Annotated in this window: 227 protein-coding genes and 4 pseudogenes (2 of these 231 only partly in view); 84 read left to right on the top strand and 147 right to left on the bottom strand. The window is 66.7% G+C overall.

Translation table 11 applies throughout. The features are described from left to right. Nucleotides 1-118: the 5' end (the start) of a FecR family protein gene (locus KAK88_RS05710; protein WP_242078243.1), read on the bottom strand. It extends 863 nt beyond the left edge of the window; 118 of the gene's 981 nt are visible here — the first part of the coding sequence; its start codon is at nt 116-118; its stop codon lies off the left edge, out of view. A gap of 85 nt (nt 119-203) precedes the next feature. Then, complete coding sequence (locus KAK88_RS05705) at nt 204-767, bottom strand: RNA polymerase sigma factor (protein ID WP_242078242.1); 564 nt, start codon at nt 765-767, stop codon at nt 204-206. A 121-nt stretch (nt 768-888) separates the two neighbouring features. Here KAK88_RS05705 and KAK88_RS05700 point away from each other — a divergent pair, with 121 nt between their 5' ends. Genes KAK88_RS05700 through KAK88_RS05675 form a run of 6 tightly spaced genes read left to right on the top strand, consistent with a single transcriptional unit; the run spans nt 889 to nt 5737 of the window. Beyond that, nucleotides 889-1569 carry a thermostable hemolysin gene (locus KAK88_RS05700; protein ID WP_242078241.1) on the top strand — a complete coding sequence of 227 codons (681 nt, stop codon included), beginning with the start codon at nt 889-891 and terminating at the stop codon, nt 1567-1569. Then, nucleotides 1569-2993: an AMP-binding protein gene (locus KAK88_RS05695; protein WP_242078240.1), complete on the top strand. Its 1425-nt coding sequence runs from the start codon at nt 1569-1571 to the stop codon at nt 2991-2993. Before KAK88_RS05700 ends, KAK88_RS05695 begins: the two co-directional genes overlap by 1 nt. Nucleotides 2994-3001: 8 nt before the next feature. Further along, on the top strand, nt 3002-3679 hold the full coding sequence (locus KAK88_RS05690) for a TenA family transcriptional regulator (protein ID WP_242078239.1): 678 nt from the start codon (nt 3002-3004) through the stop codon (nt 3677-3679). Next, entirely contained in the window at nt 3669-4421 is a 753-nt protein-coding gene (locus KAK88_RS05685; RefSeq protein ID WP_242078238.1) for an SDR family NAD(P)-dependent oxidoreductase, read from the top strand. Before KAK88_RS05690 ends, KAK88_RS05685 begins: the two co-directional genes overlap by 11 nt. A 27-nt stretch (nt 4422-4448) precedes the next feature. Further along, nucleotides 4449-5096, top strand: coding sequence for a tetratricopeptide repeat protein (locus tag KAK88_RS05680; RefSeq protein ID WP_153922598.1), 648 nt, complete (start codon nt 4449-4451; stop codon nt 5094-5096). A gap of 11 nt (nt 5097-5107) precedes the next feature. Next, nucleotides 5108-5737: a methyltransferase family protein gene (locus KAK88_RS05675; protein WP_242078237.1), complete on the top strand. Its 630-nt coding sequence runs from the start codon at nt 5108-5110 to the stop codon at nt 5735-5737. A 2-nt stretch (nt 5738-5739) separates the two neighbouring features. Here KAK88_RS05675 and KAK88_RS05670 read toward each other — a convergent pair whose 3' ends face one another. Continuing rightward, nucleotides 5740-6558 carry a hypothetical protein gene (locus KAK88_RS05670; RefSeq protein ID WP_242078236.1) on the bottom strand — a complete coding sequence of 273 codons (819 nt, stop codon included), beginning with the start codon at nt 6556-6558 and terminating at the stop codon, nt 5740-5742. A gap of 89 nt (nt 6559-6647) precedes the next feature. Here KAK88_RS05670 and KAK88_RS05665 point away from each other — a divergent pair, with 89 nt between their 5' ends. The 3 genes from KAK88_RS05665 (at nt 6648) to KAK88_RS05655 (ending at nt 11109) form a co-directional block, all read left to right on the top strand. After that, nucleotides 6648-8057 carry an SLC13 family permease gene (locus KAK88_RS05665; protein ID WP_091749145.1) on the top strand — a complete coding sequence of 470 codons (1410 nt, stop codon included), beginning with the start codon at nt 6648-6650 and terminating at the stop codon, nt 8055-8057. Between the two features lie 773 nt (nt 8058-8830). Continuing rightward, nucleotides 8831-9133: a MerR family DNA-binding protein gene (locus KAK88_RS05660; RefSeq protein ID WP_347265477.1), complete on the top strand. Its 303-nt coding sequence runs from the start codon at nt 8831-8833 to the stop codon at nt 9131-9133. 41 nt (nt 9134-9174) lie between these two features. Beyond that, on the top strand, nt 9175-11109 hold the full coding sequence (locus tag KAK88_RS05655; RefSeq protein ID WP_242078235.1) for an FTR1 family protein: 1935 nt from the start codon (nt 9175-9177) through the stop codon (nt 11107-11109). A 327-nt stretch (nt 11110-11436) separates the two neighbouring features. Here KAK88_RS05655 and KAK88_RS05650 read toward each other — a convergent pair whose 3' ends face one another. From KAK88_RS05650 to KAK88_RS05620, 7 genes are all read right to left on the bottom strand, one after another. Then, nucleotides 11437-11958, bottom strand: coding sequence for an arsenate reductase ArsC (locus KAK88_RS05650; protein ID WP_242078234.1), 522 nt, complete (start codon nt 11956-11958; stop codon nt 11437-11439). 18 nt (nt 11959-11976) lie between these two features. Next, on the bottom strand, nt 11977-12729 hold the full coding sequence (gene arsH, locus KAK88_RS05645) for an arsenical resistance protein ArsH (RefSeq protein ID WP_242078233.1): 753 nt from the start codon (nt 12727-12729) through the stop codon (nt 11977-11979). Next, the gene (locus tag KAK88_RS05640) at nt 12729-13145 is read right to left on the bottom strand and encodes a GNAT family N-acetyltransferase (protein ID WP_242078232.1); all 417 of its coding nucleotides are present in this window, start codon (nt 13143-13145) and stop codon (nt 12729-12731) included. The genes arsH and KAK88_RS05640 overlap by 1 nt, the downstream gene beginning before the upstream one ends. Next, nucleotides 13145-14224 (bottom strand): ACR3 family arsenite efflux transporter, encoded by a 1080-nt coding sequence (gene arsB, locus KAK88_RS05635; protein WP_242078231.1) that lies wholly within the window; start codon nt 14222-14224, stop codon nt 13145-13147. Before arsB ends, KAK88_RS05640 begins: the two co-directional genes overlap by 1 nt. Then, nucleotides 14221-14646 (bottom strand): arsenate reductase (glutaredoxin), encoded by a 426-nt coding sequence (arsC, locus tag KAK88_RS05630; protein WP_242078230.1) that lies wholly within the window; start codon nt 14644-14646, stop codon nt 14221-14223. Before arsC ends, arsB begins: the two co-directional genes overlap by 4 nt. 7 nt (nt 14647-14653) lie before the next feature. Further along, the gene (locus KAK88_RS05625) at nt 14654-14989 is read right to left on the bottom strand and encodes an ArsR/SmtB family transcription factor (protein ID WP_242078229.1); all 336 of its coding nucleotides are present in this window, start codon (nt 14987-14989) and stop codon (nt 14654-14656) included. Between the two features lie 150 nt (nt 14990-15139). After that, complete coding sequence (locus KAK88_RS05620; RefSeq protein ID WP_242078228.1) at nt 15140-15901, bottom strand: glutaredoxin family protein; 762 nt, start codon at nt 15899-15901, stop codon at nt 15140-15142. 69 nt (nt 15902-15970) lie between these two features. On the opposite strand from KAK88_RS05620, the gene KAK88_RS05615 reads away from it, so the two are divergent. After that, nucleotides 15971-16381 (top strand): MerR family transcriptional regulator, encoded by a 411-nt coding sequence (locus tag KAK88_RS05615; protein ID WP_242078227.1) that lies wholly within the window; start codon nt 15971-15973, stop codon nt 16379-16381. 55 nt (nt 16382-16436) lie between these two features. Here the strand turns inward: KAK88_RS05615 and KAK88_RS05610 are convergent, their stop codons facing one another. The 7 genes from KAK88_RS05610 to KAK88_RS05580 all read right to left on the bottom strand — a co-directional run bounded on the left by KAK88_RS05610 (nt 16437) and on the right by KAK88_RS05580 (nt 21575). Further along, nucleotides 16437-16655: an ammonium transporter family protein gene (locus KAK88_RS05610; protein WP_242078226.1), complete on the bottom strand. Its 219-nt coding sequence runs from the start codon at nt 16653-16655 to the stop codon at nt 16437-16439. A gap of 10 nt (nt 16656-16665) precedes the next feature. After that, nucleotides 16666-17049 (bottom strand): copper resistance CopC family protein, encoded by a 384-nt coding sequence (locus KAK88_RS05605; RefSeq protein WP_242078225.1) that lies wholly within the window; start codon nt 17047-17049, stop codon nt 16666-16668. Nucleotides 17050-17066: 17 nt separating this feature from the next. Next, nucleotides 17067-18356: a copper resistance protein B gene (locus KAK88_RS05600; protein WP_242078224.1), complete on the bottom strand. Its 1290-nt coding sequence runs from the start codon at nt 18354-18356 to the stop codon at nt 17067-17069. After that, nucleotides 18353-20164 (bottom strand): copper resistance system multicopper oxidase, encoded by a 1812-nt coding sequence (locus KAK88_RS05595; protein WP_242078223.1) that lies wholly within the window; start codon nt 20162-20164, stop codon nt 18353-18355. Before KAK88_RS05595 ends, KAK88_RS05600 begins: the two co-directional genes overlap by 4 nt. Nucleotides 20165-20301: 137 nt before the next feature. After that, on the bottom strand, nt 20302-20784 hold the full coding sequence (locus tag KAK88_RS05590) for a sigma-70 family RNA polymerase sigma factor (protein ID WP_185224714.1): 483 nt from the start codon (nt 20782-20784) through the stop codon (nt 20302-20304). Between the two features lie 75 nt (nt 20785-20859). Further along, nucleotides 20860-21300, bottom strand: a complete 441-nt coding sequence (locus KAK88_RS05585; protein WP_242078221.1) for a Spy/CpxP family protein refolding chaperone — start codon at nt 21298-21300, stop codon at nt 20860-20862. Then, the gene (locus tag KAK88_RS05580; RefSeq protein ID WP_242078220.1) at nt 21297-21575 is read right to left on the bottom strand and encodes a hypothetical protein; all 279 of its coding nucleotides are present in this window, start codon (nt 21573-21575) and stop codon (nt 21297-21299) included. The genes KAK88_RS05585 and KAK88_RS05580 overlap by 4 nt, the downstream gene beginning before the upstream one ends. Before the next feature lie 128 nt (nt 21576-21703). Between KAK88_RS05580 and KAK88_RS05575 the strand changes: the two genes are divergently transcribed. From KAK88_RS05575 to KAK88_RS05565, 3 genes are read left to right on the top strand one after another with little or no spacing between them, the layout of a single operon-like run. After that, nucleotides 21704-22858, top strand: coding sequence for an acyltransferase family protein (locus KAK88_RS05575; RefSeq protein ID WP_242078219.1), 1155 nt, complete (start codon nt 21704-21706; stop codon nt 22856-22858). Then, nucleotides 22855-23331, top strand: coding sequence for a DUF411 domain-containing protein (locus KAK88_RS05570; RefSeq protein ID WP_242078218.1), 477 nt, complete (start codon nt 22855-22857; stop codon nt 23329-23331). The genes KAK88_RS05575 and KAK88_RS05570 overlap by 4 nt, the downstream gene beginning before the upstream one ends. Nucleotides 23332-23377: 46 nt before the next feature. After that, nucleotides 23378-23869 carry a YybH family protein gene (locus KAK88_RS05565; RefSeq protein WP_242078217.1) on the top strand — a complete coding sequence of 164 codons (492 nt, stop codon included), beginning with the start codon at nt 23378-23380 and terminating at the stop codon, nt 23867-23869. A 13-nt stretch (nt 23870-23882) separates the two neighbouring features. Here the strand turns inward: KAK88_RS05565 and copD are convergent, their stop codons facing one another. From copD to KAK88_RS05500, 14 genes are all read right to left on the bottom strand, one after another. After that, on the bottom strand, nt 23883-24797 hold the full coding sequence (gene copD / locus KAK88_RS05560; protein ID WP_242078216.1) for a copper homeostasis membrane protein CopD: 915 nt from the start codon (nt 24795-24797) through the stop codon (nt 23883-23885). A 4-nt stretch (nt 24798-24801) separates the two neighbouring features. Then, the gene (gene copC / locus KAK88_RS05555) at nt 24802-25164 is read right to left on the bottom strand and encodes a copper homeostasis periplasmic binding protein CopC (protein ID WP_242078215.1); all 363 of its coding nucleotides are present in this window, start codon (nt 25162-25164) and stop codon (nt 24802-24804) included. Between the two features lie 311 nt (nt 25165-25475). Next, nucleotides 25476-26600: an acyltransferase family protein gene (locus tag KAK88_RS05550; protein ID WP_242078560.1), complete on the bottom strand. Its 1125-nt coding sequence runs from the start codon at nt 26598-26600 to the stop codon at nt 25476-25478. Beyond that, nucleotides 26600-26905, bottom strand: a complete 306-nt coding sequence (locus KAK88_RS05545; protein ID WP_242078214.1) for a hypothetical protein — start codon at nt 26903-26905, stop codon at nt 26600-26602. The genes KAK88_RS05550 and KAK88_RS05545 overlap by 1 nt, the downstream gene beginning before the upstream one ends. A 115-nt stretch (nt 26906-27020) precedes the next feature. Continuing rightward, nucleotides 27021-27458, bottom strand: coding sequence for a CopM family metallochaperone (gene copM, locus KAK88_RS05540; protein WP_242078213.1), 438 nt, complete (start codon nt 27456-27458; stop codon nt 27021-27023). 30 nt (nt 27459-27488) lie between these two features. After that, complete coding sequence (locus KAK88_RS05535) at nt 27489-30050, bottom strand: heavy metal translocating P-type ATPase (RefSeq protein ID WP_242078212.1); 2562 nt, start codon at nt 30048-30050, stop codon at nt 27489-27491. A gap of 11 nt (nt 30051-30061) precedes the next feature. Continuing rightward, nucleotides 30062-30193 carry a hypothetical protein gene (locus KAK88_RS16015; protein WP_255347087.1) on the bottom strand — a complete coding sequence of 44 codons (132 nt, stop codon included), beginning with the start codon at nt 30191-30193 and terminating at the stop codon, nt 30062-30064. Nucleotides 30194-30200: 7 nt separating this feature from the next. Further along, nucleotides 30201-30812: a methyltransferase family protein gene (locus tag KAK88_RS05530; RefSeq protein ID WP_242078211.1), complete on the bottom strand. Its 612-nt coding sequence runs from the start codon at nt 30810-30812 to the stop codon at nt 30201-30203. Further along, nucleotides 30809-31414: a cation transporter gene (locus KAK88_RS05525; protein ID WP_242078210.1), complete on the bottom strand. Its 606-nt coding sequence runs from the start codon at nt 31412-31414 to the stop codon at nt 30809-30811. The genes KAK88_RS05530 and KAK88_RS05525 overlap by 4 nt, the downstream gene beginning before the upstream one ends. After that, nucleotides 31411-34635 carry an efflux RND transporter permease subunit gene (locus KAK88_RS05520; protein ID WP_242078209.1) on the bottom strand — a complete coding sequence of 1075 codons (3225 nt, stop codon included), beginning with the start codon at nt 34633-34635 and terminating at the stop codon, nt 31411-31413. The genes KAK88_RS05525 and KAK88_RS05520 overlap by 4 nt, the downstream gene beginning before the upstream one ends. A gap of 8 nt (nt 34636-34643) precedes the next feature. Further along, nucleotides 34644-35846 carry an efflux RND transporter periplasmic adaptor subunit gene (locus tag KAK88_RS05515; RefSeq protein WP_242078208.1) on the bottom strand — a complete coding sequence of 401 codons (1203 nt, stop codon included), beginning with the start codon at nt 35844-35846 and terminating at the stop codon, nt 34644-34646. Beyond that, the gene (locus KAK88_RS05510; RefSeq protein ID WP_242078207.1) at nt 35846-37099 is read right to left on the bottom strand and encodes a TolC family protein; all 1254 of its coding nucleotides are present in this window, start codon (nt 37097-37099) and stop codon (nt 35846-35848) included. Before KAK88_RS05510 ends, KAK88_RS05515 begins: the two co-directional genes overlap by 1 nt. A 56-nt stretch (nt 37100-37155) precedes the next feature. Continuing rightward, nucleotides 37156-37512, bottom strand: a complete 357-nt coding sequence (locus KAK88_RS05505) for a hypothetical protein (RefSeq protein ID WP_242078206.1) — start codon at nt 37510-37512, stop codon at nt 37156-37158. A gap of 28 nt (nt 37513-37540) precedes the next feature. Further along, entirely contained in the window at nt 37541-38209 is a 669-nt protein-coding gene (locus KAK88_RS05500; RefSeq protein ID WP_242078205.1) for a cation transporter, read from the bottom strand. 116 nt (nt 38210-38325) lie between these two features. On the opposite strand from KAK88_RS05500, the gene KAK88_RS05495 reads away from it, so the two are divergent. Continuing rightward, nucleotides 38326-38709 (top strand): MerR family transcriptional regulator, encoded by a 384-nt coding sequence (locus KAK88_RS05495; protein WP_431307207.1) that lies wholly within the window; start codon nt 38326-38328, stop codon nt 38707-38709. Nucleotides 38710-38756: 47 nt separating this feature from the next. On the opposite strand, the gene KAK88_RS05490 is transcribed toward KAK88_RS05495, so the two are convergent. Next, nucleotides 38757-39722, bottom strand: coding sequence for a hypothetical protein (locus tag KAK88_RS05490; protein ID WP_242078203.1), 966 nt, complete (start codon nt 39720-39722; stop codon nt 38757-38759). Nucleotides 39723-40041: 319 nt separating this feature from the next. Here KAK88_RS05490 and KAK88_RS05485 point away from each other — a divergent pair, with 319 nt between their 5' ends. The 3 genes from KAK88_RS05485 to KAK88_RS05475 are packed head-to-tail and all read left to right on the top strand — an operon-like array spanning nt 40042 to nt 42345. Continuing rightward, nucleotides 40042-40827 (top strand): type IV secretory system conjugative DNA transfer family protein, encoded by a 786-nt coding sequence (locus KAK88_RS05485; RefSeq protein ID WP_242078202.1) that lies wholly within the window; start codon nt 40042-40044, stop codon nt 40825-40827. Further along, entirely contained in the window at nt 40824-41462 is a 639-nt protein-coding gene (locus KAK88_RS05480; protein WP_242078201.1) for an LPD7 domain-containing protein, read from the top strand. Before KAK88_RS05485 ends, KAK88_RS05480 begins: the two co-directional genes overlap by 4 nt. A 28-nt stretch (nt 41463-41490) precedes the next feature. Further along, nucleotides 41491-42345 carry a hypothetical protein gene (locus tag KAK88_RS05475; RefSeq protein ID WP_242078200.1) on the top strand — a complete coding sequence of 285 codons (855 nt, stop codon included), beginning with the start codon at nt 41491-41493 and terminating at the stop codon, nt 42343-42345. Here KAK88_RS05475 and KAK88_RS05470 read toward each other — a convergent pair. The 6 genes and pseudogenes from KAK88_RS05470 to KAK88_RS05445 form a co-directional block, all read right to left on the bottom strand. Next, nucleotides 42342-43346 (bottom strand): relaxase/mobilization nuclease domain-containing protein, encoded by a 1005-nt coding sequence (locus KAK88_RS05470; protein WP_242078199.1) that lies wholly within the window; start codon nt 43344-43346, stop codon nt 42342-42344. The two genes, KAK88_RS05475 and KAK88_RS05470, sit on opposite strands and share 4 nt — an antisense overlap. Next, the gene (locus KAK88_RS05465) at nt 43343-43675 is read right to left on the bottom strand and encodes a MobC family plasmid mobilization relaxosome protein (protein WP_242078198.1); all 333 of its coding nucleotides are present in this window, start codon (nt 43673-43675) and stop codon (nt 43343-43345) included. Before KAK88_RS05465 ends, KAK88_RS05470 begins: the two co-directional genes overlap by 4 nt. 262 nt (nt 43676-43937) lie before the next feature. Further along, nucleotides 43938-44651 (bottom strand): annotated as a pseudogene (locus KAK88_RS16130) (DUF4238 domain-containing protein); the annotation flags it as partial. A gap of 49 nt (nt 44652-44700) precedes the next feature. Then, nucleotides 44701-45588: an ArdC family protein gene (locus KAK88_RS05455; protein ID WP_242078196.1), complete on the bottom strand. Its 888-nt coding sequence runs from the start codon at nt 45586-45588 to the stop codon at nt 44701-44703. Between the two features lie 73 nt (nt 45589-45661). Beyond that, the gene (locus KAK88_RS05450; protein WP_242078195.1) at nt 45662-45955 is read right to left on the bottom strand and encodes a DUF736 domain-containing protein; all 294 of its coding nucleotides are present in this window, start codon (nt 45953-45955) and stop codon (nt 45662-45664) included. Between the two features lie 335 nt (nt 45956-46290). Then, complete coding sequence (locus KAK88_RS05445; protein ID WP_242078194.1) at nt 46291-46869, bottom strand: SOS response-associated peptidase; 579 nt, start codon at nt 46867-46869, stop codon at nt 46291-46293. Between the two features lie 151 nt (nt 46870-47020). Here KAK88_RS05445 and KAK88_RS05440 point away from each other — a divergent pair, with 151 nt between their 5' ends. The 4 genes from KAK88_RS05440 (at nt 47021) to KAK88_RS05425 (ending at nt 49800) form a co-directional block, all read left to right on the top strand. Beyond that, on the top strand, nt 47021-47779 hold the full coding sequence (locus KAK88_RS05440; protein ID WP_242078193.1) for an ImuA family protein: 759 nt from the start codon (nt 47021-47023) through the stop codon (nt 47777-47779). Next, the gene (locus KAK88_RS16085; RefSeq protein WP_242078192.1) at nt 47694-48551 is read left to right on the top strand and encodes a Y-family DNA polymerase; all 858 of its coding nucleotides are present in this window, start codon (nt 47694-47696) and stop codon (nt 48549-48551) included. The genes KAK88_RS05440 and KAK88_RS16085 overlap by 86 nt, the downstream gene beginning before the upstream one ends. 84 nt (nt 48552-48635) lie before the next feature. After that, the gene (locus tag KAK88_RS16080; RefSeq protein WP_242078191.1) at nt 48636-49214 is read left to right on the top strand and encodes a DUF6504 family protein; all 579 of its coding nucleotides are present in this window, start codon (nt 48636-48638) and stop codon (nt 49212-49214) included. Nucleotides 49215-49326: 112 nt separating this feature from the next. Continuing rightward, entirely contained in the window at nt 49327-49800 is a 474-nt protein-coding gene (locus KAK88_RS05425) for a hypothetical protein (protein ID WP_242078190.1), read from the top strand. A gap of 24 nt (nt 49801-49824) precedes the next feature. Here KAK88_RS05425 and KAK88_RS05420 read toward each other — a convergent pair whose 3' ends face one another. Beyond that, nucleotides 49825-50724 carry an endonuclease/exonuclease/phosphatase family protein gene (locus tag KAK88_RS05420; RefSeq protein WP_242078189.1) on the bottom strand — a complete coding sequence of 300 codons (900 nt, stop codon included), beginning with the start codon at nt 50722-50724 and terminating at the stop codon, nt 49825-49827. Nucleotides 50725-51045: 321 nt separating this feature from the next. Here KAK88_RS05420 and KAK88_RS05415 point away from each other — a divergent pair, with 321 nt between their 5' ends. Continuing rightward, nucleotides 51046-51330, top strand: coding sequence for a hypothetical protein (locus KAK88_RS05415; protein WP_242078188.1), 285 nt, complete (start codon nt 51046-51048; stop codon nt 51328-51330). Nucleotides 51331-51345: 15 nt separating this feature from the next. On the opposite strand, the gene KAK88_RS05410 is transcribed toward KAK88_RS05415, so the two are convergent. Next, complete coding sequence (locus KAK88_RS05410; protein WP_242078187.1) at nt 51346-51621, bottom strand: hypothetical protein; 276 nt, start codon at nt 51619-51621, stop codon at nt 51346-51348. A gap of 104 nt (nt 51622-51725) precedes the next feature. On the opposite strand from KAK88_RS05410, the gene KAK88_RS05405 reads away from it, so the two are divergent. From KAK88_RS05405 to KAK88_RS05395, 3 genes are all read left to right on the top strand, one after another. Next, the gene (locus KAK88_RS05405) at nt 51726-52508 is read left to right on the top strand and encodes a hypothetical protein (RefSeq protein ID WP_242078186.1); all 783 of its coding nucleotides are present in this window, start codon (nt 51726-51728) and stop codon (nt 52506-52508) included. 518 nt (nt 52509-53026) lie between these two features. Continuing rightward, complete coding sequence (locus KAK88_RS05400; protein ID WP_242078185.1) at nt 53027-53953, top strand: SMODS domain-containing nucleotidyltransferase; 927 nt, start codon at nt 53027-53029, stop codon at nt 53951-53953. Further along, a complete protein-coding gene (locus KAK88_RS05395; protein WP_242078184.1) occupies nt 53950-54486 on the top strand; it encodes an SLATT domain-containing protein in 537 nt (178 codons plus the stop codon). Before KAK88_RS05400 ends, KAK88_RS05395 begins: the two co-directional genes overlap by 4 nt. Here KAK88_RS05395 and KAK88_RS05390 read toward each other — a convergent pair. The 10 genes from KAK88_RS05390 to KAK88_RS05345 form a co-directional block, all read right to left on the bottom strand. Then, on the bottom strand, nt 54483-55340 hold the full coding sequence (locus tag KAK88_RS05390) for a nucleotidyl transferase AbiEii/AbiGii toxin family protein (RefSeq protein WP_242078183.1): 858 nt from the start codon (nt 55338-55340) through the stop codon (nt 54483-54485). The genes KAK88_RS05395 and KAK88_RS05390 overlap by 4 nt on opposite strands. Then, nucleotides 55334-56428: a type IV toxin-antitoxin system AbiEi family antitoxin gene (locus KAK88_RS05385; protein ID WP_242078182.1), complete on the bottom strand. Its 1095-nt coding sequence runs from the start codon at nt 56426-56428 to the stop codon at nt 55334-55336. Before KAK88_RS05385 ends, KAK88_RS05390 begins: the two co-directional genes overlap by 7 nt. 39 nt (nt 56429-56467) lie before the next feature. After that, on the bottom strand, nt 56468-57742 hold the full coding sequence (locus KAK88_RS05380; RefSeq protein ID WP_242078181.1) for a site-specific integrase: 1275 nt from the start codon (nt 57740-57742) through the stop codon (nt 56468-56470). A 215-nt stretch (nt 57743-57957) separates the two neighbouring features. Continuing rightward, nucleotides 57958-59403, bottom strand: a complete 1446-nt coding sequence (locus tag KAK88_RS05375; protein ID WP_242078180.1) for a M20/M25/M40 family metallo-hydrolase — start codon at nt 59401-59403, stop codon at nt 57958-57960. A gap of 43 nt (nt 59404-59446) precedes the next feature. Next, nucleotides 59447-59686 carry a DUF3297 family protein gene (locus KAK88_RS05370; protein WP_045810378.1) on the bottom strand — a complete coding sequence of 80 codons (240 nt, stop codon included), beginning with the start codon at nt 59684-59686 and terminating at the stop codon, nt 59447-59449. An 84-nt stretch (nt 59687-59770) separates the two neighbouring features. After that, the gene (locus KAK88_RS05365; RefSeq protein ID WP_155965911.1) at nt 59771-59911 is read right to left on the bottom strand and encodes a hypothetical protein; all 141 of its coding nucleotides are present in this window, start codon (nt 59909-59911) and stop codon (nt 59771-59773) included. An 86-nt stretch (nt 59912-59997) separates the two neighbouring features. Then, entirely contained in the window at nt 59998-60918 is a 921-nt protein-coding gene (locus KAK88_RS05360; RefSeq protein ID WP_242078179.1) for a MotE family protein, read from the bottom strand. A 17-nt stretch (nt 60919-60935) separates the two neighbouring features. After that, a complete protein-coding gene (locus tag KAK88_RS05355) occupies nt 60936-61517 on the bottom strand; it encodes a DUF6468 domain-containing protein (protein ID WP_242078178.1) in 582 nt (193 codons plus the stop codon). Further along, nucleotides 61517-62560: a flagellar motor switch protein FliM gene (gene fliM, locus KAK88_RS05350; RefSeq protein WP_017504455.1), complete on the bottom strand. Its 1044-nt coding sequence runs from the start codon at nt 62558-62560 to the stop codon at nt 61517-61519. The genes KAK88_RS05355 and fliM overlap by 1 nt, the downstream gene beginning before the upstream one ends. Before the next feature lie 2 nt (nt 62561-62562). Continuing rightward, complete coding sequence (locus KAK88_RS05345; RefSeq protein ID WP_242078177.1) at nt 62563-63231, bottom strand: flagellar basal body-associated FliL family protein; 669 nt, start codon at nt 63229-63231, stop codon at nt 62563-62565. Nucleotides 63232-63411: 180 nt separating this feature from the next. Here KAK88_RS05345 and flgF point away from each other — a divergent pair, with 180 nt between their 5' ends. From flgF to KAK88_RS05310, 7 genes are all read left to right on the top strand, one after another. Beyond that, complete coding sequence (gene flgF, locus KAK88_RS05340) at nt 63412-64152, top strand: flagellar basal-body rod protein FlgF (RefSeq protein ID WP_242078176.1); 741 nt, start codon at nt 63412-63414, stop codon at nt 64150-64152. A 14-nt stretch (nt 64153-64166) separates the two neighbouring features. Beyond that, on the top strand, nt 64167-64955 hold the full coding sequence (gene flgG, locus KAK88_RS05335) for a flagellar basal-body rod protein FlgG (RefSeq protein WP_174085936.1): 789 nt from the start codon (nt 64167-64169) through the stop codon (nt 64953-64955). A 4-nt stretch (nt 64956-64959) separates the two neighbouring features. Continuing rightward, nucleotides 64960-65574, top strand: coding sequence for a flagella basal body P-ring formation protein FlgA (locus tag KAK88_RS05330; RefSeq protein ID WP_242078175.1), 615 nt, complete (start codon nt 64960-64962; stop codon nt 65572-65574). Nucleotides 65575-65586: 12 nt separating this feature from the next. Continuing rightward, a complete protein-coding gene (flgH, locus tag KAK88_RS05325) occupies nt 65587-66309 on the top strand; it encodes a flagellar basal body L-ring protein FlgH (RefSeq protein WP_055803887.1) in 723 nt (240 codons plus the stop codon). Between the two features lie 142 nt (nt 66310-66451). Next, nucleotides 66452-66880: a hypothetical protein gene (locus KAK88_RS05320; RefSeq protein WP_242078174.1), complete on the top strand. Its 429-nt coding sequence runs from the start codon at nt 66452-66454 to the stop codon at nt 66878-66880. A gap of 11 nt (nt 66881-66891) precedes the next feature. Then, entirely contained in the window at nt 66892-67392 is a 501-nt protein-coding gene (locus KAK88_RS05315) for a hypothetical protein (RefSeq protein ID WP_242078173.1), read from the top strand. Between the two features lie 50 nt (nt 67393-67442). Further along, nucleotides 67443-69230 carry a DUF885 domain-containing protein gene (locus tag KAK88_RS05310; protein ID WP_242078172.1) on the top strand — a complete coding sequence of 596 codons (1788 nt, stop codon included), beginning with the start codon at nt 67443-67445 and terminating at the stop codon, nt 69228-69230. Between the two features lie 10 nt (nt 69231-69240). On the opposite strand, the gene KAK88_RS05305 is transcribed toward KAK88_RS05310, so the two are convergent. The 5 genes from KAK88_RS05305 to cysG are packed head-to-tail and all read right to left on the bottom strand — an operon-like array spanning nt 69241 to nt 74660. Continuing rightward, nucleotides 69241-70239: a cysteine synthase A gene (locus tag KAK88_RS05305; protein ID WP_242078171.1), complete on the bottom strand. Its 999-nt coding sequence runs from the start codon at nt 70237-70239 to the stop codon at nt 69241-69243. A gap of 36 nt (nt 70240-70275) precedes the next feature. After that, a complete protein-coding gene (locus tag KAK88_RS05300) occupies nt 70276-71352 on the bottom strand; it encodes a phosphoadenylyl-sulfate reductase (protein ID WP_242078170.1) in 1077 nt (358 codons plus the stop codon). Continuing rightward, nucleotides 71339-73006 carry a nitrite/sulfite reductase gene (locus KAK88_RS05295; RefSeq protein ID WP_242078169.1) on the bottom strand — a complete coding sequence of 556 codons (1668 nt, stop codon included), beginning with the start codon at nt 73004-73006 and terminating at the stop codon, nt 71339-71341. The genes KAK88_RS05300 and KAK88_RS05295 overlap by 14 nt, the downstream gene beginning before the upstream one ends. After that, the gene (locus tag KAK88_RS05290) at nt 73006-73281 is read right to left on the bottom strand and encodes a DUF2849 domain-containing protein (RefSeq protein WP_242078168.1); all 276 of its coding nucleotides are present in this window, start codon (nt 73279-73281) and stop codon (nt 73006-73008) included. Before KAK88_RS05290 ends, KAK88_RS05295 begins: the two co-directional genes overlap by 1 nt. Then, the gene (cysG, locus tag KAK88_RS05285) at nt 73278-74660 is read right to left on the bottom strand and encodes a siroheme synthase CysG (RefSeq protein ID WP_242078167.1); all 1383 of its coding nucleotides are present in this window, start codon (nt 74658-74660) and stop codon (nt 73278-73280) included. Before cysG ends, KAK88_RS05290 begins: the two co-directional genes overlap by 4 nt. Nucleotides 74661-74784: 124 nt before the next feature. On the opposite strand from cysG, the gene gcvA reads away from it, so the two are divergent. Further along, nucleotides 74785-75714, top strand: a complete 930-nt coding sequence (gene gcvA / locus KAK88_RS05280; RefSeq protein WP_242078166.1) for a transcriptional regulator GcvA — start codon at nt 74785-74787, stop codon at nt 75712-75714. A 9-nt stretch (nt 75715-75723) separates the two neighbouring features. On the opposite strand, the gene dxs is transcribed toward gcvA, so the two are convergent. The 5 genes from dxs to KAK88_RS05255 form a co-directional block, all read right to left on the bottom strand. Next, complete coding sequence (gene dxs, locus KAK88_RS05275; protein ID WP_242078559.1) at nt 75724-77637, bottom strand: 1-deoxy-D-xylulose-5-phosphate synthase; 1914 nt, start codon at nt 77635-77637, stop codon at nt 75724-75726. A 57-nt stretch (nt 77638-77694) separates the two neighbouring features. Then, the gene (locus KAK88_RS05270) at nt 77695-78570 is read right to left on the bottom strand and encodes a polyprenyl synthetase family protein (protein ID WP_242078558.1); all 876 of its coding nucleotides are present in this window, start codon (nt 78568-78570) and stop codon (nt 77695-77697) included. 79 nt (nt 78571-78649) lie between these two features. Continuing rightward, on the bottom strand, nt 78650-78901 hold the full coding sequence (locus KAK88_RS05265) for an exodeoxyribonuclease VII small subunit (protein ID WP_017504472.1): 252 nt from the start codon (nt 78899-78901) through the stop codon (nt 78650-78652). Between the two features lie 48 nt (nt 78902-78949). Continuing rightward, the gene (locus KAK88_RS05260) at nt 78950-79612 is read right to left on the bottom strand and encodes a histidine phosphatase family protein (protein WP_017504473.1); all 663 of its coding nucleotides are present in this window, start codon (nt 79610-79612) and stop codon (nt 78950-78952) included. 41 nt (nt 79613-79653) lie between these two features. Beyond that, complete coding sequence (locus tag KAK88_RS05255; protein ID WP_242078165.1) at nt 79654-80574, bottom strand: histone deacetylase family protein; 921 nt, start codon at nt 80572-80574, stop codon at nt 79654-79656. A gap of 73 nt (nt 80575-80647) precedes the next feature. Between KAK88_RS05255 and KAK88_RS05250 the strand changes: the two genes are divergently transcribed. Genes KAK88_RS05250 through KAK88_RS05240 form a run of 3 tightly spaced genes read left to right on the top strand, consistent with a single transcriptional unit; the run spans nt 80648 to nt 82917 of the window. Further along, nucleotides 80648-81175, top strand: coding sequence for a GNAT family N-acetyltransferase (locus KAK88_RS05250; protein WP_242078164.1), 528 nt, complete (start codon nt 80648-80650; stop codon nt 81173-81175). Nucleotides 81176-81195: 20 nt separating this feature from the next. After that, on the top strand, nt 81196-82374 hold the full coding sequence (locus tag KAK88_RS05245) for a vWA domain-containing protein (RefSeq protein ID WP_242078163.1): 1179 nt from the start codon (nt 81196-81198) through the stop codon (nt 82372-82374). A gap of 45 nt (nt 82375-82419) precedes the next feature. Further along, nucleotides 82420-82917 carry a hypothetical protein gene (locus tag KAK88_RS05240; RefSeq protein WP_242078162.1) on the top strand — a complete coding sequence of 166 codons (498 nt, stop codon included), beginning with the start codon at nt 82420-82422 and terminating at the stop codon, nt 82915-82917. Between the two features lie 66 nt (nt 82918-82983). On the opposite strand, the gene KAK88_RS05235 is transcribed toward KAK88_RS05240, so the two are convergent. The 15 genes from KAK88_RS05235 to KAK88_RS05165 form a co-directional block, all read right to left on the bottom strand. Then, entirely contained in the window at nt 82984-83163 is a 180-nt protein-coding gene (locus tag KAK88_RS05235) for a CsbD family protein (RefSeq protein WP_055803844.1), read from the bottom strand. Nucleotides 83164-83247: 84 nt separating this feature from the next. Beyond that, nucleotides 83248-83691: an NUDIX domain-containing protein gene (locus tag KAK88_RS05230; protein ID WP_242078161.1), complete on the bottom strand. Its 444-nt coding sequence runs from the start codon at nt 83689-83691 to the stop codon at nt 83248-83250. A gap of 14 nt (nt 83692-83705) precedes the next feature. Continuing rightward, nucleotides 83706-84668 (bottom strand): histidine kinase dimerization/phosphoacceptor domain -containing protein, encoded by a 963-nt coding sequence (locus KAK88_RS05225; protein ID WP_242078160.1) that lies wholly within the window; start codon nt 84666-84668, stop codon nt 83706-83708. A 77-nt stretch (nt 84669-84745) separates the two neighbouring features. Continuing rightward, nucleotides 84746-85168 carry a response regulator gene (locus tag KAK88_RS05220; protein ID WP_231576585.1) on the bottom strand — a complete coding sequence of 141 codons (423 nt, stop codon included), beginning with the start codon at nt 85166-85168 and terminating at the stop codon, nt 84746-84748. Next, nucleotides 85165-86691 (bottom strand): sensor histidine kinase, encoded by a 1527-nt coding sequence (locus KAK88_RS05215; RefSeq protein WP_242078159.1) that lies wholly within the window; start codon nt 86689-86691, stop codon nt 85165-85167. Before KAK88_RS05215 ends, KAK88_RS05220 begins: the two co-directional genes overlap by 4 nt. 62 nt (nt 86692-86753) lie before the next feature. Beyond that, entirely contained in the window at nt 86754-88850 is a 2097-nt protein-coding gene (gene flhA / locus KAK88_RS05210; protein ID WP_153922626.1) for a flagellar biosynthesis protein FlhA, read from the bottom strand. Nucleotides 88851-88863: 13 nt separating this feature from the next. After that, nucleotides 88864-89769 (bottom strand): class A beta-lactamase, encoded by a 906-nt coding sequence (gene bla / locus KAK88_RS05205; protein WP_242078158.1) that lies wholly within the window; start codon nt 89767-89769, stop codon nt 88864-88866. 4 nt (nt 89770-89773) lie between these two features. Beyond that, entirely contained in the window at nt 89774-91186 is a 1413-nt protein-coding gene (locus KAK88_RS05200) for a sigma-54-dependent transcriptional regulator FlbD (protein WP_242078157.1), read from the bottom strand. A 39-nt stretch (nt 91187-91225) separates the two neighbouring features. Then, nucleotides 91226-91558, bottom strand: a complete 333-nt coding sequence (gene fliN / locus KAK88_RS05195) for a flagellar motor switch protein FliN (RefSeq protein ID WP_039246916.1) — start codon at nt 91556-91558, stop codon at nt 91226-91228. Beyond that, nucleotides 91558-92220 carry a flagellar assembly protein FlbE gene (locus KAK88_RS05190; protein WP_242078156.1) on the bottom strand — a complete coding sequence of 221 codons (663 nt, stop codon included), beginning with the start codon at nt 92218-92220 and terminating at the stop codon, nt 91558-91560. Before KAK88_RS05190 ends, fliN begins: the two co-directional genes overlap by 1 nt. A 1-nt stretch (nt 92221) precedes the next feature. Beyond that, a complete protein-coding gene (fliG, locus tag KAK88_RS05185) occupies nt 92222-93256 on the bottom strand; it encodes a flagellar motor switch protein FliG (protein ID WP_039246914.1) in 1035 nt (344 codons plus the stop codon). Further along, the gene (fliF, locus tag KAK88_RS05180; protein ID WP_242078155.1) at nt 93256-94896 is read right to left on the bottom strand and encodes a flagellar basal-body MS-ring/collar protein FliF; all 1641 of its coding nucleotides are present in this window, start codon (nt 94894-94896) and stop codon (nt 93256-93258) included. Before fliF ends, fliG begins: the two co-directional genes overlap by 1 nt. An 88-nt stretch (nt 94897-94984) precedes the next feature. Next, nucleotides 94985-96010, bottom strand: coding sequence for an alpha/beta fold hydrolase (locus KAK88_RS05175; RefSeq protein ID WP_242078154.1), 1026 nt, complete (start codon nt 96008-96010; stop codon nt 94985-94987). Between the two features lie 16 nt (nt 96011-96026). After that, entirely contained in the window at nt 96027-96668 is a 642-nt protein-coding gene (locus KAK88_RS05170) for a uracil-DNA glycosylase family protein (RefSeq protein WP_242078153.1), read from the bottom strand. Continuing rightward, on the bottom strand, nt 96658-96960 hold the full coding sequence (locus tag KAK88_RS05165; protein WP_242078152.1) for a DUF3253 domain-containing protein: 303 nt from the start codon (nt 96958-96960) through the stop codon (nt 96658-96660). The genes KAK88_RS05170 and KAK88_RS05165 overlap by 11 nt, the downstream gene beginning before the upstream one ends. A 47-nt stretch (nt 96961-97007) precedes the next feature. Between KAK88_RS05165 and KAK88_RS05160 the strand changes: the two genes are divergently transcribed. Beyond that, nucleotides 97008-97439, top strand: coding sequence for a PaaI family thioesterase (locus KAK88_RS05160; RefSeq protein ID WP_039246907.1), 432 nt, complete (start codon nt 97008-97010; stop codon nt 97437-97439). Nucleotides 97440-97446: 7 nt separating this feature from the next. Here the strand turns inward: KAK88_RS05160 and KAK88_RS05155 are convergent, their stop codons facing one another. Together KAK88_RS05155 and KAK88_RS05150 are read right to left on the bottom strand one after the other, a co-directional pair. Further along, nucleotides 97447-98718: a NupC/NupG family nucleoside CNT transporter gene (locus KAK88_RS05155; protein ID WP_039247069.1), complete on the bottom strand. Its 1272-nt coding sequence runs from the start codon at nt 98716-98718 to the stop codon at nt 97447-97449. A gap of 134 nt (nt 98719-98852) precedes the next feature. After that, the gene (locus KAK88_RS05150) at nt 98853-99731 is read right to left on the bottom strand and encodes a branched-chain amino acid aminotransferase (RefSeq protein ID WP_045810405.1); all 879 of its coding nucleotides are present in this window, start codon (nt 99729-99731) and stop codon (nt 98853-98855) included. 88 nt (nt 99732-99819) lie between these two features. Here KAK88_RS05150 and KAK88_RS05145 point away from each other — a divergent pair, with 88 nt between their 5' ends. From KAK88_RS05145 to KAK88_RS05135, 3 genes are all read left to right on the top strand, one after another. Next, nucleotides 99820-100551, top strand: a complete 732-nt coding sequence (locus KAK88_RS05145) for a response regulator (RefSeq protein WP_369796268.1) — start codon at nt 99820-99822, stop codon at nt 100549-100551. 4 nt (nt 100552-100555) lie between these two features. Then, nucleotides 100556-101923 (top strand): ATP-binding protein, encoded by a 1368-nt coding sequence (locus KAK88_RS05140; protein WP_242078151.1) that lies wholly within the window; start codon nt 100556-100558, stop codon nt 101921-101923. 85 nt (nt 101924-102008) lie between these two features. Then, on the top strand, nt 102009-102485 hold the full coding sequence (locus KAK88_RS05135; RefSeq protein ID WP_242078150.1) for a hypothetical protein: 477 nt from the start codon (nt 102009-102011) through the stop codon (nt 102483-102485). Here KAK88_RS05135 and KAK88_RS05130 read toward each other — a convergent pair. From KAK88_RS05130 to KAK88_RS05120, 3 genes are all read right to left on the bottom strand, one after another. Next, nucleotides 102482-103270, bottom strand: a complete 789-nt coding sequence (locus KAK88_RS05130) for a pyrroline-5-carboxylate reductase family protein (RefSeq protein WP_242078149.1) — start codon at nt 103268-103270, stop codon at nt 102482-102484. The genes KAK88_RS05135 and KAK88_RS05130 overlap by 4 nt on opposite strands. A gap of 17 nt (nt 103271-103287) precedes the next feature. Continuing rightward, a complete protein-coding gene (locus KAK88_RS05125) occupies nt 103288-103791 on the bottom strand; it encodes a YbjN domain-containing protein (protein WP_017504503.1) in 504 nt (167 codons plus the stop codon). Nucleotides 103792-103864: 73 nt separating this feature from the next. Continuing rightward, nucleotides 103865-104164 carry an accessory factor UbiK family protein gene (locus KAK88_RS05120; protein ID WP_242078148.1) on the bottom strand — a complete coding sequence of 100 codons (300 nt, stop codon included), beginning with the start codon at nt 104162-104164 and terminating at the stop codon, nt 103865-103867. Nucleotides 104165-104337: 173 nt separating this feature from the next. On the opposite strand from KAK88_RS05120, the gene lgt reads away from it, so the two are divergent. From lgt to pgeF, 3 genes are read left to right on the top strand one after another with little or no spacing between them, the layout of a single operon-like run. Further along, a complete protein-coding gene (gene lgt, locus KAK88_RS05115; protein ID WP_242078147.1) occupies nt 104338-105213 on the top strand; it encodes a prolipoprotein diacylglyceryl transferase in 876 nt (291 codons plus the stop codon). After that, nucleotides 105210-106295 carry a class I SAM-dependent methyltransferase gene (locus KAK88_RS05110; RefSeq protein WP_242078146.1) on the top strand — a complete coding sequence of 362 codons (1086 nt, stop codon included), beginning with the start codon at nt 105210-105212 and terminating at the stop codon, nt 106293-106295. Before lgt ends, KAK88_RS05110 begins: the two co-directional genes overlap by 4 nt. A 13-nt stretch (nt 106296-106308) precedes the next feature. Then, nucleotides 106309-107079, top strand: coding sequence for a peptidoglycan editing factor PgeF (pgeF, locus tag KAK88_RS05105; protein WP_242078145.1), 771 nt, complete (start codon nt 106309-106311; stop codon nt 107077-107079). On the opposite strand, the gene KAK88_RS05100 is transcribed toward pgeF, so the two are convergent. From KAK88_RS05100 to murC, 9 genes are all read right to left on the bottom strand, one after another. Next, nucleotides 107076-107894 (bottom strand): nucleotidyltransferase domain-containing protein, encoded by an 819-nt coding sequence (locus tag KAK88_RS05100; RefSeq protein WP_242078144.1) that lies wholly within the window; start codon nt 107892-107894, stop codon nt 107076-107078. The genes pgeF and KAK88_RS05100 overlap by 4 nt on opposite strands. 42 nt (nt 107895-107936) lie before the next feature. Further along, nucleotides 107937-108836, bottom strand: a complete 900-nt coding sequence (gene lpxC, locus KAK88_RS05095) for a UDP-3-O-acyl-N-acetylglucosamine deacetylase (protein ID WP_242078143.1) — start codon at nt 108834-108836, stop codon at nt 107937-107939. A gap of 186 nt (nt 108837-109022) precedes the next feature. Continuing rightward, entirely contained in the window at nt 109023-110609 is a 1587-nt protein-coding gene (gene ftsZ / locus KAK88_RS05090) for a cell division protein FtsZ (RefSeq protein WP_242078142.1), read from the bottom strand. 237 nt (nt 110610-110846) lie between these two features. Further along, nucleotides 110847-114182, bottom strand: coding sequence for a TonB-dependent receptor domain-containing protein (locus KAK88_RS05085; RefSeq protein WP_242078141.1), 3336 nt, complete (start codon nt 114180-114182; stop codon nt 110847-110849). A gap of 241 nt (nt 114183-114423) precedes the next feature. Further along, on the bottom strand, nt 114424-115716 hold the full coding sequence (gene ftsA, locus KAK88_RS05080) for a cell division protein FtsA (protein WP_242078557.1): 1293 nt from the start codon (nt 115714-115716) through the stop codon (nt 114424-114426). Nucleotides 115717-115771: 55 nt separating this feature from the next. Continuing rightward, nucleotides 115772-116659 carry a cell division protein FtsQ/DivIB gene (locus KAK88_RS05075; RefSeq protein WP_431307206.1) on the bottom strand — a complete coding sequence of 296 codons (888 nt, stop codon included), beginning with the start codon at nt 116657-116659 and terminating at the stop codon, nt 115772-115774. After that, nucleotides 116647-117588 carry a D-alanine--D-alanine ligase gene (locus KAK88_RS05070; RefSeq protein WP_242078139.1) on the bottom strand — a complete coding sequence of 314 codons (942 nt, stop codon included), beginning with the start codon at nt 117586-117588 and terminating at the stop codon, nt 116647-116649. The genes KAK88_RS05075 and KAK88_RS05070 overlap by 13 nt, the downstream gene beginning before the upstream one ends. A gap of 77 nt (nt 117589-117665) precedes the next feature. Beyond that, the gene (gene murB / locus KAK88_RS05065) at nt 117666-118568 is read right to left on the bottom strand and encodes a UDP-N-acetylmuramate dehydrogenase (RefSeq protein WP_242078138.1); all 903 of its coding nucleotides are present in this window, start codon (nt 118566-118568) and stop codon (nt 117666-117668) included. After that, the gene (murC, locus tag KAK88_RS05060; RefSeq protein ID WP_242078137.1) at nt 118565-119977 is read right to left on the bottom strand and encodes a UDP-N-acetylmuramate--L-alanine ligase; all 1413 of its coding nucleotides are present in this window, start codon (nt 119975-119977) and stop codon (nt 118565-118567) included. The genes murB and murC overlap by 4 nt, the downstream gene beginning before the upstream one ends. 182 nt (nt 119978-120159) lie before the next feature. On the opposite strand from murC, the gene KAK88_RS05055 reads away from it, so the two are divergent. Then, nucleotides 120160-122247, top strand: a complete 2088-nt coding sequence (locus tag KAK88_RS05055) for a catalase (RefSeq protein ID WP_242078136.1) — start codon at nt 120160-120162, stop codon at nt 122245-122247. Between the two features lie 79 nt (nt 122248-122326). Here KAK88_RS05055 and KAK88_RS05050 read toward each other — a convergent pair whose 3' ends face one another. The 3 genes from KAK88_RS05050 to KAK88_RS05040 are packed head-to-tail and all read right to left on the bottom strand — an operon-like array spanning nt 122327 to nt 128145. After that, nucleotides 122327-123760: an efflux transporter outer membrane subunit gene (locus KAK88_RS05050; RefSeq protein WP_242078135.1), complete on the bottom strand. Its 1434-nt coding sequence runs from the start codon at nt 123758-123760 to the stop codon at nt 122327-122329. Beyond that, entirely contained in the window at nt 123760-127038 is a 3279-nt protein-coding gene (locus KAK88_RS05045; protein WP_242078134.1) for an efflux RND transporter permease subunit, read from the bottom strand. The genes KAK88_RS05050 and KAK88_RS05045 overlap by 1 nt, the downstream gene beginning before the upstream one ends. A gap of 3 nt (nt 127039-127041) precedes the next feature. Beyond that, entirely contained in the window at nt 127042-128145 is a 1104-nt protein-coding gene (locus KAK88_RS05040; RefSeq protein ID WP_242078133.1) for an efflux RND transporter periplasmic adaptor subunit, read from the bottom strand. Nucleotides 128146-128517: 372 nt separating this feature from the next. On the opposite strand from KAK88_RS05040, the gene KAK88_RS05035 reads away from it, so the two are divergent. After that, nucleotides 128518-128982, top strand: coding sequence for a TetR/AcrR family transcriptional regulator (locus KAK88_RS05035; protein ID WP_017505129.1), 465 nt, complete (start codon nt 128518-128520; stop codon nt 128980-128982). 69 nt (nt 128983-129051) lie between these two features. Here the strand turns inward: KAK88_RS05035 and KAK88_RS05030 are convergent, their stop codons facing one another. Both KAK88_RS05030 and KAK88_RS05025 read right to left on the bottom strand, forming a co-directional pair. Further along, nucleotides 129052-130326 carry a sugar MFS transporter gene (locus tag KAK88_RS05030; RefSeq protein ID WP_242078132.1) on the bottom strand — a complete coding sequence of 425 codons (1275 nt, stop codon included), beginning with the start codon at nt 130324-130326 and terminating at the stop codon, nt 129052-129054. A gap of 199 nt (nt 130327-130525) precedes the next feature. Further along, nucleotides 130526-133327, bottom strand: a complete 2802-nt coding sequence (locus KAK88_RS05025; RefSeq protein WP_242078131.1) for a TonB-dependent receptor — start codon at nt 133325-133327, stop codon at nt 130526-130528. 289 nt (nt 133328-133616) lie between these two features. On the opposite strand from KAK88_RS05025, the gene KAK88_RS05020 reads away from it, so the two are divergent. Next, nucleotides 133617-135434, top strand: coding sequence for an alpha-amylase family glycosyl hydrolase (locus KAK88_RS05020; protein WP_242078130.1), 1818 nt, complete (start codon nt 133617-133619; stop codon nt 135432-135434). Beyond that, on the top strand, nt 135431-137074 hold the full coding sequence (locus tag KAK88_RS05015) for an alpha-glucosidase (RefSeq protein ID WP_242078129.1): 1644 nt from the start codon (nt 135431-135433) through the stop codon (nt 137072-137074). The genes KAK88_RS05020 and KAK88_RS05015 overlap by 4 nt, the downstream gene beginning before the upstream one ends. Nucleotides 137075-137079: 5 nt before the next feature. On the opposite strand, the gene KAK88_RS05010 is transcribed toward KAK88_RS05015, so the two are convergent. Then, complete coding sequence (locus tag KAK88_RS05010; RefSeq protein ID WP_242078128.1) at nt 137080-138093, bottom strand: LacI family DNA-binding transcriptional regulator; 1014 nt, start codon at nt 138091-138093, stop codon at nt 137080-137082. A 106-nt stretch (nt 138094-138199) separates the two neighbouring features. Here KAK88_RS05010 and KAK88_RS05005 point away from each other — a divergent pair, with 106 nt between their 5' ends. Genes KAK88_RS05005 through KAK88_RS04990 form a run of 4 tightly spaced genes read left to right on the top strand, consistent with a single transcriptional unit; the run spans nt 138200 to nt 145090 of the window. Beyond that, nucleotides 138200-140263, top strand: coding sequence for a glycoside hydrolase family 97 protein (locus tag KAK88_RS05005; RefSeq protein WP_242078127.1), 2064 nt, complete (start codon nt 138200-138202; stop codon nt 140261-140263). Continuing rightward, complete coding sequence (locus tag KAK88_RS05000) at nt 140260-141771, top strand: MFS transporter (RefSeq protein WP_242078126.1); 1512 nt, start codon at nt 140260-140262, stop codon at nt 141769-141771. Before KAK88_RS05005 ends, KAK88_RS05000 begins: the two co-directional genes overlap by 4 nt. Beyond that, a complete protein-coding gene (locus KAK88_RS04995) occupies nt 141768-142709 on the top strand; it encodes an alpha/beta hydrolase (RefSeq protein ID WP_242078125.1) in 942 nt (313 codons plus the stop codon). The genes KAK88_RS05000 and KAK88_RS04995 overlap by 4 nt, the downstream gene beginning before the upstream one ends. A gap of 8 nt (nt 142710-142717) precedes the next feature. Beyond that, nucleotides 142718-145090, top strand: a complete 2373-nt coding sequence (locus tag KAK88_RS04990) for a glucan 1,4-alpha-glucosidase (RefSeq protein WP_242078124.1) — start codon at nt 142718-142720, stop codon at nt 145088-145090. 59 nt (nt 145091-145149) lie between these two features. On the opposite strand, the gene KAK88_RS04985 is transcribed toward KAK88_RS04990, so the two are convergent. The 11 genes from KAK88_RS04985 to KAK88_RS04935 all read right to left on the bottom strand — a co-directional run bounded on the left by KAK88_RS04985 (nt 145150) and on the right by KAK88_RS04935 (nt 156798). After that, nucleotides 145150-145845, bottom strand: coding sequence for a TorF family putative porin (locus KAK88_RS04985; RefSeq protein WP_242078123.1), 696 nt, complete (start codon nt 145843-145845; stop codon nt 145150-145152). Nucleotides 145846-145917: 72 nt separating this feature from the next. Continuing rightward, nucleotides 145918-147198, bottom strand: coding sequence for an ammonium transporter (locus tag KAK88_RS04980; protein WP_277928827.1), 1281 nt, complete (start codon nt 147196-147198; stop codon nt 145918-145920). 279 nt (nt 147199-147477) lie between these two features. Beyond that, nucleotides 147478-148584, bottom strand: a complete 1107-nt coding sequence (gene leuB, locus KAK88_RS04975) for a 3-isopropylmalate dehydrogenase (RefSeq protein WP_242078122.1) — start codon at nt 148582-148584, stop codon at nt 147478-147480. Next, nucleotides 148581-149168 carry a 3-isopropylmalate dehydratase small subunit gene (gene leuD / locus KAK88_RS04970; protein WP_242078121.1) on the bottom strand — a complete coding sequence of 196 codons (588 nt, stop codon included), beginning with the start codon at nt 149166-149168 and terminating at the stop codon, nt 148581-148583. The genes leuB and leuD overlap by 4 nt, the downstream gene beginning before the upstream one ends. Beyond that, entirely contained in the window at nt 149161-150573 is a 1413-nt protein-coding gene (gene leuC / locus KAK88_RS04965; protein WP_242078120.1) for a 3-isopropylmalate dehydratase large subunit, read from the bottom strand. Before leuC ends, leuD begins: the two co-directional genes overlap by 8 nt. After that, the gene (locus tag KAK88_RS04960) at nt 150566-151813 is read right to left on the bottom strand and encodes a 2-isopropylmalate synthase (RefSeq protein WP_242078119.1); all 1248 of its coding nucleotides are present in this window, start codon (nt 151811-151813) and stop codon (nt 150566-150568) included. Before KAK88_RS04960 ends, leuC begins: the two co-directional genes overlap by 8 nt. Continuing rightward, nucleotides 151813-152064, bottom strand: a complete 252-nt coding sequence (locus tag KAK88_RS04955) for an ACT domain-containing protein (protein ID WP_242078118.1) — start codon at nt 152062-152064, stop codon at nt 151813-151815. Before KAK88_RS04955 ends, KAK88_RS04960 begins: the two co-directional genes overlap by 1 nt. A gap of 1 nt (nt 152065) precedes the next feature. Further along, nucleotides 152066-153778 (bottom strand): acetolactate synthase 2 catalytic subunit, encoded by a 1713-nt coding sequence (ilvG, locus tag KAK88_RS04950; protein ID WP_242078117.1) that lies wholly within the window; start codon nt 153776-153778, stop codon nt 152066-152068. A gap of 19 nt (nt 153779-153797) precedes the next feature. Further along, on the bottom strand, nt 153798-154811 hold the full coding sequence (ilvC, locus tag KAK88_RS04945) for a ketol-acid reductoisomerase (RefSeq protein WP_045810438.1): 1014 nt from the start codon (nt 154809-154811) through the stop codon (nt 153798-153800). A gap of 3 nt (nt 154812-154814) precedes the next feature. Next, nucleotides 154815-156554 (bottom strand): dihydroxy-acid dehydratase, encoded by a 1740-nt coding sequence (locus tag KAK88_RS04940; RefSeq protein ID WP_242078116.1) that lies wholly within the window; start codon nt 156552-156554, stop codon nt 154815-154817. 91 nt (nt 156555-156645) lie between these two features. Then, entirely contained in the window at nt 156646-156798 is a 153-nt protein-coding gene (locus KAK88_RS04935) for a hypothetical protein (RefSeq protein WP_242078115.1), read from the bottom strand. Nucleotides 156799-157056: 258 nt separating this feature from the next. Here KAK88_RS04935 and gap point away from each other — a divergent pair, with 258 nt between their 5' ends. From gap to fba, 4 genes are all read left to right on the top strand, one after another. Next, the gene (gene gap, locus KAK88_RS04930; protein WP_045810439.1) at nt 157057-158064 is read left to right on the top strand and encodes a type I glyceraldehyde-3-phosphate dehydrogenase; all 1008 of its coding nucleotides are present in this window, start codon (nt 157057-157059) and stop codon (nt 158062-158064) included. A gap of 97 nt (nt 158065-158161) precedes the next feature. Next, a complete protein-coding gene (locus KAK88_RS04925; RefSeq protein ID WP_242078114.1) occupies nt 158162-158422 on the top strand; it encodes a hypothetical protein in 261 nt (86 codons plus the stop codon). A gap of 4 nt (nt 158423-158426) precedes the next feature. After that, nucleotides 158427-159623 (top strand): phosphoglycerate kinase, encoded by a 1197-nt coding sequence (locus KAK88_RS04920; RefSeq protein ID WP_242078113.1) that lies wholly within the window; start codon nt 158427-158429, stop codon nt 159621-159623. 145 nt (nt 159624-159768) lie between these two features. Beyond that, nucleotides 159769-160854, top strand: coding sequence for a class II fructose-bisphosphate aldolase (gene fba, locus KAK88_RS04915; protein ID WP_039244618.1), 1086 nt, complete (start codon nt 159769-159771; stop codon nt 160852-160854). Between the two features lie 9 nt (nt 160855-160863). Here the strand turns inward: fba and KAK88_RS04910 are convergent, their stop codons facing one another. Beyond that, nucleotides 160864-161499: a DUF2799 domain-containing protein gene (locus KAK88_RS04910; protein WP_242078112.1), complete on the bottom strand. Its 636-nt coding sequence runs from the start codon at nt 161497-161499 to the stop codon at nt 160864-160866. An 83-nt stretch (nt 161500-161582) separates the two neighbouring features. Between KAK88_RS04910 and KAK88_RS04905 the strand changes: the two genes are divergently transcribed. Together KAK88_RS04905 and rpoH are read left to right on the top strand one after the other, a co-directional pair. Next, nucleotides 161583-162602, top strand: coding sequence for an RluA family pseudouridine synthase (locus KAK88_RS04905; RefSeq protein WP_431307205.1), 1020 nt, complete (start codon nt 161583-161585; stop codon nt 162600-162602). Nucleotides 162603-162832: 230 nt separating this feature from the next. Beyond that, complete coding sequence (gene rpoH, locus KAK88_RS04900; protein ID WP_026108409.1) at nt 162833-163720, top strand: RNA polymerase sigma factor RpoH; 888 nt, start codon at nt 162833-162835, stop codon at nt 163718-163720. Nucleotides 163721-163767: 47 nt separating this feature from the next. Here the strand turns inward: rpoH and KAK88_RS04895 are convergent, their stop codons facing one another. The 6 genes and pseudogenes from KAK88_RS04895 to KAK88_RS04870 form a co-directional block, all read right to left on the bottom strand. Continuing rightward, nucleotides 163768-164547 carry a response regulator gene (locus KAK88_RS04895; protein ID WP_242078111.1) on the bottom strand — a complete coding sequence of 260 codons (780 nt, stop codon included), beginning with the start codon at nt 164545-164547 and terminating at the stop codon, nt 163768-163770. A 139-nt stretch (nt 164548-164686) separates the two neighbouring features. After that, complete coding sequence (locus KAK88_RS04890) at nt 164687-165982, bottom strand: adenylosuccinate synthase (RefSeq protein ID WP_091748434.1); 1296 nt, start codon at nt 165980-165982, stop codon at nt 164687-164689. A gap of 75 nt (nt 165983-166057) precedes the next feature. Beyond that, nucleotides 166058-167218, bottom strand: a complete 1161-nt coding sequence (locus KAK88_RS04885; protein ID WP_242078110.1) for a phosphoserine transaminase — start codon at nt 167216-167218, stop codon at nt 166058-166060. Between the two features lie 46 nt (nt 167219-167264). Next, nucleotides 167265-168191, bottom strand: coding sequence for a DnaJ C-terminal domain-containing protein (locus tag KAK88_RS04880; protein ID WP_242078109.1), 927 nt, complete (start codon nt 168189-168191; stop codon nt 167265-167267). Nucleotides 168192-168281: 90 nt separating this feature from the next. Then, nucleotides 168282-168623 carry a hypothetical protein gene (locus KAK88_RS04875; RefSeq protein WP_242078108.1) on the bottom strand — a complete coding sequence of 114 codons (342 nt, stop codon included), beginning with the start codon at nt 168621-168623 and terminating at the stop codon, nt 168282-168284. Between the two features lie 146 nt (nt 168624-168769). Next, a pseudogene (locus KAK88_RS04870) lies at nt 168770-168985 on the bottom strand (DUF2460 domain-containing protein); the annotation flags it as partial. An 84-nt stretch (nt 168986-169069) separates the two neighbouring features. Between KAK88_RS04870 and KAK88_RS04865 the strand changes: the two are divergent. Further along, nucleotides 169070-169717 (top strand): DUF805 domain-containing protein, encoded by a 648-nt coding sequence (locus KAK88_RS04865; protein WP_242078107.1) that lies wholly within the window; start codon nt 169070-169072, stop codon nt 169715-169717. A 78-nt stretch (nt 169718-169795) separates the two neighbouring features. Continuing rightward, nucleotides 169796-170497, top strand: a complete 702-nt coding sequence (locus KAK88_RS04860) for a DUF805 domain-containing protein (protein WP_242078106.1) — start codon at nt 169796-169798, stop codon at nt 170495-170497. Here KAK88_RS04860 and KAK88_RS04855 read toward each other — a convergent pair. Continuing rightward, a pseudogene (locus KAK88_RS04855) lies at nt 170491-171172 on the bottom strand (phage major capsid protein); the annotation flags it as partial. The gene KAK88_RS04860 and the pseudogene KAK88_RS04855 overlap by 7 nt on opposite strands. Nucleotides 171173-171392: 220 nt before the next feature. Here KAK88_RS04855 and KAK88_RS04850 point away from each other — a divergent pair. Further along, nucleotides 171393-171857, top strand: coding sequence for a hypothetical protein (locus KAK88_RS04850; RefSeq protein WP_242078105.1), 465 nt, complete (start codon nt 171393-171395; stop codon nt 171855-171857). A gap of 10 nt (nt 171858-171867) precedes the next feature. Next, nucleotides 171868-172686, top strand: a complete 819-nt coding sequence (locus tag KAK88_RS04845) for a hypothetical protein (protein WP_242078625.1) — start codon at nt 171868-171870, stop codon at nt 172684-172686. 199 nt (nt 172687-172885) lie between these two features. Here KAK88_RS04845 and KAK88_RS04840 read toward each other — a convergent pair. The 12 genes and pseudogenes from KAK88_RS04840 to KAK88_RS04785 form a co-directional block, all read right to left on the bottom strand. Then, a pseudogene (locus KAK88_RS04840) lies at nt 172886-173292 on the bottom strand (HK97 family phage prohead protease). Beyond that, entirely contained in the window at nt 173289-173519 is a 231-nt protein-coding gene (locus KAK88_RS04835) for a hypothetical protein (RefSeq protein WP_153926101.1), read from the bottom strand. The pseudogene KAK88_RS04840 and the gene KAK88_RS04835 overlap by 4 nt, the downstream one beginning before the upstream one ends. Beyond that, the gene (locus KAK88_RS04830) at nt 173516-174688 is read right to left on the bottom strand and encodes a phage portal protein (protein ID WP_242078104.1); all 1173 of its coding nucleotides are present in this window, start codon (nt 174686-174688) and stop codon (nt 173516-173518) included. The genes KAK88_RS04835 and KAK88_RS04830 overlap by 4 nt, the downstream gene beginning before the upstream one ends. Before the next feature lie 143 nt (nt 174689-174831). Continuing rightward, nucleotides 174832-175881: an acyltransferase family protein gene (locus tag KAK88_RS04825; RefSeq protein WP_242078103.1), complete on the bottom strand. Its 1050-nt coding sequence runs from the start codon at nt 175879-175881 to the stop codon at nt 174832-174834. 38 nt (nt 175882-175919) lie between these two features. Further along, nucleotides 175920-177047, bottom strand: coding sequence for an SGNH/GDSL hydrolase family protein (locus KAK88_RS04820; protein WP_242078102.1), 1128 nt, complete (start codon nt 177045-177047; stop codon nt 175920-175922). Then, nucleotides 177047-177334: a spike base protein, RCAP_Rcc01079 family gene (locus KAK88_RS04815; protein WP_242078101.1), complete on the bottom strand. Its 288-nt coding sequence runs from the start codon at nt 177332-177334 to the stop codon at nt 177047-177049. Before KAK88_RS04815 ends, KAK88_RS04820 begins: the two co-directional genes overlap by 1 nt. Before the next feature lie 32 nt (nt 177335-177366). Then, nucleotides 177367-178617 carry a DNA-packaging protein gene (locus tag KAK88_RS04810; RefSeq protein ID WP_242078100.1) on the bottom strand — a complete coding sequence of 417 codons (1251 nt, stop codon included), beginning with the start codon at nt 178615-178617 and terminating at the stop codon, nt 177367-177369. Beyond that, nucleotides 178511-179041 (bottom strand): hypothetical protein, encoded by a 531-nt coding sequence (locus tag KAK88_RS04805; protein ID WP_242078099.1) that lies wholly within the window; start codon nt 179039-179041, stop codon nt 178511-178513. Before KAK88_RS04805 ends, KAK88_RS04810 begins: the two co-directional genes overlap by 107 nt. Nucleotides 179042-179070: 29 nt before the next feature. Beyond that, a complete protein-coding gene (locus tag KAK88_RS04800) occupies nt 179071-179526 on the bottom strand; it encodes a YcgN family cysteine cluster protein (protein ID WP_242078098.1) in 456 nt (151 codons plus the stop codon). A gap of 40 nt (nt 179527-179566) precedes the next feature. Next, nucleotides 179567-179905, bottom strand: coding sequence for a DMT family transporter (locus KAK88_RS04795; protein ID WP_242078097.1), 339 nt, complete (start codon nt 179903-179905; stop codon nt 179567-179569). Continuing rightward, the gene (locus KAK88_RS04790; RefSeq protein ID WP_242078096.1) at nt 179902-180480 is read right to left on the bottom strand and encodes a TetR/AcrR family transcriptional regulator; all 579 of its coding nucleotides are present in this window, start codon (nt 180478-180480) and stop codon (nt 179902-179904) included. Before KAK88_RS04790 ends, KAK88_RS04795 begins: the two co-directional genes overlap by 4 nt. A gap of 53 nt (nt 180481-180533) precedes the next feature. After that, complete coding sequence (locus KAK88_RS04785; protein ID WP_242078095.1) at nt 180534-181121, bottom strand: hypothetical protein; 588 nt, start codon at nt 181119-181121, stop codon at nt 180534-180536. Between the two features lie 103 nt (nt 181122-181224). Here KAK88_RS04785 and KAK88_RS04780 point away from each other — a divergent pair, with 103 nt between their 5' ends. After that, complete coding sequence (locus KAK88_RS04780; protein WP_242078094.1) at nt 181225-183042, top strand: ABC-F family ATP-binding cassette domain-containing protein; 1818 nt, start codon at nt 181225-181227, stop codon at nt 183040-183042. A gap of 42 nt (nt 183043-183084) precedes the next feature. Here KAK88_RS04780 and KAK88_RS04775 read toward each other — a convergent pair whose 3' ends face one another. Further along, entirely contained in the window at nt 183085-183258 is a 174-nt protein-coding gene (locus KAK88_RS04775) for a hypothetical protein (protein WP_165115604.1), read from the bottom strand. A gap of 92 nt (nt 183259-183350) precedes the next feature. Between KAK88_RS04775 and KAK88_RS04770 the strand changes: the two genes are divergently transcribed. Continuing rightward, nucleotides 183351-184319, top strand: a complete 969-nt coding sequence (locus KAK88_RS04770; RefSeq protein ID WP_242078093.1) for an alpha/beta hydrolase — start codon at nt 183351-183353, stop codon at nt 184317-184319. Here the strand turns inward: KAK88_RS04770 and KAK88_RS04765 are convergent. Continuing rightward, complete coding sequence (locus tag KAK88_RS04765; protein WP_242078092.1) at nt 184316-187186, bottom strand: PAS domain S-box protein; 2871 nt, start codon at nt 187184-187186, stop codon at nt 184316-184318. The genes KAK88_RS04770 and KAK88_RS04765 overlap by 4 nt on opposite strands. Before the next feature lie 727 nt (nt 187187-187913). Between KAK88_RS04765 and KAK88_RS04760 the strand changes: the two genes are divergently transcribed. From KAK88_RS04760 to KAK88_RS04745, 4 genes are all read left to right on the top strand, one after another. Next, entirely contained in the window at nt 187914-188954 is a 1041-nt protein-coding gene (locus KAK88_RS04760; RefSeq protein ID WP_242078091.1) for an ABC transporter substrate-binding protein, read from the top strand. Nucleotides 188955-189049: 95 nt separating this feature from the next. Further along, nucleotides 189050-189952 carry a hypothetical protein gene (locus KAK88_RS04755; RefSeq protein ID WP_242078090.1) on the top strand — a complete coding sequence of 301 codons (903 nt, stop codon included), beginning with the start codon at nt 189050-189052 and terminating at the stop codon, nt 189950-189952. Further along, nucleotides 189949-191064, top strand: coding sequence for a DUF2336 domain-containing protein (locus tag KAK88_RS04750; protein WP_039244673.1), 1116 nt, complete (start codon nt 189949-189951; stop codon nt 191062-191064). The genes KAK88_RS04755 and KAK88_RS04750 overlap by 4 nt, the downstream gene beginning before the upstream one ends. Nucleotides 191065-191153: 89 nt before the next feature. After that, nucleotides 191154-191723 carry a hypothetical protein gene (locus tag KAK88_RS04745; RefSeq protein WP_242078089.1) on the top strand — a complete coding sequence of 190 codons (570 nt, stop codon included), beginning with the start codon at nt 191154-191156 and terminating at the stop codon, nt 191721-191723. 121 nt (nt 191724-191844) lie between these two features. Here KAK88_RS04745 and KAK88_RS04740 read toward each other — a convergent pair whose 3' ends face one another. The 7 genes from KAK88_RS04740 to KAK88_RS04710 all read right to left on the bottom strand — a co-directional run bounded on the left by KAK88_RS04740 (nt 191845) and on the right by KAK88_RS04710 (nt 197123). Further along, the gene (locus KAK88_RS04740) at nt 191845-192279 is read right to left on the bottom strand and encodes a MucR family transcriptional regulator (RefSeq protein ID WP_017505833.1); all 435 of its coding nucleotides are present in this window, start codon (nt 192277-192279) and stop codon (nt 191845-191847) included. 150 nt (nt 192280-192429) lie between these two features. Beyond that, nucleotides 192430-193647: a DUF2336 domain-containing protein gene (locus KAK88_RS04735; RefSeq protein WP_039244676.1), complete on the bottom strand. Its 1218-nt coding sequence runs from the start codon at nt 193645-193647 to the stop codon at nt 192430-192432. Between the two features lie 43 nt (nt 193648-193690). Then, the gene (locus KAK88_RS04730) at nt 193691-193948 is read right to left on the bottom strand and encodes a zinc ribbon domain-containing protein (protein ID WP_242078088.1); all 258 of its coding nucleotides are present in this window, start codon (nt 193946-193948) and stop codon (nt 193691-193693) included. Nucleotides 193949-193950: 2 nt separating this feature from the next. Next, nucleotides 193951-194598 (bottom strand): OmpA family protein, encoded by a 648-nt coding sequence (locus tag KAK88_RS04725; protein WP_242078087.1) that lies wholly within the window; start codon nt 194596-194598, stop codon nt 193951-193953. Beyond that, nucleotides 194595-195173 carry a hypothetical protein gene (locus tag KAK88_RS04720; protein WP_242078086.1) on the bottom strand — a complete coding sequence of 193 codons (579 nt, stop codon included), beginning with the start codon at nt 195171-195173 and terminating at the stop codon, nt 194595-194597. Before KAK88_RS04720 ends, KAK88_RS04725 begins: the two co-directional genes overlap by 4 nt. A 102-nt stretch (nt 195174-195275) precedes the next feature. Then, entirely contained in the window at nt 195276-196256 is a 981-nt protein-coding gene (gene cysK / locus KAK88_RS04715; protein ID WP_242078085.1) for a cysteine synthase A, read from the bottom strand. Between the two features lie 105 nt (nt 196257-196361). After that, complete coding sequence (locus KAK88_RS04710; protein ID WP_242078084.1) at nt 196362-197123, bottom strand: LytTR family DNA-binding domain-containing protein; 762 nt, start codon at nt 197121-197123, stop codon at nt 196362-196364. A gap of 136 nt (nt 197124-197259) precedes the next feature. Here KAK88_RS04710 and KAK88_RS04705 point away from each other — a divergent pair, with 136 nt between their 5' ends. Then, the gene (locus KAK88_RS04705) at nt 197260-198249 is read left to right on the top strand and encodes an alpha/beta hydrolase family protein (RefSeq protein WP_242078083.1); all 990 of its coding nucleotides are present in this window, start codon (nt 197260-197262) and stop codon (nt 198247-198249) included. A 154-nt stretch (nt 198250-198403) separates the two neighbouring features. Next, a complete protein-coding gene (locus KAK88_RS04700) occupies nt 198404-199693 on the top strand; it encodes a sensor histidine kinase (RefSeq protein ID WP_242078082.1) in 1290 nt (429 codons plus the stop codon). Here KAK88_RS04700 and KAK88_RS04695 read toward each other — a convergent pair. Then, complete coding sequence (locus KAK88_RS04695) at nt 199690-200172, bottom strand: Lrp/AsnC family transcriptional regulator (RefSeq protein WP_039244685.1); 483 nt, start codon at nt 200170-200172, stop codon at nt 199690-199692. The genes KAK88_RS04700 and KAK88_RS04695 overlap by 4 nt on opposite strands. A gap of 84 nt (nt 200173-200256) precedes the next feature. Here KAK88_RS04695 and KAK88_RS04690 point away from each other — a divergent pair, with 84 nt between their 5' ends. Further along, complete coding sequence (locus tag KAK88_RS04690; protein WP_242078081.1) at nt 200257-201165, top strand: EamA family transporter; 909 nt, start codon at nt 200257-200259, stop codon at nt 201163-201165. Here KAK88_RS04690 and KAK88_RS04685 read toward each other — a convergent pair. After that, nucleotides 201162-202664, bottom strand: a complete 1503-nt coding sequence (locus KAK88_RS04685) for a methyl-accepting chemotaxis protein (protein ID WP_242078080.1) — start codon at nt 202662-202664, stop codon at nt 201162-201164. The genes KAK88_RS04690 and KAK88_RS04685 overlap by 4 nt on opposite strands. 203 nt (nt 202665-202867) lie before the next feature. Here KAK88_RS04685 and fliI point away from each other — a divergent pair, with 203 nt between their 5' ends. The 3 genes from fliI (at nt 202868) to KAK88_RS04670 (ending at nt 205855) form a co-directional block, all read left to right on the top strand. Continuing rightward, on the top strand, nt 202868-204211 hold the full coding sequence (gene fliI, locus KAK88_RS04680; protein ID WP_242078079.1) for a flagellar protein export ATPase FliI: 1344 nt from the start codon (nt 202868-202870) through the stop codon (nt 204209-204211). A gap of 8 nt (nt 204212-204219) precedes the next feature. Then, entirely contained in the window at nt 204220-204630 is a 411-nt protein-coding gene (locus KAK88_RS04675) for a hypothetical protein (RefSeq protein ID WP_055803572.1), read from the top strand. Nucleotides 204631-204820: 190 nt separating this feature from the next. Next, nucleotides 204821-205855, top strand: coding sequence for an endo-1,4-beta-xylanase (locus tag KAK88_RS04670; protein ID WP_242078078.1), 1035 nt, complete (start codon nt 204821-204823; stop codon nt 205853-205855). 81 nt (nt 205856-205936) lie between these two features. Here the strand turns inward: KAK88_RS04670 and KAK88_RS04665 are convergent, their stop codons facing one another. Both KAK88_RS04665 and KAK88_RS04660 read right to left on the bottom strand, forming a co-directional pair. Next, nucleotides 205937-206191: a hypothetical protein gene (locus KAK88_RS04665; RefSeq protein WP_242078077.1), complete on the bottom strand. Its 255-nt coding sequence runs from the start codon at nt 206189-206191 to the stop codon at nt 205937-205939. A 91-nt stretch (nt 206192-206282) separates the two neighbouring features. Continuing rightward, nucleotides 206283-206477, bottom strand: coding sequence for a hypothetical protein (locus tag KAK88_RS04660; RefSeq protein WP_242078076.1), 195 nt, complete (start codon nt 206475-206477; stop codon nt 206283-206285). A gap of 195 nt (nt 206478-206672) precedes the next feature. Here KAK88_RS04660 and KAK88_RS04655 point away from each other — a divergent pair, with 195 nt between their 5' ends. From KAK88_RS04655 to KAK88_RS04645, 3 genes are all read left to right on the top strand, one after another. Continuing rightward, nucleotides 206673-207389 (top strand): response regulator, encoded by a 717-nt coding sequence (locus KAK88_RS04655; RefSeq protein WP_242078075.1) that lies wholly within the window; start codon nt 206673-206675, stop codon nt 207387-207389. Continuing rightward, the gene (locus tag KAK88_RS04650) at nt 207377-208690 is read left to right on the top strand and encodes a sensor histidine kinase (RefSeq protein WP_242078074.1); all 1314 of its coding nucleotides are present in this window, start codon (nt 207377-207379) and stop codon (nt 208688-208690) included. Before KAK88_RS04655 ends, KAK88_RS04650 begins: the two co-directional genes overlap by 13 nt. An 87-nt stretch (nt 208691-208777) precedes the next feature. Further along, entirely contained in the window at nt 208778-210157 is a 1380-nt protein-coding gene (locus KAK88_RS04645) for a serine hydrolase (protein ID WP_242078073.1), read from the top strand. A 160-nt stretch (nt 210158-210317) separates the two neighbouring features. Here the strand turns inward: KAK88_RS04645 and KAK88_RS04640 are convergent, their stop codons facing one another. Continuing rightward, nucleotides 210318-210563 (bottom strand): DUF1902 domain-containing protein, encoded by a 246-nt coding sequence (locus KAK88_RS04640; protein ID WP_017505851.1) that lies wholly within the window; start codon nt 210561-210563, stop codon nt 210318-210320. Nucleotides 210564-210709: 146 nt separating this feature from the next. Next, nucleotides 210710-211411, bottom strand: a complete 702-nt coding sequence (ctrA, locus tag KAK88_RS04635; protein ID WP_017505852.1) for a response regulator transcription factor CtrA — start codon at nt 211409-211411, stop codon at nt 210710-210712. A gap of 413 nt (nt 211412-211824) precedes the next feature. On the opposite strand from ctrA, the gene KAK88_RS04630 reads away from it, so the two are divergent. From KAK88_RS04630 to KAK88_RS04620, 3 genes are all read left to right on the top strand, one after another. After that, nucleotides 211825-212181 carry a hypothetical protein gene (locus KAK88_RS04630; protein WP_017505853.1) on the top strand — a complete coding sequence of 119 codons (357 nt, stop codon included), beginning with the start codon at nt 211825-211827 and terminating at the stop codon, nt 212179-212181. Further along, complete coding sequence (locus KAK88_RS04625) at nt 212178-212900, top strand: DUF6456 domain-containing protein (protein WP_242078072.1); 723 nt, start codon at nt 212178-212180, stop codon at nt 212898-212900. Before KAK88_RS04630 ends, KAK88_RS04625 begins: the two co-directional genes overlap by 4 nt. 256 nt (nt 212901-213156) lie before the next feature. Continuing rightward, entirely contained in the window at nt 213157-214116 is a 960-nt protein-coding gene (locus tag KAK88_RS04620; RefSeq protein ID WP_242078071.1) for a hypothetical protein, read from the top strand. Nucleotides 214117-214551: 435 nt separating this feature from the next. Here the strand turns inward: KAK88_RS04620 and KAK88_RS04615 are convergent, their stop codons facing one another. Both KAK88_RS04615 and KAK88_RS04610 read right to left on the bottom strand, forming a co-directional pair. Next, nucleotides 214552-215220 carry a hypothetical protein gene (locus KAK88_RS04615; protein ID WP_242078070.1) on the bottom strand — a complete coding sequence of 223 codons (669 nt, stop codon included), beginning with the start codon at nt 215218-215220 and terminating at the stop codon, nt 214552-214554. Between the two features lie 61 nt (nt 215221-215281). Further along, on the bottom strand, nt 215282-215719 hold the full coding sequence (locus KAK88_RS04610; RefSeq protein WP_242078069.1) for a SufE family protein: 438 nt from the start codon (nt 215717-215719) through the stop codon (nt 215282-215284). Between the two features lie 164 nt (nt 215720-215883). On the opposite strand from KAK88_RS04610, the gene KAK88_RS04605 reads away from it, so the two are divergent. Together KAK88_RS04605 and KAK88_RS04600 are read left to right on the top strand one after the other, a co-directional pair. Beyond that, nucleotides 215884-217581: a sensor histidine kinase gene (locus tag KAK88_RS04605; protein WP_242078068.1), complete on the top strand. Its 1698-nt coding sequence runs from the start codon at nt 215884-215886 to the stop codon at nt 217579-217581. 79 nt (nt 217582-217660) lie between these two features. After that, nucleotides 217661-217924, top strand: coding sequence for a hypothetical protein (locus tag KAK88_RS04600; RefSeq protein ID WP_242078067.1), 264 nt, complete (start codon nt 217661-217663; stop codon nt 217922-217924). Here the strand turns inward: KAK88_RS04600 and KAK88_RS04595 are convergent. Then, the gene (locus tag KAK88_RS04595) at nt 217921-218733 is read right to left on the bottom strand and encodes a hypothetical protein (RefSeq protein ID WP_242078066.1); all 813 of its coding nucleotides are present in this window, start codon (nt 218731-218733) and stop codon (nt 217921-217923) included. The genes KAK88_RS04600 and KAK88_RS04595 overlap by 4 nt on opposite strands. 103 nt (nt 218734-218836) lie before the next feature. Here KAK88_RS04595 and KAK88_RS04590 point away from each other — a divergent pair, with 103 nt between their 5' ends. After that, nucleotides 218837-219166, top strand: a complete 330-nt coding sequence (locus tag KAK88_RS04590) for a DUF1491 family protein (protein WP_242078065.1) — start codon at nt 218837-218839, stop codon at nt 219164-219166. Between the two features lie 31 nt (nt 219167-219197). Here the strand turns inward: KAK88_RS04590 and KAK88_RS04585 are convergent, their stop codons facing one another. The 3 genes from KAK88_RS04585 to lepA all read right to left on the bottom strand — a co-directional run bounded on the left by KAK88_RS04585 (nt 219198) and on the right by lepA (nt 222757). Then, entirely contained in the window at nt 219198-220193 is a 996-nt protein-coding gene (locus tag KAK88_RS04585; RefSeq protein ID WP_242078064.1) for an SRPBCC family protein, read from the bottom strand. A gap of 52 nt (nt 220194-220245) precedes the next feature. Next, entirely contained in the window at nt 220246-220833 is a 588-nt protein-coding gene (locus tag KAK88_RS04580) for a GbsR/MarR family transcriptional regulator (RefSeq protein WP_242078063.1), read from the bottom strand. A 115-nt stretch (nt 220834-220948) separates the two neighbouring features. After that, a complete protein-coding gene (gene lepA / locus KAK88_RS04575; protein ID WP_242078062.1) occupies nt 220949-222757 on the bottom strand; it encodes a translation elongation factor 4 in 1809 nt (602 codons plus the stop codon). Nucleotides 222758-222949: 192 nt separating this feature from the next. On the opposite strand from lepA, the gene KAK88_RS04570 reads away from it, so the two are divergent. Continuing rightward, nucleotides 222950-224083 carry an efflux RND transporter periplasmic adaptor subunit gene (locus KAK88_RS04570; RefSeq protein ID WP_242078061.1) on the top strand — a complete coding sequence of 378 codons (1134 nt, stop codon included), beginning with the start codon at nt 222950-222952 and terminating at the stop codon, nt 224081-224083. An 11-nt stretch (nt 224084-224094) separates the two neighbouring features. Beyond that, a protein-coding gene (locus tag KAK88_RS04565; protein ID WP_242078060.1) for an efflux RND transporter permease subunit crosses the window boundary here: on the top strand, nt 224095-224988 show its beginning. 2199 nt of this gene lie beyond the right edge of the window; only the first 894 of its 3093 coding nucleotides appear in the window; it begins with the start codon at nt 224095-224097; the stop codon falls past the right edge of the window.

The following is a 224988-nucleotide window of genomic DNA, read 5'->3' as shown; positions in this document are numbered from 1 at the left end:
GCCAGGCCGTCGCCGCGTCGATGTCCGCAATCGTCACGTCATCGGCGCGCAGACGCACGACCCAGGCGGCGGCCTGGGCGGCGATCTCCTCGTCCTTGATGACAGCGTCCTGGGTCATGATCCGGTCCGGGCCCGAGCGGGCTTTGTGGGAGAGACGACGCGGTCGCGCCGCATCCTCAATGAAAAATGGCGAAAAACAGTCGTCATGGCCAACCGACCCGCAGCAGCAGTTCCTTCAGCGAGGCGGAAACGTATTTTTCGACCGCGCTGCGCGAGACGCCCATCCGCTCGGCCACCTCGGCCTGGCTGAGCCCGGCCATCTTGTGCAGACGGAAGGCCTCCGCGGCCTTGGGCGGCATCCGGTCGATCGCGGCGACAACCTTTTCCAGTTTCAGCTTGGCCCAGACGGCGTCCTCGGCCGACGGCGCATCCTGGGCTTCGGCCGCATCATCGATAGCGGAAGCGCGCCGCCATTCCAGATCGCGCGCGCCTGCACGACGCTGCGCCTTGGACGCATCCAGGGCCAGATTGGCGGCGATCCGATAGAGGAAGGCCTGCGGATGGCGGACCTCGGCGGCGGCCTCCTCGGTCACGGATTGCAGCCGCACCCAGACATCCTGCGCCAAATCTTCGGCCGCAGCCGACGATCCCGTGCGCGCCGTCAGAAAGCGCACAAGCGCCGGGCGGCTGTCCAGCCACGCGTCCGCCAAGGCTTGCCGCGCCGGTCGGCTCGGGTCGTGCTGAGGGGGACCGGAAGAGGCGTTCACCACCCCATCGTGGGTTGCTGCGCACTCTGCGGCAACCGCGATTGCGACGGCGAAAGATTTTTTTGTGGGGGTCGCCGCACCGCGTCGTCTCTGGCCCGAAGTCCCTTGGCCCGAGGCCCGCATGTTTCCACTCCGCCTGCCCGAAGACGCCGATCCGGTTCGGCCGCGCGCGCGCCGCACGCTGTCGTCGCGCATCATCCGGTTCGACGACCCCTGCCGAGGCGAACGTCGCCGCGTGGAGCAGTTCATCGAGGCGGCCTATGCCGAGGCCTATGGCGGCCAGATCCAGGCCCATTTCCCGACCCTGATGAGCGTTCAGGACGAGGCTGGCGTCATCTACGCCGCCGTCGGCTTCCGGCACGCCGCCGAGGCGCCCCTGTACTTGGAACAATATCTGGACGGCTCCGTCGAGACGGTCCTGAGCCAGGCCATCGGCGCCATCGACCGCGCGCAGGTGGTCGAGATCGGCAGCCTGGCCTCCAGCGGACAGGGCGCGACCGTCTTCCTGTTCGCCGCCATGGCCCATCATCTGCAGTCCGAAGGTCTGAGGTTCGCCGTCGCCACCGCGACCGACGAGTTGCGCCGCATCTTCCACAAGGCCGGTCTGGGCGCGCTTCAGCTCGCGCGCGCCGATCCGCGCCGCCTCGACGACGGCGGCGGCAGCTGGGGCGCCTACTATCAGACCGATCCCGTGGTGCTGGCCGGCTCGATCGACGCGGCGACCGCGCCGCTGGATCACTTCTCCGAAACGGCGCCGGTCGGACGGGCCGTCCGCACCCGCCTGCACTACGAGGATCGCTAATGAGCGCCGTTCTGGACGCCCTGTCGCGTCGCGCCCGCACCACGCCCGATGATGTGGTGATCGAGTGGGCCGAAGGTTCGTTGACCGCGGCCGAACTGCTGGCGCAGGTCGGTCAGCTGGCGACCGCCCTGGCCGACGACCGATCTCCGGTCGGGGTCCTGCTCGACAACGGGGCGGCCTGGGTCGTCGCCGATCTGGCGCTGATCCTCGCCCAGCGACCGAGCGTGCCGATCCCGCCCTTCTTCACGGCCGCTCAACGCGATCATGCCTTGGCCGATGCCGGCGCGGGGCTGCTGATCACGCCGGGCGCTCCAGGCGAGCTGACGGCGGGCGGCGCGCCGATCCGGCTGACGCCGACGGGGCTGCCGGTGCGTGATTTGCATCCCGGCACGGCCAAGATCACCTACACCTCCGGCTCGACCGGCGCGCCCAAGGGGGTCTGCCTGTCGCAGGATCAGATGGAGGCGGTCGCCGCCTCTCTGGTTCAGGTCCTGGGCCGGGACCGCGCAGGGCTGCATCTGCCTGTGCTGCCGCTGGCGGTGCTGCTGGAGAATGTCGCCGGCCTCTATGCGACGCTTCTGGCCGGCGGCTGCTATCACGCCGCCAGCCTGGCCGAGGCCGGGATGGGCGAGGCATTCCGCCCCGACTTTGCGCGCCTGCTGACCACCGCTGTCCAGACCGGTGCCACGACCCTGATCCTGGTTCCCGAACTGCTGCGCGGCCTGATCGCCGCCCAAGGCGCGATGCGGCTGGATCATCGGCTGGAGATGATCGCGGTCGGCGGCGCCCGGGTGTCCCCGGCGCTGCTGGAGGCCGCCGCCAATGCCGGCCTGCCTGTGGTCGAGGGCTATGGCCTCAGCGAATGCGCCTCGGTCGTGGCGCTCAACAGTCCGGACGACGCTCGCCCCGGCACGGTCGGCCGGCCCTTGCCTCACCTTGCGGTCCATCTGGCCGACGACGGCGAAATCCTGGTCTCGCCCCATCCCTTCCTCGGCTATGTCGGCCAGGCGCCCGCGCCGGAGCGTCTGCACACCGGCGACATCGGCCGCTTCGACGCCGATGGACGGCTCAGCATCGAAGGCCGCAAGGCCAACACCCTGATCACCGCCTTCGGGCGCAACGTCGCGCCCGAATGGGTCGAGAGCGAGCTTCTGGCCGAACCCCAGATCCTTCAGGCCATGGCGATGGGCGAGGCGGAGGCGTCGTTGTCGGCCCTGATCGTGGCGATGCCCGGCGCCGAACCGGCCCAGATCGAAGCCGCCGTCGCACGCGCCAACGCCCGCCTGCCCGACTACGCCCGCATCGGCGACTGGCGTCTGGTCCCGCCCTTCGATCCCGCCGCCGGTCAGGTCACCGCCAACGGTCGTCCGCGTCGCGAGACCCTGCTGCGCACCTACGCCCCCTCCCCCTCGCAAGCCGCCTGAGAGTTCGCATGTCGTTTTTTGAAACCCTGGTCGCCGCGACCGCAACCGAGCGGGCCGCCTTCAGCGCCATCCCCCAGATCAGGGACGGTCTGGCCGGCCGCATCAGCCGCGAAACCTACGTCGCCTATCTGGCCCAAGCCTATCACCACGTCCGCCACACCGTGCCGTTGATGCAGGCCGCCCGGGCGCGGCTCGACGATGATCACGCCGTCTTCAAGGCCGCGCTCGACGACTACATCGCCGAGGAAACCGGCCACGAGCAGTGGATTCTGAACGACATCCGCGCCGCCGGCGGCGACCCCGATCAGACCGTGCAGCACGGCCCGAACGTCGCGACCGAACTGATGGTGGCCTATGCCTATGACACCATCCAGCGCATCAATCCGATGGCCTTCTTCGGCATGGTCTATGTGCTGGAAGGCACCAGCATCCAACTGGCCAGCGTCGGCGCCGAGGCCGTGCAACAGAGCCTCGGCCTGCCGCCCGCCGCCTTCACCTATCTGATTTCCCACGGGGCTCTGGATCAGGATCACATCCTTTTCCTCAAGCAACTGCTGGACGGAGTGTCGGACGCCGACGACCGCGCCGCCATCGTCCACATGGCCAAGGTGATGTTCGGTCTGTTCGGCGGGGTCTTCGCCTCCATCCCCCACATCGCAGCGCGGGAGACGGTCGATGCAGTTTGAGGATCGCAACATCCTGATCACCGGCGGCTCAGGCGCCTTGGGACGTCGTGTGGTCGAGCGGATCGAGCGCGAGGGCGGTCGGGTCACGATCGTCGCCCGCGCGCCGGTGGCGGGCCATCACACCCTGGTGGGCGACCTGTCCACTCCGCAGGGCCTCGACAGCGTCGCCGAACAGGCCGGCGGCCGCGCCTGGGACATTCTGATCAATATCGCCGGCATCCAGCATTTCGGCCCGCTGGAGCAGCAGACGCCCGAGCATCTGCTGGCGACCTATATGGTCAATCTGGTCGCGCCGGCGCGTCTGGCACAGGCCGTCCTGCCCGGCATGAAGGCCCGCAAGCACGGCCAGATCGCCAACGTCGGATCGATCTTCGGCTCGATCAACTTCGCCCACTTCGCCAGCTATTCCAGCGCCAAGGCCGGGATGCGGGCGCTCAGCCAATCGTTGCGTCGCGAACTGGCCGGCACGGGCGTCGGCGTCACCTATGTCGCGCCCCGCGCAGTGGCTACGCCGTTCAACTCCGCCAAGGTCGACGAATATGCGCGTCTGACCGGCATGGCCGTGGACGATCCGGACCCGATCGCCGACCGCATCGTCGCCGCCATCCGCTCAGATCGCCGCGACGTCTATCTCGGCTTCCCCGAAAGCCTGTTCGTCCGCCTCAACGCCCTGGCGCCCGGCCTGATCGACGGGGCCCTGAAATCCAACGACCTGAAGGCCCGCGCCCTGTTCGCCGGCTGAACCACAGAACAAAAGGAGAGACACGCCATGAAGACCGCCCTGTTCGCCCTGGCCCTGATGGCCGCCCCCCTGACGGTCGCCTCCGTCGCCCACGCCGACGCCTGCGACGACCGCGCGCGCGGCCTCCAGCAGTCGTGGGACCATGTGAATTTCGAGGTCCCGCAAGGCGTTCGAATGGCGGAAATGGCGCGGTTGAACACCCAGGCCGACGCCGTCGTGGCCCAATGCCCCAACCGCGCCGAACCTCTGGTCTGGGACGCCATCATCACCGCTTCGGAAGCGGGATTGAAGGGCGGAATCGGCGCCCTGGGCCTGGTGCGTGAGGCGCGCACCGAACTGGAACAGGCCGAGCGGATCAATCCGCGCGCGCTGAACGGTTCGGTCTATGTCAGCCTCGGTTCGCTCTACGCCCAGGTTCCGGGCGCCCCGATCGGTTTCGGCAACCGTCAGCGCGCCCGCGACTATCTCCAGCGTGGTCTGGCCATGGCGCCCAACGACGTCGATGCCAACTTCTTCATGGGCGATCTGCTGGTGCGTGAACACGATTGGAACGGCGCCGCCCGCTATCTGCAAAAGGCCATCGACGCCCCTGCCCGTCCCGGCCGCGCCGTCGCCGACCGTGGCCGCAAGGCCGAGGCCCGCGCCCTGCTCGTCCGCGCCCAGCAGCATCACTGAACAGATCCATCATGAGCCCTGTTCCCCCCGCCCTGTCGCTCGACGTCGTCCAACGCCGTCGCAAATGGTTCGCCGGCCTGGTTCTGCTGGCCCTCATCGTCCTGACCGCCAGCGTCCGCTCGGTCGCCGCCCTCGACGGCGAATGGCATGAGGGCGTCGAGGCCTTGGGCCTGGCCGCGATAATCGTCGCCATCGTCGGCCGCGCCTGGTGCTCGCTCTATATCGGCGGACGCAAGAAGGCCGAGATCGTTGATCGCGGCCCCTATTCCATCACGCGCAACCCGCTCTATGTCTTCAGCTTCATCGGCGCCTTCGGCGTCGGCGCCCAGACCGGCAGCGTGACGATCGGCGCGATCTTCGCCGTGGCGACCTTCCTGGTCTTTCTGCGCACGGTCGGTCGCGAAGAGGCCTGGCTGGCCGAACATTTCGGCGCGCCCTATGCCGCCTACTGCGCCCGCACGCCGCGCTTCCTGCCCAATCCCACCCGCTGGCGCGACGCCGAGGAACTGACCATCCGTCCCGCCTTCTTCGTCCGCACCCTGCGCGACGGCCTGGTCTTCCTCGCCGCCGTCCCCGTCATGGAAGGCATCGAGCACCTGCAATCGTCGGGGTTGATCGGCTTCCCGGTCAGTCTGTTCTAGACCTAACCGTCGCGCCACTCGCTGAGCATCTGGCCGTCGGCGTCTTCGAAGGCGACGCGGTCGAGTTGCACTGCGCCGATGCAAGCCGGCCGTTGATCGGCGGCGGCGGCCCGACAGTGGATCGCGCGGCCGTCGGCGAAGGCGGTCATCCGGCCTTCGAGGACAAGACGGTATCCTTGCGCCGACGGCACGGGTGGTTGACCGTCCTCGCCGCGCAAGGTGAACTCATAGGCGCGGCCGTTTCGGCGCCCGGTCCGAGCGCCGTTCGGTTTGAATACGGCGGCCAGCCCCGCCGTCTGAGGCGAGGCCTGAGTTGAAGCCGAGGCGCCGGGCGCCATCGCCGGGCAGGCCTCGGTGAGCAGCCACGGCCGGGCAAGCCAGAATCCCTCGACAGCCTCCAGCCCGCTGTCGTCGCCTCCAACCACACCGGACTGCAGCCAATCCGCCGGCGCCAAACTAAACTTCAGGCTTTGGCGGTCTTTCGCCCAGGCGACCGTCGCCAGCCCATCGGCCGCAGCTTCGGCGGCCTCGCTCGGCGCCCCGCAGCCAAAGGCCTGGCGGACGACGAACCGTCGCCCGGCCAGAGACGCGCCCCCGACCTCTCGCCCTGCGGCGAAGGCCGAGGCGGCGATGTCCATGGCTTCAAGCAGGCCGGCGCGATCCAGCACCGGCGCAGGCGCGACGGTCACTACCGGCGGCGTTTCGGATTTCTCAGCCGGAGCGGGTGCGGGCTGCGGCTCACGCTGGCACGCGGCGAGCACCAGCAGGGACGCCGCAAGCGCGATTATCGAATACCGAGGCGACGCAATCGTTTCGAGCATGGAACCACCCTAACACGCGAACCGCTGATGGGGATGCGCTCACCCGAAAAAGGTTGACGCGAACGATGGGGGACGGTCTGCACAGCATCATGACTTTCGACCAGATCGCCGCCCTAGCCGTGCTTGTCGCCGTCGTGGGCGTGTTGATCCATGGCAAGATGCGGGCGGATGTCGTCGCCTTGACGGGCGCCGCCGTCCTCCTGCTGCTGGGCGTCGTGCGGCCGGTTGAGGTGCAGGGCGCCTTCGCCAGTCCCGCGGTCATCGCTTTGGCCGGTCTGTTCGTCATCGCCTACGCCATCGAACTGTCCGGCCTCTTGGGCTGGCTGATCCGACAGGCGACGCAGCTGTCCGCCCGGATCGGCGCCCGGGGCATCTGGATCGTCATCGGCCTGTGCGGTTCGGTCGGCGGCTTTCTGAACAACACCCCTGTGGTGGTCTTGGCCGCGCCGGTGATCCGCGACGTGGCCCAGTCGCTTCGCCTGTCGCCCAAACGCTTTCTGATGCCGCTCAGCCACGTCACGGTCATGGGCGGTCTGCTGACGCTGATCGGGACATCGACCAATCTGCTGGTCAACGACATGGCCCGCAACGCCGGCCAGCCGGTGTTCGGCCTTTTCGAGATCACGCCCGTAGGATTGGCCATCGCGGTCGTCGGCGGCCTGTGGCTCTATTTCGTGGGTGCGCGCCAACTGGGTCGATCGGTCGCCATGGACGAGGCGGAAGCCGCACGTCTGGCGGAAATGGAAGAGGCGCGTCGTCGCGCAGAGGCCGAAGCCATCAATCGCCGCAAGCGCCTGCTGCCGTTCGGCCTGCCGCGCCTGGGCGGATCACGAAATCAGGTCGACGGATCGGGCGACGCGCATCTCGGCGACGTGGAACTGTATGGGGCCGCGGATCGCCCGCTTCGGCTCAGGCCGGCGGCGATCTCGCTGGGCGTCTTCGTGCTGGTGATCCTGTCGGCGGCGCTGGGGTGGGCGCCGATCGCCGCCTCGGCCTTCGCCGGAGCCGTCGGACTGATCCTGCTGCGCGTCATCACGCCCGAGGAGGCCTATGCCGGACTGCGCCCCGAAATCTTGCTGCTGATCGCCGGCATGGTCGTGGTCGGCACGGCCATCGAAGTGACGGGGCTGGCGTCCGCCGGCGCAGATCGTCTGATCGGCGTGATCCGGCCGCTGGGGCCGCTGGGCGCCTTGATCGTGCTCTACGGCGTGACGCTGTTCGCCACCGAACTGCTGTCCAACGCCACGGTCGCAGTCCTGATCACCCCCATCGCCGTAGCCTTGGCCGAAAGCCTGGGCGTGGATCCCCGCCCCTTCCTGGTGTGCGTTATGATGGCGGCCTCTGCCGCCTTCGCCACCCCGTTCGGCTATCAGACCAATGTGCTGGTCTTCAACATGGGCGGCTACAGCTACATGGACTTCGTCCGCGTTGGCCTGCCCCTGAACCTGATCACCTGGATCGCCGCCATGGTCGCCATCCCGATCTTCTTCCCGTTCTGATCGAGTAGCGTTCGGAGTGGTGCGGGCGGCCGGGCTTGAACCGGCAAGGACTTTCGTCCGGCAGATTTTAAGTCGCACACGGCAGCATCAACGGCTTGAAACTTTTCGAGTTTCTATCACAAATCTAGGACGTGTGTAAGAACTTGTGTAAGTCCAAGTGCGAGTGCGACGCTTCAAGGCTCATGCGACGGAGCACGGTGAACGAGGTGCCGCGCGAGCGAGCACGATTGCAACAGACGTTTAAGACGCCCTCCTATCCTCGCGCCCGATATGCACTAGGAGCGGACGCTATTTCACTGCCGGAAGTTTGACATCGGTCCCGAGGCTCTACGTCGACCGCCCACCGTCCTTGACCTCAGGAAGTCCAAGTCCCTAGTGTGGCGCATCGGGCTTTTTCGTCATCGCATGCCACCACCACGCATTCCGCGAGGTTCCGCAAGACGGCGGGACGCCGGTCCATGTGCGGCTTTGCTGCCGTTGAGCCGGGGCACCCGGCGGTCGATTGAGAGTCGACCGCTCAAGAGCCGCCGATTACGCTCACCATCGTAGTCGGGGTCCCAGCCCTCAGGATCCAACACGGGCTTCCTAGTTGGGTGGCGTCCTGCCAACAGCGGTCCCGGTCGGGGCCGCGCGTGTGGCCGATGTCTCGATGACGACATTGATCGCTCAGGGCCATCCGCGTCTATGAGCACATCGTATTAGTTGCCAACCCCGTCGCGCACCGCCAGCGATCTCCGCCTGTATGACGGCTCCGCCCCCGCTGCCTCTCCGTAATCCACGACGCGCTCCAGCTGGGGTTCGACATCGGCTCGATCCAGTCCCTGCTCGACCTGTCGGATCATCCCGACCGGGCTTGCGGCGAGGCCAATGCGATCGCCGAGCGCCATCTGAGCGACGTCACCGAGAAGATCGCCCAGCTTGAGGCGCTCAAGACGGAGCTGTCGCGCATGACGACCGAATGCGCCGGCGGCCGGGTCTCCGCCTGCAAGGTCATCGAGGTGCTGCATGACCACGCCTTCTGCGGTCATGGGCACGACGCCGGCGGGCGAGCTTCACTTTCGAGCGCGACACCCTGACGCACCAGTGATAATGCGAGCCGTTCACAGTTAGGCCCGCCATGCGTCATCTCCTTCAGTTGCTGTTCTTGACCCTGCTCCTCGGGTCCTCGGCTCCGGTCCAAGCCCAGGCGCCCGCCGCCTCGGAAGCCCAAGTCGCTTGGCGGCTGCTGGACTATGTGTCGGTCGACTACGCCGGCGCCGTCGCGAACGGCCAGATCGTAAACCCGGCCGAATACGGCGAGATGACCGAGTTCGCGGGCCAGATCCGCACCCGCATCGACGCCCTGCCCGCGACCGCCGGCAAGGCCGCACTCGTGCGCGACGCCGCCGCCCTGGAGACCCGCATCCGCGACAAGGCCGCACCGGAGGCGGTCGCAGCCCAGGCCAAGACCCTGGCCGCGGCCCTGCTCGCCGCCTATCCGAGCCCGCTGGCGCCGTCCTTCCCGCCCGATCTCGCGCGAGGGCAGGCCCTCTACCAGGAGCAGTGCGCCGTCTGCCACGGCGTCACGGGCCGCGCCGACGGCGAAGGGGCTCAGGGGCTGGACCCCGCGCCCATCGCCTTCGCCGATGTCGAGCGGGCTCGCCAGCGCAGCGTCTTCGGCCTCTATCAGGTGATCGACCAAGGCCTGGACGGCACGGCGATGGCCAGTTTCGCGCATCTGCCGGCCGAGGATCGCTGGGCCCTCGCCTTCTACGTCGGACGCTTCGCCTTCACCGAGGCCGAAGCCGCCGAAGGCCAGCGCCTGTGGGAGAGCGATCCGGCGATCCGGGCCGCCTTCCCCACCTTGGCCGCGGTCACCCAGACCACGCCCGCCGACCTGGCGTCGCGTATCGGCGAGACCAAGGCCCGCGCCGTCACCGCCTATCTGCGCCGGCATCCGGACGCGGCGCCGCCGGCCTCGGGCGGCGCGCTGACGCTCGCCCGCACGCGCCTGACCGAGAGCCTGACGGCCTATCGCGCGGGCGACCGCAAACAGGCCGCCGATCTGGCGCTCTCGGCCTATCTCGACGGCTTCGAGCCCGTGGAGCCGGCGCTCGGCGCCCGCGACGGCGCTCTGCTGCGACGGGTCGAAACCGCCATGACCGGCTTGCGGGCCGCCATCGGCCGGGGCGCCCCGACCAGCGAGGTCGAGGCCCAGGTCGAACGCCTCAGCGCCCTGCTCGACACCGCCGAACGGGCCCTGGCGCCCCAGGAGGCGGACAATGTCGCCAGCTTCGCCGGCGCCTTCACCATCCTCCTGCGCGAAGGGCTGGAGGCCCTGCTGATCGTGGTCGCCATGATCGCCTTCCTGCGCAAGGCGGAGCGCCCCGAGGCGCTGCGCTACGTTCATGGCGGTTGGATCGCCGCCCTGGCGGCGGGCGGGGCGACCTGGGCGGCGGCCACCTTCCTGATCTCGATCAGCGGCGCGAGCCGCGAACTGACCGAGGGCTTCGGCTCGCTCCTGGCCGGCGCGGTGCTCGTCTCCGTCGGCATCTGGATGCACGGCAAGTCGCACGCCGACGCCTGGCAGACCTATATCCGCGACAAGCTCTCCAGGGCCCTATCGGGCCGATCGGCCTGGCTGCTGTTCCTGCTCGCCTTCGTGGTGGTCTACCGCGAAGTGTTCGAGACCATCCTGTTCTATGCCGCCATCTGGAGCCAGGGCGGTCATCTCGGCATGCTGGCCGGCGCCCTCTCGGCCGTCGCCGTGCTCGCGGTCGTGGCCTGGGCCCTGCTGACCTACAGCAAGCGCCTGCCGATCGGTCAGTTCTTCTCTCTCAGCTCGATCCTGATGGCGGTCCTGTCGGTCGTCCTGGTCGGCAAGGGCGTCGCCGCCCTGCAGGAAGCGGGCTGGATCGACGTCCATCCGGTCGCCTGGATTCCCCGCACCGAAATCCTGGGCCTGTATCCGACCCTGGAGGGCGTCCTCTTTCAGCTGCTCACCTTCCTCGTCCTCGTGGTCGGCTTCCTCCGGGCGTCCCGATCGAGCGCGAAGGCGGCGGCCGCCGGCTGACGCAGGCGTACAGTCGTAGGCTTTGGGGTCGTCGCCAAAGCGGTCGCTCGTCTGCAGAGGTCACAAGTCGCCACTTGTGGCGACTTACAGCCCCTGGGCCACCGCAGTTCGCCAAAAATGGCGAGTTATGCGGGCGACCCTGCAGCATTCGGACACGATTACTGGCGAAGGCGCCTTGACCTGGGCTGCGTGCCAAGCGCGCCCGCCCTCAAGGCGATGCTCTGAAAGTGGACATGACACGGTTCCCCGATGGTCGGAGTTCGCCGACGCCGCCCAGGTGGGCGAGGATTGGCGCCGCTCGATCGACCCGTCGCTGAGAACGCGGCTCTAGCCGTTCTCGTCCGCCCCGGCGGTCTGGTGGATGGCCTGCAGCTGGGCCTTCAGCGCCAGGCGGTCCAAGCTCTCGACGTGCAGCTGGGTCAGCAGGCTGATGCGGGCCAGCAACTCCTTAAGGGTCCGTCCGAAGGCGCGATCGATCTCGGCCTCGTCGCCCTCGACGGCGGCCGGATCCTCAAGACCGTAGTGCACCGCCACCGGATGCCCGGGCCAGACCGGGCAGACCTCTCCGGCGGCGTTGTCGCAGACGGTGACCACGATATCGATCGGGTCGGCGCCGGGGGCGGCGAACTCGTCCCAGCCTTTCGAGCGCAGGCCTTCGGTCGGATAGCCGTGCGAGTCCAAGACGCGCAGGGCGGCGGGATGGGCGGCCCCCTTGGGCGCGGAGCCCGCGGAATGGGCGATGAAGCGATCCGACCCGATCTTGCGCAGGATGGATTCGGCGATGATCGAGCGCGCGGAATTGCCCGTGCGCCGGAAGAGCACGGAGAAGCGGCGGTCGGTACTGGGCATGGCGAGCTCCCGGCGGGCCTATTGGGCGGCGATGGCGATGGAGGACAGGTCGGTCGCGGCGTCGACCGGAACCCCGGCCGCCTTGCGCTCGGAATAGCGATCGACCAGTCGGGCGGCGTGCGGCCGGGTGAGGATTGTGAAGCGCACCAGCTCCTCCATCACGTCGACGATGCGCTCATAGTAGGCGGACGGCTTCATCCGCCCGGCGTCATCGAACTCCTGAAAGGCCTTGGCCACGCTGGACTGGTTGGGGATGGTGATCATCCGCATCCAGCGGCCGAGCAGCCGCAGGGTGTTGACGGCGTTGAAGCTCTGCGACCCGCCGGAGACCTGCATGACGGCCAGGGTCCGGCCCTGGGTCGGGCGCACGCCGCCCATGCTCAGGGGAAGATGATCAATCTGCAGCTTCATCAGGCCCGAGACTTGGCCATGCCGCTCCGGGCTGCACCACACCATGCCCTCGGACCAAAGGGCGTGCTCGCGCAACTCTCTCACCGCCGGGTGATCGTCGTCGCTGGGCGACCCCGGGAGGGGCAGGTCAGACGGATCGAAGATACGGGTTTCACACCCCATCCATTGCAGCAGACGGGCCGCCTCCTCAACGCAGAAGCGCGAATAGGACCGTTCGCGGAGCGATCCGTAGAGGAGCAGGATCCGGGGCGGATGCTCGTGCGGTCCCAGACCGCGGGCCGTATCGGCCGAGAGATAGGCCTTGTCCAAGGCCGGCAGATGATCCGCATCGGGCAGCGGTCGCAGGCGGTCGAAGGTCATCAGAGATCCTTGGTCAGATAAGCCGCCGACGCCGGGCACAGCCCCGCGAACTCGCGGGTCCGCCGGATCGTCTCCGGCGCCGTCTGGCGGTTCGCCGCCCGGTAGCCGTGCCGGGCGAAGAAGGGCTCGGCCGTCGTGGTGAGCAGATGCAGGCGTTCGCCGCCCAGATCACCGGCGACGGTTTCAGCGGCGGCCAGCACCCGGGCTCCGAGGCCGCGCGCCTTCCGGTCGGCGAGCACAACCAGGGAGCGGAGCAGCAGGTCGCGTCCCTCCCCTTCCAGACCGACGTAGCCGACCACGGCGCCGTGGTGATCGGCGCTGAAGTAGCGGCCGGCCTCAGGCGCGGGCAGGCCTTCGGCCCGCAACGCGGCGATCAGGCCGGCGTCGGTCGCCTCGATCAGATAGAGGACCACCATCACCCGGCGTCCGCCGGCGGGACGGTGTCCGGGAACCAGCGCCGGCCCATCCAGAGGGCGACCGACACCAGCAGGATCAGCACCGGCACCTCCACCAGCGGGCCGATGACGGCCGCGAAGGCGACCGGCGAGGCCAGGCCGAACGCCGCGATGGCGACCGCGATGGCCAGCTCGAAATTGTTGGACGCCGCGGTGAAGGCCAGGGCCGTGGTGCGCGGGTAGTCGGCCTCGATCAGCTTGCCCATCAGGAAGCTGACGACGAACATGACGAGGAAGTAGATCGTCAGCGGAATGGCGATGCGCAGGGCGTCCAGCGGCAGGGCCACGACCTCTCCGCCCTTGAGGCTGAACATGGCCACGATGGTGAAGAGCAGCGCGATCAGGGTGATCGGCCCGATGCGCGGCAGGAAGCGGCGCTCGTACCAATCGGCGCCCTTGCGGGCGATCAGGCTGCGGCGGGTCAGGAAACCGGCCAGGAACGGAACGCCGAGATAGACCAGCACGGCTTCGGCGATGGTCCAGACGCTGACGTCCACCACGCTGCCCTGCAGGCCGAACAGCGGCGGCAGGACGGTGAGGAAGAGCCAGGCGTAGAGGCTGAAGAACAGGATCTGGAAGATCGAGTTGAAGGCCACGAGACCGGCCACATACTGGTTGTCGCCGCGCGCCAGCTGGTTCCAGACCAGCACCATGGCGATACAGCGCGCCAAGCCGATCAGGATCACGCCGGTCATGTACTCCGGCTGATCGCGCAGGAAGATCACCGCCAGGGCGAACATCAGCACCGGCCCGAGAATCCAGTTCTGGATCAGGGACAGGGCCAGAACCCGCTTGTCGGCGAACACGCGCGGCAGGGCCTCGTAGCGCACCTTGGCCAGCGGCGGGTACATCATCAGGATGAGGCCGATGGCGATCGGGATGTTGGTGGTCCCCACCGACAGGCTGTCGACCCACGCGGGCAGGCCAGGCGCCACGGTTCCGAGCAAAACGCCCACAGCCATGGCGGCGAAGATCCACACCGTCAGCCAGCGGTCGAGGAATGACAGGCGGCGCGGCGCAGCGGCGGGCGCGTCGGTCATCGTCCCACCCGGCGGCCGTCGGCGTCGATGACGACCTCGCCGTCCTCCTTGGTGAAGGGCTTCAGGTCCTCGCCCGGCAGCAGATCCAGCACGGCCTCCGACGGGCGGCACAGGCGGACCCGAAAGGGGCTGACCACGATCGGACGGTTGAGCAGGATCGGATGGGCCTCGATCGCATCGAGCAGCTGCTCATCCGTCAGGTCGGGGTTCTCGAGACCCAGTTCGGCGAAGGGCGTGCCCTTCTCCCGCAGCAGGTCGCGCAGCGGGGCGCCGATCCGCCCGGCCAGCCAGGCGACCATGGCGCGCGACGGCGGGGTCTTCAGATATTCGACCACATGAGGCTCGATCCCGACGTGCCGGATCAGTTCCAGGGCGTTGCGAGACGTCCCGCAGGCGGGGTTGTGATAGATAACGATGTCCATCATGTCCTCAGGGGCAACAGGGCGCGAGTTCGGCCAACAATGGCTCGCACAGTTCCGCTCTGCCCCCACAGCAGTCCTTGAGCAGGAACAGGACCAGATCGCGAAGCCGGTCCAAGTCGGCCCGATAGATGATCGACCGGCTGCGACGCTCCGACTTGATCAGCCCCGCCCGGGTAAGGACACCGAGATGAGACGACAGCGTATTGGCCGGGATTGCCAGATGGTTGGAGATTTCCCCGGCCGGCAGACCGTCGGGTTCGTGGAGCACGAGGAGACGAAACGCGTCCAGCCGTGTGGCCTGCGACAACGCCGCGAGGGAAAGGAGTGCTGAAGTTGATTCCATATTTCTACTATCGTCGAAATATGATTTTAGATCAAGCCCCGTCTCCCCGCTCGATGGATGAACGATCCAGCGAAAATACAAGGCACGAGCGATCAAGGCGATGCAATGCCGACGGCCCGCAGCCTTGATCCATCTCGCCGTCGCGGCAAACTACATCGCCATTTCGCCGACCCGGCCATACTCCATAACCAGCATCCAGGCCGCCATGGCGATCATCATCAGGTTCTCAGTCAGCGACAGGAAGCCTAGCGGGACATTGCTGTCGCCGCCAACGCAGGCGCATTTCAGCTCGCGCTTGTCGATGGATACCGCCCTGGCCACCGAGACTGCCCCGACGCCGCCGATGAACAGAGCGACCGGAGCAGACAGCCAAGTCAGCACGCCCGCTACCATCAGAGCCCCCGCCCCAAACTCGGCGTAGGGGTAGACCTTGCCGTAGGGCACCCACCGTTTGGCCAGAAGATCATAGTTAAGAAACATCGCCGAGAAGCTCTCGACGTTCTGAAGCTTGAACATGGCCAGCGCCATCATCGACAGAGCGATGAACCACTCGCCAGCGCGCACCGTGAACGGCGTCCCATCGACTGCCAGGCTGAGCATTGCGGCCATGACGGCGGTGGTCATAAACACCACGAGCACCGGCGTGTAGGTCGTCGCCTTCGGATCGCGGACCTTGAGGCCGAAGAAGCGGCGCAGGTCGTCGTGTCCGCCGATCCGTTTTCCGTCGATGAACACCTGGGGCGTCGTCTTAACCCCATGCTCGGTCTTGAAGGCGTCGGTCTGCTCACGCGTCGTCAGCCAATGATCCTCGACCTTATAACCGCGGCTCTTGAGCAGGTGACGGGCTTTCAGTCCCCACGGACAGGTGTGCTCCGGCATCACCATGCGATAGATTGTGGCGGTCTTGGTCATCTGGGTCTCCTCGACATTCTCAGTCCGAGGCGCACACCCTAGGTTCCGTACCATGATACGGAGTCAAGCATGAATGTTCGGACGATCGCCGGACTGGCGCGCGAGGGCGGCGTCGGGGTCGAGACGGTACGCTTTTATCAGCGGCGGGGTTTGATCCCGACGCCGGATCGCTGGTCAAGCGGAGGCGCCGGCGGCATCCGCCGCTACGGGGAAGACGATGTGCGCCGCCTCCGGTTCATACGGTCAGCTCAGGTCGCCGGGTTCACGCTCGAACAGATCAAGGAGTTGCTGTCACTGGACGCCGGCGAGGACCGTATTCGCGCGCGGGAGCTGGCTGCCGAACGGTTGGCTGCCTTGGATCGCACCATTTCCGATCTGGAGCAGGCGCGCGCCGCCCTGAGACGTCTGGCACAAGCCTGTCAGTCCAAGGACACAGGGCCCTGTCCGATAATCGCGGCCTTCCAAGGGGAAGGCGCCTGACCCGATATCCAGAATTCGGCCTTGAGGACGAGGGCCTAAGTAGAGACAAAGCGCATCAGCTCCCTGGCGCTAACGTCGGCGCAGCGGGCGCCTGCTGCGGCGCCTCGGGCTCGGGCGTCGGCTCTCCCGCAGGGGGCTTCATTTCGTCACAGCATTTCATCTCGGCGTCAGGCGCCATGTCCTTGCAGCATTCGCAGCCTACATCGGACAGGGCCGCACCAGCGCTCAAAGCGAACACCACGCCAGCGGCGGCCAAAAGAGTGGAAATTCTCATCGTTGTTCTCCTAGTGAACCATGAAGCTGGCAGAGCCGGACATCTTGTGGCCGTCTGGTCCTTCAGCAGCCCAGGCGGCAGTGTAGGTGCCCGCGGTGAGGCGAGGAAGGGCGACGCTGACCGTTGTGGCGGCCGACGCGGCGGGAGCCGTCACGACGAGTGGCGCCTGCCCCTCGGCGTTCAGGGTCACGGTCTTCAGGACCATAGCGTGTGGGAAGGTGACGCTGAAGCGTTCCGGGGACCCGGAGATCATGGCGCCGTTGGCCGGAACCGTAGTGATGCCGGATTGGGGCGCGACGGTGTGCGCCTGCATCGCGTGCCCGGCGTGCGGATCCTGAGCGGCAGCGGCGCCGGCGGACGCCAGTGCGGTGGTGAGAACGAGGATGCGGATCACGAGTTGGTCTCCTTGGGTTAAAACCAGGCCTTGAGGCCGAGGACGAAACGGGTGTCATCAGCCGCGCCGCCGCGGGCTTCAACGTAGTCGGCGGTGTCTCCAAGCGCGCGGCTCCACTCGACGCCGACATAGGGGGCGAACTCTTTCCTGAACTCGTAACGCAGCCGAAGGCCTGCCACGATCGAGGATAGGCCCGAGCCGATTTCGAGGCCAGGAATGTCGCTGGCGGAGGCGTCGAGTTCGAAACGCGGCTGGAGGATTAGACGCTGGGTGATACGCTGGTCGTATTCGGCCTCGACGCGCGCGGTCAGGTCGCCCTCTGTCGACAGGAAGGCGGCGGCATCGATCTCCCACCAATAGGGCGCCAGCCCTTGGACGCCCAGAACGAGGTGCGTCGTATCCTCGCCGTCAGGCCGGAAATCCTGACGAACCCCGGCCTGCACGTCCCAGAAAGGCGCCACGGCGCGGCTGTATAGAGCCTGGACTTCGGCTTCCTCCAGACCACCGCTGAAGTCGCCCTCACCCTCCGACTTCCACCAGAAGCGATTGATGTCGCCGCCGCTCCAACCCTGCGCATCCCAGAGATAAGACTCGCCGTCGTTGCCGAAGCCGGCTTCGAAACGGTCGATGACGACCGCCGTGGTGCGGACATCGCCGTTCTCGCGTATAAGGGTGCGGCGTGAGGCGGCCATTGCCTCGGCTCCGAAGACGAGATCTGCGGCGTGGACCGGGTTGCCCCGGGCAGCGGCCGGGAACGGTTCCTCCGGAGGGCGGCCCAAGTTGTCGGCGCTGGTCGGGATATCGGGCGGCCCCATGGTCATCGTCGACATGTCGTGCCCGGCGTGGGGATCGGCCTCGGCCGGGGTCATGGTGGACATGTCATGGCCCGCGTGCGGATCGGGCTGCGCCGGGGGCACCCTCGTCGACATGTCATGCCCGGCGTGCGGATCAGCCTGGACGGGAGCCATGGTGGACATGTCGTGGCTCGCGTGAGGGTCGGGCTGCGCCATCGGCTTCATTGTCGACATGTCGTGCGCCGTATGGGGATCAACGGTCTGGGGCCCAGCCGGCATCTTATGGCTCACGTGAGGATCGGTCGCAGGCGACGTCTGCGCCGGCGGCATGACGTGACCCGCCTGCGGATCCTGCGTAGCCGGCCGGGCAGGCGGGACGACCGGAGCGGGGACGGGTCGCGTCGGTGCCGGGGCTGCCAGCCTGACGTGACCGGCGTGAGTGTCTTGAGCCTGTGCGCTGAGGGCGCTGGCGGCGAGGATCAGCGGCGCGATGGCGACGGCGAGGCGGTTCATGATGCAGCTCCGTCCATGGGGCGCACCGTCACCACATTGAACATTCCCGCATGCATGTGCATCAGCATGTGGCAGTGGAAGGCCCAATCGCCGGGCGCGTCCGCCGTCAGGTCGAAGGTCACCTTGCCGCCGGCCGCGACGTTGACGGTATGCTTCAGCGGCTGATGCCCGGCCGGGCCGCCCGTCACCAATTCGAAGAAGTGGCCATGCAGGTGGATCGGGTGAGCCATCATGGTGTCGTTGACCAGAGTCACCCGCACCCGCTCGTTGCGCTCGAAGCGGATCGGCTCGACGATTTCGCTGAACTTGCGGCCGTCAAAGCCCCACATGAACCGCTCCATATTGCCGGTCAGGTGGATCTCCATCGTCCGCGATGGCGGCCGCTGGTCCTTGTTGGGCTGGAGCGACACTAAGTCGGTGTAGACAAGGACGCGGTGATCGACGTCGGCGAGACCTATGGGACGCTCGCCGAGCCGGTTGGCGGGGTCCATGGCGATCGCATCGACCCCGACGCCCACCGCCATGTCCGGCGGCGCGTTCTCGGGATCGCGCATGTTCATGCCGGCCATGGACATACCAGCCATTTCGCCCACCGGCGCCGCCTCTTGGCCTGCCGCTCCATGATTCATGCCGGCCATCGACCCGTGATCCATCCCGGACATGTCGCCCATTGAGCCGTGGTCCATTCCGCCCATGCCCATGTCGCGCATCGTCAGGTTTGGGACCTCACGTAGCGGCGGGACCTCGGCGGTCATGCCCAGGCGGGGCGCCAGAGTGGCCCTTCCCATGCCGGATCGGTCGATGGCCTCGGAGACGATTGTGTAGGCGCGATCCTCGGTCGGCTGGACGATCACGTCATAGGTCTCGGCCACCGAAATCTGGAACTCGTCGGTCTCGACGGGGCGGACGTTCTCACCGTCGGCCTGGACCACGGTCATCGCCAGGCCCGGAATGCGGACGTTGAAGATCGACATGGCCGAAGCGTTAATGATGCGCAGACGCACCCGCTCGCCTGGCCGGAACAAGCCGGTCCAGTTTTCCTCAGGTCCGTGGCCGTTGATCAGATAGGTGTAGGTCGAGCCGTTGACGTCGAGGATATCGCGCGGGTCCATCCGCATCTGCCCCCACATGCGCCGCTCCTCCAGGCTCATGCGGTCGCTGCCGTCAATGAGACCAGCGAGGGTCGTGCGCTGCTGGTTGAAGTACCCAGGGCTCTTCTTCAGCTTGGCGAGGATTTCGTGCGGATGCATGAAGCTCCAGTCCGAGAGGACCAGCACATGCTCGCGGTCGTAGGCGACCGGATCGGCGCCAGCCGGGTCGATCACAATTGGGCCGTAGTGGCCCATGGCCTCCTGCAGGCCAGAGTGACTGTGATACCAGAAGGTCCCCGACTGCTTGATCGGGAACTCGTAGACGAAGGTCTCTCGGGCTTTGATGCCGGGGAAGCTGATGCCTGGCACGCCGTCCATCTGGAACGGCAACAGCAAGCCGTGCCAATGGATCGAGGTGTCCTCGTCCAGACCATTGGTCACCGCCAGGCGGACGTTCTGGCCTTCCCGAAAGCGCAGGAGCGGCGCTGGCAGGACGCCATTGGTGGTCACCGCATGGCCGGTGCGACCACCAACCGTGAACGGTGAGTGGCCCACGGTCAGATCAATGTTCGGCCCCGTCAGGGTCGGCAGGTCCGCCCGCAGACCCGCAGAACCTGTCTGCGCCCAGGCTGGAAGCAAGCCTTGCAGTCCGAGCAATCCACCGCCGATGGCGGCGCCCCGGAGAAGCGTTCGGCGATCAAGGCGAGCGGTCGACATCAGCGAAGTTTTCCTTGGTCGGCAGGTGAGTCGTTCGTTCAGATACGCATCTGAGCGGCGCATCCCTCGCGCTAAGTCGCCAAAGTCTTTGAAATCACGCCCTTGCGCGCGCTCGTCACCGCGACGCCGGCCGGCGCTCAAGCCAAGGCGTCGACCAGCTTTTTTCTTGCGCGGGCGATCCGCGTTTCTACGGCCTTCGGCGTGATGCCCAATATGGATGCGACCTCCGCATGAGAACGCCCTTCAAGTGTGGCCAACAGGAGCGGGGCCTTCAGGGCGTCGGGAAGCTCAGACAGCGCGTGTTGTAGGTCCTGGGCCCTGCGCTGATCGTCCAGCCTAGCTTCAGGCATGGGTGCGTCTTCGCCCACTGCCGTGGCCTCGGGGGCATCAAGGCCCATCACGCCGCGCACGACACGGCGAACGGAACGCCGCCGGCTCCAGTCCCGACATTTGTTCAAGGCAATGGAACGCAGCCAGACATCGAAAGGCCGCGCCGGATCATATCGCCGCATGGCGAGCCATGCGGAGGCATAGGCTTCCTGAAGCACGTCATGCGCTTCAGCCTCGTCGCCTACGTAGCGGCGAATGAACCGGTAGAGGTCAGCCTTGGTGGCGGTCATCAAGGCAGTGAAAGCGGCCCGGTCTCCACCCGCCGCTCGGACCTCGATGCTGGCTTTAGCCCCCACGCGCCGCGCTTAGCCGGCGTCGTAGCGCACGGCATCGACGACGGCCGCGTCGAACACCTCGGCCTGCGCCGGGGTCAGGACGGATCGCATCTCGAACACATGGGTTATCGTCGCCTTCTGCAGATCGCCCATGGCGGTATGGAAGTGATCGACAGCCGACTGGACCTGCGGCGTGTCCCCGTTGCTGGCGGCGATGGCGGCCGCGAGTTCGCGATTCGCAGCGCGAACCTCCGCCTCCAGCGCCGGGCGACGTGCGGCGAAGCGGGCTTCAATGACGTCTAGACGGCGGTCCTGCTCTGGGCTGAGGTCGAGTTTTTCATGGACGACGCTGTGCAGGCTCGGCGGCTGGCGCTCGCGCATGATCCAGGTCGCGCTCGCCCAGGTCGCTGCCCCGCTGGCGAGCGCGGCCAGGATCGCTGTGGCGACGATCGACTTCCAGGTCGCCCTCATCCCCAAACATCCAGGCTGGCCATAGGCGACAGGCCTGCTGACACCGTAAAGATGCGCATCTCTGAAGGCTCTGGCCGTGGGGTCATGAGCATCAGACCGCCGTTCGCACCGCCGACGACAAGGGCGATCGCTACGGCGGCGATCCGCACCTGACCCATTCGGGCGCGATCCCGGCGCTCGCCGATCCGGGACCAGACGGCGTCCTCCACGCCCGCAAGGCGTGCAGCGTCGCCGGGCGCAGCTGCTCCGATCAGTCTTTCGATGTCGTCAGTCATTGCGCACCTGCCTCACGCCCCCTCCTCCATACGCGCCGGTTTGAGCTTCCCCTCGTGAGGGGAAAGGTCCGACCCCGCGTAGATACCAGAGAACGACCGGAATAGCCGTTTCGTCCAAGGGGATCGATGTGAGCGACAGATCAGGCCCCGCCCGGGCTCCTTTTCCGGACGTGCTCGATCCCCTCTCCAGCGTAAGGTTCTTCCTCGCGCTCGGCGTCGTGCTCTTCCATTTCCAACTTTACTGGACCTTGCCTGCGGAGAGCGCTGGCCTGCTGAATCGTGCCCGGCTTGGCGTGGATGTCTTCTTCATCCTGTCGGGCTTCATCCTCACGCACGTCTATCTGCAAGGGGAAGGCGCGCCCGACTACAAGCGGTTCCTGGCAGCTCGGCTCGCCCGAATCTATCCGGCTCACCTATTCATCCTCGTGGCTATGCTGGGGCTTGTATTGATCGCCCCGATGGTCGGCGTGGGTCTGGAGCCGGGCCGATTCAATCCCGCCGATTTCGCGGGCACTCTGCTGCTCGTTCAGGCCTGGTTGCCGCGCGAAACCATGGCGCTCTGGAACGGACCAGCCTGGTCGCTGTCTGCCGAATGGTTCGCCTATCTGGCCTTTCCGGTCTACGCTGCTGTCGCCCTGCGCCTGCGGTCGAGGCCGTGGGTTCTGATCGCGCTCGCCTCGCTGCTGTTCGTAGCGCTTGACGCTTTTTACAGGACGCAGTTCGGGCCGGTCCTGCCACGGGCTGAAGACAGCCTGGGCATTCTGCGCATCCTTCCCGAGTTCCTCTACGGCATAGGTCTCTACTACCTCGGCCAGCGCTGGACCCTCTCGCCGCGCGTGGCCGTCATCGTCGCTTTGGGGACCACGACCACGCTGCTCGCCTTGATGCAGGTCGGCGCCGACGACCGCGTGATCGTGGCCGCCGCGGGCCCCTTCATTCTGTCGCTCGCCCTATTGGCCAAAGCCCCTGTGACGACCTTCCTGTCGAACCCGACCGCCCTCTTCGCGGGTGAGGCGTCGTTCGCCCTCTACCTCGTCCACATTCCCATCCTGATGGTGTGGCGCAACGCCGTTCAAGCGGTCGCCGGCTGGCCTGGAGACTATCGGATGGGCTTGGGCGAGCTCTCCGGTCTGCTGGTGTCGACCCTCGTCGCGGCCGCCGCCATCCATGTCTTCATCGAGCAGCCAGGCCGGCGATGGCTCCGGACGAGGATGACGCCAAGGCGCGCCGATGCAGTTGAGGCCAGACGATCCGCTCACAGCAATCAGGGAGAACCCTTTTGAACCCCAACCAACCGAACCGTCGCCTTGTCTTGGGAGCCGTGGTGTTCGTCGGCATGGCGGGAATCGCCTGCGCGCAGACGCACCCATCAAGGGAACTGACGGTCTTCAAGACGCCGACCTGCGCGTGCTGCGACTCCTGGATCGCCCACATGCGCGAGGCGGGCTTCACCACCACCATCACGGTACTTCCGAGCTTGCAATCGGTCCGTAGCAGTCGGGGAATGCCGGACGCTTTAGCTTCCTGCCACACTGGGCTGATCGGCGGTTATTTGGTCGAGGGTCATGTGCCGGCTCAGGACGTCATCCGCCTGCTGGCCGAGCGACCGACAGCGATCGGCATCGCCGTGCCCGCCATGCCGCTCGGTTCGCCCGGCATGGAGACGCCGCAGGGGCATAGGGATCCCTACGACACCCTCCTGGTGCTTCTGTCGGGAGGAACTCGCCTGTTCGCCCGCCACAATCAGCCCACCTGACGCAGATCGCGATCGACTCACTCACATCAATCAACCGGAGCCTGCCATGTCCCGCAAAACCCTCGCCCTTGCCGCGTCGCTCACCGTGTTTTTGACGACGCCCGCCTTCGCTCAGGACCACGCCCACAGTCCCGACCATGCTGCCAGTTCGGTCGCAGCGGAGGCGACGGACGCAGCCGCCGCCGTCGACGCCTTCCATGCGGCCCTCAAGACCGGCGACACGGCGACTGCCCTGACCTTCCTGGCGACGGATGTGATGATCTTCGAAGAGGGCGGCGCGGAGCGATCGCGAGAGGAATACGAGTCCCACCACCTCAGCTCGGACGCCGCCTTCGCCGCCGCGTCTGAGGCTACGGTCGCGCGGAGATCGGGATGGGCGGATGGGGACGTCGCCTTGATCACCAGCGAAGGCCGAACCACGGGCCAGTTCAACGGTCGCGCCGTGGATCGGCTGACCACTGAGACGATGGTGTTGAAGCGGCATGCTGAAGGCTGGCGCATCCACCACATCCATTGGTCGTCGCGCGCGCCCAGCTAGCCCGCTCGCAGCTTCACATCGCTGACGGCGGAGCGAGCGTGCCCATCACCGCGACGACGGCCAGCAACGTGGCCCCGACCAGCGTCTCTATAACGACGCTGCGTCGGAGGTGGGCGAGGGCCCGTTGAACGTCTCCCCCGCCCGCCAGGGCCGAGCCCAACACCGGGGTAAGTCGGAACCTGTTTCCAGCGGCCAAGGCGAGCATCAGCACAAACAAAACCAGCTTGGCGATAAGCAGCTGGCCATAGAGATTGGTCCCCATCTCTCCGACCCGCGTTGGCCCGATGAGAAACCAACTGTTCACGAGGCCGCTCAAGACCAACAGGGTGACCGCCAAGGTCCCAAGGCCGGCAAACCCATGCAGGGCGCGATGGAGCGCGCGATCGTCCGTCGAGGTCCGGTGTATCAGTAGGATCGTCAGGGACGCCAGAGCGCCTAGCCACAAGGCGGCGGCGATGGTGTGGACGATGTCGGCCCCGAGATGGAAAGGCGCGCCGGGCCCAACGGAGGCCGCGCCGTGTCCCGTCCAGGCGAAGCTGGCGGCGACGATCAGCCCAACCACGACCGTCAGGCTCCAGAGGAGGCGCCCGGGTTTCAGGGCGAGGATCGCAACGAGCCCAACGACGGCGACGGCCGCTCGGCCAGCCATGGCCACTCCCAAGGCCGTGCCGGTGACCATGAACGACAGTGACGCCGGTTTGACCGCTTCGCTCAGCGAGCCGGCCATCACGGCGGTCTGGGCCACCAGAGCGGCGAACGACCCAAGCGCAACGACAAGCGCCGACGGGATCAGCGCGGAGCGCGCCCAAGCCAGGTTCGGTCCCCCAGCCGCTCTGAAGCTGTAGAGCAGAAACAGCGGCGCGCCGAGAAGGACGACGGCGCCGCTGTACTGAAGCCAGCGAATCGCGATGACCGCGATTTCGAGCACGGCGTCAACGCACCGAGAAGGTGTAAGACCCTGTCATGCGGTGGCCGTCGCTTGATGCGATGCGCCAGTCGACACGGTAGGCGCCGGCCGCCAGCGGGCGAACTAGCGTGCCGGTCAACGTCTTGCCGTCCTCGGCGAACGAGGTCCGAATGGCGAGCTTCTCGCCCGCTGCATTGACGACATCAAAGCCTGAGAATGCGGGCACGGAGCGCTCGCTGAACGTCAGACTTAGCGTTCGGGTCGCGGCCACTGTCGAGTTCGCCGAGGGTGTCGCGCTGACCAGTCGTGCGTGCGCCGCAGCCGGCCCGGCGGAGAAGGCGACGGCCGCCGCGACGGCGATGAAGGGCGCGGGACTGAAAATTCGCATACTCGGGCTCCTAATATTTGGCCGATCCGGGCCTTCCGCTTCTCTACGCGTCTGACAGGCCCTCCCCTCATCAGCCATGATCGCGGCTAACCCACGCACCGGCCGTAGTCTCGATTGCGAGACCCGCATCCAAGCATTGTCAGGAATGCGGGGCGGGACGGCGTCCCTCTGTGGGTGCTCGGAACCGCTTCTACCAGATGCCTCTCGGGTCGCGCCGCCGAGAATCCTTCGCTGAGATGGCCGCTCTGTTCGAAGCGGGTGGTTGGGCGCCGCCCCCGGCTGTACCCGATGATGACGAGGATTGAGCACCATCAGGCGATTGGTCGATCGGCGCTTGTCCCGGGCAACGGTGTCCGGGCCCGAGGCAGATTCAGCTTTGTTTGAACCGGGCGATCGAAGCCGTAGCGAAAAGCCGCAGCGCCAAGGAAAGCCGCGATAATCCCCGCCGTCCACACACCCCACCGAACGGCATCCGACCAGTCGGACTGACCAAAGGCGTCGAACGCTCCAAACCAGACGATCCGGCTCACCTCATTGGTGAGGAACATGGCGAACGACATCAGTCCGAGGTGTTCGACCAACCTCGACGGCCGCACGGTTGGCAAGGCTCCGGCCGCCCAGATCAAAACGGTTAGCAGGACCACCGAGACCAGAGCGAAGTGGCCGATGGCTTGCGCCGCGACGAGACCGACCAAAGCGAGCAGACCGATGCAGCCGGCCCATATCGGCGTCGAATAGATGCGTGATCCCAAAAGAGCGGCGGCGACCCCAAGGAGGAACAGCGGAAGCGCTCGAATGAATCCAAACCTCAGAGGCAGGCGGTAGAGGGGCTCGCCTAGCCATGTTCGGCACGCCCAGTCTGTGGCAATCATCAACAAACCGGCGCCGATCACCACGGTCCAAGGATCGAGCCGCCAGAGCAGGCGGCATATCCAGGGAAGTAGAAGGTAGCAGCCGAGAAGGGCGGATAGCGTCCAGGTCGGCGCGTTCCACCCCAGCCCGCCTGGAACACCGTACGCCTGAACCAGGAAGACCTGCGCCGGCAGCTGACCCCAATCGAACCACTGCGGATTGCTCGGAGCGACCCCGAAAAGCCCGGCGAGGGCGATCAACAGCGCCAGCGCGCCGACGACCACCAGATGAGAGGGGGCGACGCGGAGAAAGCGCTGGCGGACATAGGCGTGTAGCGGGATCGCCCGGGCCGCGAAGCCGTCGCCGTAGATCCGGGCAAGGACGTAGCCGGAGTCGATGATGAAAAAGTTCGTCAGGAGATAGCCCCGGTCGAACACGGGGTGGAACTGACCCAAAGGCGTCGGGGCGGCTTCGCGGAAGTGATAGAGGATGATCAGCGCGCCGGCGACGAAGCGGAGGATGTCGAGCCAACCGCCGCGCGAAATCCTGACCGGCTGCGGTCTTGCGGTCTCCGGTGTGGTCATCAAGATCGTGCCGCTCCGGCCGCTGCGGGGTGGTCGTGATGACGCGGAGCGAACTCTAACTGATCTCGCGCCAGGACAAGAACGCCAAACCCCAGAAGACAGACCGCCGCCATGGCGGCGGTCATGACCCGACCGGCCTGCCCTTTCCGCCCAAGACGATAGGTCATGATCGCCAGAAGCGACATGAGAACGCCGAACGACACGAACACCGGGATGCGGTAGGTCGCCGCCAGGGGCACGGCGAGACAGAAGACGATCGCGCCGGCGACGAGGCTCGCGCCAACCGCGATCAGTGTGTCCTGCACCGGCCGGAACGGCTCTGGCTTCCCGTACAGCTTGGACCGGCCGCGACCCTTGTAACGGCCCGGCCGCCATCGGGGAGCCTTGCTCCGGATCGCGGATCGCTTGCCCCCCATGGCTTCAGCCCTGCGCGTCCGCTGGGCGAGCCGCGCGGTTCGCCAACCACACCCGCATCCGGACGATCTCCGCTTCCTGGGTGCGAATGATCTCCTCCGCGAGGCCCCTGACCTCGGGATCCGAACCTTGGTCTAGCGCGATCCTGGCCATTGCGACCGCCCCCTCGTGGTGGGCGATCATCCCGCGCATGAAGTCGACATCGGCGTCGCCGCTGTAGTCGATGTTCATAGCGGCGTGCATCCGCTCGTTCGCCTCCTTGTAGGAGCGGGTGGCGGGGTCATCCGCGGCGGCATCGCCGTGCCCGGCATGCTGGTCGATCGGGCGCGCATCGACTGCCGTCGGCTCCGGCGCCGGGCGACCCTGCCGCGAGAGCATCCCGAAGCCGAAGACCGAGATCAGGAGAAAGGCGGCGATGACGCCAACCCAGCCGAGACGTTTCATGGGACTATCCTTTGCTTTCCTGAAGGCGGGTCACTCGACGCCGCGCGGGCCGCGCCAGGCCAGAAGGCGAAGCGCGTTGAAGACGACCAGCAGGGTGGAACCCTCGTGGAGGGCGACGGCGGGTCCGATGCCGAGACCGAGGATCGTCGCCGGGACGAGGAACGCCACGACCCCGAGGCTGACGAAAAGGTTCTGGCGGATGATGCGGCGGGTCTGACGGCTAAGACCCACGGTGAAGGGCAGCTTGGACAGATCGTCCGCCATCAAGGCTACGTCGGCCGTCTCCAGAGCAACGTCCGATCCGGCCGCGCCCATGGCGACGCCGACCGTCGCGGTGGCCATCGCCGGAGCATCGTTGACGCCGTCGCCGACCATGGCGACCTTGGCCTCCGCCCGCAGTTTCTTGATGGCCTCGACCTTGTCCTCCGGCATCAGGTCGCCCCACGCCTCGGTCAGCCCGACTTGGCCGGCGACCGCCTGGGCCGCCTTCTGGTGGTCGCCCGAGATCATGATCATGCGGCGAATGCCGAGCGCGCGGAGCGCCGTAAGCGTCTCGCGCGCCTTGGCCCGAGGCGTGTCGAGAAGGCCGATTATCCCGAGATCCTTTGTCCCGCGTCGAACCACCATCAGCGTCCGCCCCTGGTTGCGCAGGGCCGCTACAGCGATCTCCGCCTCCGGTCCGAGCGGTGCGATGGAGTCCGAACCGAACATCTCCGGCTTGCCGATCCAAACATCCTGGTCGTCCAGGCGTGCAGTGACGCCCTTGCCGGTCAAGCTGCGCAAATCCGTTGCGGTTCGAACGGGGGCGGCGACCAACCGCTGGCTTCCGTCGCGGACGATCGCTTCCGCCAAGGGGTGATCGCTGAGCCGTTCGACCGCGACAGCAATCTCCAGGAGCTCGCTCTCTGTCGTCTGGCCGAACGGAACGACATCGGTGATCCGCGGCCGCCCCTCGGTCAGCGTCCCGGTCTTGTCAAACGCGATGGCGTCGAGCGCTCCCAGGTTTTCGAGCGGCGCGCCACCCTTGACGAGAACCCCGGCGCGGGCCGCCCGGGCGACCCCGGACAAAACCGCGCTCGGCGTGGCGATCGCGAGAGCGCACGGACTGGCGGCTACCAGCACGGCCATCGCCCGATAGAAGCTGTCGCGGAACGGCTCGTCGACGACAACCCATGCAAACAGGAGGACGAAGGCCAGACCGAGCACGAGGGGCACGAAGACGCGCTCGAAGCGATCGGTGAAGCGCTGGGTCGGCGACTTTTGGGTCTCGGCCTCACTCACCATCCGGACGACCTTGGCCAAGGTGGTGTCGTTGGATCGACGCGTCGTTTCGATCTCGATGGCGCCGCCGCCGTTAATGGTGCCGGCGAAGACCACCGACGCCGCCGAGACATTCGCCGGCTTGGCGCGGGCCTCCTCGGGGTTCAGGACAGGCTGCTTGTCCACCGGAATGCTCTCCCCTGTCACGGGAGCCTGGTTCACGCTGGATGTTCCCTTCACGACGAAGCCGTCGGCCGGGAGACGCTCGTTCGGCCGGACGACGACGAGGTCGCCGACTTCCAGCTCTTCGACCGGAAGTTCGACGACGGCCTCTCCTCGCCGCACATGAGCGGTGCGCGGGGCCAAGGCGGCCAGAGCCTCGATCGCCTTCTTGGCGCGACCCATCGCGAAGTGTTCGAGGGCGTGCCCGAGGCTGAACAGGAACAGTAGCAGCGCCCCTTCCGCCCAGGCTCCGAGCGCCGCGGCGCCGGCTGCGGCCACCAGCATCAGGGTGTCGATCTCGAAACGCTTGCGCCGCAGATTCCCGACAGCCTCGCCGACCGTGAACCAGCCGCCCAAGGCATAGGCGATCAGGAAAAGGCCGAAGGGCAGCCATCCCGGCACGCCCGGAATGAATTTCTCGATCAGCCAACCAATCGTGAGCGCGACACCGCTGCCGACCGCGAAAATGAGCTCCGTGTTGGGTCCGAGGAAGCCGCCATGACCATGGTCGTGCCCGTCGCCTTCGGAATGTCCGTGGTCATGGCCATCGCCATCGAAGTGGCCATGGCCGTGACCGTCATCGGGCGTATGACTGGCCTCGTCATCGGATGGCGCAGTCGGCTGCGCATCAGGGCGCTTTGCAGTGGCTGAAGCAGCGTCCTCCGTCGCTCCGACCAGTGCGAGGCCGTGGCTCGCAAGGCGATCGACAAGCGTCTCACGGTTCGTGATCTGCCGGTCGAACTCCAGGCGCAGAGCGCCAGCCGGATCCAGCACCGCCTCGATCACGCCGGCTTCTTCGCCGAGCGCGGCCGCGAGCGTGCGGGCGTGCCGGGCGTGGCGGACACCCTCCACTCGCCCGACGAGATGCCCGAAACGCTCACTGACCTCGGCTCCGGCCTGACGCGCACGGCGACGGACCTGAGCCAGCGACAGCTGGTCGGGGTCGTAATGGATGCAAAGCTCTGGGCCTCCCTCGCCTTCGGCGACATGCGCCTCAGAGACGCCGGGTTCGGCCCGCAACAGCGCGATCAGCCGTCCAACGCAGCCGTCCTGCACATCGGGCGCATGAGGCAGGAGGACGGGAATGTTGAGGCGGAGGGTCTTGGGCATGATCGGGCTCCTCAGGAGACATCACGGGTAGGGATCGAGCGGTCGGGCACGAACATCCCGGCGCGCTGGGCGACGGCTCCAGCGACGAAGGCGGCGATCGCCAAAGCCGCACTCAGGAGGATGACCAGTCGCTTGCGGTTCATCTCGACCTCACGGTAGGGCGATGAGAGCGTCGAGCCAGCCGAGGTTCTGGAGGTGCTCCAGTCCCTCGAACACGGGCAACGCCAGAAGGAAGACAAGGCTGTCGCGGACAGTCCGGAGGAAGAAGGCCGGCCGGACGGACAGTTCCGCCTCATCACGCCAGAGGCGCAGGTTCGGAACGAAGCGGGGGGTGCGCACGACGTAGCTGCGGTAGGTGTCGCCGAAGGCCGACGTCAGGAAGCTTTCCTCTCGGCTCGCGACGATGCGGAACACGATCCAGCAGGCGACGGCGAAGGTGGCGCCGACGGTCAGGCTGCCCGTCTGTGCGCCGATCCCGAATGCGCCGATGAAGCTGAAAACATAAAGCGGGTTTCGACACAGCGAATAGGGCCCGCTGGTGACGATCTCCTGCTTCTTTCGGCCGCCGATGTAGAGCGAGCACCAGGCGCGCCCCAGGACGCAAACCATGATGGCGATCAGCCCGAGATGTTCGACGGGATGCTCGAGCTGTGGCTGGGCCTTCACGAGAGCGGTCCAGGCCAGCAGGGCGAACAACCCGGCGGCGATGAAGAGTTTGCGCCAGCGCTGGACGGAGGCGATGTCGATCAACGGCGGGCTCATGTCACCGAGCTCTCCGCGTCGCGTCGCGCAAGGCGCGCATCGCGTAGAATGTCGAAGCCGCCCTTGGCGGCTATGGCGGCGACCAGCACCCCCACCAGCAGGTCGGGCCACGACTGGTCCAACCACATCACCAGGCCGCCTGCGACGAGGATGCCGCCGTTCGAGGCGAAATCGTTCAGGCTGAATGTCTCGGCCGCCTTCATGTTGACGTCGCTGCTCTGCTGCCGACGGATCAGCAGCAGGCAGATCAGATTGGTAACCGCCGCTACGACAGCGAGCACCATCATGGTCGGTCCGACCGGCTCGGTTCCCGTCAGCGTCCGGCGCAGGGCGTCGAGCAGGACGAGGACCGAGAAGATCAGCAGCATCACGCCGGAGACCTGAGCCGCCCGCGTCTTCCAGATCAGCGCGCGCCCGACGGCGAGGAAGCTGATCAGATAGACGGCCGCGTCGGAGCCGTTGTCGACGGCGTTCGCGAGCAGAGCGCTGGAGTCGGCGGCGAGGCCGCCGACTCCCAGGCCCACGAACAGCAGAGCGTTCAGGAACAGCACCACCAGGAGGGTGCGGCGCTGGACCTGCTCTGTTTCGTGGGCCCCGCTCATTCCTCGATCCCTTCCGCCTTCCGGTGTTTCACGGCCTTGGCCGCGAAGGTCGGAAGGACAAGGAGCGTCAGCGCGGTGGCCGTGAGCAGGCCTCCGATGACCACGGTGGCCAGCGGCTTCTGCACTTCGGCGCCGGCGCCGTGAGCGAATGCCATCGGGATGAACCCGACGATGGCGACGAGAGCCGTCGTCAGGACGGCGCGAAGCCGGCTTGTCGCGCCTTCGATGGCGGCAAGACGCGGCGCCGCTCCGCCCGTGAGACGCTCCCGAATGGCCTGCATCAGCACGAGACCGTTCAAGGTCGCGACGCCGGACACGGCGATGAAACCGACCGCTGCGGAAACCGAGAACGGCATCCCCCTGAGGACAAGCGCCAGGGCGCCGCCGACCAGAGCCAACGGAACGCACGCGAACACCAGGCCCGCCTCGGCGAAGGATCCCAGAGCCATGAAAAGCAAGACCCCGATCAGGATGAAGACGATCGGAATGACCAGCCCCAGACGCTGTTCGGCCCGCTTCAGGTTCTCGAACTGGCCACCCCAGGTCAGGGAGTAGCCGGTCGGAAGATCGACATCGGCCTCCACCTTGGCCTGGGCCTCGGTGACGAAGCCGCCCAGGTCGCGCCCGCGAACGTTGGCCTGCACCACCATCCGCCGGCTGCCGTCATTGCGGCTGATCTGGTTCTGTCCTTCCGCGACCTGAATCCGGGCGACGGAGGAGAGCGGCACGGTCACGCCTGTGGCGGTCGTTACCGGCAGAGCCGCAAGGGCCGCCGGATCATTCCGTGCATCATCCGCGAGACGGACGACGACGCTGAAGCGACGATCGCCTTCGAAGATTTGCCCGGCCTCGGCGCCGCCGACCGCGGCCGAAACCGCCTCGGAGACATCGGCGGCCGACAAGCCGTAGTTGGCGGCCGCGAAACGATCCACGCTGACGGTCAGGGTGGGCAGACCCGACGCCTGCTCGACGCGAACGTCGGCCGATCCGGGCGTTGCACGAAGGGCGGCGGCGACCCGGTCCGCAGTGGCCTGCAGCTGGGTGAAGTCGTCGCCATAGACCATCACGGCGAGGTCGGTCCGAACCCCCGAGATCAGCTCGTTGAAGCGCAGCTCGATGGGCTGGCTGAACTCGAAGCTGTTGCCGAGTTGTCCGGCGGCGAGCTCTTCGAACCGTTCGATCAGCTCCTCTTTCGGAAGGTTCGGATCGGGCCACTCCTTGCGGTCTTTCAGGACGATGACCGCGTCCGAAATGTTCGGCGGCATCGGGTCCACCGCCGCCTCCGCCGTCCCGGTCCGGGCGAAGACAGTCTTCACCTCGGGCTGGGCCTTGATGACGCGTTCGAGGGCCATCTGCATCGCCACCGATTGTTCCAGCGAGGCGGACGGCACGCGCAACGCCTGCATGGCGATATCGCCTTCATCCAGGGTCGGAATGAACTCCCGCCCCAAAGAACTGAAGGCGATGCCGCCAATGACGAGGGCGCCGAGCGCGGACGCCAGGACGACTTTGGGCCGGTCGACGGCGGCGCGGATCGCCGGTTCGATCCAGCGCCGCGCGTATCGGAGGATGAAGGTCTCGTGCTCGTGGGCGTGGCCGTGCTCATCGACCTCGACCTTCTTCGGATCCCGGACCAGCAGGGCCGTCATCGCCGGCACGAAGGTGAAGGAGAAGATGAAGGCGCCGACGAGGGCCAGCATCACCGTTGCGCCCATGGGGATGAAGGTCTTGCCCTCCACGCCCTCAAGCATCAGCAGCGGCGTGAAGACCAGGAGGATGATCAGCTGGCCAAAAGCAGCCGGTTTGACCATCTGACGCGCCGCGGCTCCAGCAACCTCGAGCCGCTCCCGACGTGTTAGCATTCGACCGGCTTCGGCCCGCCGCTGGCTGAGCATCAGCAGGGTATTCTCGACCACCACGACCGCGCCGTCGACCAGAAGGCCGAAGTCCAGCGCGCCGAGGCTCATCAGGTTTCCGCTGATGCCAAAGCGGTTCATGCCGATGACCGCGAACAGGAAGCTGATCGGGATCATCAGGGCGGTGATCGAGGCCGCACGGATGTTGCCGAGCAGCAGGAACAGCACCACGATCACCAGCAGAGCGCCTTCGATCAGGTTCTTGGCGACGGTTGAGATGGTCTTGTTGACCAGCGAGCTGCGGTTCAGGACCGGTTCGGCGACAACGCTCGGCGGCAGGCTCGCGGAAACCTCCTCGAGACGTTCGGCTGCGGCTTGGGCCACCGTCCGGCTGTTGCCGCCGGCCAGCATCAGCGCCGTACCAACCACGGCCTCGTGGCCGTCGCGGCTGGCGCCGCCGAGACGCGGCGCCTGGCCAATCTCGACGGTGGCGACGTCGGCGACCCGGACGACCAGTCCGTTGCGGTTGACGACGGGGGCCTGGGCGAGATCCGGGATGGTCTGCGCCAGGGCGTCGGTCCGCACGGTCAAGGCTTCGCCGGACCGCTGGACATAGCCAGCGCCAGCCTGGGTGTTGGCCCGTTCCAGCGCGACGACGAGATCGTTCAGGCTCAGACCGTAACCCGCCAGACGCGCGGCGTCGGGTCGGACCGCATACTCCTTCACATAGCCGCCGTTCACATCAACGCCGGCCAGTCCCTTCGCGGTCCGCATGCGCGGGGCGATGATCCAGTCCTGAACCGTGCGGAGATAGGTTGCGCGGGCCTGGGGCGTGGTCAGGAGTTCGCCTTCGGGCGTCAGATAGGCGCCGCCCGCCTGCCAGCCGGGCTCACCCGGTTTGGCGAGGTTGGCGCTGTTGAACGGCTTGAAGTCGACCGTCCACATCAGCACCTCGCCCAGTCCCGTGGTGATGGGCGCAAGCGCCGGCTCCACGCCTTCGGGCAACCGTTCGCGCGCCTGGGCCATCCGTTCGGCCACCTGCTGGCGGGCGAAGTAGATGTCCGTGTTGTCGGAGAAGATGACCGTGACCTGGCTGAAGCCGTTTCGGCTCAGCGACCGCGTGGTCTGGATGCCAGGAATACCCGCCATCGCGGTTTCGAGCGGATAGGTGACCTGACGTTCCATCTGCTCGGGCGCGAGCGCTGGCGCGATGGTGTTGATTTGAACCTGCCGGTTGGTGATGTCCGGCACGGCGTCGATGGGTAGCTGCGTCAGGTTGTAGAGGCCGAAGGCGGCGACGATCGCCGTCGCCAGGACCACGAACCATCGGAAGCGGACCGAGGCTTCGATAAGTGCTTTGAACATGACGCCCCCTAGTGCCCGTGCTCGGCTTCGCCCTTGGCCATTTCGGCCTTGAGCAGGAAGGCGTTGGCGGACGCCACGCGTTCAGATCCGGTGAGCCCGCGCAGGATCTCGGTGCGGCCCGCGGCCTGGCGGCCTGCGAGCACTTGCACGGCTTGGAAGCCGCCCTCGACCTGCACGAAGACCACGGTGTTTCCATCGACGGTCTGGACCGCCTCGGTGGGCACGGTCATCCCGCCAGTCGCCTCGCCGGTCACGATGGCGCCAGTGACGGCCGAACCGGCTGGCGGCAGAGACGCGCCAGAGGGTCGGGCCCGGATCACGGTCGCGCCGCTTTCGCTGAGACCGGCGTCGGCGGCGACGCCGGTGACGACGGCGTCGAACTCGCCGTTCGGCCCGGTCACGCGCATCGGCGCACCGGCACGCACATTGGCCGCAAGGGCAGGCGGTGCGTTGAAGACCATCTCGACACGAGCAGGATTGCTGACTTCCGCCACCACGCCGCCCTGGGCGACGAACCCGCCCGGACCGACCTGGACGCTGCTGACCACGCCCGAGATCGGACTGGTCACGCTGAGCCTGCCCGAAGCGTTCGGAGAGCCAGCGGCCGCCGAGCGGGCGCGAGCGGCGCGGGTCGCCGCCTCGGCGCTCAGGAACTGGGCGCGTGACGCTTCGACCTCCTGCCGCGCGACGATGCCCTGATCCGCCAGACTGCGATTTCGCTCATAGGCCTGGCGCGCCGCTTCAGCGGATGCCCCGGCCGCGTCGGCGTCCGCGCGGAAGGTCGCCGCCTCGCCGCTGACAAGGTTCACAAGCGGCTGACCGGCGCGGACCGACTGACCCGGCGCGACGAGAACGCGCTCGACGCGACCTCCGACGGCAGCGCCCACGGCAGCGCGAGAATCGACCATCGGCTCTACGCGGCCGGCGAGCCGGGTCTCCCCTCCTCCTCCGCCGCCGACGCCGACGACCGTGATGCCCGCTGCCTGGATCTCTGCTGCGGTGAGTTCAATCCGACCTTCGGTCTCTGCCCCGGCGGCCTCCCCCTCGGCGTGTCCCCCCTCTTCCTCGGCATGGCCGGCTTCGCCTTCGGCGGCAGCCGGCGCGGCGGGTTCGGAGGACCGGGTGGCCAACCAGAGGCCGCCGCCTCCGAGAATGACCAGGGCGGCGACGCCGCCGATCAGCAGGGTCTTGTTCGATGTGCGCTTGCGCATCACTGGGCTCCTTCGAAGGGGGCGCGGCCATCAAGGCGCGCGAGATCGATCTCGGCTCGGACGCGCGCGAGACGCGCGTCGACCGCTGCAGACCGGGCGTTGACGAGGGCGGTGCGGGTCACCCGCAGTTCGACCTGGGAAATGCGGCCGGACTCAAAGCCGATGCGGGACAGGCGATAGGCTTCCTCTGCGGCGGCGACGCCGCCGTCAGCAGCGTTGACGCGACTGACCGAGGCCGAAAGGCGAGCGACCGCGGCAGCGCGGTCCGCCTGGGCTTCCTGCCGCGCACTCATCAGCCGGGCGTCGGCAGCGCGAAACTCGGCTTGCGCCGCTTCGATGTTTCCCCGGTTCCGGTCGAACAACGGCAGCGGCATGCTGACGCCGAAAGTCAGCGCCGTCGCATCTTCCGCCTCGAAGCGGCGGATGCCGATACTGGCGTTGATGTCGGGGCGGGCCTGAACCCGTTGAACATCGATGCGTCGTTCGGCGGCGGACCGTTGGGCTTCGGCGACGCGGACCGTCGGCGCATCCTCGATCACGGATCCGATCGTCGTCGGCGCCTCGTCGAGAAGGCTGTCTTCGATCTGCGTGACCGGAACCGGGATCATGGCGACAGCCGTGAGACGGGCATAGGCCGCGTCGCGTTCCGCGACAGCTTCATCCCGCGTCGCGCGCGCCGAGGCAGCCTCGGCCTCCCCCTGAATGCCGCGGAGGAGAGGTTCGCGACCTTCCTCCACGAGGGTCAGGGCCGCGCGGGCATCCGCGACGGTCAGGGTGAGGGTTTCTTCCGCGAGCGTGGCTCGCCTCTGCGCGGCCTCCGCTTCGGCATAGACCAGGGCCAGGCGGCCTGCGGCGTCGATGACCGCAAGGTCTCGTTGAAGGCCCACTGCGCCGGCCTCGGCGCGAGCGGCGGCTATGCGCGTCGAACGACGTCCCCACAGCTCGAGATCCTGACTGATCGCCAGGGTCATGTCCGCGTTGTTCAGACCCGAATAGGGGCCTGAGCCATAGGCGTTCTCGACATCGAAGCCGAGGACAGGGTTGGGACGCACCCGTGCCTGACGGACACGGGCTTCCGCTGCGTCGTAGTTGGCGCCCGCCTCAAGGGTCGCAGGCGCATTCCCGAGTTGAGCGAGGAGTTGGGCATAGGTCGGAGCTGGGTCAGCCCATACGGGACTGGCCAGGGTCGCCGCGATCGCAGCGAGGGCGCAGCCGACCGCGTAACGCGGCCGCCTGCGAGATGTGGGAGACATGATTCATTTCCAGAGTTTCTGAGGACGAAGAGGCGCGCTAAGGCGCAGGTCTTCGGTCAGACTCTGGGAGGACGCTTCAGGCCGTCAGGCGTGATGGACGCCCGGAAGTCATCCTGTCGGCCGCTTTGCAGAGGAGGCTCGCCGAACGACGGAGCAAAGGCGTCCACGGCAGGACCGCGCGCCGTTGAGGCGTGATGGCAGTGGCCGTGCGAGCAGATCCCGTGACCGCCGCTCTTGCCGCTGTGGTCGCCGTCGCTTTGATCATGATCGACGACCGCGTGAGCCGCAGGCGGTTCCGGCAGACAGGTCGCGGCGTCGACGGCGGGCGCAAAGAAGAAGGCGGCGAAGACAAGAGTCATCGCCACGATCAGCTTCGCCCATGTCGTCATCGACCAGGTCATCGCGCGCTGCATACTTTCGTTCTCGAAGTCAGGCAATGCGTTACAAAGTCCGAGCAGCGGCGTGGGCTGCGCGGCTCTCCGCCCTAGCCTGCACCAAGATCGAAATGGCGGACTGGAGGAAGACTCCGCCCAGCAGAAGGCCCGCCAGCAAGTCCGGCCACCGGGATCCAGTCAGCCAGACCAGCCCGCCGGCCGCGGCGACGCCCAGGCTGTGGATCAGATCGTTCCGTGTGCAAAGCCAGACGGAGCGCACGTTGGCGTCACCGTCACGGAAACGCACGAGCAGCAGGGCGGCGATTAGATTCGCGGCGAAGCCGACCAGTCCCAGACCGGTGATGACGACGCCTTCGGGCGGCTGCCCCGTGACCGCTCTCCAGACGGCGTAGCCGAGAATGCTCACGGCCATGACGAGGAGGCTTGCGCTTTTGAAGACTGCAGCGCCGGACCGCACCTGCACGGACTTGCCAATGGCCCAGAGGCTGATAGCGTAGGTGGCGCTGTCGGCCAGGAAGTCCATGGCGTTGGCGGCGAGAGCCGCCGAGCCCTGCATGAGACCACCGGCGGCGACCGCGAAGAACCCACCTAAATTAAGGGCGATGACGGCCACCAGCACACGCCGATAGGCGGGCGAGGCCCCGTCGAACCGGACCTGATGGCCGCAGCAGCCTCGTGACGGGGCGCAGGATTCTGTCGGGGCGGGCGTCGTCATGCGACCTTCATGCATCCTCTAGCCACTAGAGGATCAAGCCCTATATTTCGCGAATGGCCAGAGACCCATCCCCTCCCCCGCTCCGGACGATCGGTCGCCTCTCAGCCGAGACCGGCGTGAAGGTTCCGACGATCCGGTTCTACGAGCAGATTGGCCTGATGAAGGAAGCGCCCCGCACGGCAAGCGATCGGCGCCTCTACGACGGGGCGGCGACGCGGCGGCTCGCTTTTATTCGTCACGCGCGACAGCTGGGTTTCGAGATCGACGACATCCGCGCCCTGCTGGCGCTGTCCGACGAACCCGACCACCCCTGCACGGAGGTCAACCGGATCGCCGAGCGCCAGCTTGCGGCGGTTGAGACTCGCATTGCCGGGCTTCAGACGCTCCACGCCGAGCTCGCCCGGATTCAGGCGGCGAGTTGTTCGGGTGGGCGGATCTCCGATTGCCGGGTAATCGAGGCGCTCGGAAACCATGCGCAATGCGACGGTCCTCACGCATAGGTGCGACGCTCGGCCTCCACCATTTCAGACGGTCGTGGTTGTCCCGGTCAGGTGAACTGCTGGGCGGCATCGTTGAGCGCCTTCGCCAATCTCATCGCCCCCACAGGGTCGCCGGCCGGGACCATGTGCGACACCATGCCTTTGATCGCCATGGGATGAGGCCCGCCGCCGTACGTCGGTTGAGCGAACGCGGCCGCTTGGCCAATGAACATCACCGGCAACGCCGCTTTTCGATCCGGCCCAAGCGCGGCGAGCCAGTCCTCGTTCGTAATCTCGGCGAGCGGCGCGATGATGCCCTCGACCTGCCGGAAATAGTCGGAGATGACCGCTGCTTCGGGAAATGCCGTCGCAGGCGCGGGCCACAGGGCATCGTAGTCGAGCAGGTTCTTTACGTTCAGGACCACCAGCCCATGGTCCGCCTCGCACGCCTCGATCTGATCGGAGGCCTTCTTGATGTTGTCGTAAATCGTTCGGGCGCTTCGGCTGTGCAGGGTCTTCAGGGCCAGAGCCCAACGCCTGGAGCGGAAGGTCAACATAACGTCCGGATTGTCGCCCTTCGAGGACGAGGGGTGATCCAGCTTCACCTCGTCAGCAAACGTCATGGCCAGGGCGGCGACATAGAGCTCGATGACCTTGTTGCCGGCGTCATCGGTCACCGGGCTGGCGGCATTCTGCAGCACGGTCGTCTTCGCCAGCATCTTCAGATGGGGGATCAGCTCCCCGAAATCCTTGTGTTCGGCGACTCTCACCACTTTGCCGGCGAGATCGACGAAACCCATCGCCGCGCGCAGTACAGGCCGCGGATCCAGCGGCCTCAGAGCAGGATTTCGCCACATCTCGATGACGTTCGTCATCTGCAGCGCCTCATCCTGCGACGCGCCCGCCAGATCCACGCCGTGTTCCGACAGGATCTCCAGAAAGCGATCAACCGTCGCCTCTGCGCTCGTGAAAGAAGGGTAGGACATCAGGTCACCTGTCGCTCGCAATCGCTCCGCACAGTCTAGCAGCTTCAATCCGCCAGACCTGACCGCATGCCGCTCGCGCGAGAGGATCGACTCGACCGGGGAGCTGACCCTAGACTGTATGGCGGCGGGTTCCGGAACGGATAGGCGTTGATCGAGAGCCAGGGGACGCGAAGGCGTCGGCGGCGATCAGCGCTGAAACACCCGGCTTCCGTACAGAAGTTCCAGGCCCGCCCCCTTTTCTCGCCCTTATTCGTCGTCTGGGTCGATGAGGCCTGCGCGAACCGCCACGGCGACCGCTTCGATCCGGGTTCTTACCCTTAGCTTTGCGCAGGTCTTTTCCAGGTATCTGACGGCCTCCCCGGAGAACATGGACCGGGTCGCGCCGCTTTACGCCCTCCTGTTCCAGCAGCTGGTCGACCTGAACAGCCGCGCCCTGCCTGATGCTGGCGATCCTCAGACCTTGGTGCTGCTGGACGAGTTCGCCCGTCTAGGCCGCGCGCCGGTGCTGGCGCACGCTTTCGCCTGGGTGGCGGGATACGGGCTGCGTCTGCTCCCGGTGATCCAGAGCCCGTCACAACTCCGCGCCCTCTATGGGCCAGACGTGACGGAGGACATTGTCACCAACTGCGGGCTGGAGATCGTCTTCGCGCCCAAAGAATTGAAGGTAGCGCAGGAGCTGAGCGAGCGGCTTGGCTACTACACCTATCGCGCACGAAGCCGCAGTCGCCCGATGGGACTGGGCCAGGGTCGCCGCAGTCTGACGGACTCCGACCAGCGACGCGCGCTCATGCTTCCGCAGGAGCTGATGCAGTTTCCGCAGCATGCTTTCATCGTGCTGAAGGCAGGACTCGCCCCCACGCGCGGACGCAAGCTCGTCTATTTCTCGGACCGCCGCTTCACCGACAGGCTGCGCCCTCCGCCTGACGTGTCGGTCGCCCCGACTCCGCCGCGCCCCATAACGCCTGTTCACCCCGTCCCGATGTCCTCAGAAGCGGGGACAGACATGGATTTCGACAGCATCGTTCGTCGCTTCGCCGCCGAAGGCCTGACGCCCCCGCCGCCTGGCGCTTCCGAGAAAGACGTTCAGGCCTGGCTGGATCGGGTCGTCACCGCCCCGGCCGCCGCTCTCCCCTCGCGGGGGCGCAGATCATGACCGAAGCTCGCCCTTCTCCATCATCCGGCAACCGGATCTCGCCCCGAACCGCTTCGTCCTCCGAGCGTCGCTCGCTCGACAAGGGCGACGTGCCCGCCCAGCTGTTGGACCGCTATCTGGTCGAGCGCGATCGGCAAGGCCGACCGGAGCGCTACTATCGCGACCACAAAACTGCGGACCCGTCGTTCAGAGACCATGGGCGCGCCCTGTCTTCCCATCAGGCTTATCCGGACTCGATCGCCGCCATGTTGCGGATCGCCCAGCACCGCGGCTGGTCGAACATCAAGGTGACGGGCGACGACGCCTTTCGCCGCGAGGTCTGGGTGCAGGCCAGGACGCTCGGGCTTGAGGTCGCCGGATACCGGCCGACGGAGCGCGACCGCCAGGCGGCCAATGAGGTTCCTCAACCCAACACCCAACGGGACGCCTCCCGTCAGAAGCCCCCTGCGCGCGATGACATCAAACGTCGCCTGGAGATGGCCGCCATGGTTGTCCGCACCCTGATCGCCGATCCAGCTGCGCAGGCGCGGCTGATGGAACGCGCCTGGGCCCGGGTGCGACCCGACGCTGACAGGGCGCGAGACAAGCCGGACCGGGAGCAGAACCGGCGAGCCGAACGACGCCGGGAGCGTTAGACTTCCCCGCGCTGCGCTGGAGTCCCCCATGTCCGAACGGATTCTTGATGTCTGGGATGTCGCGAGCTTCGATCCGGAGCTACGCGACATGCTCGGCGACCACGCCGACCTGCTCCGAAACTACCACGCCACATCGCGGGAGAACCTGATCCAGCGCGAGCTGTCGGATCGCACGGGGCCCTATCCGCAGAATCCGTTCGCAGCCGACCACATTGCGCTGGCGGAGACGCTGATGACGGTGATGAACCAACGCATCATCCGGGGCTGGCACTACACCCGTATGACCGATTCCGAGGTGGACCAGTTCCGACGGGACGGCGTGCGCTTGCCCTCTCCAGCTTCGATCCGCGTCCGCCTTGACGCTCAGGTGGCGGCCGGCGCCTTCACCGTCGCTGAGGCCGATGCGATCTTTACCGCCAGCCCTTTCCAGCGCAGCCAGTCGCAGATCCGGTCGGGGCGGTTCTGGATGGTATCGCACCCGCTCGAGATCGCGGATGGCGGAGTGGAGCTGCTGCTGGGCAACTGGGGTGGCGAAGGGGTCTACTTCTGGCTCTCCGACGCGGCGCTCAAGGCCCGGGTCGCCAAGCTCGGACGCCCACGGGTCGTGGAGGTCGCCGCCCCGCTTTCGAAAACGCCCCACGGATTCTCCGCCGCTGAAGCGGTGATGGCCGCCTACGCCCGCTTGCTGGGGTGTTCGGTCGAATCCAAGGCGTTCGATCTGCATGTGACCGAACCGCTCTCCGCCAATGCAATCCTCGCCGTCCACACGGCTGGCGAACCCCCGTTCGCAGATCTGGCTCACGGGTATCCGCAGACCTATGTCGATGCGGACGCCGGCCGGTGGGACGAAATCTCCGCCGAGATCGAGCGCAGGCGCCGCTAGCGCGAACGCCCACCCGGTGTCCGGGCGGCCTCACGATCGACCGCGAGCGCCCGCGCGAGGATTTCCCGCTGGGTCGCCACGGGCGGCAGTGTGCGGATGAAGCGCTCAAGGTCCAGCCCCAACTGGCGGTCGTCGCCGGATCTGGACGCTTGCAGCCGCACCGCCTCGACCACCAGCGCGCGCCTTATGTACGCCTGCCTCTGGCTTAGCCGGGCCTCCCAAGGCGGTTCGACCGAGGGTGAGGTCGCCGCCGCCTTCAGCGCGCCCTTCATCACCTCAGGCATTTCCCCCTCCCCGCGTTCGAACCGTTCGCGGAGTTTCCTCACGGGTGTCCGCTCGGCCTTCCGCACGACGCCCCGCGCCCGCCGCGGCGTCGCCTCGGCCTCGACACCCCGATCCCGCAGCGCCGCCGCGAAGGTCTCTCGCCAGAGCTGAAGGTCGGCCTTGCGCGGATTGAGCCGCTCGCCGTCCCGCCCAAGCGCGCGGACGGTCAGATGGACATGTGGGTGCCGATCATCTGTATGCAGGGCAAAGACATAGGGATGCCGATCTCCGAACACGGTGGCGGCGAAAGCGCGTGACGCATCATGGACCCGACCGGGATCGACACCCGCCGGCATGCTCAGAACGATCGACAGGGAGACCGGCGCGTCTCGCCGACCGGGCAACACATCCAGCTCGGCGCGCCAGTCCTCGGCCAGCGCCCTCACCTCTGATTGACCCAGAAGACGCTCGCCCTCAGCCCCCTCGAGGACCAGCTTTCCATTGCGGCTGATGTAGTCGAGGTGGCGCTGGAGGTGCCCCCCGTCCCGCGTTCGGCCCGTGATCTTGACCATGACCTCGGGCGCCCGGCGCACCATGCGCGCGAGCTTGGCGCGGGCCGCGCCGGCGTCCTCGCTCCGCCCGACACGCAGGACGGCATGGGCCAACCTCGCCCGTCGCATACGGACCGGCGGACGCAGGGCGTCCTCGAACCCGACCGGGACGCGGAAGTCGTTCACGGCCCCGGCGCCCAATAGGCGAGATTGCCCTCGAAAGCGTCCCGAACTCCGACCAGATGCGCGCGGATTTCGTCCGAGAAGGCAGCAAGCTGGGCCACCTCCAGGTCCAGCACCGCCCCCTCCATCACCGCCGTATTTAACGCCCGGGCGATCTGGTTGATGTTGACCCCGATGCGTCGGAGCTCGCGCTGGACCTCGACAAAGGCGATCGCCTCGCTCCGGCTCAGCTGCGGTCGGCCATGCAGTTGCGCTCTGATCAGCGCGACCGTCCATTGGGTTCGGGACTGGCCTCGCGATGCCGCCTCGCGCTCGAGCACGACCAGGTCCACCGGCGCCAGGGCGAAGGATCTCGGTGTGGATCAGAACCTCTCGCCCTGCGCCGGGGTCGATCTCCTCGAGCGGCGCGACGGCGTAGCGGGTGTGTTGGCCGACGGTCCGATCCTGCACCGCATAGGTAGTCCGGTGGCGGCGTGCGGGTCGGTCCTGCGCCGCCGCACGAACCGCCTCTGTCAGCTGATCCCGACCCGCCCAGTCCTGGAAGAAGACATTGGCCGCGCAGTTGAGGATCTGGTGGGCGTTGAGTGCGTCGGCGTCACGATCGCGATCGATGATGACGACGCCCTGGCGATGAGCGACCGTATAGACGTCGGGATCATGGAGCATCGCCAGTACGCACGGCGACAGCGGCAGCAGCATCACCAGGCCCGCGTGCCTCAGGCTGAAAGGCCGATATCGCCCTCTGGGATTCTGGAGATGCCACCGGTTCGTCAGCACGGCGGGGTCATCCGATGTGATGAAGGGCGTCCGGCTTTCGTTGCGGATCACGGTGACCCTCAGATCATCGACGATCCGCATCTGCCGGGCATAGACCAGCATGGCCTCCTCGACCGCGACGCGCATGGCCTTCTTGACGTCGAAGTCTTCGCCGGGCGGCAGGACGCCAGGCAGCTGCGCCATCGCGGCCAGGACCTGGCTCGCGCTGGCGGCGGCCGCTTCGGTCCTCAAATGTTGGAGCAGGATGAAGCGCCTCAGCACCGTTCGGTCCAGGGCGCCGGGGATCGCGCCGTTGGGAAGGACACGCGCGAGCATCTGACCATAGGGCCCTTCGACGCTCTGGATGGCGGCCTCCAGCTGAGGATCCTGGCCATAGAAATAATCGCTGGAGCACTGGTTGCGCACCGGGGCGTTCGGGATCGCGCGGTCCCTGTCGAGGTTGAACAGGTGAATGGCCTTGCCCCCTCCATCCACCGAGAAGGGTTTGAGATGGGCCTTGGGTACGAAGTGCTGATTCTTGTTGTCGGCCATGATCCCGCGTCCTCACCGAGGCTGCCCCGGACAGGACGCGGGCGCCAGTTCAAACTGGCTGGAGGCGATGCAGGTGATCGACGGCCTTCTGCGCGTGAGCCGCCGCCGAGACGATGAACCGCTTGTCGTCCTTGAGCACCTGGAGCCAGTGACCGACATAGGCCGCATGATCCTCGCGCGGCTCGAGGGCGAGACCGAGATCCGCGCAGAGGAAGGCGGCTCCGAGTTCGGCGACCAGTTCTTCGCGAGCGTAGCCGGGATCGCCGAAACGCTGGCGGCCGAAGTCCCGATCGAGGCGGGTGGGGTGACGCGTCCAGTGCGTCATCTCATGGCCGAGGGTACCGTAATAGGCGTCGGCATCCTCGAAGCATTCGAACGGCGGCATCTGCACATGGTCCGGCCCCGGGGCGTAATAGGCGCTCCCGCCGCCGTGACGGATGTCCGCGCCGCAGTTCCGGAAGAAGGCGTCGACACGCGCGATCCGTTCGTCGGCATTGATGCCCTGGACTTCGGGCTCGCCGTAGCGATCCGGCAGGCCGTCGATCTGATCGACGTTGAAGACCGTGTAGGCCTTGAGGAACGGGATTCGCTGTTCGACGCCTTCGCCGATCTCGTCAATGTCCTCGCGCACGATCTGGTTTGCGTAAACCACCGTCGCCCCGCGCTCGCCTTTGCGGACGTGGGCGCCGAGCGCCAGCGCCTGGCGGAAGGTCATCCAGGTCGATCGGGTAAATCCCCGGCCGGTCGCTTCGCCCCACAGCAGGACGATGTTGATGCCGTTGTAGGGCGTGCCGTCATGGCGAAGGGGGCGGCTGACCGAAGTGGCGCTCTTCCAGGGCTGGGTCCAGGGGCGGACCCCGGCTTCGAGCTGGGCGAGGATCTGTTGGGTGATCCGGGTGTAGACGTCCAGGCGTGCGGGATCGGTGGGGCGCGTCATGGCGGCCTCCTCGAAAATGGATTGCGGGAAGAAGGAGCGGCGGCGCGTTCCCCGCGCCGCCGCGGCTCTTGGGTCAGCGGGACCAGATCAGGCTGTGTCCGCCCTCGACCTCCACCAGGGAGGCGTAGATCGGCGCCGGGAAGCTGGGATCGTCGAGCTTGACCGAGAGGTACTCGCGGTTCTGCTGGCTCGTCTTCTTCCAGGCGGCGCCGAACTCGGTCTGGCCGGCGAAGATCCGGAAGTCGGGGGCCTTGTCGTCGCTCTTCTCGTTGGGCCGCAGGACCGCCGACTTGACGTTGAGGGTGAGGGTCTTGATCGAACCGGTGTAGCCGTCGCCCTGGGAGGTGAAGGTGCCGATGGTGGCCATGTCAGTCTCTCCTTTGCTTCGGGCCACGCCTGCCGCGGCCTCGATGGCGATCGGCAGACCGGGGCGCGGGCGGCGCGCAGGGAGAGCGAAGCGAGGCCCCCGCAGCGAAGCGGAGGACCGTGGCAAGAGACTTTCTTGTTTCGCGAGGAAGGCCGTCAGGCCGGGGATGAAAGTCGCGTGAGCGGTTGCGCCAGCCGACCGGGTTTCGGTCAGATCCGCCTCATCGAGAGGCCGCGCCGGCTGGCGCGAGAAAGATGCGAGACAGGGGGCGCCTCGGGATCCCCCACCGCAGTCGACGCCTCACGGTGCTCGAGACCCGCTCGCAGTCCGGTGGCTCAGGCCGCGATCGGGAAGACCTTTTCGACGTCAAGGCTCCCGGCGGGCAGAGCCCGCAACAGCTCGGCCTCGGGCTTCTGAAGATTGAGCCAGGCCGCACCGTCCTCGGGGCGCAGGAGCACGATCTGCCGGTCATGATAGGGGGCGATGTCCGCCCCCGGCTCGGTGGTCAGCATGGCGAAAGCGCCGTCCTTGATCAGGCCCGCCACCCAGAAGAGCCGCTGGTCGGACAGGGTGAAGCGCCATTTGGTCTTTCGCTTCTGGCCCGGTTCCGGGTCGGTGAACTCGAAAATGCCGTCCGCCGGGATCAGGCACCGGTGTGACCCTTCAAACGACCGCCCGTCCGATCGGAAGTTGAAGACCGGTCGTCCGCCCGGCCCCTTCCATGCCCAGGGCGTCATCACCGCTTCCGGCCCTTCCGACCCCATCTGAATGATGGGCGCCCGATCGCCGATGCGAATGGAGGCCATAGGTCCGAAATTCGGCATGCCGCCCGGAAACACCAGCCGGTTTCCGCTCAGGTCGAACGCCTCGATGATGTCGTCGAACGGCAGAATGAGCTGGTATTCATTGCACATCGCGCGACCTCCTTTGACCTATGGCCGAGGATTTCACGGCTCCGGCGTCGCCGCAAATCGAAGGGGATAAGGCGACGACCGGATTGACTCCGACGCCGGCTTCGAACCAGAACATTTCAGGAACATTATAGACGCCAGGAGGAGTTCGTCCATGCCGGCCGCCGGTTCGGCCCATCTCGAGGATCTGCGCGCCCAGGTGCGCGCACTGGAGCAGGCTGTCCGTAAATCGGTGGGCGTGCTTCCGTTCGAGGTGGAGGCTCTGGACGCCGCTCTCCCCGGCGGCGGTCTCGCCCTGGGAGCGCTTCACGAAGTGGCGGGCGGCGGCGACGACGCCGTGGGGGGCGCCGCCGCCGCGCTGTTCGCGGCGGGCGTCGTCGCCCGCCTGCCGGGCTCCGTGCTCTGGTGCGTCACGCGGCCGGACCTGTTCGCTCCGGCCCTCAGTCACGCCGGGCTGGGGCCGGATCGGGTCATCTATGTCGAGGCCGGCGACGAAAAGGCCCTGATGGCCTGTTTCGAGGAGGGCCTTCGCCATGGCGGCTTGGCCGGGGTCGTTTGCGAAACGTCGCGCCTGACCATGACCGCCTCACGCCGGCTCCAGCTCGCGGCCGAGACGTCGGGCGTCATCGGCCTGGCGGTTCGGCGATGGCGACGGGCCGCCGAAGCGGCCGACTTCGGCCAGCCGACCGCCGCCGCGACGCGCTGGCGCGTCAGCGCCGAGCCGTCGGCGCCCCTGCCGGTCCCGGGCATCGGGCGAGCGCGGTGGCGGATCGAACTCATGCGTTGCCGCGGCGCCGACGCGGCGGACTTCATTCTGGACGCTTGCGATGAGACGGGTCGTCTCGCTCTTCCTGCCGAACTGGCCCGTAGAGCGGTTGCGCCGGCTGTTGGGCGCCGACGCGCCGCCGCCTGACCGCGCCCTTGTCCTGACCGGCCGGCTCGGCCGCAGGCGGGTCGTCACGGCCTGCAACAGCACCGCCGCCGCATGCGGCGCGCGCGTCGGCATGGCCGCGACCCAGGCCCAGGCTCTCATTCCTGACCTCGACGTCAGGGACGCCGATCCGGTCGGAGACGCCGACGCCCTGGATCGTCTCGCCCTTTGGGCGATGCACCGCTACGCCCCCGTCTGCCAGGCCGATCCGCCGGACGGACTGGCGATCGACATCACCGGGGCCGCCCACCTGAAGGGGGGCGAAGCGGCGCTGTTGCGCGATTTGACGGCGCGGCTTCAACGGGTCGGCGTGACCGGCCGAGGCGTGGTCGCGCCGACCTACGGCGCCGCCCATGCAGCCGCCCGGTTCCGGACCGAGGTGCAGATCATTGACGACAATGGGGTCGATGCAACCCTGTCTTCCCTGCCGCTGGAAGCCCTGCGCCTCCCGGCGGCCCTGCCGGCCGACCTTCGGCGCATGGGGTTCGAACGGATCGGCGACATCGCCCACCGACCGCGCGCGCCGCTCCAGCTGCGTTTCGGCGCGGAACTGGGGCGACGGCTCGATCAGGCCTATGGCCGGTCGACCGAGCCACTGATCCCGGTCGAGGCGCCCGAGACGCCCCGCGTCGAACGGGTCTTCGCCGAGCCGATCGGCGCGCCGGAGACCATCGCCCGCTATGCAGGGGTGCTCGTCGAGACCCTGTGCGGTCTTCTGGAAACGCGCGGCCTCGGCGCGCGGCGCCTCGACTAGCTCTGCTATCGGGTCGACAACCGGATCGAGGCCGTTCGCGTCGGCCTCGCCCAGCCGGTGCGGGACATTCGCCGGTTGACCCGATTGCTGACCGACAAGATCGAGACCATCGAGCCGGGGTTCGGCATCGAACGGATGACGCTCGCGGCGCGCGCGGCCGAACCGCTGAACTGGCGTCCGGCCGCCGCGCACCTCGGCGCGGAGGCGGAGCCGGACGTCTCCCTGCTCGTGGATACCTTGGCTAACCGGATCGGAGCCGACCGACTGTATCGACTGGCGCCGGTCGAGAGCGACGTCCCCGAGCGATCGACCCGGAAGGTCGCGCCGCTGGCCGCGCCGACGGGGCTGGCGTGGACAGCGGACTGGCCGCGCCCGGCTCGCCTGTTCCGCAGGCCCGAGCCGATAGAGACCATGGCGTTGCTTCCCGACAATCCGCCGACCCACTTTACCTGGCGCGGCGTCCGCCGCCGGATCCGCCGGGCCGACGGCCCGGAACGGATCTTCGGCGAATGGGGACGCCGCGACGCCGAGATGTGGGCTGTACGAGATTACTTCCAGGTCGAGGACGACGCCGGTGAACGCTTCTGGCTCTTCCGCGCCGGCGACGGCGAGGACGCCTCAACCGGGTCGCAGGCCTGGTTCATTCACGGCCGCTTCGGCTGAGCGCCGCCCGCCTCAAGCGCGCGCTCGACCACCGTCCTCGATCAGGCGATGAAAGGGCCATGATCCTGACGCCCTTCACCCCCGCCCTCCATCTCGACGCGGGCGTCGCGCGATGAAAAAGCTGTGCCCTTACTGTGACGGCTCGGGGCCTTTCACCCGCGAGCACATCTGGCCGGACTGGGTCCATCGCGAGACCGGCTATCAGAGTCTGTCCGAGGACTGGCGCTGCCCCGGCTGCGCTCGCAGCAAGTTCGAGATCCTGCGATGGACCCTGCGTTTTCCCAAGCTCCCGACCCGGTTCTGGGGCTGGGCCGGCGGCTATCACCGGCATCATGATCATAATCTCGATGTGATCCGATACGGGCGGGTGCCGCCCGACGGTCGATCCAGCCGGTTCCCCGACACCGTCATCTGCGAGCAGTGCAACAGCGCGGATGGAACGGCCAAGAGGAAGCTGGCCCTCCCCTCGACCTTTTCCTTCGCCCCTGAGGAAATTCGGCGCTTCGTGACGGCGACGCCGCACGGGTTCCACGCGATCGACTATGAGGCCGCCCGACGGATCTTCGACCTCGCACAGAGCCGGTAGCCGCGCGCTTCGCTCGGAACGGACCTAGCCGGCGATCCGTACCGAGATCGGGCAGTGATCCGAGGGATGCTCGGCCTCGGGGATCCCGCCGTAGCGATATTCCTCGAATGACCCCGGTTCGATACGCGCGGTCGCCGCGTCTCCCGTCGCGATGAAGTCGATGAACTCCCGATAGCGCGCCTTGCAGCCGGCCGCCTGACCGCCGGACGTGAGAATCAGGGTCGAGCCGGCCGGGTCGCCGTCGTTGAGGTCCGCCAAGAAGGCGTCGTCGCGGCTGGCGAGGCGGCGATTCCAGTCGCCCAGCACCACGAAGGCCTGGCCTTCGCGGGCCCGCGCCTCCGTCCAGTCTTCCAGTACGGGGAGTTGGTCGAACAGGACCGGGCAGTCGGGGTCGGTCAGCTCGCGCCCCGAATTGCACCCGGACTTTAGGTGCACCGCCAGAAGCCGCATCGGCCTTCCCTGGGACACCGTCACGTCGACGCCCCACCGCAGGTCGGGATTGCCCAACGCCAGGGCGCTCAGGTCAGCGTTCCGGGTCCAGGGCACGCCCTTCCTGATGGCGAACCCGACGGCCTGATTCTGGATGAAGAGGCCGGGGCTCCCCCGGCATTCACCGCTGCGGGTGCTGGGAGGACGACCGGACATGACGACGTCATAGATGGCCGGATCGAACACGCGTTCGGCCGCAGCCTTGTTCTGCACCTCCTGGAAGGCGATCACATCGGCGCGGAGCGCCGCGACATGGGCCCGCAGCCGCGCGTAGTCGGCCTCGGAGCGCGGACTGCAGCCCTCCCCGTCCCGCTCCGCGAGATGCTCCATGTTCCAGCTGGCGATCTTGAGCCCGTCGGCGTCGCGCGCCGGCATCCACCCGACGCATCCGGACAGCAGAGCGGCCGAGAGCGAAAGCGCGATCAGGGATTTCATGGCGGAGGCCTCGCAGTGAAGGGTGCGGCCCGGCCGACGGCGGGTCGGCGCGGGACCGCTGCCGGGCGCAAGGTCGGTCGCGGTCCGGCGGTCCCGCCTATCGCATCGAACCGATTCTCGCGATGCGTCCTTCGCGGCGACCTGCGTTGATTGCGTCGGGGCTGCGAGCCTGTAGGCTGACCGATGACGGGTTCCGGAACGATAGGGACCGACCTTGAGCCGGGGGACGTCCCTGACGTCGGCGGCGGCCGGTCCTGAAACCCCGGGCTTCTTCGCAGAAGTTCCAGGCCCGTCCCCCATTCTTGTCCCACCAGGATCGCCATGGCCGAAGAGCTGACCGCCGAGGAGACGGAGATCTACAGCGATCTCGCCGAACAGGCCGGCGTCGTCGCACGGAGGCTATTGGCTGAACGGGGCCTAATCTATCCTGAGGATCTCGCGCCAGAGGACGCCCGCGATGTACTGCGGAGCGCGTGGCGCGAGGCGGCCCGGACGCGGTTCGACGGTCAGGATCTTACCGAGCTTCTGGTTGAGATCGACGCAATGGTCGCAAGCCTGGTCATGACCGGTTGCCCGTCAGAGGGGCCGCCCGTCTCCATCCACTAGGCCGGAGCGCGTAGGTCATCTGCGGTCCGGTCGCGCAATTCGCGATAAGGTTCGCCGCGCCCCCCCGGCCTCGGTCCGTGACAGCACCCGGGTCTCGAACTGCGACGAGACCAGAACCTGGATTTCCCGATAGCGCAGGCCGTCCTGAAGGGACGCGCAGGTCGCCCGTGCCGTGGACAGGACTCCCAACCATTCGTCCGTTTGAACAGTGACGACACCCGGCTGATCATCGGGTGACGCCGCCGCTGAGAACATACGGTCGAGAGTGCGGTCAAGCTCATCGTGGGTCATGACCGCTGCTCTAGTGAGAGTCGGCTCGAGCCTTCCATTACGCTGGGTATGTGTCCCCAACTCCGCGCTAGGGGCTCAACGGGTTCCGTCATTAGAATGGCTCCATGGCCTATTCCGATGACGACGTCGCCGAGATGCAGGACCGCTGTGATGACTGGTTAGAGCGGGAGGGCGCCCTGACCAGCTCACTGTTCCGTCTCCAGCTTCAGGTTCCGCAGGCCAGAGAAATGATGACCCACGGCGTCTGCCGCCGCCTTTCCGACCTGAAGCATGGACTTCGTCGGGTCTTCGAGACGCTGCCGCCGCAGGAGGCCGAGCCGAGCCGCGAAGCGATCGGGGACGCCACGGCCTTCCTTCAGGCCTTCGTCATCAACATCTTCGGAGCCATGGACAACCTGGCCTGGCTCTGGTGTCTGGAAGCCGACGTGCGCGGCCCTAATGGACGTCCCCTTCACCGCAGCCGGATCGGTCTGACGCCCGACAACGCGGACCTCAGAGGCAGCCTGTCGGCGCGAAGCCAAGCCTATCTGGTAGGCACGGATCAGTGGTTTGGCTATCTGGAAGAGTATCGCCACGCCCTAGCCCACAGGATTCCGCTCTACATCCCGCCCAAACAACTCGACGACGCGGCCGCGGCGGAGTTCGCAAGGCTGGAAGCGCAGGTCGGCGGCCCAGGGTGGGACTGGGCCCGCTGGCCCGAGATCATCGCCGCCCAACGGCGGCTCGGCGTTTTCGAGCCGGTAATGATGCATTCCTTCGGCGAAGGCGCGCGACCTGTTCGTTTCCACGGGCAAATGATCTGTGACTTCGCGACCGTGATCGAGGTCGCCGAGCACATCCTGGCCGACCTCCAGGCGAGAGCCGCTCCCGCCGCCGAGGCCGGCTGAAGCGGGATCCTCGAGTTTCGGTGGTGCGGGCGGCCGGGGTCGAACCGGCATGGGCAATGCCCGACGGATTTTCGTACCACTTCGACTTTCGCCGCCGCCTGCCCCGGAAGGCCCGACGTTCGTGGTCTGGACTATCCCTTCGTCATAGCCCGAAGGCCTTAGACGCCGCCCGTCTAGTCTCTACACCTTCCCGTCCGGAGACGGGCTTGGCTCGGGATCGCCATCTGACAGGGTTCCCCGACTTTGAGCGGTTCTACGTCCGGGATTTCCCCCGGCGCACTCAATCCTCAGCTTAAGTCCGTTGCGTCTACCAGTTTCGCCACGCCCGCCAGCCGAGCGGGCTCTATACCTGTGTTCGTGCCCGCGCGCCAAGGCGGCGGGCATTCTTCAACCACCGGGACGCGGCGACCTGTCTCCGGGCGCGATTACCCCCAAAGCGCGCGCTGCTCTCGCATAGGCGCAAGCGCTCCCTATATCGGCGATATGCCGACGCTTCGCCGCCGTTCCCAGGTCCACCCTTGAGCTTCCTCGTTCCGCTGTCGCCCGCGCCGCCAGTGCCCCCGCCCAGGTGGATGTTCGTTGGGCAGCGCTTCTCGGCCTTCATGCAGAGGCTCGGGATCACCGAGCAACAGGCGGTCGACGGTACACGCAAGCAGATGGGCGTTCGGGCAGCCCTGAACCGCTGGTACTACGGCCATGGCGAGGCGACGCAGAACAGCCTGTTGATCGGGTCCTGGGCGAAGACGCTGAGGGTGGCCCCACCGCGCGACATCGACGTCCTGTTCTGCATGCCTGTCGATATCTTCCATCGCTACGAGGCCCGCGCCGGCAACCGCCAGTCCCAACTGCTCCAGGAAGTTCGCTCGGCGCTCTCGCAGACCTACCCTCAAACGGCGATCCGTGGAGATGGCCAGGTCGTTGTCGTGCCCTTCGCGACCATGCCCGTCGAGGTCATCCCGGCCTTCCGCCTCGACACCGGTCAATATCTGATCGCCGATGCGAATGGCGGCGGTTCGTACCGCACCACCGATCCGTGGGCTGAGCTCTCGGTGCTTGAAGCGTCGGATCGCGCAACCTTCGGCGCCACGCGCCGCCTGATCCGGATGGCCAAGCAGTGGCAGCGTCATGCCCATGCGCCGATCAAGTCGTTCATGCTCGAGCGCCTGGCCGTGGCCTTCCTCGAAACCTGGCAGCACGCGACCGCAGGCTATGAGGACTGGATGGTCCGCGACTTCTTCGAGTTCATGCTCCGGTATGTCGGCGGGTCGGTCCAGATGCCTGGAACCGGCGAGTGGGTGTCGATCGGCGACGCCTGGGCCTCACGAGCGCGAACGGCCTTGGCGACCGCCCAGCGCGCCTGTCACTATGAGGCGGTAAACGCCGACCGCAGGGCGAGCGCGGAATGGCGGTCGCTGTTCGGCTCCGCGATTGGACCTTTGTCATGACCGATACCGTCAGCCCGATCGAAAGCGACCCTCGCGACGCCATTCTGGCGGAAGCCCGGCGACTGGCCGTGGACGCGCTCTATTCGGAGAAGGGTCATTTCGAGGCCGCCAGCGACTGGCGCGGTCGCACTTACTCGCTCGGCATTCCCGCAGCGCTCATCGGCGCTACCGCCGGCGCCACCATTCTGGCGAATATGGACCCTGCCATCGGCGGTTCGCTCGCGCTTGTCGGCGCTGCCATCACAGCCCTGATGACCTTTCTCAACCCTTCCGAACGGGCGTCGCAACATCACCGCAGCGGCGTCTCCTACGGCGTCCTCCGGCGCGCTCTGCGCCAGTTCGTCCAGATCGACGTCGGCATGATGGACGTTACGGCGCTCCGGTCGCGCCTGTCCGAGCTGACGGAGAAGATCGGGGCCTTGCAGTCCGAGTCGCTGCCGATCCCGTCAGCGGCTCACAAGAAGGCGTTCAAGTCGATCCAGGGCGGATCGGCGGAATACACCGCACAGGAACTGGCGCTCGCAGGAGGCTAGAGCCCGAGCGCATCCAGGAAGGCTCGGACCTGCCCATAGGCGTCCGTCTGCCACTGCTCCGGAGTACGGTCGCCCAAGGCCGCGCTTGTCTCTACGAACTCGCGAACGCAGGCAGGTCCGTGGTCATCGACATCCCTGAACTTGCTGGCGATCTTCTCATAGCCTTGAAGAGCGCTAGCCCGTTCCAGGAGGGGCCGGCAGGCGTCGGCCAGGGCTTCGGGCCCGCCCGGGTAGTTTCGGACGCAATAGTAGATGTCGTAGGCGTCCTTCCGCTTGAAGCGGCCGACGAGGGCGTGGCCTTTCATGCCGAGAAGCGCCGGGATCGAGGCCACCGCGATCTTTACGCGATTGGTCCACGACCGTCCCGGCATCCGGTCCTCAATCTCGACCAAAGCCTGGAAGTCGATCGCCAGATCGGCCCCGTCCGCCTTCTGGACGGCGAAGTCCTTCACGAGCGGCCGCTCCCGCTTCGGCACCTCCGCGTCCCGCGGCATCAGGAAGTCGACGACAACCTTGATCGGGGGACCGTCATCTTCGGCAGGAACTTTCCGCGTCAGCTGGAATGCCCGATCCTCGGGGCCGCGCTCGTAGCCATGAGCCTGAAGCGCGTGAACCAGGTCTGCGTATTCGGTATCCGCGAGCGCGACCGGGTCGAGTGCGAGATCGATGTCGAACGTCCCGACGTGGATCATGTCGTCCGGCTCGAGCAACAGCCACGGCACAGCGCCGCCGACCACGGCGAACTTTCCTTCATAGCTGCCGAGGATCTGTCCGATCTCGACGAGGGTCTGGCGGACGGCGGCGGTGCTGCGCGCGGGATAGTCCGCCGCGCTCTGCGGTTCCGGCTTCACCACAGGGACACGCTGGCGAGCAGATGGTCTGCCGCCTCCTGCCCGCGTTCGCCGCCGGTCCCGAGATCAAGGAAGGTCTGCAGCGGGCTGGTCGTCCAGAGGTCTGGAGCCGGCTGACGCAGATCGTCGAACAGCTCGGCCTCGTCGGGGATCAGGATCTCGACATTGGCCCCGCTTTCGGCGGGCTTGAGCTCCAGATGATCGACCAAGGCCGGCAGGGCGCTGGGTTCGGCGATGAGGTAGGTCATCGGCACGCGTGCGTAAGGCGCCCACCAATCGGCGGCCGTGAAGGACATCGCCGCGGCCCGGCCTGAGGACTGAGCCTCACGCAGGGCGTCTCGCAGGGCCACATCCAGCCGTTTCCCGTGCAGGGTCGTATAGTAGCGCCGCCGCTCCCCAACGGGCGCCTCATAGGCCTCCCGCCAGCCGCGCAGGAGACCTTCGCGATCGGTCAGTTGCAGGCCCTCGGAATCGGCAGAGGCCCATTCACGGTCGATCAGCGCGCGCCGCACGTTGCTGACTTGGCCCAAGCTCACTTGCGCGGCTTCGGCGAGGTCCGTCACCTTCCAGGCCCGACCGGGCGTCTGAAGGAGACAACGGAGAACGCGCGCTGATTTCGGTGCGAACGGCGACTTCAGCTCGCGCGCGACTGCCTTGGGCTTCTCGGCCGTCTGCCGGTCGATATAGAGGCCCGGGCCGACGATGCGGACGTTGCCCGCGAGATCGAGCCAGCCGACGCCGGCCTCGTCACACAGGCGCCGGGCGGCATCCGCCATATAGGGGGCCCCCACGAGCACGATGGACTTCATTCCGAGGTTAGCGGCAGCTTGAAGCGCCTGATCGACGGCGCTCCGGATCACCCGCGGCTGTCCGGAACTCTTCACCTCCATCAATATCGTGAAGCTTCTGGAAGCGATCGAGACATCGGCGATGATATCGACGCGCGGGGCGTCGCCCGGTCCCTCGATATCGATAGACCGAACCTCTACGGTCGGGACGACGGCGAGTACGTCCCGCAGCTCCCCGGCGAGAGCGCGTTCAGCCTCTTTCACTGAAAGTTCCATTTTCATCATTACGTTGAAATAGACCATTTCACTGAAATAATCAAGTTCGCTGGCTGATCGCCGCGATCAGGCACCATTCGCATCCACTGTTTTTCGCTTCGCCGGCTTGGGCTTTCGGACATTGATGGCCGAGGCGTCGAGCACGTTCTTGATGTGAGAGGCGTAGTATTTCTCGATCATCTCCACGCTGGTCCGGCAGTTCTTGGCGACCTGATAAATGTCGGCGCCCTCCATGAGCCTCATGGAGATGTAGGTGTGCCGCAGGCTGTAGGCGGTACGAGGCCTTCCATCCCGGTCCTTCTTCAGACCGAGTTCGTCCAAGATGGCGTTCAACAGTTCGCGCTGCACCAGACCGAAGACGAGATCGGTCGGCTGGCCGTTCTTGCGCTTGAGCACCCGTTCGAACGGACGGACGGCGCCGGGCATGCTCTTGCAGTACCCTACCCCACGCTTGCCCCGCACCTCGATCTCGAGGATGCGCTCGCCGGTCGCCTCATCCTCAACGATCGAGACGTCTCTGAACTCGAGGCGCTGCGCCTCGTCGGGACGCAGCCCGGTGTTGACCATGAACAGCACGAAGTCGTGGAACTGCTCGCACTCCTCGCGCCAGCGCTCCTTTTTCGGGTTCTTCGCGCGCTCGCGCGTCGCTTCGTAGAGGCGCTTGTACTCTTCAGGTGAGAACCAAGCCCTGTGGCTCACCTTGCCGGATGCCCGGTACGGGTTGCTCATGTCCGGAAGGGCGGAAATCCACCCTTTCCGGTTCGCCGTTTTCAGGATCTGCCGAAGACAGACCATCTCGTTATGGAGCGTCTGCCGGCTCGGCCGTTTCCAGATCTTCGCTTTTCCGATCCGTTCTTGCCCCTCCGAGACGAACCGCACACGCTGCGGCTCGTCAGGTGGCGTGACGCGGTGAAGCCGGTAATCCTGGATCCGGCCGGCGGAGACTTCGGTGATCGGCAAATCGCCGAAGAACGGGTTGAGGTAGAGACGGATCACCCGCCCCTTCCCAGCGACGTAGTGAGCATTCCGCTCACCCAACGTCATCGCTTCGAACTCCTTTTCGAAGACGGCGGCCGCCTCACGGAAGATCTTCTCTCCCGGCCGCTTCGGCGTCACACGCTCCGGGACGACGACAGGCATCTCCGGCATCGACGGGAGCTTCCCGGACTTGCGGAGACGATCTTCAGCGAGCCGATCGAGATACCAATCGCGCGCAAACTCGCGCGCGATGGCGACGTTCGTCTCCTTCGTCGACTGACGGTAGTTGCGGCCGCTCAGATAGGTCGCGCACTGCCAGTATGGGCTGTTCTCGCGACGATAGACGTGGAGCTTGCCCTCCATGAGCGAGTGAGACTCCGACACATGACCTCCTTGCCGCTCGCGGCAAATGTGTAAGTCGTGTGTAAGTGTCTACCCGCTCTAACCGATTGATTTAGATACGTAAATCTACGGTAGTGGGTTTTAAGTCTGCTGCGTCTACCAGTTTCGCCACGCCCGCAGCCCGGTCTGGCCCGGTTCGGCTCCTATAGACGGAACCGGGCTGGGTCTCCAAGTCATCAGCGTGTCGGGGTCGCCGGCGTGGTCGCGGGCTTCATTGCCCGAAAGTCCACGTCGGAATCGGCGATCAGCCACAGCAGGCCCGCCCAGGCGGCGACGTTCTGGTTCAGTTGTGCCGGATCGATCTTGTCCAGGGTGTCGTTGGCGGTGTGGTGCAGATCGAAATAGCGGGTTCCGTCCTGGGCCAGACCGAAGAAGGGCACGCCCAGCGGGCCCATCGGTCCGACATCGACGCCGCCTTCGGTCTCGACACGATCCGAGGCCAGGACGCCGATCGGATAGAGGACGCGGGTCGCGGCCTTCTGGAACTCGGACCCTTGCGCGCCGGCGGGCAGGCGCAGGGCATAGACGCGGTCGGCGCCGAAATCGCTCTCGCCGGCGATGATGTGCTTGTCCAGCGCCGCGCCTTGGCCGCGCGCATAGACGCCGCCGCCGTTGCCGGTCTGGGCGGTCGGCTGGGCCACTTCTTCCGAACCGTAGAAGATGACGCGAAGGGTGCGGGCCGGGCGACGGCCGCTGTCGGCGATGGCCTTGGCGGCGGCGACGGTGATGGCGCCCCCTGCCCCGTCATCGATGGCGCCGGTGCCCAGGTCCCAGCTGTCCATGTGGGAGCCCAGCACGATGATCTCGTCGGGGCGCGTGGCGCCCGGCAGATCGCCGATCACATTCTGGCTGGTGGTGCGATAGGTGCGGGCGGTCGAGGTCAGGCGCAGGCGCACCGGCTGGCCCAAAGCGACCAGGCGACTGACCTGATCGGCGTCGGGCGCGGCCAGGGCGAAGGCGGGAATGGTCGGCTTGCCGTCCACATAGCGGGTGGTGCCGGTATGAGGCATCCGGTCCTCGTCAGAGCCGACCGAGCGCATGACGAAGGCCGCCGCGCCCTTGGCCGCCGCCACGCCGGGGCCGGCGCCGCGCACGCGGGTCTGAGGGCCATAGCCAGAGCCGTCCTGCATAGGGTGCATCTGGCCCAGATCAACATAAACGATCTTTCCGCGGACGGCGGCCTCGGGCGCGGCCTGCAGGTCTTCGAAGGTGGAGAAACGCACGATCTCCGCCTCGACGCCGCCTCTTGGCGTGGCCGGAGAGTGGCCCAGGGCGGCGGCGACCAGGGCCTGGGCGTTGTCGCCGACGATGGCGGCCGAGCTTTCGCCCCGCTCCCAGCCGACCAGCGGGAACTCTTCGATGCGGACGTTCTGGAAGCCGTTGGCGCGCAGATAGTCGGCGGCCCAGGCGGCGGCCTGCTGCTCGGAGCGCGAACCCGCCGGGCGCGCGCCGAACCGCGTCGTCAGCTGGGTGACATAGTCCATGGCGATGTTCGAACGCATCGCGGCGTCGCGCACGACGATCGCCTGCTGCACCGCCGCCGCATCCTGAGCATGGGCCGCCGGGATAAACGCGACAAGACCCAGGGCGACGGCGCTGGCGGTCAGCAGACGGATGGACATAGGCAGGCTCCGGACTCAGATGAGAGCCGGACCCTAGGTAGGTTCAATCGTTCTGGAAATAGGGTTCGACCGGACCCTGCAGTTTCACGGTCAGGGCCTTGCCCTTGCGATCCACGCGGTTGCCGAGCGCCAGACGGACCCAGCCTTCGGACACGCAATATTCCTCGACATTGGTCTTCTCTTCGCCCTTGAAGCGAATGCCGACGCCGCGTTGCAGAACCTCGGCGTCGTGATGCGGGCTGGATGGGTCGACCGAAAGGCGATCGGGGGGCGTGTCGGACATGGCGTTGGTCGGGCTCAGATCTCGGGAAGGCGCGGTGATAGACGCGCAGGCGCGCCCTGCCAATCCGAAACCGGGCTCAATGAACTACGGCAGCAGGTGATAGTGCTGGGCGACAGCGGCCATCATCACGGTTCCGACCGCCGGAACGGCGAGTATGATGGCCCGGCGCATGCGGTGCGCGACGTAAAGCAGTTCGCCGATCATGGCGCGGATCCTCGATGTCATCGCTCTCTGACGGAGCGTTCGAAGATCATTGGTCGAACAGCGCGCGCTGTCGAGACGAAACGTCAGCGCCGAGATCACACTTAAGGTTACTGCACAGTTTGACGGGGCTGGGCGTTGGGGGCGGCTGACGGCTGATAGGCCTGCGGGCCGGTCGCAGCGGGAGCAGTCGCAGGCGTGGCGGCGGGACGGCGCGCCGGGGTCGCGGCTGGGCGGGCCGCCGGTCGCGCAGCGGGACGGTTGGCGGCCGGGCGCGGCGTCGGACGGGTCGTCGGGGCGGCGGCAGGCTGAGCCGTTGGCGTCGCAGGCGGGGTCGTGGCAGCGGGCGCAGCAGCGGAGGGCGTCGCGGCCGGAGGCGTCGCAGCCTCGGCGGCGGCGGCGCGGGCGGCGATCTGCTGGGCCTGGAAGCGGGCGGCGAGTTTTTCGGTCAGCTCCTTGGCCTGCGGTGCGCTCATCTGGGCCATGATGGCGGCCAGGGTGCGCGGGCGCATGGCGGCGGCGACCGGCAGGCGCACCCGGTCCTCCAGCGCCGCCATGACCGGGGCGGCCTCCTTGGGACGCATGGCGGAATAGACCTGGACCAGACGGTCGATCTCGGCCTTCTCGCGCTCGTCCACCTGGCCGAGCATCTGCTTCATCTCGGTCTTCAAGGCTTCCAGCGCCTTGACCTTGGCGTCCAGCTTCTGCTCGGCGGCGACCATCAGCGGCAGGGTGGTGGCGAAGTCCTGGTCACGCGCATCCAGCGCCGCCCGGCGCTGCGACAGCGACTGGATGATCTTCAGTTCGGCCGGCGAAATCCCGGCCTGCTGGGCCAGTTGCTCGGGCGACAGGGCGGAACAGGTTCCCGGCAGGGCGGGCTTGGGCGGCGCGCCGGCCGCAGCGGGAACCGCCTCCTCGGCCCAGGCCTTGGCCCCGTCGAACAGGCCAGGCGCGACGCCGACGGCGCGCACGGCGACGACCCCGCCGATGGCGATGGCGATCAGGGGCAGGATGCGAGGAAGGCGGGCCATGAAGTGGGGTTCCGAACTCAGGCGGCGAACAGGTCGTCGTCGAGATTACGACGCGCGGCGTTGAGGCTTTGTTTGGCGGAATGGTTAGCGGAGCGTCCGGCCGTCAGGGCCTGGACGATGGCGGCGACATTGTCGCGCCCGGCGGGGGCGACGGCTTCGTTGCGACGGTTCGAAGCGGGACTGGCCAGTCCCTGGATGCGTTGCGCCAGGGCGGCCATGCGCTCGGCCCGTTCCTCGTCTTCTGTTGCAGCCGGCGCCGGAGCGAGGGCGGCCGGGGGCGCGCGACGGACGGGCTCTTCTTCGACAATCCGCGCCGGCGCCATGGCCGAGGCGCGGGCGATCAGGGTTTCCAGCTGGGCCTTGACCTCACGCGCCTTGATGATGCGGTCGTGAAGCAGGTCCGTTTCCTGACCCGAGGCGCGAAGGGTGGCGAGCGCGTTTTCGGCGCGGCCGGCGGCGGCGTTCAGTTCGGTGACGGCCTGGGCGAAGGCCAGCTGTCCGGCGCGCAGGGCGGCCAGCTTGCGTTCCAGCTTGATGCCGTAGCCGACCGCCGCGATCAGCAGCACCATCAGCACGCCGTCCATGATCATTCCGGCCATCAGACGTTCACTCCCAGGCGGGCGGCGACTTCCGGATTGACCGGTCCTTCGACGCGTATGGCGATGTGCTGGCCCTTGCGACCCATTCGGCCTGTGGTCAGCGGAATGGAGCCGGCGCGGATCGAAACCTCCGAATCCGGCGTGGCGTTCAGCATCATCGTGTCGCCGACCTTGAGGTTCAGCACGCTGGACAGGGGCATTTGCTGTTCGTCCAGGACTGCGCGGACTTCGGTCTCGGTCGTCCAGATCTCGGTGGCCAGGTGGCCTTCCCAAATGTTGTCGCGGCCGAACTTCTCGCCCATGAACTGCTGCAGCAGCATCTTGCGGATCGGCTCCAGCGTCGCATAGGGCAGCAGCAGTTCGATGCGACCGCCGCGATCCTCCATGTCGATCCGCAGTTTGATCAGGATGGCGGCGTTGGCGGGACGCGCGATGGCGGCGAAGCGCGGGTTCGTCTCCAGCCGGTCCAGGTTGAAGTGGACCGGGGTCAGCGGCTCGAACGCCTGGCGGGCGTCGTTCAGCACGACCTCGACCATCCGTTGCACCAGAACCCGCTCGATCGTGGTGTAGGGCCGGCCTTCGATGCGCAGCGCCGCCGTGCCGCGACGACCGCCCAGCAGCACGTCGACGATCGAATAGATCAGGTTGGAATCCACGGTCAGCAGCCCGTAGTTGTCCAACTCCTCTGCGCGAAACACCGCAAGGATGGCCGGCAGCGGGATCGAATTCAGATAATCGCCGAACCGGATCGACGAGATATTGTCCAGGCTGACTTCGACGTTGTCGGAGGTGAAGTTGCGCAAGGATGTCGTCATCAACCGCACCAGGCGATCGAACACGATCTCCAGCATCGGCAGACGCTCGTAACTGACGAGCGCGGAGTTGATGATGGCGCGGATGCCCGAGCGTTCGGAACCGTCGTCGTCGCCCAGATCGAAGCCCAGCAGGCTGTCGATCTCATCCTGGTTCAGGACGCGTTCGGACAGGGCGTCGCCAGGATCGCCCAGACCGCCGAACGGATCGAGTTGCGCCGCGTCCGTCATGCCTATTGCACCAGCATTTCTTCGATCAGCACGGCGTCGACCTTGCCAGGAGCGGCGATCAGATTGACGCGGCGCAGGATTTCGGCGCGCAGCTGATAGGTGCCGGCCGAGCCGCTGAGATCCTCAGGGCGCAGTTCGCGCACGAAGCCGGTGAACATGTCCTGCAGACGCGGCATCTCTTCCTGCAGATGGGTCGCCACCTCGGCGTCCTGCATTTCCAGCGTCAGCTTCAGCTTCAGGAAGGTCGGACGGCCGTCGGGAGACTGAATGTTCATGACCATGTCGGGCAGGGTGTAGAAGGTGACGCCATCCGGCCCTTCAGAAATGACGCCCAGCGCAGGATCGGCTTCGCCCTCTTTGCCGCCGCCGTGACCGCCGCCTTCCTTCTTCTCTTCCTTTTTTTCGGCCTTATCGGCTTTCTCTTCTCCGTGGCCGGCTTCGGCCTCGGCGCCGTGCGCTTCGGCAGGCTTGGGCTTCAGCATGAAGAAGGCGGCCGCCCCCCCGCCGCCCAGCACCAGCAAGGCGACCGGCGCGATGATGAACAGCAGCGGGATTTTCTTTTTCTTGGGCGCGGCGGCGTCGCCCTCGGCGGCCTCGCCTTCGGTCACGGCCGGCAGGTTCGCGTCGGCGTCGGCCGCAGGCGCACCCTTCTTCTTGCCGAACTTGAACATGCGCGCGCCCCGGAGACTCTCTCATGACGAGGATCGTCCGGTTTGGTTAACGCGACGTTTACAATGGGCAGGATTTGCCGGGTCGGAAGCGGCCTGATCCTGCTCAAACCCGCATTCTACCTGAATTAACTCTGTTGGCACGGCCGTTGCGAGAGGCTGAGACGAAGGAGCACGCCTCTCGTGGAAAACGCCGCCTATATCGGACTGTCACGCCAGATGACGCTGCGTCGCGAACTGGACATCGTGGCCAACAACGTCGCCAACGCGAACACGACCGGATTCAAGGTCGAGCAACTGATGCTCGGAACCGAGATCGGCCAGCGGGCGCGCAACGATTCGATCCGCCCGTCGGCCAGCTTCGTGCTGGACAATGGCGTCGGCCGTGACTTCGGCCAAGGCTCGATGCAGCAGACGGGCCGCTCGCTGGACTTCGCCATTTCCGGCGAGGGCGCCTTCTTCACCGTGCGGGACGGCGCCAACGGCGAGGCCTACACCCGCGACGGCGCCTTCACCCTGGACCCGGAGGGGCGTTTGACCACCAAACAGGGTCAGGCCGTCCTTGGCGGCGGCGCGGAGATCGTGCTGGATCCTGCGCTCGGCGCGCCCAGCGTTGGCGCCGACGGCACGATCACCCAGAACGGACAGGTCACCGGCCGGCTGTCGGTCGTGCGTTTCGATACGCTGGGCGTGCTCGAAAAGGGCGGCGACAGTCTCTACCGCAATAAGTCCAACGCCCAGCCGATCGAGGCAGCCGACGCCCAGGTTCATCAGGGCTCGCTGGAGTCTTCCAACGTCAATCCGTTGATTGAAATCACCAATCTCGTCGAGATCAGCCGCGCCTACGAGAGCATTTCAAAGCTGATCGACAACACCAACGACCTTAGCCGTCGCGCCGTCGAGCGCCTCGGTAAGGCCGCCTAAGGGAGCCCCTCAAGATGCGCGCACTTCGCACCGCAGCCTCGGGCATGGCCGCCCAGCAGCTGAACGTGGAGGTCATCTCCAACAACATCGCCAACATGAACACGGTGGGCTTCAAGAAGCAGCGCGCCGAGTTCCAGGACCTGCTCTATCAGAACGTCGAACGCATGGGGGCCCAGTCCTCGGCCTCCGGCACCGTGGTTCCGACCGGCATCCAGATCGGCGCGGGCGTCAAGGCGGGGGCCGTCTATCGCGTTACCGAGCAGGGCACGCCGCAGATGACCGGCAACCCTTACGACATGGCCATCGACGGCAAGGGCTATTTCCAGATCAGCCTGCCCTCGGGCGAAAAGGCCTACACCCGCGCCGGCAATCTGCAGGTCAATCCGGAAGGTCAGATGGTGACCGACGACGGCTATCTGCTGGAGCCGGCGATCACCATTCCGCAGGATGCGACCAAGGTGTCGATCTCCAAGACCGGTCTGGTTCAGGTGACCCAGGCCGGACAGCCCGCCCCGACCACGGTCGGGCAGATCGAACTGGCCAGCTTCTTCAACGAGGCGGGTCTGGAAGCCATCGGCGATAACCTGCTGCTAGAAACCGCCGCGTCCGGTCCGGCGATCGTCGGCACGCCCGGCGACGCTGGCTATGGCCAGATCATGCAGTCGTACACCGAGGCGTCGAACGTCGATGCGGTGGCGGAGATCAGCGCTCTGATCGTGGCGCAGCGCGCCTATGAGATGAACTCCAAGGTCATCAGCACCGCCGACCAGATGCTGTCCGTCGCCTCGCAAGTGAAGGGCTAGGGCCATGACCGTGATCCGTTCCCTGCTGCTCGCCGCCGCCGTCAACGCCTTCGCCGGCGCCGCCCTCGCCAACCCCGTCGTGCTGCGCGCCAACCCCGTGGACGACGACGGTCGCGTCACCCTGGGCGATATCTTCGAGGGCGCGGGCGCTGCGGCCAATGTCGCCGTCGCGGAGCGCGTCGGTCCCTCGGTCGTGCTGGACGCCGGTCAGCTTCAGGCCCAGGCGCGCCAAGCCGGTCTGGACTGGAGCAATCCCAATGGCCTGCGCCGCGTCGCCGTGCGCCGTTCGGCCGGACCCGTTCAAACCGTGGCCGAGGCCGTGCCAACGGAAGCCGTCCAGGCTGCCCAACCTATCGCCCGCGCCGCCTATCGCCCCGGAGCCGCGCCGCAGGTCATCGCCCGCAACGATATGGTGCGCGTCACCTATCAGGTCGGCGGCGTGAACCTGGCCGTCATGGGCAAGGCCATGCGCAGCGCCGGTCTGGGCGAACCGGTCGCCATCATGAACACCACCTCCAATCGCGTCATCGACGCGGTCGCCTCCGGTCCCGGCCAGGCCATCGCCGGCCCCGGCGCCGACATGGCCCGCGCCAATCCCCAACAGTTCGCCGCCCGCTAGGGAATCCAAGTCATGCGTAAAGCCGTCCTGATCCTCGCCGCCCTCGCCCCGCTCGCCGCCTGCTCGACCGTCGCCGAAACGGTGCGCGGTCCAGAACTGGCCCCCATCGGCTATCCCGCCGCGCTGATCCCAGCGCAGCAGGCCTATCTGCCCGCGCGCGAGACCGCGCCGGCCAGCGCCAACAGCCTGTGGCGCACGGGCGCCCGAACCTTCTTCGGCGACCAGCGCGCGCGCCACATCGGCGACATCCTGACGGTCAAGATCGACATCGACGATCGCGCCCAGACCCAGAACTCGACCCAGCGCTCGCGCTCCAACGAGATCAACGCCGGCGTCAGCAACCTGTTCGGCCTAGAAAGCAGCCTGGGCCGGGCCTTCCCCGGCGGCTTCGATCCATCGAAGATGGTCGGCATGGAAGGCGATCTGAAGTCGTCGGGCAATGGTTCGGTCACCCGCGCCGAAAAGGTGTCGCTGACCATCGCCGCCGTCGTCACCGACGTCCTGGCCAACGGCAATCTGGTGATCCAGGGTCGGCAGGAAGTGCGCACCAACCGCGAGGTCCGCGAACTGACCGTCGCCGGCATCGTCCGCCCCGAGGACATCTCATCGGCCAACGCCATCAACCACACCCAGATCGCCGAGGCGCGCATCTCCTACGGCGGTCGCGGCGACGTCAGCCGCGTCCAGGCCCCGCCCGTCGGTCAGGCGCTGGCGGAACGCTTCAGCCCGTTCTGACGCGCGCTGACCCTGCGAGTTGAACTGCTGACGGATAACCGCGTTCAAGGGAAATGCGGTCGTCCGATCTCTTGCGGTCACAGCCGCGTCTGACGACATTGACGGCGACGCGGCGCTGCGCGTCGTCGGCGGGGGCTGACACATGATGCTGATACTCTCCGCCCTGATGGCGGCCGCGATACAGACTGCGCCCGGTGCAGGCTGGACCTGGAGCCTGTACGAAGGCGAAGGACCGATGGTGCTGGCCAACGACATCCCCGACACCGCCAGCCTGCGCGCCACGCTGCAATGCCTGCCGGGTTCGGGCGCCGTCTCGGTCGCGGTCTATGGCGGGGATGCGTCCGCCGGCTTTGCCCGCATCACCTCGGGCGGGTCGACGGCGACCAGCGAGGCGCGCGTCGGGCGTGGCGGCAAGCTGGAGACGGCGATCCCCGTCGAACATCCCGCCTTTTCCGCCTTCGTGTCGAACGGCCGGATGACGATCGCCGTCGGCGACGACACCAGCACGATCACCGTCGAACGTCCGCACATGGCCAAGCTGCGTCGCTTCGCCGATCGCTGCGCCGGTTGAGAAACTCACGCATGCGTCTTCGATCGATATCAGCCTTGATCGCCGTCTCGGCCCTTGCGGCTTGCGCGACCCAGGCCCCAATGCCCGCAGCCGGCTCTGCGGCGACTGCATCTGCGCCCGCGCCCACGTCCGGTTACGACTGGTTTCTGAACACCGATGGACAGGAGGCCATGCTGGCCTACGGCGTCGCCAACAGCGACGAGGTCAAGCTGAAGCTGGCCTGTCAGGCCGGGTCCAGCACACTGGAACTGACGGCCGCCAGCGACAAGCCGGGCCGCGAAATCTATCTGGAATCCGGCGGCGACACCGAGCGCTATCGCGCCGCGTCTGAACCAGCCGTCGTGCATGACGGTGAACTGCTGACGGCGCAGGCCAAGACCAAGGATCCGGTCTTCCAGCGCTTCCGCCGTTTGGGCTGGATCGCCGCCTGGGCTGACGACGAACGTCACGTCTACGCCGCCCATCCCGCCGCAAAGGTGCAAATCGAGCGGTTCTTCACCGTCTGCGGTTGACGCATCGGCTCTGCTCGGCTTGCGTGCCTCTCCTGACAGGAGGGGGCGTCATGAAGATTTCTTATCTGGCTATCGCAGCCATACTTGCGGCTGCATCGCCGATTGCGGCCGTCGCGCAGACGCCGCCCGCCGCCGTCGCAACCGCCCCGGCAGACGCCGCGCTGAACGCCGTCATCGCCGACTACGAGACCTATCTAAAGTCGGTCGATCCGATCTCGGCCAGCGGAGAGGGTGATGTGGAGGCGATGGGCCGGGTGCCTGACCTGTCGCAAGAGTTCGAACTGGCCCAGCGCGCGCCGCTGGAAGGGTTCGTGCGGCGGCTGACGGCCATCGCCCCGGCAAGTCTTTCCCACGCCGGCGGCATCAACCACGCCTTCCTGCTCTACACGCTTAACCGCAGCCTGGAAGGGTTGGACTACGACACCAGCCGCCTGGCGTTTGACTCCGAAGGCGGCCCCGGAACCTGGGCGCTCTACGTCGGCGGCAGCACGCGGCTGAACTCGGTCGCGGAGGCCGAGGCCTATATCAAGCGTGTCCGGGGCTTCGGCCAAATTTACGCCCAGACGACCGCCAATGCCCGGCGCGGCCTGGATACCGGCTTGGTCCAGGCGCGATCAGTGACCGAAAGCGCGCTGACGCTGGCGCGAAACGATGTGGCGATCAAGCCGGACGCCGAGCCGCTGCTGAAACCCTTGGCGACCCTGCCCTCGACCGTGTCTCAGGCGGATAAGGATCGCCTGACCGCAGCGGCGACGGCGGCGGTTTCGGGAACGATCATTCCCGCGCGCCGGGCCTGGCTGGCCTTCCTCGAGAGCGACTATCTGCCCAAGGCGCCGGTCCAGCCGGGCATCGGCAATCGGCCCGGCGGCAAGGCACTCTACGCCTTTCTGGTGCGCGGCCACACTACGACCGACCTGACGCCGGACCAGATCCATCAGATCGGTCTGGACGAGGTCGCGCGCATCCGCGCCCGCATGGATGTGGAGATGAAGGCGTCGGGCTGGACCGGCGACTTCGCCGGCTTCCTGAACTTCCTGCGCACCGATCCTCAGTTCTATGCGATCAGCCGCGAGGCTCTGTTGCAGCAGGCGTCGGAAATGGCGAAGCGTGCGGATGGCGGCCTGCCCCCTCTGTTCGCCACCCTGCCCCGGCTGACCTACGACGTGCAGCCCGTACCGCCGCAGATCGAGGAAAACTACACCACCGGCCGCTACAACGGCGGTTCGATGCAAAATGGCGTCGCCGCCCACTACATCGTCAACACGTCCAAGCTGGATCAGCGTCCGCTGTACGAACTGCCCGCTCTGACCCTGCATGAGGCCGTTCCCGGCCACCATCTCCAGATCGCCTTGCAACAGGAGGCGCCCGGCCAACCCTATTTCCGTCGCCAGGCCAATGTCAGCGCCTATACTGAGGGCTGGGGCCTTTATGCCGAATATCTGGGCGAGGAGATGGGCTTCTACCGCACGCCTTACGAACGGTTCGGCCGGCTGTCCTATGAAATGTGGCGCGCCTGCCGACTGGTCGCGGACACCGGCCTGCACTGGATGGGTTGGACCGAGGAACAGGCCCGCGCCTGTTTCCGCGACAACTCGGCGCTCGCGCCTCACAACATCGAGACCGAACTTCAGCGCTATATCGGCTGGCCAGGCCAGGCCACGGCCTACAAGATCGGCGAAATCCGCCTGCGCGAAATCCGCGTGCGGGCCGAACGGGAGTTGGGGCCGAAGTTCAACGTCCGCACCTTCCACGACGCCCTGCTGGTCGAAGGCCCGCTGCCGCTGGCGCTGCTGGACCAGCGGATGGACGCCTGGATCGCGGAGCAGAAGGCGAAATAGGCTGTGCGGCTTATGCCCAGTCCGGTTCCGGCAATCCCTTCGACCGCAGGAATTCCGGGTTGAACAGCTTGGAGGCATAGCGCGAGCCGGGATCGCACAGGCAGGTGACGATGGTCTTGCCCGGCCCAAGCTCGCGCGCCAGCCGCACCGCGCCGGCGATGTTCACCCCCGCCGATCCGCCCAGCGATAAACCTTCGTGCTTCACCAGGTCGAACAGGATCGGCAGGAACTCCGCGTCCTCGATCCGATAGGCGTAGTCGGGCTTGAAGCCCTCCAGATTGCCGGTGATGCGGGCCACGCCGATCCCCTCGGTGATCGACGATCCCTCGCCCGTCATCTCGCCCTTGGTGAACCAGTTGAACATGGCCGCGCCCGCTGGGTCGGCCAGGGCGATGGTCACATCCGGCTTCTGTTCGCGCAGATAGGCGCCGACGCCGGCGATGGTGCCGCCCGAGCCGACGGCCGAGACGAAGGCGTCGACCTGACCGTTTGTCTGCGTCCAGATTTCGGGGCCGGTCGTGTTGTAGTGGGCCTCGCGGTTGGCGGTGTTGTCGAACTGATTGGCCCAGATGGCGCCGGCCTCTTCGCTGTCGTTCAGCTCGGCGGCCAGACGCCCGGAATAGTGGACGAAATGGTTCGGGCTGGAAAAGGGCGCGGCGTCCACCTCGACCAGCCGTGCGCCCAGCGAACGGATCGCGGATTTCTTCTCTTCCGACTGGGTGCGCGGAATGACGATGACGACCGGATGCCCCAAGGCGGCCCCGACCAGGGCCAGGCCGATGCCGGTGTTGCCGGCCGTGCCCTCGACGATCGTCCCGCCGGGTTTCAGCGCGCCCGACGCCCGCGCGCCCTGCATGATCGACAGGGCGGCGCGGTCCTTGATCGACCCACCGGGATTCAGAAACTCGGCCTTGCCCAGGATTTCGCAGCCCGTCGCATCGGACAGGCGGTTCAGGCGCACCAGCGGCGTATTGCCGATCAGGTCGATGACGGATGACGTAGCGGACAAGGTCAGGCTTTCAGGCGAAGGTCGAAACAGGGCGGATCAGGCGGCGGCCTGGCGTTGCCCTAAGTGGATGCCGCACTCGACCTTGTCCATGCCCGACCAACGTCCGGCGCGTGCATCCTCGCCGTCCTGGACCGCGCGGGTGCAGGGCCAGCAGCCGATGGATCGGTAGCCCTGTTCGACAAGCGGGTGACGCGGCAGATCGTTCTCCTCCAGCCAGGCCTCGACGTCGTCGCCGTCCCAGATCGCCAGCGGATTGATCCGCAGCACCCCGTCCAACACCTCGAACGGCTTCAGCGTGGCCCGCGTCGCGGCCTGATAGCGTTTGCGCCCGGTGATAAGCGCATTGAACCCGGCGGTCGCCCGCGCCAGCGGGCGCACCTTCCTCAGATCGCAGCAGGCGTCCGCATCAGTCTTCCACAGGTCGTCGCGCGCATCCAGCGTCGCCTTCTCGCCCGCATCCGGCGTGATCAGCCGCACGTCGGCCAGCCCCAGCGCCTTGGTCAGTTGGGTGCGATAGGACAGGGTCTGGAGGAAATGCTGGCCCGTCTCCAGAAATATCACCGGCACGGCCTTGTCCTCGCCAGCGATGATGTCCAGCAGGGCGGCGGACTCGGCCCCGAACGACGAGATGGCGCCGACTCGCAGGCCGAGCGCCGGATCCAGCGCCGCCTTCACGATCTCGGACGCGTCCTTGCCCTCCGTCTCGCGGTTCAGCCGATCGGCCAGGGCGTCCAGGTCGCGGTCGTTCGACGCCTCGCGCCGACGCTGCCAGATCGTCGGCGCAGGATCGACGGCGGGCTGATAGGCGGCGCTGAACACCTGATCCATCCGGTCCCAGGCCGCTGTATCCGCCCCCTCGGCCAGCTCCACCGCGTCGAAGCCCGAACGCCGCAGGTGTCGCGCCTGATCCGGCAGCACCTTGCCCGCCGCGATCAGACGCCCGGCGTAACCTCGCTCTCGCAACACCGCCGCCAGCGAGAAGCCGCGTCCGTCGCGGAAGGCGTCGAACTCAAGCACCAGCGTGTCTTCGCTCGCGGCGGCGGCCTCGACCTCCTCCAGCGGGGTCGTCACCGACAGGCGCAGCCCGTTCTGTATGCCCTCAAGCCGTTGCATCGAGCGTCTCATATATGGCGTCGCGGAAGGGATCGGGACCGACGCGGCGCACCGTGTCGATGAACCGCTCGCCGTCCGTGCGGATTTGCAGATAGCGGTCCAGGGTCCGCTGAATGGCAGGCGCAACCTCGTCTGCCGGCAGGCTCTTGCCGACAATGTCGCCCAGCGCCGCCTGTTCGTCGGGCGAACCGCCGACGGTAATCTGATAGTATTCCTCGCCCTTGCGATCGACGCCCAGCACGCCGATGTGGCCGACGTGGTGGTGGCCGCAGGCGTTGATGCAGCCGCTCATGTTGATGCGGACCGGCCCCAGCGTCTCCTGATAGTCCATGTCCGCCAAACGCTTGGACAGGGCCTGGGCCACCGGGATCGAGCGGGCGTTGGCCAGGCTGCAATAGTCCAGGCCCGGGCAGGCGATCACGTCGGTCGCCAGATCGGCGTTGGCCGTGGCCAGCCCCGCCTCGCGCAACGCCCGCCAGACCGTCGGCACATCGTCCAGCTTCACATGGGGCAGGACCAGGTTCTGCTCATAGGCGGCGCGCAGTTCGTCGAACGAATAGCGCTCGGCCAGGTCCGCCACCGCGTCCATCTGGTCCGCCGTGATGTCGCCCGGCACCCCGCCGACCGGCTTCAGCGACACCACCACCGAGGCGTAACCCGGCTGGCGATGACGACGGACGTTGTTGCGCGCAAACCGGGCGAAGTCCGGATCGGCCAACAGGGCGCGGTCGAACGCGCCGCTCACTTTGGGCAGAGTCTCGAACAGCGGCGGGGCGAAGTAGGCCTGGATACGCGCGGCCTCATCTTCCGGTATCCGCAAGTCCTCCCGGCGCAGGGTGGCGTAGTGTTTGTCCACCTCCTCACGGAAGGCCTCGATGCCTAGCGACGCGACCAAGATCTTGATCCGCGCCTTGTGGATGTTGTCGCGCCGCCCCAGCAGGTTCCAGGCCCGCAGGATGGCGGTTAGATAGGCCAGAAGGTCCGCCGCCGGGACCGCCGAGGCGATCTCCTGACCGATATGGGGCAGACGCCCCTGCCCGCCGCCGACGAAGACGCGGAAGGCCGTTCCACCGTCTTCACCCTTTACGATCTGCAGGCCGACGTCGTGGGTGCGGATCGCCGCCCGATCCTTCTCGGCCCCGATCACCGCGATCTTGAACTTGCGCGGCAGGAAACTGAACTCCGGGTGGATGGTCGACCACTGGCGGATAATCTCGCACCAGGGGCGCGGATCCTCGATCTCGTCATCGGCGGCGCCGGCGAAGACGTCGGTCGTGGTGTTGCGGATGCAGTTGCCCGAGGTCTGGATGGCGTGCATCTCGACATCGGCCAGATCACTGAGGATCGCCGGCAGGTCGGTCAGGGCCGGCCAGTTGTACTGGATGTTGCAGCGGGTAGTGAAGTGGCCGTAGCCCTTGTCATAGGTCCGCGCGATATGAGCCAGCCGACGCATCTGACGACTGCTCATGACCCCGTAAGGAATGGCGACGCGCAGCATATAGGCGTGCAATTGCAGATAGACGCCGTTCATCAGCCGCAGCGGCTTGAACTCATCCTCGGTCAGGGCGCCTGACGCGCGGCGCGCCACCTGATCAGAAAACTCATCGACCCGTTCACGCACCAGGGCATGGTCGAACTCGTCATAGCGATACATCAGCCCACGCCTCCGACGACGCTGTGACCAACGGTCGGCCCGGCCGAGCGGATGCGCTCCTTCAGCCGATCGCGGCCCAACGGCGTGTGATCCTGAACGTCGAACAGATAAGGATTCACGAAGACGTCTGGCCGCCCGGCGACGTCAGCCAGCACGACCTCGGCCGCCGTCTCGTCCAGCACCGAAGCCTGATCGATGTGATCGACCGGCTGGTTGTCGACGCCCGCATAGATGACGCGGCCGTCCGACAGGCGGTTTGCGGTCACGATCTTCACGCCGCCGCCTCCGTCCGCGTCTCGACCGACGCCGAGAAGGCCGCCGTCTCGCCGACGAACAACAGGGCCGGACCGGTCAGGTCGGCGCCGCGCACCAGGGCACCCAGCCCATCCAGGCGCCCGGTCAGAACCCGCTCATCCGGGCGGCTGCCGTTCTCGACGATGGCGACGGGCGTCGACGGCGAGCGCCCCGCCGCGATCAGTCGCGCAGCCGTCTCGTCGGCCCGATCCGACCCCATGTAGATGGCCAGGGTGTGGTTGGGGCCGGCCAGCTTCGTCCAATCCGCGTCGACGCCGCCCGGCTTGGCCTGGGCTGTCACGAAGGTCACGGCCTGGGCGTGGTCGCGATGGGTCAGAGGTATGCCCGCGGAGGCCGCGCAGGCCAGGGCCGCCGTCACCCCGGGCACCACGAAGACCGGCACCCCCGCCGCCCGCATGGCGTCCAACTCCTCGCCGCCGCGACCGAAGACGAAGGGATCGCCGCCCTTCAGCCGCACGACCCGGTGGCCGGCGCGGGCTTCCTCGATCATCAGGGCCTCGATCTGATCCTGCGGCACCGAATGGTCGCCGCGCGCCTTGCCGACATACAAGCGTTTGGCGTCGCGCCGCGCCCGCTCCAGCACCGCCTCGGGCACCAGTCGGTCGTGGATGATGACGTCAGCGTCCTGCAATACGCGAAGCGCCTTCAGGGTCAGCAACTCCGGATCGCCCGGCCCCGCGCCGACGATGTGGACCATCCCCTGTTCCGGCGTGGCGACATTCAGCAGGCGCAGCATCTCACGCCGCGCCTCGGCCGTCCGACCTTCCGCCGCCAGGGTCGCGGCCGATCCCCGGAAGGCCTTTTCCCAGAAGCGACGGCGCGCCATGAAGTCCGGCACGCTGGCCTTGACCGTATCACGCAACTCGCGCGCCATCCGGCCCACATTGGCCAGGCCTGCCGGCAGCACGCCTTCGATGGCGGTGCGGATGTCCCGCGCCAGGATGGGCGCCGATCCGCCGGTCGCGACGCCGATCACCACCTCGTCGCGATCGATCAGGGCCGGAGTCTGGAAGTCGCTCAGATGCGGCTTGTCCACCACATTGACCTGGGCCCCCGCCGCCCGAGCCAGGGTGCCCAGCCGCGCAAGTTCGTCCGCGTCGTCCAGCGCCATGAACACCAGCCGTGCGCCCGCCAAGTCGTCAGCCTCTGGCGAACGCAGCACCGGCTCCGGCGCCGTCAACGGCGTCTCGATCTTGGGAGGCGCGCCGTCGGGCGCGAACCATACCACCTCGGCCGGCGTGTTCAGGAACAGTCGCAGCTTGGCCAGCGCCGGCTCGCCGCCGCCGATGATCACGATCTTTGCGGCCTCCAGCGGAATGGAGGCGAGGAATACACGCATCGTCTTGCTTTCTGGGCCGTCGGGAGAGGAAACAGGGACGACGGCAGGGCGCGAACCTTCGTCTTCCGGGTCCAGAGCCGCAAACCAGATTGCCTTTGCCTCGCTGATAGGATTTCTATCCGCGATGGTCCGATCCCTGCTCCCGCTTAACGCCCTGCGCGCCTTCGAGGCCGCTGCGCGTCACCTGAACTTTTCGCGCGCCGCCGACGAACTGTCGGTGACGCCCGGCGCGGTCAGCCAGCAGATCCGCCTGTTGGAAGACATCGTCGGCGGGCCGCTGTTTGTACGCGAGGCGCGCGGGCTTCAACTGACCGATCTCGGCCGCTCGTCCGTGCCGCTGCTGCGCGAGGGGTTCGAGCGGCTGATGGACGCCTCGGCCCTGTTACGCGAACCGCCGCGTCGCAAACAGGTGTCGATCAGCGTCGCGCCCGGTTTCGCCTCCAAATGGCTGATGCCGCGTATGGACGACTTCCACACCGCCCATCCCGAGATTGAACTGTGGATCTCGGCCGACATGGAGCCGGCGGACCTGAGCGAGGGCAAGGTCGATCTGGCGGTACGCTACGGTCCCGGCGACTATCCCGGCCTGACGGTCGATCGGCTGATGACCGAGACGGTGCTGCCGGTCTGCGCCCCCTCGCTGATAGATGGCGACAAGCCGATCCGCAAACCCGCCGACCTGATCGGCCACACCCTGCTGCACGACATGTCCAACGACGGCGACCCCAGCCGCCCCGACTGGGCGATGTGGCTGAAGGCGCGCGGCATTCGTCACCCCGACCCGCGTCGCGGCTCGCGTTTCAACCAGTCGGGTCTGTTGATCGAAGCCGCCATATCGGGGCGCGGCGTAGCCCTGGCCAAACGCACCCTGGCCCAGGCGGACCTGGCGTCCGGCCGTCTGGTCGCGCCCTTTCCCGATGGCTCGGAAGCGGTCGGCTTCGCCTATTACGTCGTCCAGCCCCGCGACCGCCCGCCCTCACCCAGCGCCACCGCCTTCGTCGGCTGGCTAAAGAAGCAAGCCGTGGATCACGACAACACCATGGGCCAACTCTAGGCCCGAAATTTAGGCTCTGACGGCCTGACTGGCGGACACGCCCAGGGCCTGAAGCGCGGCGGCGGTGATGTGTTCGGCGTTCAGGCCGGCTTGGGCGTACATGGCCATGGGCGCATCCTGGTCCTGGAAGACGTCGGGCAGGTTCAGGGTGCGGATCTTGAGCCCGCCGTCCAGCGCACCCTTTTCGGCCAGCAGTTGCAGCACGAAGGCGCCGAAGCCGCCCATGGCGCCTTCTTCGACCGTGATCAGGGCCTCGTGCTCGCGCGCCAGACGCAGGATTAGATCGGCGTCCAGCGGCTTGGCGAACCGGGCGTCCGCCACCGTCGCCGACACGCCCTTGGCGGCCAGCATGTCCGCCGCCTTCAACGATTCTTGCAGACGCGTGCCCAGGCTGAGGATGGCGACAGAGGTCCCCTCGCGCACGATACGGCCCTTGCCGATCTCCAGCGGCGCGGCCAGTTCCGGGATCTCCACGCCCACGCCGTCGCCGCGCGGATAGCGGAAGGCGCTGGGCCGGTCGTCGATGGCTAGGCTGGTCGAGATCATCGCCGCCAGTTCGGCCTCGTCGGCGGCGGCCATCAGCACCATGCCGGGCAGCGCGCCCATAAAGCCGATGTCGAACGATCCGGCGTGCGTCGCGCCGTCCGATCCGACAAGACCCGCCCGGTCCATGGCGAAGCGCACCGGCAGCGACTGGATCGCCACGTCGTGGACGACCTGATCGTAGCCGCGCTGAAGGAAGGTCGAATAGATGGCGCAGACCGGCTTCATCCCGTCCGCCGCCAGCCCGGCCGCGAAGGTCACCGCATGCTGTTCGGCGATGCCGACGTCATAGGTCCGCTCGGGGAAGGCCTGGCCGAACAGGTCCAGACCTGTGCCCGACGGCATGGCCGCCGTGATCGCCACGATCGACGGATCGACCTTGGCGTGTTTGATCAGCTCGGTCCCGAACACCTTGGTGTAGCTGGGCGCATTGGAGATGGCCTTGGCCTGCTTGCCCGAGACCACGTCGAACTTGACGACCGCATGCAGTTTGTCGGCGCTGCTTTCGGCGGGGGCGTAGCCCTTGCCCTTCTGCGTCACGACGTGGACCAGCACCGGGCGGTCCTCGATGGCGGCCGCCTTCTTCAGGATCGGCACCAGATTGTCCATGTCGTGGCCGTCGATCGGACCGACGTAATAGAAGCCCAACTCCTCGAAGAAGGTGCCGCCGGTGACCATGCCGCGAGCGTATTCCTCGGCCTTCTTGGCCGCCTTGCGGAACGGGCGCGGCAGGTGCTGGGCCACCGTCTTGCCTAGGCGGCGGACGTTCTGATAGGCGCCGCCCGACACAAGGCCGGCCAAATAGGCGCTCATCCCGCCAACCGGCGGCGCGATCGACATATCGTTGTCGTTCAGGATGACCATCAGCTGGCCGCTGGTCGCCTCGGCGGCGTTGTTCATCGCCTCATAGGCCATGCCGGCCGACATGGAGCCGTCGCCGATGACTGCCACGACGCGGTTCTTCTCGCCCTTCTGATCGCGCGCGGCGGCGAAGCCCAGGGCGGCGCTGATGGAGGTCGAGGCGTGCGCCGCGCCGAACGGATCGTATTCGCTCTCGCTGCGCTTGGTGAAGCCCGACAGGCCGCCGCCCTGACGCAGGGTGCGGATGCGGTCGCGCCGCCCGGTCAGGATCTTGTGCGGATAGCACTGATGCCCGACGTCCCAGATCAGAACGTCCTTGGGCGTCTCGAACACATGGTGCAGCGCCGTGGTCAGTTCGACCACGCCCAGACCCGCCCCCAGATGGCCGCCGGTGACGGACACGGCGTCGATCGTTTCGGCCCGCACCTCCTGCGCCAGCTGTTTCAGCTGGGCGATATCGAAGTCCCGCGTGTCGGCGGGCGTCTTGACGGTGTCGAGTAGCGGGGTGTCGGGCATCAGCCGTAAAACCTTGGAAAGTCTGGTCGATCAACCCGCAGGTCGGTTCAACGTTTCGTATCAGGACCGGCGCTTTAGCACAAAGTCCACGCTGGCCCTGAGGATTTCGGCCTCGTCGCCGAACGGCTCCAGATGCGACTGGGCCTGGTTTGCGAGATGCGCGACCCTTTGCCGCGCCGCCTCCAGACCCAGCAGGGTGACGAAGTTGGTTTTGCCGAGAGCCGCGTCCTTGCCCCCCGCCGCCTTGCCCATTTCCTCGGCTGAGCCTTCGGCGTCCAGCAGGTCGTCGACGATCTGATAGGCCAGGCCGACGTCGTGGGCGAAGCTGATCAGAGCATGGCGGTGTTGGGCAGAGGCGTCGGCGATGATCAGCGGGATTTCGAAGGCGTAGGCGAACAGGGCGCCGGTTTTCAATCGCTGCATCCGCGCCACCCCGCCCAGATCGTCGCGCACGCCCAGCAGATCGATCATCTGACCGCCCGCCATGCCCCGCGCGCCGGACGCCAGCGACAGCCGCGCCGCCAGTTCGCAGCGCACGGCCGCATCCTCATGGGTGTCGTCATGCAGGATGATGTCGAAGGCGGCCGTCTGCAGCGCATCGCCGGCCAGCACCGCCGTCGCCTCGTCATAGGCCCGATGAACGGTCGGCCGCCCCCGGCGCACGTCGTCGTCGTCCATGCACGGCAGGTCGTCGTGAACCAGGCTGTAGGCGTGCACGCATTCCAAAGCGCAGGCGGCGCGGAGCACCGACCGCTCATCGATGTCGAACAGGCGTGCGGCCTCCAGCGCGAAGAACGGCCGCAAGCGTTTGCCAGGGCCCAGCGCTGCATAGCGCATCGCCTCGGTCAGACGGGATTCGGGGCCCTCGGCGCGCGGCAGCAGTTCATCCAGCGCGACCGTGACCAGATCCGCGACCTCGGCCACGCGATCGATCACCGCCTGTTCCGGCGAGTTCGCGGCGATGACGCGGTTCACGAGAACCGGCTCCAGACCAGGCTCGAAGACGATGCAGGGATCATTCGAAGGACGCCGCCTCGACGCCCTTGGCCTGGCCGTCGGGGCCGACCACGATCTTTTCAACACGCAATTGAGCCGCCTTCAGCCGCGCCTCGCAGTGGGCCTTCAGCTTGGCGCCCTCTTCATAGAGAGCGATCGATTCCTCCAGCGGCGCCTGGCCGGATTCCAGGCGAGACACGATGGTCTCCAGGCGCTTCAGGGCGTCTTCGAAGCTGAGATCGGCGGGGATGGCGGCGGCGGTATCGGTCATGGCGCGGACCCTAGAGGCGCGCGCGGGGCGCATCAACGCCAGAAGCGGCTATCGCTTCTCGTAGCGACGCTGCGACCAGTATTTGAAGCCCTGGTTCTGGACCAGTTTCCAGCCGTCGGCCTTCAGCGCCCGGCCGACCATGTGGTTGAAATAGCCGTGGGCGAAAACCAGCACGTCCTGCCCGCCTTCGGCGCGCGCAATCAGCTTCTGCGCCGCCTGATCGGCCCGCGCCTCGGCCTGAGCGCGGGTTTCCTGGCCGCCGTGGTGATCAAAGGCGTGCCACCAGAAGCGCGACACCACGCCCCACCATTTGGGCGACAGCTTGATCCATTCCGGAATCGGCGGCGGCGGCAGGGGCGCCTCGATGAACATGACGTCGGCCATGACCTCGCGCCCGGCGGCGACCGCAGCGGCGGTTTCCTGAGCGCGCTGACGGGTCGAGGCGTAAATGGCTCCAGCGCCCTGCGCCGCCGCGACCAGTTCGGGCGGCGGCGTTTGACCGGCCAGCAGGCCGCCGATCTCATACTTCGCCCACCAGTCGCCGTACTGGCGCGCCGAGATCAGGCATTTGCGCGACAGGGCCGGCTCGCCGTGACGCGTCAGTATGATGGCGCCGGGACGGACAGCGACAAGCGCGCCGACAGATGGCGCGGCGTCAGGCGGGGACACGGACGGTTCGGTCGAATCGAGGGACAGAGCGGGGGCTGACATGACAAACGGACGGGCCTTTGGTTTCAAGGCGTTAAGCGTCCTCAGTCCTCCCCGAGCGCAACGACGTGGGCGACCGCAGAGCGGCCTAGTCCTTCAAGGTCGTAACCGCCCTCAAGCGCCGACACAACCTTGCCCGAACAGGTCCGGCGCGCGACCTCCAGAATCGCACGCGTCGCCCAGGCGAAATCCTCGGCCTCCAGCGACTGATGCGCCAGCGGATCGCGCCGGTGGGCGTCGAAACCGGCCGAGATCAGGATCAGGTCCGGCCGGAACGATTCCAGCGCCGGCATCAATCCGCCGGCGAAGGTGGCGCGCCAGTTCTCGCGCGCCGCATGGGGCGCCACCGGGGCGTTGACGATATTGCCGACGCCCGTCTCGGACGCCGCGCCCGTGCCGGGATAGAGCGGCATTTGGTGGATGGAGGCCAGGAACAGGCTGTCGTCGTCTTCGAACGCCGCCTGGGTGCCATTGCCGTGGTGAACGTCGAAATCGACCACCGCCACCCGCGCCATCCCTTCGGCCTGAGCCGCGCGCGCCGCGACGGCGACGGAGGAAAACAGGCAGAATCCCATCGCGCGATCCGGCTCGGCGTGGTGGCCCGGCGGGCGCACGGCGGCGAAGGCGCGATCCATCTCGCCCCGCGCCACGGCTCGCACCGCATCGATCGTCGCCCCCGCCGCCAGCCTCGCCGCAGGCACGCTGCCGGCTGACAGGACGGTGTCGGCATCCAGTTGGACCATGCCTTCGACCGGCGAGGCGTCCAGCAGGCGTGCGACATAGGCCGCGGGATGCACCCGCTCCAGATCCGCAACCTCGGCCTGGGTCGCGGCGCGCCGGTCGCAGGCCAGGCCTGCATCTTCCAGAGCATCCAGAACCGCCTTGAGCCGCTCGGGACTTTCGGGATGGCCCGCGCCCGGCGTGTGGGACAGCATGGAGGGATGTGTGAAGATCGGCAGGGACATTGAAGCGACGATACGCCGGGCTTTTGGACTTGTCGCCCGTGACGCGCACCAAGGCGCGCGCTACAGCCGACGCATGACCGAGATCGTGATCCGCCCTGCCCGCCCGGAAGACGCAGCCGCCCTGGGCGCCCTGGGGCGTCAGACCTTTATCGACACCTTTGTCGAGGGATTCGGCATTCCTTACCCTGAAGCTGATCTGCACGCGTTTCTGGACGCCAGTTTCGATCTGGAACCGACGTTGAAGAAGTTGGCGGAGCCCGACTGCGCCTGGTGGGTGGCTGAGCGCGAAGGCGAACTGCTGGCCTTCGCCAACGCCGGCCCCAATGGTCTGCCCCACCCCGAGGCTCGATCGTCGCACATGGAACTGCGCCGGCTCTATGTGTCAAAGGCGGCGCAAGGTCTGGGGCTGGGAACCCGACTGCTGAAGCTGTCTCTGGACTGGATGCAAACCCACACGGACGGACCGCTTTGGATCGGCGTCTGGAGCGGCAACGACAAGGCCCAGCGCCTCTACGCCGCCTATGGCTTCGAGAAGGCGGGAGAATACGACTATCCCGTCGGCGCCTGGCGCGACCACGAGTTCATCTTGCGGCGCGACTGATCCGGGTTCACATCCCTCTCATGCTCCTGCCCTTCTTCACCGCCCTGCGCGACGCCAAGGTTCCGGTGTCGATGAAGGAATGGCTCCATCTGATGGAGGCCATGGATCGCGACGTGGCGGGGCGGGAGGTCGAGGCCTTTTATCACTTGTCGCGCGCGGCCCTGGTCAAGGACGAGAAACATTATGATCGGTTCGATCAGGTGTTCGGCACGGTGTTCAAGGGCGTCGAGTCGGTCGGGTCGGGCGAAGACCTGAGCACCGACCTTCCCGAGGACTGGCTGCGGCTGCTGAACGAAAAATATTTGACCGCCGAGGAGAAGGCTCAGATCGAGGCCTTGGGCGGGTTCGACAAGCTGATGGAGACGCTGAAGCAGCGCCTGGAAGAGCAGAAGGAGCGTCACTCCGGCGGCTCGAAATGGATCGGCACGGGCGGAACCAGCCCCTTTGGACACGGCGGCTATAATCCCGAAGGCGTTCGAATCGGCGGTCCGGGCAAGCATGGCCGGGCGGTCAAGGTGTGGGAAAAGCGCGAGTTCAAAAACCTGGACGACACGGTCGAACTGGGCACCCGCAACATCAAGGTGGCGCTGCGTCGTCTGCGCCGGTTCGCCCGACAGGGCGCGCCGGACGAACTGGATATCGACGGCACCATCGACGGCACCGCGCGTCAGGGCTGGCTGGACATTCAGATGCGGCCCGAGCGACGCAATACGATCAAGGTGCTGCTGTTCTTTGACATCGGCGGCTCGATGGACGGTCACATCAAGCTGGTTGAAGAGCTGTTCTCGGCGGCCAAGACCGAGTTCAAGAACCTGGAGTTCTTCTACTTCCACAACTGCCTGTACGAAGGCGTCTGGAAGGACAATCGCCGCCGGCACACCGAGCGGATCCCGACGTGGGATCTGCTTCACAAATACCCCGGCGACTGGCGCGCCATCTTCGTCGGCGATGCGACGATGAGCCCCTATGAGATCACCATGCCCGGCGGCTCCGTCGAGCACTGGAACGAGGAAGCCGGCGCCGTCTGGATGAAGCGGGCGCGCCAACAGTGGGAGAAGTCGGTCTGGCTGAATCCGGTTCAGGAGCGGTACTGGGACTATACTGCCTCCGTCGGCCTGTTGCGTGAGGTGATGGAGCAGCGGATGTTCCCGCTGACGCTCGAAGGCCTCGACAAGGCGATGCGCGCCCTGACAAGGTAGAGGACGTTCGGGCGAACCGCCTGAACCTTTACGAAGGGTCCGACCATGATCGCCGCCGCCTTCGCCTTGCTTATCCTCCAACAGACTGCGCCGACCGTCGTGTGGGATGCGCCCGCGCCGGAGGCGGTCGTCGAAACGCCAGCGCCGCCGCCCGAGCACAATGTGCCTGCCTGGGGCCTGGCCGATCCGTTCGGCTTCGAGCGCGCACGGTGCAGTCCGCTGGTGCGCGGCCAGACGTCCATGGCCGAATGCCAGACCGAGGTGCGCGAACAACTCGCCATCGCCATGGGACCGGACCTGCCGGAAGCTCTGCGCCCCAGCGGCATGGCCGGCGACTGCCAGATGATCCGGGCCAGCGCCGGGGGTTCGGACTACGCCGTTCAGTGCGGCCCGCAGTCACGCACGGCGGCCGCGCCCTCGAGCCTGCGCGAAATGGATTGTCGTCCGCGTCCGGTCGGGGGCGGGTTCAGCTCTGAGTGCCGCCCGGTCGATGGCGCCGACAAGAAGGGGCTATCCCTGACCCTGTGGGGCGACAAGGACTGATAGGACAGAAAAGCGCCGCCCGCTTTCGCGGACGGCGCTTTGCATCTTCGCGCATTCTAGGGAAGCTTAGGCCTTGTCGCGCAGGCTGTCTTTGACGCCGCCGACAGTATTTTGGACCTTGCCTTCGACCTGATCGGCCTTGCCTTCGGCCTGCATCTTGGTGTCCCCGGTCACCTTGCCGACGCCTTCTTTAATCTTGCCACCGATGTTCTTGGCGGCGCCTTCGATACGGTCATGGTCAGCCATGGAAATCTCCTAATTTTCATCGCCGCGACGTAACGTTGCGGTTCCGAAAACAAACGACTTCGCCAAGGGCCCGTTCCGTAAGGCTCAGCTTGGACGGCGCAGCCAGACGGCGACAGCCCAGGCGTGGGAATCGTGTCGCAAGCGCGAGATGGCGAAGGTCGGATCCAGCCACACCAGCGTGTGATCGTTCTCGCATTTCGCATCGGGATTTTCGGCCGCCACCGTCGCCGTCCAGAAGCCGCCGACGTTGTTCACCGGCTCGCGCGTGGACCGCACGAAATACTGGCTGGCCTCGGCGATGCGGTTCAGCGGCGTGACCGTCAGGCCGGTTTCCTCGACGAACTCGCGGATCAGGGCCTGAACTTCGGTCTCCTCCATATCCACGCCGCCGCCGGGCAGGTCGAAATAGGGACCGGTCTCGCGCTCGACGCGCACACAGGCGATCAGGCCGTCACGCTCGACAATGCCGAACGCGGTGGCGCGGTGACGATAATCCGAAGCGGGTTTGCGAACGCCGAACTGCAACATGATGAAAGCTGACCCTAGAGGTCGAACGACAACCTGGCGCGCACACCCGCGTGGGCGCCATCGAACTCGACCGCCGACCGCAGACCAGAAGCCATTGCGGAAATGATCTTGGCGCCGAGCCCCGTCCCCTTGGGCGTGCCGTCACCCATGCCGGGGCCGTCGTCCTCCACCGTCAGCATCACGCGATGCTCGCTTTCGCGACGCAGATGGATGCGAATCTCGCCTCCTTGCCCCGGCGCATAGGCGTATTTGACGGCGTTGGTGACCAGCTCGGTGACGATTACGCCGATGGACACGGCCTGATCGGTGGTGACCGACAGAGGCTCGGCGTCGAGCGTCAGTTTGGGTGATCCTTCGTCCGGTCCGATGGACTTTGACAGCTCGTCCATCAGCCCGACCAGATACTCGTCCATGGCGACCGTGCTCATGTCGCCCGACGTATAGAGCCGGCGGTGAACATGGGCGACGGCCTCGATCCGCGCCTGGGACTCGCGTAGCGCGTCCTTGGCCCCCTGATCAGTGACGTGGCGCATCTGCAGCGACATGAAGCTGGACACCAGCTGCAGCGAGTTGCCGACCCGGTGGTTGACCTCGCGCAGCATGGCCTCGGCGCGATCCCGCGCCAGGCGGATTTCTTCCTGCGCCAGTTCGTTTTCGCGCTCCAGCCGGCGACGCAGCAGAGCGTCTTCCAGGGCCGAGCGCAGCAGGGAGGTGAAGTCTTCGGACACGTCCTTGATGACATAATCCGCCGCGCCCGCGCGCAGGGCCGCAACCGCGATCCGCCCATCCTGCGCACCCGTCACATAGACGACCGGGGGCGACGTGGTCAGGGCCAGGATGTCCGGCAGGACGTCCAGCCCGTCTCGCGTCGGCATATAGTGGTCCAGCGCGCAGACGTCGTAGTCATGCTGCTGCAACAGCTCCAGCCCCGCATCGCCGTCCGGCGCGCAGGTGACGGCATAGCCGTGACGCCCCAACTCCTTTTCGACCAGTCGGGACAGACCCCGATCATCGTCGATGTAGAGCAGGCGAATGGGCTGGGACGCGTCGATCGTCAGATCTCCGGCGCCTGGATCACCGACAGGAACAGGCCCAGCTGACGGATGGCGCCGGCGAAGGATTCATAGTCCACCGGCTTGGTGATGTAGACGTTGCAGCCCAGATCGTAGCAGCGCTGGATCTCGACCTTGTCGTCGGTCGTCGTCAGCACCACCACCGGCGCGCGGCGAAGGCGCTCGTTGGCCTTCACCTTCTCCAGAATGTCCGTGCCCGACATATCCGGCAAGTTGAGGTCCAGCAGGATGAGCAGCGGACCATTGGTCAGGATTTCATCGCTGAACAGATAATCGAGCGCCGAACCGCCGTCGTCGAAATGCTTGATCTCGTTGTTGATGTTGGCCCGGCGGATGTTCTTTTCGATCAGTTTGGCGTGGCCGTGGTCGTCTTCGACCATGATGATTTTGACGGGTTGCGTCACAGCGCGCCTCCGGGTTCAGACAGGATCAGTCGTTTGGGGAATTTGAGCAGGAAAGTCGAGCCTTTACCCAGCTCGGACTCCACGTCGATGGTGCCGCCCAGGCGGCGCACGCTGTTTCTGACGAACGCCAGCCCCAAACCTTCGCCGGAACGGTCCTGCTTTCCGGAGCGGCGGAAGAGTTCGAAGATCCGCTCGTGGTCGCGCGGGGCGATGCCCCGGCCGTTGTCCGCGATCCGGTAGACGACCCAGCCGCCCGGCACGTCCTCGCCCGATACGACAATCTCGCCCGGGCGGTCGTGATCCAGATATTTGACGGCGTTGTCGATCAGATTGCCGACGATCTGCTCCATCGAAATGCGATCGCTCTCGATCTCCGGCAGCGACTGCACCTCGATGCGCGCCCCTGAGGCTTCGGTTTGGTGATGGACACTGTTGGCGATGTTCTGAGCCATCGTCGTCATGTCCAGCGGCTCTGGAAGCAGGTTGCGACGCCCCTCACGCGACAGCTTCAGGATGGCGTTGATCAGCCGGTCCATCTTCTCGGTCGAGGCGCGGATGAAGCCGATGGCCTCGGGCATTTCCTCGCGCACGGCGGTGACGATCTCGGGATCGACCACGCGCGTCTTCTCGGCCTCGTATATCGCCTTGTCGACGATCTTGCCCGCCTGCTCCAGTTCGGAGGTGTAGCCCATGACGTTGACCAGCGGCGCACGCAGGTCATGACTGACGATATAGGCGAAGCGCTGAATCTCTTCGTTGGCGCGCATCAGGTCGCCGGTGCGCTCGCGAACCTTGTCCTCCAGGCTGGCGTTGGCGGCGTCGAGCGTCGCGCGAGCCGCCTGAATCTCGGCCACATAACGCCGCACAAGCCAAGCCGACAGCAAGGCCAGAATGATGACCAGAAGCCCCGCTATGGCGTTCATGGCCACCGTCAGAACCCCGGACCGCTCCGAGGCGATGCGTCGATCCTCGATCCGTCTGGATTTCAGTGCGTCGAACGTGTCGATAGCCGCGCGCAGCTCGTCCATATAGCGCTTGCCCTCGCCCGAGCGCACGGACTGGATCGACTGACCAATCCGTCCCTGCTGGGCCAGCAACACGGTGCGCTCCATCTCCGCCCATTTGCGATCGGCTAGGCGATGAATGGGGTCGACGGTCGCCTTCAGGGTCGGGTCAAGCGCCGCCCCCTCATCCAGGAAGGCCAAGGCCGGCGCCATGTCCGCCTGCGCCTTGCGATAGGGTTCGAGGAAGTCGCTGCGCCCGGTCAACAGGAAACCGCGTTGGGCCGTCTCGGCGTTCAGCATGGCGATCAGGGTCGTGCGCGCCGCCCGGCGCATCTGCTGGGCGTGTTCAATGGTCTGATTCACCGACGCCGTGCGCTGGATCATCACGAACGTCGTCGCATTGACCAGGATCAACAGCCCGAACACAAGGACCAGCATCGCCGACATGGACCGGGCCAACGACGGCGTACGCATGAAGTCGCGCAGGCGCGACCATTGGGATCGGGGGTTCGGACTCATGACGGCGGAGCTTTAGCGGGGCGCGTCGTCGCGTCAAACGCCAAACTGCCAAGTCGGCGGGATCAGACCTGGCCCAGGGTCCGCAGCCGGGCCTTGGGATGGATTTCATTTTGGCTCATCACGACGGTCTGGCCGCGGAAACGTTCGATGATCGATCGCACATAGGGCCGCGTCATCGGGCCAGTCAGCAGCACCGGATTCTCGCCCGTCATGGCGATCCGCTCGAAGGTGTCGCGCACGGCGCGGATGAAGTCCTGGAGGCGGGACGGCGCCATGGCCAGCTGCTTGTCCTCGCCATTGCCGATCAAGCTTTCGGCGAAGGCGTTTTCCCATTCCGGCGACAGGGTGACGATGGGCAGGGCCCCTTCGCCGTCCTTGTTCTGCCAGCACAGCTGGCGGCCCAGGCGCGCACGAACGTGTTCGACCAGGGTCGTGACGCTGGAGCTGTGCGGCGCGGCCTCGGCCAGGCCTTCCAGGATCGCCGGCAGGTCGCGGATCGACACCTTCTCGCGCAGGAGAGACTGCAACACCCGCTGCAGCGTCGTGACGGTGACCACGCTGGGCACCAGTTCCTCGACCAGCTTCTTCTCTTCGGCGCCCAGTTCCTTCAGCAGCTTCTGCACCTCTGCGTAGGACAGCAGATCGGCCATATTGTCTTTCAGGATCTCGGTCAGATGGGTCGTCAGGACCGTCGACGGATCGACCAACGTATAGCCCCGGAACGTCGCCTCCTCGCGCAGACCTTCCTCGATCCAGGTCGCCGGCAGGCCGAAGGCGGGTTCGCGCATATGCTCGCCCGGAAGTTCGACCTGGCGACCGGCCGGATCCATCGCCATCAGGTGGCCCAGCCGCACCTCGCCCGCCCCCGTCTCCATCTCCTTGATGCGGATGGCGTAACCCTGGGTCGGCAGGCGCATGTTATCGAGGATGCGCACCTGGGGAATGACGAAGCCGTATTCCTGGGCCAGCGATCGGCGCAGCGCGCGGATTTGGTCGGTCAGGCGGCGCCCTTCAAGATCGTTGATCAGGCTGAGCAGCGAATAGCCGAGTTCGATCTTCACCTCGTCGATGGTGAGCACGTTGGCGATTGGCTCTTCGACGTCTTCCTTGGGTTTTGCGGCCGCAGCCGCCGCCGCGATCTCCGCCTCTGTCGGCTGAGGCTTCAAGCGATTGCGGCCCAGCCGCCAGGCCATGAAGCCCGAGCCGATGGCCAGGGCCGCGAACGGGATCAGCGGCATGCCGGGGATCAGACCGATCAGACCGGCGGCGCCCGACACCACGCCCAGCGACACGGGATTGGTCGCCAGCTGCGTCACCATCGCCTTGTCCGCCGTGCCTTCGACGCCGGCCTTGGACACCAGGAAGCCCGCGGCGATCGAGATGATGATGGCCGGCACCTGAGTCACCAGACCATCGCCGATGGTCAGTTGGACATAGGTGTTGGCGGCCTCCATCGCCGGCATGCCGTGTTGTAGCGTGCCGATCAGTATGCCGCCGATGGCGTTGATGAAGGTGATGATCAGCCCGGCGACGGCGTCGCCACGCACGAACTTGGAGGCGCCGTCCATGGCGCCGAAGAAGGTCGATTCCTGCTCCAGCTCCTTGCGACGCAGCTTGGCCTGGTCCTCGGTGATCAGGCCCGACGACAGATCGGCGTCGATGGCCATCTGCTTGCCCGGCATGGAGTCCAAGGTGAAGCGGGCGGACACTTCGGCAATCCGGGTCGAACCCTTGGTGATGACGACGAAGTTCACCACCAGAATGATCGCAAAGATGATCACCCCGATGATGAAGTTGCCGCCCATCATCAGCTGGCCGAAGGCGTTGATGACCTGACCGGCCGCATCGTGACCTTCCTGGCCGTGGGTCAGGATCAGGCGCGTGGAGGCCAGGTTCAGACCGAGACGGAACAAGGTCGAGACCAGCAACACCGTCGGGAAGATGGCGAAGTCCAGCGGCCGCTTCATCATCACTGCGGTCATCAGGATCAGCACGCTGGACACCAGCGAGAAGGCCAGCAGCAGATCCAGCAGAAACTTGGGCACCGGCAGGATCAGCAGCATGATCACGCCGATCACGCCGACCGCCATCAGCACTTCGCCGCGGTTCAGCCAGCCGATCACGTCGCGTCCCGTAGGGCGCGCCATGCCGTCCTTCATCAGGATCGGCGCATCAGCCACGACCCAAGACCTTCAGTGCGCGACGCGTCGCCTCGGCGATCACGGCCGCATTGGCGTCGTCCGACGTCGCCCCAGTCGCATGGTAATAGGCGGCGACAATCACGGGTTGGCCGTTCGGCGGATACAACAGGCCGATGTCATTGGTCGGCCCATAGCCTCCCGTCCCCGTCTTGTGCGCTACCCGCCAATCCGCAGGCGCCCCAGTCCTAAGACGATTCTGACCCGTGGGCGTATCGGTCATCCATTGCAGCAACAGGGCGCGTGACGCTGCGGTCAGGGGCGAGGCGGGATCCAGAAAAAGACGCTGGAGATTGGCGACCGACTGGTTGGGAAGGATCGTATCCTTGTCGCCGTCCAGACGATTCATCTCCGGCTCGAAACGGTCCGAGCGAGTGCTGTCGTCGCCGATGCCGCGATAGAAGGTCTGCATCGCCGACGGCCCGCCCATGGCCTTCAGCAACAGATTGGCGGCGGGGTTGTCGCTGACCTCCACCGCGCCCTTCAGCAACTGCTCGACCGTCAGGCTGGAGCCGACGGCGGGCTCGGTGACCGGAGCGTGGTTGATCATGTCAGCCGCCGTGATCGGGATGCGGCGATCCAAGCGCTCTTGCCCGGCCTGCACCCGCAAAAGCGTGGCGGCGGCCAGATACATCTTGAAGGTCGAGCAATAGACGAAGCGTTCGTCGCCGCGCCAAACCAGCTTTCGCCCTGTCGCCGCGTCCTGAACGACGAAGCCGAGACGACCGCCATTGCGCGTTTCAAGGTCCGACAGGTCAATGACCTCGTCTGACACAGGGGCGGGCGCCGCAGGGCGTGATTCCGCGCGCGGCGAACAGGCGACCGCGCTCAAGGCGGCCAACCCCGTCAGGACGCGTCGGCGCTCCACGGGTGCGCGCATGGGTTCAGGCCGCGTAGCCCGAGGCGGAAACGCCGCTCATCGGCGCCGGAATGGCCGTGCCCTCGTCGGCGTATTCGTTCAGCTTGTTGCGCAGGGTGCGGATCGAGATGCCCAGGATGTTGGCCGCATGGGTGCGATTGCCCAGGCAGTGGGTCAGGGTGTCCAGGATCAGCGTCTTCTCCATCGCCGCCACAGTCTGACCCACGAAGCTGCGGGTCACGGCGTTGGCCGCCTGGGCGGCGCGGGCGGCCACCCCGGCTTGCGGCGCCTCATAGGCCTGTCCCGCCATCATGCCGGCGCCCATGCCGCCCAGCGGCTGACCGTCCGGCAGGCGGATGGCGTCGACGTCGATCTCGGGGCCGGTGGCCAGCAGCACCGCGCGGTGCATGGCGTTTTCCAGCTCGCGGACGTTGCCCGGCCAGCGGTGGGCCGAAATGGCCTGACGCGCGGCGGCCGAAATCGGACGCACCGGCACGCCGTTGGCGGCGGCGTATTTCTTGATGAAGTGGTCGGCCAGAACCACGATGTCGCCGGGCCGCTCGCGCAAGGACGGCAGGCGCAGGTTCACCACGTTCAGGCGATACAGCAGGTCCTCACGGAAGGTGCCTTCCGCCACGGCCTTGGCCAGATCGCGGTTCGAGGTGGCGATGATGCGGATGTTGACCGAGACCGGCTTGGAGCCGCCGACGCGGTCGATGACGCGCTCCTGGATGGCGCGCAGCAGCTTGGCCTGAAGCCGGGCGTCCATCTCGGAGATTTCGTCCAGCAGAAGCGTACCGCCGTCGGCCTCCTCGAACTTGCCGATGCGGCGCGCGACGGCGCCGGTGAAGGCGCCCTTCTCGTGACCGAACAGTTCGGATTCCAGCAGATTGTCGGGAATGGCGGCGCAGTTGACGCTGATGAAGGGGCGCTCGGACCGGCGCGAATGCTCGTGCAGATACCGCGCCATCACCTCCTTGCCGACGCCGCTTTCGCCGGTGATCAGGATCGAGGCTTCCGAGCGCGCGACCTGATCGGCCAGTTGCAGCACCGCCTTCATCGACGGGTCGGCCGAGATCATCGGCTTTTCGTCGTCGGCGACGGCCGACAGGACGGCGGCGATCAGTTCGGCGTCCGGCGGAAGCGGAATGAACTCCTTGGCGCCGGCCTTGATGGCGGCGGCCGCCTCTCGCGCATCGGCGTCGACGCCGAAGGCCACGACCGGAATGGTGATCCGCTCGGCCTCGTTGGCGGCGATCAGGGCGGCGATGTCCAGTTGATAATCGACCATCAGCAGGTCGGCGCCCTGCCCACGGCGCAGTTGCTCGGTCGCCTGGTCGGCGCGCTCGACGTGATTGACCTTGGCGCCGTGCGCCATGGCCATCTTCACCGCCGAAGCGAGCTGGCCGCTCAGTCTGCCTACCACCAGAAGACGCATCGTTCTTCTCCTCTATCCCTGTTTCGAGCGCGTCGCCGATCAGGCGCCGCTATCCTCGGTCTTGATGATTTCTGTCATGGTCACGCCCAGCCGGTCGTCGACGACGACGACCTCGCCGCGCGCGATCAGGCGGTTGTTGACGAAGATGTCGATCGCCTCGCCGACCTTGCGGTCCAACTCCAGCACCGAGCCCTTGTTCAGTTTCAGCAGTTGGGCCACCGACATGTGCGACTTGCCCAGAACGGCCGAGATGTTGACCGGCACGTCGAAGACGGTGGCCAGGTCGGCGGCGCTCTTTTCGCCGCTGTCGTCCAGGGGCGGCAGGCCCGAAAGGCCGGAGAATTCCTCCAGCGCCAGGTCGTCGGATGCCATCAGAATATGCTCCTGTCGACGGGAAGGGTTTCGGCGTGTCCAGACTCGGCGGCCAAGGCGGCGGTCAGGGCCTCAGCGACGCGGTCGGCCGAGCCTTGCGGATCGTGATCAGCGCGCCCATCGGCCCATTCCAACTGGAAGGCGGCCTGGGCCATGCCCGGTTCATCGCGGAAGGCGACCACGCCGGTAAAGCCGCTGTCGGCGCAGGCGCGCTCGATCAGGCCGCGCGCCTCGTCATCCAGTCCCGAGGCGCGAACCACCAGACGCGGCGAGGCGTCGATTTCCTGCGCCAACAGTTCCAAAGCAGCTTTCAGCGGCGCATGCGGAAACCGGTCCAGAGCGGCCCCGGCGATGGCGCGCGCAGCAGCCAAGGCCAAGTCAGCGGCCTGTTCGCGGTGCGCCTGGGCCACAGCCTTCAGGGTCGGCATGGCCGAGGCCACAGCCTGGGCGATGTTGCTCAGGGCCATGGCGCGGATGTTTTCGACCTCGCTGAGCGCCTGTTCGCGCGCTTCCAGACGCCCTTGCGCGACCAGGGCATCGACCTCGGTCGGCAGATAGGAGCGCTTGGCCGGCGTCCAGGCGCCGGGGCGCACGACCGTGCCGTCCGCGTCGAACTCAGTGTCGAAGGCGAAGAGGCGCCGGATTTCAGGGGACTGGGTCATGTCAGTAGATCAACTCGTCGTCGGCGCCCTGACCGGCCAGCATGATGTCGCCCTTGGCGGCCAGATCCTTGGCGACCTGGACCATGGCCATCTGGGCGGCGTCGACATCCTTCAGACGCACCGGCCCCATCGACTCCATGTCTTCGCGCATGATCTTGGACGCGCGTTCGGACATGTTGGAAAAGAACATCTCGCGCAGTCCTTCGGACGCGCCCTTCATCGCCAGGCCCAGCGAATCCTTGTCCACGGCGCGCAGCAGGGTCTGCACCCCGCCTGGGTCCAGCTTGGACAGGTCTTCGAAGACAAACATCAGGGCGCGGATGCGTTCGGCCGATTCACGATTGCGCTCTTCCAGAGCCCCGATGAAGCGGGCCTCGGTCTGGCGGTCGAAGCTGTTGAAGATGTCGGCCATCATCTCGTGGCTGTCGCGCTTGGAGGTGCGCGCCAGATTCGACATGAATTCGGTGCGCAGCGTCGCCTCGATCTTGTCCAGGATCTCGCGCTGCACGGGCTCCATGCGCAGCATCCGCTGGACGCATTCCAGGGCGAAGTCTTCCGGCAGGCTGGTCAGGACGCGGGCGGCGTGGTCCGAGCGCACCTTGGACAGGATGACGGCGACGGTCTGGGGATATTCGTTCTTCAGATAGTTGGCGAGAACGGCCTCGTTCACATTGCCCAGCTTGTCCCACATGGTGCGACCGGCCGGCCCCCGGATCTCTTCCATCAGGCCATCGACGCGATCCTTGGGCAGGAAGGCGGCCAGCAGCTTTTGCGTCTGCTCGTAGCTGCCCATGACCGAGCCCGAGCCGGACAGGCCCGAGACGAACTCGATCATCAGGGCCTCGACGGCCTCGGCGCTGACGTTGCCTAGGGTCGCCATGGCCTGGGAGATTTCCTTGACCTCGTCGTCGTCCAGCCGCTCCCACAGGGCGGTATGCTCTTCACCCAGCGCCAGCAGGATGACGGCGGCCTTCTCCGGTCCCGACAGCTTGTTGGGATCGTCGATCGAAGCTTTCTTGTTGACCAGCTTCGCCATCAGCCTTCGGCCACCCAGGTCCGCAGAATGCCGGCCGCGTCATCGGGATGCGACTGAACGAAGTCGGCGACCTTCTTGACCGACGACGCCTTCACCTGACCCTCGATGCGGGCGATGTCGATCTTCTGTTCCATTTCGCTGGGCGCCGGCAGTTGAACCAGCTGGGGCTGGCCGTCCGGGCCGATCACCGTGGTCGCCACGGTGGTGACCGGCACGCCGTTGGTGCCCGCCAGCGCCGGCAGATTGGCCCCGCCGCCCGCCGCCGTCTTCAGCAGAGGACGCAGCACGAAGAAGATCAGCAGCAAGGCGACGACCGTCAGAATGCCCAGCTCGACGAAACGCATGATGTCGTTCTTGGAGAAGTCCAGCAGCGACGACTTGCCGTCCAGACCGCCCTCGATGCCCGTGTCGTGGTTGAAGCGGACGTTGATGACCTCGATCTTGTCGCCGCGCGTCTCGTCGATGCCGGCGGCGGCGGCGACCAGAGACTTGATCTGGGCGATCTCCTCGGCCGTGCGCGGCGCATAGGTCGGCTCGCCCTTGCCGTCCTTGGCCGGCGTCCACTTGCCGTCGACCGCGACGGCGACGGCCAGCTTCTTGACCTCACCCGGCTCCTTGGTCGTGGTCGTCGTAGTCTTGGAGATTTCGTAGTTGGTCGTCTCGGCGTTTTCCGAGTTGGTCGAACCGGCCGGCGTCGCGCCGGGCGCAGCGCCGCCGGGGATATTGTTGGTCGCGGTCACGCCGCCGTCTGGCTGGACGCTATTGTCTGCGGATTGCGAACCGTTGGTCGTGGTCGAGCGGACGACCTGACCATCGGGATCGAACTTTTCTTCCTGGGTCGTAGCGCGGCTTTGATCGATATCAGCCGTCACCTGGACGCGAGCGGCGCCGGCGCCCACGACGCCTTCGACGATGTCCTTGATGCGCGCCTGAAGCTGGCTCTCGGTATTGCCCTTGGCCTCTGCGGCGGACGCGGAGGTAAAGGTTCCGTCGTCGCTCCCGGCCGCCAGGGTGCGGTTGGTTTGGTCCGCCACGGTGACGCGGTCGGGTTTCAGGTTCGGCACGGACGAGGCCACCAGGTTGCGGATCGCCCGCACTTGGTCGCTGGTCAGGTCACGCCCGCCCAGCCCCACCAGAACGGCAGCGGTCGGTTCGCCGGCGGCCGAGGTGAACATCTCGCGGCGCGGCATGGTGATGTGGACGCGAGCGGCCGTGATGCCGCGCATGGACATGATGGTGCGCGACAACTCGCCCTGCAGGGCGCGCTGTTCGTTCAACTGCTGCTGGAACTCGGTCTGGCCCAGCACCGACTGGCTGTCGAACAACTCGTAACCGACCGATCCGGACGTGACCAAACCCTTGCCCGCGACCAGCATCCGCGCCGTGCCGACCTCGTCGCGGTTGACCATGATGGTCGAGCCGTCGCCCTTGGACGAATATTTGATGCCGGCCTGATCCAGGGCGGCGCTGATCTCGCTGGCTTCGCGCAGATCAAGATTGGAATAAAGCAGCGCGTCCGGCGCCTGCCCCACGCGCAGCATGACGGCGACCAGCACGGCGGCCACACCCGCGGCGACGCCGAGGACCGCAGCCAGACGGCCGATCCCGAACTTCTGCAACGCCGCTGTGAAGCCGCCCACGCGTCCCCGCCCCCTACTCGCGGGAGACACGAACGCCCCGCTAGGCAGAAAATGCCGCCTGGATGGTAAACGTCGCGTTAAGACCCGCTTAAGGGCGCGCCTCGCCCGCCTGAAGCTCCGGCAAGACGGCCGGCGCACCGGACGGCAGAGGGGCTTTCGGATCTCTCAACCACGAGACGACGTCGCGATAGACGATCTCGGCGTCCAGATCGCGGTTCAGCAGATGCCAGCCGTTCGGATACCAGGCGGTCCGCAGCGTCCCGCCCTCCCGCTCGGCCCGCTCCAGCGCCAGCTTCATCGGCCCCTTCTTCACCACTTCATCGTGGGCGCCGTACATCAGGATGGCGTCGCCTCGGATGCGCCCCAGGCTGCGCGACGAGGTCTCCATCAGATCGACCAGCCCATAGACGGTGTCGAACCGGGTAGCGAGGATGCTCCTCGGATCGCGCCCGTTGCGGATCAGCTCCAGCGTATTGGATGAGGCGTGGATGTCGCGGGTGATGAACTCCGGCGGTTCCAGCGCCACATCGCCCAGCGCCCGCGCTGCGATGTTCAGCGCCGTGCTGTTCAACGGTCCTTGCGTCGACCAGCCCCAGACGCCGGGCGCCAGCAGCACGATGCGGTCCGCATCCGGGGGATTGTCGGAGCCGAACGCGGCGGCGGTGACAGACCCGCCCATGCTCTCGCCCACCACGGCGATGACGGCATGAGGATAGCGGCCGCGCGCCATCGCGGTGATCTCGCGCAGATCATCGGTCATCCGTTGCTGCCCGGCCCATTCGCCCCGCCCCGGCGCCCCGCCGAAGCCGCGCTGATCGTAAGACCAGGTCTCTATCCCCTGCTCGGCCCACCAGGGGCCGGCCAGACGGAAGCTGGCGTCGTGATCGTTCATGCCGTGCAGGGCCACGATCACCGCCCAGGGCGCCCCATCCTTTGGACCCCAATGCAGATACGGCAGGCGCGCGCCGTCCGACATGACCAAGGCACGATCCTCGACATGGGCGCCGACAAAGCCCGGCGGCGGCGTCAACGGCGGCTGAATATGGGGTGCGGCGCAGGCCGACAGAACGAGCGCGGCGGCCAGCGGCGTAAGTCTGGAGGCGATCAAGGCCATGTGTCCCAAGCAGCGCTCACGATACCACCGGCAAGTCCGTCTCGCAGGAGCGAACGGCCGCCGGATTTGCAGAAGTCAGAATGCGCCGAACGCGTTCCCGCAGATAGGGAAGCACTTCCGCCTCGAACCACGGATTCTTTTTCAGCCAGGCCGTATTGCGCCACGACGGATGCGGAAGCACCAGCAGATTCGGCGCATACTCACGCCACGCCCGCACCGTGTCGGTCATGGTCCGCTTGGCCTTATCGCCCAGCGCCCACGCCTGCGCATAGCCGCCGACCAGCAGGGTCAGCTCCATCTGCGGCAGGGCGTCCAGCAACTGCGGTCGCCACAGTTCCGCGCAGCGTGTCGGCGGCGGATAGTCGCCGCCTTTCGGCGCAGTTCCCGGATAGCAGAAGGCCTGGGCCGCGACCCCGATGCGCGGGTCGGCGTAGAAGGTCTCGTAGTCCACGCCCATCCAGTCACGAAGACGATCACCGGAGGGATCCGTGAACGGCAGGCCGCTCTCATGAACGCGTCTCCCCGGCGCCTGGCCGCAGATCAGCAGCCGTGTCTCGGGAAAGACCCGCACCACCGGGCGCGGGGTGTGCGGCAGGACGCCCGCGCAGGCGCGACAGGCGCGGATGTCGGTCAGAATATCCTGGAGATCAGTCTTCATCGCCCTCGACGACCGGCGGACGGCGGCTCAACGCCAGGGCCGTCTCTTCCTCCGTCGCCTGACGCAGGCGCGTGACGCCACGGAAGTTGTCCGGATCGACCGCCTTGCCCTTCTTGGTGATGGTCAGCTTGCCTTGGCGCATCAGGCCCAGAGCGGTCGCGCGAACCTTGGGCAGCATGCGCTGCCACTGCTCGGGCTGTAGCTCTTTGGCCACTTCCGCCGGCTCAATGCTCTTGCCGGGCTCAAGCGCGGCGATTTTGTTCAGGATTGCGGTTTCGATCGGGTCGCTCATTGCGCCTATATGCTGCAACGCACGCCCATAAGTAAGGCCGAGTTTGCATGCCCAAGAAAATCACCATCACCGAAGGCGAGTTCGCCGGCTGGCAGACCTACGATCTGCACGACACCTTCGACACGGTGGTCGGCCCCTTCTACGGCAAGCCGGATCCCGACGGGCACATGCGCTGCGCCTTCCGCGCCGAGCAGAAGCACATGAACGCCGGCGGGCGGATGCACGGCGGCTGCCTGATGACCTTCGCCGACATCGCCATGTTCCAGATCGCCTACCAGGAGATGGAAGGCGCCTCGGGGGTCACGGTCCAACTGGACTCCACCTTCATCGACGGGGGCTATGTCGGCGAACTGATCGAGGCCACCGGTCAGGTCACCAAGGCCGGCAAGAGCCTGATCTTCGTGCGGGGTCAGATCAATACCGGCGAGCGCCTGCTGATGACCTTCTCCGGCGTCATCCGCAAGTTCACGCCGCGGTGAGCGTGTCCTAGCCGAAGACGACGCTGGGCATCGCGCCGACGATGGCCGCGGTCATCAGTGTGGCCAGGAAACCGGCGAACAGGCCCTTCCAGACCATGCCCAGCACCTCTTCGCGGCGTTCGGGCATCAGGACCGACAGGCCGGTGACGGTGATGCCGACCGAGCCGATATTGGCGAAGCCGCACAGGGCGTAGGTCATCAGCATGCGCGTACGCTCGGTCATCTCGGCGGCCGGCACCTTGCCCAGGTCGATGAAGGCGACGAACTCGGTCAGGGTCAGTTTGACGCCCAGCAGCCAGCCGGCGACGTCGGCGTCCTTCCACTCGACCCCGATCAGCCAGGCCACCGGCGCGAAAATCCAGCCCAGCATCCGCTCGACGGTCAGGGGCGCGTCGAACACCACGAACCCGCCCAGCATGACGTTGACCAGGGCGACCAGGGCCACGAACACGATCAGCACGGCTGAAATGTTCAGCACGACCATCAGGCCGTCCGACGTCCCTTTGACGATGGCGTCGATGGCGCTGTCGTATTTCAGGGCCGAGTCATAGTCGGCGACCGCGCCGCCCATCCCTTCTTTCTCGGGGATGATGATCCGCGCCAGCAACACGCCGGCCGGCGCCGAGACGATGGAGGCCACCAGCACGTGGCCCGCCGCATTGGGCAGGACGGGCGACAGAATGGTCGCATAGGCCACCATGGTCGACCCGGCGACCGTCGCCAGGCCCACCACCATCATCAGGAAGATCTCGGACCGCGTCAGCTTGTCCAGGTAGGCGCGGATCACGATCGGGCTTTCAATCATGCCCAGGAAGATGTTGGCCGCGACGGCCAAGGCGGAGGCGCCGCCCAGACCCATCGTCTTCTGGAACAGGAAGCCGAAGCCCAGGGTGATCCACTTCAGAATCTTCCAGTGCCACAGCAGGGCCGACAGGGCGGAAATCACCAGGATCAGCGGTAGAACCTGGAAGGCGAAGGTGAACAGCGCGCCCTGGTTCGAGACCGTATAGGGCTGGTCTCCACCGGCCAGATAGCCGAACACGAACTTCGTTCCCTCGGTCGTGGCGACCGCCAGGCCATCCACCGCGCCCGTCACCGCCGCCAGGACCGCCTGCGAGCCCGGAATGGCGAACAGGGCCAGCACCAGCCCGGCCTGCACCAGGATCGCGCCGATCGTCAGCCGCCAGGGAAACGCCTTGCGGTTCTCCGAGATCGCCCAGCAGACCGCGACGATGACGACCAGACCCAAAAGGCTCTGGAGGTTCAGGAGGCTGAACATGAAAAACGATCCCCGCATCCGGCGCGTCTGCCGGTCTTCATTCGCTTCAAGGACAAAGTGACGCGGCTGGCAAGCGAAACGAAAAAAGGGCGGCCCCTTAAGGGACCGCCCTCATCCTGTCGTCGCGCCTCGGCTTACAGTTGGCCGCGCACCAGCTTGCCGTAATGATCCATCAGGTCCAGCGAGAGGGCGCCGGGGGTGAAGCGGTATTCGCCCACCTCGGCGACCGGCGTCACCTCGACGGCCGTGCCGGTCAGGAAGCATTCGGTGAAGTCCGACAGCTCTTCCGGCTTGATCTCGCGCACCACGACCTCGATGCCTTTCTCGCGGGCGATCTCGATCACGGTCTGGCGGGTGATGCCGTCCAGAATGTGCTCGACATTCGGCGTGTGGATGACGCCGTCCTTGACGAAGAAGACGTTGGCACCGGTCGCCTCGGCGACATAGCCGCGCCAGTCCAGCATCAGGGCGTCGGCGAAACCACGCCGCTCGGCGGCGTTCTTGGACATGGTGCAGATCATGTAAAGACCCGCCGCCTTGGCTGTCGTCGGGGCCGTCGCCGGATCGGGACGACGCCACTTGGACCACTCCAGACGCAGGCCGCGCGCCTTGACCTCGGGGTCGAAATAGCTGGGCCAGTCCCACACGGCGATGGCCAGATGGACCTTGTTGTTCAGGGCCGAGACGCTGGTCTGTTCCGGGCCGAGGTAGGCGACGGGACGCACATAGCAGTCCGTCAGACCGTTCTTGGCGCAGGTTTCCTTACAGAAGGCGTCGATTTCAGCGACGCTGTAGGGTATCTCGAAATCGAGCAGGTTGGCGGACCGCTTCAGGCGCTCGGAATGTTGCGTCAGCTTGAAGATTTCGCCGCCGTACATACGCTCACCCTCAAAGACCGACGAGCCATAGTGAAGGGCATGGGTCAGAACGTGCGTTTTCGCTTCCCTCCAGGGGACGAAATCGCCATTCACCCAGATGAAGCCGTCACGATCGTCGAAAGGAACGAAGGCCATTGAAATACGTCTCCCGCGAAACTGACGGTCTTAGAGCCGCACGAATCGCTCAGGTCAACGCCGCAAGCGGGGGAAACGTCGCATGAGCATGACGGAATCGCGTTCGCATGGCCGCTCGGGCCCTATCGCCGGCCCCGGAGTCGGCCGCCATCTGCTGATTGTCGACGATGACGATCGCATCCGCGAACTGCTGAAGGAATTCCTGGCGCGCGAAGGCTATCGCGTGACCGGCGCCGCGCACGCGGCAGCCGCCAAGCGGATGATGGAGTTGATCGAATTCGACCTGGTCGTGCTGGACGTCATGATGCCGGGCGAAAGCGGCCTGGACCTGACCAGCTGGGTCCGCAACAAGGCCGAACTGTCCAAGACGCCGGTCCTGCTGCTGACGGCGCGCGGCGATGCCGAGGACCGGATCGAGGGTCTGTCGCGCGGCGCCGACGACTATATGTCCAAGCCTTTCGAGCCGCGCGAACTGGTGCTCCGCATCGACGCCATCCTGCGTCGCACTGGCGGCAAGCCGATCGGTCCCAAGGAGATCAAGCTGGGCACCGCCGTCTTCGACATGGAACGGCTGGAGCTCAGCCGTGACGGCGCGCCCCAGCGCCTGACCGAGGCCGAGGCTCAGTTGCTCAAGACCCTGGCGCTCCACGCCCATGCCCCGGTCGAGCGGATGAGCCTGTCGCCGGACACCGCCGACATCACCGGCCGCGCGGTGGACGTCCAGGTCACCCGCCTGCGCCGCAAGCTGGAGGTCGACCCCAAGAACCCGCGCTATCTCCAGACGGTGCGCGGTGTCGGCTATATGCTGGCCCCCGACTGAGCCGATGCGGCTTCTGCCCGCCTATCTGTGGCCGCGATTCCTGAAGCGGCGCCTGCCGACCTCGCTGTGGGGCCGGTCGCTGCTGATCATCGTCCTGCCGGTGCTGGTGATGCAGATGGCGGTGACCTGGGTCTTCTTCGACGCCCATTGGCAGACGGTGACCGCGCGCCTGTCCGAGGGCCTGGCCGGCGACATCGCCTGGGCCATCGAAAGCTATGAGGACGACCCCAGCCCGGCGAACCTGGACAAGCTGGCCAATCGCGCCGAGCGGTCCATGTCCCTGTCCATCGTGCTTCAGGACGGACGCACCCTCCCGACGGAAGAACGCCGCGGCGCCATCGGCGTGGTGGACCGTGTGCTGGACAAGGCCCTGGATGCGCGTCTGGACCGCCCCTACTGGTTCGACACCACCCGCTATCCCGCCTACGTCGACATCCAGGTGCAGGAGCCGCAAGGGGTGCTTCGCATTATCGCCCCACGCGAGCGCGCGGTGGCGACCCAGGCCCACATCTTCGTCCTGTGGCTGGCGGTGGCGACCGTCCTGTTGATGGGCGTGGCCATCCTGTTCATCCGCAATCAGGTCCGCGCCATCGAGCGCTTGGCCGACGCGGCCGAGGCGTTCGGACGTGGCGAAACCGTGCCCCGATTCAAGCCGCATGGCGCGCGCGAGGTCCGCGCCGCCGCCGTCGCCTTCATGGCGATGCGCGACCGGATTCAGCGCCACATCGATCAGCGCACAGCCTTGCTCGCCTCGGTCAGCCACGACCTGCGCACGCCCCTGACCCGTCTGCGTCTCGAACTGGCTCTGGCTCCACCGTTCAAGCGGCAGTCCGCCATGCGCGGCGACCTGGACGAGATGGAGCATATGATCGACGAATACCTCGACTTCGCCCGCGGCGAGGCGGGAGAGCCGCCTAAGCCGGTGTCGCTTTCCGACCTGCTGAAAGCGGCCGGCGAGGATGCGAAACGCGCTGGCGCCGAAGTCGAGGTGTTGGTCGCCGAGGGCCTGACCGCCTCCGTTCGCCCCCTCGCCTTCAAGCGCGCCCTGGTGAACCTGGCCGGCAACGCCGCCTCTCACGGCGAGCACGTGCGGCTGTCGGGCCGCGCCCTGGCGTCGGGCGGGCTGGAGATCATCGTCGAGGACGACGGACCCGGCATTCCCGAAGCCATGTATGACGAGGCCTTCCGGCCCTTCTCGCGCCTGGACGACTCTCGCAACCAGAACCGCAAGGGCGTCGGTCTGGGCCTGGCCATCGCGCGCGATGTGGCGCGCGGCCATGGCGGCGACGTCACCCTAGCTCGCAGCGAACTGGGCGGATTGAAAGCGACCATCCGCATCCCCGGCGCGGTCACCGTCGCCGAGTCCGCCTAAGGCTTAAAAGCTTTCGTCAGCAGGGTCTGGCGAAACGACGCTGCAAGGGTCATCTTGAGGGCGACAGGGCTTGGAGATGATTTCGATGCGTAAACTCGCCTTCTTTGCACCGCTGGCCGCGACGCTCGCCGTCGCCGCCATGGCTCAGGCTCAAGCACCGACGGTGAACGTCACGGTCGGGCCGCAGCTTCAGCGCGAGGTCGAAAAGCTCGGCGACCGCGAGGTCAATGAACAGATCGCCGGCCTTCAGGCCGAGGTCGGCAAGGCCTTGGCCCAGCGTTATCCGGGCGCGACCGCCAATCTGGTGCTCGTCGATCTGAAGCCCAACCGGCCGACGTTCGAACAGGTCCGTCAGACGCCGGGCCTCGACCCGATCCGCAGCGTGTCCGTTGGCGGCGCGGCCATCAAGGGTGAGATCGTCCTGGCGGACGGCGCGACGCGGCCGGTGGACTATTCCTACTTCACGCCCAGCATCAACGACGTCTGGGGCTACAGCGTCTGGCGTGACGCCAACCGCGCGTTCGAGCGTTTCGGCGATCAGATCGAGCGCGGACGCTTCTAACCCATCTCGCGGTTGCGCTTTACCGCCGCCGCGACCGTTTCGTTCAACATCGCCGTCAGGCGGCCGTCCTTCGCCAAGGCGTCAAGCCCGGCGCGGGTCGAGCCGCCGGGCGAGGCGATGCGGCCGATTAGGGCTTCGAGCGCGTCGTCGCCCATGGAGTCGGCTGCGGACCTCAGAGTCGCGCGCGCCAGCACATCCGCTGTCTCTGCATCCAGACCCGCCGCTTCCCCCGCCCGGGCCAGCGCTTCGGTAAAGGCGTAGAAATAGGCCGCGCCCGAGCCGGCCACCGCCGTCGCCGCATCCATCAGCGCCTCGTCGGCCAGCACGACCGTCTCGGCCATCGGCTCGAACAAGGCTTGCCCGATGTCTTGGGCGCGCCGGTCCGCCGACCAGACCGAGGCCACGCCGCGCCCGCGCGACACGCCGGTCGTCGGCATCACTCGCATGATGGGCCAGCCTCCCAGGCCTTCCGCCAGCGTCGGCGCCGTCACGCCCGCCATGACCGACAGGATGATGGCTCGATCGTTCAGGAACGGCGCCAGCGGAGCCATGACCTCGCGCCACAGCGCCGGCTTCACCGCCAGCACGATGACCGCCGCGTCAGTCAGGACCTCCAGCGGCGGATTGATCCGCGCGCCCTTGGCCCGCGCCGTTTCGGCAGCCGGCTTTTCTGACGGGCTGAGAATGATCAGGTCAGACGCCGCCACCGTTTCGGTCAGCAGCCAGCCTTCCAGAATGGCGGAGCCCAGTCGGCCGCAGCCGACCAGGACAACGGGACCCGGCACAGATGCCGCGCTTGGCATCAGGCGGTGCCGACGGTCTCGAACAGGCAGGCGTCGATCGCCTCCTGCGGCTTCTTGTTTCCGCGCACCATGAAGTCGAAGGCGGGATAGTAGCGATCCGACGCCTCGATGGCCGCGTCGATCATCGACGCCGCCTGGGCCAGCGTCGGGCGCTCGCCCATCGGCAAGGCCAGCGAATGGCGGAAGACGATCTCGCCGTCCTCGGCCCAGACCTCGAAATGACCCATCCAGGTGCGCTGGTTGATCAGGCCGACCAGCTCATAGGCGGCCGTCTTGCGGCTCTTGGCCACCTTTAAATCCAGCGCGCAGCACAGCTGGAGACAGTCGCCCTCGGGACGCCAGGCGAACCACAGCTCATAGTCCTTCCAGTCGCCGGCCAGCGCAAAGGCGAGGTCGCCGTCGTCGGTGCGGTCGAACGGAAGATTCTCGGCCGTGAGCACATGCTCGACGACCTCAAGCGGGTCGAAGGGCACGTCCACTTCTTCTGGCCGGGCGATATCCATCAAGTGTCTTTCACGCTGCGTCCGCGAGAATCGCGGGCGTTAACAGAACGGTAAGCCTGTTCGCAGATTCGGCTCAACCGGCTGCGTCCCCGGGTTGAGTTCCATCTGTGGACGTTCCCCCAGAGGCCTCAGTGGCGGGCTTTCCAGCCGGCTTTTTCGCCGCCTTCAGCTCTGCGATCTCGGCCCGCAAAGCGGCGATCTCGTCCTTCAGAACATCGAACTCGTCGCGACGGACCAGGTCCATTTCGGCGGCGATCCGGTCGGCCTGGGCGCGCCAGGCGGTCTTGGCCTCTTCGCCTGCGGCCTGGGCCAGGCCCATGGCGCCGGTCGTCAGCTTGGCGAACTCGTCCAGAATGGGATTGCGGGTCTGCATGGCGGCTCCGACCTCAACGTCGTTAACGAAGGTTCACCGACTATGGTGAACGAAACCTTTCTTTCTGCTGCTTCGCGGGCGCCATCAAGGCGTCGTGATGCGTCTTCACAGGCGACGACGGCGGCGACGCTTGCTAAACCGCTGTCAAAGACAGTCCCGCACAGGAACGCCCCTTGCCCTTTCCCGAATTCGATCCGGTCCTGATCCACCTCGGACCGCTTCCGATCCGCTGGTACGCCTTGGCTTATGTCGCCGGCATCGTGCTGGGCTGGTGGTATGCCGCGCGTCTGGCCAAGACCCAGCGGCTGTGGGCGCCCGGCAAGCCGCCCGTCACCACGACGCAACTCGACGACTTGGTGCTGTGGATCGTGCTGGGCATCATCCTGGGCGGCCGCTTAGGCTACGCCCTCTTCTACAAGCCGGCCATGTACGGTCAGTTATTCACCGGCCAGACGCTGGGCGAGCGGTTCGAACTGTTCCAGCTGTGGACCGGCGGCATGAGCTTCCACGGCGGCTTCCTGGGCGTCTGCCTGGCCATCGTCCTCTATGCCCGGTCGCAGAAGATCGACATGCTGCGCCTCGGCGATCTGGTCGCGCCCGTCGTGCCGATCGGCCTGATGTTCGGCCGTCTGGCCAACTTCATCAATGGTGAGCTGTGGGGGCGAGAGACGACCGTCCCCTGGGCCGTGCGCTTCTGCAACGCCCGCATCGAACAGACGTACGGCTTCTGCCCCGCGGGCGATGCGCCCCGCCACCCCAGCCAACTCTATGAGGCCGGTCTTGAAGGGATCATCCTCTTCTCCGTCCTTTCCGTCGCGATCTGGAAGTTCGGCCTGCTGAAGAAGCCCGGCTATATCACCGGCCTGTTCCTGGTGGGTTATGGCGTCTGCCGTGCGGCGCTGGAGAATGTGCGCGAGCCGGATATCGGCATGCCGGATTTCCCGTTTGGCCTGACCATGGGAATGATGCTGTCGATCCCGATGATCCTGGTCGGCGCCTGGCTGATCTGGCGCGCGTGGAAGCGTCCGCCGGCCTCCGCTGAGGCATGAGCCAGGCCGAAACCCTGAAGGCTCGTCTGGCGCGGGAAATCGCCCTGACGGGCCCGATGACGGTCGCCGACTATGTGACCTGCTGCCTGCACGATCCCAAGGGCGGCTACTATGCGTCGCGTCCGGATCTGGGCGCGCGCGGCGACTTCATCACCGCCCCCCTGGTCAGCCAGATGTTCGGCGAACTGATCGGCCTGTGGGCGGTCGAGACCTGGAACCGGCTTGGCGCGCCCGAGCGGTTCCGGCTGGTCGAGGTCGGCCCCGGCGACGGCACATTGATGAGCGACGCCTTGCGCGCCGCCCGTCTGGTCCCAGGTTTTCTCGAAGCCTGCGATCTGATCCTGATCGAACCCAGCGCCCCCTTGCGCGATCTGCAGGCCAAGGCCCTGGCCGACGCCGACCTGTCGCCGCGCTGGGTCCGCAGCCTGACGGCGATCGAGACCGACGCGCCGGTCATCCTGATCGCCAACGAAGTGCTGGACTGCATGCCCGCCCGTCAGTTCGTCCGTACCGACGGCGGCTGGGCCGAGCGCCGCATCGGCGTCACAGACGGTGGCGACCTGATGTTTGGCCTGACCGCCATTTCCGGCGGCTTTCAAAAGCCGGACTTCGAGATCGCGCCGGGCGGCATTCTGGAAATTTCGGACCAGCAGGCGATCTTCGGCCGCGACCTCGGCCTGTTGATGAAGGCCGCCTCGGGCGCCGCCCTGCTGATCGACTATGGCCGCGCCCGACCCGAAGCCGGCGACACGCTCCAGGCCCTGCGTCGTCACCAGAAGGTCGATCCCCTCGCCACGCCCGGCGAAGCCGATCTGACCCAATGGGCCGATTTCCCCCTGGTGCTGGAAGCCGCGGTGCGAACCGGCGCCGACGTCACCGGCAGCCTGCCCCAGGGCGAGTTCCTGCGCCGGCTGGGCATCGAGGCGCGCGCCGAGGCGCTGAAAGCCGGCCGGCCTGCCGCCTCGGGCGTCATCGACCGCCAGCTGGACCGGCTGACCGGCGACGACCAGATGGGAACTCTGTTCAAGGCCGCCGCCATCTTCGCCCCCCGATCCCTGGTCGTGCCCGGCTGGGACGCCTGATATAGGTGGGGGCATGAGCGACCTGGCCCCCATCACCCACCCGCTTCTGACCGCCGCCGGCATCGCCCACGGCTTCTTCACTCGCGCGGGCGGCGTCTCGACCGGCCTCTACGAGGGGTTGAACGCCGGCGTCGGCTCCAAGGACGACCCGTCCGCCGTCGCTGAAAACCGCCGGCGGGTCGCGGGCCATTTCAACGCCGACCCCGACCGCCTCAACGGCTGCTATCAGATCCATTCCGCCGTGGCGCGTGTCGCCGAAGGTCCATGGCATGGCGACAGGCCGGAGGGCGACGCCGTCGTCTCGGCCGAGCCCGGTCTGCTGTGTTCAGTCCTCACCGCCGACTGTGCGCCGATCCTGATGGCCGATCCCGAGACCCGCATCGTCGCCGCCGTCCACGCCGGCTGGAAGGGCGCGCTGGGCGGCGTCATCCACTCCGCCGTTTCCGCCATGCAGGCTCTGGGCGCCGAGCCCCGGCGGATGGTTGCTGTCGTCGGCCCCTGCATCGCACCCGCCAGCTATGAGGTCGGCGTCGATTTCGAAGATCGTTTCACCCACCACGATCCTGGCAGCGACCGCTTCTTCCACCCGGGCGAAACCGACGACAAACGCGAGTTCGACCTACCCGGCTTCGTCCTGTGGCGGCTGCAGCAGGCGGGCGTCGGCCAGGCCGTCTGGACCGGTCACGACACATGCGCGGATGCAGAGCGTTTCTATTCGAACCGCCGCGCCTTCCAGCACGGCGAGCCGGACTTCGGTCGATTGATCAGCGTGATTGGAGTTTAAAGGGACAGGTCGAGCCGACGGGTTGTCCTCTCATAAAGGGCGTCTGCCGCCACCATAGCTTCGTCTGCGATTGGAGGGGTGTTCCCCGCAAACTGAACGCCGTGTTCTAATTCTTGCTGAATGAACTCAATAAGGACGGACGGCGCCTGTCCTCGCCCCATCTCTCTAGTGCTGGCTTTCAACTCCACCAGCTCCGTCAACTGGGCGCGCAACGCACGTGGTGTCTCCGCCTCATCCACCAAGACAGAAAGGCTCATGGGGGCAACGGCTGAACCAGCATGGAGACGCAGCCAACGTAACGCCATCGCCGGACGCAACGCATAGAACAGCTTCTTCAATGGAATGGTGCCGTCGTTCTCCAGATGCACATCAAGCTGTCGTCTTCCGAGGTGAAGGTAATGGGTGACTATGCGGCCGCGATCGAGCCAGGTATTGGCGAATGACAGCATTTCATCACGGAATATGATGTCTCCGCTGTAGACAATCGGGGAATTCAACCATTCGACAACGACCGCATTGCCTTTAAGCAGCAGTCGGAGGGCCTTCGAAAGGTCCCAGCCATTGACATCCATGTCGCCCACCAGCGGCATCTCGATCACGTCACGTTTCGGCCAGATCGACAACGACTGCGCGGCGGGGCGGACATAGATGAAGCGACAATCGTAATCGCTGTCCGGTGAGGGAAATCCCCACGCACGGCTGCCGCTCTCGATCGCCAGCGGAATATGGACCTGATGGTCAATCCGAACTTGCCGCAGCAGTGCATCGACCTGCGTCACAGCCTCTGGCGACATCGTCGGATCAAGATTGCGCATTCCTCAACTCACGCCAAAATGCGCAGTGAGGTCAACCGAATGTCAGCCCGCGCGCGCCAGCTCCGGCACGCGGGTCACTTCACGCCACGCGTGCGGGGCGGCCAGCAGGGCACGGACCAGCTTGTTGTTCAGGGCGTGGCCGGCCTTATAGCCCTCGTAACGACCCAGCAGCGGCGCGCCCAGCACATACAGGTCGCCGATGGCGTCCAGCGCCTTGTGACGTACGAACTCGCGTTCCATGCGCAGGCCGCCGGGATTCAGAATCTCGCCGCCGTCGATGACCACGGCGTTCTCCAGCGAACCGCCGCGCGCCAGGCCTGCCTTGCGCAGCGCCTCGACCTCATGGGCGAACCCGAAGGTGCGGCAGGCCATGATCTCCTTGCGGAAGGTCGGTTCGTCCACGACGAAGTCGATCACCTGATTGCCAATCACGGCCGACGGGAAGTCGATCTCGAACCGCATCTCGTAGCGGTCGCACGGCAACAGGGCCGCATGCTTGTCGCCCTCGACGACATGGACCGTTTCCAGGATCTCGATATATCGCTGCGGCGTCGGCTGCGGTCGGAAACCGGCGCGGTCCAGCAGCTTCACGAACTCCAGCGCCGAGCCGTCCAGGATCGGCAGCTCCGGTCCGTCCACCTCGACCACGGCGTTCGACACGCCCAGGGCGGCGAAGGCGGCCATCAGATGCTCGATCGTCGACAGGCGAACGCCCGCGCCGTTCTCGATCATGGTGTTCAGGCGGGCGTCAACGACGGCCTCGCCCGACACCGGAATGCGGCTGTCCCGGTCGGTGATGTCGGTGCGCACGAAGACGATGCCCGTGCCCGATGGCGCAGGCCGAACCGCCAGCCGCACCCGGCGGCCGGTGTGCACCCCGACCCCGGCGATGATGGCCGGGGCGACGATGGTGCGTTCGTGATGGTCGCTTCTGACCGACAAACCTGAACTCACTCTTTCCTTTGCGCGCCGCACGCCGTGCGGATTGCGCCCTGGGTTTTATGTAGCGGTCATGCCGCAAGCGCGAAATCAAAGTCCGGTTTCGGATTGTTTCGGTGTGAGACACATCCGGAAACGAGAAGCGCCCCGGAGGCGGGCTCCGGGGCGCTTCGTTGTCATTTGCGATGTTTAGTTGGCCAGACGGCGGAGAAAGGATGGGATTTCCAGGTCGTCATCGGCCTGTCCCGCCTCCGGTTCTGGATGTTGGACCGGTTGAGCCGACGAGCGCGCCGGATGCGACGATTGCGGCGCATAGGACGTCTCGTGCTGAGGCTGGGTGCGTTTGCCGCGTCCGAACAGGCTCCAGCCGCTGCGGCGGTGGTCACGGTCGTCGTAACCATCGTCGGCTTGGGGTTGCTGGGCCGCAGGCGCGGCGCGCTCGTAGAGATCACCTTGCGGCGCGACGCGCGGAGCCGGTGCGCGGGTTTCATATTCCTCGACCCACGGATCGACGATGGGGTCCAGAGTGCGCGGCTGCGGCTCGGCCACGCGGATCACCGGCTCGGGGCGCGGTTCCGGTTCGCGAGCTGCAGGGGCCTGAAAGGTCGGCACGACCGGCGCCGGCTCGATGCGGGGCTCGGGCGCCCGGGGAGCTTCTGCACGAACCGGCTCGCGATAGGTGTCGCGGGTCGGTTCCGGGGCGCGCGAGGCTTGCGTGCCATACAGGCCGCCGGCCGAGCGACGCGCATCATGGCTGGCCAGCGGCGCGCTGGCGGCCGGCGGGGCGATGGGTTCGATGCGACGCACCTCGCCCTCGTCCATGCCGGTCGCGACAACCGAGACGCGGATCTTGCCGTCCAGAGCCGGGTCGAAGGCCGCGCCGAAGATGATGTTGGCGTCGCCGTCCACTTCCGCGCTGATGGCGTTGGCGGCCTCATCGACTTCCAGCAGGGTCATGTCCAGACCGCCGGTGATGTTCACCAGCACGGCCTTGGCGCCCTTCAGGCTGGTCTCGTCCAGCAGCGGGTTGGCGATGGCGTTCTGGGCGGCCAACAGAGCGCGGTCGTCGCCCGTGGCCTCGCCCGTGCCCATCATCGCCTTGCCCATCTCGGACATGACGGCGCGCACGTCGGCGAAGTCCAGGTTGATCAGGCCGGGCAGGATCATCAGATCGGTGATCGAGCGGACGCCGGAGTGCAGGACCTGATCGGCCATGCCGAAGGCGTCGGCGAAGGTCGTGCGTTCGTTGGCGACGCGGAACAGGTTCTGGTTCGGGATGACGATCAGGGTATCGACATAGCGTTGCAGCTCGGCGACGCCCGCGTCGGCCAGACGCATGCGGTGACGCCCTTCGAAGGTGAAGGGCTTGGTCACCACGCCGACGGTCAGGATGCCGCGATCACGCGCGCATTTGGCGATGACCGGCGCCGCGCCGGTGCCGGTGCCGCCGCCCATGCCGCAGGTGATGAAGACCATGTGCGCACCTTCCAGGTGCTGATGGATCTCGTCGGCGGATTCCTCGGCGGCGTTCATGCCGACTTCGGGGTGGGCGCCAGCGCCCAAGCCTTGGGTGATGGTCTCGCCCAGTTGGATGCGGCGATCTGTCTTGGCGAAGCTGAGGTGCTGCGCGTCGGTGTTGGCCACGACGAACTCGACCCCTTCGAGGCCGGCGTCGATCATATTGTTCACGGCGTTGCCGCCAGCGCCGCCGACGCCGAACACGACGATGCGGGGCTTCAGTTCAGTGTGTTGCGGCTTGACCAATGAGAGCGACATTTTCTGTTTCCGACCTGCTGACCCGCCCCTTCAAACCAACCGACCGCCCCGCCGAATCGCTTTGGTTATGAGCGCGTTAAGGATTGCGCCCATGAAGGTTAAGAGAAGGTTACGGCGATAATGTGAGTCGGACCGAAGAACACCCCAAACCGAAAGCGTTGCTGGACTTTTCCTGTCGACCACAGAAAAAGGGCGGCTCTTTCGAGCCGCCCTCCAGTTGAAAAACTCACGCCGCAATCAGAGGCGGAAGTTCAGACCGATGTTGAAGCGACGGCCGAATGGATCGAAATTCGAGTATAGCGTGGTACCCAAATATGGTGCCTGCTCCGCATCAAAGACGTTAGTGACGCCGGCTCGCAACGTGACATCGTCGCTCACGTTGTAGCGAACAAGGAAGTCGTTGCGGACAAAGTTGCCCGTGCGCAGATACTCGACTGGGCGAGAGTCAGCGTTAGCAATGAAGTCGCGGTACTGGATGATGTCTTGCGATGTTTGCCAATCAGCAATCCAAGAGATGCGTAAATCTTCGTTCGGCTCCCAGGCTAGGGTCGAGGTGAAGCGCACACGCGGGAAGGAACCGCCTGTTTGCAGAGTGCTCGCAAACTCCGTGAAGTCGTTCGGGTTCTGCGAGTTGTTGAACTGCTTCTGCTCTATCAGCCACGAACCGTTGATGGAGTAGTCAAAGCGACCGAAGTTGCGGCCCAGCACGTCCTGCGTATCGAAGGTGTAACGACCGATGAAATCAAGACCGCGAACTGTCCGTTTAGCGTAGTTCAAGGACCCTTGAATGAAGCCGATGCCGGTCACCGAATCGCCGACCTTGAAGGCTTCCGAGCGATCTTGCGCGGAGGCCGGGTTCGCGACTGGCGTCGTGTTGCGGAAGATCGTCGAACAGGCTTGCGCATTTAGCGTCGGGCCGTTGACGCAGTTGGCTGCGACAGTAGCTGCACCGACGGCGGCAATGACGTTCGTGATTTCGATCTCGTAGTAGTCGAGCACCAAACTGAGATTTGGGGCAAACCGAGGCTGGAACACGGTCGAGAAGGTGAAGGATTCAGCTTCTTCAGGGACCAGATCGACGTTGCCGCCGTTAACACCCGAGGTCGTCGACGTATACACCGGGATGTAATCGTCGTCGGTCGTCGCCGTCGTTCCGGCGAAGTCGTAGCTCAGCCCCTTCGCCTGCGCCAGGGCGGTGCAGTTCGTGATGCGGTTGGCGCGGATTTCCGCTGTCAGCGTCGGCGAAGTTATGCGCGCCGTTGTGCAGGGATCCTGAACGTCGACGAAGGTTTGCGAGAACGGACGGAAGTTTTCCGACAACGTAGGCACGCGGATCGACGTGTTGAAGCTGGTCTTGAACGCGATGTCGCGAATCGGACGGTAGACCAAGTTCACGCCGTACACATCCTGGCCGCCGACCGTCGAATAGTCTGAATAGCGGTAGGATCCGCTCAGTTCAGCGTATTCGCCGAAGGTGCTGTCGCGAAGCAGCGGAATCGACAACTCGCCGAAGACTTCCTTGGATTCGTAATATTTCTCCGGGAAGTCCGGGCTCGAGTTTAAGAACAGGAAGCGATTGCCAACCAAACGGTCGCGGCCTTCCGCAGAGGTGAGCTCCTTGCGATATTCCACGCCTAGAGCTGCGCCGATCGGGCCGGCACCCCAGAAGTCCCAGAACTGACCCGACACCGATGCGACCGCGTCATGCTGTTCGTTGATTTCCTTAACAGTCACGAAGGCTTCGACATATTGCCTACCGGCTTCGCTTTGGTTGCCCGCGCCGAAGATGTTGTAGGGCTGGCATTCGTTGATCGCCGCACGCCCGGCTTCGGAACCCTGCACCGTGCCGCCGCGAACGGCGTCGGGAAGGGCCACGCCCTGCGCATTCAAAAGTCGAACGCGGCAAACCGTAGCGCCCGCACTGCCCAGAACGCCAAGCGTATCGATGACGGAGTCCGCACCGAAGTAGAAGCGTTCGGCATCGACCGCCGCTTCCAAATTCTCGTTGTTCATCTTGCCGTAGGTGTATGACAGATCCCACCCGAAGTTCTTGACGAAGCCGACATCGCCATGGTCGCCGTTGAAGGCCAGGACATAGCGCTGCAGGTTGCGTTGGTTCTCCTGATAGCGGTCATCGCCGAAGCCGGACAGTCGAGCCCAAGGAGCGGCCGTTGGCGTACCCGCCGCACCCGGCGCGTTCAACGTGGGCGCGCCATAGTTAGTCACGGTGTTGCCAGCGATCGCCGCCTTGAGGTTGGCGGGGATGAAGGCGTTGTCCGACCAGCGCATGTTCGCTGTCGATGTTCCTGTGATCTGAACCTGCCGGGTGTTGGCCACGGCCGCGTCGCTGAAGTTGATGTCGTAGAAGATCGGCTGACTGATGTCGAAAGTCCGCTCGTCGATATATTTGGCTTCCGCATACGCGGTAATATGGCTCGTCACTTTGAAGGTAGAACCCACTTGGTAACGATAGGATTCCGACTCCGGAAGGCGGCTGTCAGTAGAGAAGCGCGAGGGGCTCTCGCCGTCGCCCCCAATGTTGTAGGGGCGGCTCGAGCCAGTGTTGCCGACTCGTTGGCCAAAGTTCGCCAGTCGGGCGCTCGTGCCGTCAAACCACCAAGTCTTGGCCGGATCTACCGAGTAGCAATTCGCGCTGTTGAAAGCTGTACAGTTCGCTTGGGCTACGTTCGGATTAGATGTGGGGCTTGGCTGTTGTGCGTTCGCCAAGGTCATTTGGCTGAAGCGCGGACGGTCAAGACGCACGACATCGGTGAACAGCATGCTATCAAGACGACCATCGTATGCTGGTCCGATCGCGGCGCTCGTTGGGTCTGCATCAATGCCTAGCAAAACCGGCGACCGACGCAACCAGTCGATATCCAGGCTCTGAACTTCATCCTGCTTTTCATACTCTGCGTGCGCATAGACGTTAAGACGATCGTCAAAGAAGTTCTTGCCAATCAGCGCGGAGATACGTTTTGCAGCCTGACCGTCTTGGTTGATCATGGCATAGTTAGCATCGATTTCAGCTCCATCGTAATCGTGACGAAGAGCAAAGTTCAGAACACCAGCCACGGCGTCGGCACCGTAAACCGACGATGCGCCGCCGGTGATGATTTCGACGTTTTGGATCAACAAGCGCGGAATAGTATCGACATCGACGCCGAGCGAACCACCGATCGAACCGACATGACGGCGACCATCGACCAAAGTCAGCGTGCGGCCTGTACCGAGAGCGCGAAGGTTCGCGACGGACAGACCTCCGTCGTTCAGGCCGGAACCTGTGGTATCCGATGGAATGATCGAGTTCGATAGAGCCGGGATCGTGGCGAGGTAATCGATCACCGTGGAAAGCCCGGTTTCGAGCAGTTGATCCTGAGAGACCTGAATAAGCGGTGTAGGCGCGGTCGTAGGATCGCGGCGGATACGCGAACCGGTGACTACGATTTCGTCAACCTGTGTAGCTGCCGTGTCAGCAGCGGTTTGCTGCGATTGGGCCCAAGCGGGGGCCGACACAGCGAAAATGCTCGCCAGAACCGTCGTCCCGAACAAATAATTACGCTTCAGTTTCATAATCAGTCACCCCACTAGAATCGATTTGCGAACAGCCGAGCCGCAAAAGCCCATGGCTTCTCGTAAACCGTCTAGCGAAATATGGCTGTCAAGCAACCAATGTGACCCAAATCGGGCCACCATGCGTCGATGATGTTACAATCGTGACACAGTTCAGCTACCGAGGATTGGTTAGTTGCTGCCGCTGCAATGGGCGCTTAAGTGGATGAGTCGCAGCGCGTTTGACTGCGAATAGACAGCGTCACAGATTGTCGCGGAGCCAGCCCGCCACGCGTCCCACCACATTCCCGCGGTGGATGCGCGGCGCATCCGCAGCCGTGATCTGGCGCGCCATCAGCTTTCTCGCCGACACCGCCTCACGCGGGCCGTAGGCGGCGCGGAGGAGGACACCGGCGGTGGCGCAGAAGGCGGGGCCGGAGGCGGCGTCGGCCAAATGTGGCGCCCGTTGGGGTTTTCCGAGGCGGACAGGACGGTCGAAGACCCGCACGGCCAGCTCGCGCACGCCGTTCAGCTGGCTGGCGCCGCCGGTCAGGACAAGGCCTGCACCGGGCTCCAGGCCAACGCCTGCGTTTCTTAGCCGATCACGGAGCAGTTCGAGGGTTTCCTCGACGCGGGGCGCGATGACGGTTTTCAGCATGGCGCGCGGGACGATGACCGGGCCGGCCGAGGCATCCTCGCCGCGCGGCGGGGCCTCCAGCATTTCGCGGTCCTCGTTGGCGCTGGCCATGGCCGAGCCGTGCAGCGTCTTGAGCCGCTCGGCGCCGGCCTTGGACGTCGACAGGCCGCGGGCGATGTCTGAGGTGACATGATCGCCGCCGACATTCAGGCTTTCGATATGCAGCAATGACCGGCCGCCCCATACGGCGGCGCTGGTCGAGCCGCCGCCCATGTCGATGCAGACGGCGCCCAGATCCATCTCGTCCTCTTCCAGCGCGGCCAGCGACGAGACGACGGGTGCGGCGGCGACGCCCTGCAGGTCGAGGTGCGCCAGCTCCAGGCAGTGGCTGAGGGTCGTGAACACGTTCTCGGCCATCGAGACGACCAACAGATCCAGCCCCAGCGAGCCGCCCCGCATCGAACGCGGATCATGCACGCCGCGTGCGCCGTCCACCGACCAGGCGATGGGCAGGACGTGGATCGGGCGACGGTTGGGCAGGCGGATCTGCGCCAGGGCCATGCCGATGGCGCGCGCCAGATCGGCGTCCCCGACCGGATTGGCGCCCAGGGACACGCGGGCCTGGACCCGGTGGCTGGCCATCTGGCCGATGGCGGTCGTGACAACGACGCCGGATACCGGGCTCTGGGCGGCGCGCTCGGCGCGTTCGACCGCGTGGCCGATGGCCTGGGCGGCTTCATCCATATTGATGATCGCCCCGCCCCTGACGCCTTTGGATTGGACATGGCTGGCGCCCGCGACGCGGATGGTGCGGTCGGCGTGACGGACGCCGTCCGGCTTCATGATGAAGCACGACACCTTGGATTGACCGATATCCAGCGCGGCGACCACGGGCGCACGTCCGGCGCGAGGATCCATGCCCCGACCGTGATCATTCGCCGCGCCGCGTTGCTTGGTCATGTCTCTACGGTCCTTAGGCGTCGCCGGCGGGTCGCACGGCGACCTCGTCGGGGGTTCTGAGATCGACCCGGGCGAAGCCCAGGTCGAGCAGGCGTTCGCGCTGGTCCAGCGCATCGAGGCGGATCAGGGCCGCCTCCTGTTCGGTGGCGGGCAGCTGGATCAGGCTGCCATCCTTCAGACGCAGGTCCCAGCGGCGCTCGTCCACGCGCACCAGGGCGTCCACCATCCCCATCAGCCGGGGGCGCTGGGCCAGCAGAGGCAGGATTTCACCCGCCGCGACGTCGGCGCCCTTGCCCACGACCAGCGGCAGCGTCGGATAACGACGCGCGTCGGCGCCGTCGATGACCTGGCCCCGGTTGTCGATGACCTTGATCTGACCGGCTTCCTGCCAGACGGCGAGGCGGTCGTGTTCCTTGACCTCGACGATCAGGGTGTCGGGCAACAGGCGCACCACGCGCGCCTCCTTGACCCAACCCACGCCTTGAACCCGCGTGCGAATGGCGTCCAGATCCAGGCTGGTGATCGGCTGACCGGAATACAGGCCCAGTGCGCGCTGGATCGCCGGCTCGGCCTCAGGCGAGGCGCCGGTGATGTGCACCCGCCTCAGCGTCAGGCCCATGCCGGCCGTCGCACTGTCCAGGCCATGCGAAACCGAGGCGCCGATCCGCTCGGCGCGAGCGCCCGTGGCCAGAACCCCGACCAGCAGCAGCGCGCCGGCGCCCAGAGCGATCACGGCGGTGCGGGGCGAAATATCGACACGGCCGATAGCGGCCATCTTGCCGGGAACGGCGGACGCGTTCTGGGCCCCGCCGCGCGACCGTCCTCCGCCCTTGGAAGCCGCACCGCGTTGTGGAGCCTGATTAGAACCCTGTCGCCGGCCGCCGCGAACTACCGCGGGCATGAGGCGTCCTCCACCATCCACCGAACCAGATCGTCATAGCTCATCCCGGTATGGGCGGCCTGCTCGGGCGCGAGCGAAGTCGGGGTCATGCCGGGCTGAGTATTGACCTCCAACAGGACCAGATCGTCCTTAACATCATCATAACGGAAGTCGGATCGCGACACGCCGCGGCACCCCATGGCGACGTGCGCCGCCTCCGCCTGACGCAGCGCCTTTTGGAACACGTGCGATGGCAGGACGGCCGGCAGGACGTGCACCGACCCGCCCGGCGCATACTTGGCCTCATAGTCATAGAAGCCCTTGGTCGGGGTGATGTCCGTGACGGTCAGGGCGCGCGGCCCCGTCGCCTCGCCCAGCACGGTGACGCACAACTCCTTGCCTGCGATATAGGGCTCGACGACGACCTGCTCGCCGTAAGTCCACCCCGGCTCGCCCACTTCCGAGACCGGACGGTTGGCGCCCTCGCGCACCAGGAAGACGCCGACGGACGAGCCCTCGGCATTGGGCTTGACCACATAGGGCGGGTCGATGACGTGGCGGCTGGCGACTTCGTGACGATCGTAAAGACCACCGCCCGGCACCTTGAGGCCCGCCGCCCGCAGCACAGCCTTGGACTTGTCCTTGTCCATCGCCAGGGCCGAGGCCAGCACGCCGGAATGGGTGTAGGGAATCCGCAGGGTCTCCAGCACGCCCTGGACGCAGCCGTCCTCGCCCCAGGCGCCGTGCAGGCAGTTCAGCACCACGTCGGGCCGGATCAGGCCGGACAGCACATTGGCCAGATCCCGCCCGGCGTCCACGCGGCTGACGCGCACGCCCTGTCGCTCCAGCGCCTGCGCGCACTGCTCGCCCGACGAGAGGGACACCTCCCGCTCTGCGGAAAGGCCGCCCATCAGGACGGCGACATGAAGGTCTTTGAAAGCGCGGGCCATGACGCCTTGGATTGGGGCCTACATGTTTAACAGGCCGTCAACCATTCGCGTCCGCCGACCATTTTGCGCGGGATTTTTTATCCCGATCGGCCGATCCGCTTGATTTCCCATTCCAACTGAACGCCGGTCTTGGCCAGGACATCGGCGCGAACCGCCTCGCCCAGGCCTTCGATATCGGCGGCTGTCGCCTCGCCGGGATTGATCATGAAGTTGGAGTGCAGTTCGCTGAACTTGGCCCCTCTCCCGGTTTCGGCGTGCAGCTTGCCGCGCCAGCCCGCCCCATCCACCAGCTGCCATGATGAATGGCCGGGCGGGTTCTTGAAGGTCGAGCCGCCCGTCTTCTCGCGGATCGGCTGAGTGGTCTCGCGACGGCTGGTGATCTCGGAGATCCGGGCCGCCACCGCCTCGGGTTCGTCGGCCGCGCCGCGATAGGTCGCCTCGATCCAGATGATGTCGGCCGGCGCCTGAGAATGGCGATAGGTGTAGCCGAAGTCGGCCAGAGCGTAATCGACACGCTCGCCCGCCCGCGTCAGGCCCCAGGCCGAAACCAGCACGTCCTTGGTCTCGGAACCATAACAACCGGCGTTCATGGTCAGGGCGCCGCCGATCGTGCCCGGAATGCCGGCGTAGAATTCCAGCCCGGCGATCCCCGCCTTGGCGCTGGCCTTGGCGACCATGGAGTCCAGCGCGCCCGCGCCCGCCGTGATCGTGTCGCCGTCTGTCGTGATCTGCGCCCAAGGGCGGCCCGCCAGGCGGATCACCACCCCCTCGACCCCGCCGTCACGCACGATGACGTTCGATCCGACGCCCAGAACCGTCACCGGCACGGCCGCGTCCAGCGCCTCCAGGAAATCCGCCAGATCCTCGGCGTCCGCCGGAATGAACAGGGCCTCGGCCGCGCCGCCCACCCGGAACCAGGTATAGGGCGCCAGCGGCTCGTTCCGCAGCAGCTTGCCGCGCACCTCGGGCAAAGCAATCACGCCAGAGCCTCCAGCTGCGCCGGCAGGCCATAGGCCCAGCTGGTGATGTCGCCGGCGCCCAGCAGCACGACAACGTCGCCGGATTTGGCCTCATCCTTGATCAGGCGTGGCAGGACAGCGGCGTTCTCCAAGGCCTGGACGTGACGGTGGCCGTAGCGGCGCACTCCGTCGGCCAGGGCGTGTTTGTCCACGCCCTCGATCGGCTGTTCGCCCGCCGGATAGACGTCGGCCACGATCACGCCGTCGGCGTCCGAGAAGCAGGTCGAGAACTCGTCCATCAGGTCGCGCAGGCGCGTGTAGCGGTGCGGCTGAACCACGGCGATGACGCGACCGTCGGTCACCTGGCGCGCGGCCTTCAGCACGGCGGCGATCTCGACCGGGTGGTGGCCATAATCGTCGACGATGCGAACGCCGCCCACGACGCCCGTGGTGGTGAAGCGCCGCTTGACCCCGCCGAAGCCGGCAAGGCCGGTGCGGATCGCGTCGTCCGACACGTCCAGCTCGCGCGCCACGGCGATGGCGGCCAGGGCGTTCGACACATTGTGCCAGCCGGCCATCGGCAGATGGACGCCCGAGATCACATGGGTTTCGCCATTCTGGATGACCACGTCGAAGCGGCAGCCGTCGGGCCCCATCTCGACATTATCAGCCCGCACCATGGCCTGCGGATTGACCCCGTAGGTCACCAGCCGCCGGTTATCGATGGCGGCGACCAGCTTCTGCACCTCCGGATGGTCCAGGCAGACAGCGGCGAAGCCGTAGAAGGGGATGTTCTCGACGAAATCGACGAACGCTTTGCGCACCCCGTCGAAGTCGCCGTAGTGGTCCAGATGTTCGGGATCGATGTTGGTGACGATGGCCACCGTCGACTTCAGGCGCAGGAAGCTGCCGTCCGACTCATCCGCCTCAACCACGATCCAGTCGCCGTCGCCGACCTTGGCGTTGGTGCCATAGGCGTTGATGATGCCGCCATTGACCACCGTGGGATCCAGGCCCGCCGCATCCAGCAGGGCCGCCACCATAGAGGTCGTGGTCGTCTTGCCGTGGGTTCCGCCAACCGCGATCGAGAACTGCAGCCGCATCAGCTCGGCCAGCATCTCGGCCCGGCGCACCAGCGGGATGCGGCGCTCGCGGGCCGCCTTCATCTCGGGATTGTCGGCCTTGACCGCCGTCGAATAGACCACCGCTGAAACGCCCTCGCCCACATGGGCGGCGTCGTGGCCGATGAAGATCTTGGCGCCCAGTTGTTCCAGCCGCTCAGTATTGGCGCTCGCCTTGGCGTCAGAGCCCTGCACCGAATAGCCGATCTTCAGCATGATCTCGGCGATGCCGCTCATGCCGATGCCGCCGATGCCGACGAAATGAACGGGACCGAGGTCGAACGGGACGGGGCGAAGGCGTGCGATCATTTTCGCCTCATAAACGCCGCCTCGCCTCCTGCGAAGGGCGCGCCGCATACGGAGCGAACTTTTCTAGCGACGATCGGGCGCGGCTGTGCGCGAAGTCGCACAGAACCATTGCGCCTCCACCGAGTTGTCTTCGGGAACGCGCGCGGCTCCCGCTTGCGCTGCTGCACCAAAGGACTCCCAAGATGGCCAAGACCTCAAAGCCGGCCGGCGCGCCGACAATCGGCAACGCCGGCGAGGTGCACCAGACCGCCTCGACGCCTGACACCCGCCTGACCACCAATCACGGGACGCCGATCAGCGACAACCAGAACTCGCTCAAGGCCGGCGCGCGCGGTTCGACCCTGCTGGAAGACTTCATCCTCCGCGAGAAGATCCAGCATTTTGACCACGAGCGCATCCCTGAGCGGATCGTCCATGCCCGCGGCTCGGCCGCCCACGGCTTCTTCGAACTGACCGACAGCCTTTCGGACTTCACCACCGCCAAAATCTTGACTGAGGTCGGCAAGAAGACCGAGCTGTTCACACGCTTCTCGACCGTCGCCGGCGGCGCGGGGTCGGTCGATACGCCGCGCGACGTACGCGGCTTTGCGGTCAAGTTCTATACGACCGAAGGCAACTGGGATCTGGTCGGCAACAACATTCCCGTCTTCTTCATCCAGGACGCGATCAAGTTCCCGGACCTGATCCATTCGGTGAAGATGGAAGCCGACAAGGGCTATCCACAAGCGGCGTCTGCTCATGATACCTTCTGGGACTTCATCGGCCTGATGCCGGAAAGCACCCACATGATCATGTGGGCCATGTCCGACCGCGCCATTCCGCGCTCGCTGCGGATGATGGAAGGCTTCGGCGTTAACACCTTCCGCCTGATCAACGCCGAGGGCGAGGCGACCCTGGTCAAATTCCACTGGCGGCCCAAGCTGGGCACGCAGTCGACCTGCTGGGACGAAGCGGTCAAGATCGCCGGCGCCGATCCCGACTATCACCGCCGCGACCTGTATGAGGCCATCGATCAGGGCGACTTCCCCGAATGGGAGTTCGGCGTGCAGTTGTTCACTCAGGAGCAGGCCGACGCCCTGCCCTTCGACGTCCTGGACGCCACCAAGCTGGTGCCGGAAGAGGATTATCCCATCCGCGTCATCGGCCGCATGGTCCTGAACAGCAACCCCGACAACTTCTTCGCCGAGACCGAACAGGTCGCCTTCCTGCCGACAAACATCGTGCCGGGCATCGATTTCTCGGAAGATCCGCTGCTGCAGGGCCGTCTGTTCTCCTATCAGGACACTCAGCTGTCGCGCCTGGGGACGGTCAACTTCCACCAGATCCCGATCAATCAGACCAAGGGCTGCCCCTTCCAGAACTTCCAGCGCGACGGGCATATGCAGATGGCCGTGCCCAAGGGCCGCGCCAACTACGAACCCAACAGCCTGTCCGAGGCGGGCGAGGACGGCGGCCCGCGTGAAGATCCCAAGGGCGGTTTCCGCACCGCGGCCATCCCGGTCGAGGGCGAAAAGGTCCGGCTGCGCGCCGAAAGCTTCGCCGATCACTATAGCCAGGCGCGGCTGTTCTTCCGCTCACAGACCGAGATCGAACAGGCCCACTTGGCCAGCGCCATCGTGTTTGAACTGTCGAAGGTGTCGCTCGCCCACGTTCGCGAGCGCGTTTTGGCCAATCTGCAGAACGTCGACGAGACCCTGGCCCAGCGTGTCGCAGACGGCTTGAACCTGCCCCTGCCCAAGGCGTCCGAGCCCGGTGTGGCCCCCATCGATCTGGACGCCTCGCCGGCGCTTCGCATCGTCGGCAAATATCCGGACACCCTGAAGGGCCGAAAGGTCGCCATCCTGGTCGCCGACGGTTCGGATGGCGCTGTCGTCGATGCGGTCAAGGCGGCGGTTGAAGGTGACGGCGGCTCGGTCTTCATCGTTGCGCCCAAGATCGGCGGCGCCAAGCTGAAGGACGGCAAGACGCTGGCGGCCGACGGTCAACTGGCCGGCAGCCCGTCGGTCCTGTTCGACGCCGTAGCGATCGTTCTGTCCGAGGACGGCTGCGCCCAGATGTTGAAAGAAGGCGCCGCAGTCGATTTCGCCAAGGATGCCTTCGGCCACCTCAAGGCCATCGGCCACACGCCCGAGTCCCAGCCCCTCTTGGATAAGGCGGGCGTCGAACCGGACGCCGGCGTGATCGACCTGTCCAAGGACGCCAAAGGCTTCCTCGCTCCCGCCCGCACCCGCCAGTGGGATCGGGAGCCCAAGGTGCGAATGCTGGCCTGACCGCAGATCATTTGATCAGAACGAAAAAGGGCCGGGCGATACGTCGCCCGGCCCTCTTGTTTTGTGTATGGCGCGGCGATCAGCTGTCGGTTTGCCAGCCGCCGGCCAGGGCGCGGAACAGGGCGATCTGATAGGTGGTGACCAGTGCGTCAGACTGGGCCAGGGCCGCGTCGGCCGCCGCCTGGGTGCGTTCAGCGTCCAGCACCAACAGGAAGCTGTCGGCGCCGGCGTTGAAGCGCAGGCGTGACAGGTCGGCGGCGCGGGCGGCCTGATCCCTGGCTTCGGTCAGGGCCGCACGGCGGTCCAGTTCGTTGGCGTAGTTGCTGAGCGCCGTCTCGGTTTCCTGAAGCGCCGTCAGCACGGTCTGGTCGAAGGTGGCCAGAGCCGCGTCCGAACGGGCGCCGGCGGCCTTGATCTGGGCGCGGGCGGCGAAGACGTTGGGGAAGGACCAGCTGATCAGCGGACCGAAGCTGAAGCGGAAGTTCTGGTCGTCGCCCAGTTCGCCCGATTCCAGCGCGGTGGAGCCGAAGGAGCCGCCCAGGCTGATCTGCGGAAACAGGTTGGCGGTCGCCACGTTCACGCGCGCGGCGGCGGCGGCCAGTTCGGCCTCGGCCTGGCGCACGTCGGGACGGCGGGCCAGAAGCGCGGCGCCATCGCCGACCGGGATCGGCTGGCTGAGCTGGGGCGGACGCACGCAGGCGGCGGCGGCCTGGCTGGCTTCGGCCGGGGTGCGCCCGGTCAGGGTCGCCAGGCGGAACAGGGCCTCGTTACGGGTTGCGCGCAATGTCGGCAGGGTCGCCGCCGTCTGGGCCAGGGCCGCGCGGGCGCTGGCCACGTCCAACCCCGTGCCCGCCCCGCCGTCAAGCAAGGTCTGGGTCAGGTTGGCTGTGTTGCGTTGCAGCTCCAGCGTCCGTTCGGCCACCGCGATCTGCGCATTGGCCGAGCAGGTGTCGGCATAGGCGCGGGTCGTCTCGGCCGCGACCGTCACCTGGACCGTGGCCAGGGCGGCCTCGGCGGCGCGGGCGTCGGCGCGGGCGGCGCGAATGGTGGATTCCACCCGTCCGAACAGGTCGACCTCATAGGCCGCCTGAATGCCGACGTCATAGGTGTCGATCTCGGGCGCATCCTGCCCGGCTGGCAGGCCCTGGACCGTGGCGGCGGAGGCGCGGCTGCGCTGGGCCTGGGCGCTGGTCGTCGTAGTCGGGAAACGGCCGACGCGGGCCTCCGACAGCGACGCCCGTACCGCGCGCAGATTGGCGAAGGCGGCTTCGAGCTGGTTGTTCTCGGCGAAGGCCTGCTGGATCAGGGCGTCCAGCGTGGGGTCCTCGTACAGCCGCCACCAGTCGTCGCTCGCCGCAGCGGTCGAGACAGTGGGGCTGGCCGAGCCGACGAACGCGCCCGTGCCGGCGACGGGCAGGTCGGCGACGGGCGCCTTAGGTCCGACCGCGCAGGCGGCGAGCAGGGCGCTCGACGCCGCGGCGGTCAGGAAGCTGAGGGTCTTGTTGCGGGTCATCAGATGTCCCCTCCCCGGCCGGTCGCGGGTGCAGGCGCGTTGGGATCGGTCAGGTCGCTGGTTTCGTCATAACGCACGGCCCGGTCCGAAGGACGGTCAGGCGTCGGGGTCGGCTTCTTGCCTTGCGGCAGTTTCGAGGACAGCCAGCGGCTGACCACATAGAAGACCGGGGTGAAGATCAGGCCGAAGAAGGTCACGCCCAGCATGCCCGAGAAGACGGACGTGCCCAGTGACTGACGCATCTCCGCGCCCGGCCCCGAGGCCAGCATCAGCGGCACGACGCCGAGGATGAAGGCGAACGAGGTCATCAGGATCGGACGCAGGCGGGTCTTGGCGGCGGCGACCGCAGCCTCGAACCGGTTCATGCCCTGCTCTTCCTCGGCCTGTTTGGCGAACTCGACGATCAGGATGGCGTTCTTGGCCGCCAGGGCGATCAGAACGACCAGACCGATCTGGACCAAAATGTTGTTGTCCAAGCCGCGCAGGTTCACCCCGATGATGGCCGCCAGCAGACACATCGGCACGATCAGGATGACCGCCAGCGGAAGCGTGAACGCTTCGTACTGAGCCGCCAGCACCAGGAAGACGAACACCACCGCCATCAGGAAGATGACCGTCGCGCCGGAACCCGCCGCCTTCTGCTGATAGGCCAGACCCGTCCATTCGTAGGAGAAGCCCTGCGGCAGGGTCTGGGCGGCCATGGTTTCCATGACCTGCAGCGCCTCGCCGGAAGAGACCCCTGCCGCGGCGTTGCCCTGAAGTTCGGCGGCCGGGAACAGGTTGTAGCGCACGATCCGCGCCGGGCCGGAATCGTTGACCAGATTGGCCACCGACCCGATCGGCACCATGGCGCCCGTGGACGACTTGGTCTTCAGATTGGCGATGTCGGCGATGTCGTCGCGCGCCGTCGGCTCCGCCTGTGCCGTCACCCGGAAGGTGCGGCCCAGCATGTTGAAGTCGTTGACGTAGGACGAGCCCAGATAGACGCCGAGAGTGTCGAAGACCGAGCTGGGTTGAACGCCCAGCATCAGCGCCTTGTCACGGTCGACGTCGGCGGTGATGCGCGGCGAGGCCGTGTTGTAGGTCGAGAAGACCTGGCTGACCTCGGTCGGCTTCTGGGCGGCGGCGCCCATCATGGCGAAGGTCGCGCCTTCCAGCGGACGATAGCCGGCGCCTTCGCGGTCCTGGATCATCATCGAGAAGCCGTTGCCGGTGCCCAGACCCTGGACCGCCGGCGGGGCAATGACGAAGATTTGCGCGTCCTCGATCTGTCCGGTGGCCTGGGTGATGGCGCCGGCCAGGGCCGTGGCGGCCTCTTCCTTGGAGCGTTCCTCGAAGCCGTTCAGGCGCACGAAGATGGTGGCGGCGTTGGAGCCGAACGAGAAGCTGGAACCGTCCAGACCGGCGAAGGCCACGGTGCCGTTCACCCCGGAAGTGCCCTGGATGATCTTGGTGGCGCGTTCCATCACCGCCTGGGTGCGGTCCAGAGATGCGCCGGCCGGCAGTTGGATGACGCCGATCAGGAAGCCCTGATCCTGTTCAGGGATAAAGCCCGAGGGGGTATCCACCAGACGCCAGGCGGTCAGGCCCAGAAGACCGGCATAGATGATCAGAACCAGACCGACCGTGCGCACCAGACGCGCGGTCAGGCGGCCGTAACGATCCGATAGCCAGTCAAAGCCCTCGTTGAACTTCCGCCCGGCCCAGCCGCCGTAATAGACGACCGTGCCCAGGACGCCCGGCTTGCGAGCATGCTCGTGATCCTTCTTGTGCGGCTTCAGCAGTAGGGCGGCCATGGCCGGCGACAGGGTCAGGGACACGAACAGCGAGATGACCGAGGCCGAGGCGATGACGACCGCGAACTGGCGATAGAAGATGCCGGGGATGCCGGGCACGAACATCGTCGGCACGAACACCGACACCAGCACAAGGCCGATGGCGATCAGGGCGCCGGACACCTCCTGCATCGATCGATAGGCGGCCTCCTTTGGACTGAGGCCCTCGCTGATGGCCCGCTCCACGTTCTCGACCACGACGATGGCGTCATCGACGACGATGCCGACCGCGAGGACCAGGGCGAAAAGAGACAAGGAGTTGATCGAATAGCCCAGCGCCAGCTGCACCGCGAAGGTGCCGACCAGGGCGACGGGAATGGCGACGATGGGGATGATGGCCGCGCGCCAGGTCTGCAGGAAGACCATGACCACGATGATGACCAGGATGACGGCTTCGACCAGGGTGTGCTGAACCGACTCCACCGAAGCGGCGACGAATTCGGTCGGGTTGTAGGGCACGTCCACCTTCATGCCGGCGGGCACTTCGGACTTCAGGGCCTCGACCTCTTTCAGCACGCGGTCGGCGGTGCCCAAGGCGTTTGCGCCCGGCTGCTGAACGATGGCGATGCCGACGCCCCGCTGGCCATCGAAGAAGCCGCGGATGCCGTAATCCTGGGCGCCCAGTTCGATCCGCGCCACATCACGCAGATAGGTGACACGGCCTTGGGCGTCCGTCTTCAGGACGACGTTGGCGAACTCATTGGGATCGCTGAGGCGACCCTGGACCTGAACCGGCAGTTGGAAGGCGGCTGCGCTGTTGGGGAACGGCGGCTGGCCGATGGAGCCGGCGGCGGCCTGGACGTTCTGGGCGCGGAGGGCCGAGACGATCTCGGGGCCCGTCAGACCGCGCTCGGCCGCCTTGGCCGGGTCAATCCAGACGCGCATCGAATAGTTGCCGCCGCCGAACACCTGCACTGCGCCCACACCTTCGATCCGCAGCAGGCGGTCCCGCAGCGTGGAGTTGGCGTAGTTGCCGACATAGTCGTTATCCAGCGTGCCGTCGGGCGACGTCAGGCCAAGGATCATCAGGAAGCCGCTCTCGGCCTTGTTGACCACAACGCCCGTCTGGCGAACCGCCTCGGGAAGGCGGGGTTCAGCCAGGGCAACCCGGTTCTGGACCAGCACCTGTGCGGAATCCAGGTCCGTGCCGGGCTGGAAGGTCACGGTGATGGCCACTGCCCCGTCCGATGTGGACGAGGAGGAGATGTACAGCATGTTCTCGACGCCGTTCACCTCCTGCTCGATGGGGGCGGCGACGGTTTCGGCCAGGGTCTCGGCCGAGGCGCCGGGATAGGCGGCGTTGATGGTGATCGTCGGCGGCGCGATCTCAGGATACTGCGACAGGGGCAGCAGCGGATAGGCGGCGATGCCGATGATGGAGATCACCACCGCGATCACGGCCGCGAAGATCGGCCGGTCGATGAAGAAGCGGGAGATATTCATGGCTTAGCCGGCCGGCAGGCTGTTGGCGAAGGAGGCGCTGGACGCGGGCGCCGCCTGGGTGACTGGCGCCTGGGACGCATCGCCGGCGATGGGTTCGATCTTGCCGTTCTTGGGCGTGACCTTGGAGCCCGGCTGGGCGGCGCGTTGCAGACCCGCAATGATGACGCGGTCGGTTGGAGCCAGGCCCGAACGGACGACGCGCAGGCCCTGCACGATCGGGCCGAGCTGGACGGCCTTGTTCGTCACGGTGCCGTCGGCGTTGACGACGGCGACGGTGCGGCGGGCCTGATCGGTGCCGATGGCCGAATCCGGCACCAGCAGGGCGTCATAGGCGCCCGCGCCCGCGACCTGGGCGTTGCCGAACATGCCGGGGCGCAGGAAGCCGTCGGCGTTAGGCAGGATGGCGCGCAGACGGATCACGCCCGAGGCGGTGTCCACGGCGTTGTCCGAGAAGTCGAGCCGGCCGGTGTGCTTGTAGGTGCTTTCGTCCTGCAGGCGCACGTTGACGACCGCGCCCTGATTGGCGCCGCCCTGACGCAGGTATTTCAGCAGGACCGCTTCCGAACCGTCGAAGACGAAGTGGATCGGGCCGCCCGAGATGATGGTGGTCAGGATGTCGCCGGCCGACGAACCGCCGGCGATGACATTGCCCGGATCGACGCGACGATCGGACACGCGACCCGAGGTCGGCGCGGTGACGCGGGTGTATTCCAGGTTCAGACGCGCATTGCGGACGGCGGCGTTGCCGGCCGCCAGATTGGCCTGGGCCGCATCGACGGCCGCCTTGTTGGAATCATATTCGGCCTTGGACACCGCCTGCGAGGCCAGCAGGGCTTCGCTGCGGGCCAGGTTGGCGCGGGCCAGCGACAGTTGCGACTGGGCCTGGGCCACCTGGGCCTGAGCCTGGGCCAGCGCGGCCTGAGCGGGGCGCGGATCCAGGGTGAACAGCAGCTGGCCCTTTTGAACCATCTGACCGTCGCGGAAGTGAACGGCCTGGATATAGCCGCCGACGCGGGCGCGCACGTCCACGCTCTCGACCGCTTCGAAGCGCCCGGTGAACTCGTCCCAGTCCCGTACCTGCTGCTTCAGCGGGACAGCCACTGTCACGGGCGGCGCGCCTTGCGCCGGCGCCTCTGCCTTTGGGGAACAACCATAAAGCGCACCCGTCACCATGACGGATACCGCCGCAATCTTCAGCCCGCGCATCTGCGCATCTCCCTGTCGGAGGTAAATCCCTGTCGTGCGGACAGAGGCCGATGGGGAGTCGGCCTTGTCAACGCGTGGTGACTTAATGGTCGGAGCCGTGGCGCTTGTCAACAGGCGTTGACAAAGCCATATGTGATCTACGGTTATTGTCTGTGGAGTGTCATCACCTTGTTATGTCCCGGCCCACGCCCGAGAAACGCCGCCGCCACACGCACGGCCATTCTCGATGCTGCACGCGAGAGATTCGCGGCCGAGAGCTATGACGACGTGGGCATGCGCGACATCGCGCGCGACGTCGGTGTCGATGCGGCGCTGATCAGCCGCTACTTCGGCTCCAAGGACGACCTGTTCCTGGCCGCGCTGGACAGTTGCGGCGACGGCAGCGCCCTGATGCAGGGCGAAAAGGCCGACTTCGGACGGCGCGTGGCGCATGAGATCGTCTTTGAACCCAAGAAGGCCGAAAAGCTGAAGGGCATGTCGATCATGCTGCGCTCCATCGGCTCGGCAAAGGCGTCGGAGATGGTTCAGAACACCTGCACCCAGCGCTTCTTCGGTCCGCTGGAGGAATGGCTGAGCGGGCCGGACGCCACCGTCCGCGCGCGGCTCTTGGCAGGCTTCATCATGGGCATGTCGGTCAGTCGTGAGCTGGGCGGCGGCAGCTTCAACATCGAACCCGCCCAATGTGAGGAAATGCGCGACCGACTGGCGCCCATTCTTCAGTCCCTGATCGACGGCTGATCCCATCGCCGAAATGAAAAAGGGCGCGGAGGCTGACCTCCGCGCCCTTCGTCTTGTCTGGCGACCGGCTCAGTGCGAGGCGGTCGAGGTCACTTCGGTCCGCGCCTTGGTGCGGATGCAGCCGATGGCGAAGATGGTCAGACCGACGTAGCCCAGCATCGGCACGATGAAGGCGGGCTGAAGCTTGCCGGCCGCATCGGCGATATGCGCCGCGACCTGTGGCAGCAGAGCGCCGCCGATGATGCCGAACACCAGAAGGCCCGACGTCGCAGAGGTCGGCGCAGTCGACCGCTCCAGCGTCAGGGTGAAGATGGTCGGGAACATGATCGAGTTGAACAGGCCGATCGACAGGACGGCATAGGCCGCCGTCGGACCGCCGATCTGGCTGACGGTCAGGCACAGGACGGCCGCTGCGACAGTGCAGAAGGCCAGGACGATGCCGGGGCGAACCTTGGTCAGCACGAGCGAACCGATGAAGCGGCCGACCATGGCGCCGCCCCAGTACAGGGCGACCATCTTGCCCGCCGTCTCGATCGGGGCGTTCAGGATGTCGGGGCTTTCAAGGAAGTTGGTCAACATGCCGCCGATGGCGACTTCGGAACCGACGTAGAGGAAGATGGCCAGGGCGCCGAACACGGCCCACGGCGACGACAGCGCCTTCAGCGGCGAGACCGCGTTGTTAAACTCCGGCGCCGCCGCATTGATCTTCTTGCGCGCGGTGAAGATGAAGACGGCGATCAAGGCAAAGAAGGCGCCCATGCCCAGGAAGGCCATGTCGATGCTGCGCAGCGACTGGGTGCGCGTTGCGGCGGTCACCACGGCGCCGGCGGCGAAGACGCCGCCCGTCAGCAGAACGTGTGATCCGAGATAAGGTCCGACAGTCGTACCCAGCGAGTTGAAGGCCTGCGACAGGTTCAGACGGCTGGAGGCGCCCTTGGGGCTGCCCAGTTCGGCGACCAGCGGGTTGGCCGCGACTTGCAGCAGGGTCACGCCCGAGGCGATGACGAACAGAGCGACCAGGACACCGGGATACCAGTCGGCGGCGGTTGCGGCCGGCACGATCAGGCAGCCCGCGACCATGACGATCAGGGCGCCGATGATCGAGCGGCTGTAACCCAGCTTGCTGAGCACCGAGGCGGCCGGCAGGGACATCAGCCCGTAAGCGATGAACCAGGCGAAGGTGGTCAGGAAGGCCTCGGCGTTGTTCAGGTCGAACACCCGCTTCACCGCCGCGATCAGCGGATCGATCAGCGAGGTGGCGAAGCCCCAGGCGAAGAACAGCGTGGTGACATAGGCGAAGGCCAGGCCTGCACCCTGGCGTTTTCCGGCGTCCGGAACGGTCATGAATGATCCCCCAGTGAAATCGAACGGCCGCGCTGTGGTCGCGCGGTTCTCATCCTGCTTGGTTCGGCCATCGCGAAAGGCGCGTCCAGCCGAAAAGCGCGCTCTGTAACGAAACTTTTCCCCCACCCCGTGGCGCAGGCAAAGAAAAGGGCCGCCTCGCGAACGCGGCGGCCCAAGTTTGCTCAGAAGAGAGGGGAAATCAGAACTTGTAGTTCAGCCCGACAGCGAAGGTGCGGCCGTAGTGCTGATAGTCGATGGTCCGGCGCTCATCGCCGTTCTCGAAGGTCTTGAACGGCTCGTCGGTCAGGTTGTTGACCTGAGCCAGAACCGACAGGCCTTCCAGCGGACCGGACTGGAACTCATAGCCGACCTGGGCGTCGACGACCGTTTCAGCCGCCACCGAACGCAGGGTGCGGCCGTTGCCGAAGCCGGCGACCTCGCCCAAGTAATCCGAGCGATAGCGGGCCGAAATCCGCGACTGGAAGCCATAGCGCTCGTAGTAGAGCGAGCCGTTGATCACGTTTTCCGACAGACCCGGGAGAGCGGTCGGGGCCTGGGTCGGATCGGGCTGGACTTCGCTGTCCGTGGTCGAAGCGCTGAACTGGGCGCCGAAACCTTCCAGGGCAGGATGGAAGATGTCGAACGGCGCCGAGATCGACAGTTCGAGGCCCTTGATCCAGCCGCCTTCGCCGTTGTCAGGCGCGCCGACCAGGCCTTGGCGCAAGGCCGGCTCGGGGTTTGTCGGCGAAATCACGCCGATCGGATAGCCGGTGAAGTCGAAGATCTGATTGCGATTAAAGACGTAGCTTTCCAGGTTCTTGTAGAAAGCCGCCAGCGAGATGTAGCCCTTGCGGTTGGCGAAATACTTCTCGAACGACACGTCGATCACGTCCGCGATGTACGGCCGCAGTTCCGGATTGCCGCCGCCGCCGCCCCAGGGGGAACGGTTGATGTCGGTCGATTGGGCCAAGCTGGGGTTATAGCTGTAGTTTCGCGAGGCGCGCATATCGTCCATGCGCGGACGGGCCAGGGTGCGCGAAACCGCTAGACGCGCGAACATGTCCTCGCCGGTTTCCAGGATGAAGTTCGCGCTAGGCAGAATCTCCAGATATTCGTCGCCGCCCGTCACCGCGATGGTCTCGGAGACGCCCGGTCCGACCTGCCGCGCCGAGAAGCCGCTGGAGCTTTGGTCGGTATAGACGAACTGCATGCCGACGTTGCCGGTCAGGGCTCGGCCGAACAAGTTGTGATCGATGTTGGCGCGGACGTAGGCGGTCGAGACCTTTTCCGTCACTTCCCAGTTGCCTGCGGTGACGTCGGCGTTCGGGTTGCGGACGCGGTTCAGCGCGCCACTGTTGACCAGGCCGAGAGCGTCGTAGCTCAGCACGGCGCTGATGCCGAGATAGCCGAGGTCGGTCGGGTCCAGCAGGAAGGCCGAAGGCACGGTCAAATCGCCGCCGCCGGGGACGCCGAGATAGAACTGATCGTTGACGAAGCTCTTCTGACGCTCGGTATAGTTGGCGCCGAAGTCGATCGACTTGAACGGGCTCTGGTGCAGTTGGCGCGTCACGGAGAAGCGAGCCGCCTTGATCTCGTCCTCGATGGAGGGCGTGTTCATATAGCCGGCCTGACCGCCCGGAATGACGTCGCCGCCCCAGCCTTGCGGGCTGGTGATCTTGATCAGGTTCGGATCGGCGTAGTTCAGACGGCTGGTGAAGCGGGTCACGCCATCGTCGGTCAGTTCAAAGCCCAGAGTGTCCAGCGCGCCATTGACGTTGCGGCCGGTGCCGGCGTTGGTTTCCAGGATGATGTCGTTACGCTCGACCTTCGAATAGCTCAGGTCCAGGTTCGCCGACCAATCGTCGCTGAGCGTGAACTCGGTGTTCCAGCCCAGGGCGGTGATGTTGCTGTCGCGCTTGTTCAGGTCGTTGCGGACCACGCCCTTGATGTTGTCCCAGGTGCCGGCGACGATCAGGCCGTCCTGCACGGTGTAGCCAGGGCGCAGCGCGGGGCCGGGACGGCAGACCGCCGACGGGACGTTCACGGTGCAGTCACCCGAGGAACCACCCCAGGCCAGCGGGAATTCGATGCCGCGAAGGACCTGGGTGTTCTTGAACTCGGAATAGAAGGCGTCGATCGTCGAGTGGATACGATCGTTCGGGCGCCATTCCAGCACGCCCATATAGCCGTCGCGCTCCAGCTCCGACGACATCACATAGGGCTTCACGCCGCCGGTCAGCAGATTGCCGTCCGTGTAGTTGGGATAGCCCCAGGCGTTGAAGCGCTCGGACTGATAGGGCGAGCTCATGTGGGCGTAGCCCAGAGCCACGCCCAGCGTGCCGTCCAGGAACTGGTCGATGTAGGAGATGGTGTAGCGGTCGCCGTTATCGGTCGTGCCCGAGTTCAGGGCGCCCAGCTCGTTCCACTCGTGGCGATAGTTCATGGCGATGGCCTGGCGACCATAGGCCAGCGGGCGAACGGTGCGGAGATCGACGGTGCCGCCCAGACCTTGACCGATCAGAGCCGCGTCCGGGGTCTTGTAGACGACGACGCTGTTCAGCAGTTCGGCGGGGAACTGGTCGAACTCGACGCCGCGGTTGTCGCCGGTAGTGACCAGTTCGCGCCCGTTCAGCAGGGCGGTCGTGAAGTCAGGGCCCAAGCCCCGGATGGAGATCGCCTGGCTGCGGCCGTCGAGGCGCTGCATGGTCACGCCCGGCAGGCGCGCCAGGGACTCGGCGATCGAGACGTCCGGCAGCTTGCCGATGTCTTCAGCCGAGATGACTTCGACGATCGAGGTGTTGTTGGCCTTGGCCGAGATCGCGGCTTCGATCGAACGACGAATGCCGGTGACGACAATCTCATCGACCTGCGTCGCCTGATCGTCGGCCTGCGTTGTCGCGGCGGCGGTTTGTGCGTGGGCCGAGCCGACCGCCATCAGGGCGGCTGCGCCGAAGGCGACGCCGGATAGCAGGCGCGCGCGCCGGTTGAGACGTTGGAACATGGTCATCCTCCCTGGGGCTGACCGCGATTCTGAACGTCGCGATCTGAAGCCGTCGCAAAAATATGCAAATCTTTTGGAATGTTGCAAGCAGTTAATGCGGGCGTCTGATTTCCGTGGCACTTCGCGCCCGTTCATGGCCCGCCAAGGCGCGAGAATGTGCGGTTTCGCGCTATTTCCATGGCGCATCGCAGCATTTCAGCGACGCGTTGACAGCCCCGCCCATTGCTGCAAAATCTTGCAAATCGATCTGGAAGGCTTTGCACTTTCCAGACGCAAGGGAGTGAGCGTCATGGCAAGGGGAACCCCTAGAAGGGCCGGACTGCACGCCGCGATGGCGGCGGCGGCTCTGCTGAGCGGCTTTGCAACGCCGACGACGGCGCAAACCCGCCAGGCCGAAGACGCCCTGTCAGCCCTGCGTCAACGCCTACCACAGGACGAGGTGATCTACTTCCTGCTGCCGGATCGCTTCGCCAATGGCGATGCATCGAACGACCACGGCGGTTACGCCGCCGACCGGCTGAAAAGCGGGTTCGATCCGGCCGATACCGATTTCTATCACGGCGGCGACTTGGCCGGCGTGACCCAACAGCTGGACTATATCCAGGGGCTGGGCGCGACGGCGGTCTGGTTGGCGCCGGTGTTCAAGAACAAGCCTGTGCAGAGCCATGGCGGCTACACCGGCGCGGCGCACCACGGCTACTGGATCACCGACTTCACCACCGTCGATCCACACTTCGGCGACGAGGCTGCGATGCGCGCCCTGGTCGAGGCGGCCCACACGCGCGGCATGAAGGTCTATCTGGACATCGTCGCCAACCACACCGCCGACGTCATCCAGTATCGCGAATGCCCGGAGGGTCGCTGCGCCTATCGCAGCCGCGCCGACTATCCCTACACCCGTCGCGGCGGCGTCGACGGTGCGCCGATCAATGAGGGTTTCGACGGTCGGGACTTTTCGCGCCTGACCCGGCCCGACTACGCCTACACGCCCTATGTCCCGGCGGGCGAAGAGAACGCCAAGGTTCCGGCCTGGCTGAACGACCCGATCCACTATCATAACCGGGGCGAGAGCACCTTCACCGGCGAAAGCAGCCTGGACGGCGACTTCGCCGGGCTGGACGACCTGCTGACCGAGGACCCGGTGGTCATCCAGGGCATGATCGACATCTTCGGCGGCTGGATCGACAAATACGGGATCGACGGCTTCCGCATCGACACCGCCCGTCATGTGAACCCAAGCTTCTGGCAGGCCTTCATCCCCGCCATGATCGCCCGCGCCGAGGCCAAGGGCATCCCGAACTTCCACATCTTCGGCGAGGTCTATGATCCCGATCCGGCGGTGACGGCGCGGTTCACGCGGGTCGACGGCTATCCGGCGGTGCTGGACTTCCCGTTCCAGAAACAGGCGACCGATGTGGCGGCCGGCAAGGTCGGGACCGACGCCCTGGCCACGCTGTTCGACGCCGACACGATCTATGACAAGGGCGCTGAAACCGCCGCCATCCTGCCGACCTTTCTGGGCAATCATGACATGGGCCGGGTCGGCTTTTTCGTGAAACAGGCCAATCCGAACGCCGACGACGCCGAGGTGCTGGCGCGCATCAAACTGGCCCATGCCCTGATGATGTTCAGCCGGGGCGTGCCCACCCTCTACTACGGGGATGAGCAGGGTTTCGCCGGCGCGGGCGGATACGGAAACTCCCGCCAGGACATGTGGCCCAGCCGCACGCCGGTCTATGCGAACGAGACGCCGATCGGCGGTCGCCAGCCGGCCTATTCCACCGACGCCCCGCTGTATCAGGCAATCGCAGAGATGACCCGCATCCGCGCCGAAGAGCCGGGCCTGCGACGCGGCCGTCAGGTCGTGCGCGCCTATGGCGACAAGCCCGGTCTGTTCGCTCTGTCTCGCATCGGCGAGGACGGATCGGAGGTCTTGGCCCTGTTCAACACCTCCACTGCGCCCGTCGCCGCCCAAGTCGAGGTGGAGCCAGGCTCGCTGCGGTGGCAAGCTGTGCGCGGCGATTGCGCACCCGACTCCTCCGCGCCCGCCAGCGTCGCCGTTCGCGTGCCCCCCCTCGATTACCTCGTCTGCAAGAGCGTGCCGTGACTGCCCTGCCCCTCGATCTTTCCACGGCTGACGCCGCCCCCGCATTGGCGCACGACTGGTGGCGCGGCGCGGTGCTGTATCAGATCTATCCACGCAGCTTCGCCGACTCCAACGATGACGGCGTCGGCGATCTGAAGGGGATCACCCAGCACCTCGACCATGTCGCCTCTCTAGGCGTGGATGGCATCTGGCTGTCGCCCTTCTTCACATCGCCGATGAAGGACTTCGGCTACGACGTGTCGGACTATTGCGACGTCGATCCGATCTTCGGCACTTTGGCCGACTTCGACGCCCTGATCGCGCGCGCCCATGCCCTGGGGCTGAAGGTCGTCATCGATCAGGTCTTCTCCCACACCTCGGACGAACATCCCTGGTTCACCGACAGCCGCGCCAGCCGAAACGGCGACCACGCCGACTGGTATGTCTGGGCCGACGCCAAGCCGGACGGCTCGCCGCCGTCGAACTGGCAGTCGGTGTTCGGCGGCCCGGCTTGGACCTGGGACGCGCGGCGCGGCCAGTATTACATGCACAACTTCCTCGCCTCCCAGCCTCAGCTGAACGTCAGGAATCCGGCGGTTCAGGACGCCCTGATCGCGGCGGCGCGGTTCTGGCTGGACAGGGGGGTGGACGGCTTCCGCCTGGATGCGATCAACTTCGCCATCCACGACCCGTCCTTGCGCGACAATCCGCCGATCCAGGACGGCAAGAAGCGCACGCGGCCGTTCGACTTCCAGGACAAGATCTACAACCAGTCCCACCCGGACATCATCGGCTTCCTGAACCGCATCCGCGCCCTGACCGACAGCTATGAAGGCCGGTTCACGGTGGCGGAGGTCGGCGGCGATCACGCCGACCGCGAGATGAAGGAATTCACCGCCGGCAACGACCGTCTGCACTCGGCCTACGGCTTCCTCTATCTCTACGCCGATACGCTGAAGAGCGAACTGATCGGCGTGGGCGATGGGATGTGGCCGGATCAGCAGGGCGAGGGCTGGCCGTCCTGGACCTTCTCCAACCACGATGCGCCGCGCGCCGTGTCGCGTTGGGCCCAGGGCCGGGACGAGAAGGCCTTCTCGGAAATGGCCCTGCTGTTGCTGATGTGCCTGCGCGGCAATGTCTTCGTCTATCAGGGCGAAGAGTTAGGCCTGCCTCAGGCCGAGGTGCCGTTCGAGCGGCTGGTCGACCCCGAGGCCATCGCCAACTGGCCTGAGACTCTGGGCCGCGACGGCGCCCGCACGCCGATTCCCTGGGTGGCCTCGGTGCCCAACGCCGGCTTCTCGACGGTGGAGCCCTGGCTGCCGGTCGATCCGCGTCATCTGGCGCTGGCCGTGGATGCGCAGGAGGCGGACCCGACATCGATCCTGCACGCCGCGCGCCGCATCATCGCCCTGCGTCAGGCCCATCCGGCGCTGCGGACCGGAGGGCTGGAGATCGAGAGCGCGGGCGACCTCGTGGTCTTCCGCCGGTTCGAACGGGCCGAGGGCGGCGAGCGTCTGCTGTGCGTGTTCAACCTGGGCTTCGAGGCCGTGGACTGGTTTGCGCCTGCCGGCGCGCGCCGGATCGCGGCGGTCAACTGGACCGAGACGGACGGGTCGACGCTGAGGCCGCTGGCCGGCCTGATCTTCGCCGACGCCGGATGACGGGGTCAGCCGCCGCAGGTCTCGCGAACGATCAACTCGGTCGGAACGCGCTCGGAACGGCCTGCTGCGGCGCCGCCGTGATCCAGCAGTTTGGACACCATCAACCGGCCGGCCTTCATGGTGTCCTGGGCGATGGTGCTGAGCGCCGGGCGCGAGTAGCGGCTGAACGGCACATTGTCGAAACCGATGACCGAGACCTGGCCCGGCACCTCGACGCCGGCGTGCAACAACGCCCTTACGGCTCCGAGCGCGATTTGGTCGGACGCGGCCACGACGCCATCGAAAGCCAGGCCGCGTCGGATCAGGGCGTCCACGGCGGCCTCAGCGGATTCGACCTCGAAATGGGCAGGCACGATCAGGTCGGCGTCCACGTCCAGCCCGCTCTGGCTCATGGCGTCCAGATAGCCGCGATGCCGCTGCATGGCCTCGGGCGGATCCAGGTCGCCCAGGAAGACGATGCGCTTTCGCCCCAGCCGCGCCAGATGCAACGTCGCGCGGCGCCCGCCGGAGATGTTGTCCGAGCCGATGGAGCAATAGTCCTGGTCGGGCAGTTCGGCGCCCCAGACGACGAAACGATGGTCGGCGTCGACCAGACGGTTGAAGGCCGAATGCAGGCTGGATTGGCCCAGGAAGATAACGCCGTCCGCCCGGCTGGTGTTCAGCGCGGCCGACAGCTCGTCATAGTTGGCCGGCGAGATATGGCTCATCAGCAGGTCGCAACCGCGTTCGCGTGCCGCCTCGCCCACCCCGGCCAGAAGCTCCAGGAAGAAGGGATCGCTGAGGCGACCTTCGCGCCCCTGTGGACGGGGCACCACCAGGGCGATCGTGCCTTGGGCGCCGATCGGGCCGGCGGGCATGTGGCGGCGGAACGGGTAGTCGTGTTCCTTCGCCAGCTTCCAGATCGTCTGTTTGGTGCGATCGTTGACGGCGGGGCTGTCGTTCAGGGCGCGCGAGGCGGTGGCGATGGACACGCCGGCCAGGCGGGCGATGTCTTCCAGACGGGTGGTCTTGCGGCTCAAGGTCGCGGGTCCTCACAGCAGCATGGTGAAGCTGCAAAATTTTCTGCAAATATTTCAGCCACCGTTCGCGGCGGTTGGCAAGAGGCGGCGTAACGGAGTTCCCATGATGCAGCGCAGATCCTTCCTGGCCCTTGGCGGCGTATCGATCCTGGCTCTGGGGGCGACGGGCGTGCGCGCCCAAACCGCGCCGAACCATGCCCGGGCGTCCTCGCCCGGCGGCGTGCTGACGGTCGAGGCCTTCACTGACAACGACGGGCGGCCGATGTATTCGGTGCTGCGTCAGGGCCGGGTCGTCGTGGCGCCGTCCAAGCTGGGCTTCCTGCTGACCGACGCACCAGCCATCGAGCGCGGCCTGACCCTGACCGCAGGCCAGCCGATCGCTGTCGACGACACCTGGGAGCAGCCTTGGGGCGAGCGGCAGTTCATCCGCAACCACTACAACGAATGGCGCGTCGCCTATGCCGAGACCGGCGGTCTGCGACGCCGCGTGGACGTGGTCTTCCGCCTGTACGACGACGGTCTGGGCTTCCGTTACGAGTTCCCGCAGCAGGCCGGCCTGACCACCGTCCGGATCGGTTCGGAAATCACCGAGTTCAACCTGGCCGAAAACGGCGAGGCCCTATGGTGCCCGGCCTGGGAATGGAACCGCGAGGAATATCTCTACAGCCGCACGCCCATCGATGCGGTCGGCAGCGCCCAGACGCCGATGACGGTTCGGGGCCAGTCGGGCCTACACGTCTCGATCCACGAGGCCGCCTGCATCGACTACGCCGGGATGAACCTGCGCCGGTCGGAGGAAACGAAGTTCCGCGCCCAGCTGACGCCGGGCCTGACCAATGCGGCGGTGGTGCGCGAGGCGCCGTTCAACACGCCCTGGCGGACGCTTCAGATCAGCGACGGCGCGGCGGGCCTGCTGGATTCCAGCCTGATCCTGAACCTGAACGAGCCGAACAAGCTGGGCGACGTCAGTTGGTTCAAGCCGATGAAATACGTCGGCGTCTGGTGGGAGATGCACCTGGACCTGAAGACTTGGAACTCCGGGCCCAAGCACGGCGCCACGACCGAGAATGCGATCAAACACATCGACTTCGCCGCCAAACACGGCCTGGGTGGCGTTCTGGTCGAAGGCTGGAACAAGGGCTGGGACGGCCAGTGGTTCGCCAACGGCGCGGACTTCAGCTTCACCGAGGCCTATCCCGATTTCGACATTGAGGCCGTCTGCGCCCACGCTCGGTCCAAGGGCGTGCAACTGATCGGCCACCACGAGACCGGCGGCAACGCCTTCCACTATGAGCAGCAGCTCGAGCCGGCCATGGCGCTTTATGAGCGCCTCGGCGTCCATTCAGTGAAGACCGGCTATGTCGCCGACGCGCAAGGCGCCCGCGTCGCCGGGCCGGACGGACAAATGGTCATGGCTTGGCACGAGAGCCAGGCCATGGCTCAGCATCATATGCGCGTGGTCGAGGCCGGCTATCGCCACAAGGTCGCCGTGAACGCCCATGAGCCGTTCAAGGACACCGGCCTTCGCCGCACCTATCCGAACATCATCAGCCGCGAGGGCCAGCGCGGCATGGAATATTCGGCCTGGGGCAATCCCGGCAATCCGCCCGAGCATGAGCCGAACCTGGTCTTCACCCGCCTCTTGGCCGGGCCGATGGACTATACGCCCGGCATCTTCGGCATGGAGACGCGCAGCCCCGGAGGCGTGCAGACGACCTGGGCCAAGCAACTGGCGCTCTATGTCGTGATCTACAGCCCTATCCAGATGGCGGCGGATCTGCTGGTCAACTACGAGGCCAACCCCGGCCCGTTCCAATTCATCAAGGATGTGCCGGTCGACTGGAGCGAGAGCCGCACGCTGGACGCCGCCATGGGCGATTATGTCGTCACGGTTCGCAAGCAGCGCGGCACGGATGTCTGGGCCTTGGGTGCCGTCACCGACGAGCATCCTCGCGTGCTGAAGGCCCCGCTCGACTTCCTGGACGCCGGCCGTCGATATCGCGCCGAAATCTATCGCGACGGACCGGACGCCGACTATCGCGGCAAGCGCGAGGACATCGTCATCGAGCAGCGCGAGGTGACGTCGTCTGACACTCTGACCCTGGCGCTGGCCCCCGGCGGCGGTCAGGCGATCCGGTTCGTGCCGGTCGGCCGGGCACGACGCGGATGACCCTGCTCTCGCACCGCCCGCGCCTGTCCGGCCTGGCCATCTGGAACATGTGCGTCGGCTTCTTCGGCATCCAGATCGGCTTCGGCCTGCAGAACGCCAACACCAGCCGGATCTTCCAGACGCTGGGCGCCGAGGTCGACAGCCTGGCGATCCTGTGGATCGCCGCGCCGCTGACGGGTCTGCTGGTCCAGCCGATCATCGGCCATTTCAGCGACAGGACCTGGACCCGGTTCGGCCGGCGGCGGCCCTATTTCCTGGTCGGTGCCATCGCCACCACCCTGGCCCTGATCGCCATGCCCAACAGCCCCAGCCTGTGGTTCGCCGCGGCCATGCTGTGGATCATGGATGCCTCGATCAACATCACCATGGAGCCGTTCCGCGCCTTCGTCGGCGACAACCTGCCGGAGGAGCAGCGCACCGCCGGCTATGCGATGCAAAGCTTTTTCATCGGCGCCGGCGCAGTCTTCGCCTCGGTCCTGCCGTGGCTGCTGTCCAACGTCTTCGATATCGCCTCGACCGCAGAGGCGGGCGTGGTGCCCCTGTCGGTCAAGATCGCCTTCTACGTCGGCGCCGCCGGCCTGTTCTCGGCCGTGCTGTGGACGGTGCTGTCGACCAAGGAATACAGCCCCGAACAGATCGCGGCCTTCGAACGCGCCCGAGACGACGCGCCGACCGCGCCCGTCGAGGCCGAAGCGCCGGCCCGCAGCGTTCAGGGCTGGATGACGTCGGGCCTGGTCTGCGCCGTCCTCGGCGGGATGGGTTTCGTGCTGATCGGCGCGCTCGATCTGGAGAAGGAGTTACTGATCCTGGCGGGGTTCTTCGCCGGGTTCGGCCTGCTGCAGATCGCCGTCGGCATGATGCAACGTCGCCGCATCACCAACGCCGCGACCGAAATCCTGAACGACATCTTCCGCATGCCCGAGACGATGCGCGGTTTAGCCGTTGTTCAGTTCTTCAGCTGGTTCGCCCTGTTCGCCATGTGGATCTACACCACCGCGGCCGTGACCCGCGTCCATTACGGAGCCACCGACACCACCTCGGCCGCCTACGCCACTGGCGCGGACTGGGTGGGGGTTCTGTTCGGGGTCTATAACGGCGTGGCGGCCTTGGCGGCCTTCACCCTGCCGGTCATCGCCAAACGGATCGGACGCAAGGCGACCCACGCCCTGATGCTGCTGCTGGGCGCCGCCGGCCTGTTCGGCGTCTTCGCCATCCGCGAGCCGGGCCTCTTGTGGCTGCCGATGATCGGCGTCGGTTTCGCCTGGGCCTCGATCGTCTCCATGCCCTACGCCATCCTGTCGGCGGCGGTGCCGGACCGAAAAATGGGCGTCTATATGGGCGTCTTCAACATCTTCATCGTCGTGCCCCAGCTGCTGGCCGCGACGATTCTGGGCCTGATCCTGAAGACCCTGTTCGATGGTCAGGCGATCTGGGCCCTGGTGCTGGGCGCCGTCTCCTTCGTTCTGGCCGCCGCCAGCGCGCTGATGGTCAAGGAGCATCGCGGATGAACCGTCGGGGTCTTCTGGCCTTCATGGCCGCCCTGCCCTTCGCCAGCCCGGCGCGTGGCGACGGCGCCCTCGCGGGCGGACGGCTGGTACTGCATGAGGCGGTCGCGTCGGCCCATGTGAAGGCGCGCAACGTCTCGGTCTGGCTGCCGCCCGGATATGAGGCGACCGACGCCGCCTGGCCTGTCCTCTATATGCACGACGGCCAGAACCTGTTCGATCCGGCCACGGCCAACTTCGGCGAATGGGGCGTCGACGAGCATCTGACGCGGCTGATCGCGAGCGGTCAGGTGCGGGCTCCGATCGTGGTGGGAATCTGGAACACGGACCTGCGGCTGCGGGAATATGTCCCCGCCGACCTGATCGCCGCCCTTCCCGCCGACATGCGCGACGAAGTCCAGGCCGTCTACGGCGGTCCGTCCTTGTCCGACGCCTATCTGCGGTTCCTGGTCGAGGAGTTGAAGCCCTTCATCGACGGCGCCTACCGCACCCTGAGCGGACCGCAGGACACGATGATCGCCGGCTCCAGCATGGGCGGCCTGATTTCGATGTATGCGGTGATGAAACGGCCGCAGGTCTTTTCCGCCGCCGCCTGCCTGTCCACCCATTGGCCACTGAAGGTCGAAGGGCTTGAACCCGGCGCGGCGCTGGACGCCTGGCGCGAACGCCTAGTCGCGGCCTGGACCGGCGTGATCGAACGCGGCCTGCCCGAGCCGGGCGACCACCGCTTTTATTTCGACCGGGGCGACGAGACGCTGGATCAGTTCTACGCCGTCTTCCAGACCCAGGTGGACCAGACCTTCCGCCGTCGCGGCTATGGCCTCGGCGATTTCCGCAGCCTGGTCTTCCCCGGCGCCCACCACAACGAGGCGTCCTGGAACCAGCGGCTGGACGTGCCTTTGACCTTCCTTCTTTCCCCCGCCCCCACGCGCAACCCGTGAGGACCACAATGCGTCACTTCCGTACCTTCTGCCTTGCCGGCGCCGCCGGCCTGGCGCTTGCTTCCGCCGCAAACGCCCAATCGGGCGTCGCGCCCGGCGCGCCCGGCGCCCCGCCCGTCTGGTCCAGCGCGGCCAAGACCGGCGCCGGCGCCTCATACGAGGCCTATGTCGATGGCCAGTATCGCGACGGCGGCCCGACCGGCGCGGTGTCCAAGGTCTGGTATTCCATCGCCGACGGCGTCCTCACCGAGACCATGTATGGCCTGATCCATGAGGCCCAGATCAAGACGCTGCGCTTCGCCGGCGTGACCCAGGACGGTCTGGTCGTCGAAGGCGACGACACCACCAGCCGCACCGAATATCTGCACGTCGACGCCCAGGGGCGTCCGCTGTCGCCGGCCTATCGCGTCACGACCCAGGACAAGAACGGCCGCTTCCAGATCGAAAAGCAGATCTTCAGCGATCCCGACCGCAACGCCCTGGTGCTGCGCGTCACCATCACGGCGCTGAAGGGCGATGTGACGCCCTATCTGATGCTGGAGCCGCACGTCGCCAACACCGGCGTCGAGGATCGCGGTCAGGTCACGCGCGACGGCTTCCACGCCTGGGAAGGCGATACCCACCTGTTCCTGAAGCCCAGCGAAGCCTTCGAAAAGGCCAGCGTCGGCTTCGTCGGCGCCTCGGACGGTCTGACCGATCTGAAGGACGGCAAGCTGGACTGGACCTACGCCTCGACCGGCGATCAAACCGGTAACACGATGATGACCGGGGCCCTGCCGCGCCTGCGCCAAAGCCGCCGGATCACGCGCGACTTCGTCATCGGCTTCGGCGCCAGCGAAGCTGAGGCGCGCGCGACGGCGGACGGATCGTTCGCGACCGGTCTGGAAGAGGTGCTGGCCCGCTTCAACGGCGAGGGCGAGCGCGTCGGCTGGGAAGACTATGTCGGCTCTCTCAGCGAACTGCCGCGCATCGCCGAACAGGCGACCGACGGGGGCAAGCTGGCCTACGCCTCGGCCCTGATGCTGAAGGTGCAGGAGGATCGCACCCATGCGGGCGCCTTGATCGCGTCGCTGTCGAACCCGTGGGGCGATACGGTGGACGCGTCCAAGTCCTCCACCGGCTACAAGGCCGTCTGGCCGCGCGACTTTTATCAGGTGGCGATGGCTCTGGCGGCGCTGGGCGACAAGGAAACGCCGCTGGCGGCCTTCAACTATCTGCCCCAGGTCCAGGTCGGACCGAACACGCCCGGCAACACCGGCGCCGGCGGCTGGTTCCTGCAGAAGACGCACGTGGACGGCGAACTGGAGTGGGTCGCGGTCCAGCTGGATCAGACCGCCATGCCGATCATGCTGGGCTATCGTCTGTGGAAGATGGGCTGGCTGTCCGACGCCCAGATGACCGAACACTATCGGTCCATGCTGAAGCCGGCGGCCGACTTCCTGGTCGACGGCGGCAAAATTGGGCTGATGTGGAACGACGCGGAGATCAAGCCGCCCTTCACTCAGCAGGAACGCTGGGAAGAGCAGCAGGGCTATTCGCCGTCCAGCACCGCCGCCGTGGTCGCGGGCCTGACTGTGGCTGCCGAAATGGCGCGCGCCTCAGGCGACGCCGCCGGCGCGACGCGGTACCAGATCGCGGCCGACAGCTATGCATCCAGGATCGAAGACCGGATGTTCACCACCAACGGCGACTTCGGCGACGGTCGCTACTTCATCCGCATCACCCAGAACGAAAACCCGAACGACAAGGCCCCGATCGGCGCCGCCAACGGCCAGATCGCCCCGGCCGAAGACCGGGTCGTGGACGGCGGCTTCCTGGAACTGGTGCGCTATGGCGTGCGCAAGGCCGACGATCCGCACATCCTGGCAACCCTGCCCGTCTATGACGATCAGTCGCTGGAGCCGCTCTATCGCGTCCGCTACGACTTCGGTCCCGAGGGCGACAAGACGCCGGGCTGGCGCCGTTATGGCGTCGATGGCTATGGCGAGGACCATCTGACGGGCGCCAACTATGGCGTCGGCGGAGAAATGAGCCCAGGTCAGCGCGGCCGGGTTTGGCCCTTCTTCACGGGCGAGCGCGGTCACTATGAGCTGGCCCGCGTCAGCGTGAACGGCGCCCCCTCGGCCGCCGACATCGCCGCCATCCGTCAAACCTATGTGCGCGGCATGGAGCGGTTTGCCAACGGCGGACTGATGCTGGCCGAACAGGTGTGGGACGGCGTCGGAAACCCGACGGCCAAGGATTACGCCGTGGGTCAGAATACGGACTCGGCGACGCCCCTGGCCTGGACCCACGCGGAGTATCTGAAGCTGCTTCGGTCGCTGGCCGACGGTAAGGTCTGGGACAGCTACGACCCCGTCCACGACCGCTACGCCCGCTGATACGAAAACGGCCCCGGAGATCGCGCTCCGGGGCCGTACTCATTTCGGGCTGACGCGGCTCAGAAGGTGAGCTTCACCGCGCCGACGATCCGATCTTCGGCGCCGGGCACGCCGTCCACATCGGAGTCGTGATAGCGGACATCGACGCCCACCTTGTCGGTCAGGGCATAACCGACGCCGATGTTCCAGGTCGTGTAGTCGTCGCTGACGTCGAGCCATTGCTTGCCGAGCGCGCCCGACACCGTCCACTTGGGCGCCGGCGAGAAGGCGGCGTTGACCTCGGCATAGGTCGCCTCGTCGTCGATGCCGAAGAAGTCGGGCGAGTAATAGACGGCCGCGCCAAAGGTGGCGGGACCGACCGCGCGCGAGGCCGCAGCCTTGAACTCGGCGTAGTTATAGTCCGCGCCGTCCGGCTCCCCGACATACAGATAGCCGATCACGCCGAAGTCGAGCGCGAAGCCGCCGGCCTCGGTACGATAGCCGCCGTAGAGATCGACCTCCGCATCGGTGTCGTCGCCGAAATCGACGTTGGAGGCCCAGGCGCCTGCGTAGAAGCTTCCCGAGGTCAGATCGACGCCGCCCTGAATGGCGGGGTCTTCACTGGTCTGGCTGAAACCGCGGAAGACGTAGTCGCTGACGACGCCCACGTTCCAGGCGACATCGACGGTGCTCTGAGCCGAGGCCGGCGCAGCGAGGCCGATCAGACCTGCGGCCAGCGTGGCGGCGGCTGCCGCGCGGATGATGGTCTTCTTCATAGTCTATCCCCTTGTTGTCGTTGTACGAGGTCGAGGCCGGGCGCGGGTTTGGGAGCCGCGCCCGATCTCAGCTCAGTGTTCCAGCGCCTCGCCATGCAGCGAGGTGTCCAGGCCGGCGGCTTCTTCCGCCTCGCTCACGCGCAGGCCCGTGGTGAACTTGCAGATGAACAGGATGATCAGGGTGCCGACGGCGCTGTAGACGATGGTCCACAGCAGGCCCAGCGCCTGGGCGCCGACATTGGCGCCTTCCGACAGGCTGTTGATCGCGGTCGTGGCGAACACGCCGGTCAGCAGGGCGCCGATCAGGCCGCCCGCGCCGTGGATGCCGAAGGCGTCCAGGCTGTCGTCGTAGCGCAGCAGCTTCTTGATCCACACCGACGAGGCGTAGCAGGCCGGACCGGCAATCAGGCCGATGATTACCGCGCCCTTGGGGTCGACGAAACCGGCCGCCGGGGTGATGGCGACCAGACCGGCGACGACGCCCGACAGCATGCCGATCAGCGAGACCTTCTTCTTCTCGATATATTCGACGACCTTCCAGGTCAGGGCGGCGGCGGCGGCGGCCAGGATGGTGTTCAGCAGCGCCACGCCCATCAGGTCGTTAGCGGCGCCCGCCGAACCGGCGTTGAAGCCGATCCAACCGACCAGCAGCAGCGAGGCGCCGATCATGGTCAGGACGGGGTTGTGGGCGGTGATAACCTCTGTGCCGTAACCCTTACGCCGTCCTAGGAAGATGGCGCAGACCAGGCCCGCGACGCCCGAGTTGACGTGAACGACCGCGCCGCCCGCGAAGTCCAGCACGCCGGCCGAACCCAGGAAGCCGCCGCCCCAAACCCAGTGGCAGATTGGCGCATAGACCAGCAGCGACCACAGGGCGGTGAACAGCAGCAGCGCCGAATATTTGAACCGCTCGGCGAAGGCGCCTGTGATCAGCGCCGGGGTGATGATGGCGAAGGTCATCTGGAAGGAGATGAACAGGAACTCGGGAATGCCCGGCAGCAGGGCGTTGGCGGTCTTCAGCGACACGCCGTTCAGGAACAGCATGTCCAGGCTGCCGATGAAGGGCTGAAGGCCGGCGCTTTCGTTCTTGCCGAAGGCCAGGCTGTAGCCGGCGATGAACCATACCAGCGAAACTACGGCGAAGACGCCGACGGACTGGGTGATGGTGGCGATGACGTTCTTCTTGCGCACCATGCCGCCATAGAACAGCGCCAGACCGGGGAGGGTCATCAGCAGAACCAGGGCGGTCGAGGTGCCGAGCCATGAGGCCCCGGCGCTGTCCAGCTCAAGCGCAGCCTGGTGGCCGAGCAAGGTGGGCGCGGCGTCCTGCGCATTGGCTGCGCCTGCCGCCATCAGACAGAGTGTGGGAAGAAGGAGCGCAGCCGCTCCCGTAAGTCGTTTCGTGGTCTGCAACATGAGCTAGTACCCCCTATGCAATCTCGCAGTTGCGAAGATTTTACCGCATTTGCGATAGGCGCAAGGGGCTAGACCGTGAACGGCGCAACTTTCTTGCAACGGTTATGAACAAAAAGATCAGGGCCGCACGATCTTTCGATCGCGCGGCGCGATATCGGATTCGCCATGCCGAAAAGCCAAGCTCAGCGGCAGGATTTTCAGCGTCAGTTTAAGTCGTCAGGCCCAATGCATCTGCACCCGATGCGCCGCCGCCCAGTGGATGGCGCGGATGGCGTCGATAACGGCCTCGGTCGCCGCACGCGTGCCCAGCGCGCCGCCCAGGTCAGCCGTCACGGCGCCGGCCGCCAGAACGGCGGCGACGGCGGCCTCGATGGAATCGGCCTCGTCCTCCAGCTTCAGGCTGTGACGCAGCAGCAGGGCCGCCGACAGAATGGTGCCGACCGGATTGGCCAGATCCTGACCGGCGATGTCCGGCGCCGAGCCGTGGATCGGCTCGAACAGGCCCGGCCCGCCCGCGCCCAGCGACGCTGACGGCAACAGGCCGATGGAGCCGCCCAGCACCGAAATCTCGTCCGACAGGATGTCGCCGAACATGTTTTCGGTCAGGATGACGTCGTAGTCGCGCGGCTTGCGGATCAGGTGCATGGCCATGGAGTCCACCAGGGCGTGCTCCAGGGTGATGTCGGGAAACTCCTCGGCATGGATGCGGGTCACGACCTCGCGCCACAGGCGGCTGGTCTCCATGACATTGGCCTTGTCGACCGAGGTCACCTTGCCACGACGCTGTTGGGCGGTCTGAAAGGCGGCGCGGGTCACCCGCTCAATCTCCGGCACGGTGTATTCGCACAGGTCGGTGGCGCGATCAGGGGTGCGGGTCTTCTCGCCGAAATAGACGCCGCCGGTCAGTTCGCGGAAGACGATCAGGTCGACGCCCTCGACGATCTCCTTCTTCAGCGGCGAGCGGTGCGCCAGCACCGGCGACACCTGCAACGGCCGCAGATTGGCGAACAGGCCCATCGCCTTGCGGATCGCCAACAGCCCCTGTTCCGGACGCGCCTTGCCGCCATCCCATTTCGGCCCGCCTACGGCGCCCAAAAGCACGGCGTCGGACGCGACGCAGGCGGCGCGCGTGGCCTCGGGCAAGGGCTCGCCCGTTTCGTCGAGGGCCGCGCCTCCGATCAGATGCTCGGCGAACTCGAAATGATGACCATAGAAGTCGCCGATGACCCGCAGGACATCGCGCGCGGCCCGTGTGACCTCCGGTCCGACGCCATCGCCGGGCAGCAGGACGATGTTGTAGGTCTTGGTGGCGGCGGTGCTCATCTTACGGTCTCTTTCGATCGCTCGTAGGCTTCGATTTCAGGCATGTTTGCTTGCAGCCAGCCCAGGGTGTCCACCCCGTCCAGCAGGCATTGGCGGGCGAAGGATTCGACCCCGAACGGCACGGGTTCGGCATTGCCGCGCTGGATCTGATTGGCCTGGAGGTCGATCGTAACCGGCTGGTCAGGCTGCGACGCCAGATCGTCCCAAACCGCCTGACTGACGACGATGGGCAGCAGGCCGTTTTTCAGCGCATTCGATGTAAAAATGTCAGCGATTTCGGTCGAAATCACCGCCCGGAACCCGTAGTCCATCAGCGCCCAAGGGGCATGTTCGCGCGACGAGCCGCAGGCGAAGTTCCGGCCCGCCAGCAGGATGCGATGTTCGGCCGGATCGATGCGGTTCAGAATGGCCTCGGGCTTTTCCGAGCCGTCGTCTTCGTAGCGCCAGTCATAGAAGGCGGCCTTGCCCAGCCCTTCGCGCGTGGTCGTGGTCAGGAAGCGCGCCGGGATGATCTGGTCGGTATCGATATTGGCTTGACTGAGGGTGACCGTCTTGGAGGTCAAAACCCGAAACGGTTCAGACATTGGCGGCCTCCCGCAAATAGACGCGCGGATCGGTCAGCACCCCAGCGACCGCCGTCGCCGCCGCCGTCGCCGGACTGGCCAGGATGGTGCGGGCGTCCTTGCCCTGACGCCCTTCGAAATTGCGGTTCGATGTGGAGACGGCCAGTTGGCCCGGCGCGATGAAATCGCCGTTCATGGCGATGCACATCGAACAGCCGGGAATGCGCCATTCGGCCCCGGCGGCGATGAAGACCTGATCCAGGCCTTCCGCCTCTGCGTCGCGACGCACGGCCTCGGACCCTGGCACCACCAGCATGCGCAGACCCGGCTTGACCTTGCGGCCGCGCAGCACCTCGGCGGCGGCGCGCAGATCAGGCAGGCGCCCGTTGGTGCAGGAGCCGATGAAAACGACATCCACCGGCTGGCTGGTCGTCGCCTCCCCGGCCGTAAAGCCCATATAGGCGATGGCCTTGCGGTCGCTGTCCGACTGAGGCTGCGGCACAGGCGAACCTATGGGCGCGCCCGCATCCGGCGTCGTGCCCCAGGTCGCCATGGGTCGGATGGCGGCGCCGTCGAGGGTCACTTCCTTGTCGAAGACCGCGCCTGCATCAGTGGCCAACTTCAGCCATTCGGCCGTCGCCGTCTCATAATCGACGGGCACGTGCTTACGGCCGCGCAGCCAGTCGATGGTGGTGTGGTCCGGCGCGATCATGCCCGCGCGGGCGCCCGCCTCAATGGACATATTGCAAAGGGTCATGCGCCCTTCCATGTCCAGCGACCGCACCGCCTCGCCCGCATATTCGATGACATAGCCGGTGCCGCCGCCAAAGCCGATGGCGGCGATGACGGCCAGCGCCACATCCTTGCCCGACACGCCCGGCTGCAGTTCGCCGGTCACGGTCACCCGCATGGCCTTGGCCTTGCGTTGCAGCAGACACTGGGTCGCCAGCACGTGGCCGACTTCGGAGGTGCCGATGCCGAAGGCCAGAGCGCCGAAGGCGCCGTGCGTCGCCGTATGGCTGTCGCCGCAGACCACCGTCATGCCCGGCTGGGTCAGACCCAGTTCCGGCCCCATGACGTGAACCACGCCGCGATCGTCCGATCCCCAGCCCGCCAGCGGCACGCCGTGGGCGGTGCAGTTCCGCTCCAGCGTATGGACCTGGGCCTCGGCCTGGGTCGTGACATAGGGTTTCAGCCCGTTCAGCCCCGCCGGCAGGGTCGGGGTGGAATGGTCCAGGGTTGCATAGGTCCGGTCGGGACGGCGCACCTTCAGCCCGCGTGCCTCGATCTCGCTGAAGGCCTGGGGGCTGGTGACTTCGTGGACCAGATGCAGGTCGATATAAAGCACCCCCGGCGTGTCGGCCGTTTCCGGCCGCACGACGTGGGCGTCCCACACCTTGTCGAACAGGGTCTTGGGATCAGGCATATTGGGCCACGACCTCGGACACGCCATCGACCCGGTCGATGATGGCGATCAGTTCGGCGTCATTGATCTCGCCGATCTGATCGGCGCGCGACTTGAAGCCCGCGACCACCGCCGCCAGACGTTCGCCCTCGATGGGACGGCCGATGGTCTCGGCGCGTTTGGCGATCGCGTGACGCCCCGAGTGCTTGCCCAGCACGAACCAGCTGCCCTCGAAGCCCACGTCCTGGGGCCGCATGATCTCATAGGTGCGACTGTCGGCCAGCATCCCGTGCTGGTGGATTCCCGCCTCATGGGCGAAGGCGTTGATGCCGACCACCGACTTGTTGCGGGCGATGACCGTCTCGGTGATCTCGCACAGAATCTTGGAGGCGCGCACCAGATGACGGCTGTCGGCGCCGGTCGTGACGCCATAGCGATCCTCGCGGACCTTCAGCGCCATGATGACCTCTTCGATGGAGCAGTTGCCGGCCCGCTCGCCGATTCCGTTGATCGCGCCCTCGATCTGACGCGCGCCGCCCTCGACGGCGGCCAGGGAGTTGGCGACCGCCATGCCCAGGTCGTCGTGGCAGTGGGCCGAGAAGATCACATGCGGATGGCGCTTCTTGATCCGTGCGGCCAGGGCGGCGAACCGCTCGCGCACCTCTTGCGGCGTCGCATAGCCGACGGTGTCGGGCACGTTCAGGGTGCGGGCGCCCGCGTCGGCGGCGGCCTCCAGCACATCGGCCAGAAACTCCGGCTCGGTGCGGAAGGCGTCCTCGGCCGAGAACTCCACGTCGTCGAACAGGCTGCGGGCGTATTCCACCGACCGCACGGCGGTCGACAGCACCTCATTGGTGGACATCTTCAGCTTGGCGGTGCGGTGGATCGGGCTGGTGCCGATGAAGGTGTGGCAACGCCGATGCGACTTCGGCGCCGGCTGCAAGGCGCGGAAGGTGGCGTCGATGTCCTTTTCGTTGGCGCGCGACAGGGAGCAGAAGACCGGCCCCTCGACCTCGCCCGCCACGCGGCGGATGCAGTCCTCGTCGCCGGGCGAGGCGGCGGCGAAGCCGGCCTCGATGACGTCGACGCCCAAATCCCGCAGGACATGGGCCATCTTCACCTTGGCTTTGGCGGACATGGAGAAGCCGGGGGCCTGTTCGCCGTCGCGCATCGTCGTGTCGAAGACGATGACGCGGTTGGGGTCAGCGGCGATCTCCTCGGTGCGCGATACGCCCGATACGCGTACTTTGTCGGGGTGCATCACGCGGCCTCGGATTGAATAATGTCGTTGCTGATGCGGCGCACGCCGAACAGCCGGTCGATCTGGCGACCCAGGTTGTCCATGCAGCGGCTGGCGTCGCGGCCGCGCACGGTCAGGGCGATGCGGCGGAAGGCGCCCTCGTCCGCCAGGGCCATGCCGTCGATGTGGAAGCCGCGGCGCTCCACCAGGCCGATGAGACGCTGAAGCGAACCGTCCGCACGGTCGATCTGGATGTGGATCGTGTTGCTCATCTCAGGAGCCCTCCATCATTTCAGCATTGCTCTTGCCCGGCGGAACCAGCGGCCAGACATTGTCTCGGGGGTCGATGACCACATGGGCCAGGCAGGGGCCGTCGGCGGCCAGCAGGCGCTGGATGCCGTCCGACACCTGATCGCGACGATCGATGCGGAAGGCCTCGATCCCGAAGGCTTCGGCGACCTTCACGAAGTCCGGATTGTCGGACAGGTCGATCTCGGAATAGTTCTCGGCGAAGAACAGCTCCTGCCACTGGCGCACCAGGCCCAGGGACGAGTTGTCGATCAGCACGATCTTCAACGGGATGCCGTAACGCTTCAGCGTCGCCAGCTCCTGAATGTTCATCATGAAGCCGCCGTCGCCGGCGATGGTGACGACGGTCGCCGAAGGATCGGCCAGCTTGGCGCCGATGCCGGCGGGCAGGCCGAAGCCCATCGCGCCAAGGCCGCCCGAGGTGATGTGGGCTTCCGGCTTGGCGAAGCGGCAGTGCATGGCCGCCCACATCTGATGCTGGCCCACGTCGCAGGCGGCGACGAAGTCATCGCCGGCCGCTTCCGAGATTTCCTTCAGCAGGGCGGGCGCATAGACCCCCTCGCCCGGTGCATCATAGCGGTGAGCGCCCGCTTTGGCCGCATCGGCGCAGTCGTCGGCCCAGGCCTGGATGTCCAGGGCCGCGCCCGACCGCATCCGCGCCGTCAGCGCCTCAACGCCTTCGCGCAGTTCGCCGACGACGGCGACGTTGGCGCTGCGCAGCTTGCCGACTTCCGACGCGTCGATGTCAAAATGGACGATGCGGGCGTTCGGCGCGAACTCGGCCAGCTTGCCCGTCGCGCGGTCGTCGAACCGGGCGCCGACGACGATCAGCAGATCGCTGTCCTGCACCGCATGGTTGGCGGCGCGCGTGCCGTGCATGCCCAGCATGCCCAGCATGCCCGGCGCGTCAGTCGGGATCGTGCCCAGGGCGTTCAGGGTCGAGACCTGGGGGATGCCGGTCGCGGCGACGAAGGCGCGCAGGGCCTCGGTCGCGCCGCCGATCTTCACCCCGCCGCCGATATAGACCAGCGGCTTCTTCGCCGTGCGGACCGCAGCCTCTGCGGCGGCAATGGCGTCGTGATCGACGCGTGCCGTCTCGTTGGGGATTGAAAATCCGTAGTCGTCGCCGGTCGTCTCGAACTGCACGTCCTTGGGCAGGTCGACCAGAACCGGGCCGGGGCGACCCGACCGGGCGATATGGAAGGCTTCCTCGATCGCGGCAGGCACCTCGGCGGCCGAGCGGACCAGGATCGAGTGTTTCACGATGGGCAGGGTGACGCCCAGGATATCGATCTCCTGAAAGGCGTCGGTGCCCATCAAGCCTTGGGCGACATTGCCGGTGATGCAGACGATCGGCACCGAATCCATCATCGCATTGGCGATGCCGGTGACTAGGTTGGTGGCGCCCGGACCGGACGTCGCCATGCACACGCCGACCTTGCCGCTCTTCCTGGCATAGGCGTCGGCCGAGAAGGCCGCGCCCTGCTCATGGCGGACCAGGATGTGTTTCAGCTTGGAGCCGGCCAGGGCGTCATAGACCGGCATGATGGCGCCGCCCGGATAGCCGAACACCACCTCCACACCCAGCCGCTCCAGGGTGGAGACCAGCAGACGCGCACCTGACTGGGGTGCGGTCTCGGCTGAGGGTTTGAAGGCGGCGGCGGTCATCAGGGTCATCCGGTCGTTCAGGCGGCGATCAGGCCGCTTCTGCCTTGGGCGTGTTCAGCCAGGCCATGCGTTCGCGCAGACGCGCGCCGACCTGTTCGATCTGGCTCTCGCGGTCCGCCTTCAGCCAAGCCTCGTATTGCGGCTTGCCGGCCTCGTTCTCGGCGATCCAGTTGCGCGCGAAGGTGCCGTCCTGGATCTCGTCCAGAATGGTCTTCATGCGGGCCTTGGTCTCTTCGGTCACGACGCGCGGGCCGCTGGCGACGGCGCCGTATTTGGCCGTTTCCGAGATGAAGTGGTGCATCTTGGAGATGCCGCCCTCGTAGAACAGATCCACGATCAGCTTCAGCTCGTGCAGGCATTCGAAATAGGCGATCTCGGGCTGGTAGCCGGCCTCGACCAGGGTGTTGAAGCCCTGGATGACCAGTTCCTTGGCGCCGCCGCACAGGACGGCCTGTTCGCCGAACAGATCGGTCTCGGTCTCTTCGCGGAAGGTGGTTTCCAGCAGGCCGCCGGTCGCGCCGCCGTTGCCCTTTGCGTAACCCATGGCCCGGTCGCGCGCCTTGCCGGTGACGTCCTTCTCGACGGCGAACAGGCTGGGCACGCCGCGCCCGCGCTGGAACTCACGACGGACCAGGTCGCCCGGTCCCTTCGGCGCGACCAGGATCACGTCCATGTCGGCGCGCGGGGTGATGCGCTCGTAGATGATGGAGAAGCCGTGGGCAAACAGCAGTGCCGAGCCCTCCTTGGCGTTCGGCTCGATGATGTCGCGATAGACGTCGCCCTGAACCATGTCGGGGGTCAGGATGGCGATGATGTCGGCGCCCCTGACGGCCTCGGCCGGCTCGGCGGTCGGCACGCCGTCGGCGGTGGCGTGCTTCCAGCCCGTGCCGCCGTGACGGACGCCGGCGACCACGTCATGGCCGCTGTCCTTCAGATTCTGGGCGTGGGCGCGACCTTGCGAGCCATAGCCGATGATGGCGATGCGCTGGCCGGCGATGGCGCCCGGCTTGATGTCTTCGTTGGTGTAGATGGTGATGGCCATGGGTCAGGCGTCCTGAGCAGCGTTGGTTTTGTGGCTTGCCGGGACTTGGGCCGGCGGCGGGTTGGGAATGGTGACGGCGCCTTGGGCGGCCGAGGCGACCGAGGCGCGGTATTTGGCGAAGACACCTCGCGCCGGACGGACTACGTGGGGCGTAAAGCCCGCCCGGCGCGTCGCCAGATCGACATTGACGTCGATGCGGCGGTTGGTGACGTCGATGGTGATGCGGTCACCATCGCGAATGAGAGCGATCGGACCGCCGACGGCGGCTTCCGGCGAGACGTGTCCGGCGACGAAGCCGTAGCTGGCGCCCGAGAACCGGCCGTCGGTCAGCAGGGCGACATTGTCGATCCTGCGACCCTTCAGGGCGGCGGTGACCTGCAGCATCTCGCGCATGCCCGGACCGCCCTTGGGCCCTTCGTAGCGGATGATGATCACGTCGCCCTCGCCGACCGATCCGTCCTGAACGGCGTGGAAGGCGTCTTCCTCGCTGTCGAAGACGCAGGCCGGCCCCTCGAACGTATCGACCTTGTGACCCGTCAGCTTGATGACCGCGCCTTCCGGGGCGACGTCGCCATAGATGACGGCGAAGCTGCCGCGATCCATGACCGGGGCATCGAAGGTGGTCACGACCACCTGACCCGGCGTCTCCTCGGCCTCGGCCGCCTCGGCGAACAGGCTGCGGCCGGTCACGGTGGGGGTGTTCACGATCTTGCCCGCCTCGGCCATCCGCTGGGTGACCAGACGCGTGCCGCCGGCGGCGAACAGGTGCGAGGCCAGGAAGCGGCCGCCCGGCTTCAGGTCGCAGATGACCGGCGCCTCGACGCAGGCCTGATGGCAGTCCTCGACGCCGAACTCGACCCCGGCCTCCGCCGCGATGGCCGTCAGGTGCATGACCGCATTGGTCGACCCGCCCGAGGCCGAGACGGCGACGGCGGCGTTCTTCAGGCTGGCGCGGGTGATGTATTTGCGGGCCGTGTCGCCGGAGAAGACGCGCTCGACAATCAGTCGACCGCAGCGTTCGCCCTCGGCGGCCTTGCTCGGATCGACGGCGGGAACGTCGTTGGCGCCCATGGGCGAGATGCCCATGACCGACAGGGCCATGGCCATGGTGTTGGCCGTGAACTGGCCGCCGCAGGCCCCCGCGCCGGGGCAGACGGCCTGTTCGACCGCCTTCAGACCTTCGTCGTCTAGGGCCCCGGCCGAATGGGCTCCGATGGCCTCGAAGACTTCCTGCACCGAGACTTCCTTGGTCCCGATCACGCCGGGCATGATGGTGCCGCCGTAATAGACCAGACCGGGGATATCCATCCGCGCCAGGGCCATGGCCGCCGCCGGGATCGTCTTGTCGCAGCCGACGATGCAGACCACGCCGTCCAGCTGGTGGCCTTCGATGGCCAGTTCGATGGAGTCGGCGACGACCTCGCGGCTGATCAGCGAGGCCTTCATCCCCGCCGTGCCCATCGAGATGCCGTCGGTCACGACGATGGTGTTGAAATCGACCGGATAGCCGCCCGCCGCGACGATGCCGGCGCGCACATCCTTGGCCAGACGGTCCAGGTGCATGTTGCACGGCGTGACCGTCGACCAGGTGTTGACGATGCCGATCATCGGCTTGTCGAAGTCGGCGTCCTGCATGCCGGCGGCGCGCAGATATGAGCGGGCGGCCGCCCGGTTCGGGCCAGCCGTCACCGCCGCGCTGCGCGCGTTGGGCTTTTTGGGCTGGGAGGTAGAATTTTGCGTCATCGGTCCGGTTCGTTTCGAACCGCCGCGCACTAAAAACCCCGCTTCCTTTCGGAGGCGGGGTGGTGCGAGGCGATCCTGAGTGTATCTAAGGTCAGGTCGCGTGCATCCACGCCGCTTGCGTAAGCAGGCCGAGAAGTACGAGGGTAATGAGGAATACAGGGCTTTCCAGGCCGACAGGCGCGCGAACGGCTGCGGCCGCCTTGGCGGTGCGTCCCTTCGTCATGTCGCGCGTCATCGTGGCCACGGGCGGCTCCCTGTTCTGACTCCAAGAAACCATAGCCGCTGGAGTCGCACAACCCCTGTCGCAATAATTTTGCGCAGGGGATCGAAAAGAACCTCGCTAGGGGTGTTTCTTACCTCAAGCTGACGCAGGCGTTTTTCGAAGCGTAACCGTCCATCACATCATGTTACGTGTGCGGGGTTGAAACCCGTCCGCGACCGCTCCATTGAGACGCCAACCTATATGTAGCGCACAACACCCTACCGTTCAGAGGAGCTTCCCATGACCGTTCGCGTCGCCATCAATGGTTTCGGCCGCATTGGCCGTCTGGTCCTCCGCTCGATCATCGAGCATGGCCGCACGGACATCGAGGTGGTGGCGATCAACGATCTGGGTCCGGTCGAGACCAACGCCCACCTGTTCCGCTACGATTCGGTCCACGGCCGCTTCCCCGGCACGGTGACCTCGGGCGAGGATTGGATCGACGTCGGCACCGGCAAGATCAAGGTGACTGCCGAGCGCGACCCCGCCAACCTGCCGCACGCCGAGCTAAAGGTGGACATCGCCTTCGAATGCACCGGCATCTTCACCTCCAAGGACAAGGCCAGCGCCCACCTGAAGGCCGGCGCCAAGCGCGTCCTGGTCTCGGCGCCCGCCGACAACGCCGATAAGACCATCGTCTACAAGGTCAACCACGAAACCCTGACCGCCGACGACATCGTCGTGTCCAACGGCTCGTGCACCACCAACGCCCTGGCCCCCGTCGCCAAGGTGCTGAACGACCTATTCGGCATCGAGCGCGGCTATATGACCACCATCCACTCCTACACCGGTGACCAGCCGACGCTGGATACGATGCACAAGGACCTGTACCGCGCCCGCGCTGCGGCCCTGTCGATGATCCCGACCTCGACCGGCGCCGCCAAGGCCCTGGGCCTCGTCCTGCCGGAGCTGAAGGGCAAGTTGGACGGATCCTCGATCCGCGTCCCGACCCCGAACGTCTCGGTCGTGGACCTGAAGGTCGTCGCTGGTCGCGAGGTCACTGTCGAAGAGATCAACGCCGCGCTTCAGGCCGCTGCCGACGGGCCCATGAAGGGCGTGCTGTTCACGACGACCGACCCGCTGGTCTCGCACGACCTGAACCACATCGCCGCCTCGTCCACCGCCGCCCTGCCCCAGACCCAGGTCGTCGATGGCAAACTGGCTCGCGTTCTGAGCTGGTACGACAACGAATGGGGCTTCGCGACGCGCATGAGCGACACCGCGCTGCAGATGGCGAAGTTCCTATAACTTGAAAGCCGGGCGTCGCACGGCTGTCAGAAACGCAGGGTCAGGCTGCATCCTGATTCTGTTGACGGCTGTCGCGGCGCCGCTTTCAGGCGGCCTCATGCTTGAGGCCTCCAAGCAGCTTCTTCTGTTAAAGTTCGGCGGCAGTTGGATCAACGCGACGGCGTGGACGGCCGCCCTGCTGTGCTGGTGGCTTTTCCTTGCCCTGGCCTGGTTCAACAGAACCCGCTTTGAATCTTCCGAACTTCTGGACGGCGCGCCCGTCCGCAGACCAATAGCCAGTATTTCGATGATGGCATGTTTGATCGTGGCGGCATCCGGCCTAGGCCTCTTCAGCGCCATCAAAACTGTTTTGGGATAACGTCATGACCTTCCGCACTCTCGACGACGCCGCAGATCTCGCCGGCAAGACGGCTCTGGTCCGCGTGGACTTCAACGTCCCGATGGAGGGCGGCAAGGTCACGGACGACACCCGGCTGCGGGTCGCCCTGCCGACGATCCAGCGTCTGCGCGATGCCGGCGCCAAGGTCGCCCTGCTGGCCCACTTCGACCGCCCCAAGGGCCAGCGCGTTCCGTCGATGACCCTGAAGCCGGTCGTCCAGCCGCTGGAACAACTGCTCGGCGCCCCCGTTCGCTTCGCCGAGGACTGCATCGGTCCTTATGCCGTAGAAGCCATTCGCGATCTGGACGCGGGCGGCGTGGTCCTGCTGGAAAACGTGCGCTTCCATGCGGCGGAAGAGGCCAATGATCCGGTCTTCGCCCAGAAGCTGGCGGATCTCAGCGATCTGTACGTCAACGACGCCTTTTCGGCCGCGCACCGCGCCCACGCCTCGACCGAAGGCGTCGCCCACCACATCCCGGCCTACGCCGGCGAATCCATGCGCCGCGAACTCGACGCGCTAGACGCGGCGCTCGGCAATCCACAGAAGCCGGTCGTCGGCATCGTCGGCGGCTCCAAGGTCTCGACCAAGCTGGACCTGCTGAAGAACCTGGTCGGCAAGCTGGACACCCTGGCCATCGGCGGCGGCATGGCCAACACCTTCCTTTATGCCCAAGGCGTCGACATCGGCGGCTCCTTGGCCGAAAAGGATATGGCGGACACCGCGCGCGAAATCCTGGCGGAAGCCGAAGCCAAGGGCTGCGACATCCTGCTGCCCGTCGATGTCGTGGTGGCGACCGAGGTCAAGCCCGGCGCCGAGGCCCGCACCGTCAAGACAGGCGAAGCCCTCTCGACTGAAGACAAAATCCTGGACGCCGGCCCCGACACCGTCGCGCGCCTGAACGCCGCCATCGACGGCTCCAAGACCCTGATCTGGAACGGTCCGCTGGGCGTGTTCGAGGTGCCGCCCTTCGACGCCGCCACGGTCGCGGCCGCCAAGCACGTCGCCGTGCGCACCAAAGCCGGCGCCCTGATCGCGGTGGCGGGCGGCGGCGACACGGTCGCGGCCGTCGGCCATGCCGGCGTCAGCGCAGACCTGACCTTCGTGTCCACCGCCGGCGGCGCCTTCCTGGAATGGATGGAGGGCAAACCTCTGCCCGGCGTTGAGGCCCTGCGCGCCTAAAGGCTTAGCGATGCAGGCGGATCACGCCGGCATCCTGTCTTTGAAATCGGCGTTGAAACGGCTGTAACACGGCGTGACTTCGCGCTGTCCGGCGTCTAATCTCTCGCCCAACCAAAAAAGACTATTCGGCTCAGGAGACTACCCCATGGCGCGCATCACGCTGCGACAGCTGCTCGACCACGCGGCAGAGAACGATTACGGCCTGCCCGCCTACAACATCAACAACATGGAACAGGGTCTGGCGATCATGGAGGCGGCCCACGAGGTCAACGCCCCCGTCATCATCCAGGCCTCGCGCGGCGCCCGGAACTACGCCAACGACATCGTTCTGGCCAAGCTGATCGACGCCTTGGCCGAACTCTATCCGCACATCCCGGTCTGTATGCACCAGGACCACGGCAACGGCCCGGCGACCTGCGCCACCGCCATCCAGTACGGCTTCACCAGCGTGATGATGGACGGCTCGCTGGAGGAGGACGCCAAGACCCCCGCCTCTTACGAGTACAACGTCGACGTCACCCGTCGCGTCACCGAAATGGCCCACGCCTGCGGCGTCTCGGTCGAGGGTGAACTGGGCGTGCTGGGCTCGCTGGAAACCGGCATGGGCGAGGCCGAGGACGGCCACGGCTTCGAAGGCAAGCTGGACCACTCGCAACTGCTGACCGACCCGGATCAGGCCGTCGATTTCGTCGCCGCCACCAAGGTCGACGCCCTCGCCATCGCCATGGGCACCAGCCACGGCGCCTACAAGTTCACGCGTCAGCCGGACGGCGAGGTCCTGGCCATGAATGTGATCGAGGAAATCCACCGCCGCCTGCCCAACACCCACCTGGTGATGCACGGTTCGTCGTCGGTGCCGCAGGATTTGCAGGACATCATCAACCAGTACGGCGGCGAAATGCCCCAGACCTGGGGCGTGCCGGTCGAGGAAATCCAGCGCGGCATCAAGCACGGCGTGCGCAAGGTCAACATCGACACCGACAACCGCATGGCCATCACCGGCGCCATCCGTAAAGCCCTGATGGAGAAGCCGGGCGAGTTCGACCCGCGCTACTATCTGAAGCCCGCCAAGGAGGCGATGAAGAAGCTCTGCATGGAGCGCTATCAGCAGTTCGGCTGCGAGGGCCAGGCCTCCAAGATCCGCCCGCTGTCCACCGCCCAGATGGCCAAACGCTACGCCTCGGGCGACCTCGATCCGTCCTTCCGCGGCGCCGCCGTCAAGGCCGCCTAGGACCGTCGTCTAGACCGGGTAGCGGCCGCTCAGTTCGCGCCGCACCCGGCGAACGTCCCATTCCGCCTGATCCAGCGCGTCGCGTGCCTCTCGGGCATTGCGACGCGCATCGCGGATTTCGCCTCTGACCTCTTGAATGCGGTCACGAATGCGCTCCCGCTCTTCGTCCGTCAGGCCTTCGCCGCGCAGTTCGCGTTCCTTGGCTTCCAGCTTGTCTTCGCGGTTCTCGATCCGGGCCTCTGCGCTGCTCAGCGCGCCTTGCGCCGTCTCGTAGGCGTCCTCGACCTCATGCAGAATTCGGCCGTCACGATAGGCCGGCAGAAACGCCTGCTCGTCCTCCGGCCGACAGACGCCGTAATAGGTATTGCCCGCCCGCCCCTCCTCCCAACCGCGCTGGAAGGTGCAGTAGGTCCGCAAGCCATCCTCACGCGCCGAGCCATAGGCGGCTGGATTGGGTGCGATCTGAAACTTGGCGCAGGCCTTGGCGTGGTCGTCCAGCCGCGTCATCGGATAGCCCGACGCCCCGTCCGCATAGCCCTTCTCGCCCCAGGCCCCGGCCAGGCATTCGTCCTTGCTCATGGTCGTGCAGCTGCTCAGCAACGCCGCCGCGGCGAACGCTCCCCCGGCGATCATCAACCGCTTCATCGGATGTCCCCTACGCCCCCAAGCTTGACTATCGCCTCACCCGCGCCCCTCGCGCAAGCGGCCGGTCGTGCTAGGGAGACGACGTGTCCGCCCAAGATCAGATCGACGAAGACGAAGACCCCGCGACCGGCGACCCCGCCGAGGTGCTGGAGGCCCGCATCGACGCGGCCGGCGTTCGCCTGGACAAGGCCCTGGCCGGCGCCTTCCCCACCCTGTCGCGCGCCCGGCTCCAAGCCCTGCTGGCCGAAGGCGCCGTCAGTCGCCATGGCGCGGTCCTGACCAGCGGTTCCGCCAAGGCCCAGCCCGGCCTCTATGCCGTCGCCCTGCCGCCCGTCGCGCCGGCCACGCCCCAGCCCCAAGCCATTCTCCTGACCGTTCTCTACGAGGACGCCGACCTTATCGTCATCGACAAGCCTGCGGGCATGGCCGCCCACCCTGCGCCCGGCACGCCGGACGGCACCCTGGTCAATGCGCTGTTGGCCCATTGCGGCGACAGCCTGTCGGGCATCGGCGGCGTCGCCCGCCCCGGCATCGTCCACCGGCTAGACAAGGACACCTCCGGCGTCATGGTCGCCGCCAAGACCGACCGCGCCCACGCCGGCCTCTCCGCCCTGTTCGCTGCGCACGACATCGAGCGCACCTACATCGCCCTGACGCGCGGCACGCCATCGCCCGCGACCGGCCGCATCCACACCCGCATCGGCCGCTCCACCGGCGACCGCAAGAAGATGGCGGTCCTCAAGGCCGGCGGTCGCGAGGCCATCACCGACTATGCCGTTCAGGCGACCTACGGCGAACCAGCCAAAGCCGGCGGCGCGCCCATGGCCGCGCGCGTCGCCTGCACCCTGCACACCGGCCGCACCCATCAGATTCGCGTCCACCTGTCGTCCAAGGGCGCGCCCATCCTCGGCGACGCGACCTACGGCTCAGGCAGCCCCGCCATACCCGTCCGCGCCGCCATCGCCGAAGCGGGCCTTGAACGTCAGGCCCTCCACGCCGCCGTCTTGGGCTTTGTCCATCCTGTCACGGGCGAGACGCTTCGCTTCGAGACCGCGCCGCCGTCCGACATGCAGCGTCTCGAAACGCGCCTCGCCGAACTCTGAACCGCCGCTGGTCCAGGCAGGTCTTGAATAGCAACTGACAAAGTTCTATATAGGACGTCGATCGGCGCGAGTGGCGCCAGGGCCACGGTCACGCTTTCGTGTGACGATCCGCCTCTAAAAATGGCGGCAACCCATCGCTACTTTACCGGTTGAGGGGTGAGACGTCGGCGCACACACCGTGGCCGATGACGAAGAGCCCGCTCGTTCAAGACGGTCGGAGGGACCTGTATATGGCTGCCAATAGTACGCTCGCGGTGATGTCGCCTGAACAAGGCCTGTCGCGTTATCTGACGGAAATCCGCAAGTTTCCGATGCTGACCAAGGACGAGGAGTTCATGCTCGCCAAGCGTTGGTCCGAGCACCAGGACCCCGAAGCCGCCCACCGTCTCGTCACCTCACACCTTCGTCTCGTGGCCAAGATCGCCATGGGTTATCGCGGCTACGGCCTGCCGATCGGCGAAGTGATTTCCGAGGGCAACGTCGGCCTCATGCAGGCCGTCAAGAAGTTCGACGCCGACAAGGGCTTCCGTCTGGCGACCTATGCCATGTGGTGGATCCGCGCCTCGATCCAGGAGTATATCCTGCGCAGCTGGTCGCTTGTGAAGATGGGCACCACCGCGGCGCAGAAGAAGCTGTTCTTCAACCTGCGCAAGGCCAAGAGCCAGATCTCGGCATTCGAGGAAGGCGATCTGCATCCTGAACACCTCGCCGCCATCGCCACCAAACTGGGCGTGACGGAGGAAGAGGTCACCAACATGAACCGCCGTCTCGGCGGCGACGCTTCGCTTAACGCGCCTCTGCGCGCCGACGGCGAAAGCGAGTGGCAGGACTGGCTGGCCGATGACACGGCCGTGTCTCAGGAAACCCAGCTCGCCGACGACGAGGAAAAGGGCATCCGCATGAGCCTTCTTCAGGAGGCCATGGAAGAGCTGACCGATCGTGAGAAGCACATCCTCACGGAACGTCGCCTCAAGGACGATCCGGTCACGCTGGAAGAGCTCGCCGGCCAGTACGGCGTCTCGCGCGAGCGCGTGCGTCAGATCGAGGTCCGCGCCTTCGAGAAGCTGCAAAAGGCCATGCGCGCCGCAGCCGAAGAGCGGAACCTGGTCGACGCCTGAGCAACTCGGTCCGCTTCGCCTTCAACGGTGCGGCGGACCGTCTATCGTCACGACGCGCGCGCCACCGGCGCTGCATCGTTGGCTGCTCTCGCAGCCGCTACGACCGTGCCGATCGGCTGGGCCAGTCCCGCCTTCGTCACCTGACCGCTGGCCACATAGGCCTGCAAGGTCGCGACAGCCATCGCCAGTCGCGCGTCCGCCGTCTTGATGGCCAGACCGTTCAGCGTCTCGGCCTGCTGCCGTATGGCGCGCGTCGCCTGCGACGGGTCCTGCTCGAACTGCGACATGGCCGAAACCAGGATTCGCGATGCCTGATCTCGGATTTCGGCAGGGCCGCCTCCAGCTGCACCATCGCTGCGGCGCTTGCGGGCGCCTGAATATTCACCTGAGTTGAACCGGCGACGGTCCGGTCCGACATAGCCCACCGCCTCGATCCAGGGCCGGGGCTTCAACGTCACATTCTCGACCCGCTTGAACAGGTCGCCGGTCGTGAACGGCTTTCTCAGGAACTCGTGGATGCCGGCGTCGCGCGCGCCCTTGATCGCCGCGGCGGTCGCCTCGCCCGTCACCATGATGATCGGCGACATGCGGCACGACATGCTGGAGCGCCGAATGCGCCGCGCCAGCGTCTCGCCGTTCAGCCTGTCTCCGGACCGTTCTGTAAAGATCACGCCCGGCTCGACGTCGCGCAGCAGCTCCAGCGCGCGTTCTTCGTCACCCTCTGAATAGACCTCGCGCGCACCCATGCCCTTGACGATGTCCGTCAGCAGTCGCGCCGACGACAGATTGGCGTCCACGATGACCACCCGACGAAGCGCAGGCTCCATGCGGCTTATGGTTCTGGCGTTTGCGGCGAACACATCAGACTCCGAGTTTGGAGCCATTATCCTTACTGCCCGCGGGTTAAGACCTGTTGAATAGGTCTTTCTGCGTAGTCCGCCGCCTCACGCCGCCCCTTCCAAAGTCTCAGCCTTGGAACGGATCACGCATCAGAATAGTGTCGTCGCGCTCGGGGCTGGTGGACAGCAGGGCCACCGGCGCGCCGATCAACTCCTCGATCCGCCGCACATATTTGATGGCGTTGGCGTTGATGTCCTTGAAGCTGCGGACGCCGGCCGTGCTTTCGCTCCAGCCTTCCAACTCCTCGAACACCGGCTCGGCCGCGCCCTGGGCCTTCAGGCTTGAGGGCAGATAGTCCAGCACCTCGCCATCGACTTTATAGCCGACGCAGATCTTCAGCGTTTTCAACCCGTCCAGCACGTCCAGCTTGGTCAGGGCGATCCCATCGATGCCGTTGATCGCAACGGACTGGCGCACCAATACAGCGTCGAACCAACCGCAGCGGCGCGCGCGGCCGGTGTTCACCCCGACTTCGCGGCCCACGGTCGCCAGATGCGCGCCGACCTCATCATCCAGTTCGCAGGCGAAGGGGCCTTCGCCGACGCGCGTTGTATAGGCCTTCACGATGCCCAGCACATAGCCGACGCCGCGCGGCCCGATGCCCGACCCCGCCGCCGCCTGACCGGCCACCGTGTTGGAGCTGGTGACATAGGGATAGGTGCCGTGATCCACGTCCAGGAAGGCGCCCTGCGCCCCTTCGAACAGGACGCGCTTGCCGTCCTTCTGCGCCTGATCCAGCACGCGCCAGGCCGGTTTCACATAGGGCAGGATCTTCGGCGCGATCTCCAGCAAAGACGCCAGCAGCGCGTCGGGGTCGATCGGCTCCAGCCCCAGACCGGCGCGCAACGGATCGTGGTGCGAGCGCAGCCGGTCGATCTTGACCTTCAGATCGTCTTCGTTGGCCAGATCGCAGACCCGAATGGCGCGCCGCCCCACCTTGTCCTCATAGGCCGGACCGATGCCCCGCCCGGTCGTGCCGATCTTGGCGCCCGGCGCGCTGGCCGCCGCCTCGCGCGCCACGTCCAGCGCCGGGTGGATGGGCAGGATCAGGCAGGCGTTGTCCGCAATTGTCAGGATTTCGGGGCTGATCGCCACACCTTGGGCAGCGATCTTTTCGATCTCGCCGACCAGATGCCAAGGATCGACGACCACGCCGTTGCCGATGATCGACGGCTTGCCCTGCACGACGCCGCTGGGCAGCAGCGCCAGCTTGTAGACCTTGCCGTCCACGACCAGCGTATGGCCCGCATTGTGGCCGCCCTGGAACCGCACGACCATGTCGGCGCGGTTGGACAGCCAGTCCACGATCTTGCCCTTGCCCTCGTCGCCCCACTGGGCGCCGACCACCGCTACGTTCGCCAAAACCGTCTCTCCGCACTGGAATGCGGGCGCAGCCTATAGCGAGGGAATCGTCCGATGTCGTCCCGTCAGGCGGATTTATCCGACTTCGCCGACCGCCGTCTCGAACGCCCATTCCAGCCAGGGCGTCGCCGCAACCACATCGGCCGTCTCGACCGTGCAGCCGCACCATAGGCGCAGTCCGGGCGGCGCATTGCGATGCGGCTCCATGTCGAACACGGCCGCCTCGCCTTCCAGCAGGGCCTTGAACCGCACGACGAAGGCCTTCTGCGCCTTGTCGTCCAGCGCCGCGATCCGCGCATCGGTGAATTTCAGACAGACCGAGGTCGTCGACCGGATCTCCGCTCGATCCGGCAGGAAGGCGATCCAGTCGGTTCGCTCCACCCATTGCGCCAACGCGGCGTAGTTGGCGTCTGTCCGCCGGATCAGTTCGCTCAATCCGCCGATGTCCTTCGCCCAGCCCAGGGCGTCGATCCAGTCTTCGAGGGTCAGGATCGAGAAGGTGTTGATCGCCACCCCGTCCGCCAGCGCCCGATCAAACCGTCCCTTGCCGTCGGTCAGCCGCAGCAGCTTGGGAATCGCTCGATCCGGCCGGTATGTATCCAGCCGCTCGACCGCGCGCGGCGACAGCACCATCACCCCGATGCCCGCCTCGCCGCCCAGCGCCTTCTGGAAGCTGAAGGTCACGACATCCAGCTTGTCCCACGGCAACGGAATGGCGAAGGCGGCGGACGTCGCGTCGCAGATCGCCAGCCCCTCGCGATCATCGGCGATCCAGTCGGCGTTAGGCACACGCACGCCCGAGGTCGTGCCGTTCCACGGGAACACCACGTCCTTGGACCAGTCCGCCCGGCTCAGATCCGGCAGTTCGCCCCAGGGCGCCGTCAGGGCCTCGGGCTCCAGCCCCAGATGATCCTTCACGTCCGCCAGCCAGGTCAGGCCGAAGTTCTCGAACGCCACGACATGCACCGGCCTAGCGCCCAGCATCCCCCACAGCGCCGCCTCGACCGCGCCTGTGTCAGACCCCGGCGTATACAGCATCACATGGCTGTCGGGCACTTCCAGCACCTCGCGCGTCAGCCGCAGGCCATGCGCGAACCGCTCGACCACCTCCGGCGCGCGAATGCCGCGTCCCAGCAGGTCGGACGGCAATCCACCCAGCGCATAGCCCGGCCGCTTCGCCGTCGGCCCCGCCGAAAACCACGGCCGCGCCGGCTTCACATCAGGCTTCGTGCTCATGCTCTTTCCCTTTGGCGCTGCCAGTCTTCGCGCGGCTTGAGCGCGCTCACCGCCCCGGCGTATAGGGCCGCTTGGCCCGCCAATCCTCGGCGAAGGCGGTCAGTTCGGCGTCCGGCGTATCGGGCAGCGTCACCATCACCCGCGCCAGCAGATCGCCGCGCCTACCTTGCGCAAACGCGCCGCGCCCCTTCAGCCTCAGCACCTTGCCCGAGTTCGATCCGGCCGGCAGCGTCATCTGCACCACGCCCTCGGGCGTCGGCACTCGCACCTTGGCGCCCAGCACCGCATCGGGCACCGACACCGGCAGGTCCATCGTCAGGTCCGCCCCGTCGCGCTTGTAGATGGGGTGCGGTTCGATCCTCAGTTCGATCAGGGCGTCGCCGTTCTCGGCCCCGCGCCCCGGCGCTCCCTGGCCGCGCAGGCGGATCGTCTGGCCTTCCGACGCCCCCTTGGGAATGGTCACGTCCAGAGTGCGTCCATCCGAGAACTGGATCCGCCGCGTCGCCCCGGCGATGGCGTCTTCCAGACTGATGTCCAGCGTCGCCTTCACGTCCTGGCCGCGTGAGGTGAAGTCCCGCGCGCCGCGCTGACGCCCGGCCCCGCCAAACATGCCGAACAGATCGTCCAGATCAACGCCTTCGAAGTTGGCGCGGCCGCCCGGCCCGCCGCCTTGTCCGAACGGATTGCCGCCCTGGCCGAACGGGTTGCCGCCGGCGCGACCGCCCCCGCCGAAGCCGCGATACTGTTCGTTGCCGTCGCCGTCGATCTGGCCCGCGTCGTATTTGGCGCGCTTTTCCTTGTCGCCCAGGATGTCGAAGGCTGCCGTCACCCGTTTGAACTTGTCCTCGGTGATCTTGTCGCCGGGGTTCTTGTCGGGATGCAGCTCCTTGGCGAGCTTGCGATACGCCTTCTTGACCTCGTCCGCGCTCGCGCCCTTCGAAACGCCCAGTTCCTTGTAGGGGTCGCCTGCCACGTCCGTTGTCGCTCCAGCTGAAAAAGGTCGAGAGGCCGTCAGTTAAGCCATGCCCCGCCCCGCGCAAAGGGCTGGACCCGCCCTATTTCGTCAGACCTGCCGGATTTCCGCCTCCACCTCTGCTTCTGAGCCCCACCCGAACCCTTCGCCCCACTGCGCCACGGCGATCCGCGCCATCGATGTCGCGCCTTCTGGGAAGTCCGCCGCCAAGTCAGCCGCTGCATAGAAGCCCGACACGCCCTCCACCTCCATTGTCCGCACCACGACATCTCCGTCCCGCACACGCAGCCGGAACCGCATCGGATCGACCGCTGTCGGTTCCCCGTCCCAGCCATCGCCGAACAGCCGCGCACGCGGCGTCCAACGGATTGCCAGACCCTCGGCCGACGTCTCGACCGTCAGACTAGACGGCGACCAAGGCCGATCATGCACGCCCCTCGCCACGAACAGGGCGTCGCTGAACCCCGCTCCACCCGGCGCCGCGCCAGCCGGCCCCGCGCGACAGACCAGCGGCAGTCCTCGCTCGCTCCGCCCGATCTCCGCGCGCGCCAGCCGATCGTCCAGAAACACCACGACGGACCCCGCCGCGCCTCGAAGAAGGCGACCAGCTCGGCCATGTCGTCCAGCGACCTCAGGTTCGCCCCGATCAGATACCGCCTGCGCCCCAGCGCCCAGGGCGTGGAGCGCCGCTCGAACCCCGACGCCAGCGTCGTGATCTCCGTCCGACGCTCCACCCCGCCGGTCGAACCGAACGCCAGCCGCGCGGGCAGGCGCACCTCTTGAAAGGCGCCCATGAACACTCTCCTGTTGTGCAATGCCGCCCGCGCGGTCCACACCTTGGCGGCGGCGCCGACGCCGCGTTTTTCCTGGACACGGCCTTGCGCGGCGAAATTCTCAGCTACGATCCGACGACCGGCGAGGGGTTGATCAGCGGCGACGACTTGCAGCGCTATGCTTTCACCTCGGCCGCCGCCGGTCTCGAACCCGGCCGCCGCGTCGATTTCGTGGTTCAGGACGACCAGGCGCTCAGCCTGATGGTCCTGCGCGACGGCCCTTTGGCGCCGGCCGTATACGCCCCCGAACCGGACCTGGGCCTATGGGGCTATTTCGTCCGCTGCATCTCCGACCTCTATATCGAAGGCCACGGTCGGGCGCGGCGAAAGGAATACTGGTCCTTCGCCCTGTTCCACTTCCTGATCCTGATGCTCGCCTTCATGCCGATCATCGGTCTGGCCGTCCTCGACGCCGAGGCCGGCTACGATATGGAGGCCTGGGGCGTCGCCTGGATCTGCATCGTCGCCCTGGTGTATTTCGCGCTGATCGTTCCCTACGTCTGCGTATCCATCCGCCGCTTCCATGATGTCGGGCTCAGCGGCTGGCTGATCCTGATCGGCCTCGTCCCCTATGTCGGCGGCCTGTTCACCTTCATCGTCAGCCTTCTACCCTCGCAACCCGAAGCGAACGTCCACGGCGCGCCGCCCAAGGGGTCGCGCGCATTACAAACGCGTCAGGATCGGCCAGCTTGACCTTTTCGGGTTGCTGGGATTGCACGGGTCGGCGATGTTGCCGCCGCGCCGGCTTGGGCGCCAGTCATGGAGATCTCAGTGCGCGGTGAAATTCTCAGCTACGACGCCACGACCGGCGTCGGTCTGATCAGCGGCGACGACGGCGCCCGTTACGACTTCACCTCGGCCGCGCTGCAATCGCCGGCCGTGCCCGCCGCCGGCGTCCGCGTCGACTTCGTGCCCGAGGGCTCAGCCGCCACCCAGATCCTGATCCTGGCGGGTTCTCCCACCACCACCGGCGTCGCCGGCGGTTACGCCAGCTCGACCTCGACCGCCGTCGCCGGCTTCGACTGGCAGAAGCTGTTCCTGTCCTTCGAGGGCCGCGTCCGCCGCAGCCATTTCTGGATCGGCTGGCTGATCCTGCTGGGCGTCAACGTCGTCATTAGTTGGATCCCCTTCATCAACCTGCTCGGCATCGTGCTGATCTGGCCCAACCTGGCCATTTCGGTGAAGCGCCTGCACGACATGGGCAAGACCGGCTGGCTGATCGCCATTCCCTGGGTCGGCTCGGTCGTGGCCTTCTTCGCCGGCTTCGCCATGGTCGTCGCCGCCGCCGTCGCCAACGGCTATTCGGAAGACTACTACGAGGGTAACCCGGCCGCCGTCTTCGCCCTGATGGGCCCCGCCTTCGGCCTGTTCGCCATCGCTGGTCTGCTGGGCCTGGCCTTCCTGCTGTGGATCGGCATCGCCGACAGCCAGAAGGGCGAAAACCGCTTCGGCCCGAACCCGAAGGGCGAATAGGAGAGCAGGCCCTTAGGGTTGTTCAACCCGTCGACGTTGACGAAAGCTGAATCTCCCGCGCCGCGAGGGCGACCTTGGCTCCGGCAATCCGTCCAGATCGACCATGGCGTCGTCCAGCAGGGCCAGGGTCGCCGGGTCCGTCTCGGGCCGCGCGGCCGTCTCCGCCACCCAGCGGCAGGCCACGCCCGCCGTCGACACCGGCTTACGGAACACGCCCGCCGCGACCGTGCGCACCGTGGCGATCTCGCGCATCGGACTGGCCGCCATCAGACGCCGCTCGATGGCCCGCTCGGTCTCATAGGGCACGACATAGCCGCCCGAGGTCGCGCCGCCCGACAGGCCCGCCTTGACCTCAAGCGCGCCAGACTGACCTGTCTTCAAATAGCCGTCCCACGCCGCCTTCGCCTCGGGCGCAGACGCCGGCTCGGCCGGTTCGCCGCCGATCGCCGGGCGACGGCTTTGGCTCATCACCCGATCCAGCCGCGCCTGGGCCGAGGCGACCGCCTGGTCGATGCGCGCCACCTTCTCCTCCAGCAGCACATCGGCCGCCGCCTTGTTCTCGATCTCGCCCAGCCGGGCGTCGTTCTCCCCTTTGAACGCCTCGAACGCCGCCATCATCTCGCGCACGACATCGCGCGCCTCCGGCGAGCCGGAAGCCTGTTTGGTCTCTTTCATGATATCTCCGGTTGAAGAACCGCGTGTTGCGGTTAGGGTCGAGGCGTGACCGACACGATCTCGAAATTATTGGACGGTTTGCAGCGCTCCTGGCTGCTCAAGCTCGTCTGGATATGGGCGCCGTTCGTACCGCTAACGGCCGTCGCCGTCTTGAACCACTACGAAGTGGTCGGTTCCCGAAATCGTCTATGCATTGCCTGTGTTGGCGATCTTTGGCGCCTTGGGCCTTCAATATGGCCTCGCCTTCGTCGCACGTCGCAAACGGCGCGCTCTTGCGCGTCGCCTGTCGCCGCTACAGCGTCTTCAGACATCGCAAGAACTCGATCCTGTTCCTCTCGGCGAATTCCTGCTCATCACCAAGAAACCGCCTGTCGAAACCGTGCCACGCTCCATTCAGGCGTTGATCGCGCGATGGGGAGCTCCGCCTTCCAAAACGACCGACAACGTGATCGACGTAGTATCCATTTCCGTGTGGATCATGTTCTGCGCGGTGGCGGGCTTGCGCGACCCGCTGGGTTTCCTGAGCCGCCACTTGGGGATACCGACCATCCCGTATTGGCCTGTCTTCACGACCTTGTTTGTACTGGCCTTGCTGCTTTTCCTTCGAGCACAGCTGCGCAAGATGAACGATCACTACGTCGCTGAGGCGAAAGCTTCCGGTCGTCGCCCCTTCCCTGCTCTGTGACGCCCTCCCCATGTCCCACCTGACGCCCCTCGAAAGCGCCGTCATGGACGCCATGATCTGGCAGATGGGCGACAGCGTGCCGGACCTGCGCGCCCAGGTCGCCGCCAGTTCGCCGGGCCTGCGTCGCAACACCGGCGCAGGCCTCTATTCCCAGATCGTCGTCGATGCGGACCGCGCGATCGCCAACCCGGACGCCACCGGCCTGTTCGGCACGGTCCATGCGATGATCGCCGGCCTGGCCGACCCGGTCGGCTTCCAGATCGAGCTGCGCCAAGGCCGGCTGACGGCCCTGCACGGCCAAAGCTATGGCCAGGACACCCGCGACATCGACTTCTCGACCACCGCCTTCGAAGAGGTCTTCACCGTCGACGAAACGGGCCGCTCGATCCTGTTCCGCCCCGCCCGGCGCACGCCGGATCCGATCTCGCCCAGGCCCAAACCCGCCGCCCGACCGGCCGCTGCGCCCGCCGCCCAGGTCGCGCCGAAAGCGCAATCCAAACCGGCGCCCCAGCCGGCTTCAAAGCCCTCCGACCACGCCCTGCCGTCCGCCGCCGCGGCACCGAGCCTGGCCGAGATGATCGCCGGCCTGTCCAACCCCACGGCCTCGCGCGGCGGCCAACTGGCCCTGGTCTATCTCGGCGCCTATGCGCTGGCGGCCGTCTTCATCCTGTTCGCCCACCTGGTGCTGCACGTCGGCTGGATCTTCGGCCTGGTGCTCGCCGGCTGGGCCTTGCGCTATCTCCACGGCAAGAAGGGCCGCGCCCAGATGGCCGCCCTCGCCGAAACCCTCGACCGCAACGGCGCCTTCCAAGCCCTCAAGCCAAACTGAAACTGGCAAGGCTTTGCGGCTCCGGCTTCGCTTCCCAACTCAAAGTTAGAAGGGGAGGCGCCGTGTTTGGATTGTTCTTTCATCCCAGACGATCCGATGCCGGGCCCGCAGTGGCCGTGCGTGTCATGCCGGGTCAGCATTGCGGAGAGACTACGGATGCGCCTCCGGCCGTCGTCGTCTCCAAGTCTCTGCCCGACCCTCAAACCGAACTGAACCGGGCCCCCGGCAGCATCGGAAACGTCACCAGCGACACCTCCCACAGCTCGACCGCGCTCAGCACGCGCAGCCGTCCCTGACGCCGGGCCCGCGCTGTGCGGTAGCCGATCGACAGCCCGTCCAGCGCCCCGGCCCGGCTCAGCGCCCCGGCGAACCGCGCCTCGGCCGACCAGTCCTCGATCCGGCCGCGCACAAACAGGCCGCGCGCATCCTCGACGATCTGCTCCCAGACCCCGACCGGCGCCCGCGCATCGTGCTGATTCAGCATCCTCACCCCTTCAGCCCCGTCTTGGCCAGACTGTCCGCAAACGCCCCCGCCTGCACCACGTCCCCGTTCAGATCCGCCACGCCCCACAGGGAGGCGTAGCCTTCGATGGCCAGTGCGCTCATTTCCCCTCCAACCTACGCTCGATCCGCTCCACCGCCGCCGCCGTCGCCTCGCCCTGGACCTCCAGCCGCGCCAGTCGTTCGGCGACCAGCCTCTGTTCCCCGACCCGCTGCTCCAACGTCGCGATCCGCGCTGCGGCGCCCCCGGCCCAGACTAGGCCGCCCACCGTCTGCACCACGACGGCGATCAGCAGCGCCGTCGGCACGCGCCGGATATGATGTTCGGTCATGCCCCCAACCCCGCCATCCGCCGACGCTCTTCGTCCGTCAGGAAGCTCGCCGCCTCCAGCCGCGCCCACAGGGCGTCCCGCTCGGGCTGCAGCGCCGAGACGGCATCCAGGTCCGCGCGGATCTCGCATCCCGCGAACCGCTCGCCCAGCCAACCCGTCATCGCCCCCGCCGCCTTCTTCACCAGCGGGATCACCGTCTGTCGCCAGAAGGCCGCATTGGCCTCGCGATAGTTGGCGTAGGTCGCATCGCCCGGTATCCCCAGCAGCTGCGGCGGCACCCCGAACGCCAGGGCGATCTCGCGCGCCGCCGCATGTTTTCCGGCCGTGAAATCCATCTCCGCCGGTGTCAGACTCAGCGGCTTCCAGTCCATCCCGCCTTCCAGCAGGATCGGCCGCCCGGCGTTTGTCGCCCCGGCATAGACGGACGACAGCTGATCCTTCAGCGCCTCGAACTGTCCGTCCGTCAGCCGCTCGCCGTTCCGCGCCCCATAGACCAGCGCCCCCGACGGCCGCGCCGCATTGTCCAGCAGGGCCTTGTTCCAGGCGCCGGCCGCATTGTGCGCATCCACCCCTTGCGCCGCCGCCTCCAGCGGCGACAGCCCGTACCAGTCGTCCAGCGGGTGCCACAGCTTCAGGTGCATCACCGGCGCCCAGCCGTCGGCCGCCCGCCCGATCCGCACCGACCGTCCGTCTACGGAATAATCCCACGCCTCGGGCCAGCCCGAGCGGCCCGGAACCACCTTCACCCGATCCGACCGCAGCGCCCACAGCTCGTCCGGCGCCCCGTCCCCGTCCGCATCCCCGGTCGCTTCGACATAGGCGTTGCCCGACACCTGCAACGCGCCATAGACCGCCTCCATCAGCTCCGCCCCCGACTGCTCGGGATTGGGCCTGCGGATCAGCTTGGCCAGCGGATGATCATCGCTCCGCACCCCGTCCACAAACACCACGAACGGCGCAGCCGCCGCGGCCTCGGCGATCATGCGGATGCAGCGATAGGCCACCGCATTCTTCTGATATCCCTCGCGCGCCAGGCTGGCGTAGTCGTTGGGTGTCCACCGCGGCCGTCCCACCCCCGACAAGGCGATCACCCCGCCCGCCCGGCTCTCCTTGCCCTCAGGCGCGCGCACGCGCCCCGCCTGGCCGAACGGCCACCGGATCGAAACCATCGTGTCGATTTCCTTTTAGTTTCGTCATCCTCGGGCTTGTCCCGAGGACCCATACTCACGGTGCTCGCCGCTTAAGTCCGGTGTTCTATGGATCCTAGGCACAAGGCCTAGGATGACGGCGTGTGAAGCAAAGGGCGGTGTCTTTAAGGCGTCATCAGCCGCAACAGCGGCCGCTCGATCCACACATGCACGACCGCCCCCGCCGCCAGACTAGCGATCACGGTCAGCCCCACCACCGCATCCCCCGGCGGGGCCACCATCCCGCTCTCGAACATGCGCCCCAGCGCGCGGATGACCAGCACATGGACCAGATAGATCGAATAGGACGCATCCCCCATGAAGGCCGCCGCCCGCGACAGCCGTCCCGGCGCCCGGTCCGTCCGCTCCATCCGCACCACGCTGAACACCAGCAGCGCGCTGGGCAACCCCCAGACCGCTGCCCGCCTCAACCCGTTCCACGGATCGTTCAACGCCCGCACATCGTCGACGCCGCCATAGCCGAAGACCAGGCCCAGCCCGAACCCGAGCATCGCCAGACCGACCGCCCACACCCCCAGCCGACGCGGCGCCGACCGCCACACCCAGGCGATCCCCACGCCCAGCAGAAACTCCAGAATGATCGGCGCGCCCCAGAACCTCAGAACCGGCGCCGCCACGACCAATCCGGCCGCCAGCATCGCCGCATAGGCCCCGACCAGCCCAAAGCCGAACCGACGGCCGCCCGCCATGGCCAGCCCGAACCCGGCGTAGAACAGCATTTCAAAACACAGGGTCCACCCCGGCCCCAGCGCAGGAAACGTCATCTCCAGTCCGCTGAATGGCCAGAACAGGAACGTCGCCGCCGCCACCTCCGGGCTCAGCGTCCCGCCCCGCGCCATGCCGATCAGGATCGGCAGCGACAGCAGCCAGTAGATCGGCGCCACCCGCCGAAACCGCCGCCACAGGAAGGCCCCGGCCGCGCCCACACCCGTCTGCCCCTGCGTCGTCGTGGCGATGATGAAGCCGCTGATGACGAAGAAGACGTCCACGCCCATGGCGCCGAAGTTCTCCAGCGTGCCGCCGGCCAAACTACCGTGCGTGAGCGCCGTCTCCAGCCCCAGCCGCGTCCCCGCCAGGTCCACGGCGTGCGTGACGACCACCGCCGTCGCCGCCGCGAACCGCAGCGCCTGCACCCCGTGGAACCGCTCCCCCATCCGCCACGGTTACCATCGCACGAGCGCGCGCGCCAACCTCAGATCATCATCCGCGCCCGCACCGCCTCGGCGATCCTCGCCTGGCCCGCCGCATTGGGATGGACGGAATCGAACATCAGACCGCTGGCGAAACTGCCGCCGAACAGGGCCGTCCCGTCGATGGGCGCCGCCAACCCTCGCGTCGCCGCCACCTCGAACACCGCGTCCCGCAATGCGGCTTGCGCGGCATAGCTCGCCTTGCCCTGGGCCGGGTCGGACGGACAGCCCGTCATCAGCAGAATGTCCCCCGTCGTCAGGCACCGATCCACCAGCGTCCCCAGCCCGGCCTTGTAGGTCGAGACCGCCGTGCCCGCATTCCAGTCGTTGATGGTCAGGCACACGACGGACAGATCGGGCGCCGCCGCCGGGATCGATCCATAGGCCCGGTACGGCTGATCCGTCGTGATCCAGTCCGCGATCCGGGCCCCGCCCCACCCGGCGTTGATCACCCGCGTCCGGCGCACGTCCGAGCGCCACGCGATCCCGCCCGCGATGAACACCGCCCCGCCCGAGGCCCAGCGCACGCTCACCGGCCCGGTCGTCTCGGGAAAGGCCACGGTCGCAACCTCCATCGACGCCGCCTTGGTGGTGTTCACCGTCGCCCGCACCAACCCGTCCGTCTCGACCGTCAGCACGCCCAGCGCCGTATTGGTTACGGCCCACAGGTCGAACCGATCGACCGGCCCGTCCGGCTGAAAACTCCAGACGCCCGTCGACGACGCCGCGCCTGAAAACAGCTTGCCGCCCATCCCGGTCAGGGCGTTGACGCTCCAGCCGGCGCCCATCGTCACGCGCGGGTCATAGGCCGAATAGCCTCCGCTCGCCCCATCCGCCGCCCCCGCGCCCGCGACCGACGCCGCCGAGGCCGGCAGGCCCCGCGCGCTCATCATCGCCGCCAGCCGCTCGGGCCAGGCGCTCGCCCGACCGTTCGGCGTCCAGCCTCCGGAGACCGCGCCATAACCTTGGGTCACGCTGTCGCCGATGCACAGCAGCCGCGCCTCGCGCCCACCCGCCTGCATGGTCCTGACCGCTGCCGACCAGACGGGCAGGTCGGGCACGGAAAACCGCGCCCTCCCCAGCACCCCGCCCGGCGCCGCCGTCGCCGCTGCGATCTCGACACCCGACATCAGTCGAAGGCCGCCACGATCTGCGTCGCCGTCGTCCCGGTCGCCAGCACCCGGCGCACCTGAACCGGCAACCACCCCACCGGATGGTTGGCGAAGGTCACGGCGTCCCCGTCCTCAGCCCCGACCGTCAGCACGCGGACATTGCCTGCCCCACCGACGTATAGCGCCTTCGCATAGATCGTCAGATCGGCCGCATCGTTGGGCGTCACTGACGCCGCGCGCCTCGCCGGCCCGCCCGCGTCGCGCCCATGGTTCAGCAATCCGTCCCGCTCCGGAATGGCCGGCATATCGTCTCTCCTGTCGTTGAAATCTTGAGGCTCTAAAGCCCCCGCAACCGCGGTCCCGCCGACTGCGGCCCCAGCATCAGCCGCGTGATCGCCCACACCAGGGCGTCGGCCCGATCCGGGCTGGGTCCGCCCTCGCTGCCCAGCGCCAGCATCTCTTCCTCCAGCGCCGGGAAGGCGTCGCAGTGGACCACCCGCCCCTGTTCGTAGAGCAGGGCCACCGGCTCGGCCCGCGCCGCCTTGGACCGCGAGGCGTGGACCATCTCGATCCGGCACGGACAGGCGCTGATGGCCAGGACCGAGCGCACCATGTCGCCGCCCTGATTGCTCTCGGCGACCACCTCGTGCGCGCCGAATTCGTGCGCCGCCGCGCTGACGGCCCCGCCCCAGCTCTGGGGCGAGCGCCCCTGCACCGTCCGGTCGGCCAGCACGAAGGCCTGGCGACCTTTTCGCCCGACCACCACGATGCCGCAGGCGTCTCCGGTCGCGGTCGCCGGCGGATCGACCGCCACGAAGATCCGGTCCAGTTCGGCCGGCCGCGCGCCCCTGGCCCGCTTCAGGTCCGCAATGCGGAACAGGGCGCCCTCGCCCTCGACCACCACGCCTTCCAGCTCCTGCGCCGCCAGCCGCGTCCCGCCATAGACGTCGTTCAGATGCGCCAGAAAGCCGGGCGACAGGTTCTGCGCGTTCAGCGCCGTCGCCGCCCGTTCCGTCACCGTCCCCGCCTCGGCCATCAACCGCCTCAGCGCCGGGATCGGCCGGGGCGTCGTCGTCACCGCCAGCAGCGGCGAGGCCCCCAGCCTCAACCCGAACCTCAGGTTCGACAGCACCATCTCCGGCCGCCGCCAAGCGCAGAACTCGTCCGCCCAGGCCGCGTGAAACTGCGGCCCCCTCAGACTGTCGGGATCCTCGGCCGAAAACGCGTAGGCGGCCGACTGATTGTCCCAAACCAGCCGACGCCGCCCCGCCTCCCAACGCGGGCGGTCGCCCGGCTCCGCCAGCGCCTTGATCCCCGACGCCCCCTCCACCATCACCTCGCGCACATCGTGCAGGGCGGGGCCGACCAGGGCCAGGGTGATGCCGGGCAGCTCTCGCGCCATGATGTCGATCCAGACCGACCCGGCGAAGGTCTTGCCCGATCCCCGGCCGCCCAGCAGCAGCCAGGTCTTCAGGTCGTCGTCAGTCGGCGGAAACTGATGCTTCGCCAGCCGACAGTGATTGCGATGCAGCCTTAGCTCGCGCTCTTTCAGCAGCTTCGGCGTTCTTCTCTTCCAGAATTCGATCAAGCCGCGCGTATTCAACGAGCAGTTCTCTTCGGATTCGCTCGTCCTCGGCGGGGTCGTAGGTTCGTCCACCCATCTCGTCCTCTTCGTTGTCGCTCAGGCACAGCAGCCGCATCGCCTCGACCGCCTTGGCCGACCGCGCGATCACCCCGATCTGGCGCGCGACCTTTTCGGCGACGGCGGCGTCCTTGACGTCGGTCTCGCAGACGCTCTTCGCGGTCTCCTCGATCTTGGCCTTCATCATCAGGAACAGGGGCTCCATCCACCCCGCGCAAGACGCAGCCGTCTCGCGCGCGCCGCAGCCGCTCTCTTCGTCGTCCTGATTTCCCGTCATGCCCAAACCATAGCGGACCAGCGTCCTCAGGCCGGAAGAACGCTCACATAATTCGCCAACGGATTGTTTTCGCAGCCTTTCAACCAGCGTCATTGCGCTGGCTAGGGGGTGCTACCCTATCACTACCGGCCCCGCTCGACCGCCCATTCCGGCGCCTCGAAATCCAGCGCATCCTCCGGCTCGGCCAGCGACAGCTCCGAAATCGTCTGGCCCCGCACCGACACGCCCGCCGTATGCACCGTCTCGCGACTGCCCGAGATCAGATGATGCCATTTCGCCAGCGGCCGCCCCTCGTGCAGCCGGCGATAGGCGCACGACTTGGGCATCCATTCCAACGCCTCGATATTGCCGGGCGTCAGCTTGATGCAGTCCGGCACCTGGGCCTTGCGGTTCGCATAGTCCGAACAGGCGCAGGCCTCCGGATCGAACAGCTTGCAGTGCACCCGCGTCGGAATGACCTCGCCCGTATCCTCGTCCTCGAACCGGATCACGCAGCACAGCCCGCACCCGTCGCACAGGCCCTCCCACTCGGAAGGCGACATCTCGGCCAGGGTCTTGGTTTCCCAGTAGGGCTGCATGGCGCGCCTCATACGCGCCGCGCCGTCGCTTGTCACAGCCTCAATGCCCGACGGTCTTGGAGAACAGGTTGATCACCGCCACTCCGCCGACGATCAGCGCCAGCCCGACCATGGCCGGCAGGTCCAGCCGCTGGCGGAACACCACCGTTCCGATCACCGAGATCAGCACCACCCCCAACCCGCTCCAGATCGCATAGGCGATCCCAACCGGCATCTGCCGCAAGGCGAGCGACAGCAGGTAAAAGGCGAGGGCGTAGCAGACCGCCATCCCCGCCGTGGGCCAGACCCGGGTGAACTGCTGCGAGGCCTGCAGCATCGTCGTGCCCGCCACCTCCAGCGCGATGGCGCCCAGCAGCGCGGCCCACGTCACGAGACTCATGCGTCGTTCGCCGTGATCGGATGGCCGGGCGTCAGCAGCGACAGCAGCGCCTGTCTCTGTTCCGGCGACACCGCATGGGTGCCGAACAGGTCCGACATCCACAAGCCGTCGGCGATCAGCCTCAGCATCAGGGCATCGTCCGCCCCGACCGGATCGCTGGGATCGTCCACCTTCACCTTGTCGATCCAGCCGTTCCAGCGTTGCGCCAACGCCGGATCGATGGCGCAGGCGGCCATGATGACCCTTCCGATGCTGACGTCCTGCGGCGTCACCGGCTCATTGACCGTCGCCCTAAGATAGGCCCGCGCATTCCGGCCATAGGGTTCGGGATCGCGTGCCGCCTCGGCCAGAATCGTGTCCGTATGCATCCGCCCCAGATGATCGACCATCCCCTCCAACAGCGCGATCTTGCTGGAGAAATGATGCAGCAGGGCGCCCTTGCTGACGCTCGTCCGCCCCGCCACCGCATCCAGCGTAAAGCCTGACGCCCCCAGCTCGGCGGCGACCTCCAGGGCTTTTTCAATGATCTCGGCGCGGGTGTCGTCGGGCGCGCGACGGCGTGTGGTGCTGTCCATCTCCGCTACATACCAACCGGACGGTAACTGTCAATCCGCCTTCGTTGCCAAGGTCAGCGCGGTGTCCGCCGTCGGCTCCAGGCCACCCAGGCGATGCCGATGACCGACAGGAATACACCGCCGAAGAACGCCCCCAGCGCCGACAGGATGGTCACAAACATCCCGGTCATGAAGCCCCGCCCCACGGCGATCACGGCCTGCGGCCCATCACGGCCGTCGTAATCCGCCGACACGCGGTAGGTCCCGGCCCTGTCGATGCGGAACGCCTGGATCGACTGCCCTTGCCGTCCGCCGAACGTATAGGTCGAGCTGGCGCCTGGCGTCCGCGTCGGCACCGCCGTTCCATCCGCGGCCTGGACCTTCACCGCCAGTCCGTTCACGTCCTCGACGACATAGACCCGCCCATCGACGACGCTGCGGTATTCGAGGAAAACCGTGTGGTCGCCCGGTTTCAAGGCCAGATCGCGGCCGCCCGGCACGACGATCTGCTCCAGCCCGTCGTCCAGCGCCGGCAGTTTCGTCGCCAGCAGCACGACCATCGCCACGATCCCGCAGATCGCCGGCAGCGCGGCCAGCAGATAGAAGATCCGCCCCGGCTTTCGTTTTGGGGCGTCCCCGCGTCCGTTCGACGTCATATCCATCCCTGCATCCCCCGCGTGCAAACCGCGCACGAACTACACCGTGTCGGCCGCTAACCGTCAACGCCGATGGCGGTTGGCCTTCCCCTCATCTATATGGCCGCCCATGGCAGCCAGACCCCCACTCGTCGCACTCAAGGACGTCCGTCTTCAGGACGGCCAGCGCCCCCTCTTCGACGGCGTCGACCTTGCGGTCGAACCGCGCAGCCGCGCCGCCCTGGTGGGGCGCAACGGCGCGGGCAAGTCCACCCTGATGAAGGTCGTCATGGGCCTGATCGAGCCGGACAGCGGCGACCGCTCGATCCAGTCCGCCGTCCGCTTCGCCTATGTGCCGCAGGAGCCGGTCATCACCGGCGAGACTCTGCTGGACTATGCGTCGTCGGGCGAGGCCGAGACCTGGACGGTCGAAAGCTGGCTTGAAACCTTCGGCCTGAACCCGGCGAAGTCGACGCAAGGCCTGTCTGGCGGCGAGACCCGCCGCGCAGCGCTGGCCAAGGCCTTCGCCGAAGAGCCCGACCTGCTGCTGCTGGACGAGCCGACCAACCACCTCGACATCCTGGCCATCGAACTGCTGGAAAACGAGCTGATCCAGGCCCGGTTCGCCCTGCTGGTCGTCAGCCACGACCGCGCCTTCCTGAACCGCGTCACCAACACTGTCCACTGGCTAGAGGGGCGCCGCGTCCGCACCCTGAACAAGGGCTTCGTCGAGTTCGACGAATGGTCCTCCAAGGTGCTGGAGGAAGAGGCCGAATCCCTGCGTCGCCTGACCAAGACCATCGAGCGCGAGACCGCCACCTTCTACTCCTCCATCACCGCCCGCCGCAGCCGCAACGAGGGCCGCGCCCGCTCGCTTCAGGCGCTGCGCGCCGAACGCGCCGAGAAGATGAAGGACGTGCCGCGCGAACTGTATCTCGGCGTCGATTCCGGCTCGACCTCGGGCAAGCTGGTCGCCGAGATCAAACACGTCTCAAAGGGCTTCAACGGCCGCACCCTGTTCAAGGACCTGACCACCCGCATCATCCGCGGCGACCGTCTGGGCATCGTGGGTCCCAACGGCGCGGGCAAGACCACCCTGGTCAAAACCCTGCTCGGCGAACTCGCGCCCGACGAGGGCACGGTGCGCATGGGCGCCAATCTCGAGCCGGTTTATCTGGACCAGTCGCGCGAGGGGCTGAAATCGGACATGACCCTGTGGGACGCCCTGACGCCGGGCGGCGGCGACAGCATTCTGGTGCGCGGCGTGTCCAAACACGTCGCCGCCTACGCCAAGGACTTCCTGTTCTCCGAGGCCCAGCTGCGTCAGCCGATCTCGACCCTGTCGGGCGGCGAGCGCAACCGCCTGCTGCTGGCCCGCGCCCTGGCCAAGCCGGCCAATATGCTGATCCTCGACGAACCGACCAACGACCTGGACATGGACACGCTGGACAAGCTGGAAGAGCTGCTGGAGGGCTATGACGGCACCCTGATCCTGGTCTCCCACGACCGCGACTTCATCGACCGGCTGTCCACCTCGACCCTGGCGCTGAACGGGCGCGGCGACATCGTCGAGACCCCCGGCGGCTGGACCGACTTCATCCGCCAGAACCCCGGCTTCCTCCAGCCCGGCGCGAACCCCCGACCCCAGGACAAGGCCGCCGCCCAACGCGCCGCCGCGGCGCCCCCGCCCGCCGTTGCCCCAAAGAAGACCGCCAAACTCTCCTTCAAGGATGCCCACCGCCTGAAGGAGCTGGAAGCCCTGATCGAGGCGTTGCCCGCGACTATCGCCAGACACGACGCGACCCTGGCCGACCCCGGCCTCTACGCTCGCGATCCCAAGGCCTTCGACGCCGCCATGAAGGCTGCCGAAAAAGCCCGCGCCGACCTGGAATCCGCCGAACTGGAATGGCTGGAGCTGGAAGAGAAGAAGGCGGCTCTGGCGGGTTAGAGACCGAACGGCTCGTCACCCTGGCGAGGACGGCTTGAGGTCCTAACCCTGACTGTCTGGATCCCCGGGCGGCGTCTTGGCCGCGCCCCGGTTCTGCATCACGCTGACGGCGATGCAGGCGACCAGGCCGAACGCGAACCACAGGCCGAACTTGCCCGTCAAAAGCCCAATCAGGCCGAAGATCAGCAGGACGCCGAAGGGGGTAAGCCGTTTCATGGGGCGGACGATAACCGGCTTTGTCGTGGCTGACGAGGCTGAGCCGAAGGCGCCGACTTGAAACCAAACCCGCCGCCGCACACTCAAGCTTCATGACCCTGCGCAGCCACCTCGTCGAGTTCGCCCCGCCCCAGCAGGCGGCGGTGCGGCGGATCAACGCCGTCCTCGCCCGCGCGCCGCGTCTGCGCACCGACGGCTGGCGGATCGATGCGGGCCAGCGGCTGTCGCTGTGGCTTGACGCCGCCGCCGGCCGGGTCACCACGCCGCGTCTCAGGAAGCGCGGCGTGACCGTCGAGATCGTCCAGACGGACGGCGATCACCCCGTTCCCTTGCGCATCCTGCATCCGACGGGCACGCCCCGCGCCGTCATCTTGGATATCCACGGCGGCGGCTGGGTGCTGGGCAGCGCGGGGCTGAACGACCGGCTGAACGCCCATCTGGCGCACCATGGCTTCTGCGTCGTCTCGGTGGACTATCGCCTGCTGTCCGAACGGCGCCAGATCTATATCGACGCCGCCATCGCCGACTGTCTGGCCGCCGCCTACTGGACGGTCACCAATGTCGATCGACTGGGCGCCTCGACCCTGTTTCTGGCGGGCGAATCCGCCGGCGGGCATTTGGCCGCCCTGACCGCCGTCGCCCTGCGCGACCAGGGGCTGATCGATCTGGTGAAGGGCTGCGTCTTCACCTACGGCGTCTTCGACCTGTCGGGCACCGAAAGCGTGCGCTCTGCGGGACCAGAGACCCTGCTGTTCAATGGCCCGACGATGCAGGCCGATCTGGCGCGCCTGGCGCCGGATCGCGACGAGGCGGCCTTGCGCCAGTCTGACGTCTCGCCCCTGTATGCCGACCTGACCGGCCTGCCGCCAGCCCTGTTCCTGGCCGGCGAACAGGATCCCCTTTTCGAGGACAGTCTGTTGATGGCCACGCGCTGGGGCGAGGCGTCGGACTCCGACCTGATCCGCGTGCCCGACACCCCGCACGGCTTCCTGCATTTCGGCGGCCCGGCCGCGCGCGGCGCCCGCAAGGCGATCCGCACCTGGCTGAACGCCCGGCTCTAGCGGGCCTCGATCAGTTCGCGAATCCGGCTGCCCAGGGCCTCCATGGCGAAGGGCTTGGTCATGACGTGCATGCCGGGGTCCAGGTGCCCGTTGCCGACCACCGCATTCTCGGCATAGCCGGTGATGAACAGCACCTTCAGATCGGGTCGATCGATCCGCGCCGCATCCGCCATCTGACGCCCGTTCATCCCGCCCGGCAGACCGACATCGGTCACCAACAGGTCGATCCGCGCGCCCGATTGCAGCAGCTTCAGCCCCGCTGCGCCGTCCGACGCCTCGATGCACTGATAGCCCAGCTCATGCAGGATTTCGGCGACCAGCATTCGCACCGTCGGCTCGTCGTCCACGACCATCACCGTCTCGCCAGCCTGGGCGCGGGGGGCCTGTTCGACCTCGGGGATCAGATCGGCGTCGTCCACCTCGCCGAAGTGACGCGGCAGATAAAGGCAGATCATCGCCCCCTCGCCCGCCTCGGAATAGATCCGCACCTGCCCGCCCGACTGGCGCACGAAGCCATAGATCATCGACAGACCCAGGCCCGTCCCCTCGCCAAGCGGCTTGGTGGTGAAGAAGGGCTCGAACGCGCGGGCCGCCACCTCGGGCGCCATGCCCGTGCCGGTGTCGCTGACGCAGATGGAGACATATTGGCCCGGCTCCAGATCCTGAGCCTTGGCCGTGCGCGCGTCGATCCAGCGGTTGCCGGTCTCGATGGTCAGCCGTCCCCCGTTCGGCATGGCGTCGCGCGCATTGATGCACAGGTTCAGCACCGCGTTTTCCAGCTGGTGCGCATCGATCAGCACGGGCCACAGACCGGCGCCGGCGACCACCTCGACCTCAATGCCTGGCCCTGTCGTACGCCGCACCAGGTCCTCCATCCCGCGGATCAGGCGGTTGGGATCGGTCGGCTTGGGATCCAGCGTCTGACGCCGCGAGAAGGCCAGCAGCCGGTGCGTCAGGGCCGCTGCCCGTTTCGCCGCCCCCTGCGCCGCCACGGTGAACCGCTCCACCTCGGCGTGGCGCCCCTGGGCGATCCGGTTGGTGATCAGTTCCAGACTGCCGCTGATCCCGGCCAGCAGATTGTTGAAGTCATGGGCGATACCGCCGGTCAGCTGTCCGACCGCCTCCATCTTCTGGCTCTGACGCAGCGCCTCCTCGGCCTGCATCAGGGCGCTGGTGCGTTCGGCGACCTGTTCTTCCAGCGTCTCGTTGAATCGCGCCAGTTCGGCCGACTGGCGGCGCAGGTCCTCGATGTCAGTGTTGGAGCCAACCCAGCGCAGGATCCGCCCCTCTTCGTCGTGGACGGGCTCGGCCCGCACCATGAAGGTGCGATAGACGCCGTCGTGGCGGCGGATGCGGAACTCGTTCTCATAGACTTGGCCGCTGGTCAGGGCCTGGACCCATCGCTCGGACGCCCAGTCCAGGTCGTCCGGGTGAACGACCTTGCCCCACCCGGTCGTGCCGTCCAACGCGCCCTCTGCAAGGCCGGAATAGGCATAGACCTGCGGGTTGAACCAATACAGCGACCCGTCCGCCCAGCTGGCCCAGATCTGAATCGGCGTGGCCTGGGCGAAGACCCGGAACTGGGCCTCGCTCTCGCGCAGGGCCGCCTCGCTGCGCGCGCGCTCGGTCGCCGAGCGCACCCGCTCCGCCACCTCTCGCATCAGCCTCAGATCGCTGTCGGTGTAATGACGCGGCGTCGCATGATTGACGAACACCATCGCCACGACCCGCCCCTGTTCCATCAGCGGCATGTTGACGAAGGACCCGGCGCTGATGGCCTTCAGAGCCTCGGCCGTATCCGCTGTGCGGGGATCGCGGGCGACGTCGTCAATCGCCACCGTCTCGCCGCGTTTGATGTCCTCGATATAGGACCCGTAGTCGCGGAACGACAAAACGCCGGCGATGCTGCTCACCCCCGGCTGGTTGAAGTCGCGCGCGATGGTGATGGTCTCCGCGACCGTATCCACCGTCCCGTAACCCGCCCGGCTGACGCCCATCGTGCGGGCCAGAACCTCGGCCGAGGCCTGGGCGATATCGCCGGCGTCGGTCAGGTCGCGGATCGCGTCGTTCAGCTCCAGCAGCGCGTTCTGGCGCGTCTCGCTCTGCTTTCGCTCGGTGATGTTGTTGAACAGGATGGCGACCTGCCAGGCGCCCGGCTGGCCGATCCGCAGCGCCTGCACGTCATACCAGCGACCGAAGATGTCGGCCGGGTTTTCGAACCGGACCGGCTCGCCCGTGCGCGCCACGCCGCCATAAAGATCGAACCAGTGCTGCTCCAGGCCTGGCGCGATCTCGCTGACCCATTTGCCGTAGGGGTCAACGAGGCCGGTCATCTCCTCGAAGGCCTTGTTGCCCTCGACGATCCTGTAATCGACGGGCCGGTCGGCCGCGTCGAACTTCATCTCGATGACGCAGAACCCTGTCGCCATCGCCGCGAACAGGGCGCCGTATCGCGCTTCGCTTAGCGCCAGCGCCTGGTCCGCCCGGTGCCGATCCGACACATCCATGCCCTGGATGAAAATGCCCCAGACCCGACCGTCCTCCTTCAGCGGCTGGAAGACGAAATCGACGTAGCGCTCCACCACCTCGCCGCCTGGCTCGGCCTGAACGGCATATAGGGCGCTGTCGGCCCGGTGCGCCTCGCCGGTGCGGTAAACCTGATCCAGCAGGTCCAGATACCCTTGCGCCACCGCATCGGTCAGCACCTCGCCCACCGTGCGCCCGATCACCTCGCGGTGCCCGATCACCTTCTGGTAGTTCGGATTGGTCAGCTCGAACCGATGGTCCGGCCCCGTGACCAGCGCCATGAACCCCGGCGCATGGGCGAACATCTGGGCCAGCTGGCTGCGATTGATACCGATAGACAAGGCGTGGTCAGACCCGGTGCTGGACAACGAATTCCCCCAAGGACTTTTGTCCGTTGATCACAGAACCCAAAGCGCGCCGCAGGGTTGCAGCGCAATGTGTCCGACGCCGGACATAAGGCTCTATCGTCGGCTTTCTGTGGACAAGGCAAGACGCTGATCCGCAATCGCGAATTTGATCCGTCCACCGATGTTCACAGGCTTGTCCACCGCCGCCGGGCCAATCGTGCACATCGGGGCGAGTTCGGACGCTTGCCTCATAGCCGGTTTCGTCCGAACGTCAACAGGCCAAGGGACACGGGGCAGCGGAAATCCAGGGAGACTTGGACCTCCAGCGAACCGGCCCGGCTCTCCGACCCGGCGCTTCGGGCGATCTTTGGATCGTAACGTGCGACAGGCGGGATCCAGGCTCCAGTCCTCGACGGTCTTCGGATCGACGACAGACAGGAGAACCGGATCGGGATCGACGGACGACGCGGACGCAATGCCGTGGGACGCCGAAGACCAGGAGCGCGACAGGATACAGCCGACCGCCCTTTCGGGTTCGCCCGAAACGACGCTGACGCCGAGGTCCAGACCCGAACGGCCAAGTCCAACCCGGACTTGGCGAGGGGACGAAGAGCACGGGTCCGCCCGCACGCTTCGTCCCCTCGCTCAATTGTGGCGCCGACAACGCGGCCGACTGACGCCCCGCCTTCCCAAGGCCCCTATCCCCCCGTAAGTCAGGGGCATGAGCTTGTTGGGGAATCGTCTGCTGACCCGTCGCCGTGCGCTGATCGCGGGCGGGGCGGCTGTGGCGGCGGGGGCGATCGGGCTTCGGGCCTGCGGGCGGGCCGAGGCGCCGGTCGATGAACAGGGCCGGGTACGCCTGCGGTTCGCCACCGACTGGCGCGCCCAGGCCGAACAGGGCGGCTTCTATCAGGCGCTGGCCAGCGGGGCCTATGAGAAGCGCGGGCTGAACGTCCAGATCGTCCAGGGCGGCCCGGGCGTGAACGTGCCGCAACTGCTGGCCTCGGGCGCGGTCGAACTGGGCATGGGCTCCAACAGCTTCATCCCCCTGAACCTGGTCGCGTCCGGCGCGCCGGTGAAGGCGGTCGCCGCCTTCTTCCAGAAGGATCCGCAGGTCCTGATGGCCCATCCGGACGCGGCGCTGGAGACTATCGCCGATCTGGCCGGCCGGCCCTTCCTGTTGTCCGAAGCGGGGATCAGCACCTTCTGGGTCTGGCTGAAGGCCAAATACGGCTTTACCGACGAGCAGCTTCGCCCCTTCGCCTACGACCCCGCCCCCTTCATCGCCAATGCGCGGGCGGTCCAGCAGGGCTATCTGACCAGCGATCCCTACGCCATCGAACAGGCGGCCAATTTCGACCCGCGCGTCTTCCTGCTGGCCGACGAGGGCTATCCCTCCTACGCCGCCATGGTCCTGGCGCCCAACGCCTTCGCGCGCGACAATGCAGCGGCGCTACGCAGCTTCATCGCCGCTTCGGCCGAAGGGTGGCGCGACTATATCCGGGGCGACGCCTCGGCCGCCGACGCCCTGATCCGCAAGGACAACCCGGACATGACCCAGGCCATGCTGGATCAGGCCCGCGAACACCTGCGCGACTACGCCATCGTCGATGGCGGCGACGCGGCGCTTTACGGCCTGGGCGCCCTGACCGAGGAGCGCTGGCAGGCCTTCTTCGACGTGACCTCGAAAGCCGGGGTTTACGAGGCCGGCCTGAACTGGCGCGACGCCTTCACCGACAACTATCTGCCCGGTCGCGGCTGACACGCGGTCGTTGTCGAATCCTGGCTTCACATTAGCGCGGGATTAAGGGTCCGAGCCCTAGTGTATGCGCTGGAATTCCTCTCCGGAGAGCCGCCGTGCGCCGCGCCCTCGCAGTTACGATCGTCCTGACCGCCGTCAATCTGGCGGCCGGCGCCGCCGTGGCGCAACAGGCGCCGACCAACGCGTCGGGCCTGCGATACCTGTCCTGGCCCGGCAAGCCGCAGGTCTCCGCCCGTGCGACGCCGACGCCCGCCGTCATCCAGGCCGAGACGCCTGTCCCGACCGTGACCGCCGCCAACCGCACCCTGCCCGGCGCCATCCCCCTGGCCCGCCTGTCGCCCGCCCCTTCGGTCACCCCCTCGGTCACGACGCCGCGCAGCAACGGCCTGACGCCCGCCAGCGCCTGGATGCCCCAGCGTGCCCCGATGCAGGCTGAGCCTGCACAGACCGCCCCCGTAGAGGCCGCACCCGCAGAGACCGCACCGGTGCAGGCGACGCGCGTCGCGCCCTCGCCCTATGTTGCGGAGCCGCAGCCTTCCGCGCCTCAGCCTCAGCCTGAACCCCAGATGCAGGCCAAGCCGGCGCCTGTCCCGCAACAGGCCGCGCAGGCCGAGCCCGAGCCCGCCCCCCAGCCTGCTCAGGCGGCCGTCGCCGACCCGATGGCCCCGCGTCGCGACGCCCCCATCTATCGCCTGCAACGGCCCCAGGCCGGCGCGCCGCTGGACGCCGCCGCCGTCGCCGCAGGCGGTCAGGCCGCCCCGACGCCCACAGCCGGCGACAACAGCGCGCGCTACTATTCGGTCCACCGCCAGGCCGGCCGTCACCCCGACGCCATCCCTGCGCCGCAGCAGACCTACCTCGACGCCATGCCTGTCCAGATGGCCCAGACGCCGCAGTCCAGCGATCTGGCCCAGCCGGACGGTCCGCCTGCCCTGATCCGCAACGCCAACGGCGCCCTGCGCGCCGTGCCACAGACTGAAGCCGACAACCTGCCATGAACGATCGCGCCGTGATCGAACCTGCCGAGATCAAGGGCTCGCGCCTGCCCGAACTCATCGCCCTGGCCAGCGAGGAGTCCAGCGAGAAGCGTCGCCTGCTGCTGCGCGAACTGACGGCCCACTTCTTTGGCGCGCCGGCGCCCAACGCCAATGAAACCGCGCTCTACGGCACGGTGTTGGCCAAGCTGTCGGCCGAGATGGAGGTCGCGGTCCGCGCCGAACTGGCCGCCCGTTTCGCCCAGGCCCCCAACGCCCCCCACAGCCTGATCCGCCGTTTCGCCGACGACGAGATCGAGGTCGCCGAACAGGTTCTGCGCGCCTCCACCGTCCTGACCGATGAAGATCTGATCCAGGTCGTGCGCAAGCGCAGCCAGGGCCATCTGCGCGCCGTCTCGGGCCGCGCGACGGTGTCCGAGGCGGTTTCCGACGTCATCGTCGAGCACGGCGACGACGACACCTTGAACACCCTGCTGCGCAACGACGGCGCCCAACTGTCGCGCGCCGCCTCCGAAACCGCCATCGAGCGCGCCAAAGCCAATCCGGCCCTGCACGCCGCCACGGTCGAGCGCCAGAGCCTGCCCGCCGACCTGCTGAACGAGATGTATTTCGTCGTCGAGGCCCGGCTGCGTCACCAGATTCTGGAGCAGAACGCGCGCATGGATCCGGCCCTGCTGGAGGCGGCGTTGGCCGCCGGCCGCACCCGGGTCGCCACCGACGACGGCGCCCTGCCGGCCGACTATGCCGAGAACCTGGCCTACATCGACGAGCTTCAGGCCGCCGGCCAGCTGACGCCTCAGACCTTGATCCGCTTCCTGCGCTCCAACGGCCGCACGCCCTTCCTGATCGCCCTGTCCAAGCTGGCCGACATCGACTTCCACACCGCGCGCGGCATCGTCGAGCGCAAGGACCTGGACGCCCTGTCGGTGGTCTGCAAGGCGGCCGACATGGACCGCGCCGTCTATCTGACCTACGCCGTCGCCGTCCTGGGGGCTGAGGACAATCCGATGGGCAAGGCCGCCGCCTACGGCCGCATGTACGGCGAACTGACCCGCGACGCAGCCCTGCGCACCCTGCGCTTCTGGCGCATGCGCCGCACCGCCCAGGCGGCGTAAGCTACACACGCCGGCGTCTCTCTCCCGCTGCGGGCGAGGGTGGTCGCGCAGCGACCGGGTTGGGGCCGGCCCGGCCCGGGCGCACCCCTGTGGCAGACCTGATCCGTGGGACGTCGTATGGCCACGACAGCCCCACCCTGTGTGAGAGCCGACCAAGCTTTCCGAAGATTCACGTGCAAACCGGCGGTCAACCTCCGAACATCCTGTCGGTGAATCTTGGGAGGGTGACCATGAGAGACCGGCACATCGTCGCATCGGCGATTTTGATGTCGTCGCTCGTGGGCGGTGCAGCCATCGCACAGACGGCGCTTGCCATCACCAGTCGTGACGTGATTGGCGAATGGTCGCTCAGGATGACGCCCGCCGAAGGCGATGGGCGCACGATCACCTTCAAGTCCAAAAACGGCGGCCAACTCGTTCAACCGCTGTCGATCACGGCGCGGTCAGGCGATCGGCTGAACTGCACAGTCGATGCCGAACCGGCCCAATGCCGGATCAGAAACGGCAGGCTCGTCATCGCGACAGGCGGGAATGGCATGCGGATGACCTTCACCCTGACAGATCGAACACGTCAGGGATTCGCCGGCGTGGTCGATCTGAGGGTCCGTCTGCTGCCCATCGGCGGACCTATCGGCACAGTCGATATGGTGCGTCGTTAGGCGGATACTGCACCTCATCCGCCCTCCCCACAAAGGAAGGGCGAAAACCTTGCAAAGCCCCAAGCAAAAACGCCCGCCTCCTGTCGGAGGCGGGCGTCTCTATACCGAAAACGGGCTCGGCTTATTTCTTCGCGCGGGTTCCGGCGGCGCGGGCCGGCTTGCGGCCGCCCTGGCCCAGGCCCATCGACTTGGCCAGTTCCGAACGCGCCTTGGCGTAGTTCGGAGCGACCATCGGATAGTCTTTCGGCAGACCCCATTTGGTGCGGTATTCTTCGGGGCTCATGTCGTATTTGGTGCGCAGGTGGCGCTTCAGCGACTTGAACTTGCGGCCGTCTTCCAGGCAGATCAGGAAATCGGGCGCGATCGACTTGCGGATCGGCACCGCCGGTTCCTTGGGTTCAGGTTCGGCTTCGACCGGACCGTTCGACACACCCGACAGGGCGGCGTGAATATTGGCGATAAGCGCAGGCAGGGCCTCTGCGGAGACCGAGTTATTGCCGACATAGGCCGACACGATGTCTGCGGTCATCTCGAGCAGTTCGGGCTTATCTTCCATTATCGGCTTCGCTTTCCTGATTTATTGAGTTCGGCTGATTCTCCAACCGAACGACCCCAATAGCGTCATAGGGTTGTTTCGCCGCGAAAGCAAACACGCGTATAAGCGGTGCGATATGCACGTCTATGCATTCGGCTTTAGTGATCAGACCTATCGACCGAAGTCTTCGGCCAGCACCATCATCGCCGCCCGCTCCGGCGCCGAATATTCATCGACGGCGTCATCCTCGCCGTCGCGAATGGCGCGCAACAGCGTGGGTGTCAGGGCCGAGGACAAAGACCAGTTCCAGTAACGCAGCACCGTCTGGGCGCGATCGACGGCCAGCATTTCATAGGTGATCTGCACCCGCTCCCAGTCGGGATGGATCTTGCCGTCCGCCGTCGTCTCGGGTCGCCGCATCGAGCGCCACAGATGGGTCAGATCGACGCGCGACATCCCCGTCGCCTTGCACAGGATCGCCAGCGGCTCGCCGCCGGGATCGCCCAGAAGCTTGGCCCCCGTCAGCGGTTTGATCCCCGCCAGGAAGGCGATCTCGGACGCCGTCTCGCGCGTCAGGCCATTGCTGGCGGCGACCATGACGGCGTGTTCCAGATTGTCGAACGGGCTCTTTTGAATGGCGGCGCGATTGCGCTGGCGGCGCTCGATGAACTGAAGCGCCTTGCGCGCGACAGGATCGGACCAGCTTTCGTCATTGGCGATGGCGAAGACGTCTTCGGACGCCTCCTGCATGACTTCGCGCGACACGGCGAACCGTTGCAGGATGGTGCGGCGATCCTCGGGCGCGCACCACCAGAACATGACGTAGGCCCCCGACGGCCTCAGCTCGGGCCGTTTCAGCAGGGGGCTGCACAGGCTCGGCGACTGGCGGCTCAGGCCCACCACCGTCTCGATGCCCAGCTGCGACAGGCGCGCGGTCGTATTGCGCAGCACCGCCTCGATCACCTCCATCTCGCCGAAGGAGAACAGGGTCTCGGTCACGATCTCCGACAGGCCCCGGCGCACCGCCAGCAGCATCCGGTGTTCGAAACTGGCGTCGCGCGCACAGCCGACGATGTCCGCATCGCTCAGCGAGGCGCATTGTTCGATCAGCAGGCCGGCGATGTCCGGATCGTCGCGCAACAGGATGCGCGCCACGCTGTTGGGCAGTTCGGCCAGCGGCGCCAGGCGCGCGGCCACGCGCTTGCGTTCATCGTGCGAGGCGAGCCGCAGCATCTCGACCAGCAGATCGCCCGTCACCGCCCGCTCGAAGGCGTTGATGCGGCTGGCGGGCAGCGACACGACGTCGGCCAGACGCTTCAGCAGCGCCCGGCGCGCACGCAGCGGCGGCGGCGTCGCCTCTTCCCCGATCATGGCTGCCAGATCGCCCATCCCCCCACCTTAGAAGCGAGCGGTTAACCGGGCGTGAGCCGGATCAGCTCTTGTTGACCACCACCACGATGGCCAGGATCACGAAGGCGACGACCGCCAGCACCCGCGCGATCCACGGGGCGGCGACGAAGACGCCCAGGACGGTGATGCCGCTCTTAACCGTCTCTGGGCGTGTCAGGGCTTCCTTGAACGTGCCCGACGGCCGCGCCGCGTCGCCCGCGATCGGATGGCCGCAGTTGGGACAGGCGACCGCCGCCTCAGACACCTGACGCCCGCAGGCGGGGCAAGGGATCAGGGCCATGCTCAGCCTCCCGCGCGCGGCGTGATGCGGATTTCGACGCGACGGTTCTTCTGACGGCCATCGGGATCGTCCGAGCCGTCAGGCTTGACGTTCGGGGCCACGGGTCTCCGCTCGCCAAAGCCCTCGGCGCCCAGGGTGCGCCCGGCCTCGCGTTGCAGCCGCGCCGCCACCGCCCGCGCGCGGCGCAGCGACAGGCCTTCGTTATAGGCGTCGTCGCCCTTGGCGTCGGTATGGCCGCCGATGCTGACCTGGGCCTGCGGATAGCTTTTCAGAAGTTCCGCAGCCCGCGTCAGGGCCGGCTCGGCGTCCGGCCGGATCGTCGCTTTGTCGAAGTCGAACAGAACATCGGCCGGCAGGTCGATCACGATAACCCCGTCGGTGCGCCGCGCGTTCAGTTCGCTCAGCAGGCTGCGGGTCGTCTCGACCCTTTCGGGCGCGACCTCGGACGAGACGAACACGCTTTCCAGCGCGCTGTCCGGCCCCGCCTTGGCGAAGGTGGATTGGGGCGCGGCCATGTCCTTTTCGAAGGTGGAGCGCATGCCGATGGCGCTGCCGCTCATCAGCCGCACCGTTAGGGCCGAGGCGACGCAGGGCGTCAGACCCGCAGCCAACAGCGCCGCCGCCATGGCGGGCGCGTGCCGTCCCGTCATCCGGCCGCTCCGGTCGTCGGGTTCTGGGCCGCCTGAGCGGTCAGCGGGATCGTCATGCGCAGGAACGGGCCGATGATGCTGTCCGAGGTCGAGCCTTCGTTGAACACGACCGAAATCTGGTTCACCCCGGCCGGCACCGCCCCCATGAAGACCAGGCGGCCGTTCATCGTGTCGCCCTTGGCGATGGTCATGTACGGATTGCCCTCGGGCGGCTTCAGACGCAGCTTCTGGCCGTTCGGAAGTTCGACATAGGTGGCCTCGGACGCCATCTGGACGCTGTTGGTCATGTCGCTGGCGAACGAGATGCTGACGTCCAGAATGGTCGCATCCTCGGCCAGATCGACGCCCTTGACCCGCACCGTGGCGCCCACCTCGGTCACGCCCTGCACGTCTACCGGCACATTGCGGATCTGGCGGGGCTGGGCAGTCACGCGGGTGTTGGCGGCGGCCGCGGCCTGTTGCTCGGGCGACATCGACGGATCGACCGCTGCCTTGTCGTCATTGTTGGAACAGGCGGCGAGCGCCAGGGCCGAGACCCCGGCGACGGCGATCAGGCGAAGGGCGGCGACCGACATGAAACGCTCCGGCGTTGTTGATCCGCCGCGCGTCGCCCCTCATCCCAAGCGGAGACGCACGCGCGTCCGTTATTGAACACGCGAAGGGCCTAAAGGCTCCGCTTACAAGCCTTCAAAAAGGGCCGTGGACAGGTAGCGTTCGGCGAAGGACGGGATGATCACCACGATGGTCTTGCCCGCATTCTCCTCGCGCGCGGCGATGCGGAAGGCGGCGGTCAGCGCTGCACCCGAGCTGATGCCGACAGGGATGCCCTCGACCCGAGCGGCCTTTCTGGCCATGTCGAAACTGTCGTCATTGGAGACCTGCTCGACCCCATCGACCACCGACGGATCATAGATGGCGGGCACGAAGCCGGCGCCGATGCCCTGGATCTTGTGCGGGCCGGGCGCGCCGCCGGACAGCACCGGAGAGGCCTCGGGCTCGACGGCGATGAACTGCACGGAAGGCTTCTTGGCCTTCAGCGCCTGGCCGACGCCCGAGATGGTGCCGCCGGTGCCGACTCCGGCGACGACGATGTCCACCTCTCCGGCCGTGTCGTTCCAGATCTCCTCGGCCGTGGTGACCCGGTGAATGGCGGGGTTGGCCAGGTTCTCGAACTGCGACGGGCTGATGGAGTTCGGCGTGGTCTCCAGCAGCTCCTGCGCCCGCGCGATCGCGCCCTTCATCCCCTTTTCGGCCGGCGTCAGCTCCAGCCGCGCGCCCAGCAGCGCCAGCATCTTGCGCCGCTCGATCGACATGCTTTCGGGCATGCACAGCGTCAGCTTCAGCCCCTTGGCCGCCGCCACGAAGGCCAGGGCGATGCCGGTGTTGCCGCTGGTCGGCTCGATCAGCACCGTGTCCTGATCGATCTTGCCCGCCTCCTGCAGCGCCTCGACCATGGCCACGCCAATCCGGTCCTTGACCGAGGCGATCGGGTTGAAGAACTCCAGCTTGGCCAGCACCGTCGCCTTCGTATCGTACTCCGCCGACAGACGCGGCAGCCGAACGATCGGGGTGTCGCCGATGGTGTCGACGATCGAGTCATAGACCTTGCCCCGGCCCTTCTTCAGGTGGCGGGACGCGTCATAGCTGAAGTCGGTCATGGAAAAGGTCTCCTCGAATGCTGGCGCACAACAGATAAGGCCTCGCCGCCCCACGCAAGGGGTGACGCGCGATGATTTCTGCGAACGGCCGTCAGAACCCTTGACCTAAAGCCAGCCGGCGGCCCGCAGGTTGGCCACCCGCGCGCGCGACACCGGCGCCGTCAGACCACCGGTCAGAGCCAAGCGCAGGTTCCGGCCGTCCTCGACGACCCCGACGATGGCCGCGCGCGCCACCCACCACGAGCGATGGGTCTGAAGCCCCTCGACGCCCTTCAATCCTGAAACCGCCTGCGACAGCGACATCAGCACAAGCTGCGACCCTCGCGTCGTGTGCACGCGCACATAATGGTCCTCCATCTGCAGACAGATCAGGTCACGACCCAACCCGGCGGGCAGGGTGCGCGCAAAGCCCGGATCGTCTTCCTCCGCTCGCGTCGCCGCAGCGGACGTCCGCATCCGCAACAGGGCGTAGAGCGCCACATAGACGGCCCCGATCAGCAGGGCCTGGCCATACCATTCGACCCAGCCGACACGCTGGCGAATACCGGGCCACAGGACCACGGCGATGATCCGGCTGATTATGGCGGTCGGCCCGCTGGCGAAGACGATCAGCAGTGGCACCCAGAACCGCAGGGGCACGCGTCTGCGGCGCATCCTGGGCCACACCCACCGGATCGCAGCGCCGAACACCGCGCCGCTGATCACCAGAACCGCCGTCCAATAACCGATCCGCACCGCCAGCCCATCGTTGAAGAAGCTGCCGAAGGGACCGACCGCGCCCAGCACCACCCCCGTCACCGAGCAGGCCGCCAGATCGACGGCCCAGGCGCGCGGCGTATTCAATCTGTCGGCGGCGTTCTGCGTCATCGTCCCTCCCCTCGTCAGCCCACTATCGCCGAACCCGTCGCCCGTCCACGCACCCGTTCGCCCATTGGCGAAATGCGGCTGGTGCTCGCTCGGTCTTGCCCCGAACAGCGGGTTGTCTCGACCAACGGAAACCGACATGACCCATCGCTCCCCGCCCCAAAACCTGATCGCCGGCCTCAGCCTGGCCCTGATGCTTCTGGCCGGCGCCGCCTCGCCCGTGCAGGCGACCGCGGCACAAGCCCAAGGCCCGGCGCGCGCCCAGACCGATCCGCTGGCGCCCAACCAGGTCTTCACCTTTCCCGGCGGACCGGACGGCGCGGTGGAGGCCGGTGTCTGGCTGCCGGCGCGTCCCGCCGATGGCCGGCCCGCCCCCCTGATCGTCATCTCGCACGGCAACGGCGGGGGTTTCCGCAGCCATGCCGACACCGCCAGAGCCCTGGCCGACGCCGGCTTCGTGGTCGCCGCCCTGACCCATCCCGGCGACAACTATCGCGACATGAGCCGCTCCACTCAGTTGACCAATCGCGCGCCCCAGCTCAGCCGCCTGATCGACTATATGACCGGCGACTGGCGCTCGCAGCCGGGCGGCGTCGCCGTCGATCCGAACCGCATCGGCGCCTTCGGCTTCTCGGCGGGCGGCTTCACGGTCACCTCGGCCATTGGCGGGGTCTCGGACGCGGCGGCCATCGGCGACCATTGCCAGGTTCATCCCGGCTTCTTCGCCTGCCGCCTGCTGGACGCGATGGGGATCGACCTGTCGATCTGGCGTCCGCGTGCGAAGGACGACCGGATCAAGGTCGCCGTCATCGCCGCCCCGGCCTTGGGTTTCTCCTTTACGTCCGACAGCCTCGCCGCCGTTCGCATTCCGGTTCAGCTATGGCAGGCGGGCACCGACGACATTCTGCCCGCGCCCTATAATGTCGAGCCGATCCGCGACCGGCTGGGGGCCGCGCCGGAGTACCACCGCGTCGAAGGCGCAGGCCATTACGACTTCCTGCCGCCCTGCTCTCCGGCCCTGGCGGCCGAGGCGCCGCAGATCTGCACCCCGACGCCGGGCTTCGACCGCGCCGATTTTCACAAGGACCTCAATCGCGAGATCGTCGGCTTCTTCCAGCGAACGCTGTAGCATCGCAGGGACCGGACCGAGGGCGGCGCGATCGAGGACGTCGTTGGCGCTCGCCACCGGCACAGGGGGTGACGCGCGATGATTTCTGCGCAAACCTTTCAGAGCGGCTATGTCAGCCTATATGTCGCCGTCGCGCGAACCGAGATTTCCGTCCTTGCCTCATACCCGTACGCTCTCCGACACCGGCCTGACCCCGGAAATCGCCGAACTGGTCGCGGAGGTGCACGCGGATACGGCCGCCGAAACCCAGATCCGCATGGATGCCCCGGTCGCGCCCAAGATCGAGGATGCGCCGGCCGCCGAAACCCGCTCCACCGCCGACGAGCTGCGCTATCGCCTAAAGCAGCAGTCGCTGCTGGCGCGCTTCGGCGAGGTGGCCCTGCGCGAGCGCGACCGTCAGGCCCTGCTGGACGCCGCCTGCGCGGTCTGCGCCGACGGGCTTGAGACGCCATTGTCCAAGGTGCTGATCCATAACGAGGCGCGCGACCGGCTGGTGCTGATCGCGGGCGTGGGCTGGACCGGGCCCGTCGAGGGCCAGGCCTCGCTGAGCGTCGAGCTGGATTCGCCGGCCGGCTACGCCTTCCAGACCGGCAAGCCCCTGATCTCCAACCATCTGGAGAACGAGCAGCGCTTCCATACGCCCAGGCTTCTGGCCGACCACGGCGTGCGGCGCGCCATCAACGTCCTGATCCGGCCCGAGCTGGACGGCGAGCCCTGGGGCGTGCTGGAGGTCGACAGCCCCGACGAGGGTCAGTTCGACGCCCGCGACGCCCTGTTCCTGGACGCCTTCGCCGCCGTCGTCGGCGCCGCCATCGCCCGCCAGCAGACCGAGCAGCGGCTTCTGGCCGCCATCGAACATCAGGCCCTGCTGACGCGCGAGGTCAGCCACCGGGTCAAGAACAGCCTGTCCCTGGTCTCCAGCCTGCTGTCGATGCAGGCGCGCGGCGCGGCGTCCGACGAGGTGCGCGCCGCCCTGGCCACGGCCGGATCGCGCATCCAGGCCATCAGCGAAGTCCACGACCAGCTGTGGCGCGGCGCCGACGTCCAGACCGTGATCCTGTCCGACTTCCTGTGCCAACTGTGCGAGGCCATCGACGCCGGCAGCGACCGCCATGTCGTCACCTGCGAGGCGTCCGATGCGCCCCTGGGCGCCGACATCGCCATTCCGCTGGGTCTGATCGTCAACGAGCTGGTCACCAACGCCATAAAATACGCCTATGGCCCCGAAGGCGGCGGCGTCTCGGTCACCGGCCGTATCGCCGACGGCCGCCTGACCGTCACGGTCGCGGACCAGGGCAAGGGCTTCGACCTGATCGCCGCCCGCAGCGATCGCAGCCTGGGCATGCGCGTGATCGACAGCCTGGTCCGCCAGATCGGCGGCACGATCGAGAACCGAACCCAGGGCGTCGGCGCGATCCTGGTGGTCGAGGCCCCGGCGACCTAGCGCTCCAGCACGGCGCGGGCGGGGTCGAAGCCGACGACTTCGCGGATGACGATCATGCTCTTGAAGCCGCGCACGCCCTTTTCGGGGACCAGCTCGCGGATGCCGAAGGCCTCATAGTCCTGCATGGAGCGGACGGCGACGGTCAGCAGATAGTCGGTTTCGCCCGTCACGTCCCAGCAGCCCTGGACTTCCGGGCTGGCCTTCATGGCGCGCTGGAACGCCTCCATGACTTTACGATCCTGGGTGTTCATCTCGACCTGGACATGCAGGACGATGCGCGGCTCGACCCGGGCGGGATCGATCACGGCGACGTCGGCGGCGATGACGCCCTCGGCCCGCAGGCGACGCAGTCGACGCAGGACGGCGGATTCCGACAGGCCCACCGCCTCGGCCGTCACCCGCGCCGGCTCCAGATTGTTGCGTCGGACCCGCATCAGCAGCTTATGGTCGAAATCGTCCAGGGTGACGAAATTCGTCATTACAGAGCCTCCAGTGACGATTTCCGTCGCATTCAAGCGGAAAATCGCCGGGAAGCGCAAGCGGCGTTACGCTAGCTTTACGCCATGACGTCGCTGGCTTTGAAAACCCACCTGAACTCGCCGCTGGCGACGCGCCTGATCCCCTATCTGGCGCTGTTTGCGGGCATGGTGACGCTGGCGTGCGGCACCTCCTTCGCCAAGACCCTGTTTCCGGTGATCGGAGCGGAGGGGACCTCGGCCTATCGCGTCGGGATTTCGGCCCTTCTGCTGGTCGCCGTCTTCCGGCCCTGGCGGTTTCGGCTGACCCGCGCGGACCTGGGCGCCATCGCCTTGTATGGCGTCGTGCTGGGGGCGATGAACCTCAGCTTCTACATGGCCCTGCGCACCATTCCGCTGGGCCTGGCCATCGCCATCGAGTTCATGGGACCGCTGACCCTGGCCCTGATCCATTCGCGCAAGCCCATCCATTTCGCCTGCATCGGTCTGGCGGTCCTGGGGCTAGGCCTGCTGCTGCCGATCAAGGCCGGGGCCGGCGCGCTGGATCCCGTCGGGATGGCGCTGGCGGCCTTCGCCGGCCTGTGCTGGGCGCTGTACATCGTCTTCGGCAAACGGCTGTCGCATCTGCATGCCGGTCAGTCGGTGGCGCTGGGCATGAGCGTGGCGGCCATGGTTGTCGTGCCGTTCGGCGTGGCACATGCGGGCGCCGCCCTGCTGAACCCCGCCATCATCCTGGCGGGCGTGGCGGTGGCGATCTTCTCCAGCGCCCTGCCCTATTCGCTGGAAATGGTCGCCCTGCGCAGCATACCTAAACGCACCTTCGGCGTGGTCCTCAGCGCCGAGCCGGCGGTCGGCGCCCTGGCCGGGCTTGTGATCCTGCACGAGCATCTGACCGGCCAGCAGTGGCTCGCCATCGCCGCCATCGTGGCCGCCTCGGTCGGCGCGATCGCGACGACGCGGGAGGCGAAGATCGAGCTGGAGCCGAGCGCGCCCTAGAACTCTTCCCAGCCCGCGTTCGACGCCGCTGCCGCTGCGGATGCGCCGCCGTTGGCGAAGGCCCGGATGCGGGCGCGTTCGCGGGCCAGGGGGACGGGGGCGGCGGCCTGCGACAGGTCGTGGACGCGGGTCTGAGCCGGCGCCTCGCCCGTCTCGAACCGTTCGACCAGCAGGGCCAGCTGTTCGGTCTCGGACTTCAGGCTCATGGCGGCGGCGGTCGTCTGCTCGACCATGGCCGCGTTCTGCTGGGTGACCTGGTCCATCTGGTTGACGGCCGTATTGACCTGGCTCAGCCCCGTCGCCTGTTCCTGAGCCGAGGCGGCGATCTCGCTGACCAGGGCGTCCATCTCCGCCACCTTGACGGCGATCGCCGACAAGGCCGCGCCGGTCTCGTCGACCAGCTTGACCCCTTGCGCCACTTCCTGCCCCGAGGTGGTGATCAGGGTCTTGATCTCCTTCGCGGCTTCCGCCGAACGCTGCGCCAGAGCCCGCACTTCGGAGGCGACGACAGCGAAGCCGCGCCCCGCCTCGCCCGCCCGCGCCGCCTCGACCCCGGCGTTCAGGGCCAGGAGATTGGTCTGGAAGGCGATCTCATCGATGACGCCGATGATGTCGCTGATCTGGGTCGAGCTGCGCTTGATGCCGTCCATCGCCGCGATCGCCTGGCGCACGACCTCGCCTGACCGGTCCGCCTCGGCGCGCGCGCCCAGGGCGGCGGCCGAGGCCTGTTTGGCGCCGTCCGCGCTGCGCTTCACCGTGGCGGTGATCTGGTCCAGCGCCGCCGCCGTTTCTTCCAGACTGGCGGCCTGCTGTTCGGTGCGGCGCGACAGGTCGTCGGACGCGCTGGAGATTTCGCCCACCCCGCCCCTCAGACCCGATACGGCCCGCAGCGCCTGGCCCATCGTCTGGCGCAGGCTTTCGACCGCCGCATTATAGTCGTCGCGCACCCGCACATGGTCGCCCTTCACCGGCGCATCAATCCGCGCGGTCAGGTCGCCGGCCGACAGCTTGTTCAGCACCCCCGCCAGAGCGTCGACCAGCAGGGTCTGGGCGCCTTCCGCCTCGACCCGTTCGGCCTCGCGGCGCGCGGCCTCCTGCTCGTCGGCGGTGATGTCAATCGCCAGTTTGATCACCTTCACCGGCCGCCCGTCGGGGCCGAACACCGGATTGTAGGAGGCCTGCAGCCACACCTCGCGCCCGCCCTTGGCCAGGCGGCGGAACTTTCGCGCCAGGAACTGGCCGGCATTCAGCTCGCGCCAGAAGGCGGCGTAGTCGGGCGAGGCCGCCTCGGCCGGGTCCATGAAGGTCCTGTGGTGGGCGCCCCGGATCTCGTCCAGACTATAACCCATAGTGGTCAGAAGGTTCTGGTTGGCGTCGATAATGGTGCCGTCCAGGTTGAACTCGATCACCGCCTGCGACCGGCCGATGGCGGCCATCTTGCCGTCCAGATCGATCAGCCGGTCCTGCATGTCCGATGACTTCGGTTTACGCGCGAACATAGGTCACAACCTCTTCGCTATCGGCCGGCCCCCGCCCGCCTCGGTTGCAAGATTAGCCGCCTAATTAGTTGAAAAACCGTTTCACGTTTGAGTTGCAATCGAGACGCAATAATCGCGGCCTTATCCCCCGCGTTGCAGCACCGCTTCATCGGTCGTTAACCACGTTGCCGCATCTGTTGAGACCTGTTCCTGGGGTCTGATTTTTGCGCAATCTCGTCGCCGCCGTCGAAGCGATCGATCCGCTGGTCGTGACCGGCAAGGTCGCGGGCGTGTCGGGCTTGCTGATCGAGTCGCGCGGCGGCCTGTCGCGCCTCGCCGTCGGCGCGCGGGCCGAGATCGGGCGGCGCGGCCACGAACCCCTGCCCGCCGAGGTCGTCGGCTTTCGCGACTCGAAGGCCCTGCTGATGCCCTTCGGGCCGGTAGAGGGCGTGGCCCCCGGCGCCGACATCCGCATCATCGACCAGGCCGCCAGCGTGCGCCCGACCACCGCCTGGCTGGGCCGGATCATCGACGCCTTCGGCCAGCCCATCGACGGCAAGGGGCCGCTACCGCAAGGCCCCGCCCCCTATCCCTTGCGCGCCCCGCCCCCGCCCGCCCATTCGCGCGGCCGGGTCGGAGAGCGGCTGGATCTGGGCGTGCGGGCCATGGACGTCTTCACCACCACCTGCCGGGGCCAGCGCCTGGGCATCTTCGCCGGATCGGGCGTGGGCAAGTCGGTGCTGCTGTCCATGCTGGCCAAGGAGGCGACCTGCGACGCCGTCGTCGTCGGCCTGATCGGCGAACGGGGCCGCGAAGTGCGCGAGTTCGTGGAAGAGACCCTGGGCGAAGAGGGGCTGAAACGCGCCGTCGTCGTGGTCGCCACCTCGGACGAACCGGCGCTGAAACGGCGTCAGTCGGCCTATATGACCATGGCCATCGCCGAGTATCTGCGCGACCAGGACCTTGAAGTCCTGTGTCTGATGGACAGCGTCACCCGCTTCGCGATGGCCCAGCGCGAGATCGGTCTGGCCGCCGGCGAGCCCCCGACCACCAAGGGATACACCCCCACCGTCTTTACCGAACTGCCCAAACTGCTGGAGCGCGCCGGTCCCGGCCCGATCCGACCCGACGGCACGACGGCGGCGCCGATCACCGCCCTGTTCACCGTGCTGGTGGACGGCGGCGACCATGACGAGCCGATCGCCGACGCCGTGCGCGGTATTCTGGACGGTCACATCGTGATGGATCGCAAGATCGCCGAGCGCGGGCGCTTCCCCGCCATCGATGTGCTGAAGTCGGTCAGCCGCACCCTGCCCGGCTGTCAGACCCCGCCCGAGCGCGAGCTGAACAAACGCGCCCGCCAGTGCCTGAGCGCCTATGCCAATATGGAAGAGCTGATCAAGATCGGCGCCTACCGCACCGGCGCCGACCCCATCGTGGACCGGGCCATCGCGCTGAACCCCGCGCTGGAAGATTTTCTGGGTCAGGACAAGGATGATGCGACGCGTCTTTCCGATTCCTTTACCCGGCTGGAAGCAATCCTGAACCAAGGCATGATCAGGGAGTGATGATTTAGATGACCGCTTGGGCCCAATCCCTGATCCGCATCTCCAACTATGAGGTCGAGACGCTGCAGAAGCGTCTGGCCGAGATCGCCGAACGCCGCGCCGGCGCCGAACTCCGCATCGCCGTGCTGGACGCCGAGGCCGAGGGCGAACGCAACCGCGCCCGCATGGACGCCGAGGCCGGCATGATGCTGGGCGCCTATCTGAACGGCTGGAAATCCAGGAAGGCCGCCGCCGAAGGCGACCTGTCGGTGCTGGACGCCGAGGAAGCCGGCGCCCGCGACGCCCTGACCGGCGCCTTCGAAGAGCTGAAGAAGTTCGAACACGTCGCCGAAACCACCCGTCTGAACCAGCTGATCGCCCTCGCCAAGCGCGAAACCGCCGCCTTCGACGAGCTGGGCCTGCGGAAGCGAGCCGTTTGATCTTCCCTTCTCCTCTCGGGGGAGAAGGTGGGCCCGAAGGGCTCGGATGAGGGGGCGCCGGCCTCGAGATGAGAGATCAGGGATGACCATGCAGCCCCCTCATCCGTCTCGCTCCGCGAGCCACCTTCTCCCCCGAGGGGAGAAGGGCTTCAGTCGCCGCGCCATCCTCGCCGCCCCTCTTGCGCTTTCCTTGAGCAACCTGGCCGCCTGCGACCGCTTCGCCTCGGCGGAGCCTTCGCCGCCCATCGTCCCGCCGCTGAAGTCCCTGATCGGCTGCCCGGTCGGGACCTGCATCAAGGCCAGCCAGATCGACGACCCGGACTGGGCCGCGCTGGCCCGCGCCAACGTCTCCCAGCTCACGCCCGAGTGGGAGATGAAGATGGAATATATCCTGGCGAACGGCCTGGACCGGCCCAACTTCGACCGCACCGACCGTATCGCCGCCTTCGCCCGGGCCGAGGGCATGGCGATGCATGGCCACACCCTGATCTGGTATGCGCAGGGCAATGAGGCCTTCGCCGGCCTGTCGGGCGCCGGCTTCGACCGCGCCTTCGACGGCTATATCGCCACGGTCGCCGGCCGCTATCGCGGCAAGGTCCGCAGCTGGGACGTGGTCAATGAGCCGATCCTGGACGACGGGTCGGGGGTGCGCGACTGCCACTGGTCGGCGCGATACGGTCAAGACGGCTATATCCTGCGCGCGTTCGAAAAGGCCCGGATCGCGGATCCTGACGCCGTCCTGTTTCTCAACGAATACAATCAGGAAAGTGTGCCGGCCAAGGGCGCGCAGTTCCTGAAACTGGTCGAGCGGCTGCTGAAGGCGGGCTGTCCGCTGCAGGGCGTGGGCCTGCAATCCCATCTGTGGATCGACATCCCCGAGGGCGTCATCGCCGCCTATATGCGCGAGATCAGCCAGTTCGGCCTGCCGATCCATGTGTCGGAGCTGGACTGCACCCTGCGCACTGAAAACCGGCTGGACCTCCGCAGCCAGACCGACCGGATCGCAGCGCAAGGCGCCCGCGTGACCGAACTGGCCTCGGCCTTTGCGGCCCTGCCCAAGGCCCAGCAATTCGCCTTCACCGTCTGGGGCCTGCGCGACACCGACAGCTGGTATCGTCAGGGCGACAAGGACGACGGCCGGGACAAGCCCCTGCCCTTCGACAGCTTCGGCCGTCCCAATCTGATGGCGGCGGCCATCGCGGCAGGCTTCAAGACCCCCGCCTGACGACAGGCCTCTGAATACGGAAACGCCCGGCCGTCTTGCGACAGCCGGGCGTTCCTGTGCGAACCGGTTGTGGCGGCCGGTTTACTTCTTCTTGGCGGTCGCCGGCGCCTGGACCGACGTCTGGGCCTGGACTTGATGACCACGACGATGTGCGCGCGGGGCGCGGGCCGACGGTGCAGGGGTCGTCGCCGAAGCGGTCGCGGCCGGACGAGCGGTCATGGCGGTCGAGGGCGCCGGGGTCGTGCCGGCGAAGGCGGCGCCACTGGTCAGGGCGACGACGGCGACGGCTGCCAAAACACCTGAAGTGCGGGCGGCGGCGGTGCGGAAGGATTTCATGTCGATGTCTTTCTTTTGAAGGTCGAAGTGTCAGGAGTGTCGGGGGTCCTGCCGGCCGGGGACGCCGGCAGGACCAGCAAGGCGTCGGGCCTTACTTCTTCTTGGCGGGCGTCACGACGCGGTGGGTGCGGGCGTGGCTGACCCGATGATGCGCACGGGCCGAGGCGGCGGGGCGGGCGTGGGCGCCCGACGACGGGGCCGAAGGTGTGCCGGCGAAGGCTGCGCCGCTGGTCAGGATCACCAGGGCGGCGGCTCCGAAAGCGGCGGTGGAACGGAAGGACTTCATGGCGGGTCTTTCTGTGTGTTTGGCGTCCGGCCTCGTGTCGGACAGTCACTGTTTCGGACCCGCGTCCGGCCGGTTCGGGGCCGGTCGGTGTCGCCGCGTATCGTCGGCGAAGAGAATTGTGTCCGACTGTATCCGCCGCGCTTTGGCCATGAGACAGGACGACAGATCGCGCTTCTTCCCGCTCGCCGAACGCCAATGTCCCAGACCTCCGCCGCCCCCGTCCTTCTGGTCGTCGACGACGACCGCGAGATCCGAAACCTGTTGTCCGACCATCTGGAACAGCACGGGTTTCGCACGGTGAAGGCCGCCGACGGCCGGGCGATGCAGGCTGCGCTGGAAGCCGGGCCGGTCGATCTGGTGGTGCTGGACCTGAACCTGCCGGACGAGGACGGCCTGTCGCTGTGTCGCGGCATCCGGGCGGCGTCGAAAACGCCGGTCATCATCCTGACGGCGCGCGGCGATCCCATCGACCGGATTGTGGGGCTGGAGATGGGCGCCGATGACTATATGGCCAAACCCTTCGAGCCGCGCGAACTGGTGGCCCGCATCCGCACCGTCCTGCGTCGCACCGGCGGCGAGGCGACGGCGGTCGAAGGGCGGCACGCCGACTTTTCCGGCTGGTCGCTGGACATCGCCGCGCGGGCGCTGACCGCGCCGGACGGGCGACTGGCCCCGCTGTCGGGCGCAGACTTCGACCTGCTGCACGCCCTGGTCAGGAACGGCGGTAAGCCCCTGTCGCGCGAGCGGATCCGCGCCCTGTCCACCGTCGCCGACGCCGACGACCGCGCCATCGACCTGAGGGTCAGCCGCCTGCGCCAGAAGCTGGGCGACGACGCCAAGGCCCCAGCCCTGATCCGGACGGTGCGCAGCCTGGGCTATATGCTGGCGGGGCCCGTCACATGGCGCGCCTGACCCCGCGCCATGGCCGGGCCGAGGCCGAGACCACGCGGCTGTTCCTGCTGCTGCTGGTCGGCGCCCTGCTGGCGGCGGGCGTGACCTTCGCCGCCCTGGGCCTGAACCATCGCCATCGCCTGTCCCAGGCCCATGACTTCACCACCGCCGAACGGATCGTGGACTTGGCCGGCTCCAGCGACGATCCCGCCGCCGGCCTGACCGACGGCCTGCCGGATGCAGCGGGCCAAAGGCTGGGCGCGCCCGATTCATCGCTGACCCATGCGGTCGCCGAGGCACTGAAACGGCGGGGCGTGGACGGGGTCTCGGTCAAGGCGTTCGAGGCCTCGGCCGGGGCGTGCGGGGCGGCGACCGATCGTCTGAGGTGTCGCATCCTGGTGCTGCGGCCGGTCAATGGCGCGCCGGTGCCGGTAGCGATCAGCCTGCCGCCCGCCCCGCGCCCCTGGACGCTCAGCCGCGAGGCCGCCGTTCTGCTGTTTGTGGGTCTGGCCGCCGTGCTGCTGACCGGCTGGATGGCGTCGCGGCTGGCGGCCGGGCCGCTGAACCGTCTGTCCCAGGGCGCCGTGGCGCTCAGCCACGATCTGGATCGCCCGCCCCTGGTCGAGGAGGGCGCGCGCGAGGTGCGCGAGGCCGCCGCCGCGCTGAACGCCATGCAGACCCGGCTGAAGGCCCTGATCGAGGACCGCACCCGCGTCCTGGCCGCCGTCGCCCACGACCTGCAGACGCCCCTGACCCGGATGCGGCTGCGCGTCGAAAAGATCGAGGACGAGACCCTGCGCGCCCAGTTCGTCATCGATCTGGCCGGGATGCAGCATCTTGTCCGCGAAGGCCTGGACCTGGCCAGGATCGAGACGACGGTCGAGGCCGTGACGCCCGTCGATCTGGACGCCCTGTTGTCCGCCATCTGCGAGGACGCGGCCGAGGCGGGACAGCCGGTCGTCTTCACCGAGGGCTGCAACGCCGTCGTCCCCACCCGACCCCAGGCCCTGCGCCGCTGCCTCACCAATCTGATCGACAACGCCGTCCGCCACGGCGGCGATGCAGCCGTCAGCGCCGGGCGCGACGACCATGCCGTGCGCCTGATCGTGCGCGATCACGGCCCCGGCGTGGCGCCGGATCAGTTGGAGAAACTGTTCGAGCCCTTCTACCGCCTCGATCCGTCCCGTTCGCGCGGCAGCGGCGGCTCCGGCCTGGGCCTGACCATCGCGCGCCGCATGGCCGAACGCGCCGGCGCCCATCTGACCCTCGCCAACGCCGACGGCGGCGGGCTGGAGGCGACCCTGACCTTCCGACAGCCCTGACGAAAAGGTCGCGGCGCCTGCATCCGCACGCCGCGCTCGCCGCCTCTCTCTGAAAGCGTTAGCGTGACGCGTTCAGGAGACCGCCCCTTGCCTCAGTCGCCCCTCGCCCGCCGTCGCTCGACGCTTCTGTTGCTCGCCGCCAGCGCCCTGGCCCTCACGCTCAGCCCCCTGGCCAGCCGCCCGGCCGCCGCCCAGGACGTGGCGCGCATGGACCAGGTGATCCGCGCCTCCAGCGACGCCGACGCCTTCTCCGGCGCCGTCCTGGTCGCCCGCGACGGCCGCATCCTTCTGGATCAGGGCTATGGCCTGGCCAATCGCGAATGGAACATTCCCAACGATGGTGATGTGAAGTTCCGCCTGGGCTCACTGTCGAAACAGTTCACCGCCGTCGCGGTCATGCTGCTGAACCAGCAGGGCAAGCTGGATCTGGATGCGCCGATCAAGACCTGGCTGCCCGACGCCCCGGCCGCCTGGGACGCGATGACCCCGCGCCATTTGCTCAGCCACACGGCCGGCGTGCCCAACTTCACCGCCTTTTCCGACTTCGAGGCCCAGAAGACCCGGCCCGCGACGATGAGCCAGCTGATCGCCCGGTTCCGGGACCGGCCGCTGGACTTCGCGCCGGGCTCCCGGTTCGCCTATTCCAACTCGGGCTATGTGCTGCTCAGCGCCATCATCGAGGCGGCCAGCGGCCAGACCTACGCCGACTTCATCACCACCAATCTGTTGCAGCCGCTGGGCATGAGCGACAGCGGCTATGACCGCCACGACGTGATCCTGCCCCGCCGCGCCTCGGGCTATGCGCCGGGCGCCGACGGCGTCGTCAACGCCGACTATGTGGACATGAGCATCCCGACCGGCGCCGGCGCCCTGTATTCGACCACTCACGACCTGCTGAAGTGGGAACAGGGCCTGTTCGGCGGCCAGTTGCTGAACGCCCAGTCGTTGACCGCCCTGACCACGCCGGTCCGCAACGGTTACGCCATGGGGCTGATGGTGTCCGAGGCCGACGGCAAGCGTCTGGTCTGGCACAACGGCGCCATCGAAGGCTTCAACACCTATATGGCCTATGATCCGGGCGACCGGACCGCCGTTATCGTCCTAGGCAATCTGAACGGCGAGGCGCCCGACAAGCTGGGCGCGGCCCTGGTCACCCTGGCGCGCGGCGGAACCGTCACCCTGCCCAGCGAACGCCGCGCCGTCGCCCTCTCGCCCGAGGTGCTGAAGGCTTATGAGGGCGTCTATAATTTGGCCCCGACCTTCGCCCTGACGATCTCGGTCGTGGACGGCAAGCTTATGGCCCAGGCCACCGGCCAGCCGGCCTTCGAACTCACGGCGGAGGCTGAGGACGCCTTCTACCTGACCGCCGTTGACGCCCAGATCACCTTCACCCGCAACGCCGCCGGCGCCGTCGAGGGCCTGGTCCTGCACCAGGGCGGGAGGGACATGCCGGCGAAGCGGCAGTAGGGTCTAACCAATATCGACGTCGGCCTAGAACGCCTTGTTCAGGCCGGCGTCCTTCAGCGTGCCGTTCGCGGGCTTTCCCAAACCTCGTGGTCGCCGCGCCCTTGGCGAACGAACCAGCAGCCGGCGTCCTTGAGCTTGCGCTTGACGTCGGCCGTGTAGCTCAAGCGGCCAGGCCCAGCCTGACCCGGGTGCTGGCGTGGGCGATCAGTTCGATCGGCACATCTCGTGGGTAGGCGTTCTCGCCCTCGCTACCTTCCAGCAGATCCTGAATCGCGCCGGGAATGCGTTCGATCAGCGCTTCCAGCGTGGCGGCCTCGATCCGAAGTCCGTGAACATCGCTGGACTCGGTCAGCCAAACGCCCGCTTCCGGGTCGAAAACGGCTTTGACGACGATGACCTTGCTCATGACAACTCCAGTTAAGGACAGCATATGGGTGTCGCTCAGATGCAGAGTCAAATCGGACCGCACGACGCGACCATCATCCTGACGCCCTCAACGCAAAACGCCCGCCGTCACCGGCGGGCGTTTCGAAATCGTGGATCGAAGGTCGATCAGGCGGCGACGGTGACGACGCCCTCGGCCGGGTCGCGCAGGACATAGCCGCGGCCCCAGACGGTTTCGATATAGTGTTTGCCGTCGGCGGCGGTGGCCAGCTTCTTGCGCAGCTTGCAGATGAAGACGTCAATGATCTTCAGCTCGGGCTCGTCCATGCCGCCGTACAGGTGGTTCAGGAACATTTCCTTGGTCAGGGTCGTGCCCTTGCGGAGCGAGAGCAGCTCCAGCATCTGGTATTCCTTGCCCGTCAGATGGACGCGGTGACCGTTCACCTCGACCGTCTTGGCGTCCAGGTTCACGGCGATCTCGCCGGTGTGGATGATCGCCTGGGCGTGACCCTTGGAGCGGCGGACCACGGCGTGGGTGCGCGCGATCAGCTCGTCCTTGTGGAAGGGCTTGGTCATATAGTCGTCGGCGCCGCCGCCGAAGGTCTTGACCTTGGTTTCGATCTCGTGGCTGCCCGACAGGATCATGACCGGTGTGTTGACCTTGCCGACGCGCAGCTGGCGCAGGACTTCAAGGCCGCTCATGTCCGGCAGGTTCAGGTCAAGAAGAATGAGGTCATAGTCATAGATCTTGCCCAGATCGATGCCTTCCTCGCCCAGGTCCGTCGTATAGACGTTGAAGCCTTCCGACTTCAGCATCAGTTCGATGCTTTGGGCGGTTGCGTGATCGTCTTCAATCAACAGGACGCGCATACGTGCCCCTCCAGGCAAAAGCTTTGCGGTAACCACCCTGACACACGGCCGGGTAACCTTGTTCGCAAGTTAAGACGTGAAAACCTTAAGAAGGGTTAACGCCATCCAATTGAGGCGAATCTAGGCTGATTTGCGAATCGCCGTCGAGGGGCTGGAGTCAACGATTCGAAATTTATTAACCATGTTGGTCGGCTTGGCGGGTGAGTGGTGATGCGAGACTCGTGATTGGGCGACGCCGAAAGAGCGCATGCGAACGCCCACTCACCACTCACCAAGCACAACGTCCCACACGCAACCGCAAGGCGGTTAAGCCGCCACGACCGATTTTGGCGCATAGTAGGACGATATTCCTATCGCGACGTCGCGGCCGCCTATGATGCCGGCGTCGAGAGTTCGTGAGAGGGAGACGTTTCGTGCTGGAGGACTACAGGGTGCCGGTCACCGAGGAGGATCAGGTCAAGGCCGGGCTGGCCATTCATCTGATCGCGGCGCGCACCGGCGCCCATCCGTCGCAGATGACCGGCCGGGGCCGGATGAACCCGCGCGCGGCCCGCCCGCGCTGGCTGGCCATGTATCTGTCCCACGTCGCCTATGGCTGGACGTTGGAGCGGGTCGGCCACGTCTTCGGCGTCAATCGCGCCAGCGTCGGCGCCGCCTGCCGCTGGGTCGAGGACGAGCGCGAACGGCGCAGCATCGACGACCTGATGAACGACCTCGAAGGGTGCATCCAGGGCCTGTATCAGTCGCCCCGCCTGGAGCTGCCGCAATGAGCCGGCTTCTGGAACGCGCGCGCGATCTGATGGCCAAGCCCGGCGCCTGGCTGTCGGCCGAGGGCGGCGCCTATGCCTTGCGCCTGTCGCCCGATCGCCGCAGCCGCATCAGCCTGACCCTGACCGAGACCGAGTTTCGCGCCCTGATCGATCAGCCCGGCCTGCGCGTGCGCCCCGGCGGCGGCTGGTCGGGACGCGCCCAGCCGGACCCGACGCCGTCCCCCGCCCCTGCCCCCGCCCCTGGTCGTCCCGGCTTCTTGGCGGGCGAGCGCGACCTGATGCAGGCGGACGGCCGCATGGTCCGGGCGCGGGCCAATCTGAGCGAAAGCCCGATCGCCTGGCTGGCGCGGCGCAAGGATGCGTCCGGCCGCCCCTGGCTGACCCCGGCCGAGGCCGCCGCCGGCGAACGGCTGCGACGCGAGGCGGAACAGGCGACGAAGGGCGCGTCGGTCACCATGCGCTGGGACGCCCTGCCGACCGCCGGCTCGGGAACCGCCGCGCGAATGGAGCCGACCGACCGCGCCCTGTCCGCCGCCCGCCGCGTCGAACAGGCGCTGACCGCCGTCGGCCCGCGCCTTCGCCCCATCCTGACCCGCATCTGCATCCACGGCGACAGCCTGCAACTGGCCGAAACGGGCCTCGGCCTACGCCGCCGCCAGGGCAAGACCGTCCTGAAACAGGCGCTGCAGGCCCTGGCGGATCACTATGGGATCGGGTGAAGTGCACAGATTGCACTGAACTTCTGATGCACGATCCGGACGCGGCGCAGCTGTCGGTGGAAAGCGGAATGGTCGCATTTACCCATAGATTTCAAATTGGACGACGGCTTCGAGTGAAGCCGATATTTGGTTCGTACCGATACCAGCCAGTCAGCTGAGCAAAGGACACCGGTGATGATGCGGACAAAGGCCCGCACTCTAGGGTGGCAGGCATGAAATAATGAGTTATGCTTTGGCTTCAGCACGGAGAAGCCCGGTGAAGACCTGCCTCATGGTTCGCCTTTGTTTGCTTTTCGTTCTCGGAATCGCCAACGAGGTGGACGCCCAGGTGAACCCTGGTCAGCCACATCCTCTGATAACCCAACTCGAGGACCTGAACGTCACTGGAAAACGGACAGTCGAACAAGCGGAGGCGTTCGTCTCCACTATCGGCGCGCCCCCCTCTGGACGCAAAATGGCTGTCTGGTCGCGGTCGATCTGCGTCGGTTCGATTGGAATGGCGGCCGAGCCAGCCGGCTTCATGGTCGACCGAGTTCTCGATTGGGCTAACCATGTCGGCATCAGGACATCAGGACCCGGTTGCAACCCGAACATACTGATCGTTTCCACTGATGACGCAGACCGGACAGCGCAAGCGCTCGTTCGCGCGCGTCCACTTGATTTCGACGCGGGGGTGGAGAGCAGTCACCGCGGCCGCGCTGCGCTTCGTGAGTTTGAACAGTCCGATCGCCCCGTGAGGTGGTGGCATGTCAGCATACCTGTCGACCCTAACACCGGCGATGCGCTTGTCCGCCAAAGGGGGCAACAGCCGTTCTCAGTTGCCGCTACTGATGGCATCATTAGAGCACCCGTCGACTTGGGCGCTTATGGCCAGATCGTCTCGGCCTCTAGGCTGTATGACGACAGCCTAGATCACATGCAGTCGCTCGTAATTGTCATTGATGCCGTGGCATTCGAACAGGTTAGCTTCTTGCAACTGTCGGACTATGTGGCAATGATTGCATTGGCTCAGATCAGTCCCTCGGCGACCCCATCAGTGCCATCTATTTTGACCCTGTTTGAACAAGGTGTCCCTCAGGAAGAAACGTTAACTCGCTGGGACCGCACCTTTCTGGAGGCGCTTTATGGAACGCGCCAACGGAACTTCAAGGGCACCGGGGACAATCGCCTTATTGCGCGCGGGCTAGCCCGAAGGATTGAAGCCGAGTCACGTTAAATTTGCTGGCAGAATGTCGTTGCACGACGCGATAGTCGCGGTTCTGAAATGGGGAGATCACGGCCGGCAAGGCTGGCGCCCCAGACGGACGTTCGCCCTTAACGCCTTCGCGGTGCGCTCGGAAGCGACTCGTGTGCGCAGATAGAGAGAACTCGAACAGGGCAGCTGCGAAAGTATTTCGAAGAGTGTAGAGACCTGATGGCCTACACGCCTTCTCAGCGATCCCTCGTGCGTTGGGGGGCCGTGGTGTCGCCATCGCAATCGGCGCAGCCGGAATTCTGCTCGCCCCTCGGGCTTCCTAAACTGAGCGCGCACCTTACGGCTCAAAAGTCCACAACAAGGTAAAAATCCAAAATGGCCATGGCGCCGCCCTTCGCTTGGACTTCTCGCCACACCGACGAAAAAGCGCTCTCATTGCACCCAGTTTTCTCCCGCTCAGATCAGGGCGATGGGGATCAGGATGGCCACGAGGTAGATCAGCGCCCGGATCAGAGCCAGGACGGCGATGACCGCGCCGCGCGCCTTTGACACGTTCAGCCGCCGGGCGAACCAGGGGGACTGCACGAAGAGGAACCAGGCCGCGCCGACGATCATGATCGCCGCGCCCACCGCATTGGGCAGTTCGGGCCGCTGGAAGATGGCGCCGCCGACCGAGACGAAGGCGACGCAGACGGCCGCCAGATAGCATTGCGCATAGAAGGGCGCGCGCAGGGTCTCGCGGGCGATACGCTTCTTCTCGTGGCGCAGCAGGGTGACGGCGGCAACCAGCGGGATCAGGCTGAAGGCCAGCGAGCGGAACAGGACCAGGTTCTGCTGGGACGCATAGACCACCCGGCTGAGGTCGGTCGCCTCGGGCGGCGGCGGTACATGCAGCGCCATCGACAGCAGATTGGTCAGGACGATGGTGGCCAAGAGGAAAAGCGGGGGGCTGAGCGCATCGTCATAGCGACGCTCCTCGCTGTCGCTCTGCTCGCGGTCCGAATAGTCCATCGCCGCCAGCGGCCCGCGCAGGATCCGCCACAGGGTCAGGGGATAGAAGACGAGCCAGCTGACCGCCTCGAAGAGAAACTCCTCGAAACTGCGCAGGATCTTCAGCAGGTCCATTCGCGCCCCCGGTTACGACCCTGCGATCGTGGGTCGCCGGGCCGGCGGTTGCAAGCCCCGACTACTGAACCGCCAGCGCCGCCTCGCGGATGCGGCCGACCATGCTGTTCAGGCCGTTGGCGCGCTGGCGCGTCAGGGCCGAGGGCAGGCCCAGCCGATCCAGCGCCGCGCGGGCGTCGAAGTTGAGGATCTCGTCAGGCGTGCGGCCGGAATAGAGTTTCAGCAGCAGGGCGATATTGCCCTTGGACAGGGCGCTGTCGCTGTCGGCGGCGAACCACAGCCGCCCGTCGTCCTGGATCGTCGCCAGCCAGACCTGGGCCGCACAGCCCGGCACCTTGTTGGTCTCGATGCGGTCGGCCTCGTCCAGCGGGGCCAGCCCCTTGCCCAGTTCGATGACGTATTCGATCCGCTGCTCCCAATCGCCCAGGAGGTCGAAATCCTCGGCCAGTTCGGCCAGGGTCTGGTCCAGGGTGTCGGTCGGCGGCGTGCGGTTGGTCATGCGCCGCCAGATAGGCCGCGCGGCCGTTAACGACAACCGGCCGTTTTGTCCCCTGATATTCATGGTGAACGCCGCAATGGGGTTCGCCTCAGGGGGGAGCGGCCTCGCACCGACTCAGCCGCAGCCCTAGTCTGGGCGCAGACGAAATCCATGGCCCGCCCTTCTTGAAACCCGACGCCCACGCCAGATTCGAGGACGACCCGACGCACGACGCGGCGTTGGGCGCCCCGCTGGTCGCCTTGTGGCACGCGATCTGGGCGGTAGCGGTCGCTCTGACGGCGCTGGCGGCCCAGATGATGGACGGGCTGAAGGACGCGCCTCTGGCCGCCCTGCTGCTGATGGCCTTCCCCGGCGTGTTCGGCGTCGTGCTGATGGTGCGCGACAGCGTGGGGCTGAGGCTGGCCGTCATGGGCGGCTGGATCCTGGCCGCCACCGCCTCGGCCGGCCTGACCGGCGGCGTGACCGGCGCCCTGCCCGGCCTGATCCTGACGCCTCTGGCGGCTGGGATCGCCCTCGATCATGCCCGCGTCGGCGCCGACCGCCTGACCCGGATGGGCGCCTTTGCGGTGGCCCTGCCGCTGCTGGCGGGGCTGATCTCGACCTGGCTGAACGGGGCGGAGGCCCAAGCCCCCTTGTTGGCCGCCGTCTCGGGCCTGCTGGCCATGGGCGCGATCATCGCCGCCATGCGCCTGACCTGGAGCGCGCGCCAGCGTCGCCTGAGCGAGGCCGAGGATGAGGCGGCCCGCATCGCCGCCCTGCTGGAGGATCAGCCGGCCCTGACCCTGCTGCTCGATCCGTCGGGCCGCGCCGTCGCCACCTGGGGCACGCCGCCGCCCGCCCTGTCGGTGCTGGCGCTGACCGAGCAGGGCCTGATCTCGGCCGTTCATGCGCCGGATCGCCCGGCCGTGTCCGCGGCCCTGGCCCGCGCCCTGTCGGGCCAGTCGGTCGAGGTCCAGTTCACCCCGCGCATCGCCCTGGACCGCCGCGTCGTCATGATCCTGGGCCCGTTCCAGCACGAGACGGACCGCCCGCGCCTGATCGCCCAGGCGTTCGACGGCACGGCCCAGTTCGCCCGCGAGCTGCGGCTGGAGACCGCCCGCGTCGAGGCCGAAGCCCAGTCGGCCGGCAAGACCCGTTTCCTGGCCAATATGAGCCACGAACTGCGCACCCCTCTGAATGCAGTGCTCGGCTTCGCTGACATCATGCGCCAGAAGCTGTTCGGCCCCCTGCCCGAGCGCTACGCCGGCTACGCCGACGCCATCCATCAGGCGGGCGGCCATCTGCTGGACCTGATCAACGATGTGCTGGACCTGTCCAAGATCGAGGCCGAACGCTACCAGCTGGCGATGGAGACGTTCGACGCCCGCGACGCCGTGTCCGCCGCCGTCGCCCTGGTCCGGCTCCAGGCCGACGACAAGGGGGTGGATCTGGCCGCCGTCCTGCCGTCCGAGCCCATCAAGGTCCGCGCCGACGCCCGCGCCCTGAAGCAGATGGCGCTGAACCTGCTGTCCAATGCGGTCAAGTTCACCCCGGCCGGCGGCTCGGTCACCATCACCCTGGACGCCGACGGGCCGGACCTGGATCTGGCCGTGTCCGACACCGGCGTCGGCATCGCGCCGCAGGACCTGCAACGCCTGGGCCGCCCCTTCGAACAGGCCGGCTGCGCCGATCAGAAGGCGCAAGGCACCGGCCTGGGCCTGTCTCTGGTCCGCAGCCTGACCGAACTGCACGGCGGCCGCATGACCATCGACAGCACCCTGGGCGAAGGCGCGGCGGTGATGATCCGGTTGCCAGTGATGGTGGCGGCGGGATCGCTGGATCCGCAGTCGAACGAGGCGCCGCCTGAGACGGTTGAGGCTTGATCATTAGCTTTGGGTTGTGAGAGCGCGCGCGTGTCTCTAGCAGTCTATGCAGAACGCCATCGCGTCTTGAGGCCCTGATATGCGCACCAAGCTGAAGTTTGCCATGCCGCTCGGCCTGACCGTGGGGCTGATTGGCCTGCTGCTAACGACGGCGCCGAGCCTGAGCGGATCGGCCGCGACGCTGTTCGGTTGGGCGCGGTGGCCGCAGGAAATCAGCCTCGGCCTCGTCACGCTCGGGCTGGTGCTGGCGCTGTTCGGCCTAGCCCTTACCCTGCGTGGCCGGCTGAAGACTGCGAAACCGGATACGTCCAGCGAAGCCGATCCGAAGCGTCGCGCCCCCTAAACCTGCCCCATCGCCAGGAAGGCCCTACCCGCCGCGAAATCCCCCGCCTCGAAGGTCGAGCGGGCGATGCTGCCGTCGCGGAACAGGAACTCGACGGTGAAGACCTCGCGCGGGTCCAGGGCCGACAGGGCGTCGGCGGCGGCGGCGGGGAACAGCCAGGCCTGACCGGCCGGGCGGCCTTCGGGCAGCAGCATCGTGTCGGCGCTGGTCACGCCGGCGGCCCAGAAGGCGCGGCGTTGCGCGGCGGGCGGCAGGTCGTGCGACAGCCACGGACGCGGCGCCACCGTATGGTCGCGCATCACCACCCGCACCCCGGTCGGGCGCGAGCGTCCCTGCCAGGACACCACGGCGGCCAGTTGATCCGGCCGGTCCATGCCGCCCACCACGCCGAAGCGCACGGGCGAGGCGCCGGTCACGGTCGCCTGCATCAACCGCCAGGTCGGGCGCGCATAGGCGGCGCGGTCGGCGCTCCACTTCCGGCGATCGCCGGGAAACTCCATCCGCGTCGTGCGCGACCAGCCGGAAAAGGCGGTCTGGACCCGGCCCTGAACCGTCTTCAGATCGGTCGAGCCGCACGGCGTCGTGTTCGCCCGCGCCCGCGCCCGCTGGGCCGTCTCGGCCAGCTGCCGGTCGCTGGATCCCGCGCGCAGGGCCGCGCCCCGCGCCTGATAGGCGGCGGCCGTCAGGGCGGCGGTCAGCTGCGGCTCGAACAGGCCGCAGCGGTCGTTGGCGGCCAGCACGAAGCTGCGCTCATAGAAGCGGTCCTGCGGCGCGGCGAAGGCGGCGACAGGCGTCGCGGCGATCAGCACGGCCGACGCGAAACCTCTGGCTTGCCGGGGGGAAAGGCCTATCCTCATGCCCCGACCCTAGCGCGCCAGGGTTGGGGTTCCGTGTTCGAGCAGGGTTAGCGAATTGCTTCTTTCCAGCGACCTGTGGGTCAGCGCCCTGATCCGCCGCGCCCAGATCGAGGGCGCCTATGCGACCGTGGTCAAAAAGGGCGACGCCCGCGCCGGCTCGGTCATCGTCAAGGCCTACGACACCTCCACCCGCACCGCCCGCCTGTTCACCGAAGCCTTCGGAACCGACGGCGACCGCCTGTGGATCCAGCCGGTGACGTCCGACAGCGAAAGCGAACTGGACGCCTATATCGCGAGGCAGCGCGGGTACGACCCGGACCTGTGGGTGGTCGAGATCGAGGACAGGCAGGGGCGTCACTTCATTACGGAAAAGGTGCAGGGGTAGGTCGGCTCAAAAACCGCCACGCCGTCTCGCTCTAACCTAGGGCCGCATCGCGCTCCGCTCTTGCCTTAATGATGCTGAGCACATTGTCGTGGATGTCGCCCATCATCAGTTCTCCCCATAGTCTGGCGTAGGGGTTCACATGCGTCTTAGCGACATAGCGCGTGGTGAGGGTTAATGTGGTCTGAGTAGCAGAAATGGGGCGCAGGACGTAGTCGCCGGATTCGATCGTCAGAAACTCACCGTCGGGAGAAATGTGTTTGTCGGTGTAATCCTGAACAGAGCTGTTGGTGAAGTTGAAGTCCCAGCCCAGCTTGCGGCCCGTCGTCCAGGTGACAATCCGCTCTTCGAAGTTGATGTGATCGCCCCAATAGGCCGTTCTCACCGCCCCGACGCCAGAGCCGACAACGCGGGATTCCGTCGGTCTTGGGATGCCGATCAAGTCGTGGCTGATGGTCCAGCGTCCCTCGTCTGCTCGAATGTCATGGCTGGCGACGGCGTAGGGCCAGATGTCCTCAGGCGCGGCGCGCACGATAACCGTGCGGCTGACGGCGACAGCCTCATGCGGCGTCGGAAGCTGCGCCTCCACCATGGCCGCCGCCAAGGGAACGATCAGAAAGCTGGATTGCAGCGTCTTGCCATTGCGATGGCGCTGGGAGCGCATGATGAAGGCCCCCGCCCAGCCGCTGACGAGCCAGACGGGCGACAGCATGACGATGCAGATGACGCCTTCCTTCAGGATAAAATAGGAAGCAAGACAAACGATGATCCCCAGCACGAAGGGCACAAGCCAGTAGAAGGCGGTCGTCCGTGTGCGATCTGGATCGCCGATGTAACAGATCAGTGCGCACAGGACCGCGGGAAGCAAGGCCAAGAACCAAATACTGGCGAACCAGATCGAGCCTGACTTTGATGCTGACAAAAGAAGGAATGCGCTTAGCGCGATCGCCAGGGCCAGACCGAAGCCAGATAACAGGCGTTTGTGCAGGCGTGAACGCGTCTGCGGAGTTGACACTTCATGCTCAGCCATCACGAACTCCGTCGTTTATTTCTGTAAAAAGAGAAATGAGAGGTCAAATGGATCATGCGCCGCGATCTTTTGGCCCCACGAACTTCAGAAGACTGACGACCTTCGACCCCATGCGGATCAAGCGCATCAGCGTCTCCGGTGGCACGCCCAACATCTGTTGATACCAGCCATCGACTGTGTTGACGAAAGTCTGCAGGCGCTCCAGCCGCGCCCGCACCTCGGCACTTACGCCAGCGCCTTGTCCGTCGACGCTGGCCACGGCGTCGTTGATCGCCGCGACCATCGGATCAATCTCGCGGGCTTTGCGCCCCTGCGCCACCTTGGTGGCCATCTGCCAAAGATCTGTTTCAGCCTCGTAGTGATCGCGGCGGTCACCCAAGACCGGGACACGGTGGATCAGCTTCCAGGCAAGAAGCTCCTTAAGACTGTTGGAAACGTTGGAACGCGCCAACCCGAGGGTCGTGGCGATATCTTCTGCCGTTAGAGGACGCTCGCTCAGATAGAGGAGAGCCTGAATTTGGGCCACCGAGCGATTGACGCCCCACTGGCCGCCCAGATCGCCCCACCTCAAGACGATCTGCTCAACAGCCAACGGAAGCGATCTGTCACTCATTTCTGTCATGACAGAAAGAAACGACAAGTCGGCACTTCTGTCAAGTATGAGCTTCGAGCCTTGCTGGCGTCATTACCGATGACGCATCACGCGCTGGCGAAGCGCGTCGTCCTACCCGTTTCCCTGCTGGACAGTGTCGGGATCAATCCTCGTCCATCTTCAGCGCGGCGATGAAGGCTTCCTGCGGGATCTCCACCTTGCCGAACTGGCGCATGCGCTTCTTGCCGGCTTTCTGCTTCTCCAGAAGCTTCTTCTTGCGGGTGGCGTCGCCGCCGTAGCATTTCGAGGTCACGTCCTTGCGCAGGGCGCGGACGGTCTCGCGGGCGATGATCTTGCCGCCGATGGCCGCCTGGATCGGGATCTGGAACAGGTGGGGCGGGATCAGTTCCTTCATCTTCTCGACCATGCCCCGGCCGCGCGTCTCGGCGCGGGCGCGGTGGACCAGCATGGACAGGGCGTCGACCGGCTCGGCGTTGACCAGGATGGACATCTTCACCAGGTCGCCGACCTTGTATTCGGTGATCTCGTAGTCGAACGAGGCGTAACCCTTCGAGATCGACTTCAGCCGGTCGTAGAAGTCGAACACCACCTCATTCAGCGGCAGCTCATAGACCACCATGGCCCGGTTGCCGACGTAGGACAGTTCGATCTGCTGGCCGCGACGGTCCTGGCACAGCTTGATGACACCGCCCAGGTATTCGTCCGGCGTCAGGATGGTGGCCTTGATCCAGGGTTCCGCGATGGTCTCGATCTGCATCACGTCGGGTAAGTCGGCGGGGTTGTGCAGGTCGATTTCGGAGCCGTCGCGCAGGCCGATCTTATAGACGACGGACGGCGCCGTGGCGATCAGGTCGAGGTTGAACTCGCGGCTGAGGCGCTCCTGGATGATCTCCAGGTGCAGCAAACCCAGGAAGCCGCAGCGGAAGCCGAAGCCCAGGGCCGCCGAGCTTTCCATCTCATAGGTGAAGGAGGCGTCGTTCAGGCGCAGCTTGCCGATCGCGGCGCGCAGGTCCTCGAAGTCGGCGGCGTCCACCGGGAACAGGCCGCAGAAGACGACCGACTGGACTTCCTTGAACCCCTTCAGCGGTTCGGCGGTCGGCTTCTTCTCGTCGGTGATGGTGTCGCCGACGGCGGCGTGGGCCACTTCCTTGATCTGGGCGGTGATGAAGCCGACCTCGCCGGGGCCAAGCTGGTCCACGGGCGTGTTCTTGGGCAGGAAGACGCCGACCCGGTCGATCAGGTGGGTCGAGCCGTTGCGCATCATCTTGACCCGCATGCCGGTCTTGAGCATGCCGTCGAAGACGCGCACCAGCACGACGACGCCGAGGTAGGGATCGTACCAGGCGTCGACCAGCATGGCCTTCAGCGGGGCGTTCACATCCCCCTTGGGCGCCGGAAGCTTGGTGACGATGGCCTCCAGCACCTCCTCGATGCCGATGCCGGACTTGGCGCTGGCCAGGACGGCTTCGGAGGCGTCGATGCCGATCACGTCCTCGATCTGGGCGCGCACGCGGTCCGGCTCGGCCGCCGGTAGATCGACCTTGTTCAGGACCGGCACGATCTCGTGGTTGTTGTCGATGGCCTGATAGACATTGGCCAGGGTCTGGGCCTCGACCCCTTGCGAGGCGTCCACGACCAGCAGCGAGCCTTCGCAGGCGGCCAGGGAGCGGCTGACCTCATAGGCGAAGTCCACGTGGCCCGGCGTGTCCATCAGGTTGAGGACATACTCCTCGCCGTCCCTGGCCTTGTAGGTCAGGCGCACGGTCTGGGCCTTGATGGTGATGCCCCGTTCCTTCTCGATCTCCATATTGTCGAGCACCTGCTCGGACATCTCGCGCGCGGTCAGGCCGCCGGTGCGCTGGATCAGGCGGTCGGACAGGGTCGACTTGCCATGGTCGATGTGCGCGACCACGCTGAAGTTGCGAATGTTCGAGATCGGGGGAGTCGTCATCCGCGCGCCCCTATCACGCGTAAGGGTTCGGGACCAGACGCACGGCCGAACTGGTCCCGAACTGCGTCACATTAAGCCTTGGCAATAAAGCCTTTCGCCGTTTGAGAAGGCTTGGCGGACGCGGTATGGAACAAACCTCCCGATAACCGGCGCGAGCCGGCGACCCGTTTCGCCTGCAACCGAGGAAATCCCTTGTCCAAGACGACCCGAACCGTTTTCAACTTCGGCGCCGTCGCCCTGTCGGCCTTGCTGCTGGCCGGCTGCGGCGGACATGGCGAGGAAAAGAAGGACGAAAAGGCCGCAGGCGGCTCGCGCCAGACCGTCAGCGCCGCGACCGTGACCCAGACCAGCCTGGACCGCACCGTCACCGCCTCGGGCACCGTCTCCGCCTGGGAAGAGGTGCCGGTGGCGGCCGAGACCGGCGGCCTGACCGCCGTCGCCGTCTATGTGGACGAAGGCTCCTACGTGCGTCAGGGCCAGCCGCTGGTGCAGATGAACGACGTCCTGCTGCGCGCCCAGTTGCGCCAGCAGCAGGCCCAGGTGCAGCTGGCCGAGGCCAATGTGGCGCGCGACAACGCCGCGCTCGATCGCGCGCAGCAGCTGAAGGAACGCGGCTTCCTCAGCCAGGCGTCGCTGGATACGGCCCTTGCGAACCAGCGCAGCTCGAACGCCAATCTGGCCGCCGCCCGCGCGGCCCTCAGCCAGACCCAGACCCAGTTGTCGCAGGCGACCATCCGCGCGCCCGTCGGCGGCCTGATCGTCAGCCGCAGCGTCACCAAGGGCCAGATCATCGCCGCCGGGACCGAACTGTTCCGCATGGTGCGCGACGGCCGCCTCGAGCTGGACGCCCAGGTGCCCGAGACCGAACTGGCCCTGGTCCGCGCCGGTCAGTCGGCGACCATCACCTCCAGCGAGGCGGGCCAGACCACCGGCTCGGTCCGCATCGTCACGCCCGAGGTCAACGCCACCACCCGCCTGGGCCTGGCCCGCATCTCCCTGGCGCCCGGCGCCCAGCTGCGGCCCGGCATGTTCGCCCGCGCCGACATCGCCGTCGGCGATCAGCCGGCGACGACCGTGCCGACCGGCGCGGTCCTGTATCGCGACAACAAGCCCGGCGTTTTCGTGGTCCGGGGCGACAGCACCGTCCACTTCCAACCCGTGACCATCCTGTCGCGCACCGAGGCCCAGACGGCGGTCAGCGGCGTCGATGTCGGCGTCCGCGTCGCGGTGGACGGCGCCGGCTTCCTGAACGAAGGCGACCGCGTCAACGTGGCCCAGGCGGTGGGCAATGCGCCCGCTCCGGCCGCTCAGCCTGCGACCAAGTAGGACCGACGACCATGAACCAGATGTCGTCCTGGGCGATCAAGAACCCGATCCCGATCATCCTGCTGTTCCTGCTGCTGACGCTCGGCGGCGTGGTCGGCTTCATGGGCATGCGGATCAATCAGAACCCCGACATCGACTTTCCACTGGTCGCCGTCACGGCCGCCCGCCCCGGCTCGGCCCCGGCGGAAATGGAGGTCCAGGTCACGCGACTGATCGAGGATTCGCTGGCCGGCCTCTCGGGCGTGCGCCACATCACGTCCAATATCACCGACGGCGTCTCGACCACGACGATCGAGTTCGAGCTGGGCACCGACACCGACCGCGCCACCAATGACGTGCGCAACGCCATGACCGGCCTGCGCGCGTCCCTGCCCCAGGACATGCAGGAGCCAGCGGTCCAGCGCATCGACATCACCGGCGACGCCCTGATCACCTATGTCGTTCGCTCGCCGACCATGACGCCGGAAGAGATCAGCTGGTTCATCGACAACGAGGTCAGCCGCAGCTTGCTGGCTCTGGGCGGCGTGGGAGAGGTCAACCGCTCTGGCGGGGTGGATCGCGAGATCCGCGTCGAACTGGATCCGCAACGCCTGGCGGCATACGGCGTCACCGCCGCCGAGGTCAGCCAGGCGTTGAACAACGTCAACAACAATCTGCCGGGCGGCCGCGTCACCATCGCCGGGTCCGAGCGTGCCGTGCGCACCCTGGGCGCCGCGACCTCGGTGGCGCAACTTCGCGAGACCCTGGTCCCCCTGGGCGACGGCAAGACCATCCGCCTCGATAACCTGGGCACGGTCGAGGACAAGTGGAGCGAGCCGCGCCGCCTGGCCCGCTACAACGGCCAGGAAGCCGTCACCTTCAACTTCCTGCGTTCGCGCACCGCGTCCGAGGTCAAGGTCGCCGAA

It is taken from the genome of Brevundimonas diminuta (assembly GCF_022654015.1).
Lineage (GTDB): Bacteria > Pseudomonadota > Alphaproteobacteria > Caulobacterales > Caulobacteraceae > Brevundimonas > Brevundimonas diminuta_C.
The sequence above is the reverse complement of the archived record's forward strand: the minus strand, read 5'-3'. Positions and strand labels throughout refer to the sequence as shown.

Coding starts and splice junctions, on each gene's coding strand:
- KAK88_RS05700 (WP_242078241.1), top strand. CDS start 889: ATGTTTCCACTCCGCCTGCCCGAAGACGCCGATCCGGTTCGGCCGCGC.
- KAK88_RS05695 (WP_242078240.1), top strand. CDS start 1,569: ATGAGCGCCGTTCTGGACGCCCTGTCGCGTCGCGCCCGCACCACGCCC.
- KAK88_RS05690 (WP_242078239.1), top strand. CDS start 3,002: ATGTCGTTTTTTGAAACCCTGGTCGCCGCGACCGCAACCGAGCGGGCC.
- KAK88_RS05685 (WP_242078238.1), top strand. CDS start 3,669: ATGCAGTTTGAGGATCGCAACATCCTGATCACCGGCGGCTCAGGCGCC.
- KAK88_RS05680 (WP_153922598.1), top strand. CDS start 4,449: ATGAAGACCGCCCTGTTCGCCCTGGCCCTGATGGCCGCCCCCCTGACG.
- KAK88_RS05675 (WP_242078237.1), top strand. CDS start 5,108: ATGAGCCCTGTTCCCCCCGCCCTGTCGCTCGACGTCGTCCAACGCCGT.
- KAK88_RS05670 (WP_242078236.1), bottom strand. CDS start 6,558: ATGCTCGAAACGATTGCGTCGCCTCGGTATTCGATAATCGCGCTTGCG.
- KAK88_RS05665 (WP_091749145.1), top strand. CDS start 6,648: ATGACTTTCGACCAGATCGCCGCCCTAGCCGTGCTTGTCGCCGTCGTG.
- KAK88_RS05655 (WP_242078235.1), top strand. CDS start 9,175: ATGCGTCATCTCCTTCAGTTGCTGTTCTTGACCCTGCTCCTCGGGTCC.
- KAK88_RS05650 (WP_242078234.1), bottom strand. CDS start 11,958: ATGCCCAGTACCGACCGCCGCTTCTCCGTGCTCTTCCGGCGCACGGGC.
- arsH (WP_242078233.1), bottom strand. CDS start 12,729: ATGACCTTCGACCGCCTGCGACCGCTGCCCGATGCGGATCATCTGCCG.
- KAK88_RS05640 (WP_242078232.1), bottom strand. CDS start 13,145: ATGGTGGTCCTCTATCTGATCGAGGCGACCGACGCCGGCCTGATCGCC.
- arsB (WP_242078231.1), bottom strand. CDS start 14,224: ATGACCGACGCGCCCGCCGCTGCGCCGCGCCGCCTGTCATTCCTCGAC.
- arsC (WP_242078230.1), bottom strand. CDS start 14,646: ATGGACATCGTTATCTATCACAACCCCGCCTGCGGGACGTCTCGCAAC.
- KAK88_RS05625 (WP_242078229.1), bottom strand. CDS start 14,989: ATGGAATCAACTTCAGCACTCCTTTCCCTCGCGGCGTTGTCGCAGGCC.
- KAK88_RS05620 (WP_242078228.1), bottom strand. CDS start 15,901: ATGACCAAGACCGCCACAATCTATCGCATGGTGATGCCGGAGCACACC.
- KAK88_RS05615 (WP_242078227.1), top strand. CDS start 15,971: ATGAATGTTCGGACGATCGCCGGACTGGCGCGCGAGGGCGGCGTCGGG.
- KAK88_RS05610 (WP_242078226.1), bottom strand. CDS start 16,655: ATGAGAATTTCCACTCTTTTGGCCGCCGCTGGCGTGGTGTTCGCTTTG.
- KAK88_RS05600 (WP_242078224.1), bottom strand. CDS start 18,356: ATGAACCGCCTCGCCGTCGCCATCGCGCCGCTGATCCTCGCCGCCAGC.
- KAK88_RS05595 (WP_242078223.1), bottom strand. CDS start 20,164: ATGTCGACCGCTCGCCTTGATCGCCGAACGCTTCTCCGGGGCGCCGCC.
- KAK88_RS05590 (WP_185224714.1), bottom strand. CDS start 20,784: ATGACCGCCACCAAGGCTGACCTCTACCGGTTCATTCGCCGCTACGTA.
- KAK88_RS05585 (WP_242078221.1), bottom strand. CDS start 21,300: ATGAGGGCGACCTGGAAGTCGATCGTCGCCACAGCGATCCTGGCCGCG.
- KAK88_RS05580 (WP_242078220.1), bottom strand. CDS start 21,575: ATGACTGACGACATCGAAAGACTGATCGGAGCAGCTGCGCCCGGCGAC.
- KAK88_RS05565 (WP_242078217.1), top strand. CDS start 23,378: ATGTCCCGCAAAACCCTCGCCCTTGCCGCGTCGCTCACCGTGTTTTTG.
- copC (WP_242078215.1), bottom strand. CDS start 25,164: ATGCGAATTTTCAGTCCCGCGCCCTTCATCGCCGTCGCGGCGGCCGTC.
- KAK88_RS05550 (WP_242078560.1), bottom strand. CDS start 26,600: ATGACCACACCGGAGACCGCAAGACCGCAGCCGGTCAGGATTTCGCGC.
- copM (WP_242078213.1), bottom strand. CDS start 27,458: ATGAAACGTCTCGGCTGGGTTGGCGTCATCGCCGCCTTTCTCCTGATC.
- KAK88_RS05535 (WP_242078212.1), bottom strand. CDS start 30,050: ATGCCCAAGACCCTCCGCCTCAACATTCCCGTCCTCCTGCCTCATGCG.
- KAK88_RS16015 (WP_255347087.1), bottom strand. CDS start 30,193: ATGAACCGCAAGCGACTGGTCATCCTCCTGAGTGCGGCTTTGGCGATC.
- KAK88_RS05530 (WP_242078211.1), bottom strand. CDS start 30,812: ATGAGCCCGCCGTTGATCGACATCGCCTCCGTCCAGCGCTGGCGCAAA.
- KAK88_RS05525 (WP_242078210.1), bottom strand. CDS start 31,414: ATGAGCGGGGCCCACGAAACAGAGCAGGTCCAGCGCCGCACCCTCCTG.
- KAK88_RS05520 (WP_242078209.1), bottom strand. CDS start 34,635: ATGTTCAAAGCACTTATCGAAGCCTCGGTCCGCTTCCGATGGTTCGTG.
- KAK88_RS05515 (WP_242078208.1), bottom strand. CDS start 35,846: ATGCGCAAGCGCACATCGAACAAGACCCTGCTGATCGGCGGCGTCGCC.
- KAK88_RS05510 (WP_242078207.1), bottom strand. CDS start 37,099: ATGTCTCCCACATCTCGCAGGCGGCCGCGTTACGCGGTCGGCTGCGCC.
- KAK88_RS05505 (WP_242078206.1), bottom strand. CDS start 37,512: ATGCAGCGCGCGATGACCTGGTCGATGACGACATGGGCGAAGCTGATC.
- KAK88_RS05500 (WP_242078205.1), bottom strand. CDS start 38,209: ATGACGACGCCCGCCCCGACAGAATCCTGCGCCCCGTCACGAGGCTGC.
- KAK88_RS05485 (WP_242078202.1), top strand. CDS start 40,042: ATGGACCGGGTCGCGCCGCTTTACGCCCTCCTGTTCCAGCAGCTGGTC.
- KAK88_RS05480 (WP_242078201.1), top strand. CDS start 40,824: ATGACCGAAGCTCGCCCTTCTCCATCATCCGGCAACCGGATCTCGCCC.
- KAK88_RS05475 (WP_242078200.1), top strand. CDS start 41,491: ATGTCCGAACGGATTCTTGATGTCTGGGATGTCGCGAGCTTCGATCCG.
- KAK88_RS05455 (WP_242078196.1), bottom strand. CDS start 45,588: ATGACGCGCCCCACCGATCCCGCACGCCTGGACGTCTACACCCGGATC.
- KAK88_RS05450 (WP_242078195.1), bottom strand. CDS start 45,955: ATGGCCACCATCGGCACCTTCACCTCCCAGGGCGACGGCTACACCGGT.
- KAK88_RS05445 (WP_242078194.1), bottom strand. CDS start 46,869: ATGTGCAATGAATACCAGCTCATTCTGCCGTTCGACGACATCATCGAG.
- KAK88_RS05440 (WP_242078193.1), top strand. CDS start 47,021: ATGCCGGCCGCCGGTTCGGCCCATCTCGAGGATCTGCGCGCCCAGGTG.
- KAK88_RS16085 (WP_242078192.1), top strand. CDS start 47,694: ATGAGACGGGTCGTCTCGCTCTTCCTGCCGAACTGGCCCGTAGAGCGG.
- KAK88_RS05425 (WP_242078190.1), top strand. CDS start 49,327: ATGAAAAAGCTGTGCCCTTACTGTGACGGCTCGGGGCCTTTCACCCGC.
- KAK88_RS05420 (WP_242078189.1), bottom strand. CDS start 50,724: ATGAAATCCCTGATCGCGCTTTCGCTCTCGGCCGCTCTGCTGTCCGGA.
- KAK88_RS05415 (WP_242078188.1), top strand. CDS start 51,046: ATGGCCGAAGAGCTGACCGCCGAGGAGACGGAGATCTACAGCGATCTC.
- KAK88_RS05410 (WP_242078187.1), bottom strand. CDS start 51,621: ATGACCCACGATGAGCTTGACCGCACTCTCGACCGTATGTTCTCAGCG.
- KAK88_RS05405 (WP_242078186.1), top strand. CDS start 51,726: ATGGCCTATTCCGATGACGACGTCGCCGAGATGCAGGACCGCTGTGAT.
- KAK88_RS05395 (WP_242078184.1), top strand. CDS start 53,950: ATGACCGATACCGTCAGCCCGATCGAAAGCGACCCTCGCGACGCCATT.
- KAK88_RS05385 (WP_242078182.1), bottom strand. CDS start 56,428: ATGGTCTATTTCAACGTAATGATGAAAATGGAACTTTCAGTGAAAGAG.
- KAK88_RS05380 (WP_242078181.1), bottom strand. CDS start 57,742: ATGGAGGGCAAGCTCCACGTCTATCGTCGCGAGAACAGCCCATACTGG.
- KAK88_RS05375 (WP_242078180.1), bottom strand. CDS start 59,403: ATGTCCATCCGTCTGCTGACCGCCAGCGCCGTCGCCCTGGGTCTTGTC.
- KAK88_RS05370 (WP_045810378.1), bottom strand. CDS start 59,686: ATGTCCGACACGCCCCCCGATCGCCTTTCGGTCGACCCATCCAGCCCG.
- KAK88_RS05365 (WP_155965911.1), bottom strand. CDS start 59,911: ATGACATCGAGGATCCGCGCCATGATCGGCGAACTGCTTTACGTCGCG.
- KAK88_RS05360 (WP_242078179.1), bottom strand. CDS start 60,918: ATGGCCCGCCTTCCTCGCATCCTGCCCCTGATCGCCATCGCCATCGGC.
- KAK88_RS05355 (WP_242078178.1), bottom strand. CDS start 61,517: ATGGCCGGAATGATCATGGACGGCGTGCTGATGGTGCTGCTGATCGCG.
- fliM (WP_017504455.1), bottom strand. CDS start 62,560: ATGACGGACGCGGCGCAACTCGATCCGTTCGGCGGTCTGGGCGATCCT.
- KAK88_RS05345 (WP_242078177.1), bottom strand. CDS start 63,231: ATGTTCAAGTTCGGCAAGAAGAAGGGTGCGCCTGCGGCCGACGCCGAC.
- flgG (WP_174085936.1), top strand. CDS start 64,167: ATGCGCGCACTTCGCACCGCAGCCTCGGGCATGGCCGCCCAGCAGCTG.
- KAK88_RS05330 (WP_242078175.1), top strand. CDS start 64,960: ATGACCGTGATCCGTTCCCTGCTGCTCGCCGCCGCCGTCAACGCCTTC.
- flgH (WP_055803887.1), top strand. CDS start 65,587: ATGCGTAAAGCCGTCCTGATCCTCGCCGCCCTCGCCCCGCTCGCCGCC.
- KAK88_RS05320 (WP_242078174.1), top strand. CDS start 66,452: ATGATGCTGATACTCTCCGCCCTGATGGCGGCCGCGATACAGACTGCG.
- KAK88_RS05315 (WP_242078173.1), top strand. CDS start 66,892: ATGCGTCTTCGATCGATATCAGCCTTGATCGCCGTCTCGGCCCTTGCG.
- KAK88_RS05310 (WP_242078172.1), top strand. CDS start 67,443: ATGAAGATTTCTTATCTGGCTATCGCAGCCATACTTGCGGCTGCATCG.
- KAK88_RS05300 (WP_242078170.1), bottom strand. CDS start 71,352: ATGCAACGGCTTGAGGGCATACAGAACGGGCTGCGCCTGTCGGTGACG.
- KAK88_RS05295 (WP_242078169.1), bottom strand. CDS start 73,006: ATGTATCGCTATGACGAGTTCGACCATGCCCTGGTGCGTGAACGGGTC.
- cysG (WP_242078167.1), bottom strand. CDS start 74,660: ATGCGTGTATTCCTCGCCTCCATTCCGCTGGAGGCCGCAAAGATCGTG.
- gcvA (WP_242078166.1), top strand. CDS start 74,785: ATGGTCCGATCCCTGCTCCCGCTTAACGCCCTGCGCGCCTTCGAGGCC.
- KAK88_RS05265 (WP_017504472.1), bottom strand. CDS start 78,901: ATGACCGATACCGCCGCCGCCATCCCCGCCGATCTCAGCTTCGAAGAC.
- KAK88_RS05260 (WP_017504473.1), bottom strand. CDS start 79,612: ATGTCAGCCCCCGCTCTGTCCCTCGATTCGACCGAACCGTCCGTGTCC.
- KAK88_RS05255 (WP_242078165.1), bottom strand. CDS start 80,574: ATGTCCCTGCCGATCTTCACACATCCCTCCATGCTGTCCCACACGCCG.
- KAK88_RS05250 (WP_242078164.1), top strand. CDS start 80,648: ATGACCGAGATCGTGATCCGCCCTGCCCGCCCGGAAGACGCAGCCGCC.
- KAK88_RS05245 (WP_242078163.1), top strand. CDS start 81,196: ATGCTCCTGCCCTTCTTCACCGCCCTGCGCGACGCCAAGGTTCCGGTG.
- KAK88_RS05240 (WP_242078162.1), top strand. CDS start 82,420: ATGATCGCCGCCGCCTTCGCCTTGCTTATCCTCCAACAGACTGCGCCG.
- KAK88_RS05235 (WP_055803844.1), bottom strand. CDS start 83,163: ATGGCTGACCATGACCGTATCGAAGGCGCCGCCAAGAACATCGGTGGC.
- KAK88_RS05230 (WP_242078161.1), bottom strand. CDS start 83,691: ATGTTGCAGTTCGGCGTTCGCAAACCCGCTTCGGATTATCGTCACCGC.
- KAK88_RS05215 (WP_242078159.1), bottom strand. CDS start 86,691: ATGAGTCCGAACCCCCGATCCCAATGGTCGCGCCTGCGCGACTTCATG.
- flhA (WP_153922626.1), bottom strand. CDS start 88,850: ATGAAGGACGGCATGGCGCGCCCTACGGGACGCGACGTGATCGGCTGG.
- bla (WP_242078158.1), bottom strand. CDS start 89,769: ATGCGCGCACCCGTGGAGCGCCGACGCGTCCTGACGGGGTTGGCCGCC.
- KAK88_RS05200 (WP_242078157.1), bottom strand. CDS start 91,186: ATGCGTCTTCTGGTGGTAGGCAGACTGAGCGGCCAGCTCGCTTCGGCG.
- fliN (WP_039246916.1), bottom strand. CDS start 91,558: ATGGCATCCGACGACCTGGCGCTGGAGGAATTCTCCGGCCTTTCGGGC.
- KAK88_RS05190 (WP_242078156.1), bottom strand. CDS start 92,220: ATGACCCAGTCCCCTGAAATCCGGCGCCTCTTCGCCTTCGACACTGAG.
- fliG (WP_039246914.1), bottom strand. CDS start 93,256: ATGGCGAAGCTGGTCAACAAGAAAGCTTCGATCGACGATCCCAACAAG.
- KAK88_RS05175 (WP_242078154.1), bottom strand. CDS start 96,010: ATGGCCTTGATCGCCTCCAGACTTACGCCGCTGGCCGCCGCGCTCGTT.
- KAK88_RS05170 (WP_242078153.1), bottom strand. CDS start 96,668: ATGAAGACTGATCTCCAGGATATTCTGACCGACATCCGCGCCTGTCGC.
- KAK88_RS05165 (WP_242078152.1), bottom strand. CDS start 96,960: ATGAGCGACCCGATCGAAACCGCAATCCTGAACAAAATCGCCGCGCTT.
- KAK88_RS05160 (WP_039246907.1), top strand. CDS start 97,008: ATGCCCAAGAAAATCACCATCACCGAAGGCGAGTTCGCCGGCTGGCAG.
- KAK88_RS05155 (WP_039247069.1), bottom strand. CDS start 98,718: ATGTTCAGCCTCCTGAACCTCCAGAGCCTTTTGGGTCTGGTCGTCATC.
- KAK88_RS05150 (WP_045810405.1), bottom strand. CDS start 99,731: ATGGCCTTCGTTCCTTTCGACGATCGTGACGGCTTCATCTGGGTGAAT.
- KAK88_RS05145 (WP_369796268.1), top strand. CDS start 99,820: ATGACGGAATCGCGTTCGCATGGCCGCTCGGGCCCTATCGCCGGCCCC.
- KAK88_RS05140 (WP_242078151.1), top strand. CDS start 100,556: ATGCGGCTTCTGCCCGCCTATCTGTGGCCGCGATTCCTGAAGCGGCGC.
- KAK88_RS05135 (WP_242078150.1), top strand. CDS start 102,009: ATGCGTAAACTCGCCTTCTTTGCACCGCTGGCCGCGACGCTCGCCGTC.
- KAK88_RS05125 (WP_017504503.1), bottom strand. CDS start 103,791: ATGGATATCGCCCGGCCAGAAGAAGTGGACGTGCCCTTCGACCCGCTT.
- KAK88_RS05120 (WP_242078148.1), bottom strand. CDS start 104,164: ATGCAGACCCGCAATCCCATTCTGGACGAGTTCGCCAAGCTGACGACC.
- KAK88_RS05110 (WP_242078146.1), top strand. CDS start 105,210: ATGAGCCAGGCCGAAACCCTGAAGGCTCGTCTGGCGCGGGAAATCGCC.
- pgeF (WP_242078145.1), top strand. CDS start 106,309: ATGAGCGACCTGGCCCCCATCACCCACCCGCTTCTGACCGCCGCCGGC.
- KAK88_RS05100 (WP_242078144.1), bottom strand. CDS start 107,894: ATGCGCAATCTTGATCCGACGATGTCGCCAGAGGCTGTGACGCAGGTC.
- ftsZ (WP_242078142.1), bottom strand. CDS start 110,609: ATGTCGCTCTCATTGGTCAAGCCGCAACACACTGAACTGAAGCCCCGC.
- KAK88_RS05085 (WP_242078141.1), bottom strand. CDS start 114,182: ATGAAACTGAAGCGTAATTATTTGTTCGGGACGACGGTTCTGGCGAGC.
- ftsA (WP_242078557.1), bottom strand. CDS start 115,716: ATGGATCCTCGCGCCGGACGTGCGCCCGTGGTCGCCGCGCTGGATATC.
- KAK88_RS05075 (WP_431307206.1), bottom strand. CDS start 116,659: ATGCCCGCGGTAGTTCGCGGCGGCCGGCGACAGGGTTCTAATCAGGCT.
- KAK88_RS05070 (WP_242078139.1), bottom strand. CDS start 117,588: ATGGCCCGCGCTTTCAAAGACCTTCATGTCGCCGTCCTGATGGGCGGC.
- murC (WP_242078137.1), bottom strand. CDS start 119,977: ATGATCGCACGCCTTCGCCCCGTCCCGTTCGACCTCGGTCCCGTTCAT.
- KAK88_RS05055 (WP_242078136.1), top strand. CDS start 120,160: ATGGCCAAGACCTCAAAGCCGGCCGGCGCGCCGACAATCGGCAACGCC.
- KAK88_RS05050 (WP_242078135.1), bottom strand. CDS start 123,760: ATGACCCGCAACAAGACCCTCAGCTTCCTGACCGCCGCGGCGTCGAGC.
- KAK88_RS05045 (WP_242078134.1), bottom strand. CDS start 127,038: ATGAATATCTCCCGCTTCTTCATCGACCGGCCGATCTTCGCGGCCGTG.
- KAK88_RS05035 (WP_017505129.1), top strand. CDS start 128,518: ATGCGCGACATCGCGCGCGACGTCGGTGTCGATGCGGCGCTGATCAGC.
- KAK88_RS05030 (WP_242078132.1), bottom strand. CDS start 130,326: ATGACCGTTCCGGACGCCGGAAAACGCCAGGGTGCAGGCCTGGCCTTC.
- KAK88_RS05025 (WP_242078131.1), bottom strand. CDS start 133,327: ATGTTCCAACGTCTCAACCGGCGCGCGCGCCTGCTATCCGGCGTCGCC.
- KAK88_RS05020 (WP_242078130.1), top strand. CDS start 133,617: ATGGCAAGGGGAACCCCTAGAAGGGCCGGACTGCACGCCGCGATGGCG.
- KAK88_RS05005 (WP_242078127.1), top strand. CDS start 138,200: ATGCAGCGCAGATCCTTCCTGGCCCTTGGCGGCGTATCGATCCTGGCT.
- KAK88_RS05000 (WP_242078126.1), top strand. CDS start 140,260: ATGACCCTGCTCTCGCACCGCCCGCGCCTGTCCGGCCTGGCCATCTGG.
- KAK88_RS04995 (WP_242078125.1), top strand. CDS start 141,768: ATGAACCGTCGGGGTCTTCTGGCCTTCATGGCCGCCCTGCCCTTCGCC.
- KAK88_RS04990 (WP_242078124.1), top strand. CDS start 142,718: ATGCGTCACTTCCGTACCTTCTGCCTTGCCGGCGCCGCCGGCCTGGCG.
- KAK88_RS04985 (WP_242078123.1), bottom strand. CDS start 145,845: ATGAAGAAGACCATCATCCGCGCGGCAGCCGCCGCCACGCTGGCCGCA.
- KAK88_RS04980 (WP_277928827.1), bottom strand. CDS start 147,198: ATGGCGGCAGGCGCAGCCAATGCGCAGGACGCCGCGCCCACCTTGCTC.
- leuB (WP_242078122.1), bottom strand. CDS start 148,584: ATGAGCACCGCCGCCACCAAGACCTACAACATCGTCCTGCTGCCCGGC.
- leuD (WP_242078121.1), bottom strand. CDS start 149,168: ATGTCTGAACCGTTTCGGGTTTTGACCTCCAAGACGGTCACCCTCAGT.
- leuC (WP_242078120.1), bottom strand. CDS start 150,573: ATGCCTGATCCCAAGACCCTGTTCGACAAGGTGTGGGACGCCCACGTC.
- KAK88_RS04960 (WP_242078119.1), bottom strand. CDS start 151,813: ATGCACCCCGACAAAGTACGCGTATCGGGCGTATCGCGCACCGAGGAG.
- KAK88_RS04955 (WP_242078118.1), bottom strand. CDS start 152,064: ATGAGCAACACGATCCACATCCAGATCGACCGTGCGGACGGTTCGCTT.
- ilvG (WP_242078117.1), bottom strand. CDS start 153,778: ATGACCCTGATGACCGCCGCCGCCTTCAAACCCTCAGCCGAGACCGCA.
- ilvC (WP_045810438.1), bottom strand. CDS start 154,811: ATGGCCATCACCATCTACACCAACGAAGACATCAAGCCGGGCGCCATC.
- KAK88_RS04940 (WP_242078116.1), bottom strand. CDS start 156,554: ATGACGCAAAATTCTACCTCCCAGCCCAAAAAGCCCAACGCGCGCAGC.
- gap (WP_045810439.1), top strand. CDS start 157,057: ATGACCGTTCGCGTCGCCATCAATGGTTTCGGCCGCATTGGCCGTCTG.
- KAK88_RS04925 (WP_242078114.1), top strand. CDS start 158,162: ATGCTTGAGGCCTCCAAGCAGCTTCTTCTGTTAAAGTTCGGCGGCAGT.
- KAK88_RS04920 (WP_242078113.1), top strand. CDS start 158,427: ATGACCTTCCGCACTCTCGACGACGCCGCAGATCTCGCCGGCAAGACG.
- fba (WP_039244618.1), top strand. CDS start 159,769: ATGGCGCGCATCACGCTGCGACAGCTGCTCGACCACGCGGCAGAGAAC.
- KAK88_RS04910 (WP_242078112.1), bottom strand. CDS start 161,499: ATGAAGCGGTTGATGATCGCCGGGGGAGCGTTCGCCGCGGCGGCGTTG.
- rpoH (WP_026108409.1), top strand. CDS start 162,833: ATGGCTGCCAATAGTACGCTCGCGGTGATGTCGCCTGAACAAGGCCTG.
- KAK88_RS04895 (WP_242078111.1), bottom strand. CDS start 164,547: ATGGAGCCTGCGCTTCGTCGGGTGGTCATCGTGGACGCCAATCTGTCG.
- KAK88_RS04885 (WP_242078110.1), bottom strand. CDS start 167,218: ATGAGCACGAAGCCTGATGTGAAGCCGGCGCGGCCGTGGTTTTCGGCG.
- KAK88_RS04845 (WP_242078625.1), top strand. CDS start 171,868: ATGTCCCACCTGACGCCCCTCGAAAGCGCCGTCATGGACGCCATGATC.
- KAK88_RS04835 (WP_153926101.1), bottom strand. CDS start 173,519: ATGACCGAACATCATATCCGGCGCGTGCCGACGGCGCTGCTGATCGCC.
- KAK88_RS04830 (WP_242078104.1), bottom strand. CDS start 174,688: ATGGTTTCGATCCGGTGGCCGTTCGGCCAGGCGGGGCGCGTGCGCGCG.
- KAK88_RS04825 (WP_242078103.1), bottom strand. CDS start 175,881: ATGGGGGAGCGGTTCCACGGGGTGCAGGCGCTGCGGTTCGCGGCGGCG.
- KAK88_RS04820 (WP_242078102.1), bottom strand. CDS start 177,047: ATGTCGGGTGTCGAGATCGCAGCGGCGACGGCGGCGCCGGGCGGGGTG.
- KAK88_RS04815 (WP_242078101.1), bottom strand. CDS start 177,334: ATGCCGGCCATTCCGGAGCGGGACGGATTGCTGAACCATGGGCGCGAC.
- KAK88_RS04805 (WP_242078099.1), bottom strand. CDS start 179,041: ATGACGCTGGTTGAAAGGCTGCGAAAACAATCCGTTGGCGAATTATGT.
- KAK88_RS04800 (WP_242078098.1), bottom strand. CDS start 179,526: ATGCAGCCCTACTGGGAAACCAAGACCCTGGCCGAGATGTCGCCTTCC.
- KAK88_RS04795 (WP_242078097.1), bottom strand. CDS start 179,905: ATGAGTCTCGTGACGTGGGCCGCGCTGCTGGGCGCCATCGCGCTGGAG.
- KAK88_RS04790 (WP_242078096.1), bottom strand. CDS start 180,480: ATGGACAGCACCACACGCCGTCGCGCGCCCGACGACACCCGCGCCGAG.
- KAK88_RS04785 (WP_242078095.1), bottom strand. CDS start 181,121: ATGGATATGACGTCGAACGGACGCGGGGACGCCCCAAAACGAAAGCCG.
- KAK88_RS04780 (WP_242078094.1), top strand. CDS start 181,225: ATGGCAGCCAGACCCCCACTCGTCGCACTCAAGGACGTCCGTCTTCAG.
- KAK88_RS04775 (WP_165115604.1), bottom strand. CDS start 183,258: ATGAAACGGCTTACCCCCTTCGGCGTCCTGCTGATCTTCGGCCTGATT.
- KAK88_RS04770 (WP_242078093.1), top strand. CDS start 183,351: ATGACCCTGCGCAGCCACCTCGTCGAGTTCGCCCCGCCCCAGCAGGCG.
- KAK88_RS04760 (WP_242078091.1), top strand. CDS start 187,914: ATGAGCTTGTTGGGGAATCGTCTGCTGACCCGTCGCCGTGCGCTGATC.
- KAK88_RS04750 (WP_039244673.1), top strand. CDS start 189,949: ATGAACGATCGCGCCGTGATCGAACCTGCCGAGATCAAGGGCTCGCGC.
- KAK88_RS04740 (WP_017505833.1), bottom strand. CDS start 192,279: ATGGAAGATAAGCCCGAACTGCTCGAGATGACCGCAGACATCGTGTCG.
- KAK88_RS04735 (WP_039244676.1), bottom strand. CDS start 193,647: ATGGGCGATCTGGCAGCCATGATCGGGGAAGAGGCGACGCCGCCGCCG.
- KAK88_RS04730 (WP_242078088.1), bottom strand. CDS start 193,948: ATGGCCCTGATCCCTTGCCCCGCCTGCGGGCGTCAGGTGTCTGAGGCG.
- KAK88_RS04725 (WP_242078087.1), bottom strand. CDS start 194,598: ATGACGGGACGGCACGCGCCCGCCATGGCGGCGGCGCTGTTGGCTGCG.
- KAK88_RS04720 (WP_242078086.1), bottom strand. CDS start 195,173: ATGTCGGTCGCCGCCCTTCGCCTGATCGCCGTCGCCGGGGTCTCGGCC.
- cysK (WP_242078085.1), bottom strand. CDS start 196,256: ATGACCGACTTCAGCTATGACGCGTCCCGCCACCTGAAGAAGGGCCGG.
- KAK88_RS04710 (WP_242078084.1), bottom strand. CDS start 197,123: ATGACGCAGAACGCCGCCGACAGATTGAATACGCCGCGCGCCTGGGCC.
- KAK88_RS04705 (WP_242078083.1), top strand. CDS start 197,260: ATGACCCATCGCTCCCCGCCCCAAAACCTGATCGCCGGCCTCAGCCTG.
- KAK88_RS04695 (WP_039244685.1), bottom strand. CDS start 200,172: ATGACGAATTTCGTCACCCTGGACGATTTCGACCATAAGCTGCTGATG.
- KAK88_RS04690 (WP_242078081.1), top strand. CDS start 200,257: ATGACGTCGCTGGCTTTGAAAACCCACCTGAACTCGCCGCTGGCGACG.
- KAK88_RS04685 (WP_242078080.1), bottom strand. CDS start 202,664: ATGTTCGCGCGTAAACCGAAGTCATCGGACATGCAGGACCGGCTGATC.
- KAK88_RS04675 (WP_055803572.1), top strand. CDS start 204,220: ATGACCGCTTGGGCCCAATCCCTGATCCGCATCTCCAACTATGAGGTC.
- KAK88_RS04665 (WP_242078077.1), bottom strand. CDS start 206,191: ATGAAATCCTTCCGCACCGCCGCCGCCCGCACTTCAGGTGTTTTGGCA.
- KAK88_RS04660 (WP_242078076.1), bottom strand. CDS start 206,477: ATGAAGTCCTTCCGTTCCACCGCCGCTTTCGGAGCCGCCGCCCTGGTG.
- KAK88_RS04655 (WP_242078075.1), top strand. CDS start 206,673: ATGTCCCAGACCTCCGCCGCCCCCGTCCTTCTGGTCGTCGACGACGAC.
- KAK88_RS04650 (WP_242078074.1), top strand. CDS start 207,377: ATGGCGCGCCTGACCCCGCGCCATGGCCGGGCCGAGGCCGAGACCACG.
- KAK88_RS04640 (WP_017505851.1), bottom strand. CDS start 210,563: ATGAGCAAGGTCATCGTCGTCAAAGCCGTTTTCGACCCGGAAGCGGGC.
- ctrA (WP_017505852.1), bottom strand. CDS start 211,411: ATGCGCGTCCTGTTGATTGAAGACGATCACGCAACCGCCCAAAGCATC.
- KAK88_RS04625 (WP_242078072.1), top strand. CDS start 212,178: ATGAGCCGGCTTCTGGAACGCGCGCGCGATCTGATGGCCAAGCCCGGC.
- KAK88_RS04615 (WP_242078070.1), bottom strand. CDS start 215,220: ATGGACCTGCTGAAGATCCTGCGCAGTTTCGAGGAGTTTCTCTTCGAG.
- KAK88_RS04610 (WP_242078069.1), bottom strand. CDS start 215,719: ATGACCAACCGCACGCCGCCGACCGACACCCTGGACCAGACCCTGGCC.
- KAK88_RS04600 (WP_242078067.1), top strand. CDS start 217,661: ATGCGCACCAAGCTGAAGTTTGCCATGCCGCTCGGCCTGACCGTGGGG.
- KAK88_RS04585 (WP_242078064.1), bottom strand. CDS start 220,193: ATGGCTGAGCATGAAGTGTCAACTCCGCAGACGCGTTCACGCCTGCAC.
- lepA (WP_242078062.1), bottom strand. CDS start 222,757: ATGACGACTCCCCCGATCTCGAACATTCGCAACTTCAGCGTGGTCGCG.